The following is a 223,399-nucleotide window of genomic DNA, read 5'->3' as shown; positions in this document are numbered from 1 at the left end:
GCCGAAGCTGTCGCGGAGCCGGTGCTTGCCGGAGAGCATGGACCGGGCGTGCGCGGCGGCCGCGTCTGCCCGGCCCTGGAGGAGCGCGATCAGCGCGAGCTGGTAGTCGACGTAACTGCGGGTCCAGCACTCGTCCATGGCCTCGCAGGCCGCGCGCAGGACGACCGCCGCCTCGGCCGCCTCGTCCAGCCGGCCGAGGCCGGTGAGGGCGAACACGGTGATCAGGTGGCAGCGCAGCCGGTAGGTCGATTCGAGCGGGGTGCCGGCCTCCGTGCTGCGCAGCACCCGGTCCACCTCGCGCAGGCTCAGTTCGGGCCGGCCGACCATCAGATGGGTGAGGCCGCGCAGGTACGCGGCGGCGAGGACGCCCTCGTCGGAGCCGTCCTCCGCGGCCGCCCGTACGCATTCCCTGCCGATCCGCTCGGCGGCCGGGTAGTCGCCCTGGAGCATCACGCAGATGCCGAGCACCCACAGGGCCCGGGTGCGGTGCGGGCCCTGTGCCGGGCCGACGTCCAGGGCGCGCTGGGCGTAGTCGCGGGTCTGCGGCAGGTGGCCGCAGCAGCACCAGAAGAAGCCGATCCGGCCGGCCATCTCCTGGGCAGCGGCGGTGTCGTGGGTGAGCAGGTGGTCCAGGGCCGCGCACAGGTCGGCGTGGGTGTCAGCGATGCGGTGGTACCAGCTGATCTGGTCGTCGCCGGTCCAGCCCGCGTGGGCGCTGCGGGCCAGTTGCAGGAAGCAGGCGGCGTGCCGGTCGGCCGCGGCGCGCTCCTCCCCGAGTTCGGCGAGCCACATCCGGCCGTACTCGCGGATGGTGTCCAGCATCCGGTGGCGGGTGCCGTCGCGCACGACGACCGATTTGGCCACCAGTCCGCGCAGCGCCGTGGCCACTCCGTCCCCGGTGAGCGGTCCCCCGGCGCAGACCTCGCGGGCGGTCGCCTCGTCGAAGTCGCCGCGCAGCACGGTGGCGCGTGCCCAGAGCAGCCGTTCCAGCGGGGTGCACAGCTCGTGGCTCCAGCCGATGGTGGTGCGCAGGGTGCGGTGGCGCTGCGGGCGGATCGAGTCGTCGGCGAGCAGGTCGAGGCGGGAGCCGATGCGCAGCGCGATCTGCTCGACGGTGTGCCTGCCGGTGCCCGCCGCCGCCAGTTCGATGGCGAGCGGGATGCCTTCCAGCCGTCGGCAGATCTCGGCGGCCGCCTCCGCGGTGCCCGGTTCGTCGAACCGGGTGTCCGGGGCGGCCGCGGCGACCCGGGCCCTGAACAGTTCGAGGGCGTCGGCCGCGCCGTCGACGGGCAGCGGGTCCACCTCGACGAGCTGTTCGCCCTTGATGCCGAGGGGCTGTCTGCTGGTGGCGAGCACGGTGAGCCCGGGTGAGGTGGTGAGGATCTCCCCGAGGAGGTGGGCGCAGGCGGGGCGCAGATGTTCGCAGGAGTCCAGGACGAGCAGCAGCCGCTTGTCCGCGAGCCACTCGCAGAGGACGTCCATGGGCATCCGCAGGGTGTGGTCGCTGAGCCCGACCGCGTCGGAGACGGTGGCCAGGAGCAGTCCGTCGTCGTGCAGCGGGGCGAGGTCGGCCCACCAGACGCCGTCGCGGAATCCGGGCTCGGCGCGGCCGGCCGCGCGGACCGCGAGTCGGGTCTTGCCGACGCCGCCGGAGCCGGTGAGCGTGGTCAGCCGACGGGTGGCGAGGGCGTGCTCGATCCGGCCCAGCTCCGTCTTCCGTCCGACGAAGCTCGTGCTCTCCTCGGGGATGTAGCTCACCATCGTCACCGTCGCTGAACAGGTGGAGAGGCCGGTGCCCGGCCCCCGGGCCCGGTACGGCACCGGGGCCGACGGCGCGGCTGGCGGTGCGTACGGGTTCGGGGCCGGGACCGGCCGGGTGGAGTTGGGGAGGGGTCGCCCGGGAGTGTGAGGTTGCGACTCTCCCCGGCGGCTGGCCTCACGGTAGACCTGTTCCGGTCAGCGTGCCGAGAACACCGCCACTGTGCGTCCCGGAACGGTGAAACTTCCTGAACTCCGCCCGTAGGTGGCCTTCTTGACGGTATTATCCGCGCCCGCCGCCTGGACGGGGTGCAGGGCGTAGTTCCGGCCCGCCAGGGCGGTGACCTTCTGGGTGGTGGTGCCGGGGGTGGCGTTGAGGACGACCAGCAGCTTCCCGAGCCGCATGGTGATCACTCCCGGGGTCTCGTTCCTGCCGGAGAGCGGGAAGGAGAGCGCGGACTGCACCTGCCCGGCCGTGGAGAGGCCGAAATCCTTCTCGGTGGCGCGGATGGTGAGCAGGTCCCGGTACGCGGCCGAGGCGCCGTTGATCGCCGCGCAGCCGGGGCTGACCGACGGGTTGGTCAACAGCGGCTTGGCGTACAGCCACTTGGCCTCGTTGTCGGCGGCGGGCGGCAGTCCCCTGCCGAAGCCGTTGCCCGCGCGGCAGTCCCAGTGCAGGGCGTTGAACCAGTCGCCGCTGTCGAAGGAGTTGCGGTCCAGCGACTTGGAGCGCAGCAGGTCGGTGCCCGCCTGGGAGAGCGAGGGGCCCTGCGAGAGGGTGGCCGTCGCCATGGCCAGGACCTGCATACGGGCCCGGTCGGCGGCCGGGGTGTCCGCCGGGAGCTTGAAGGCGAGGGTGTCGTAGAGCGTTTCGTTGTCGTGGGCGTCGGCGTAGGCCAGCGCGTCACCGGGGGCGGCGGCGTATCCAGCCGGGGCCCCGTTGTAGTCGATGTCGGAGCCCTTGACCGTGGCGCCGGAGCTGTCGGTGAAGGTGTACCCGGCGAGGCTGCCGGTGAGCCCGACCTTGATCAGGTCCTGGTAGTGCAGCAGCCGGGCCTTCTGCTCGGCCTTCGTCCCGTTGTGGGTGGAGGTGTTGGGGTCGGTGTAGAGGCCGGTGGCGAAGCCCTGCACGCCGGGGTCCTCGTCGAACGGGGAGCCGCCGCGCACGGCGTCGCGGGCCCGGTCGGAGAAGGTGGCGATGCCAGTGCCGGCCATGTTCTTCTGGGTGGCCTGGACGAAGCGGGCGTCGTCGGCGATCTCACCGAAGTTCCAGCCCTCCCCGTACAGGATGATCTTCTTCCCGTCGACGCCGTCCTTGGCGGTCGTCAGGGCGTCGAGGGCCTTGCGGACGGCCAGGATGTTGGCCTTGGGGTGGTGTCCCATCAGGTCGAAGCGGAAGCCGTCGACCTTGTACTCCTTGGCCCAGGTGACGATCGAGTCGACGACGAGCTTGCCCATCATGGTGTTCTCGGGCGCGGTGTTGGCGCAGCAGGTGGAGGTGGCGACGGTGCCGTCCTCCAGGAGCCGCTGGTAGTAGCCGGGCACGATCCGGTCGAGGACGGATTTGCCGTCCTGGCCGGAGGCGACGGTGTGGTTGTAGACGACGTCCATGACGGTCCGCAGACCGGCACCGTTGAGCCCCTGCACCATCTGCCGGAACTCGACCGTGCGCCGGGTGCCGTCCGGGTCCGAGGCGTACGAACCCTCCGGAACGGTGTAGTGCAGCGGGTCGTAGCCCCAGTTGAAGCCGTCCTTCGCGGCGGCCTTCGCCACGCAGGCCTGCTGCTCCGCGGAGTCGGGGGCGTAGACGGACAGCTCGCAGGCCGGCTTGGCCTGATCCTTCTTCTTCTCGGGGATGGTGCCGATGTCGAAGGCGGGCAGCAGGTGGACGTAGCTGGTGCCGGAGTCGGCGAGCTGCTTGAGGTGCTTCATCCCGTCGGAGCGGGTGTCGGTGAAGGCGAGGTACTCGCCGGGGTGCTTGGAGGTGGGGTCCGCGATGGAGAAGTCGCGGATCTGGAGCTCCTGGATCTGGGCGTCGCGCAGCGGTACGGCGGCGGGCTTGCGCAGGGTGCTCCAGCCCTTGGGGGCGAGCTTCGTGTCGTCGAGGTCGACGACGAGGCTGCGGGCGGAGTCGGTGGTCAGGGCGGTGGAGTACGGGTCGGTGACCTTGTTGGTGACCATCTTCCGGACGGTGGGCGCCCAGACGTTCACGACGTACCGGTAGGGCTTGCCGGTCCAGTTCTTCTTCCCGGTGACGGACCAGACGCCGGTGCGGTCGTCGCGCCGCATCGGTACCGCCTTGCCGTCGAGTTCGAGCGAGACGGTACGGGCGGTGGGCGCCCAGACGGAGAGGGTGGGCGCGCCGTGCCGGAAGACCGGTCCGAGCGCGGCGCCGCTCGCCCGCTTCCCGTAGAGGTCGTCGAGCACGCCCGCGCTCTGTACCCCGGTGGCGGCGAGCAGGGCGCCGTTCGCCGCGCGCTGGGTGGCGATCAGCTGGCCGCGCAGGGCGTCGCGGACCCGGTCCCGGTCGCGGGCGTCCACGGTGAACGCCGGGTAGTCCTTGAGGTGCGGGTACTTCGCCTGCTGCGCGTCGGTCAGCGCGGACGGGCTGAGCCGCAGCCACCGGCCCTCGTCGGAGAGCGCTCCGTCGACGACGGAGATCCCGCCGCCCTTCGCGTAGACGAGCTGCTGGCTGGTGGCCTCTGTGGCCTTCACCTTCCAGACGACGGTGTCGGAGTCGATCCACTGCGCCTCGGCCTTGGTGAGGTCGGGGGCGGGGACGCCGCCGGTCTGCGGCAGCAGGTATCCCGCCGTGCCGCCGAGCATCCAGACCTCGTGGCCGTGGCTCGCGATGTCGAGTGACTGGTCGGTGGGCAGGTCCTTCTCGTCGCCCCGGTGCAGGATGTAGCTGAGCGAGGTGGCCCCTTCGGTCAGCGGGACCTCGAAGGTGAGGCCGGAGGCGTCCTTCTTCACCGGCTGGAGCGGCTTGGCCCAGTCGGTGGGCTCTGCGGCGCCGGTCCAGGTGTGCAGCCCCCAGCCGTCGTAGTCGCCGTCGGCCCGGTAGTAGTGCAGGACGGCCTTGCCGGTGTCCTGGGGCGGGTAGGCGCCGTCGGGGGCGGTGCCGGCCTGGCCGTCCTCGCCCTGCGCGATCCAGACCTGGCCGGTCGCGGCGAGCTCTACGGTGCGCTGCGGCCCGTCGGCGGTCCCGGCCTTCTCGACGGTGTACGGGACGGAGCCGGCGCCCTCCGGCACCTTGATCCAGGCGAACGCGCCGTAGGCGTCCCGCCCGGCGAAGTCCGCGGTGGTCTCGCCGGACCTGGCCTGCCAGCCGTCGTAGTCACCGTCGGCGCGCTTGTAGTGGATGACGGCGTAGTCGCGCTCGACGGCGACGGGCTTCGCGGGCGGCGGTGCCTGACCGGCGGTGGAGGAGGCGAGGGCGCTCGCCGTGCGCCCGGCGCGGTCGACCACAACGGCCTTGTACCGAAGCGGCGTTCCGGCGGCGGTCGCGCTGTCGATGGTCTGGGTGACCTTGTACGGGGCGTGGTCGGCGGACCCGAGCGTGGTCCACTTCCCGTTGCCCTGCTGGGCGGCGAAGACGACCCGGTCGAGGGAGCCGCCGTTGACATCGGCGGTGAGCTCGACGGTGCCGGTGGCTCCGGCGGCCGGGGCCTTCAGGGCGACCGTGGGCCCGGCGGCGGGGGCGCCCAGCGGCTTCGCGGCGCGGAGCACGGTGCTGGAGAGGGCCGGGACGGTGACGGTGATCTTCTTGTCGGAGCCGCTGCGGACCGTACCGGAACCGCCGTACAGGGTACGGAAGTCCATCCGGGCGGACCCGGTGGGCAGCTCGACGGTCTTCGCGGCCGTGCCGTTGTTGGTGGCCACGACGTACTCGTCGCCGCGCGCCGGGTCCGTACGGGAGAAGGCGTAGACGGAGCCCTCGGCGTACCGGTCGGTCTGCACTCCGTCCCGCAGCGCCGGGTTGTCCCGGGTCAGCTTCGAGAGGGCGGCGATGGTGCGGTAGAGCGGGTGCTTCGTGTCGTACGCGTCGGAGGCGTGCGTCCGGTCCGTGCCCAGCTCGTCGTCGTCGAGGTAGTCGGCGGTCTTCGAGGCGAACATGGTCTGGCGGGCGTCCTTGTCGCCCCCGGCGCCGGTGAAGCCCTGCTCGTCGCCGTAGTACACGACGGGGTTGCCCCGGCTCAGGAACATCACCTCGTTCGCCAGCCGGGCCCGCTTCACCAGCTCCGCGTCCCCGGCCTCCGGGTTGTCCTGCTTCAGGAACGTCCCGATGCGGCCCATGTCGTGGTTGCCGAGGAAGGTCACCTGCTCGTAGGCGTTGGCCTTGTCGGTGGTGTACCGGTAGTCGTCGCCGAAGACGGCGGCGAGCTTCGAGGCCGGGGCGCCCTGCGAGGCGTACTGGCGGGCCGCCTCCTGGAACGGGAAGTCGAGCGTCGCGTCCAGCCGCCCCTGGGTGACGTAGGGCGAGGTGACCGAGGTGTCGGCGGAGTAGACCTCCCCGAACATGAAGAAGTCCTTGCGCCCGTGCTTCGCCGCGTACGCGTCGAGCGCGGTGGCCCACTGGGTCCAGAAGTCCATGTCCACGTGTTTGACGGTGTCGATCCGGAACCCGTCGATATCGAGGTCCCGGACCCACTTCTGGTAGATCTTCTCCATCCCGGAGACGACCTCGGGCCGCTCGGTCCACAGGTCGTCGAGCCCGGAGAAGTCGCCGTACGTGGTGGACTCCCCGGCATACGTGGAGTCGCCCCGGTTGTGGTACATCGTCGGGTCGTTGAGCCAGGCCGGTGTCTTGCCGCCGGAGGTGACCGGCTTGTACGGGAAGGAGTCGGCGTCCGTCTTCGCCATGCCCTCCGCGTCGTCGAAGGGCCGACCGGTCCGGTCCAGGTACGGGTAGGCGCCCTTGGGCCGGTACCCGTAGGTCTTCTCGGCGTAGTCGACGGTGTCGGCGGTGTGGTTGGTGATGACGTCGAAGAAGACCTTCATGCCCTTGCCGTGGGCCTTGTCGATCAGCTTCGTCAGGTCGGCGTTGGTGCCGAAGTGCGGGTCGACCTGGGTGAAGTCGGTGATCCAGTAGCCGTGGTACCCGGCCGAGGCGTCCTTTCCGGTGCCCTGGACGGGCCGGTTCTTGAAGATCGGCGCGAGCCAGATGGCGGTGGTGCCGAGCCCCTTGATGTAGTCGAGCCTCTTCGTCAGCCCCTTGAGGTCGCCGCCCTGGTAGAAGCCCTTGTCGGTGGGGTCGTACCCGGTCTCCAGACGCGAACCGGTCAGCCCGCCACGGTCGTTGCCGGTGTCCCCGTTGGCGAACCGGTCGGGCATCACGAAGTAGAACTGCTCGCGGGTCAGATCGTGCCGGGCGGGCTCTGCGGCCAGCTTCGCGTCCGAGGGCGCGGCGGGCGGCCTGGCCGCCACGGCGGGCAGCGCGGGCACGAGGGCCGCGCACAGGGCGGCGACGACGACGGCGGGCACCGCTCTTCGCGCGGGCACGCGCGGGGACGGACGTATCACTCGGGTTCTCCTCGAAGGGGTGTGGAGCCGGACGGGCGATCCAGCCCGTCCGGCGATTGAGGACACAGCGCGGCCGGAGACCGCGCGGCCCGCACAGAGGCCTCAGCTGCGCCAGACGTCACCGGTCAGCGCGACCTTGCCGGAGGCCGGCACCGTGGCCGTGCGGTTGGCACCGCTCTCCCAGGTGACGTTGCCGCTCGCGTCCTTGCGGACGTACTTGTACGCGAAGGACGTACCGGCGGGCAGGCTCACGTCGAGCTTCCAGACGGGGTACGTGGCGGGGTCGAGCTTCAGCGCGGCACCGGGGTTCCAGTTGCCGAGGGCCGCTTGGTCGCCGGTCACGTAGATGTTCTGGCCGAGCTGGGTGGTGGCGTTGACGCCGAAGGAGGCGCCGGAGGTGCCCGTACCGGGGTCGGTCGGGTCCGTGCCGCCGCCGGAGCAGGTGCGGGCGCCGGTCTGGAGGGCGAGGGCCGTGTTGGCGCCGAGCGTGGCGGTGAACCGGCCCGAGCTGTCGACGGTGACGCCGTTGCCGGACTGGATGTCGCAGTAGTCACCGGCGGGCAGCGAGGTCTGGAACGTACGGGACAGTGCGGAGCCCTCGTGGTTGATCGCGACGTACGCCTTGGAGCCCCGGCCGAAGGCGATCTGATCGCCACCGTTGTCCCACCAGTTCGTGACGGACTCGCCTCGGGCGGTGTTGCGGAAGCCGACCATGGAGGCGATCTCGCGCCAGGCGTGCTGGCACTTCCAGCCGTCGCTGTAACAGGCGTTCACGGTGCCGCCGTTGGGCGGACCGGCGTCCTTGTCGGACCACTCGTAGCCGGAGTGGACGTCGGGCGAGCCGTAGGGCCAGGCCAGCATGAACACGCTGGCGAGCGTGTAGTCGGCGCCGTCCTTGTAGCTCAGCGTGTCGCCGCCGCGCTCGGTGTCGTGGTTGTCGACGAAGACCGCGGCCTTGGCCGAGGGCATGAAGCCCCAGCCCTCACCGAAGTTCTTGAGGTTGGCGAGGTTCTCGTTCTTGAAGACCTGTTTCAGGCTGCGGGCGTAACGGAATTCCTGGACGTCCCCGGTGCCGGTGTACTCGTCGGGCGAGACGGCCTCACCGGCCCCGTAGATCGCCTCCTGCTTCCAGTAGACGCCGGGGTCGCTCAGCCGGGACTTGATGGTGGCGAGGTCCCCGGCGGGGATGTGCTTGGCGGCGTCGATGCGGAAGCCGTCGACGCCGAGCGAGAGCAGGTCGTTGAGGTATCCGGCGATCCTGCCGCGTACGTACTCCTCGCCGGTGTCCAGGTCGGCCAGGCCGACGAGTTCGCAGTTCTGGACGTTGGCGCGGTCGCCGTAGTTGCTGATCTGCGACTGGCAGTCGTTCATGTCGTTGACCGAGTACAGGCCGGGGTAGTCGTACTTGCTGTAGGAGGACCCACCGGTACCCGTGCCGGAGCCGGCCGACATGTGGTTGATGACCGAGTCGGCCACCACCTTGACGCCCGCGCTGTGACAGGCGCTGACCATGGCGGCGAACGAGGCACGGTCGCCGAGCCGTCCGGCGATCTTGTAGCTGACCGGCTGATACGAGGTCCACCACTGCCCGCCCTGGATGTGCTCCTGGGGCGGCGAGACCTGTACGAAGCCGTAACCGGCCGGGCCGAGGGACTCCGTACACGCCTTGGCGACGGAGTCGAACTTCCACTCGAAGAGAACCGCGGTGACGTCCTTGGTGCCCGGAGCGGAAGCCCGCGCGTCCGTGGCGGGGACCACGAGGGCGGCGGCGCCCGCTATCAGGGCGAGCGCGGCGGACAGGGGTCTGCTGGCCATTGTTTCCTCCTGCGGTGGGGGAAATGCGGGTGACGGTTCAGCCTCGTCCGGCAACGCACCCTGCCCTCAAGGCTCCTGAAGGTTCTTGCTGCAAGAATGCAAACCTTGCTGCGGGGAGACCGTACGAGCCCACCGGGACCCGGTCAACCCTTTGGACACGAACCGCTCACGCCCTGCTCACATCAACGAAATACCGCAGATTTCTTCCTGCAAGGTCTTACGCAAGACATTGCAGCCCTGTTACGTTTCTCCCGACTCCGGTCCGGTCGGCCGGGGGTCCCGTTACCCGGGCCCCACGCGCCCGGCCGGCCGGGCCGGTCACGACGTGGAGGGGCCCCGAGCTCGCTTCCCCGCCGGCCCACCCCGGGCCGATCTCGGGGGCTCTCCCGCGTGTGCCGGACAGACGGGGAACACGCCGTTCTGCAGACGGGGAACACACCGTTCTACAGACAGGGAACACGCCGTTCCAACGGCTCGAACGGGGCCAACTAGACTGACTCCCCATGTGGCCAGGACAGCAGTCGCTCCCCGAACAGCCGAACTCCCCGAACGCGTACGGCGGTTCGGGTCCCACGCAGTCCGGCCGGCCGAACCCCGACTGGCACGCCGCCCCCACGATCGGCATGGGTACCCCCGAACCGCCCCGCCGCCCCCGGAACCGGACCACCGTCACCGTCGTGACCGCTTCCGCGGTGGTCGTCGCGGCATGCGCGGTCACCGGCTTCCTGGTGCTCCGCGACAACGGAGGCGGCGGGAGCGACAAGGCCGACCCGAAGGCATCGGCCTCGGCGAGCCCCGGCAGCACCGACCGGACGGCGACTGGCGGCAACGGCCCCCTCGTCCCCGGCTGGAACACCGTGGTGAACGCCCAGCGCGGCATCACGTTCGACGTACCGGCCTCCTGGGCACGGCAGTCCGCGAGCTGGGTCAGCTACGTCGCGAAGGACGACGACCCCGAGGAGAAACCGCTCGTCGCGATGATGGGCCCGGCGGTGCTCAAGGAGAAGTGGTGCACCTCCGACGACGACAAGAGCGGCACCGAGGAGGACACCCCGCTCGCCTCGACGGGCACCACCGGGGAGAAGGGCTCGAAGAGCACGGCGGCGGCCGCGAAGGACACCGCGACGAACTGGGTCTACGGCGCCTACACCCAGCCCGACCGAACCCGGCTGACCATCGGTGAGCCCGAGTCCTACCGCACGAAGGCGGGCATCGAGGGCAGCCTCGTGACCGTCACCTCGTCCGGTACGCCCAAGAAGGGCAAGTGCGACGGCGACGGCAAGGCGGTGACGTTCGCCTTCAAGAACGCGAAAGGCGCCTTCGTGTCCTGGACCTACGTCGGCGCCCACGGAGTGCCCGACGAGGTCCCCGACACCACGATCCGCAAGATCCTCAGCACCGTACGGCTCTTCAAGAAGGGCGACGGGCAGGGCTGAGGGGCGCGGCGCCGACGTCAGCCCCCGCGCACCCCCGACGCCACCGCCGCCGTCGATCCCCGTACCACCAGCTCCGGCTGGAACACGTACTCCGTGCGCTGGACGGGGCTGCCGGCTATCTCCTCCAGGAGGGCGCCCACCGCCGCTGCCGCCATCGCCTGGACGGGCTGGCGGACCGTGGTCAGCGGGGGGTCGGTGAACGCGATGAGCTGGGAGTCGTCGAAGCCGACCACGGACACGTCGCGCGGCACCGCGAGGCCACGGTCGCGGGCGGCGCGGACCACGCCGAGTGCCATCAGGTCGCTGCCGCAGACGATGCCCGTGCAGCCCCGGTCGAGCAGGGCGCCGGCCGCCACCTGGCCGCCCTCCACGCTGAACAGGGTGGAGCACACGAGGAGTTCGGCCTCCGAGCGGTCCATCCCCAGGAGCGACACCGCCGCGTCCAGGAAGCCGTCGCGTTTGCGGCGGGAGGGCACGTAGCGCTGCGGGCCGATCGCCAGGCCGACCTTGCGGTGGCCCAGTTCCGCGAGGTGGCCGACGGCCATGCGGACGGCGGCGGTGTCGTCGGGCGAGACGAACGGGGCGCTGATCCGTTCGTTGTAGCCGTTGATCAGGACGAACGGGACGCCCCGGTCGGTCAGCGCGGCGTAGCGCGCCGGGTCGGCCGAGGTATCGGCGTGCAGTCCGGAGAGGAAGACGATGCCGCCGACGCCGCGTTCGACGAGCTGCTCGACGAGTTCGTCCTCGGTGGCGCCGCCGGGCAGCTGGGTGCAGAGCACCGGCGTGTAGCCGTGGCCCGCCAGGACCTGTTCGACGGACTGCGCGAACGCCGGGAAGATCGGGTTGGTGAGTTCGGGTGTCACCAGTCCGATCAGTCCGGCGCTGCGCTGCCGCAGCCGTACCGGGCGTTCGTAGCCGAGGATGTCGAGCGCCGCGAGCACCCGCTGACGCGTGGTGTCCGCGACGCCCGGCTTGCCGTTGAGCACCCGGCTGACGGTCGCCTCGCTGACCGAGGCCTGTCCGGCGATGTCGGAGAGCCTCAGTGAGCTGCCGGCCCTGGGCGGGGGGACCGTCACACCGTCCACCACACCGTGGTGTCGGCCGGGAGCTCGATCTCGGCGCCGTCGGCGGTGACCGGGGCGCTGGACAGCAGGACGGTGCCGCGTACGGGGATACGGACGGCGGTGTCCGTGGTGTTGATGGTGCAGACGAAGCCGGGGCGGGCGAAGATCAGCAGGCCCTCCGGCGCGTCCAGCCACTCCACCGCGGTGCCCGCGCCGAGTCCGGGGTGCGCCCGGCGGGCGGCGATCGCGGACCGGTAGAGCTCCAGGGTCGAGCCGGCCTCGCCGGTCTGGGCCTCGATGCTCAGCTCGCCCCAGCCCACGGGCTGCGGCAACCAGCTGCCGCCCGTGCCGAAGCCGTGACTGCTGCCCTCGCGGGTCCACGGGATCGGCACCCGGCAGCCGTCGCGGAAGCCGTCCTGGCCCTCGGCCCGGAAGAACGACGGGTCCTGGCGGGCCTCGTCGGGCAGCTCCGTGACGTCGGGCAGGCCGAGCTCCTCGCCCTGGTAGACGTAGGCGGAGCCGGGCAGCGCCAGCATCAGCAGCGTGGCCGCGCGGGCGCGGCGCAGGCCCAGTTCGCGGTCGCCGGCGGTACGGATCTGGGTGCCGAGCCCTGGCGGGTTGGCGAACCGGGTGGCGTGCCGGGTGACGTCGTGGTTGGAGAGCACCCAGGTGGTGGGGGCGCCGACCGGGCGCATCGCGTTCAGCGAGGTGTCGATGACCTCGCGGAGCGCCTCGGCGTCCCACGCGGTGGCCAGGTACTGGAAGTTGAAGGCCTGGTGCATCTCGTCGGGGCGCACGTAGTTGGCGGTGCGCTCGACGGTCGGGGTCCAGGCCTCGGCCACCAGGATCCGCCCGCCCGTCGCCCGCCGCCGCCCCTCTGACGAAGGCCCTTCGGGCCCCATTGCATCGGGGTACTCGTCGAGGATGGTGCGCCAGCTGCGGTAGACCGCATGCACCCCGTCCTGGTCGAAGAAGGGCATGACATCGTTGCCCAGCAGCTTCAGCTGGTCGTGCGTGCCCAGGTCGGGCAGGCCCTCGGCCTTGACGAGGCCGTGCGCCACGTCGACCCGGAAGCCGTCGACGCCCATGTCGAGCCAGAAGCGCAGGATCGAGCGGAACTCGTCCGCGACGGCCGGGTGCTCCCAGTTGAAGTCGGGCTGCTCGGGCGCGAAGAGGTGGAGGTACCAGTCGCCGGGCGTGCCGTCCGGGTCCGTGGTCCTGGTCCAGGCCGGGCCGCCGAAGATGGACTCCCAGTCGTTGGGCGGGAGTTCGCCGTCCGTGCCCTTTCCGGGGCGGAAGTGGTAACGGTCGCGCAGGGCGGAGCCGGGGCCCTCCGCGAGCGCGCGCCTGAACCACTCGTGCCGGTCCGAGGAGTGGTTGGGCACCAGGTCGACGATGATCCGCAGGCCCAGCTCATGGGCGTCCCGGATCAGCGCGTCGGCGTCCAGCAGGGTGCCGAACATCGGGTCGATGGCCCGGTAGTCGGCGACGTCGTACCCGGCGTCGGCCTGCGGGGAGGCGTAGAAGGGGCTGAGCCACACCGCGTCGACGCCGAGGTCCCTGAGGTACGGGAGCCGGGCGGTGACGCCTGCGAGATCGCCCATGCCGTCGCCGTTGCCGTCGGCGAAACTGCGCGGATAGACCTGGTAGATCACCGCGTCCTGCCACCAGCCGGTGCGGTGGCCCGGGGCGTCGGCGGACGTGCCGGTGGAGGGGGCAGCGAGGTGCTGGGTCATGTCGTCCCTGGGGTGTCTGGGTGGGGAGTGGCGCCGGGACCGGGTCGGGATGCCGGCGCCACCGTGACTGGTGCGTGCGGGTCGTACGGTCGTGCTGCGCGGACGGCAGCACCCTCTCGGCTCAGCCCTTGACCGCTCCGGCGGACATGCCGGTGACCAGGTGCTTCTGCGCGAACAGGAAGACCAGGGCCGCGGGTATCGCGATGAGCACGGACGCGGCGGTCATCGGACCCCACTGCGCCCCGTAGCGGTTGACGAACAGCTGGAGTCCGCCCGCGAGGGTAAGGTTGTCCTCCCCGACCATGAAGGCGGAGGCGTACGCCACTTCGCCCCAGGCGGTGATGAAGGAGTAGAACGCGGTGACGGCGAGTCCGGGCTTGGCCAGCGGCAGGATGAGCCGCCAGAACGTGCCGAACGGGGTGAGGCCGTCGACCTGCCCCGACTCGTCGATCTCGCGCGGGATGGTGTCGAAGAAGCCCTTCATCATCCAGGCGCAGAACGGCACCGAGATGGTGAGGTAGGTGATGACGAGACCGGCCGGCTTGTTGAGCAGTCCCATGGTCGCCATGATGTTGTAGATCGGCACGATGAGGACGGCGACCGGGAACATCTGGGTGATCAGCAGCGTCCACATCAGTCCGCGCTTCCCGGGGAAGCGGAACCGGCTGACGGCGTAGCCGGTGGAGGCGGAGACGATCACGCCGAGGAGCGTGGTGAGCCCCGCGACGACCACCGAGTTGCCGAACCAGGTCAGGAACTTCGTGTCCTGGAGCAGGTGTGTGTAGTTCTCGAACGTCGTCTCTTTGAAGAAGTTCGTGGTGGTCGCGAACTGGGCGGGCTTCAGCGAGGTGAGCAGGACCCAGAGCACGGGGAAGACCGCGATGACCGACGCGACGATCAGCGTCAGGTGCAGTGCGGTGGAGGCCAGCGGCGAACGCTCGCCGCGCAGCCGGACCTTGGACGCGGAGTGCCGCGCGGCGGGGGTGGGTGCCGTGGTCACCAGTCATCTCCCTGGGTGCGGAGGACTCGCCGGTACACAGCGGCGAAGAGCATCAGGAGTACGAGGATCAGCACGCCCCAGGTGGAGGAGAGCGCGAAGTCGCGCGGGCTGATCTCGAAGGAGAACTTGTACGCCTGCGTCACCAGGATCTGGGTGGCGTCGCCGGGTCCGCCGCCGGTCAGCAGGAAGATCACCGGGAACATGTTGAAGGTCCAGATGGTGGAGAGCAGGATCACCGTGGTGGAGACCGGTCGCAGTCCGGGCAGGGTGATGTGGCGGAAGCGCTGCCAGGCGGTGGCGCCGTCCATCTCGGCGGCCTCGTAGTGCTCGCTGGGGATGGACTGGAGCCCGCCGAGGAGGGCGACCATCATGAACGGCACACCGAGCCACACGTTGACGGCGATGACGGAGATCTTCGCCCAGGTGGGGTCGTTGAGCCACGGAATGGCGTCGAAGCCGCTCCCCGAGAGGATCCTGTTGAGCAGCCCGCGGTCCTCGTTGTAGAGGAAGCGCCAGGCGAAGACGGAGACGAAGCCGGGGATGGCCCAGGGCAGGATGAGCGCCATCCGGTACGCGGAGCGCCCGGCGATCCGGCGGTTGAGGATGTTGGCGAGCCCCATGCCGAGGGCGAAGGTGATGGTCACGCAGGAGACCGTCCACACCAGGGTCCAGCCGAGCGTGCCGAGGAACTCGCTGCCCTTCAGTACGTCGGTGTAGTTGTCCAGGCCCACGAACTCGTACGTCGCGGGGATGTGGTTGACACCGATGGACCGTTCGACGTTGCGCTCGTTGGCGTCGGTCATCGACAGGTAGATGCCGCGGACCAGCGGGTACCCGATGATCACGCCGATCACGATGACGACCGGGGCGACCATGGTCCAGGCGTACCAGTGGGTCGACAGCGCCCGCCGGATCCGGCCCGGGGGCGTGGGGTTGCCAGTACCGCGGCTCCGGCCGCGGGCGACGGTGTCGTCGCCCGCGGCCTTCGCCACCGACTGGCTGGTGTGGACAGCCATCAGCCGGCCTGCCTTCCTGGGTTACTTCCAGCCCTTGAGGAGCTTGCGGTAGGAGTCGCCGGTCGTCTTGACGGCCTTCTCCGGGGAGGTCTGTCCGGTGAGGACCTTCGTGTACTCGGTGACGAGCGGCGCGAAGAGGCTGCCGGTCTCCGGGATCCAGGGGCGCTCGACGGCGCTCTCCACGACGGGCTTGAAGAAGCCGACGATCTCGTTGTCGACGACGCTCTCCTGCGCGTAGGCGGAGGTGCGGGTCGGCAGCAGGTTGAGCTCCTTGGTGACCTGGGCCTGGGTCTTGACGGAGGTCATGTAGTCGACGAAGGCGTAGGAGGCGTCGAGGTTCTTGGAACCGGCGTAGACGGCGAGGTTGTGACCGCCCTGCGGGGCGCCCTGCGCGGCGGAGCCGGCCGGGACCGGGGCGACGCCCAGGTTGGCCTTGTCCTTGAACTCCTTGCCGGTGTAGGTGTCGGCGACGGCCCAGGGGCCGTTGATCATCATCGCGACCTTGCCGTCCTTGAAGGACGCCTGCATGTTCTCCCAGCCGTCCGTCGCGTCGGTCTTGGCGGCGCCGGAGTCGACGAGGTCCTTGACGACCTTCATCGCCTTGACGCCGGCCGGGTTGTCGATGGTGACGGACTTGTTGGAGGCGTCGACCATGTCGCCGCCCTCGCCGTACAGGAAGGACAGGAACCAGTACGCGTCGTCGCCGCGCAGGTAGAGGCCGGTCTTGCCGGTCTTGTCCTTGATCTTCTTCGACGCGGTCTTCAGCTCGTCGACGGTCTTGGGGACCTGGACGCCGGCGTCCTTGAAGATCTTCTTGTTGTAGAAGATGCCCATGGAGTCGATGACCTGCGGCACCGCGTACGTCTTGTCCTTGTACTTGGTGGACGCGGCGGCCTGCTTCAGGAAGTCGTCCGCCTTCTGGAGGGCGGGGGTGCCGTCCAGCGGGGCGAGGTAGCCGAGGTCGGCGAACTCGGGTGTCCACGCGACCTCGGAGCGGATCACGTCGGGGGCGCCGGAGCCGGACTGCGCGGCGTTCTTGAACTTGTTCTGCGCGTCACCGAAGGGGACGTTGACGTACTTGACGTCGACCTTGGGGTGCTCCTTCTCGAAGCCCTCGGCGATCTTCTTGAAGACCTTGTCCTCGCTGCCCGCCGTGGAGGTGTCCCACCACGTGACGGTGCCGGAGAGCTCGCCCGAGCTCTTGGAGGTGCCGTTGGAACTGTCGTCGTCGCTGCCGCAGGCGGTCGCCGCGAGCGCCAGGGCCGCGACCAAGGCGGTGGCCGTTATGCCACGTCGCATCTGAACTCCTTCAACTGCCGTACCGCTCCGTCGCGGCGCCGGGTCGACGTGAACGTAACAAGGATGAAAGAAGGCCGAAAGAGTTTGCGGAAGATTTCTGCAAGCTCCGGCGATCGTTACATTCGCGTGTCCTCACGGTTGCCGTCAAGCCCCTTGACGCGCGGCCATGAACCCTGACAGGGGCTGGCCAGCGCCCCTGATTCCGCAGTGCGACGATCTGACCGCAGCCCGCAGTACAGCTCCGCAAGATGTTGCAAGATATTGCCGAAGGGCTCGACCGGAGGTGCCGCGTGAGCAGCCGGGGAGAACCTCGGGAGGAGCCGGGTGGCAGAGCCGCGGGCCGGTCCCCCGGCCGCCGGCGTCCGAATCCTGTGCATGGTGGGCAATCCGACCCGCTCCCGGTACAGTCCAGTCCCATGACCGCACGGCTTGCCGATATCGCAACTCAGGCGGGGGTCAGCGAAGCGACGGTCAGCCGTGTACTGAACGGCAAGCCCGGGGTTGCCGCTGCCACCCGCGAATCCGTCCTCGCCGCGCTCGACGTCCTGGGCTACGAACGGCCCGTACGGCTGCGCAGGCGCAGCGCGGGTCTGGTCGGCCTCATCACGCCGGAGCTGGAGAACCCCATCTTCCCGGCGCTCGCCCAGGTCATCGGCCAGGCACTGACCCGGCAGGGCTACACCCCGGTGCTGGCGACCCAGACCCCCGGCGGCTCCACCGAGGACGAGCTGACCGAGATGCTGGTCGACCGAGGCGTCTCGGGAATCATCTTCGTCTCCGGGCTGCACGCCGACACCTCGGCCGATATGCAGCGCTACGAGCAACTGCGCGCCCAGGGAGTCCCCTTCGTACTGGTAAACGGTTTCTCGCCCAAGGTGCGGGCGCCGTTCATCTCACCGGACGACCGGGCCGCGATGCGGCTGGCGGTGACGCACCTGGTGTCGCTGGGCCACACCCGGATCGGACTGGCCGTCGGGCCCAAGCGGTTCGTCCCCGTGGTCCGCAAGATCGAGGGCTTCCACGCCACGATGCGCGAGCAGTTGAACCTCACTCCGGATGAGGTGGAGGGGCTGATCCAGCACTCCCTGTACACGCTGGAGGGCGGCCAGGCGGCCGCCTCCGCGCTGATGGAGCGGGGCTGCACGGCGGTGGTGTGCGCGAGCGACATGATGGCGCTGGGCGCCATCCGTGCTGCTCGCAGGCTCTCCAGGGACGTGCCGCGTGATCTGTCGGTGGTCGGTTACGACGACTCCCCGCTCATAGCGTTCACCGATCCGCCGCTGACCACGATCCGGCAGCCGGTGACGGCGATGGGCCAGGCCGCGGTGCGCACGCTCCTGGAGGAGATCGGCGGCACTCCCGCCCCGCACAGCGAGTTCGTCTTCATGCCCGAGCTGGTCGTGCGCGGCTCGACGGCCGCAGGTCCCGGTCCGGGCGCGGTATCGCCCGCCCCGCCCGTCCAAGGGTCCCACGCACACCCGTAGTCCGCAGGACGTGCGGGCAGTCCGCCGGCCCGCAGGACGTGCGGGCCGCTCCCGACCGGAGGATCATCAGGCGGAGGGGGCGAATCTGGCAGACTCTGTGCCTATGGGTGAATTGAGCGTGAAACGACAGGAAGGCCGTACGGAGGCCACCCCGTCACCCATCGTGAACGAGGCGGCTCCCGAGGCGAACACGAAGCAACCCGGCAACGTGAACCGGATGCGAAGACTGCGCGATCGCACCCTGGCAGGGCTGCGTGGTCCACGGTCCCCGCGAAGGCCACGCCTCTGGTTCGAAATCCTGCTGATCGCGGTCAGTTACTGGCTGTACTCGCTGGTGCGCAACGCCGTCCCCGAGCAGAAGGCGGCGGCCCTGGCCAACGCCGACTGGATCTGGTCGGTCGAGCGGTTCATGGGCATCGCGGTGGAGCGGTCGGTCAACCACGCGGTCAACTCGGTGACATGGCTGATCGTGTCGATGAACTACTACTACGCGACACTGCACTTCATCGTCACCATCGCTGTGCTCGTGTGGCTGTTCCGCCGTCACCCGGGCCGCTACGCGGCAGCCAGGCTGGCCCTGTTCGCGACCACGGCGGCCGCGCTGGCGGGCTACTACCTGTACCCGTTGGCGCCACCCCGCCTGATGAACGGCAGCACGTTCATCGACACGGTCATGGTCCACCAGACCTGGGGTTCGATGGCTTCGGGCAACTTCAAACAGATGTCGAACCAGTACGCGGCGATGCCGTCGATGCACATCGGCTGGTCGCTGTGGTGCGGGCTGACCGTGTTCGCACTGGCCTCCGCGCCCTGGGCGAAGATCCTGGGCCTGCTCTACCCGGTGGTCACCCTGATGGTGATCGTGTCGACCGCGAACCACTTCTGGCTGGACGCGGTGGGCGGCATGGCCTGCCTGGCCTTCGGCTACGCGGTGTCGTACGCCTGGTACGGAGCGCTGCCGCACCATCTGCCGAGGCGGATTCCCCCGAAGGACGCCGGGCGCGCCCGGCTGTCCGCGCTGTCGGTCCACCGGACGAAGGCCGCGGTGGGGCGGAACTGAGGACGGGGTGAGACGGGCCGGGCGCGCCCGGGTTTCGGGGCACCGCCCCGGACCCCGCTCCTCAATCGCCGGAGGGGCTTGATTAGCCCGGGGCAGCCCCGCCTCACACCGCCGCCCCGTAGAACCGTTCGTCCACCACCGCCCGCGCCCGCCGGGTGATCCGCCGGTAGTCCTCCAGCATGTCGCCGACGTGGCCGGGCTCGTACCCCAGGTACCGTCCCACCGCGGTCAGCTCCCGGGGGTTGGACGGGAACGTGTCGCCCGGCCTCCCCCGTACCAGCATCACCGCGTTGCGGACCCGGGTCGCCAGCACCCACGCCTCGTCCAGCGTCTGCGCGTCCTCGGCGGAGAGCAGCTCCGCCGCGCACGCCGCGGCCAGCGCCTCACGGGTCCGGGTGGTCCGCAGCCCCGGCTCCGCCCAGCCGTGCTGCATCTGCAACAGCTGGACCGTCCACTCGACGTCGCTCAGCCCGCCCCGGCCCAGCTTCGTGTGGAGCGTCGGGTCAGCCCCGCGCGGCAGCCGCTCGGACTCCATCCGGGCCTTGAGCCGCCGGATCTCGCGGACCGCGTCCTCCCCCAGTCCCTCGGGCGGGTAGCGCAGCGGATCGATCAGCTCGATGAAGTCGCGGCCCAGATCCGCGTCGCCGGCCATCGGCTGGGCGCGCAGCAGCGCCTGGCTCTCCCAGACCAGCGCCCAGCGCCGGTAGTACGCCTCGTACGACTTCAGGGTGCGGACCAGCGGTCCGCTCTTGCCCTCGGGGCGCAGATCGGCGTCGATGATCAGCGGCGGGTCCGCGGTGGGCAGCTGGAGCAGCCTGCGCATCTCGGCCACCACCCGGTTCGCGGCCCGTGCCGCCTCCTGCTCGTCGACGCCCTCGCGCGGCGCGTGGACGAACAGGACGTCCGCGTCGGAGCCGTATCCGAGCTCCTGGCCACCGAAGCGGCCCATGCCGATCACGGCGAACCTGGTGGGCAGGGTGTCGCCCCATTCGGCGCGCACGGCGGCGCGCAGGGCCCCGGCGATGGTGACGGCGTTGAGGTCGGTAACGGCGGTGCCGACGCGGTCGACGAGCGCGCCCGGGTCCTGTTCCGCGGGGCTGTCCTCGGTGCCGTAGGAGCTGATGAGGTCTGCGGAGGTGGTCCGGAACAGTTCGCGCCGGCGCACCCCGCGCACCACCGCCACCGCCGATTCCGCGCTTCCCGAGCGCCCCACCGCTGCCAGCACCTCCTGCTCCAGGGCGTCCCGGCCGCGCGGCTTCAGCCCCTGCGGGTCGCCGAGGATGGTCACCGCCTCCGGGGCGCGGAGCAGCAGGTCGGGGGCGAGCCGGCCGGCCGACAGGACCCGGGCGAGGTTCTCCGCCGCCGCACCCTCGTCGCGCAGGAGGCGCAGGTACCACGGGGTCTTTCCCAGGGCGTCGGACACCTTGCGGAAGCCGAGCAGCCCGGCGTCCGGGTCGGCGGAGTCCGCGAACCAGCCGAGCAGCACGGGCAGCAGGGTGCGCTGGATGGCGGCCTTGCGCGAGACGCCGGACGACAGCGCCTCCAGGTGCCGCAGCGCGGCCGCCGGGTCCTCGTAGCCGAGGGCTTCGAGCCGGTGCGCGGCGGCCTTCGCGCTGAGCCGGGACTCGCCGGGGGCGAGCTGGGCGACCGCGTCGAGCAGCGGCCGGTAGAACAGCTTCTCGTGCAGCCGGCGCACCACGGAGGCGTGCCGCTTCCAGGCCTGGTTGAGCTCGGTGACGGGGTCGGTGCGCATGCCCAGCGAGCGGGCGAGGCGCCGCAGGTCCGGTTCGTCCTCCGGGACCAGGTGGGTGCGGCGCAGCCGGTAGAGCTGGATGCGGTGTTCCATCGTCCGCAGGAAGCGGTAGGCGTCGTCCAGCTGCGCGGCGTCCACCCGGCCCACGTAACCGCCCCGGGCGAGCGCGCCCAGGGCCTCCAGGGTCGAGCCGCTGCGCAGGGCGGTGTCGTTGCGGCCGTGCACGAGCTGGAGCAGCTGTACGGCGAACTCGACGTCCCGCAGCCCGCCGGGGCCGAGCTTGATCTCGCGGTCGACCCGGTCGACGGGGATCGTGTCGATGACGCGGCGGCGCATCTTCTGCACGTCGGGGACGAAGTTCTCCCGGTCGGCGGCCTGCCAGACGAGCGGCGAGACGGCGTCGACGTACTCGGCGCCCAGCGCGGGGTCACCGGCCACCGGCCGGGCCTTGAGGAGCGCCTGGAACTCCCAGGTCTTGGCCCAGCGCTGGTAGTAGGCGAGGTGCGAGGAGAGGGTGCGCACCAGGGGCCCGTTGCGGCCTTCCGGGCGGAGGTTGGCGTCCACGGGCCAGATGGTGCCCTCGACGGTGGTGTCGGAGCAGATCCGCATCATGTGCGCGGCCAGCCGGGTGGCGGCCGGGATGGCGGCGCTCTCCTCGGCGCCGTCGGCGGGTTCCGCCACGAAGATGACGTCCACGTCGGAGACGTAGTTCAGTTCGTGGCCGCCGCACTTGCCCATCGCGATGACGGCGAGGCGGCACTGCGCGGCGTCCTCCGGCGTCGCCGTACGGGCGATGGCGAGGGCGGCCCGCAGGGTCGCGGTGGCCAGGTCCGCGAGCTCGGCGGCGGTCTGGGCGACATCGGTGGTGCCGCACACGTCCCGGGCCGCTATCGACAGCAGGCACCGGCGGTAGGCGACGCGCAGGGCGTCCTGGTCGTCGGCCCCGGCCAGCTCGTGCTCGAACTCGGCCACCCCGGGGTGCAGATCGGTGGCCTCGTACGTGACGAGTGCCTGCCAGTCGCGGGGGTGGCGGGCCAGGTGGTCACCGAGCGCCTCGGACGCCCCGAGCACCCCGAGGAGCCGGTCCCGCAGCGGTTTGGCGGTGACGAGGGTGTCCAGCAGGATCTGCCGCTCGTCCGCCTCCTCGGCCTCCACGAGCCGTACGACGCCGCGCAGCGCGAGATCGGGGTCGGCGGTGGCGCCGAGCGCTTCGAGGAGGACGGGGTCGGAGCGTACGGAGGTCAGGTCCGGCAGGTCGAGCAGCCGTTCGGCGGCGGACGGGTCGGTGAATCCGTGTCGCAGCAATCGGGTGAACGTGCTGCTCCTGCGCCCCGGCAACGTCGTCATTCCGTGCTCTCTCCTGCTCGCCGCCCGATCACGTACCAGTCTTACGAGCCTAGTCCCGCACCGATGAATACGGGGCGGTCGCACAGTCTGTACTTCACCGGCAAATCTCGTTCAGCATCCTTCTGGAGGCCCGATCATGTCCGCAGCCGAACCGCACGCCGAGCTGGACCCCCGATACAGCAGCGCCGGCGCGGAGCCCGCCCGCTGGGCCGACGCGCGGAAACTGCTGTCCGATGCCGAGCTGTACTGGCTGACGACGGTCCGCCCCGACAGCCGCCCGCACGTCACCCCGCTGATCGGGGTCTGGTGGCAGGGGGCGCTGTACTTCTCCACCGGCGCGGAGGAGCGCAAGGGCCGCAACCTGGCCGCCAACCCCGAAGTGGTCCTCACGACCGGCACCAACGCCTGGACCGAGGGCTTCGACGTGGTGGTGGAGGGCCGGGCGGAACGAGTGACGGACGCGGCCTCGCTGACCGCTCTCGCCCAGGCCTGGGAGGCGAAGTACGGGAAGTTCTGGCACTTCGACGTCGCGGACGGCGTCTTCGTGGGTGCTCAGGGCAACCGGGCCGAGGTCTTCGCGGTCTCCCCGCGCACGGTCTTCGGCTTCGGCAAGGGCGAGCGGTTCACCCAGACCCGGTGGCGCTTCGCCTGAGCGACCGGGTCTCGGGCACCGGTAGCTCGGGCATGGTCCCGCCCGAGCTACCGGGACGGGTCGGGCATGGTCCCGGTCACGACGGTGGCGTACAGCTCGTCGCAACTGACCACGCGCGGGATCAGGCCACTGCCGCCGACGATCTCCTCTGCGGCGGCGGCCTGCCGTTCGCTCGTCTCGACCAGCAGGCTGCCGCCCGGCGCCAGCCACCTGGGCGCTTCTGCGGCCACCCGGCGCATGACGTCGAGACCGTCGCCGCCGCCGTCGAGCGCCACCAGCGGCTCGTGCACGCGCGCCTCCGCGGGGAGTAGTGCGACATCCCCGGTCGGTACGTACGGCACGTTGGCGAGCAGTACGTCGACACGCCCGCGCAGCGAGCCGGGCAGCGGCGCGAAGAGGTCGCCCTCGTAGACCCGGCCCAGCTCACCGACGTTGCGCCGGGCGCAGCGCACGGCGGCGGGTTCGACATCGGAGGCGTGGAGTTCGACATCCTCCAGCGCCGCGGCGAGCGCGGCGCCGAGCGCGCCCGTGCCGCAGCAGAGGTCGACCACGACGGCGGGTCTCGGGGCGAGTTCCACGGCCTGCCGGATCAGGAACTCGGTGCGGCGGCGGGGAACGAAGACCCCGGGGTCCACGGCGATCCGGAGCCCGCTGAACTCGGCCCAGCCCAGGACGTGTTCCAGGGGCAGACCGGCGGCGCGGCGCTCCACCATGGCGGTGAGCGCGGCGGGGTCGGCAGCGGTGGAGGCGATCAGCTCCGCCTCGTCCTCGGCGAATACGCAGCCGGCGGTGCGGAGGGTGGTGATGACGGATGAGAGGTCGAGCGGTGACAGCGGGACCGGCATGGAGCGGAGCCTTTCGGGAAAAACGCCGATGGGTGCTCCGCGGCCGGGTTATGTCCGATCGGCCACGCGTTGACGAGGGGCGAGCACCCAGCCTGATACAGCGGTGATGGGTCCCACCTCCTTCGGTACGTCCCCGTGCGGGGTCTTGTCTTGCGGTGCGTCCCCGTGCGGGGAATCGCGCGTACGTCCCCGTACGGGGGAACGTCACCCTACCCCAGCGGGGTCCGGCGCGTGCCGGACCCCGCTGGGCGTCAGCGCTTCCGGGGCCGCCAGTCGTTGCCGCCGTCGATGAAGCGGCTGTGTACGGCGACCGAGGTGTTGGCCGCCCGGGTGTGCCGGGCCTCGGCGCTGTGGTGTCGCTCGATCTGCTGGCCGTCGAAGTTGTCCGTGGAGCGGCGCCGTTCCTTCAGCATCAGCTTCACGATCAGGAAGACGATCACCGCGAACAGCACACCGAGCAGTACGAAGATCTCGACCATGGCTCCCCCGTCCCTTGCTGCCTTGGCTTCATTGTCAGTGATCGGACAGGTACGGTCCACCGGAACCTTGGGCTCCGCAGGCGCGGCCCGTTCCGGAGCCCGATGACGTGAGGAACAGAGGACCAACACCGCGCCGCGCGGTGCGTTCGGGTGTCAGTCGAGGGGCGTGTCTTGGTGGGCCGCCGCGATGGCGTCGATGCGGGCGGCCAGGTCGAAGTCCGCCTCCGTCAGTTTGTAGTTGGCGTCGTGTGTGGTGACCGCGATGTGCAGGTGGTCAATCCTCAGATCGATGTCGGCGTGGTGGCCGATGCGCCGCTCCCGGTCTGCGATGTGCACGATCATCGCGACGCCTGCGTGGTAGCGGATGTCGACGCGACGGTGGATCTCGTCTCCGTCTCGCGTCCACTCCGGGAGCGCGGCCAGCCGCTCCGCGATCTCCCCGTCGGTCAGCGGCTGCGGTACGCCCGCCATGTCATCCCCTCTCGGTCACCGATGCCAACACCTCAGCAAGGTCTTGGCCGATCGGGGCATCCTGCACCGGACTGCGAGTAGTCCGTCGCACCACCAGCCCTCTTCAAGCCACAACGATTGGTTGTGGCTGCCTAGGATGACGACGTGGACACCGAGGCATTGCGATCGTTCGTCCGGGCCGCCGAGCTCGGGCAGCTGCGGCATGCGGCCGATGAGCTGGGCGTGACGCAGCAGGCGGTCTCCAAGCGGATCGCCGCGCTGGAGCGGAAGCTGGGGGTCCGCCTGTTCACCCGCACCCCCCGAGGGGTTGAGCTGACCCTGGACGGTCAGGCCTTCCTCCCCCACGCACGGAGCATCGTGGCGGGTGTCGAGCGCGCCGTCGCCGCGGTCAGGCCGGGCTCACGGGCCCTGCGCATCGACGTCCTCGGCCTGCGGAGCGCGCAGGCCCTCGTGCTGCACGACTACTGGCGGTCGCGTCCGGAGTCCGGCCTCGACGTGGTGACCCTCCGGGTCAACGACCCGCGTGTGGCGGCCGCCGCCGTCGCGGCGGGCGATATCGACGCCTCGTTCCGCACCGTCACGGACCCGGACGCGCTGCCGCCCGGGGTGCGGATGATCCACGCGTTCGACTCTCCCCTGGAACTCCTGGTCGGCCCGGCGCATCCGCTCGCCTCCGCGTCCAGCCTGACACCGGCGCAGTTGCGCAAGCACCGGATCTGGGTGCCGGGCATCGCGCCACTGAGCGAGTGGTCGGACTTCTACGACCAGCTCGTCACCGCGTTCGACCTGCGTATCGACGCGGCCGGGCCGCACTTCGGTGACGAGGTGCTCCTCGACACCCTCGCGGAGTCCGGGCAGGTGGCCACCCTCGTGGGGGCGCGCGACCGGTACACCTGGCCGGCGGAGTACGACCTGCGCCGCATCCCGGTCGTGAGTCCGACCCTCGCGTACCCGCTGTCGCTCATCGTCCCCGCGGCGAACCCCCATCCGGGGCTGCGCGGGGTCATCGCCCACCTCGAAGGCCTGCCGCCTCTCGCCGGACCGGTCTGGCGCCCGACCTGGGCAACGTGAACCGGCCGTCGTCCCCGTCACCGCACCCCACCACCGCAAAGGATCGTGGCATGTCCAACGACCGCCTCATGCGCGTCCACAGCCCCGAGTTCCGTGCCATGTCCGAGCGGGTCCTGCTGGCCACCCGGCTCACCTCCCGGCTGAACGTCCTGCCCTTCGAGGACGAGACGGGAAAGGCCGAGCTGTTCGATCAGATCCTCGGCAGACCGCTGCCCCCGAAGGTCACGGTCTACCCGCCCTTCTACACGGACCACGGGCTCCGACTGGACCTGGCCGAGCGGGTGTTCATCAACCAGAACTGCACGTTCCTGGACTACGCGGGCATCCGGCTCGGTGAGCGGGTGATGGTCGGACCCAACGTCATGTTCATCACCCTCGGCCACCCGGTCGATCCCGGGGAGCGGCGGGAATGGCTGACCGGCGCGCCCATCGACGTGGCGGAGAACGTGTGGATCGGCGCCGGAGCCAAGATCCTGCCGGGCGTCAGCATCGGCCGCGACGCGGTCATCGCCGCCGGCTCCGTCGTGGCCGATGACGTTCCACCGGCCAGCCTGGTGACGGGTGGCAAGGCGGCGGTGCGGAGGCGGTGGTGATCCCGCCCGGAACGGTACTCAGCAGCGCCGCGCGGGAGTTACGCAGGCTGGGCCGTCGGCAGGTCCGCAGGGTGCCTGGCCGTCGGCAGGTCCGCAGGGTCGGGTCTTAGGCCCGCCGCCCCGGCGCCCGCACCGCCAGCCATGCGCACAGCGCGGCCAGCGGAAGCTCGGCACAGACCGCCATCGCTATCGCCGTGACGAGGTCGCTCCCCGCAGCAGCCGTCGTGGTGTCGAACCAGGCATCGACCACAAGCAGAGTGGCGGCCGCGGTGGCCGCCAAGCGATGCCGCCGGTCGCCACGGGCAGCAAGGACTCCGGTGCCGATCAGGCCGACCGCCTCAAGCGCATCGAGCCCCATCCAGGGGACTTGCCAGCGGGCGGCGGTCGCGGCGGCGGGCAGCCCAGTCGCCAGCACGTACAGCCAGGGCAGCAGAGCGAGCCCGCACACGACCAGCAGCCACCCGGCCCGGCCGACCAGCCGCGAGCCCGGCTCGGCCTCGGCCACCACCCGGTCTGCCCCCTCCGGCCGCGCACGGTCGTGCGGCAGAACGCCCTCCGCACCCTCGCCGCCCTCCGTACCCTCGCCGCCTCCGGCTACGAACCGCTCAGTATGTGAGGCCAGTTCTCGCATGCTCTCGCTCCCTTTCGCGTTCCCTTCCCTTACGACCTCCAGCCTCCGTCTCGTACCCAGGCACCGTCAGTCACGCAGCTATCCGGCCTGGGGTGGAGAAAAGTGCACCCCGGCCCCGGGCGCAGACGTCATGGCCCGGCGGTGGCGAGCGGCTCTACTGTTTCGGGCATGCACTTCAGAACGTGGCAACCGGATCTTCTGCGGCGGCCGTTCGGAGGTGCGGGCCGCGCCACGGCGTTCCACTGCGCCGGCATCGCGATCCAGTTCGGTGTGCTGCTGGTCCTGGCGCTGCCATGGATCTACTTCGTGCCGGCGGCGCTGTGGGCCGTGACGGTGGCCGTCGTGGTGCCGTCGGCCACCGTGGTGCTCGCCGGTCCGCTGCTCACCCGGGTGCAACGGGCACGTTTCCGAGACCGGCTGGACGTGGTCGTGCCCGCTCCCGCGGGCCTGGCGGAGCGGCCCGGACGGCAGGGCATCCGGCAGTGGCTGAGCTCGGCTCCGGGCCGCCGCCAGTTGCGCTACCACCTGCTCGTGGGTCCGCTGTGCGCGCTCGGCGGTCTGGCGGTCCTGGTGCTGTGGGCAGCGGGGGGTGCCGCGGCCTCGGTCTGTGTGTGGCTCTGGGTGACCCCGTGGCAGTGGCGGGCGGAGAACGCGGGCTATGCGGTGAAGGCGGCGTATGTCACCGCCGCAGGCGTCGCCCTGCTCTACCTGACCGCCTGGCTGGCGAACGGGCTGGCACGCCGGGACACCCGCGCGGCGAACGCGCTGCTCGGGCCGAGCCGCGAGGAGGAACTGACCCGACGCGTGAAAGACCTCGCCGAGAGCCGCGCGGGCGTGGTCGACGCGGCCGACGCCGAGCGGAGACGGATCGAGCGCGATCTGCACGACGGTGCGCAGCAGCGTCTGGTGGCGCTCGCGGTCAACCTCGGCCTCGCCAAGGCCACACTCGGTGACCTGCCGGAGGATGCCCGAAGGGTGATTGACGAGGCGCACCGCGAGGCGAAGGAGGCCATCTCCGAGCTGGACAATCTCGTACGTGGCCTACATCCGGCGGTTCTGGAGGACCGCGGGCTCGACGCCGCCCTCTCCGGCGTCGCCGCCCGGCTTCCCCTGCCGGTCCGCCTGTCGGTGAACATGGAGCGGCGCTCATCGCCCACCGTCGAAGCGGTCGCGTACTTCGTGGTCTCCGAGACCCTGACAAACGTGGTCAAGCACGCCCAGGCTTCGAAAGCCGAAGTGACCATCGAACAGACGAGGGGGACACTATTGATCGCCATCACGGACGACGGCGTAGGAGGCGCGGATCCCTCGGGTGTCTCGGGCACCGGGCTCGCGGGACTCGCCAAGCGCGTCGCGTCTGTCGACGGCACGTTCTCCTGCCGCAGTCCCCTCGGGGGCCCGACTGTTGTCACCGTGGAGCTGCCGTGCGCGCCGTGATCGCCGAGGATTCCGTCCTGCTGCGGATCGGGGTGGTCAAGGTCCTGGAGATGGCGGGCTTCGAGGTGTGCGCCGAGGTGGCCGACGCGGCGGGGTTGCTGACGGCGGTGGAAGAGCATCGGCCGGACATCGCCGTGGTCGACGTCCGGATGCCGCCCGGATTCACCGACGAGGGGGTGCGAGCCGCTCTCGTGATCCGTCAGCAGTGGCCGGACACCGCCGTGCTGTTGCTGTCGCAGTACGTGGAAGAGCGGTACGCGGTCGATCTCCTCGCCACCAACACGTCCGGCGTCGGCTACCTGCTCAAGCAACGGATCGCTGACGTCCAGGAGTTCGCGGAGTCGGCACGCAGGGTCGCGGCCGGCGGCACCGCGCTGGACCCGCAGGTCGTTGCACAATTGCTGGTGCGGCGCCACAGCGATCCGCTCGACCGGCTGACGCCGCGCGAGCGTGAGGTGCTGGAACTGATGGCGGGCGGCCGGTCCAACGCCGGGATCGCGGCCGGACTCGTGATCAGCGACAGCGCGGTTGCCAAGCACATCAACAGCATCTTCACCAAGCTCGACCTGCCCAGGGCGGAGGCCGACCACCGTCGAGTGCTGGCTGTCCTTCGCCTGCTCGGCGTCGCGAACGGCTAGCGATAGACGGCCCAGAGTTGATCAGGGACTACAACACAGGCAGCAGGTTCTTCAGCTAGAAGGCGGTGGCCTCGCTGCGGTACCCGAATGTCTTTCCGGGATGTTCGTCGAAGGCGGTCGCGATGCGCTGACAGCCGGTGGCACGGTGTTGTCGGCGCGTATGCGGTTTTTGATACGCGGACGATATGTGCCCGCTCGTAACATCGAGAGTATGCGTGTGTTGATCGTCGAGGACGAACCCTATATGGCGGAAGCCATCCGCGACGGCCTGCGCCTGGAAGCGATCGCGGCCGACCTCGCGGGTGACGGCGACACCGCCCTGGAAATGCTGAGCATCAACAGATACGACATCGCCGTCCTCGACCGCGATATCCCCGGCCCTTCCGGTGACGAGATCGCCAAACGCATCGTCGCCTCGGGCAGCGGCATGCCGATCCTCATACTGACCGCGGCCGACCGCCTCGACGACAAGGCATCCGGCTTCGAACTCGGCGCCGACGACTACCTCACAAAACCGTTCGAACTGCAGGAACTCGTCCTCAGGCTCCGGGCACTCGACCGCAGGCGGGCCCACAGCCGGCCTCCGGTCCGTGAAATCGCAGGGCTGCGGCTGGACCCGTTCCGACGCGAGGTCTACCGGGACGGCCGCTACGTCGCGCTGACGCGCAAGCAGTTCGCCGTACTTGAGGTCCTCATCGCCGCCGAGGGCGGTGTCGTCAGCGCCGAGGAACTTCTGGAGCGCGCGTGGGACGAGAACGCCGATCCGTTCACCAATGCTGTCCGAATCACCGTCTCAGCACTGCGCAAGCGTCTCGGTGAGCCGTGGATCATCGCCACGGTCCCCGGCGTCGGCTACCGGATCGATGCACAGCCGCAGGCCGGAGAGGGGGGAGGGAACCATGGATAGAGCGCCTGGATTGAGTGTCCGCCTCAAGCTCACCCTCAGCTACGCCGGATTCCTCATGCTCGCCGGTGCCTTGGCGCTCGCCGCCGCAGGAGTGTTCCTCCTGCGACAGGGGTGGTTGCAAACCAACGAAGAGGGGGCGTGGAAAAGAAACCCGGTCATCGACTTCGTGCAGGGTTTCGCGCCAACGGCAGCCGCAGTAATGGTGCTCCTCCTCGTGTTCGGCCTCATGGGAGGATGGATCCTCGCTGGTCGTATGCTCGCCCCCCTGGCCCGCATCACCAACGCTACCCGCACGGCCGCTACGGGATCGCTCTCGCACCGTATCCAGATGCCGGGCCGCCGGGACGAGTTCCGCGAACTTGCCGACGCCTTCGACGCGATGCTCGCTCGGCTTGAAGCACACGTCGCCGAGCAGCAGAGATTCGCGGCGAACGCCTCGCACGAACTGCGCACTCCGCTGGCCATCTCGAAGTCACTTCTCGACGTGGCCCGCACAGATCCATCACACGACACCGGCGAAGTCCTCGACCGCCTCCAGGTTGTCAATACCCGAGCGATCGACCTCACTGAAGCGTTGCTCCTGCTCAGCCGAGCCGACCAGCGATCCTTCGCCCGCGAACAGGTCGACCTGTCCCTCATGGCGGAAGAAGCCACCGAAACGCTTCTCCCCCTCGCGGAAAAGAACGGCGTCACCATCGAGACCCGCGGCGACATCACCCCCACGAGCGGATCGCCGGCGCTACTGATGCAACTGACCATGAACCTCGTGCACAACGCGATCGTCCACAATCTGTCCGAACAGGGCAGGGTGTGGGTCACTACCGGCGTCCACTCCGGCACCGTGATACTCACGGTCGAAAACACCGGCGAGAAACTGCCTCCACACATGGTCTCGACGCTCACCGAACCATTCCAGAGGGGCACCGAGCGTATCCACGCCAACCAGACGGGCGTCGGCCTCGGCTTGGCCATCGTCACCACCATCACTCGCGCGCACGACGGCACCCTCACCCTCACCCCGCGTGACACGGGCGGCCTGCGCATCACGGTGGAACTGCCCGCAGGCACCTCCCCGCGGTCGTGATACGCGCTCATCCGACAGGACCACGAGCATGCCGAAGTACAGGATGCTCTCGGCCGGATCGCACGGTGGGTTTCGTCCGTCATAGGCCAGGACGCTGGGGCCAGGGCCCCTCGGCCGACGTCGAAGTGCCGCCCGTCGACTATGGCCGGGTGACCAGCACCGCGCCAACGTATCGGCAGCATATCGAAAACTGCATACGTGCCGGCAACACTCGGTCTCCTTGAATGGAGGCATGACCTACAGCGAACCAGTGGGAATCACCGCCTTCGGATGTGGGCGGGACGAAGCCGCTCGGTTCCGTGAACTGGCGCCCCGATTCGGCGTGACACTGACGATCACAGAATCCGCGGTGTCGGAGGATGACGTTTACCTGGCATCCGGGAACCGGTGCATCAGCGTCGGACACAAGACCCGGATCACCCCGGCGGGACTTCGGGTGCTGAGCCGAGTCGGCGTCTCCTACATCTCCACAAGAAGCATCGGGTACGACCACATCGACGTGGATTATGCGGCTCGCCTCGGCATTTCCGTCGGGAACGTCTGCTATTCGCCCGACAGCGTCGCCGACTACACGGTGATGATGCTGTTGATGGCAGTGCGCCACGCCAAGTCCACCGTCCGCCGCACGGATGTGCACGACTACCGACTGCACGACGTACGAGGGAGAGAGCTGCGCGACCTGACCGTCGGCGTGGTCGGAACGGGGCGCATCGGCACGGCCGTCACGGAAAGGCTCAGCGCCTTCGGATGCCGGATATTGGCGCACGGAAATCGTGCCGGCGACCCCGGCGACGTGGTGTCGCTCGATGACTTGCTGAGGTCGAGCGACGTCGTCACGCTCCATGCGCCACTCAACGCCGAGACGCACCACCTTCTCGACCGTGCGCGCATCCGGCACATGAAACCCGGCGCGTTCGTGGTCAACACCGGGCGCGGTGCCCTCATCGACACGGCCGCGCTGGTCGCGGCGCTGGAGGACGGACACCTGGGCGGTGTCGCCCTCGATGTCGTCGAGGGCGAGGAAGGCGTGTTCTACGTCGACCGGCGGAACGCGCCCATCGAGAGCAAGTCACTGTTGCGGCTGCAGGAAATGCCGAACGCGTTCATCAGTCCGCACATCGCGTATTACACGGACCGCGCCCTGAGCGACACGGTAGAGAACTCGATCATCAACTGTCTGGAATTCGAAAGCGGGAATCAGCATGTCTAAGGCCAAACTTCAGGTCGGAATCCTCTTCGGAGGCTGCTCGGAGGAACACCCCATCTCCGTCAAGTCAGCGCAGGAGATCGCGCGGAACCTCGACCCGGACAAGTACGAGCCGCACTTCATCGGGATCACGCGCGGCGGCGCCTGGAAACTCTGCGAAGGCCCCGCCGCGGACTGGGAAAGCGCCGTCGCGTACCGGTCCGCCGTGCTGTCCCCGGACCGAGGTGTGCGCGGACTGCTCGTCCTCGATCAGGGAAAGTACGAGACGATCGGCCTGGATGCCGTGGTGCCCGTCCTGCACGGCAGACTCGGGGAGGACGGCGCGATCCAGGGTCTGCTCGAACTGTCCGGAATCCCTTACGTGGGCTGCGATGTCCAGAGTTCCGCGCTGAGCATGGACAAGTCCCTCGCCTATGTCGTCGCGGCGGACGCCGGGATCGCCACGCCGAATTTCCGGACGGTCCCGGCCGGCGAGGGCATCGACGCCGACCGGCTCACCTATCCCGTCTTCGTGAAGCCGGCCCGTTCGGGATCTTCCTTCGGGGTCAGCAAGGTCTCGCATGCGGGAGACATTCCGGCCGCGCTGCGCGTTGCCCGGCGGTATGACACGAAGGTTCTGGTCGAGGAGGCGGTCGTCGGCAGCGAGGTCGGATGCGCCATCCTGGGCGGGGGAACGGACCTGATCGCGGGGGAAGTCGACCGGATCGCCCTGTCCCACGGCTTCTTCCGGATCCACCAGGAGGACGAACCCGAGACCGGCTCCGACAATTCGACGCCGATTGTCCCCGCCGATATTCCGGCTGAATCCCGGGCACGCGTCCAGGAAGTGGCGAAGGCCGTCTACCGCGCCCTGGGCTGCAGCGGCCTCGCCCGCGTGGACCTGTTCCTCAAGGACGACGGACAGGTCGTCCTCAACGAGGTCAACACGTTCCCCGGCATGACCTCCTACAGCCGTTATCCGAGGATGATGGCCGCCGCCGGGGTTCCGCTGTCCGATGTGATCGACCGTCTGGTGACCGGGGTGCTCGCCCGGTCCCTGCCTTCGACGGAGCAGGCCGATGCGTAACGACTTCGTCTTCATGGACGAGTTCATGCCCGGGGTCCGCTGGGACGCCAAGTACGCCACGTGGGACAACTTCACCGGAAGACCGGTCGTCGGATACCTGGCCAATCGCATCGTCGGCACCAGGGCTCTGTGTGCGGGATTGCAGGGCGCACGAGAGGAGGCGGCCTCGTACGGGTTCGGCCTGCTTCTCTGGGACGGCTACCGTCCGCAGCGCGCCGTGGACTCTTTCCTGCGCTGGTCGGAGCAGCCGGAGGACGGCCGCACCAAGCACCGCCACTACCCCAATATCGACCGGCCCGAGATGTTCGAGAACGGATATGTGGCCGCCAAGTCGGGCCACAGCCGCGGCAGTACGGTCGACCTGACGCTGTACTGCCTGGACAGCGGCGACCTCGCCGCCATGGGTGGCGACCACGATCTGATGGACACGGTCTCGCACCACGGAGCGGATGGAATCCCGCAGGCCGCGGCGGACAGCCGCAGACGTCTTCGCTCCATCATGGAGACCAGCGGATTCAGCTCCTACGCCTGCGAGTGGTGGCATTACACGCTCAAGGACGAGCCCTACCCGGACACGTATTTCGACTTTCCCATCACACAAGTGAGCCTGGGATGAATACCGCGAGGCTCCGCCGGTCCGGCGGAGCCCCGGCGTCCCCGGACGCCGAACGGCGAAAGCTAAGGGCAGCCCCACCAGAACCACCACCTATCGCCGGCGTATCGAGAACCGCATACGCCCCGGCAACACCCCGCCGCCTTCACTGGAGCCATGACTCAGAGCCGGCTGTCCCCCGCCCCGCACCACCTCTCCCTCGCCGAGATCGCCGCGCTCGTCGGCGGCCGGGTCACGGGTGACGTGACCGTCACAGTGAGTGCGCCGACCGTACTCGACAGTCGGCACGGCGAACCGGGCGGTCTCTTCGTCGCCATGGCCGGTGAGCACGCCGACGGCCACGACTACGTCGGCCGCACCCGGGCGACCGCCGTGCTCGGCTCCCGGCCGACACCGCTCCCCACCGTCGTCGTCGACGACGTACCGGCCGCACTGCAGACACTCGCCGCCCACTCCGTGGCCCGGCTGCGCGAGCGGCTCACCGTCGTAGCGGTGACCGGCTCGCAGGGCAAAACCAGCACCAAGGACCTGCTGTCCGCGGTCCTTTCTGGCGCCGGGCCGACCGTCACCACACACGGTTCGTACAACAACGAACTCGGCGTGCCCCTGACCATGCTGCGCGCCGACGCGCACACCCGCTTCCTCGCCCTCGAAATGGGCGCCCGCCACCTCGGCGACATAGCCCACCTCACCGGCCTGGTCGCACCCGACATCGCGGTCGTGCTCAATGTCGGCCAGGCCCACATCGGGGAGTTCGGCTCGCGTGCGGCCATCGCACGGACCAAGGGCGAACTCGTGCGTGGCCTCGCACCCGGCGGCACTGCCGTCCTCAACGCCGACGACCCCCGCGTCGTCGCGATGCGTGCGCTGACCGACGGGCCGGTCCTGACCTTCGGCCGCGCCGAACACGCCGACATTCGTGTCCAGGAACTGGTCCTCGACCGCCTGGGCCGGGCGACCTTCACGCTACGCACCTCCGGCGCCTCGGCCCGTGTCGCGCTGCCGATCGTGGGCGCCCACCAGGCACTCAACGCGGCGGCCGCCGCAGCGGCGGGACTCGCGGCCGGAATCCCCCTGGTCACCTCGGCGGTGGCCCTCAGCACCGCCTCACTGTCCAAATGGCGCATGGAGGTGCGCCCCCTGGCCTGCGGCGCGACCCTGCTCAACGACTCCTACAACGCCAACCCCGACTCCACCCGAGCCGCCCTGGACACACTCGCGGCCATCACAGGCCACCGCCGTATCGCCGTACTCGGCGCGATGCTCGAACTCGGCGCCGACAGCGAGGCCGAACACCGAGCAGTGGGCGAATACGCAGCCGCGCGCGCCGACCTGGTGGCCGTCGTCGGCGAAACCGCCCGCCCCGTCACCGCCGCCGCGGGAATGCGGGCGGTCGCACTCACCGACAACCGAGCGGCCGTCGACTGGCTGCGCGAGCACCTCACCGACGGCGACATCGTCCTCGTGAAGGCGTCGCGCGGCGCCCGCCTCGACGAGGTGGCCGCCGCACTCGGGTAACCGTGCGGCGCGGGCTCAGCGCCCGCGCCGGCGCATGTACAGGTCGAAGGCGCGGTAGACCAGCGGTCGCAGCGGCAGATCCCACTCCCCGACGTACCGCACCGCCCGCCCCCCGGTGCCGGCCTTGAACCGGATCAGGCCCACCTGCGGATCGGCGACGTCGAGCGTTGGCGTGATGCCGCGCAGGTCGTACACGTCGCAGCCCGCCGCCAGAGCGTCACGGATCATCGCCCACTGGCAGGCGTTGGAACCCCGCACCTCACGCTTGGCCGTCGAGGAGGCGCCGTACGCGTACCAGGCGTGTCCGCCGACCCGCACCAGGATCGTCGCGGCCACCAACTCACCCTCGTGGCGGGCCAGATAGAGCACGATCCGTCCGGGATCCTCGGCGCTCAACTCCGCGAACATCGTCTCGAAGTACGTCAACGGCCGCGGCGTGAATCCGTCGCGCGCGGCGGTGTGCGCGTAGAGCTCGTGGAACGCCGCGAGGTCCGACGCGGCACCGACCGTGACCTCGACCCCCACCTTCGCGGCCTTCTTGATGTTGCGGCGCCACTGCTGGTTCATAGCCTTCAGAACGTCGTCCTCCGACCTTCCCACCAGCGGCACCTCGTACGTGAACTGCGGCTGCCCGGCCCCGAACCCGTCCTCAGGGCTCTGCGGCAGCCAGCCGCCCGCCCGGAGCCGTCGGCTCACCTCGGCACCGGTCGGATCGACGTGCCCGTCGGGGAGTCCGGTGAGCCGCCCCACCGCAGGATCGGCCACGCCGTCCTTGACCTGCGCCGCATCCCAGGTGTGCGTCCGCACCGGCGGGCACAGCCGGATCGCGAACGCGCCACGGACCTTGAGATATGCCGCCAGCGGGTCGAGCCACGCACCGATGTCCCCGGACCAGTCGATGTCAGGACCCCACGGCACATACGCAAGTGTGAACCGCGACAGCCCCGGCACCGGCCGGTGAAGGACAAGCCCCGCCCCCACAAGCCGACCGCCGTCGAACCATCCGAGCGACTCACTGCGCCACTCCGTCTTCACCCGCCCCCACGCCGGAGTCTGCAGAAAGTTCACCGACCGACGCGCCCGCACGAAGGCCAGGTGCTCGGCGTCGCTGATCGGCGCGACGGTCAGTGTCACAGGGAGGAACAGGGGTGCTGGTTCGCGGTAGGACATGGCGCCAGCCAAGTCGGCCCCGTGTTGCCGGCGCGTATCCGCTTTTCGATATGCCGAAGATACGCGCCACTCAGCCGCTCCGCGGGCCCCGGCACGGAACCCGCACCAGTTCGCCCTGGGCTGCGGAACGAGTCTTCGCCTGCGGCACTTCTACGCCTCTGTGCTCCTGGACGCCGGAGCGAACATCAAGGCGCTCCGCCCGTCCGGGCCTGACGGCCCAGAGCTGATCATGACTGCGGGCGGGCCACTCCGGTTGAACCGGGTGACCCGCCCGCAGTGCGCTCTCCGTGCCGCTGATCAGGGACTACAGCACCGGCAGCAGGTTCTTCAGCTCGAAGGCCGTGACCTCGCTGCGGTACTCCTCCCACTCCTGCTTCTTGTTGCGAAGGAAGAAGTCGAAGACGTGCTCGCCGAGCGTCTCCGCGACCAGTTCGCTCTTCTCCATCAGCGAGATCGCCTCGCCCAGGTTCTGCGGGAGCGGCTCGATGCCCATCGCGCGGCGCTCGGCGTCGGACAGGGCCCAGACGTCGTCGTCGGCGCCCGCCGGGAGTTCGTAGCCCTCCTCGATGCCCTTGAGGCCGGCGGCCAGCAGGACCGCGTACGTCAGGTACGGGTTGGCGCCGGAGTCGATCGAGCGGACCTCGACGCGGGCAGAGCCCGTCTTGCCGGGCTTGTACATCGGGACCCGGATGAGGGCGGAGCGGTTGTTGTGGCCCCAGCAGATGTACGAGGGGGCCTCGCCGCCGGCGCCCGCGGCGCGGGAGGAGCCGCCCCAGATGCGCTTGTAGGAGTTGACCCACTGGTTGGTCACGGCGGAGATCTCCGCGGCGTGCATCAGCAGACCCGCGATGAAGGAGCGGCCGACCTTGGACAGCTGGTACTCGGCGCCGGACTCGTAGAACGCGTTGCGGTCGCCCTCGAAGAGGGAGAGGTGGGTGTGCATGCCGGAGCCGGGGTACTCCGAGAACGGCTTCGGCATGAACGTCGCCTGCACGCCCTGCTCCAGCGCGACCTGCTTCATGACCAGACGGAACGTCATGATGTTGTCGGCCGTGGAGAGCGCGTCCGCGTACCGCAGGTCGATCTCCTGCTGGCCGGGGGCGCCCTCGTGGTGGCTGAACTCGACCGAGATACCCATCGATTCGAGCATCGTGATCGCCTGGCGGCGGAAGTCCATCCCGACGTTCTGCGGGGTGTGGTCGAAGTAGCCGGAGCTGTCCGCCGGGGTGGGGCGGCTGCCGTCCACCGGCTTGTCCTTCAGCAGGAAGAACTCGATCTCCGGGTGGGTGTAGAAGGTGAAGCCCAGGTCCGAGGTCTTGGCCAGGATGCGCTTGAGCACGTAGCGCGGGTCCGCGAAGGACGGCGAGCCGTCCGGCATCAGGATGTCGCAGAACATGCGGGCGGTGCCGGGGGCCTCCGCGCGCCAGGGCAGGATCTGGAACGTGCCCGGGTCCGGCTTGGCGATCATGTCCGACTCGTAGACGCGGGCGAAGCCCTCGATGGCCGAGCCGTCGAAGCCGATCCCCTCGTCGAACGCCTGCTCAAGCTCGGCAGGGGCCACGGCCACGGACTTGAGATAACCGAGCACGTCGGTGAACCACAGCCGGACGAACCGGATGTCCCGCTCCTCAAGTGTCCTGAGGACGAATTCCTGCTGCTTGTCCATAGCCACATCCTTGCAGTTCAGACGGTCCGTGCACCACCGCCCGGGGTAGGGGAGACACTGCCAGTATCACGACCCGGGATTTCACCCAGATTACGCACACGACGTGAGATGGAGCACTCGGCCACCCACTACGATCGTCGGCCATGGTGTGCACGGGTCGCGGCAGTCCGGCAACCGCCCTGCGCACACCGGATTTCCGGCCCGTTCCAGACCCTCATCGCCCCTTCGCAGAAGGACCCACGACATGAGCCACGAGAGCCACGACCGCAGGACGCGCATAGAGCAGATGCGCAACGCCGACCGCACGCGGGACCGCCGCAACCGTGTGGCCGCCATAAGCATCGGCGCCGTCGTCGTCGCAGGTCTCGTCGCCTTCGGCAGCTACACGCTGCTCGACAGGTCCGAGGCGTCGGCGGACCAGAAGTCCTCGGACGCGAAGGCCTCGGAGCAGCCCGGGGCGGAGGGGAAGGACGCGGGCGGCGACGCGATCGAGGGCGAGAAGACCTGGGACGCGAAGAAGCTGAGCCGCAACCACGTCACCAAGCCGGTGACGTACCCGATGAAGCCCCCGGTCGGCGGTGACCACGACCCCGTCTGGATGAACTGCGACGGGGAGGTATACAAGAAGCCGATCCCCGACATGAACGCCGTGCACGCGCTGGAGCACGGTTCGGTGTGGGTGACGTACACGGACAAGGCCCCGGCCGCCGACGTGGCCGCGCTGGCGGACCGGGTCTCGAAGACCCCGTACTCGCTGATGAGTCCGTACAAGGACCAGGCGGGCACGATCATGCTGAGCGCCTGGGGCAAGCAGCTGACGGTGGACGGCGCCGGTGACCCCCGGGTGGCGCAGTTCTTCAGTAAGTACGTGCAGGGGCCGCAGACACCGGAGCCCGGTGCGGCGTGCACCGGCGGGCGGGGGGCGGAATGACGGTTACGGAGCGCACCCGGCGCACCCGCTGGGTGGCCGGTTCGGCCGTGGCGCTCGCGGTGCTGTTCGCGGGCGCCGCGACGGTGGCCTCGGCACGGGACGACGGGGCGGGCGAGCACACAAGCGCCGCCGGGTCCGCCCCGCGCACGCCCGGGACGGGGCCCGCGACGGGGCCCGGGACGGACTCGGCGGACGCCGGGTTCGCCCGCGACATGGCCGTCCACCACCAGCAGGCCGTCGAGATGTCCTTCATCGTCCGGGACCGCACGCGGGACGAGGACGTACGCCGGCTCGCGTACGACATCGCCAACACCCAGGCCAACCAGCGGGGCATGCTGCTCGGCTGGCTGGATCTGTGGGAGCTGCCCAAGGTGGCCGCCGGGCAGGAGCCGATGGCCTGGATGGCCGGGGGTGGCGGGAGTGGGCACGAAGGCCATGACATGGCGGGGATGCCCGGCATGGACGGGGACGCCTACCAGGCGCACGACGGGTCCCTGATGCCCGGCATGGCCACCCGCACCGAGCTCCGCCAACTCCGCGAGGCCGGCGGCAAGCAGGCCGAGATCCTGTATCTCCAGCTGATGACCGACCACCACAAGGGCGGCATCGACATGGCGCGCGGCTGCGCGGACCTGTGCACCGTCAAGGTGGAGAAGCGGCTCGCCCGGGGCATGGTCGAGGCCCAGCAGTCCGAGCTGGACGCGATGGCCGACCTGCTCGCCGAGCGTGGAGCGAAGCCCCGTGGAGCGAAGCCCCGAGTCCACGGCTGAGAGTTCCCGCGTACCGCAGATGCACCCGAATGGGTGACAGCGCTCGCGTACCCCGAACGGGCCCCTCACGATGGGTTCGCTCGGGGTCGTAGAGCAGTGCCCACCGGCACGCAGGAGGAGTCCCCCATGACCACCGCCAAGGAAATCATGCACACCGGCGTCACCTGGATCCCGGCGCACGAGACCCTCGACCGCGCCGCACAGCTGATGCGTGAGCACAAGGTCGGCGCGCTGCCCATCTCGGCCGAGGGCGACCAGGACCGGATGATCGGCATCCTGACGGACCGCGACATCGTGGTCGACTGCGTGGCGATGGGCAAGGACCCGTCGAAGGTGACCGCGGGCGACCTGGCTCAGGGCACGCCGCGCTGGATCGACGCGGGCGCGGAGGTTGAGGACGTGCTGCACGAGATGCAGGACCACCGGATCCGGCGGCTCCCCGTCGTCGAGAACAAGAAGCTGATCGGCATGATCAGCGAGGCCGATCTCGCACAGCACCTCTCCGACGACCAGATCGCCGCCTGGGCCGAGAAGGTCTACTCCCGCAACTGACCGCACCGCGACTGACCCGCACCGCGTACGGCCTGACCGCCCGACGCGCCCGTCCTCCGCCGCCCGACGCGCCCGTCATCCGCCGCGCGGGGTGACGGGCCGCCGCCGTTTATATACCCGGTAGGGGTAGGGTGGCCGCCATGTTCGGGACGAGGAGTGCGAGGTACGGGCAGCTGCTGCTGTTCGCCGCGCTGCTCTTCGGCATCTTCACCATGCACACGGTCGGTCACCCGGCGGAGCACGGCGGGCGGGGTGGCGCTGCCGCCCCGATGGCCGCCGCCGGGCACGCGGCGGCCGCACCCATGGCCGTCGCGCACGCGGCGGCTGCCCCGGAGGCCGCCGCGCACCCGGACCTCCGGCGCCCCGTCCACCCGGCGCCGATGCGCGGCATGGACCCGATGGCCGTCTGTCTCGCCGTGCTCTCGGTCTGGGGCCTCGCCCTGCTCACCGCTCTCATGGCGGCGCGGCGGCCCGCGAGCGGTCTGCCGCGGACAACCGTCGCCGGTTCTTCGCGCAGGCCCCGGCCCCCTCCCCCACCACGGCCGCGCAAGGCCGTCCTCACCGGTCTGTCGGTACTGCGGATATAGGCGGCGCCCGCGCCCCCGTCCGGGGCGAACCGCGCCCCGTCCGCCCTTCACCACACCGACAACACCTTTGAGGTGCACTCAGTCATGCCCGTTCAGCACACCCGACGCGCCGTGCTCGGCGCATCGCTCGCCCTCGCCGGTACCGGCGCCCTCGCCGCCTGCTCCGACGGCGGCACGAGCTCCGGCCACTCCGGCATGGACCACTCCGCCATGGGCGACGCAGGGCCGTCCGGCACCGCGGCCCCCGAGGGGTACGTGTCCCCCGACGGCCCCGAGGTCGCGGCGGCCGAGAAGCGCCGGGGCTCCGGCCCCGTACGCGAGGTCTCCCTCACCGCCACGCCGTCCCGGCTCGACCTGGGCGGCGGGCACACCGTCAGCACCTGGGCGTACGGGGACCGGCTGCCCGGCAAGGAGGTGCGGGTCACCACGGGCGACACGCTCGCCCTCACCCTGGCCAACCACCTTCCGCAGGCGACCTCGATGCACTGGCACGGGCTCGCCCTGCGCAACGACATGGACGGCGTCCCCGGACTGACCCAGCGGGCGATCGAGCCGGGCAAGGACTTCACGTACCGGTTCGCGGTGCCGGACCCCGGCACGTACTGGTTCCACCCGCACTCCGGCGTCCAGCTGGACCGAGGGCTGTACGCGCCGCTGATCGTGGACGACCCGAAGGAGCCGCTCTCGTACGACAAGGAGTGGGTCGTCGTCCTGGACGATTGGCTCGACGGGGTGGACGGCTCCACCCCCGACGCGGTGCTCCAGGAACTCACCAAGGGGCACAGCGGGCACAGCATGGAGGACATGCCCTCCGCCGATGCCGATGCCGATGCCGGAACCGGGCCCTCGCGCATGCTCATGGGCGCCACCAGCAAGCTGCTCGGCGGCGACGCGGGCGATGTCGGCTACCCGTACTACCTGGTCAACGGCCGCGTCCCGCAGGACCCGGCCGCCTTCAGCGCCCGGCCCGGCGACCGGATCCGGCTGCGGATCATCAACGCGGGCGGTGACACGGCCTTCCGCGTCGCGCTCGGCGGCCACCGGATGACGGTCACGCACACCGACGGCTTCCCGGTCCGGCACACCACGACGGACGCCCTGCTGCTCGGCATGGGCGAGCGGTACGACGTGCTGGTGACCGCCGGGGACGGGGTGTTCCCGCTGACCGCGCTGGCCGAGGGCAAGAAGGCCTCCGCGATGGCGCTGCTGCGGACCGGGGGCGGGGCGGCGCCCGCAGCCACCGTGCGGCCGAAGGAGCTGGACGGTGAGCTGGTGACCTCGGACCGGCTGGTACCGGACGCGTCCGTGGCGCTGTCCGGCCGGACGCCCGACCGGACGGTGCGGATCAGGCTGACCGGTTCCATGGCCGCGTACGACTGGGCGTTCGACGGTAAGCCGTACAGCGCGGACCAGCGCCATCCGGTGCAGACCGGGGAACGGGTCCGGCTGGAGTTCCGCAACGCGACCTTGATGTGGCACCCCGTCCATCTGCACGGGCACACCTTCGCGCTGGCCGGGAACGCGTCCGGGGCCCGTAAGGACACCGCGATCGTGCTGCCCCGGCAAACCCTCACCGTCGACTTCGACGCGGACAACCCGGGGCTGTGGATGCTCCACTGCCACAACCTGTACCACGCGGAGGCGGGCATGATGACGGTCGTCGGCTACCGGAGCTGACCTGCCACCTGGCGGGCCGTCCGGCGGGCCGCACGGCCTTTTACGCGGCCCGCCAGGACATCGCGTCAGTCAGACGATTACACTGGGCGGCGTGCCTCAACTACGCCTCGCACTGAATCAGATCGACTCGACCGTCGGTGACCTCGCCGGCAACGCCGAGGCGATCCTCCACTGGACCCGGCACGCCGCCGCGCAGGGCGCCCACCTGGTGGCGTTCCCCGAGATGGTGCTGACCGGTTACCCCGTCGAGGACCTGGCCCTGCGGTCCTCCTTCGTCGAGGCGTCGCGGGACGCGCTGCGCGCGCTCGCCGCCCGCCTCGACGAGGAGGGCTTCGGGGAGCTGCCGGTCGTCGTCGGATACCTCGACCGCTCCGAGTTCGCCGCGCCGCGCTACGGCCAGCCCGCCGGGTCCCCGCGCAACGCCGCCGCGGTGCTGCACCGGGGCGGAATCGCGCTGAACTTCGCCAAGCACCACCTGCCCAACTACGGCGTCTTCGACGAGTTCCGGTACTTCGTGCCGGGCGACTCGATGCCCGTCGTGCGGGTGCACGGGATCGATGTCGCGCTCGCCATCTGCGAGGACCTCTGGCAGGACGGCGGCCGGGTGCCGGCCGCGCGGGCCGCAGGGGCCGGACTGCTGCTCTCGATCAACGCCTCGCCCTACGAGCGGGACAAGGACGACACCCGGCTCGAACTGGTCCGCAAGCGGGCCCAGGAGGCCGACTGCACGACGGCCTACCTCGCGATGATCGGCGGCCAGGACGAGCTGGTCTTCGACGGCGACTCGATCGTCGTCGACAAGCGGGGCGAGGTCATCGCCCGTGCGCCGCAGTTCGCCGAGGGCAGCGTGATCATCGATCTCGACCTGCCGGCCGCCGCGCCCGACGCGCCCTCGGGCGTGGTGAACGACGGGCTGCGCATCGACCACGTGGTCCTCTCCGAGAAGCCGCTGCCGCCGTACGAGGCGGAGCTGGCCGGCGGGTACGCGGACCGGCTCGACGACGACGAGGAGCTGTACTCCGCGCTCGTCGTGGGCCTGCGCGCGTACGCCGCGAAGAACGGCTTCAGCAGCGTGCTCATCGGGCTCTCCGGCGGGATCGACTCGGCGCTGGTCGCGGCGATCGCCTGCGACGCGCTGGGGGCGGAGAACGTCTACGGCATCTCGATGCCGTCGAAGTACTCCTCCGACCACTCCAAGGGCGACGCGGCCGAGCTGGCGCGGCGCACCGGGCTGAACTTCCGCACCGTACCGATCGAGCCGATGTTCGACGCGTACATGGGGTCGCTGGGGCTCACCGGTCTCGCCGAGGAGAACCTCCAGTCGCGGCTGCGCGGCACGATGCTGATGGCCGTCTCCAACCAGGAGGGCCAGATCGTCCTGGCGCCGGGCAACAAGTCGGAGCTGGCGGTCGGCTACTCGACGCTCTACGGGGACTCCGTCGGCGCGTACGGGCCGATCAAGGACGTCTACAAGACGGCGATCTTCCGGCTGGCGAAGTGGCGCAACCGGGCCGCGGAGGAGCGCGGGCAGACCCCGCCGATCCCGGAGGCCTCCATCACCAAGCCGCCCAGCGCGGAGCTGCGCCCGGGGCAGGTCGACACGGACTCGCTGCCGGACTACGACGTGCTGGACCGGATCCTGGAGCTGTACGTCGACCGGGACCAGGGGCTCGACGCGATCGTCGCGGCCGGGTTCGACGCGGCGCTGGTCGCGAAGACGCTGCGGATGGTGGACACCGCGGAGTACAAGCGGCGGCAGTATCCGCCGGGCACGAAGATCTCGCCCAAGGGCTTCGGCAAGGACCGGCGGCTGCCGATCACGAACCGGTGGCGCGAGTCCGGCTGACGCCGGGGGGTGGGGTACGGCTTCGGCTTCGGGCCCGTCCGGCTGAGGGGTTGTCCTCAATCGCCGGACGGGCTTTCCCTTGTCCTCAATCGCCGGACGGGCTTGAGGGTGCCGGGCGTCGTTGCCTTGGTTTTGCCGGGCGCCGTTGCTCAGTGCGCGTCTACGCTCGTCTCCTGGCGGCCGGCCACCGCGCCCGCCACGACCCTGGACACACCCCGGTCGCGGTCCAGGGCGCCCGCGGTGACCGCCACCGCGAGGCCGGCCACGGCGAGGACCGCGCCGACCAGGGCGGGGGACGTCCAGCCCCAGCCTGCCGCGATGGCCATGCCGCCCAGCCAGGCGCCGCCCGCGTTGGCCAGGTTGAACGCGGAGTGGTTGGAGGCGGACGCCAGGGTCGGGGCGTCCTTGGCCTTGTTCATGACGAGCATCTGCAGCGGCGTCGTCGTCATGAAGCCGACCCCGCCCAGCAGCACCACCATCACCAGCGCCGCCCACTGCACCTGGGCGGCGAACGGGAAGACGACCAGGACGACCGCGAGCGCGCCCAGCGATCCGTACAGCGTGGGACGCAGTGCCCGGTCCGTGAGCGGGCCCGCGGCGAGCGCGCCCAGGGTCATGCCGATGCCGAAGAGCGCCAGCACCAGGGTCACGGAGGACTCCCCGAAGCCCATCGCCTCTGTCGTCATCGCCGAGAGGTAGGAGTACACGGCGAAGACCCCGGCGAAGCCGAACACGGCGGTGAGCAGTCCGAGCAGCACCTGCCGGTTGCCCAGGGCGCGCAGCTCGCGGCGGACGTCCTGGTGGGCCTCGACCGGGATCTGCGGAACGAGCCGGGCGAGCGCGGCCATCGCGCCCAGCCCGATCAGCGCGACGACCAGGAACGTGGCCCGCCAGCCGAGGTGCTGGCCGAGCAACGTGGCGGCGGGCACTCCGACGATGTTGGCGACGGTCAGGCCGAGGAACATCGTCGCCACAGCCCGTGCCTGGCGCCCGTCGGCCACCAGCCGGGCGGCGACGACCGCGCCGACGCCGAAGAAGGCGCCGTGCGGCAGCCCGGCCAGGATCCGGCCCGCGATCAGCCAGCCGAAGCCGGGGGCGAGCGCGGAGGCGAGGTTGCCGACGGTGAAGAGCGCCATCAGGAGCAGGAGCATCCGCTTGCGCGGGACGCGGGAGCCGAGGGCGGTGAGCAGCGGGGCGCCGAGCACCACACCGATCGCGTAGGCCGAGACGAGATAGCCCGCCGTGGGGACGGAGGTGCCGAGGTCGTCCGCGACGTCGGGCAGCAGGCCCATCATCACGAACTCCGTGGTACCGATGCCGAAGGCGCTCACCGCGAGGGCGAGCAGAGCCAGGGGCATGAGGAGAGACCTTTCCGAAGGGGGCGGAGCACGCGACAGCGGACCGGCTCCATCGCCGGTCGGCCTCGGTCTCTGATCGGAACAAATACTCTCAGATGGTTTATGCCGGGAGGTAAACGGACCGTGACGTGACAGATGTCAGGGGCGCCTGGGAACTCAGGAGCGTCGGGAATCCGGAGACGTCAGAGGTTGACGCGGGCGGCGATCGGGAGGTGGTCGCTGTCCGTCGCGGGCAGCGTCCAGGACGACACCGGGTCGACACCCTTCACCATGATCTGGTCGATCCGGGCCATCGGGAACGACGCGGGCCAGCTGAATCCGAAGCCGTCGCCGGCCGCGCCCTGGGTGGAGCGCATCTGGGAGGTGACCGCGTTGAGCGAGCGGTCGTTCATCGTGCCGTTGAGGTCTCCGAGCAGGACGACCCGGTCGAGCCCTTCGTCCGCGATGGCCTCGCCGAGCGCGTCCGCGCTCTGGTCGCGCTGGTTCGCGGTGAAACCGGCGTGCAGCTTGACCCGGACCGAGGGCAGGTGCGCGACGACGAAGCCGACCTTGCCCTTGGGGGTGGTGACGGTGGTCCGCATGGCCCGGACCCAGCCCATCTTGATGTCCACCGGGCGGGTGTCGCTGATCGGGTACTTGCTCCAGAGGCCGACGGTCCCCTGTACCGAGTGGTACGGGAAGCGCCCGGCGAGCGCCGACTCGTAGGTCTTCACCTTGCCGGCGGGCAGTTCCTGGAGGGCGATGACGTCGGCCCCGGAGCCCGCCACCTGCTGGGCGGTGCCCGCGGGGTCGGCGTTGTCCGCGTTGACGTTGTGGGTGGCGACGGTGAGGTCGCCGCCGCCGCCCGACTTGTCGGTGAGCAGTCCGCCGAACACGTTGAACCAGACGATGACCGGCAGCAGGAGCACGATCAGCGCGGTCGCGGAGCGCCGTACCAGGCCCAGTACGAGCAGCACCGGTACGAAGACGGCGATCCACGGCAGGAACGTCTCGGTGAGGCTGCCCAGGTTGCCGATGGTGTTCGGGATGTGGGAGTGCAGGAGCATGACGAAGGTCAGCAGGACCGAGCAGCCGGCCAGGACCAGCCCGCGCCGCCAGATGCCCCGGTCCCGGGCCAGCCTGCCCAGCCTGTCGCTCAGTCTGTCGCGCAGGTCCCGGAAGCGGGGGCCGGTGGGCTGCGGTCCTCCGCCGCCGTTTCCGGTGTCCGCCCTGTACGCCTGCACCATCGCGCTGTCCTCACTGCCTTGCCGTGCACATCGCCGCGCCCACGACCCTAGGCGATGAGCGACGCGATTCCCGCCGTCGACGACGGCCGTACTGCCACCAGGACGAACGAGGAGGCGCGGCGGGTTCCGGCGGGGGGCGGTCTGCGGGGGCTTGTGACAGAACGATCACATGCGTGGGGGTCCGGGCGCGTCAGCCCCGCCCGGCGGCCTCGGCCCGATCCCCTCGACCAGCAGCTGGATGATGCGGTCGGTGAGGTCCTCGGGCAGCGGCGCGTCGGGCCGGTGGATGGTGCGTACGAGCATGGGGCCGAGGAACAGGTCGTCCATCAGCTCCACGTCCGCGTCGCCGCGCAGCTCACCGGCCTCGACGGCCCGCCGGACGGCCGCGAGCATGGCGGCCCGGCGGGGCGCTATCACGGTGCACTGGTACTCGGCCCAGAGCCGGGGGTGGCTCTTCATCTGGGCGAAGACGTTGTGCAGCAGTACGGAGGAGCGCTGGGCCAGTCCGCGTCTGCGCATCGACTCCAGCAGGACGCGCAGGTCACCGAGGCCGGCCGTACCGGAGACGTCGGGTTCCGGGGGCTCGATGTCGCGCAGGACGTCGACGAAGAGCTCCTCCTTGTCGGCCCAGCGCCGGTAGATGGTGGCCTTGCCGACCCCGGCGGTGCGGGCGATCCGCTCGATGGACAGGCCGGCGAGGGGCTCGCCGGCCTCCAGCAGTTCGACGACGGCGTCCAGGATGGCGCGCTCGGCCGCCGCGCTGCGCGGACGCCCTCGACGGGGCTCCTGCTCCTCACCGGGGTCGCGGTCGTGCTCGCCCGGGGCCTGCTCGTCCCGGTCCGCTGCCTGAGCCTGCACGTGAAACCACCTTTCGCCGCCCCCGATTCTCCCCGAACGGACCGGTCCCGGCGGCATCCCCCCGGGGCCGGCCCGTTCCGGCGTCAGCGTGCCGCGGGCGCGGGCACCGTCGGATCGTCCTGGGCGCCGCCCGGGACGGGCGGCTGCGCGGCGGGTGCCTTGCCCGGCAGGAACAGGGCGACCACGATCGCCCCGAGCAGGGCGACGAAGGCCGAGCTGATGGCCGTGACGTGCATGGCGCTGAGGAACGCGTCGTGCGCGGCGGTGACCAGCGGGGCGCCCTTCGGCCCCATCTTCTCCGCGATGCCGAGCGTCGCCTCGATCGACTCCGCCGCGGTGTCCCTGGCGGCGGCCGGGAGCGCCCCGAGGTGGCTCTCGATGTCGCTCCGGTAGACGGCGGAGAGCACGGAGCCGAGGACGGCGATCCCGAGCGCGCCGCCGACCTGCCGGAACGTGTTGTTGACGGCCGAGCCGGAGCCGGCCTTCTCGCGCGGCAGCGCCTGCATGACGGCGACGGTGACCGGCGGCATCACATGGGCCATGCCGGTGCCCTGCACGAAGAAGACCACACACATCAGCCAGACGGGGGTGTCGGCGTCGAACAGCGCGAACGCCGCGAGTCCGACCGCGACCATCAGCATGCCGACGGTGCACACGGCGCGGGCGCCGAACCGTGCGACCACCAGCCGGGCCCTGGGCGCGAAGACCATCTGGGCGATGGCCAGGGGCAGGATCAGCAGCCCGGACTGCAGGGCGCTCCAGCCCCGCACGCTCTGCATGTAGAAGGCGGAGAAGAACGTCACGCCCATCAGCGCGAAGAAGACCAGCGCGATCGCGGCGACGGCGGCGGAGAAGGCCGGCTTCCTGAAGTACGTGATGTCGATGGCCGGGCTGGCGCTGCGCTTCTCGTGGAGGACGAACACCACCAGGACGGCGAGTCCGCCGATGACCGGCAGGAGCACCGAGACGGCGGTGAAGTCGGCCAGTTCGCCGCCGCGGATGATGCCGTACACCAGCAGCACCAGGCCGATGATGGAGAGCACCACTCCGACCGGGTCCAGCCGGCCCGGCTTCGGGTCCCTGGAGTCCGGCACGAGGATCAGCATCGCGATCAGCGCGATGATCACGACGGGCACGTTGACCAGGAAGATCGAGCCCCACCAGAAGTGTTCGAGGAGCAGTCCGCCGGTGATCGGGCCGATCGCGATGCCGAGGCCCACGCTGCCCGCCCAGATGCCGATGGCCTTGGGCTGCTCGTCGCGCTCGAAGACGTTCATCAGGACGGCGAGGGTGGCCGGCATCACGAAGGCGGCGCCGAAGCCCATCACCGCGCGCCAGGCGATGAGTTCGCCGGGCGAGCCGGACATCGCGGCGAAGGCCGAGCCGATGCCGAAGAGCACGATGCCCAGGAGGAGCATCTTCTTGCGCCCGATGCGGTCACCGAGCAGTCCTGCGGTGAAGAGCAGTCCGGCGAAGACGAGGGTGTAGGAGTTGATCGCCCACTCCAGCTCGCTCTGGGTGGCCCCCAGTCCGGTGGGTGCGGGGGAAGCGATCGTCTTGACGGCGACGTTGAGGATCGAGTTGTCCAGCACCACGATGAGCAGGCTGAACATCAGAACAACGAGAATCGCCCAGCGGCGGCGGTGGACCGCCTCCGGGACCTGGGGCACGACGGCGGGAGCGCCGGACGGTATGGACATGAAGGAAAGCCTAACCTCATTTCGATACGAGACCGTCTCGTATTGGAAAGTCTTTACCGGGCGATATGGCACCCGGTGCCAGGCCGATGCGCGGGCCCACTTCCCGTGACCGGCTCCGGGATGCCACCATGGAAGGGATCCGGGGACGCCGTCAGGGCGCCTCGAGATGACGAAGGAGCCGTTGGCAATGTCGCTTCAGGCTGCGCACAACCAGTCCGCCACACCCACCGCGGGAGCCCCCGCCGACAGCAGCAAGGCGCTGTACGGAGGAAAGAGCAACCGCCGCGTCACCGTCCACGACATCGCCGCCGCCACCGAGCGCGGCGAGAAGTGGCCCATGCTCACCGCCTACGACGCGATGACCGCGTCCGTCTTCGACGAGGCCGGCATCCCGGTCATGCTCGTCGGTGACTCGATGGGCAACTGTCACCTCGGCTACGAGACCACCGTGCCCGTCACGATGGACGAGATCGCCATGCTGTCCGCCGCCGTCGTACGGGGCACCAAGCGCGCCCTGATCGTCGCGGACCTGCCCTTCGGGGCCTACCAGGAGAGCCCCGTCCAGGCCCTGCGCAACGCCACCCGGCTCATCAAGGAGTCCGGGGTCAGCGCGGTCAAGCTGGAGGGCGGCGAGCGCAGCCACGAGCAGATCAAGCTCCTGGTCGACGCCGGCATCCCGGTGATGGCCCACATCGGCCTGACCCCGCAGTCCGTCAACGCGATGGGCTACCGGGTGCAGGGCCGAGGCGAGGAGGCCGCCCAGCAGATGCTGCGCGACGCCAAGGCCGTGCAGGACGCGGGCGCGTTCGCCGTGGTCCTGGAGCTCGTACCGGCCGAGCTGGCCGCCGAGGTCACCCGCACCCTGCACATCCCGACCGTCGGCATCGGCGCCGGTCCGGACACCGACGCCCAGGTGCTCGTCTACACCGACATGGTCGGGCTGACCGGCGGCAAGGTGCCGCGCTTCACCAAGCAGTACGCCGACCTGCGCCAGATCCTCGGTGACGCCGCCAAGGCGTACGCGGACGAGGTCGTCGGCGGCACCTTCCCGGCGCCGGAGCACACCTTCCACTGACCGGACCGCACCGCCCGTACGACCGCTTCCCCACCACCGACAGCCCGCCGACTTCCCCCGTCGGCGGGCTGTCGGCCGCTTGTCGGTGTGCTGTCGGTGACGGCTGTTCTGATAGTGGACATGACGCGAATCGACAAGAACCCCAGGAGCGGCGGAAACGCCGTCGAGGTACGGGGACTGGTCAAGCACTACGGCTCGACCAAGGCTCTGGACGGCGTGGACCTCGATGTACGCGAGGGCACCGTCCTCGGCGTGCTCGGCCCCAACGGCGCCGGCAAGACCACTCTCGTACGCTGCCTGTCCACCCTGATCCTGCCCGACGCCGGACACGCGGTCGTGGCGGGCTACGACGTGGTGAAGCAGCCCCGCCAGCTGCGCCGCACCATCGGCCTGACCGGGCAGTACGCCTCGGTCGACGAGAAGCTCTCCGGCTGGGAGAACCTCTACATGATCGGGCGGCTGCTCGACCTGCCGCGCAAGAAGGCCCGCTCGCGCGCCGACGAGCTGCTGGAGCGCTTCTCGCTCACCGACGCGGCGAAGAAGGCCGCCATGGACTACTCCGGCGGTATGCGGCGCCGGCTGGACCTGGCCGCGTCCATGATCGGCAGCCCGGCCGTGCTGTACCTGGACGAGCCGACGACGGGGCTCGACCCCCGTACCCGTAACGAGGTCTGGGACGAGGTGCAGAGGATGGTCGCGGAGGGGGCGACCGTGCTGCTCACCACCCAGTACATGGAAGAGGCCGAGCAGCTCGCCAGCGAGCTGACCGTCATCGACCAGGGCAAGATCATCGCCCGCGGCGGTGTCGACGAGCTGAAGGCCAAGGTCGGCGGCCGCACCCTGCAGATCCGCCCCTCGGACCCCGCAGAGCTGGCCGCGATGGCGCAGGCCCTGCGCGAGGCCGGTCTCGACGGCGTCGCGGGCGCGCAGGCCGTCCCGGACGAGGGACTGCTGTACGTACCGATCCTCAGCGACGAGCAGCTCACCGCCGTCATAGGCCTGCTCGGCACCCGGGGCTTCTCGCTGGCGCACGTCGCCACCGCGCTGCCCAGCCTGGACGAGGTGTTCCTCGCCATCACCGGCGGCAAGGCCACCGTCACCGAGACCGAGACGATTCCCCAGGAGGTCGCGGCATGAGCACGACGACTCTGACGCCCACCCCCGCCCCCACCGGCACGACGCCCGCCGCCCCGGCCGCGAAGGTCCACGACGAGGGCGGGATAGGGCTGCGGAACAACCTGCGGCACATCGGGGCGCTGGTGCGGCGCAACCTGCTCCAGATCAAGAAGGATCCGGAGTCGATGTTCGACGCGCTCCTGATGCCGGTGATCTTCGTCCTGCTGTTCGTGTACGTCTTCGGCGGTTCCGTCGGCGGCAGCATGGGCGGCGGCCGCCAGGAGTACCTGAACTACCTGATCCCCGGTCTGATGGCGATGATGGGCATGAACATCGCCATGGCCGTCGGCTCCGGTGTCAACGACGACTTCCGCAAGGGGGTCATGGACCGGTTCCGCACCATGCCGATCGCCCGGTCCTCCGTGCTCATCGCCAAGATCGTGGTCGAGCTCGGCCGGATGATGGTCGCCACCCTGATCCTGCTGGGCATGGGCTTCGCGCTCGGCATGGAGCTGCACGGCTCGGTGCTCGGGCTGATCGGCGCGATCGGACTGGCGGCCGCGTTCGGCGCCGCCATCATGTGGATCTTCATCCTGCTCGGGCTGAGCCTGAAGACGACCCAGGCGGTTCAGGGAATGGGGATGATCGTGATGATGCCGCTCCAGTTCGGCTCCTCCATCTTCGCCCCGCCCACGACGATGCCCGGCTGGCTCCAGTCGTTCACCGACTACAACCCGCTGTCCAACCTGGCCGACTCGGCCCGCGCCCTGATGATGGGCACCCCGGTCGGCCACTCGGTCTGGCTGACGCTCGGCTGGACCGTGCTCATCACCGCGATCATGGCACCGATCGCGGTGTCCAAGTTCCGCAAGAAGTCCTGACCCCGGCTCTGCCGGGCGGCCCTGAGTCCTGTCCCCTGGCGGACGGGGTTCAGCTCCGGTACGCCTCGACGAGAGCGGCGGCCTCCTTCACGGAGAGGCCGCCGCTCTCGGCGTACGCGGACTCGAAGGCGCTGTCCCCGAGGACGGCCCTGACCAGCTCCTCCGCCGCCTCGTGGTTCTCCCGCTCCATCGACGTCGGCACGTGCCCGCTCGGCAGCAGGTCCCGGCAGGCGGCCAGCAGCCGCACCGCGAGCGCCGCACCGGGCTCCCCGCCGAGGCCGCCCAGCGCCCGCGCGGCGGTGACCAGATGGGTCGCGGCCATGTGCGGCGCCACCATCTGCGTCAGCGGGTCGTCGGACCGCTCCAGCGCCTCCCGGCTCCGGTCCAGGGCCTGCGCGTACAGCCCGTCGATGGTGTCCAGCCAGGCCACCGCGCCCACCACGAAACCGTGGAAGACCGCCTCCGTCTCCGCCGTGAACTCCTCGCACAGCGCGCCGAGGTGCACGCGGGCTTCGCCGGTACGGCCGGAGCGCCCCAGCCACATGGCCAGGAAGAGCCGGGCGAAGGACTTCGCCCCGTGCCCCACGTGCCACGTCTCCTCAAGCACCTCCCGCAGGATGACCTCACCCTCCGGGCCGCGGCCCAGCTCGGTGAGGGCGGAGGCGTACCGGGTGCGGAGCACCGACACCTGGGCCCGTGCGCCGATCTTCTCCGCATAGCCGACCGCGGCCAGGTAGTCCTCGGCCGCCCGGCCGTAGTCGCCCCGCTTCTCGTTGGCCTCGCCCCGGGAGGAGAGCGCCTCCGCGACACCCCAGTCGTCCCCGAGCCGGAGGAAGATGTCCAGGCTCTCGTCGGCGTCCGCACGGGCCTCGCCCGACCAGTCGAGCCGGTTGGCCAGCACGTTGGCGCGCATCTGGAGCGCCGCGGCCAGCTCCCACTCGTAGCCGAAGCCCCGTGCGGCCCCGACCGTCTCCTCCAGCAGGACACGCACCGCGCCCATGTCCCCGGTGACCAGCACCGCGAAGAACCAGAGCGAGGCCGGGAAGCGGCAGGTCTGCGGCTGGCCCGTCCGGTAGGTGTGCGCGATGGCGCGGAGCCGCGCCATGCTGTCGATGCTCGTCCACTCGTCCATGCCGTTGTCCGAGCTGACCATCCGGACCAGCGACACCTGCCGCCGCGCCTCCTGGAGCAGCTCGGGGCTCATCGGCGGGGGCGCGTCGGTGCAGCGTTCGTGCAGGGAGGGCGCGGGGCTGCCGGGCGGGGTGAACGGATCGGGGCCCAGGGCCGCGGCGGCGTCGGCCCAGTGCAGGGCGTCGGTGCTCAGATCGCGTATGTGCCAGTACCAGGAGAGCGAGAGCACCATGCAGAGCGCCTCCTGCTCGTCCCCTGCGGCGACGGCGTGCCGCAGGGCGGAGCGCAGGTTCTCGTACTCGCTCTGGAACTGTCCGATCGCGGCGAGCTGCCCTGCGCCCCGGAGCCCGGGGTCGGTGGTACGGGCCAGCTCCCGGAAGAACACCAGGTGCTGGCGCTCGACGGCGTCCCGCTCCGCCGCCTCGTCGAGCCGTTCGGCGGCGTACTCGCCGACGGTCTCCAGGAGGCGGTAGCGCATCCCGCCGTCCTCTGCGGGTGCGGCGACGACGAGCGACTTGTCGACGAGTGAGCCGAGCACCGCGGCGACATCCTGCGCGTCGTCCGGCCGGTCGGCGCAGACGGCCTCCGCGGCGGCCAGGGTCCAGCCGCCGGAGAAGACCGACAGGCGGCGCAGGGCGGTGCGTTCGGGTCCGTCCAGGAGGTCCCAGGACCAGTCGACGACGGCCCGCAGGGTCTGCTGGCGCGGCAGCACGGTGCGGCTGCCGCCGGTGAGCAGCCGGAAGCGGTCGTCCAGCCGGTCGGCGATCTGGCGCGGTGTGAGCATCCGGAGCCGGGCGGCGGCCAGTTCGATGGCGAGCGGCAGCCCGTCGAGGCGGTGGCAGATCTCGGCGCAGGCGGCCGCCGTCCGCTCGTCCGCGTCGACCCGGAAGCCGGACAGCGCGGCGGCGCCCCGGTCCGCGAACAGGCGCAGCGCCATCGGGTCGGGCAGCGGGTCGACGGGCCGGACGAACTCGCCCGGTACACCGAGGGGTTCACGGCTGGTCGCGAGCACGGTGAGCTCGGGGCAGCGGGCCAGCAGGTGGTCGGTGAGGGCGGCGGCGGCTTCGATGACGTGCTCGCAGTTGTCCAGGAGCAGCAGCACGCGGCGCCCGGAGAGGTGTTCGGTGAGCCGGGCGAGCGGTTCCCCGGCGCCGCGTTCGACGGCCCTGAGCTCCTCCGCGCCCGCACCGCGCAGCACGGTCTCGCGGCCGCCGAGCGCGGTGAGGACGGCCTCCGGCACCGCCTCCGGCTCTTCGACCGGTGCCAGTTCGGCCAGCCAGACCCCGTCCGGCCAGGTGCCGGGATCGACGGATTCGGCGGCCTCCTGGGAGAGCCGGGTCTTGCCCGCGCCGCCGGGGCCGAGCAGGGTGACGAGGCGGGCGTCCGCGAGGTCGCCGCGCAGGGTCTCGATGTCGCTCTCGCGGCCGACGAAACTGGTGAGCCTGGCCCGGAGGTTGCCGGGCGGGGCGACGGCGGGAGCGGCGGGCGCGGGGGCCGGACGGCCCGGGGCCGTGCGGCGGCCGGGGGCCGCGGCGCGCTCCGCCGCAGCCTCGGGTATGACCGGCAGCACCGGCTCCTGGCGGAGCAGCTCCGCGTGCAGGGACCTCAGTTCCGCGCCCGGATCGGCGCCGAGCCGGTCGGCGAGCACGGTGCGCACCTCCTCGTACGCGGCCAGCGCCTGGGCGGTGCGTCCGGCGTCGCGCAGGGCGCGCAGCCGCAGCGCCTGGAGCGGTTCGTCGAGGGGGTGCTCGCCGCAGAGCGCGGCCAGTTCAGGCAGCACCCGCTCGGCCCGGCCGAGGGCGAGCGAGGCGGTGAGCCGGGTGCGGCGGGCGTCGAGCCGGCGCGCGGTCCAGCGGGACGCTTCGGCGTACCGGTCGGGCAGGTCGGCGAGGACCTGCCCGCGCCACAGGCCCAGCGCGTCGTCGAGGACGCCCACGGCCTTGGCCGGATCGCCCTCCTCCAGGGCCCGCGCCCCCTCCCCCGCGAGCCGCTCGAAGCGGTGCAGGTCGACGGTGTCCGGTTCCGCGGCCAGCCGATAGCCGTTCTCCGCGGAGGCGACCGCCGCGTGGCCGAGCGCCCGCCGGAGCCGGCCCACGAGTGCCTGGAGGGCGCCCGGCGCGTCGGCGGGCGGATCGCCGTCCCACACCTCGTCGACGAGCACGGCGGCGGGCACCGTCCGGCCGGCCCGCAGCGCGAGGACGGTGAGCAGGGCGCGCAGCCGCGCCCCGCCGACGGCGACGGCCGTGCCGTCGTCGCGGAGTGCCTGGGTGGTACCGAGGATGCTGTAGCGCACGCGCCCATTCTCCGTGACCGGGGCCGGAAGCGGGACCACGGCCCCGCCGGATGCGTGCCGGCCGTCCGCCGTGCTGCCTGTCATGCCCCACCCTCTACGGAACCACCGGCATCCGTACTGCCTGTCATGCCCCCACCCTTTACGGAACCACCGGCAGGATGCCAGACGTTCTGGCCGTGTCGCCTGTACGGTCGGGGCTCGCCGCCCGCCCGCTCCCGTTCCTCCCCGCAGCCACCAGGAGCCACCGATGACCACCGCACCAGCGCGCAGCGACCGGCGGATCAGCCCGGTCTTCCTCGGGATCGCCGCCGTCGCGGCGGTGTCCGGGTGGGCGGTGTGGACGGATTTCGCGGATCAGCCGGGGTTCGCCACGTTCCTCTTCGTCACGGCCGCCTGGGTGGTGTCGCTCTGCCTCCACGAGTACGCGCACGCCAGAACCGCGCTGCACAGCGGTGACATCTCCATCGGCGCCAAGGGATACCTCACGCTCAATCCCCTCCGCTACACCCATGCCCTGCTCAGCATCGTGCTGCCGGTGCTGTTCGTGATCATGGGCGGGATCGGTCTGCCGGGCGGTGCGGTCTTCATCGAGCGCGGCCGGATCCGGGGCCGCTGGCGGCACAGCCTGATCTCGGCGGCGGGCCCGCTGACCAATGTGCTGTTCGCGGTCGTGTGCACGGCGCCGTTCTGGCTGGACGCCCTGAGCGGTGTCCCGGCCGCCTTCCGGTACGCGCTCGGCTTCCTGGCGCTGCTCCAGGTGACGGCGGCGATCCTGAACTCCGTACCGGTTCCGGGTCTGGACGGTTACGGGGTGATCGAGCCCTGGCTCTCCCACTCGGTGCGCCGCCAGGTGGAGCCGTTCGCCCCGTTCGGGCTGATCGCCGTGTTCGCCCTGCTGTGGGTGCCGGGGGTGAACGCGGCGTTCTTCGACGCGGTCGACGCGCTGCTGCGGTCGCTCGGCGTCAGTGACTTCGACACGTACTGCGGCCTGGACGCCTACCGGTTCTGGCAGACGCCGAACGAGATCTGCTCGCTGAACGGCTGAGGGCCGCCCCAGGGACCTAGGCGTTCTGCGTGGCCCGCCGGCGGCGCAGGTAGTACCAGGCCATGTTGGACGAGAGGCCGACCAGGAGCACCCAGAGGACCCCGAGGAGCCAGCTGCCCTGCACGAAGGAGATCACGGCCGCGACGACGGCGAGGACGCAGACGACGACGGCGTAGAGAGCGAGGCGGGGCATGGGGAGGGCTCCTGTCGGGGGGTGGTGCGCGGTCCCCTCCAGTGTCCCCCATGCCCCGGACCGCTCCGAGCGGGGTACGGCCGGGGCGGCGCGGCTCACACGTCGGTGGTGCGCAGCCCCGCGTGTGCCTTGTAGCGGCGGTTGACCGAGATCAGGTTGGCGACCAGCGACTCGACCTGGTGGGCGTTGCGCAGCCGTCCGGCGAAGATGCCGCGCATTCCGGGGATACGGGCGGCCAGTGCCTGGACGAGGTCGGTGTCGGCGCGGGCCTCGCCCAGCACCAGCACATCGGTGTCGATCTCCTCGATCGCCTCGTCCTGGAGCAGCACGGCCGAGAGGTGGTGGAAGGCGGCGGTGACCCGGGAGTCCGGCAGCAGGGCGGCGGCCTGCTCGGCGGCGCTGCCCTCCTCCGGCTTCAGGGCGTAGGCGCCCTTCTTGTCGAAGCCGAGCGGGTTGACGCAGTCGATGACGAGCTTCCCGGCGAGCTCCTCGCGCAGCGACTCCAGGGTCTTGGCGTGCCCGTCCCACGGCACGGCGACGATCACGACGTCGCTGTCGCGGGCGCATCCGGCGTTGTCCGCGCCCCGGACGCCGTGGCCGATCTCCTCCGCGGCCGTCTGCGCGCGGTCGGCGGCGCGGGAGCCGATGACGACCTGCTGTCCGGCGCGGGCGAACCGGTAGGCGAGTCCGCGCCCCTGCGGGCCGGTGCCGCCGAGTACGCCGATGGTCAGTCCGGACACGTCGGGGAGGTCCCAGGGGTCCTTGGCCGGGGGCTTGGGCGCGCTGCCGCTGTCATTCGTAGTCATGGCCCCGACAGTACTTCCAGGTGGCCAGGGCGTGTCCGGTGGATCAGGGCCGGGGTCAGGATCCACCGGACAGGCCCTGGGGCCCGCCCCGCCGCCGGACCGCGATCCGGATCACGTTCCCGGCCCCGTTCGGGTGGTCCGGTGGCCGTTCCGCCCTGGGAAGCCCGGCCCGTGGTGCAGGATGCCGGGCCATGGATGCCGTACGTGTGGCGCTGCTGCGTGAGGTGCTCGCCGGGACGGAGTGGCCGGCCGCCACCCGGCGGTTCGCCGGGACGCTGCGCTCGTCCGTCGTCCCGCACGGCGGCGGGCTGCTGCTGGTGGGGAGCGAGGAGTACGAGCCGTGGCATCTGGCCGCGCACCTGGTCGACGAGTCCACCTGGTCGGGGCTGCCCGAGCTGGCGCCCACGCTGGTACGGCACCGGGTGGCGCCAGGGGACCCGGCCCATCTGGCGGTGGGCCTGGGCAGGATCGAGGCGGCCGGGCGGGGCGCGACGCTGCTCGTGGTGGCGCCCCGGTCGCCCGGCGAGGGCCTGCTGGAGCGGGTGCACGACGCGCGCCGGGCAGGGGCGACGGTGCTCTCGCTGGACAACGGCGATCCGGAGGTCCGGGGCCTGGCCCATGAGGCGCTGTCCGTGGCGGGCGGCGACGAGGTGGACCTGGACACGGTCCAGCACCTGGTGAGCGCGGCGGCCGGGGAGAACAGCGCGCCCGTGCCGCGTGGCCGGCGGCGCTTCCGCGACCGGCTGTCCCGGCTCGCCGACCAGCTGACGGCTCCCCCGCCGCCACGCTGGTGACGGGACGCGCCGGGCCGGGCAAGGCGGTTCGTGCCGGGCCGGACGGGACGGTTCGCGCCGGGCCGGGCAAGGCGGTTCGCGCCGGGCCGGACGGGACGGTTCCGGAAACGCGTTTGCCCCGGCCGGGCATCTCGACGGACCATGTCTCCTCGTGACCTCTCGCTCCTCCCTCGCCGCCAGGCTCTCCGCGCTCCTTCCCGATCTCTCGCCCTGGCGGTCCTCGGCCGACTTCCGGCTGCTGTGGGTGCAGGGGCTCGTCACCTTCTTCGGCAGTTCCATGGCGCTGGTCGCGCTGCCGCTCCAGATCAAGCACCTCACCGGCTCACCGCTCGCGGTCGGCGCGATGGGCGCGGTCGAACTGGTGCCGCTGGTCGTGTTCGGCCTCTACGGCGGCGCGCTCGCCGACGCCGTGGACCGCCGCAAGGTCATCCTGGGCACCGAGGCGGGGCTCGGACTGCTCGCGCTCGTCCTGCTGGTCAACGCCGCCCTGCCGGACCCACTGCTCTGGCCGCTCTACGTGGTCGCCGGCGGGGTCTCCGCGCTCTCGGGGCTCCAGCGGCCCGCGCTGGACTCGCTGATGGCCCGGATCGTGCCGCACGACCAGCTGGGTGCCGCCGCCGCGCTGAACTCGTTGCGCTGGCAGGCCGGCGCGATCATGGGCCCGTCGCTGGCCGGTGTGGTGGTGGCGTACGCCGGTCACGCCACGGCCTACACCATCACGGTCGTCACGTTCACCGTCTCGGTGTTCCTGTGCCGCCGGCTGGCGCCCGCACCGCCCGTGGAGAAGGGGCAGAAGCCGTCGCTGCGCGGCATCGCGGAGGGGGCTCGGTACGCCTGGAGCCGGCCGGTGCTGCTGGGGACGTACGCGATCGACATGGCCGCGATGTTCTTCGCCTTCCCGAACGCGATCTTCCCGTTCCTCAGCGACGAGCTGGACGCCGAGTGGTCGCTGGGGCTGATGTACGCGGCGGGTTCGGTGGGCTCGCTGGTGCTGGGCCTGACCAGCGGCTGGACCAGGGGGGTGCGCAGACACGGGCTGTTCGTGGTGTCCGGCGCCGCCGTCTGGGGCCTTGCCATCGCGGCGGCGGGCTGGTTCGGCAACGTGTGGCTGGTGCTGGTCTGCCTGGCGGTGGCGGGTGCGGGCGACATGCTCAGCGGCCTGGGCCGCTCCACCATCTGGAACCAGACCATCCCGGAGGAGCTCCGGGGCCGCCTCGCGGGCATCGAGGTGCTCTCGTACAGCGTCGGCCCGCAGCTGGGCCAGGTCCGGGCCGGCGGGATGGCCGGGTGGACGGGGACGCGTACGGCCGTCTGGAGCGGCGGGGTGGCCTGCGTCGCCTCGGTGGCGCTGCTGGCGGCGGCTCTGCCGAAGCTCCTCACCTACGACTCGGAGACCGACGCGGACGCGCTGCGCAGGCGCGCTCAGCGCGAGGACGGCCTGGAGGCGGCGCCCGCGGGCTGAGCCCGGGGCGCGGGCCCCTCAGCCCGTGGGTGCCGCCGTCAGCCGCCCGCGTTCTCGTCCGGCCCCTGGCGGTCGTGCCACCTGGGGTCGGTCTCCCACTCCAGGTTGCGTTCCCGCGCGGTGTCCATCGCGTGCTGGGCCTCCTGGCGGGAGGCGTACGGGCCGAAGCGGTCCTTGGCCGGGCACTCGGGGCCCTCCTCGACCTTTTTGTGCTCCAGGCAGTAGTACCACTCGCCCGGCTTGCCGACCGTGCGCTTCTTGAACAGGGCCATCACCGGCTCCTTTCCTCTGTGCCATGGTGCCCCGGGAACGCTCGTAGGGCCTGCCATTCGGATCAGGCCGGATCAGGGAGCGGGGTCCGGTGCGTGCAGCTGCAAGGCGGAGGAGGGAGTCAGATGGGGTCTCCCCTGCTCGAGCGAAGCCGAGAGCTTGGGGAAGGAGCATTGACGACCGACGACAACGCGGCAGATGTGCGTGCCGGACCCCGCGAGCCCGGCATGATCCGAATGGTAGGCCCTAAACTCGCTGGCATGTCTGGCCAGTCGCTGCTTGTACCAGGGGAGATCACTCCCGTCCGTTCCGTGCCCGGAAACATCCGGCGCCCCGAGTATGTCGGCAAGTCCGCCCCGACGCCGTACACCGGCCCGGAGGTGCAGGACGCCGAGACCGTGGAGCGCATGCGCGTCGCGGGGCGAATCGCCGCGCAGGCGATGGGTGAGGCCGCGAAGCTGATCGCCCCGGGCGTCACGACGGACGAACTCGACCGGGTCGCCCATGAGTTCATGTGCGACCACGGCGCCTATCCGTCCACGCTCGGCTACCGGGGCTTCCCCAAGTCGCTCTGCACCTCGCTCAACGAGGTGATCTGCCACGGCATCCCGGACTCGACGGTGCTGCGCGACGGCGACATCGTGAACCTCGACGTGACGGCGTACATCAACGGGGTGCACGGCGACACCAACGCCACCTACCTCTGCGGGGACGTGGACGAGGAGTCGCGGCTGCTCGTGGAACGCACGGAGGAGTCGCTGAAGCGGGCGATCAAGGCGGTCCGGCCGGGCCGCCAGGTGAACGTGATCGGGCGGGTCATCGAGTCGTACGCGAAGCGCTTCGGGTACGGGGTGGTGCGGGACTTCACCGGGCACGGGATCAACTCCTCGTTCCACTCCGGCCTGATCATTCCGCACTACGACAGCGAGCACGCCACCACGGTGATGAAGCCCGGCATGACGTTCACCATCGAGCCGATGCTGACGCTCGGGACCCACACCTACGACATGTGGGACGACGGCTGGACCGTGGTGACCAAGGACCGCAAGCGCACCGCTCAGTTCGAGCACACGCTGGTGGTGACGGAGACGGGCGCCGAGATCCTCACGCTCCCGTAGCCCCTCCCCCGACCCCGACTCCAGACGGCCGCCCCTCCCGGGCGGCCGTTTCCGTGTCTCCGGCCGTTTTTACCGACAGGTCGTCGGGAAACAGTTGACTTAGGTAAGCCTAAGTAGGAAGATCGGGACATCGGCCGGCGCTGCGGCACACCGTCGCGGCGGGCCGGTATCTCCGTCTCTTTCTGGACTTCCCGTCCCCCTTGGTCCCCGGAGGCCCGCCTTGGACGCAACCGTCGCCGCCACTCCCTTCTCGACGCTGATCCGCACCGCGTCGCACGAGCAGCACGTCGAGGCGGAGACCTCGACCTTCATGAGCGACCTGCTCGGCGGGCGCCTCGGTGTGGACGCGTACACGCGCTACACGGAGCAGCTGTGGTTCGTGTACCGCGCCCTGGAGGACGGCGCCGGGACGCTGCGCGAGGACCCGGTCGCCGGTCCGTTCATCCAGCCCGAGCTGATGCGCACCGCCGAGCTGGAGCGCGATCTGGCCCATCTGCGGGGTGCGGACTGGCGCGAGGGCCTGGAGCCGCTGCCGGCCACGGCCGCGTACGCGGAGCGGGTGGCCGAGTGCGCCCGCAGCTGGCCCGCGGGGTACATCGCGCACCACTACACCCGCTACCTGGGCGACCTGTCGGGCGGCCAGATCATCCGCGACAAGGCGGAGCGCACCTGGGGCTTCGAGCGCAAGGGCGACGGGGTGCGGTTCTACGTCTTCGAGGGGATCTCCAACCCCGCCTCCTTCAAGCGGGGTTACCGCGAGCTGCTGGACGCGGTGGAGGCGGACGACCTGGAGAAGCAGCGGATCGTGGACGAGTGCAAGCGGGCGTTCGCGCTGAACACGGCGGTGTTCCGGGAGCTGGGAGAGGCCTTCCCGCTCAGTGCGTAGGCCTTGGCGGCCGGCGGTGGGGTGCCCGGGTTCGGGTGCCCCGCCGCTTCGTTCTGTCCTCAATCGCCGGACGGGCTTGATTTTCCGCGGACGGGCTTGGGTTCCCGGCGGGCGGGCTTGGGTTCCCGGCGGGCGGGCTTGGGTTCCCGGCGGGCGGGCTTGGGTTCCCGGCGGGCGGGCTGGTTTTCAGCCCTGGGCCGCCAGTACGACCCTGCCGCCGATCTCCACCGAGCCGTCCGGTGCGGGGGCGGTCAGGATCTGGGAGCCGCGGCCCTGCCTGATGTTCAGCGCACGGTTCAGCCGGTCGCTGAGCAGCAGCGCGGCCGCCCCCGTCGCCTCGTCCTCGTCGATGCCATCGCCCCGCCGGGGGAACGCCCGCGCCCTGATCCGGCCGGCCGCCTCGTCCTCCCACGCCCATACGTAGAGCCAGCCCTCTCCTGGCGGCGGGCCGGTCAGCGCCTCGACCTCGGCCGCGGAGCCGTACTGCTCCAGCGTGCGCGGCGGGGCCCACTCGGGGCGGGCGGTGATCCAGCTGAACTCGCCGTCCTGACGGGCGAACACCTCCCCCACCTCAAGCTCCAGGACCTCCAGATCGAGCAGCCAGGCGGTGCCGACCAGCGGGTGTCCGGCGAACGGCAGCCGCAGGCCCGGGGTGTAGATCTCCAGGTGCCCGCGTTCCGGATCGTCGACGAACACGGTCTCGCTGAAGCCGAGTCGCCGGGCCAGCTCCTGCCGCGAGGCCCGGTCCGGGTGGTCCCGCCCGTCGCGTACGACGCCGAGCGCGTTGCCGTGCCGGCCGTCGGGGCCGCAGAACACGCGCAGTACGTCGATGCCGGCGGGTACGTCGTAGTCGCTCACGAGCGCATTCAAGCACCGCCCCGGTGCCGCCCCGGTGAGAGGGGCGGCACCCGGGCGGTGGTGTCACGCGGTGCGGCGGCGACGGGCCACGACGACCGCGCCGGCACCGGCCGCCATGATCAGGCCGGAGGCGGCGAACAGCGCGCCGGCCGGGACGTCGGAGCCGGTGGAGGCCAGCGCGCCGGAGCCGCCGACCGTACCGCCGCCGCCCACGGTGCCGCCGGTGGACGAACCCCCGGTGGCCGAGCCGCCCGTGGACGAGCCGCCGGTGGACGGGAGTTCGGCGTTCTTGTCGAGGGCGACCGCGACGGTCAGCGCGTCGAGCTGCTCACCCGCCTCGTACATTCCGCCGAAGGCCTTGGTGCCGTCGGCGGTGAGGGTGGCCGGGACGGCGGAGAGGGTCACCACGCCGTCCTTGGCGGTGGGTCCGCCGGCGGGCAGCTTGAGGTCCGCGACGGCGAGACCGGTGTAGGTGGCGATCTTCTTCGTCTCGCGGTCCTTGCTGGAGACGTCGGCGATGAGCCTGCCCTTGGTCCCGTCGGCCTGGATCCGCAGGTTGCTCAGGGAGAGGTCGAGCGTGTACGCGCCGTCCTCCTGGTGGCCCAGGAAGCGGACCTTGCCGTCGAACTCGGCGTTCAGGGTCTTCTTGTCCGCGTCGAAGTGGCCGGTGGCGTCGGGGAAGCGGTAGCCGTCGCCGGACGCGGTCGCGCCGCCCGTCGTCTCGACCTTGCCGTGGGCGATGGGGCCGGTGACGTACGTACGGAAGGAGGCCTTCACGCCCCAGTTCAGGGTGCCGTCGACGATGGCGCCCGGGTCCGCGGCCGGCTTGTCGGTGGCCGTGGTGCTCGGGGAGGGCTTCGGCGTGGGCTGGGTGGTGGGCCGGTCCGTGGGCTTCACGGTCGGCTTCTCGGTGGGCTTCTCCGTCGGCTTGCCGGTCGGCTCGGTGGGCTTCTCGGTCGGCTTCTCGGTCGGGGGCGTGACCGCCTTCACCGTGAGCGTGGCCGGGTCGAGGACCTCGCCGGTCTGGTACTGGCCGTTGAAGGCCTCGGAGCCCGCCTTCGTCAGCTTCGCGGGGATGTCCTTGAAGACCATCGCTCCGCCCGCGCCCTGACCGGGCTTCACGGCCGACAGGTCGAGGTCCGCGACCGCCACATCGTTCTGGGTGCCCTGCGGGGTCGCCACGTCGGCGGTGATCGCGCCGCCCTTGCCGGCGGTGGACAGCTTGACGTCCGAGAGCGTGATGTCGAGGACGCCGCCGTGGGCGGAGAAGTTGACGCCGCCCTCGAAAGCGGTGTCGGTGCCGTGGGTGGTCATGTCGTACGTGCCCTTGCCATTGACAAAGGTGAAGACACCGTTGCCGGCCGCCTGGGTGGCACCGTCCTTGACCGTGATCTTGCCCGCGGCGCCGATGTACTTGCGGAAGGACTCCTTGAAGCCCCAGTCCAGCGTGCCGTCCTTCAGCTCCATCGTCGGGGCGGCCGCGCTGGCGCCGTCCGAGCCGGACTGGCCGGCCGCGAACGCCGGGAGCGCGAAGGCGTTGCCGAGGGCGGCCGCGGTGGCGACGGCTGCGGCGAGGGCTATGGGGCGGCGGGTGGCTGCCATGGTCTTTGGTCTCCTCAGGGATGAACAGGATCAGCGGGGGTGGGGGCGGGGACGGGGTGGAGCGGGATGGGGTGATGTGTGCGTGGGGGGGGCGGGGAGAGGTCCGGGTCAGGAAGGGGTGCCCGGCGTCGAGCGGTTGCGGCGCACCAGGAACAGCACGCCGCCCGCGGCCGCGGCGAGCACGGCGGCGCCGCCGAGGATCAGGTAGAGCCCGGTCGAGGACCCCTTGTCAGCCGCCGATGCCACGGGCGCCGTGGCGGCGGCGGCCTTCGGCCCGGGGGTGTCCGACGGCTGCGTGACGGGGGCCGGGTCGCTGCCCAGGTCGGGGAGCGCGGGCAGCTTCGCCTTCGCGTCGAGGGCCACGGCGAGCGAGACCGGGTCCATCGCGGTGCCCGCCTTGTAGAGGGAACCGAAGGCCTTGGCGCCGTCGGCGGTCAGCTTCGCGGGGGCCTCCGTGAGGACCGCCAGGCCGCCCTTCGGCGCGAAGTCCTTGGCGGTGAAGGTGATGAGCGGCACGGCCTTCGCGGTGTCGCCCTTGGTCCGGACGTCGGCGCTGAGGGTGCCCCGGTCCGCCTTCACCCCCACCGCGAACCGGGAGAGCGTCAGATCGAGGCCGTCCGCCCCGGTGAAGCGGACGCTGCCCGCGAAGGCGGCGGCCAGGGTCTGCTTCTTCGCGTCGTACGTGCCCTTCCCCTTCGGGAAGCGGAAGAGCGCGCCGCCGTCCTGGGCTCCCCCGGCCAGGGTCCACTTGCCCTGGCCGATCGAGCCGGTGACGTACTCCCGGAACGTGCGGCGCACGCCCCAGTCCACGGCACCGTCCGCGATCCGGCCCTCGGTCTCCTTCGGCTTCGCGCTGTCCGCGGGCTTCTCCGGCGACTTGGACGCGGCGGGCTTCCCGGCCGGGGCCGAGGTGTCCACGGAGAGGGTGACCGGGTCCAGCGGCGTACCGGCCGTGTAGTAACCGGCGAAGGACTTGGCGCCCTGTGAAGTGAGCGTCGCCGGAACGTTGTTGAGGGCGATGGGGGTGGAACCGCCCCGCATGTCGATCCCGGACAGGCCGAGCGTGGCCAGGGGCACCTGGGCTGCGGAGGTGACCCGGCCGCTCCCCCGCTCCTTGCTGACCATGTCGGCGTACAGGGTGCCGCTGCCGCCCTGGATGCGGACGGCCGGGCGGCTGATCGTGAGGTCCAGCTCGTTGGAGCCGTCGGGCTTCTTGTGGCCGGTGAAGTGGACACCGCCCGAGAAGCCGGAGGTGAAGGCGCCGCTCGCCGGGTCGTAGGAGCCGGTCGCGGAGTGGAAGCGGAACTGGCTTCCGCCGACCGTGGCCGCGCCGCCCGTCAGGTTCCAACTGCCGTGGGCGATGGGGCCCGTGACGTAACTCTGGAAGGAGGACTTGATGCCCCAGTCCAGCCGGCCGCCCTGCACCGTCCGGCTCGCCGCTTGCGCGGCGGTGGCCGGGAGCAGGGCTCCCAGCAGTACCGCGAGAAGCGCGACGGCGAGCGCGCGGGCAGGTCTGAACGGCGGCATGAACCCCTCCGAGATCTAGAAGATGAGGTAAGGCTAACCTAAGCTATGTACATCGTGTGCCGGTACCCCCTTCCGTCACATTCCTCGCAATCCCCTCCCAACTGCACGCCGCAGAACGACAGGACGGTGCCCCAGTGCGCTTCTCGCAGGACTTCGCCCCGCCGGGCCGCGACACCGGGCGACCGAGGCGCCGCCGGGCAGGCGGGACTTCGCGGACACGGCCTGGCCGGCGCACCGGCCTCCGTACGGCCGCGATATCCCTGGCGGCCGCGCTGCTGCTGGCCGGCTGCGGGGGTACGGGGACGCCGGCGGCGAAGACGGCGGGCGTCAAGAAGGGCTCGGCCGCCGACGCGGACCGGATCGAGCCGCTGGCCACCGTGCCCTCGCCCCACCTGCCCGTCACCGTGAAATCGGCGGACGGCAAGCGGACCACGATCACTTCGGCCGACCGGATCGTGCCGCTGACCGGCAGCCTGAGCGAGATCGTCTTCACCCTCGGCCTCGGCAAGCAGGTGGTGGCCCGCGACATCACCGCCACCTTCGAGCAGGCGGAGAAGCTCCCGGTGGTGACCCGCGCCCATGACGTGTCGGCCGAGAGCGTGCTCTCCCTGCGGCCCACCGTCGTCCTCGCGGACACCACGACCGGCCCGGCGGAGGCCATCGGCCAGATCCGGGACGCCGGGATTCCGCTCGTCGTCGTCGATCCGGCCACCGAGCTCGCCGACGTCGGCCGCCGGATCGACACGGTGGCGGCCGCTCTGGGCGTACCGGAGTCCGGCCATGAGCTGAAGCAGCGCACCCAGGACCGGATCGACGCCGTCCGCAAGTCCGTGCCCGCACCGGCCGACGGGGCGAAGAAGCCCCGGGTCGCCTTCCTCTACCTGCGCGGCTCCGCCTCCGTCTATCTGCTGGGGGGCCGTGAGTCCGGGGCGAGTTCACTGCTCGAAGCGGCGGGCGCGGTCGACGCGGGCAAGGCGTCCGGGCTGAAGAAGGACTTCACCGCCATCACCAGCGAGGCACTGGCCAAGGCGGCTCCCGACGCGATCCTGGTGATGACGAAGGGGCTCGACTCGGTCGGCGGTGTCGACGGTCTGGTGAAGATCCCGGGCGTCGCGGAGACCCCGGCCGGTATGGACCGGCGCATCCTCTCCATCGACGACGGGGTGCTGCTGAACTACGGGCCGCGCACCGACCGGGTGCTGAGCGAACTGGTCGCCCAGCTCCACCCGGAGGACGGTGCGGCCAAGTGACCACCACCTGCGAAACACCCGCCGGGCGGACGGATACGGAGCCGGCTCCAACACCGCCCCGCGCCCGCCGCTCGACGGCCGTCACCCTGACCGCCGGGCTGCTCGCCGCCCTCGTCCTGTGTGCCCTGCTCTCCGCCGGACTCGGCGCGTACAGCATTCCGCTCGGTGACGTCCTCGCCTCCCTCCAGCACCGGACCGGCCTCGGCGGACACGCCCTGGACCGGGTCGGGGAGAGCGTCCTGTGGAACGTCCGGCTGCCGAGGGTCGTCCTCGCGCTGCTGGTCGGGGCCTCCCTCGGCTGCGCGGGCGCCCTGATGCAGGGGGTCTTCGGCAATCCGCTCGCGGAGCCGGGCGTCATCGGCATCTCGGCGGGCGCGGCGGTCGGCGCGGTCGCCTCGATCGCGCTGGGGCTGAGCTTCTTCGGCAACTGGACCATCACCGTCTGCGCTTTCGTCTCCGGACTGCTGACCGTGCTGCTCGTCTACGCACTGTCGCGCTCCGGCGGCCGGACGGAGGTCGTGACGCTGATCCTCACCGGCATCGCCGTCAACGCCTTCGCGGGTGCGCTGATCGGTCTGTTCATCTTCTTCGCGGACAACGCGCAGATCAGCCAGATCACCTTCTGGCAGCTCGGCTCGCTGGCCCAGGCCACCTGGCCGAAGGTGCTGGCCGTGCTGCCGTGCGCGGTGCTCGGACTCGTCATCGCGCCGTTCTACGCCCGCAAGCTGGACCTGCTGGCGCTCGGCGAACGGCCCGCCAGGCACCTGGGCGTCGATGTGGAACGGCTCCGCGTCGTGCTGGTGCTCGTCGTGGCGCTGCTGACCGCCGCCGCGGTGGCGGTCGCCGGGATCATCTCGTTCGTGGGGCTGCTGGTGCCGCATCTGCTGCGGATGGCGAACGGCCCCGGACACCGCTTCCTGGTCCCCGGCAGTGCGCTCGGCGGTGCGCTGGTGCTGGTCGCGGGCGATCTCGCGGCCCGTACCGTCGCGGACCCGGCCGAACTGCCGCTCGGAGTACTGACCGCGCTGATCGGCAGCCCGTTCTTCTTCTGGCTGCTGCGCAGGACCCGTCGCAAGCAAGGTGGTTGGGCATGAGGACGCTGCGGAACCTCTTCGCGGGGCGCGAACGCCTGCTCCCCGCGCCGGCCGCCCCCGGTACGCCGGTCGCGGAGACGCGCGGCCTGCGGGTCCGGCTGGGCGGGCGCCAGGTGCTCGACTCCATCGAGTTGACGGTGCACGCGGGCGAGGTGCTGGCGCTCGTCGGCCCGAACGGGGCCGGGAAGTCGACGCTGCTGGCCGCGCTCGCCGCCGACCTGCCCGCCACCAGCGGCACCGTACGGATCGACGGGCGGCCGGTCCTCGACTGGTCCGCGCCCGAACTCGCGCTGCGCCGGGCGGTGCTGCCGCAGTCCGCCGCGCTCTCCTTCCCCTTTCCGGTGGAGGACATCGTCCGGATGGGGCGAGCTCCCTGGGCCGGTACGGAACGCGAGGACGAGGACGATCCGGCGGTCCGCGCGGCGATGGCGGCCACCGAGGTCACCGAATTCGCCGCCCGCCCGTTCTCCGCACTGTCCGGCGGCGAGCGGGCCCGGGTAGCGCTGGCCCGGGTGCTGGCGCAGCGCGCCCCGCTGCTGCTGCTCGACGAGCCGACCGCCGCGCTGGACCTGCGCCACCAGGAACTGGTGCTGAGGATCTGCCGGGAGCGGGCCGCCGCCGGTGACGCGGTCGTCGTCGTCCTGCACGATCTGGGACTGGCCGCCGCGTACGCCGACCGGGCCGCCGTGCTGCACGACGGGCGGATCGCGGTGGCCGGGCCGCCCGCGGAGGTGTTCACGGGCGCGCTGCTCGGCAAGGTCTACCGGCAGCCGGTCGAGGTGTTTCCGCATCCTCGGACCGGGGTGCCGCTGGTGGTACCGGACCGGACCGCTTGACCCTTGCTTTACCCCTGCCGGGCTCGCCCATGGGTCGGTCGTGATCGCCCCGTTCCCCCGGGTGTGCGGTGAGAGCTGAATCACTGCGCGGGTGGGTACCGGCCAGGTAAGGGTCGGTTAAGTTAGGTCCGCCTCACCTGCCCTTGTCCGGTCCTTCCGTTTTCTTCCTTCATCCTCATGTGGAGCCCGTATGCGAGCCGTTCGTCTCTCCGTCGTCACCGCTGCCGCCACCGTGGCCGCCCTGACCGCTGTCACGGGCTGCGCCGAGAAGAGCGACGGCAAGGGTGACGGCGCCGTCCAGGTCGTCGCGAAGGACGACTCCTGCGAGGTGTCGAAGAAGAAGCTGCCGGCCGGTCACGTCGAACTGGCCGTGCAGAACAAGGGTTCCAAGGTCACCGAGGTCTACGTCCTGTTCCCGGACGACCGCATCGTCGCGGAGCGCGAGAACATCGGCCCCGGCACCAAGGCCACCATCACCGCGGAGATCAAGGCCGGTTCGTACGAGATCGCCTGCAAGCCCGGCATGAAGGGCCACGGCATCCGGCAGAAGCTGGAGATCAGCGGCGGCAGCGCGGCCAAGCGCAGCCCCGAGATGGACAAGGCCGTCGCCGCCTACCGCACCTACGTCCAGGACCAGGCCGACGCGACGCTGCCGAAGGCCAAGCTCTTCACGGACGCGGTCGCCGCCGGGGACATCGAGGCCGCCAAGAAGGTCTACGCCGAATCCCGGCTCGGCTGGGAGCGGACCGAGCCCGTCGCGGAGTCCTTCGGTGACATCGACCCCAAGGTCGATGTCCGCGCGGACGGACTGGAGGACGGCCAGAAGTGGACCGGCTGGCACCGCCTGGAGAAGGCGCTGTGGCAGGACAAGAAGCTGGGCACCGAGGAGAAGGCTCTCGCGCCGACCCTCCAGAAGGACCTGCTCGACTGGCAGAAGCGGGTCGGCACGGCGGAGATCACCCCGACCTCGATGGCCAACGGCGCCAAGGAACTGCTCGACGAGGTCGCGACCGGCAAGGTCACCGGCGAGGAGGAGCGCTACAGCCACACCGACCTCATCGACTTCAAGGCCAACGTCGAGGGCGCGGAGAAGTCCTACGAGCTGCTGAAGCCGATCGCCTCGAAGAACGACGCAGCCCTGTCGGCCACCCTGGACAAGCGGTTCGCAGAGCTGAACAAGCTGCTGGACACCTACCGCAAGGACAAGACCTCCTACGCGTTCACCTCGTACGAGAAGGTCGGCAAGGCGGACCGCAAGGACCTGTCGGACGCGGTCAACGCCCTGGCCGAGCCGCTCTCCAGGCTCGCCGCCGCGGTCACCAAGTAACCCCGGCGCAAAGAGACGCAGAGAGAAGCGGAGAGGATCCGGGCATGTCAGAGGAGACGCGGGACACGGCCACCGACGGCCCGGATTCCGGGCCCCCGGCCGCTCCCGGCCCCGGCGGCGCACCCTCACGGCGGGCGCTGCTCGGCTGGGGCGGCGCCGGACTCGCCCTGGGCGCGGTGGCGGCCGGCGGCGCCGTCGCCGCGGTCCGCTCCGACGACGCGCGGGTCCCGGCCGCGGAGAGCGGCGCGGCGGTGCCGTTCCACGGTGCGCACCAGGCCGGGATCGCCACCGCCGTCCAGGACCGGCTGCACTTCGCCGCGTTCGACGTGACGACGAAGGACCGGGCGGAACTCGTCGCGCTGCTCAAGGAGTGGACCCGGGCCGCCGAGCGGATGACGGCCGGCCACGCGGTCGGCGACGGGGCGTACGGGGGCCTGGCCGAGGCCCCGCCGGACGACACGGGCGAGGCGCTTGGCCTCCAGCCGTCCCGGCTGACGCTGACCATCGGTTTCGGTCCCTCGCTGTTCGCCAAGGGGCGGTTCGGCCTGGAGGACCGGCGGCCCGACGCGCTCGTCGACCTGCCCAGGTTCCCCGGCGACAACCTCGACGCGGCCCGCAGCGGCGGCGACCTGTGCGTCCAGGCCTGCGCGGACGACCCGCAGGTGGCGGTGCACGCCATCCGCAACCTGGCCAGGATCGGCATGGGCCGCACCGCGATCCGCTGGTCCCAGCTGGGCTTCGGCAAAACATCCTCGACGACACCGGACGCCCAGACCCCGCGCAACATGATGGGCTTCAAGGACGGCACCCGGAACATCTCCGGCAGCGACACCGCGGCCCTGGACGAGCACGTCTGGGTCGGCGGGAAGGACCGGGCGGGCTGGCTGACCGGGGGCTCCTACCTGGTGGCCCGGCGCATCCGGATGCACATCGAGACCTGGGACCGCGCCCCGCTCCAGGAGCAGGAGGACGTCTTCGGCCGCGACAAGGGCGAGGGCGCCCCGGTCGGCAAGGCCAAGGAGCGCGACGAGCCGTTCCTGAAGGCGATGCTGCCGACCGCCCACGTGCGGCTCGCGCACCCGGACAGCAACGACGGGGCGACGATCCTGCGGCGCGGCTACTCCTTCACCGACGGGACGGACGGCCTGGGCAGGCTGGACGCCGGGCTGTTCTTCCTCGCGTACCAGCGCGACACCCGCAAAGCGTTCGTACCGCTCCAGCGGCGACTGTCGGCGCACGACGCGCTCAACGAGTACATCCAGCACGTGGGTTCGGCGCACTTCGCCGTCCCGCCGGGCGTCCGCGACAAGGACGACTGGTGGGGCCGGGCGCTGTTCTCGTAGCCGTTCTCAAGCACCCCGAAGCGGAAAGGGATCCGAATCGTGTTCAGTAACTTCCTGATCGGCCTTCGCGAGGGCCTTGAGGCCAGCCTGGTCGTCTGCATCCTCATCGCGTACCTGGTGAAGACCGGAAACCGGAACAAGCTGCTGCCCATCTGGGTCGGTGTCGGGATCGCGGTCGTCGTCAGTCTGGCGTTCGGCGCGGGGCTCGAATTCGGCTCCCAGGAGATGACGTTCAAGGCGCAGGAGGCGCTCGGCGGCTCGCTGTCGATCCTCTCCGTCGCCCTGGTCACCTGGATGGTCTTCTGGATGCGGCGCACCGCCCGGCACCTGAAAACGGAGCTGCACGGCAAGCTCGACGCGGCGCTCGCGATGGGGACCGGGGCGCTCGTCGCCACGGCGCTGCTCGCGGTGGGCCGGGAGGGTCTAGAGACCTCGCTGTTCGTCTGGCGGGCGGTGCACGCGGCGGACGACGGCTGGCATCCGATGATCGGCGCGGTGCTGGGCATCGCCGCCGCGGTGGTGCTGGGCTGGCTGTTCTACCGGGGCGCGTTGAAGATCAACCTGGCGAAGTTCTTCACCTGGACCGGCGGCATGCTGGTGGTCGTCGCGGCGGGCGTGCTCGCGTACGGGGTGCACGACCTCCAGGAGGCCGAGTTCCTCGGGGGCCTGCAGAACCGGGCGTTCGACATCAGCGCCACGATCCCGCCGGACAGCTGGTACGGCACGCTGCTGAAGGGCACCTTCAACTTCCAGCCCGATCCGACGGTTCTCCAGATCACGGTGTGGGCGCTGTATCTGATCCCCACGCTCGCGCTCTTCCTCGCCCCGGTAGGGTTCGCACGGTCAGTGGGGGCGACGGACCAGAAGGCGCGGAAAGCAACGGATGAGAAGTCTGAGGCCGGTTCGGCTGGCGACGGGGCTCGCGGCGGCGACGGTGCTGAGCGTGACGGCGAGCGGATGCATGACGGTCCACGGCGAACTGGAAGTCGTACCGGCGGCGACGAAGTCTGAGGCCGCGCAGGCTCTGAAGACGTTCACCGCCGCGTACAACGCGGCGGACAAGGCCTACGATCCGGCGCTGGACGCGGACGAGATCGGCGGCTCGCTCGGTGCGATCAACCAGGCGGGCCTCAAGGCCCGGCACACGAACAACCCGGACGGCAACGCGAACCACCAGCCGCTGGAGCTGACCGACGCGCACTACGTCATCCCCAAGAAGGCGGGCTGGCCGAGGTGGTTCGTCGCGGACACCGACTCCAACCGGGACCAGGACAACGGCAAGCTGGACACCCGCTGGCTCGTCGTCTTCACCAAGTCCGGCCCCGACGCGGGCTGGAAAGCCATCTACCTGTCGGTCGTCGCCCCGTCGCGGCTGCCCGGCTTCGCGAAGGACGACGACGGCCGGGCCAAGCCGGTCCCGGCGGACAGCACCGGACTGGCGGTGGCCCCGCAGGAGTTGAGCAAGCAGTACACGGACTACCTGCAGAAGGGCACACCCGACGTCTTCACCCCGGGCGCCTCCACCTCGCTCTGGCGCACCACGCGCCAGAACACCCGGCGGGCGGGATTCTCGTACCAGTACATCGACCAGCCGCTGGACAGCGGCGCGTTCGGACCGCTCGGCCTGGAGACGGCGGACGGCGGGGCACTGGTCTTCTTCAGCAGCAAGCACTTCGAACGCCAGACGGCGGCGAAGGGGCTGCGCCCGACGGTCACCCCGGATGTGCGGGCGCTGCTGTCCGGCGAGGTGAAGAGCACCCTCACGAAGGAGCGGGTCTCCAGCCAGCTGGTGTACGTCCCGAAGAAGGGCGCCGGTACGGCCAAGGTGACCGTACTGAACCGCCTCCCGGGCCTGACCTCGGCCAAGGGCTCCTGACCACAACCAAACCAAGCGTGCCCCGCGCAGTTTTAAAGCCCACCCGAGCACAAAATCAAGCCCGCCCGGCGATTGAGGGCAACCTTCCAGCCCGCCCGAGCGCAAACCAAGCCCGCCCGGCGATTGAGGGCAACCTTTCAAGCCCACCCGAGCGCAAACCAAGCCCGCCCGGCGATTGAGGGCAACACCGCCACCGGGCGGCCCCGGCACCGCCCCACCCCCGCACAGGCCACCGCCTACCGGCTCAGCGGCCAGGCCACCGACTCATGATCGACATCGCTCTGCTCCGCCGACCCCACGAACCGCGCACACGCGTCCGTCAGCGTCTCCAGCAGCGTCAGCGGATCCGGCAGCGGATTCTCCGGCCCCCGCACCCACCGCACGTCCAGCTCACCCGGAAGCCGCGCGGGCGGCAGCAGCACGTAGCTGCCCCGGCAGTGCCACCGCAGCCCGGGGTGCTCGTCCATCGTCTCGGGATGGCAGTCCAGCTCACACGGCCACCACTCGTCCTCGTCCTCCGGCGTACCCCGCGTCGCCGTGAAGAAGAGCATCCGGTCGTCGCCGGACCGGGCCACCGGGCCCACCTCGATCTCGGCGGCGAGCAGCCGTTCCAGCGCCTGCTCGCCCGCCGACAGCGGGACGTCGAGAACGTCGTGGATCATGCCGGTCGCCGTGATGAAGTTCGCCTGCGGCTGGCTGCGGGCCCACCGCTCGATCTGGGACCGTTCGGTCGTGGACTGCGTCTGCCAGGCGAACGAGATCGGATGCCTGGCGGGGGTCGGACAGCCCATGCGTTCGCAGGAACATCGGTAGCCCACCGGATGGGCAGCGGGCGCGATCGGCATTCCGGCCTCTGCGACAGCCAGGAGCAGTGCCTCCCGTGCGGTGTCGTCGACCTCGCTCTGCTGCGGTTTGGGTCGTCGGCGCAGCCAGTGGGAAAACTTGCTCTCTGAGCCGCGACTACGGCCGAAATCGGCGCCCATCTATCCCCTTACCTCTGCGTTGCCCCTGTCCATCGTCCCACCATCCTGCGCCTCGGGTGGCCAGACTCCGGAAGCGGGGTGGGCGGATCGACGGCGCGCGGTGAGCACTATCACACCCCTTGTCATGAAATGCACGGCGGGAATGCTCACCGCGAAGGCAGGCTGCGGTACGCCGCCACTCCGCACTCCGCGGGAACCACCCGATCGGTTCACTGCGCGGCGGGCCCCGGACGGCGCACCATGGGCTCACGCACATACCCGTGCGACGCACCGGCCGCGGCGGCCACCAATGCCGCCGCGACGATTCGTGAGGAGCCCTCGTTGCCTCGTGAAGCCACACCCCGCCGCTACCTGATGTGCGCCCCCGCCCACTTCAGGGTGACGTACTCCATCAACCCGTGGATGGACCCCACCAAGCCGGTGGACCTCCCGCTGGCGCAGACCCAGTGGGAGGATCTGCGCGACCGCTACCGCGCCCTCGGTCACACCGTGGAGCTGCTCACCCCCGACCCCGGGCTGCCCGACATGGTCTTCGCCGCCAACGGGGCCACCGTGGTCGACGGCCGGGTGCTGGGCGCCCGGTTCGCCTATCAGGAGCGGTTCGCGGAGGCGGCCGCCCACCGGGACTGGTTCCGCGAGCACGGCTTCACGGAGATCCATGAGCCGGACCACGTCAACGAGGGCGAGGGCGACTTCGCGGTGACGTCCTCGTACCTGCTGGCGGGGCGTGGTTTCCGGTCGAGCCCGCTCTCGCACGACGAGGCCCAGGAGTTCTTCGGGCGGCCGGTGATCGGGCTGGATCTCGTCGATCCGCGCTACTACCACCTGGATACGGCGCTGAGCGTGCTCGACGAGGCGTCCGACGAGATCATGTACTACCCGGACGCCTTCTCACCGGGCAGCCGGGCGGTGCTGGCCCGGCTCTTCCCCGACGCGCTGATCGCCGATGAGGCGGACGCCGCCGCGCTCGGGCTGAACGCGGTGAGCGACGGCCGCAACGTGCTGCTGCCGCAGGCCGCCACCGGCCTGTTCGACCCGCTGCGGGCGCGCGGCTTCGAGCCGTTGCCGATGGACCTGAGCGAGCTGCTCAAGGGCGGCGGCAGCGTGAAGTGCTGCACCCAGGAGCTGCGCGGACAGGACAGCCTCTAGCCGGCGTCCCCCGGCGGCGGCCAGGCGTCGCCCCAGTCGATGTCCCGGGCGGCGCGGTACAGCTCGCCGTGCCGCTTGGTGACCGTGGCCCGCTGGAGCCCCTCGTCCCGGGTGCACAGCTCCAGCAGCACCTGGCCCTTGCGGATCTGCGGGCGGCGGGTGATCCGGGCCGCCACCGGCTCCACCGCGAACCGGGTCGCCACGACGTAGCTGAACTTCTCGTCCTCGTACGGCAGCGAGCCGCCCTTCACCTTGCGGTGCAGCGAGGAGCGGCTCACCCGGGCCGAGAAGTGGCACCAGTCCGTGCCGGGCTCGATGGGGCAGGCGTCGCTGTGCGGGCAGGGCGCGGCGACGGTGAACCCGGCGGCGGTCAGCCGGTCCCGGGCCTCGATGACGCGGGCGTAGCCGTCGGGGGTGCCGGGCTCGACGATCACCACGGCCTGCGCCGCACGGGCCGCGGCGTCCACGAGCGCGGTGCGGGCCTGCGGCGTCAGCTCGTTGAGCACGTAGGAGACGGTCACCAGGTCCGCGGGGTCGAGATCGAGGTCCTCGCCGATCCGGGCCCGCTGCCACTGGACGGATTCCAGCGCCGGGGTGCCGGCGGCGCCGGCCAGTTCGCGGCCGAGGGCGAGCGCGGGCTCCGCCCAGTCCAGCACGGTGGTCCTGGGCCCTTCCCAGGCCCCGGCGACCGCCCAGCTCGCCGCTCCGGTGCCGCCGCCGACGTCGGTGTGGGTGGCGGGCACCCAGTCCGGGGCGGCCTCGCGCAGGGCGTGCAGGGCGGACCGTACCGCTTCGAAGGTGGCGGGCATCCGGTAGGCGGCGTACGCGGCGACGTCCGAGCGGTCCCGGAGCAGCGGGGTGCCGGTGGGAGTGGTCCCCCGGTAGTTGGCGATGAGCCGGTCGACGGCCTGGGCGGCCTGCTTGGGCGGCAGCCCGTCGAGGAGTCCGGCCAGTGCCGCACGCAGGGTGTCCGCGGTGGGGAGGGTGTCGTTCACCGACGAAGTGTAGGCGGAGCCCGGCCGCCCTCCGGTCCGCCGCCCCTCCCCGGTCCGCCGCCCGTCACGGCCGGGCGGCCACCTGCTGCCAGGGCCGGCACAGCGCCAGGAAGCAGCCCATCGCGCCCACCGCGCACACCAGCTGCACGACGGCCATCGGTACGGCCGTCGCCTCTCCGGCGATCCCGACGAGCGGCGAGGCGATGGCTCCGATCAGGAACGACGACGTGCCGAGCAGCGCGGAGGCGGATCCGGCGGCGTGCTTGGTGCGCATCAGGGCCTGGGCGTTGGTGTTCGGCATCGCCAGTCCCATCGCCGACATCAGCACGAACAGTCCCGTCGCCACCGGGACGAGTCCGACGTCACCGAAGACCCCGGACGTCATCAGCAGCAGCGCCGTCGCGGCCAGCACGATGACGGAGAGCCCGAAGCCGAGCGCCTTGTCGAGGCTGATCCGGCCGACGAGGATCTTGCCGTTGATCTGGCCGACGGCGATCAGGCCGATCGAGTTGATGCCGAAGAGCATGCTGAAGGTCTGCGGCGAGGCGCCGTAGATCTCCTGCACGACGAACGGCGAGGCGCTCACGTACGCGAAGAGGGCGGCGAAGGCGAGGCTGCCCGCGATCATGTAGCCGGTGAAGACGCGGTCCGCGAGCAGGGCGCGCATGGTGCGCAGGGCGTCACCGATGCCGCCGGTGTGGCGGTCCTCGGGCGGCAGGGTCTCCCGGAGCCACTTCCAGACGACCAGGGTGAGCAGGGTGCCGACGACGGTGAGGACGGCGAAGATGCCCCGCCAGTCGGTGAGCCGCAGGACCTGTCCGCCGATGACGGGGGCGATGACCGGGGCGACGCCGGAGATCAGCATCAGCGTGGAGAAGAACCGGGCCATCTCCATGCCGTCGTACATGTCACGCACCACGGCGCGCGCGATGACGATGCCGGCCGCGCCCGCGAGTCCCTGGATCAGCCGGAAGCCGATGAGGAGTTCGACGGTCGGGGCGAAGACGCAGATCGCGGTGGCGAGGACGTAGATGATCATGCCGAGGAGCAGCGGGCGGCGCCTGCCCCAGCGGTCGCTCATCGGCCCGACGACGACCTGTCCGAGCGCCATGCCGGTGAGGCAGGCGGTGAGGGTGAGCTGGACGGTCGAGGCGGGTGCGTGCAGCGCGTCGGTGACGGCGGGCAGCGCCGGGAGGTACATGTCCATGGACAGCGGCGGCAGCGCGGTCAGGCCGCCGAGGACCAGGGTGACGAGAAGTCCGGTGCGTCGGGCCGCCGCGGTGGCGGCCGGCCGGGACGCGGAGGTAACGGTGCCGGGAAGTCCGGCTCCGGTCCGGTTCGCGACGCCGGCGCCTGCGCCTGCGTCGGCGCGGGTGTCGGGGGCGGTGTCGGTTATGGGTATGTGCTGGGCTCGGCTGACGCCGCTCTCCGGCATTCTGATCTCCATTGTTGTTGAATCCGCCTCTATGCTCTCAGCTCAGCCGGAATGGTCGACACCTTTTTGGGAGCGCGCATGAGCAGGACCGTCCGTTGGGGCGTGCTGGCGACCGGTGGCATCGCGGCGACCTTCACCGCCGACCTGCTGGCGATGCCCGATGCGGAGGTGGTGGCCGTCGCCTCCCGTACGGACACCGCGGCGAAGGCGTTCGCCGAGCGGTTCGGGATACCCAGGGCCTACGGCAGCTGGGCCGAACTCGTCGCGGACGACGACGTCGACGTGGTGTACGTGGCCACGCCGCACTCCGCGCACCGGGAGGCGGCCGGGCTCGCGCTGGAGGCCGGGAAGCACGTGCTGTGCGAGAAGGCGTTCACGCTCAACGAGCGCGAGGCACGGGAGCTGGTGGAGCTCGCGCGCGGCCGCGGCCTCTTCCTGATGGAGGCCATGTGGACGTACCTCAACCCGGTCATCCGGCGGATGACCGAGCTGGTGCGGGACGGGGCGATCGGTGAGATCCGCACCGTGCAGGCCGACTTCGGCTTCGCCGGTGACTTCGGCGCGGAGCACCGGCTGCGCGATCCCGCGCTGGGCGGCGGTGCGCTGCTGGACCTCGGGGTCTATCCGGTGTCGTTCGCGCAGTTGCTGCTGGGTGAGCCGGACCGGGTGCGGGCGGACGCGCTGCTGTCACCGGAGGCCGTCGACCTGAACACCGGGATGCTGCTGGGCTGGGACTCGGGCGCCACCGCCCTGCTCTCCTGCTCGATCGTCGGGCACCACCCGACGGCCGCCACGGTCATCGGAACGGCCGGACGCATCGACTTCCCGGACAGCTTCTTCTATCCGCGGCGCTTCGTGCTGCACCGGGCGGGCCGCGAGCCCGAGGAGGTCACCTCCGGGCCGGGTCCGCAGGGCCTGTCGGGGATGCAGTTCGAGGCGGCCGAGGTGATGCGGGCGGTCCGGGCGGGCGAGACGGAGTCCCCGCTGGTGCCGCTGGACGGTTCACTCGCGGTGATGCGGACGCTCGACGCGGTACGTGACCGCGTCGGCGTCCGCTACCCGGCGGACCAGGCCGTGCGCTGAGTGGATCAGGCCGGGGTGAGGCCCTGGTTGCCCACCTCCGTGACGAGTGAGCCGGCCGTGGTGAGGGGGGCGCCCGGCTTGGTGACGGCGGACACCGTACGGAAGTCGGCGCGGGCGTGGCGCTCCTGGAGGGTGACGACGGCGTAGCCGCGGCGCCCGTTGTAGAACTTCAGGTGCGGGTTGGCCTGCATCAGGTTGTTCCAGTTGGCCGGCTTCTCCGAGCCGTCCTTGCCGCTGGTGATCGACGTGGTGACGATCTCGGTGCCCAGGGTGCGGGACGCCGGGTCGTCGAAGTCCCGCTTGATGTCGAAGCCGTAGCTCACGTGCACGTCGCCGGTCAGCACCATCAGGTTGTCCACCCCGGCGGACTGGGCGCCCTTCAGGATGCGGTCCCTGGAGGCCGTGTAGCCGTCCCAGGAGTCCATGGAGAGCTTGTAGGCGTCGGTCGGCAGGTCGCGCCGCTGGGCGAAGGTGACCTGCTGCGGCACGACGTTCCAGGTGGCCCGGGAGTGGCGCCAGCCGTCGGTCAGCCAGCGCTCCTGGGTGGCGCCGGTGATGGTGCGCGAGGGGTTCTCGGACTCCGGTCCGGGGGTCTGCCAGCCGTCGCCGTACGCCTGGTCGCTGCGGTACTGGCGGGTGTCGAGGATGTCGAACTGGGCGAGCCGGCCGAACTGGAGACGGCGGTAGAGCTTCATGTCCGGGCCGGTCGGCCGCTGCGGGGCGCGCAGCGGCTGGTTCTCCCAGTACGCGCGGTAGGCGGCGGCCCGGCGGATCAGGAACTCCTCCGGCGGCAGGTTGTCCTCCGAGGTGTCCCCGGCGTAGTTGTTCTCGGTCTCGTGGTCGTCCCAGGTGACGACGAAGGGGTGCGCGGCGTGGGCGGCGCGCAGATCGGGGTCGGACTTGTAGAGGGCGTACCGCAGCCGGTAGTCCTCCAGCGTGGTCGTCTCCCGGTTGAAGAGGGCGGGCAGGGTGCGGTCGGTGTAGTTGCGGGCTCCGCCGGTCGCGGTCACCGCGTACTCGTAGAGGTAGTCGCCGAGGTGGAAGACGACGTCGACGTCCTCTTGGGCGAGGTGCTTGTAGGCGGTGAAGTAGCCGTCGTGGTAGGCCTGGCAGGTGACGGCGGCCAGGGTCAGTTCGCGCTTGTGGGCACTGTTGGCGGGCGCGGTGCGGGTCCGGCCGACCGGGCTGGTCCACTTGCCGGTGCGGAAGCGGTAGTAGAGGACGCGGTCGGCGTCCAGTCCCCCGACCTCCACGTGGACGCTGTGGTGGAACTCGGGGTGGGCGGTGGCGGAGCCGCGCCGGACGATCCGGGTGAAGCGCTCGTCGCGGGCCAGCTCCCAGCTCACCTCGACGCGGGCGCGGGGCAGTCCGCTGTCGGGCTCGTACGGGCGGGGCGCGAGCCTCGTCCACAGCAGGACGGAGTCGGGCAACGGGTCGCCGGAGGCGACGCCGAGGGTGAACGGGTCCTCGCCGATCCGCCGGGCGTCCAGCTCGGCGGCGGCCGCGGCGCCCGCTGTCGGCAGGCCGACCGAGAAGGCGAGCGCGGCGGCGGCACCGGTGACGGTGAGAAATCGGCGGCGGCCCGTGTGCCGGGCGGCGTCGCGCAGCTCCTGGTCCTGCTGGTGCGATGAGTGCGTCATCTGTCCCTCCCCTGACTGGTGGTGTGAGGGGAAGTCCACCGGTCCAGCACATCCGGCGGTTGTCGCGCTCGCGTCGTGCGGGCGTCGCCGGGATGAGGATTGCGGCAGGATTGGGTCCCCAGGGGCAAAGTCCGCGAATGCGGCCAGGACCATGATCGTTAACTCTGGCCCCGACAGCCATGGAATCGCCGGAATCCGGCGCCGGGTTCACCCCCCGGAGGCACGAACCCGCCCTCCGGGAGCACCCCTTGACCCGTACGAACGCCGCCGGTCGGCCGGGGCCCTCCACCGGCACCGGGCCCTGGGCGTACGCTGCCGCACCATGAGCAACAAACTGTTGAACTCCGCGAGGAAGACGGCCGTGGTCACGGGCGCGGGCTCCGGGATCGGCCGCGCGGTGGCTCTCGCCCTGACCGGCGCCGGCTGGTCGGTGGCGCTCGCGGGCCGCCGCCCGGAGCCGCTCGCCGAGACCGCCGCGCTGGCCGGGGAGCACGCCCACGTCATCACCGTCCCCACCGACGTCTCGCGCCCCGAGGAGGTGGACGCGCTCTTCTCCTCGGTACACGAGTCCTTCGGCCGCCTCGACCTGCTCTTCAACAACGCGGGCACCTTCGGTCCGGGCGGCGTGCCGGTCGAGGACCTCGGGTACGAGGACTGGCGCACGGTGGTCGACGTGAACCTGACGGGGGCGTTCCTGTGCGCGCAGGCGGCGTACCGCCGGATGAAGGAGCAGGACCCGCAGGGCGGCCGGATCATCAACAACGGCTCGGTCTCGGCCCACACGCCGCGCCCGCACTCGGTCGCGTACACGGCGACCAAGCACGCGCTGACCGGTCTGACGAAGTCGCTGTCGCTGGACGGGCGCCCGTACCGGATCGCCTGCGGGCAGATCGACATCGGCAACGCGGCGACCGAGATGACCGAGCGCATGCGGACCGGAATCCTCCAGGCCAACGGCGAGCTGGCCGTGGAGCCGGTGATGGCGGCCGCGGACGTGGCGAGGACCGTGGTCCACATGGCGGAGCTGCCGCTGGAGGCGAACGTGCAGTTCGCCACGGTGCTGGCGACGGCCATGCCATACGTGGGACGGGGCTGACCCGTCGACGGGACCCGGGCCGTCGCGGCCCGTGGCCCGCACGGTCGGGGCCGTCACGGTCCGTGGCGATCCGTGGCGGTCCCGGTCGCGCGGGAATCTTCCGGAACTCGCAGCGGTTGTGCGGCACATGAATGAGACCCATCCATCCACAGTCCTGCGCTACACCGCCTTCTCCGCCGACCCGGACGGCGGCAATCCGGCCGGCGTGGTGCTGGACGCGTCCGCGATGGACGAGTCGGAGATGCTCGCCGTGGCGGCGGACCTCGGATACAGCGAGTCGGCCTTCCTGACCGGGCCGGCCGAGGCGGCGGCGCCGGGCGCGCGCGGCTACGCGATCCGCTACTTCAGCCCGAAGGCCGAGGTCTCCTTCTGCGGGCACGCCACCGTCGCGACGGCCCTGGCGCTCGCAGAGCGGGACGGCCCCGGGGACCTGGAGTTCGCCACCGCCGCAGGCCCTGTGCCGGTCACCGTCGTCCGCGAGGGCACCGAGCTGCGGGCCACCCTCACCAGCGTGGAACCGCACATCGCGGACGTCTCCGCGGACGACCTCGCGGAGGCGCTGGCCGGTCTGGGCTGGCCGGCCACCGATCTCGACCCGGACCTGCCGCCCCGCATCGCCTACGCGGGCGCCCGGCACCTGGTGCTGGCCGCCGCGACCCGGGAGCGGCTGGCCGCCCTCGACTACGACTTCGGCCGCGTCGAATCACTCATGCACAAGCTGGACCTGACCACGCTGCAACTGGTGTGGCGCGCCTCCGACACCGTCTTCCACGTCCGCGACCCCTTCCCGGTCGGCGGTGTGGTCGAGGACCCGGCGACGGGTGCGGCGGCCGCCGCCTTCGGCGCGTATCTGCGGGCGCTGTCCCTGGTCCCGGAGGCCGTCGGGCTGACCCTCCACCAGGGTGAGGACATGGGCCGGCCCGGCACGCTCACCGTCACGCTGCGGGCAGGTGACACGCGGGTCAGGGTGAGCGGCACGGGCACCAGGATCCCGGCGGCGGTCCGGCAGCCGTTCAGCGGCTGAGGAACTTCCGGTACCAGGGGGCGTGTTCGGCGAAGGACGTACGGAAATCCGGACCCGGTTCGCAGCCGAAGTCCCGCCAGACCCGCTCGTCGGCGAACCAGTGGTCCACGGTGAGCATCTCGAAATGGTGCTTGGCGTAGGGGACACCGGCCAGCCGGGCGCGGGCCTCGTCCATCCCGATCTCCGTGCTCGCCCACGGCAGCGAGAGCTCGGTGAGGACCGTCGACAGGACCTCGGAACAGCTCACCGGCTCCGGATGGTTCACGTGATAGACGCCGGCCGGGGCCTTCTCGGAGAGCGCCGCCCCCAGGAGCGCACGGCCCAGCGTGGCCACGTCGATCATCGAATGGCGGGCGTCGCAGCCGACCGGTCCGGCCGACAGGTACCGCAGCAGGGCGACCAGTCCGGGAATCGCCCACCGGTCCCCCGCCCCGTGGACGAGGTGCGGGCGCAGGACGGCCCCGCCGGCCGCGAGGACGTGCTGTTCCGCGGCGGCCCTGGTCAGGCTGACGGCCGAGGCGGGGGCCGGTTCGGCCATTCCGGGGAGCAGCGCCGTGAAGGGGCCCCGGCCGTAGACGGACGCGGTGCTGAGCTGGACGATCCGGCCGACGTCGCTGCGTACCGCCTCGTCGACCAGGGCCCGGGTGCCGAGGTCGTTGACGGTCCGGGCGGTCTGTTCGCCGGAGCCGACGTGCGAGGCGCAGTGGATCACCGCGTCGATGCCCTCGCAGCTGCCGCGCAGCGTCCCGGGATCGGTGAGATCCCCGTACACCGTTTCAAAGACCGGCCCGTCGGCCGTCAGGGCCGGGGCGTCGGGCTCGGTGCGGTGCGTCATCAGCCGGAGGCTGACGCCGGGGGTCGCGCGGGCGGCGGCGGCCACCCGGCTGCCGACGAAGCCGGTGGCCCCGGTGATGAGGATGCGCGTGGTCATGAGCGGCGGCTCCGGGCGTCGCTGAGGCCGGTCTGACGGAGATCCGGCGTACGGAGGGTGCAGGTGAAGGCGGGTTCGTCGTCCTGGACGGCCCGTATGCGTACCCCGGCGGGCGAGATGCCGTCGGCGGGGACGGGCAGGGCCTCGATCCAGCAGGGGCGGTCGAGTTCCACGTACTGGAGGAAGTCGGCCTGTATCGATGTCGGGAGGAAGGTGCGGCCGGGCGAGGCCGCCTGGGCCGCCTGTCGGGCGGCCTCCAGCAGCAGAATGCCCGGAACATGGTCGTTGGAATGGCTGAAGAGCGTCGGATGCCGGGTGTCCAGCCGCAGCGCCCAGGTGCTGGGAGCCGCCGCGGGAGCGAGGACGACGTCATGCTCGGAGGTCCTGCCCACGGTCCGGGGTGCGACGGCGGGCAGGAGGGGTATACGCGCGTCGAGCATGTCGCTGCGGTGACCCCGCGCCCGCTGGTACGCCTTGACCGAGGTGCAGCTGATCCGCCCGCCGCCGGTGGCCAGCACGGTGCCGTGACGGTGCAGGAGGAGTTCCAGCTCCATGGATCCGAGGCTCCGGCCGCGGCGCCGTATCCGGGAGCAGGACACGTCCACCGTGATGTCCCAGGGCTCCTCGCCCAGCACGAGGCGCCCGGCCTCAGAGGCGTACCGCAGCTCCCACATCACGAACGCCTCCCCGAGGGGAACCCCGAACTCGGAGTGCGCGATCAGCATGGTGGTCTGCCGCATCGTCTCCGCGATCAGCAGGGGGTCCTGGTGGCCCGCGACCGGGGTGAAGAAGCGGTGCGGCCTCGGCCAGTGGGCCGACACCGAGAACTGGGAGTCGGTCAGCTTGGTCAGCCCGGTCGGGAACACGTCCTGCGCATCGGGCCGGTGCACCAGCTGTCTGAGGTGTTCCGAGGAGCTCCTTCTTCGCATCGATTGCTCCATTCCGGCGGCGGGAGCGTGGTCCGGAACTCCGCCGGGAGCCTCGGTGCGACCGGTGTTCCTCGCGGACCCGGCGCCGCCGGCCGGTACCGAGACACTGCGTGAGGTGATCTGAACCATGAAGTTCCCCCAGGAGGATCCGAGTCACAGAGCCGAGCCGCCCCGCAGTAAGATACTGACAGCCCGGTTTTACTTTCCAGCCAACCCCATATGACACCAACCCCGCCACCACTAGAGAGAAGCTGATGGCACAACAGGCGCGCGCGATCCAGACCCGCCGGTCGATCCTGGTGGCGGCCGCCGAGGTGTTCGACGAGCGCGGCTACAGCAGCGCGACCATCAGCGAGATCCTCGCGCGGGCGGGGGCGACCAAGGGCGCGCTCTACTTCCACTTCACCTCGAAGGAGGATCTCGCGCTCGGGGTGATGGACATACAGCTGCACAGCGATCCGCTGCCGCCGCAGCTGACCAAGCTCCAGGAGCTGGTGGACCAGGGCATGATCCTCGCCTACCGGCTGCGCCATGAGCCGCTGGTACGGGCCAGTGTCGGCCTGGCCATGGACCAGGCCGTGGAGGGCCTCGACCGGGGCACGCCCTTCCGTGCCTGGATAGACCGGCTCGAACACCTGCTGAGCGCGGCGAAGGGCCAGGGCGAGCTGCTGCCGCACGTCGACCCTGGCGAGACCGCCGAGATGCTGGCCGGATCCTTCTCGGGTATCCAGGTGATGTCGCAGGTCCTGTCCCAACGCGAGGACCTCGGGCGGCGCATCTCGGTGCTGCTGCACTACGTACTGCCGAGCATCTCGACGCCGGCCGTTCTGGCCACTCTGGATATGGCCGAAGATCGCGGTGAACGTCTTCTCCGCCTCCTCGAAACCGTACCGCCCCAGACCCGCACCCCCAACTGACCACCGGAACGGTCGGCTTGGTAGGGCCAAAGCATACCGGGCGGTCCGGTGCGAGGGGCCGTAATGTCGGTGACGTCGAGTCAGCCATGTGACAGGAGCCGTCGATGTCAGTCCGCCGTGTCGTCCCCAACATCCCCGTCGTCGCGGGCTCCGGTCCCGACGGCGAAGCCGGCACCATGCGGGCGAATGCCGCCTTCTACGGGCTGCTGGGGTTCGAGGAGGTCATGAACCACGGCTGGATCATGACGCTCGCCCCGCCCTCGGAACCCACCGCCCAGATCAGCTTCATGACCGCCGACCTGACCGCACCGGTCAACCCGGACGTCAGCGTGCAGGTGGCGGACGTGGACGCGGCCCACGCGGCGCTGGTGCGCGCGGGCGCGGAGATCGTGTACGGCCCGCAGGACGAGGAGTGGGGCGTGCGCCGCTTCTTCGTCCGCGATCCCAACGGCCGGGTCGTCAACGTGCTGGGCCATCGCTGAGAACGGAGAGCCGGGCACTATGGCGTGAAACAAGCACGCCCCCGAAACAGTCGCCCGCCCGGCAGGACGCTCTGCGAGAATCCCGGCCATGACAGCGACCGAAACGGATCAGGTGCTCAAGCGATTCGTCGCCGGTATACGGCCGTTGGTGCCGACGGTGGCCGTCTGGGCACACGGCTCACTGGCGCTCGGCGACTTCCAGGAGGGGCGGAGCGATCTGGACCTCATCGCCATCGTCGACGGCCCGCTGGACACGGCGCACCGGGAGCGGCTGGCCGAGTTCCACCAGTTGCTCATGGACGAGGAGCCCGCGGCGGCCGCGCTGCACTGCTCGTACCTGCCCAGCACGTCGCTGGCGGAGGCCGGGACGGATCACGTCACCTGGGCGCACGGGATGATCCTGGAACGCCCGGTCACCCCGGTCACCCGCCGGGAGCTGCTCGACGGCGGACTCGCCCTCCACGGGCCGCCGCCCACGCGCCTGCTCCCGCCGCTCGCCCCCGGGCAGCTGGAGGAGTACATCCGGCTCGACCTGCGGGAGTACTGGCTCCCGGCCACCGACAAGCCTCACCTCTGGCTCCAGGACATCTGGGTGGACCTCGGCCCGCTGGTCCTGGCCCGCGCCACGGTCACGCTGCGCGACGGCCGGCTGATCACGAAGGGCGAGGCGCTGACCGAGCTGCCGGCCCTCGGCGCCCCCGCGGACCTGGTCCACGGCATCCACGAGCGCAGGTACGGGGACCCCGTACCGATCAGCGAGGCGGAACGCGTCCGACGGGGCGAGCAGGCACGCGCCTTCGTCCGGCACGGCATCCGGAACACGCTCTCGACGGGTACGGGTACGGGTACGGGTACGGGGACGACGGAGGAGACGTGAGCCCCGGCCCCCACCTGCCGGGGCAGCCGGTCAGGACGCGCTGCGCTTCTCCGCCGCGCTCTTCCCGGCCGTCGCCTTCTTCGCGCGGGACCGCGTCGCGGCGGTCTTCTTCGCCGTCGTCGACTTCTTGGCCGTGGACTTCCCGGCCGCCGTCTTCCTCGCTGCCGTCTTCCTCGCCGCTGTCTTCCTCGCTGCCGTCTTGCTCGCTGCCGTCTTCTTCGCCGGGGCCTTCCCGCGCGACCGCATCGGGTGCACCGTGGCATCGGTGGCATCGGTGGCATCGCCTTCGTCGGCGCCCCGGCTCTCCTTCGCGGCCTCCACGGAGGCGTTCAGGGCGGCCATCAGGTCCATGACCTGCCCGGATTCCCGCTCCGTGTCCTCGGCCGGCTCCGGAGCCTCCTTTCCCTCGGACTTCGCCTCGATGAGCTGCTCCAGGGCCTCGCGGTAGCGATCCCGGAAGCCGGAGATGTCGTCGGCGGCCATGGTCTCGGTGAGCTGGACGGCCTGCTCGATCTCGTTCTCGTCCAGCTCCACGTCTTTCGGCGCGAGGGAGTCCGGGCTGCGGATCTCGTCGGGCCAGTGCAGTACGTGGAGCACGATCGCCTCTTCGCGGACCTGGAGCATGCCGAGCCGCTCGCGGCCGTGCCAGGCGAATTTGGCGACGGCGACCTTCTCGGAGCGCTCAAGCGCCTGCCTGAGCAGGGTGTACGGCTTCGCGGCGACCTGGCCGCCGGTCGCCAGGTAGTACGAGTCGGCGATCCGGACCGGGTCGATGCTGTCGGCGTCGACGAACGAGACGATCTCGATCGCCTTCGCGGTCGGCAGCGGCATCCGGTCGAGTTCCTCGTCGGTGATCGGGACGGTCTCGTCCTTCGTGATCTCGTAGCCCTTGCCGATCTCGTCCTGCGACAGCTCCTCGCCGTCGAGGTCGCACACCTTGCGGGTCCGCACCCGGCCCATGTCCGACAGGTGGAACTGGTGGAAGTGGATCGCGTGATCCTCGCTCGCGCTGATCACCTTGACCGGGATCGTGACCAGCCCGAAGCTGATCGCCCCGGTCCACAGGGGTCGCGGCATGCATACCTCCAGGCCCGTGGCGGGTGCGGCCGGGTCACCGCTGCACACGATGAAAGCCCGAACGGCGCCGGCCGGGCCACCGCCGCCCGCACCTCGATCCTGACCCCGACCGGTCGTGATCGCATGCCGAGCGGGTGCGACGGCCCGGGGAGCCGGTCGTCCGGACACGTCCCCGGCCGCATTCGGCGGGCCTCGATCACTCGGTCAGCTGAGCAGCCAAATGCATGCCCCGCCCAGGACAAGGAGCAGGCAGACGGCCAGGTTGATGCGCCAGTACGTCCGGAGGATGGCGACGAACTCGCGGATCATCGCGCTGGGCCAGAAGTACGCGGCAGTGGGCGACCCGACGACGTGGCCCCTGACCCCCGCCCGGCGGGCGGTCACCGCGGCGCGGAAGACGTGGTAGTTGTTCGTGACCACGACACACCGGTAGTCGGGATGAGCCTTCTCCATGATCGATTTGCTGTACCGCAGATTCTGCTCGGTCGTCGTCGAGCGGTCCTCGCGCTCGATCAGGGCGGCCGGGAATCCACGCTCGATCAGGTACTCGGCCATCGCGTGTGACTCCGGCAGGCTCTCGTCGGGCCCCTGACCGCCGGAGGCGAGAAGGACGGGCTGCCTGCCGCGAGCCATCAGCCTCGTGTGCACGGCTCGGGCCCGCTCAAGCCGGCCGGCCAGCAGCGGCGACACCGTGGCCCCGTTGATGAGACCGGCACCGAGCACCACCACGTAGTCGGCCTTGCGGTGGATGTGGAGGCGGCCGTAGAGAAACGCGTAGACGACGAAGCAGACGAACAGGAAAGCGATGTAGCCGGCCAGGGCGAGCACCGTGCCCGTCACCACCACCAGGGTGACGTTCTCCAGGATCAGGGCGGTGATCATCAGCGCGAGAAGGACCACCAGGGCAAGCCCTGTCAGCAGGGACAGGAGGTTGGCGGGACTTCTGCCCTCCTTGCGCACCATCGTCACGCCGTTGGAGATCAGGAACCAGGACAGGATCGCGATGCCCACCGCCACGAGGAGGACGAGCACGATGCCGATCTCCCTCCCCGCGGCCGGTTGCGACCGGGCGAGCCCGGAGAGCCAGGCGGCCGCGGCGAAGGTGAGCGACAGTCCCAGGAGGACGGCGTTGCTGAAACGCCGGCGCTCGTGGAGCGTGCCGACGCAGAAGGCGACGAAGATCAGAACTGCCGGGACGTAGGCCACCATGCGCACATGCTAGAGCGTGTCCGCAAAGACGCGTCGTCCGCCCGGAGGGCAAGCCCGCGGAGGCCGGATCATCCGCGCCAGTTTCCTTCTGTTGACATGTCCAGGACCACTTGGAATGCTGCGAGGGCGCTCTTCCATCGATGTAAACGCCACTGCCGACTCGTGCGTCGTCGCAGCGGGGGCCGACCTTGGAACGGGACCATGAAACTCACTCACCGTCTTACCCGCGCCTACGTCCTCGCGTTGGCCGGCCTGCTCGCTGCGATCATGTCCCTGTCGTCCGCAGAACAGGCACGGGCGGAACAGACCATCAGGGCCGCGGACCCGAGTGTGATCCGGGTCGGCAGCACCTACATATCGGTGCAGTCGACCGGTGGCGGAATCGCCGTGCGACAGGCGTCCTCGACGGCCGCGCTGGCATCCGCGCCCGCCCGACAGGTGTGGTCGGACACGGCCGGTCACGGTGAGGTCTGGGCCCCGGAGATCGTCACGGACGGCGGCCGCTACTACATCTACTTCTCGGCCGGCCGCGGAACGGCCCACCGGATGTACGTCATCAGCTCCGCGAACCCGGACAGCGGCTACACCGGGGAGAGTCAGCTGGCCCTGCCGGACGGCAAGTGGGCGATCGACGGGACTCTGTTCACCTTCGACGGGCAGCGCTGGTTCGTCTGGTCCGGCTGGGCCGGTGACACCAACGTCGAGCAGAACCTCTACATCGCGCGTATGAGCAGCCCCACCACACCGACCGGCGCACGCTACGTCATCTCACAGCCTCGGGAGAGCTGGGAACGGGTGGTAGGCAACCCGTTCATCAATGAGGGCCCCGAGGCCATCAAGGACCCGAACGGGCAGTTGCACATCGTGTACTCCGCCAACGGCAGCTGGAGCGAGCAGTACTGCCTGGCCGACCTGCGCCTGCGCGCCGGAGGTGACCCGGCCTACGTCTGGGACTGGTACAAGTCCAACGGCTGCCTGTTCGGCTCCAACCGGGCGACGATGATGTCCGGCTGGGACCCGACCCTGTACGTCAACGGCCCCGGCCACCACAGCTTCGTCCTGCTCAACGGCGACATCAACACCAGCCCGCCCGCCGGCCCCCGATTCCCCTCGATGTTCCACGCGGTGCCGAAGGGGACGCCGTACGCGTGGGAGAACCGGTACTGGTACACCGGAACGTTCGCCTGGTGGGGCAACACCACCTACAGCCGCGCCAATGTTCCCGGCCCGACCACCGACACGGGCTGGAGCCTCAAGTTCTTCGAGTAGGGCGGGAGGGGTGGCCGCTGCCTGCCGGTTCATGGCGTGAGGCCCATTCCAGGGCGCGTTCGCGGGTAGCGGCAGACGAGTCGGGCTGTACGCCGGGTTCTGTCTCCCGGTCGCCTCGCGGCGGCCGGGGAGACGGCCATCCATCTAGGACCGGCATTGCTGCCGGTCTCGTGCGGTCTACCCGCGAACTCGGGCGGGCAGCCCTCGGACGTTCGCGCAGGGCCGTCTTGCGACGACCCCTCTTGACCTTGCTCCGGGTGGGGTTTACCTAGCCGCCTGAGTCACCTCAGGCGCTGGTGGTCTCTTACACCACCGTTTCACCCTTACCGAGGACCGAAGTCCAAGGCGGTCTGTTTTCTGTGGCACTGTCCCGCGGGTCACCCCGGGTGGCCGTTAGCCATCACCCTGCCCTGTGGAGCCCGGACGTTCCTCGGGAGGGTCCGAAGATCCTCACGCGGCCGTCCGCCCGGCTCGTCTGCCGTGGCGCCCATGCTACCCGCCCGGGACGGGCGGACTGATCAGCGGACTGATCAGAGGAACGCCTCGGTCTCCAGATCCAGCCCGAAGGGCTCCGGGAGACGGACGGCCTTGCCGAACGGGACCGTGCAGTGCTGGCGGTAGTCGTCCCCCTGCGGGTCGCTGAACAGGGTCACCGAGGACTCCTCGCGATCAACCAAGAGGTAGAGGGGGACGGGCCCCCGCGCATAGCAGTGGCGTTTGCCGATGCGGTCGGCGGCGGGTTTGGACGAGGTGACCTCGACGACCAGGGCGACGCCCTCGCAGGGCATCCAGGGCTCCGCCCCCCGGTACAGGCGCAGTTCGGTGGGTGCGAAGGTGCCGTCGGGGATGGCGTGGTTCTTGGGGCACCCCCCGCCGCTGCGCAGCTTCAGGCCCTTGTTCCCGGAGAAGTCCATACCGGTCCGGGACTGCCTGATCACCTGGTTAATGATCAGGCTGAGGTAGTCCTCATGGTCCCCGTCCGGCGGCGGCGTCACGACAATCTCCCCCTCGATCAGCTCGGCACGGAAGCCCTCCGGCGTATCCAGCGCCAGGAAGCCCTCAAGCAGGACTTCTGCCTGCGAGAGCGGTTCGTGCGGCATGGCAGACATGTCACACCCCTTCCTCGGTCGCTCGCCAGAATGAGACATCGGGGAATCCGCCGTCCGTGAGATGGGGATGCTTCCCCCGATCGTGGCACAGGGCGTCGCGCCCGCGTCAGAGGCGGACCGAAGCGGCGAAGGCCGTGATCCCCGCCGTCCACGCCGCCGCGATGTCGGAGCCCACGGGGAAACGGCCGTTCAGTTCCATCGTCACCATCCCGTGAGCGAAGGCCCAGGCCGCGCGGGCGCGGTCCGCGTCGTCCGCGAGGGCGCGGAACAGCGGGGCCGCGGCGCGTTCCTCCAGGTCCGGAGGGAGGGGGCGGCCCGTGGTGAGGCGGTAGAGGTGGGGGTGGGCGAGGGCGTGGGTGCGGTAGGCGGTGGCCAGGGCGGGGAACGAGCCCGGGGCGGCGGCCTCCGCCGCTTCGAGGGCCTCCGCGGTCTCCCGCAGCATCACGCCGGCCAGCGCGTTCACCACCGAGGACTTGTCCGGGAAGTGCTTGTAGAGCGAGGGCGCCGTGATGCCCACCCGGGCGGCGAGGCGGCGCATCGTGAGCGCCTCCGGGCCCTCCTGCTCCAGGAGCGTGCGCGCGGCGGTGACGATCTGGCCGGGGCGGTCGGTGGCGGGCGGGTCCGCGAGGTCGGTCACGCCGGTCCTTCGTTCGTGGGGAGGGTTCGTGGAGGAGGGTTCGCGGGGGGCAGTTCGTGGAGGCGGATTCACAGGGCAGGGAGGCCGAAGGCGCGATCGTACGAGACCGGGTTCGAGGGTCGCTCAGGCGGGTGCGGACAGCACCTTCGCCGCGCCGGGTCCACCCGCGTGAGCCCGTACGCTGGCGCGAGGGGATTTCACGGACCCGGGCGACACCGCCGGGAGCCGTGGACCGGTCCGCACCGCCGGTCGTCCCCCTTTCCGTTCGTACGAAGGAGAACCGCCGTGCTCGTGCTGTTGCCGCCCTCCGAAGGAAAGGCCGCCTCGGGGCGGGGAGCACCTCTGAAGCCGGAGTCGCTGTCGCTGCCGGGCCTGGCCGAGGCGCGGGCCGCCGTGCTGGAGGCCCTCGTGGAGCTGTCCGTGGCGGACGAGGAGAAGGCCCGCGTGGTGCTGGGGCTGAGCGAGGGCCTGCGCGGCGAGATCGCGAAGAACGTCGAGCTGCGGACGGCCGGCACCCGCCCGGCCGGGAAGCTCTACACCGGGGTGCTGTACGACGCACTGGACCTGGCGTCCCTGGACACCGCCGCCCGCCGCCGGGCCGGAAAGTCGCTGCTGGTGTTCTCCGGGCTGTGGGGCGCGGTCCGGGTGGGCGACCGGATTCCTCCGTACCGTTGCTCGATGGGGGTGAAGCTGCCGGGGCTCGGCGCTCTCGGGGCGTTCTGGCGCACCCCGATGGCGGAGGTCATGCCGGAGGCGGCCGGGGACGGGCTGGTGCTGGATCTGCGCTCGTCCGCGTACGCGGCGGCGTGGAAGCCGAAGGGCGAGGTCGCGGAGCGCACGGCGAGTGTCCGGGTGCTGCACTCCCAGCTGGTGGACGGGGTGGAGAAGCGGTCTGTGGTCAGCCACTTCAACAAGGCCACGAAGGGCCGGATGGTCCGCGATCTCCTCCGGTCGGGCGCCGCACCGAAGGGGCCCGCTGAGCTGGTGGGTGTCCTGCGTGATCTCGGATACGTGGTCGAGGCGGAGGCCCCCGCGCGGGCCGGGCGGGCGTGGGAGCTCGATGTCGTGGTGACGGAGATTCACTGAACCCGCGAACTGAGCCCCGCGTTCCGACCCAGCTCGGTTCGAGCCCGGACCCAGCCTGTTGCAACATACGCAACGCTCGTTGCGTGGAGTGCGGTCTTCGCGGCAGGATGAGGGCATGACCTCCTCCGTGCTGGACCTTGCCCCCGTCGTGCCCGTCGTCGTCCTTGAGGACGCCGCCGACGCGGTGCCGCTCGCCCGCGCCCTGGTCGCGGGCGGGCTCCCGGCCATCGAGGTGACGCTGCGGACCGCCGCCGCCCTGGACGCGATCAGGGCCATCGCGGCGGAGGTGCCGGACGCGGTGGTCGGCGCCGGCACGGTGATCTCGGCGCGGAACGTCTCCGACACCGTGGCCGCTGATGCCCGGTTCCTGGTCAGCCCCGGCTGGACGGATGCCCTCCTGGACGCGATGAAGGCGTCGGGGGTGCCGTTCCTGCCGGGCGTCTCCACGACGTCCGAGGTGGTCGCGCTGCTGGAGCGCGGGGTCACCGAGATGAAGTTCTTCCCGGCGGAGGCGGCGGGCGGCACGGCCTATCTGAAGGCCCTCTCCGCCCCGCTCCCGCAGGCCCGGTTCTGCCCGACCGGCGGCATCTCGCTCGCCTCAGCGCCGTCCTATCTGGCCCTGCCCAACGTCGGCTGTGTGGGCGGCAGCTGGATGGTGCCCGCCGACGCGGTGTCGGCCGGTGACTGGGCCCGGGTGGAGCGGCTGGCAGCGGAGGCGGCGGCGCTGCGCGGCTGAGGGGCGAAAGACCGGGGGCGAGATAAAGGCGGAACATTTGGCGCGATTTCGCGTGCATGCTCCCCGGCAGCCAGGGCACGAGACCTTCAGGGACACGTGACCCGGACTCCGGGTGACCCGGGTTCCGGCGGGCAATCCCCCAGCCCGCCGGAACCGCCTCGGCCCCATCGGCTTCCCCCCTCCGATGGGGCCGAGCGCTGTCCGGAAGGCTCCAGACAGGGCTCCTTACCGCAGGTGGGACGTGTCGTTCAGCAGTCGTACGGAGGCGTTGCCGTCCGCGTAGTACGCCACGGTCGACACGGACGCCGCCGAGAGCTCCATCCGGAACAGCGACTCGGGCGGGGCGCCGAGCGCCAGCCGGACCAGGGTCTTGATGGGCGTGACGTGCGTGACCGCGAGGACCGTGCGGCCGGCGTAGCGGGTGACGAGTCGGTCGCGGGTGGCGGCGACCCGGCGGGCGACCTCGGCGAAGCTCTCGCCGCCGCCGGTGGGGGCCGCCTTCGCGGAGGCCAGCCAGGCATCCAGATCGGCGCCGTACCGCTCCTTGACCTCACCGAACGTCAGGCCCTCCCAGGCACCGAAGTCCGTTTCGCGCAGCCCGTCCTCGATCCGGACCTCAAGGCCCAGCCGGGCCGCCACCGCACCGGCCGTCTCGCGGCAGCGGCGCAGCGGGGAGCTGACGATCTCCTGCACGGCGCCGCGGGCGGCGAACGCCTCGGCCGCGTGTGCGGCCTGCTCGCGGCCGGTGGCGGAGAGCTCGGGGTCGGTGCCGCCGCTGCCGGAGAACCGCTTCTCGGGGGTGAGCGCGGTCTCGCCGTGCCGCAGCAGCACGAAGGTGGCGGGCGCGCCCAGGTCGGGGGCAGTGCCCCAGCCGACCTGCGGGGTTTCCCGCGAGGCCTGCGGGGATTCCCCGGAGGCCTGCGGGGTTTCCCGGGAGGCTTCCGGAGTCGCTGCGGCGGGCCGGTCCAGGGCGGCCGTCGAGGACGACGGCTCCCACTGCCTGCCGCGCTTACCGGCGTCCATCGCCTCGTTCGCGAGCCGGTCCGCGTGCTTGTTCCGCTCGCGCGGGATCCACTCGTAGGTGACGGCGGACGCCGGGAGGATCCGGGCGGCCTCTGCCGCGAGGGGCTTCATGTCCGGGTGCTTGATCTTCCAGCGGCCCGACATCTGCTCCACGACCAGCTTGGAGTCCATCCGGACGTGCACCCGTACTCCGCCGCCGTCCGGGGAATCCAGGGCGTCCGGGTCCTCCGGGGCGTCCGGCACGAGGGCCTTCGCGGCCCGCAGACCGGCGATGAGGCCCTTGTACTCCGCGACGTTGTTCGTCGCGACGCCGATGTACTCGGCCGCCTCCGCGAGCGTCTCCCCCGTCACCGGGTCGATGACGACCGCGCCGTACCCGGCGGGCCCCGGGTTGCCCCGGGAGCCGCCGTCGGCCTCGATGACGAACTGGCGCGCAGGGGTCACTACAGACCCGAGTCCGCGGTGCGGACCAGGATGCGGTGGCAGTTCTCGCAGCGCAGCACCGTGTCCCGGGACGCGGCCTTCACGTCGTTGATCTCGGTGATGTTGAGCTCCAGGCGGCAGCCCTCGCAGCGGCGCTGGTAGAGGCGGGCGGCGCCCACCCCGCCCTGCTGGGCGCGGAGCTTGTCGTACAGCTTGAGCAGGTCTGCGGGGACGGAACCGGCGACGATCTCGCGCTCCTTGGTGACCGTCGCGGCCTCCTCGTCGATCTCGTTCGTCGCGGCGTCCCGGCGGGCGGTCGCGTCGTCGACCTTCGCCTGGACGGCGGAGACCCGGTCGGTCAGCTCGGTGACCCGCTCCTGGGCGGACTCCCTGCGCTCCATGACCTCAAGGACGACGTCCTCAAGGTCGCCCTGGCGCTTGGCGAGCGAGACGATCTCGCGCTGGAGGCTCTCCAGGTCCTTGGACGAGGTGACGCTGCCGGAGTCCATCCGCTGCTGGTCGCGGGCGGCGCGCTGGCGCACCTGGTCCACGTCCTGCTCGGCCTTGGTCTGCTCGCGGGCGGTGTCGCTCTCCTCGGTCGTGGAGGCGACGAGCAGGTCGCGGAGTTGGGCGAGGTCGGTCGTGAGCGACTCGATCTCGGCGTGCTCGGGAAGGGTGTCGCGCTTGTGCGCGAGCTGGGAGAGACGCTGGTCGAGGGCCTGGACGTCGAGGAGTCGGATCTGGTCGGCGGGCGCGGCGTTCAGTTGGGGGCTCCAGAAGAGTGGTGGGTGGTCCAGGGATCGGTGACCTGCTTCGAGATGTGGACCCGCAGGTCCCATCCGTGGCGGTCGGAAATCGCGTCGAGCTGTGCCGCGGCCTGTTCGCACCACGGCCATTCGGTGGCCCAGTGTGCGGCATCGACCAGGCCGAGCGAAGAGTGCTGGACGGCCTCCGAGGCCGGGTGGTGGCGCAGGTCGGCGGTGAGGAAGGCGTCCACACCCGCCGCGCGCACCGCGTCGAAGAGGCTGTCGCCGGACCCGCCGCTCACCGCGACGGTGCGCACGAGGGCGTCCGGGTCGCCGGCCAGCCGGATGCCCTGCGCGGTGGCGGGCAGCCGGGCGGCGGCGCGGGCGGCGAACTCACCGAGGGTCTCGGGGTTGCCGAGCGTGCAGATCCGGCCGAGACCGCGGCGGCCTGCGGGGTCGGTCGGGTCCGGTACGAGGGGCCGCTCGACGCGCAGGTCCAGGGCGCCGGCGAGGGCGTCGGAGACACCGGGGTCCGCGGAGTCGGCGTTGGTGTGGGCCACGTGCAACGCGATGTCGTGCTTGATCAGCGTGTGCACGACCCGGCCCTTGAAGGTGCCGGCCGCGACCGTCGTCGTACCGCGCAGATAGAGCGGGTGGTGGGTGACGATCAGCTGGGCGCCGAGCTTCAGCGCCTCGTCCACGATGTCCTGGACGGGGTCGACGGCGAAGAGCACCCGGTCGACCTCGGCGTCCGGATCGCCGCAGACGGTGCCGACCGCGTCCCATCCTTCGGCCCGCTCGGGCGGCCAGAGGGCGTCGAGCTCGGAGATGACTTCAGACAGACGGGGCACGGAGGAAAGGCTACCTGTCCGCCGTGCCCCGCAGTCCATGGCCGCCGCACCCCGTACGGGCGGAACGGCGGCCGGTCATGAATCGTTACTTCACCAGGTCGGCAGGGGAGGCCGCCCCCGCGAGGAACCGGCTACTTCACCAGGTCCGCGCGGAGGTCGTCCAGGACCAGGTTCGCGGCCGTGACGCCGAGGCCCAGGTACCAGGTCTCGTCGGAGACGTTCTTGGCCCGGCCCTCCTTGACCGCGGTGAGGTTCTTCCACAGCGGGTTGGACTGGGTGGTGTCGCGCTTGGTGGCCTTCGGTGCGCCGTACACCCCGGTGAAGATCCAGTCGGCGTCGGCCTCGTCGATCTTCTCGGGGCTGATCTCCGCGGCCAGCTCGTTGATCTGCTGGTTCTTGGGCCGCGGCAGGCCGGCGTCGTCGAGGATCGTGCCGATGAAGGAGGCCTTGGCGTAGAGGCGGATCTTGTCCGGCAGGTAGCGGACCATCGAGATGGTCGGCTTCTTCGGACCGACGTCCTCGCCCAGCTTCTTCGCGTTGGCCTCGTAGGCGCCCAGCTCGGACTTGGCCTTGGCGGTCTTGTCCAGCGCCGCGGCGTTGAGGAGGTAGTTCTCCTTCCAGGTGAAGCCCGGACGGATGGAGAACACGGTCGGCGCGATCTTGGACAGCTCGTCGTACTTGTCGGCGGCGCGCAGCTGGCTGCCGAGGATCAGGTCGGGCTTGAGGCCCGCGATCGCCTCAAGGTTGAGGTTGTTGATCGTGCCGACGTTCTTGGGGTTGCCCGCGTTCTTCTTCAGGTACGAGGGAATGGCCGCGTCGCCCTCGGAGGGCGCGTAGCCGACCGGCTTCACGCCCAGCGAGACCACGTTGTCGAACTCGCCGACGTCGAGCACGACGACGCGCTTCGGGGCGGACTTCAGCTCGGTCTTGCCCATGGCGTGGGTGAGGGTGCGGGGGAACGTGCCCGCCGGGGCGTCGGTCCCGTACTCCGCCGTCTTCTTCGCCGCGTCCCCGAAGTCCTTGCCGCCCGTCGCGACCGCGGCCTTCTTCTCGCCGCCGGCCTCGGACTTGCCGGAGCCGCCCGACCCGCCGTCGTCGCTTCCGCAGGCCGAGAGGGACAGGGCGGCGACTACGGCCAGACCGACTGCGGCGGTGCCGCGGCGTCGAAGGGACATGACTTGCTCCAGTTGCGGGTTACGTTGCGGGTTGCACAGACAAGACTTAGGACTGCCTAACCTTAGACACGCCCTGATCCTGCAGCACACTCACCCCCTCCCTCTCAGCTGATTCCGGGCATCGCCACCCATATGTGTGAAGTGGCAGGTCTCGTGTTGTTCGGCAGGAAGTGCGAAAACTAGCTTCGGTGGCCGGAGGTGACGATTCGATGACTGCCTGTGCCATCGAGGACGGGACCGCGGCAGCGGTCGAAGCCGGCGAATCGGTGGAGACGGTGGAGACGGTGGAACCGGGGTCCGACGACCAGAACGAGGTCGCGGAGCCTCCGGATCCGGTGGATCCGGCAGCGGTCGCGGCGCTGAACGGTGCCCTGATCGCTGCGGCGGACACGGCGACGGAGGCGGTCTGCCCGCAAGTGGTGCCGGAACAACCGACTGCTGAAACGGTCCTGCCGACCCCCGCGTTCACCATCACGGCGAACGGCGCGTACGCGGCCCGGCTCACGGCCGCTCACCGAGAGGCCCCGGAAGACGGCGATACGGCCTGGTTCCCGGAGCGCTGGACGCTGGACGGCCCCGAGCCGTACGCCGTACCGCTCCCGCTCAACCAGCCGGAGGACGCCGGCTCCCAGGTGCTGCCGCTGGCCGACGGGCGGGTGCTCCTCCGGCGCCGGGTCGCGGACGGGCACACCCTCTCGCTGCTCTACCCGACCGGCCCCGGCACCGGTGAGCTGCTGCTGGGCGCGGTCGAGTGCGACGAGCTGACCCTGCTGCCGCCCTCACCGGACGGCTTCAGCGCGTACGCCCTGTCCACCGGGGCGTACTCCACCGGGCTCTGGCTGGTGGCGGGCGGTCCGAACGGGCCCGAGCAGATCGCGGAGCTGCCGGGGCGCTGCTCCGGCGGGGTCTGGCTGGACCGGGCCGGCCGGCTGCTGGCCCTGGACCGGGAACCGGCGGGGGGCGGTCCGGTCAAGGCGGTCGCGGTGGACCTCGGGCGGGGCGCCGAGATGACGCCGCTGCTCCAGATCGCGCCGGACAGCGACGACCGGCTGCTGCTCGCGGACCCGGACAGCGGTCTCCTGCTGATCCGCTCGGACGCGCCGGGGCACGACCGGCTCGGCTGGGGGGTGCTGGGCAGCTGTCTGCCGGTGCGCTTCCCGGAGTGCCTGCGGCTGCCCGACGCCGCGGTGACGCCGTTCGCCGTGCAGCCGGGGCAGATGCTGATGCCGGAGAGCTGCGCGGTCGCCCTGCGGATCGACGCGGCGGCGGGCAGCTGGCTGGGGGTGTGGCGGCCGGCCGGCCGTCGGCTGCACCAGCTCCCGGTACCGGAGGGCTGGCTGGCTGGCAGCGGTGTCTGGTCCCGCGAGGGCGTACTCGCCCTTCCGTACGCCAACAGGGAGACGGCCTGCGCGGTGGCGCTCCTGACGGCACCGGCCGACGAGGAACCGGCTGCGGTACGGGCCTCCGCCGGATATCCGGAAGACGGTATGCAACCGTCCGGGGCCGTGGCGCCTCCTTCTGTGTGTAGGCCGGTTCCTCTGGGGCAGGCGCCACTCGTGGGGCGGACCGTGCCACTCGTGGGGCGGACCACCACTGACTAGACGCACCGGTCTAAAGTTGGGCCGGGGGATCACGCATTCGCGCACGGCGGTTGCCGAAGGTGACCGCTTCCCGGGTGGCGGTGGCGTGATGACCCCGGAGACACACACGTAAGCGATCACAACGGGGTGACTTCCCACATGTCTGAAGCCCGAACCGACACGACCCAGACGCGTCCGCCGGGGGCGGGCGCGGGGCGGGCCGAAGCCGGCGGCGCCGGAAAGCACCGAGGGGATGTGGCGCCGGACGACTCGGCAGCACAGCCGCTCGGCCGCCACCGCCGCACCTCGGAAGAGGAGAGCAGGGCGGCCTGACCGCCGGAACAACAACGAGGGACACGGGGAAAGGGAGGGCCCCCGCAGCCGGCCACCGGCTGCGGGGGCCCTCCCCTGTACGCGGCCTCGCGGCCCCTTCGGACGGCCGGTCAGTCGCGCTTGAGGCCGAGTACCTCCGCCGCCGCGAACGTCTCGTTCGGGGGGCGGTCCGCGTAGTACGGGGAGATCAGCTCGTCCAGCTCGTCGAAGGAGAACGTCTCCTTCGACGCGTCGAACTTCGCCGCCACCTTCGGCCGCTCCACGATCGCGACCATCCCGCCGTGCACCACCAGCAGCTGTCCGTTGACCTTGGCGGCCGCCGGGGAGGCCAGATAGCCGACGAGCGGTGAGACGTGCTCGGGGGCGAGCGCGTCCAGCCCGCCGTCCTGCGGTTCCTGGAAGCCCGCGAAGACGTCCTCGGTCATCCGGGTCCTGGCGCGCGGGCAGATGACGTTGGCGGTGACGCCGTACTTGGCCAGGGCCAGCGCGGTGGAGGTGGTCAGCCCGACGATGCCGCCCTTGGCAGCCGCGTAGTTGGGCTGGCCCGCCGAACCGGCCAGGAACGCCTCGGAGGAGGTGTTGACGATCCGGCCATAGACCGGTCCGCCGGCCGCCTTGGACCGGGACCGCCAGTGCGCGGCGGCGAAATGCGTGGTGTTGAAGTGACCCTTGAGGTGGACCCGGATCACCGAGTCCCACTCGTCCTCGGTCATCGAGAAGATCATCCGGTCACGCAGGATGCCCGCGTTGTTGACCAGGATGTCGAGCTGCCCGTACGTCTCGACGGCCAGCTCCACCAGGGCGCGGGCCTGCTCGTGGCCGGAGACGTCACCGAGGTGCGCGACCGCCCGCCCGCCCGCCTCCCGGATCTCCTGCGCCACCTGCTCGGCTGGGGCGGCGGACGCCTCGCCCGAGCCGTCGCGGCCCGGCTGCCCGTAGTCGTTGACGACGACGGCCGCGCCGAGCCGCGCCAGTTCCAGCGCTTCGGCGCGGCCGAGTCCTCGGCCGGCTCCGGTGACGATCGCGGACAGTCCGTCCAGGGGAAGTGACATCGGATCTCGGGGTCCTCTCGGGAGGGGGCGGGGCAGTACGTCGGTGGCTCAGAGCTCGATGCAGGTACGCAGTGACTCGCCGGTCCGCATCTGGTCGAGGGCGTCGTTGATGCCGTCGAGCCGCACCCGGTGGGTGATCATCGATTCCAGGTCGATGCGACCGGCCCGCCAGAGCGCGATGGCCCGCTCGTACGAGCGGAGGACGTCCCCTCCCCCGTACATGGAGGGCAGGATGCGCTTCTCGTCGAAGAACAGCTCGAACATGTTGACCTGGAAGTTGTCGTCCATCGCGCCCGCGCCGACGACGCAGAGGGTGCCGCCGCGCCGGGTGTTCTCGTACGCGGTGCGGGCGGTGACCGACTTGCCGACGACCTCGAAGACGTAGTCGAAGCCCTCGCCCGCGGTGACGCGCGCCTTGGCGTCGGCGAACGCCTCGGGCGACACCGCCTCCGTCGCGCCGAACCGCAGCGCCGCCTCGCGCCTGGATTCCACCGGGTCGACGGCGATGATCTGGGCGGCGCCCTGCACCCTGGCGCCCTGGATCGCGGAGATGCCGACGCCACCGCAGCCGATCACGGCCACCGAGGAACCGGCCTCCACCTGGGCGGTGTTGATGGCGGCGCCGAGTCCGGTGGTAACGCCGCAGCCGATCAGCGCGGCGATCTCGAACGGCACGTCGTCGGGGATCGGGACCGCGCAGTCCGCGCTGACGACGACCTCCTCGGTGAAGGTGCCGGTGCCCGCGAAGCCGAAGACGTCACCGCCGGGGCGCTTGAAGTTGGGGGTGCCCGCGTTCATGAATCCGGCCAGGCACAGGTGCGTCTGACCGCGCTTGCAGGACGCGCAGGCGCCGCAGGCGGGCAGCCAGCAGACGAGTACCCGGTCCCCGGCGCTGAGCCCGGTCACCCCGTCACCGACGTCGAGCACCTCGCCGGCGCCCTCGTGGCCGGGCACGAAGGGGGCGGGCTGCGGCAGCACCCCGTTCATCGCGGACAGGTCGGAGTGACACAGCCCGGTGGCCCGGATGCGGAGCCTGACCTTGCCGGGCCCGAAGCCCACCGCCTCGACGTCGTCGAGGACTTCGAGTTTGTCCTGGCCGGTCTCGTGCAGTACGGCTGCGCGCATGGTGCGGCTCCCCTCGGGGTCGGTACGTGCGGTAGGTGAGTCAGGTGTTTCAGGAGTGTTCGACGAGCGTGTCCGCGAGAACCGGTGCGTCGTCGCGTTCTGCGGCGGTCACCCGCACCTGGACCCGGCCGTCACCGGCCCACATCCGGATGCGGAGGGTCTCGCCCGGGAAGACGATCCCGGCGAACCGGGTGCTGTAGGAGCTGATGCGGGACACCTCGCCGTCCAGCAGGGTGTCGGCCACCGCCTTGAGCGTCATCCCGTAGGTGCAGAGCCCGTGCAGGATCGGCCGCTCGAAGCCGGCCAGCTTGGCGAACTCCGGGTCGGCGTGCAGCGGGTTCCAGTCGCCGGAGAGCCGGTAGAGCAGCGCCTGATCGGCCCTGACCGGCCGCTCCACCACCCGGTCCGGCTCGCGGTCCGGGGCGTCGAGCCGCTGCGACGGGCCGCGCTCGCCGCCGAATCCGCCCTCGCCGCGCACGAAGATCTGTGCGTCGTTGGTCCACAGCGGGCCCTCGTCGTCGGCCGCCTCGGTACGCAGGACGAGGACGGCCGCCTTTCCCTTGTCGTACACGGCGGCGACCTTCGAGGTCTGAACGGCGTTGCCCCGCACCGGAATCGGCCGGTGCAGCCGTACGGACTGACCGCCGTGCAGCACGGCGGCGAGGTCGACGTCGATCCCGGGCGCGGCGAGGCCGCCCGCCATCGCGAGACCGGCGCCCGCGACGGTGGCGAAGCTCGGCAGGACGTGCAGCCGGGACTCCAGCGTGTAGCGCAGCTCGTCCGGGTCGGTGGCGTCGTCCGGCCGGCCGGGGGCCGTGCCCGCCCCGAGGCCCAGGTGGTAGAGCTGGACGTCCTTGTGGTCCCAGCTGATCGAGGTCGAGCGGGGTTCGGCGGCAACCGCCTCTGCGGCATCAATGGGCATGGAAAGGCTGCTCCTTGATGGTGGGAAAGACCTCGGCGCGGCCTTCCGCACCGTCGGCCGCACCGAGGTCGTGCGGGACCGGAGGCCGCGTCCGTTCTAGAACGCGTTCTAGCCGGTGGCCCTATGTATAACGCAGCGCCCAGCAGTTGTGAAGACTGCTGACGTATCGTCAGATCATCGTGTCCGGACGCGATTCTGTGACTGAGTGCCTTGTCTGGCCCCGTTCGCCAACCAGAACGCTCAGATACGAGCTCAGTCACGTATTCCTCGTTGAGGCCGCGCCTGGCGTCACTGTGTGTGGTCGCCGGGGGCGTACCGGTTCCAGGATCCTCCGGCCCGGCGCCGACGCGGTCGTCCGGCACGTTGCCCAGCGCGACTCCGCCGCCCGACGCAAGCGCCGGCACCTCAAGATCATTACATTGCCGGGCGTATCGGTGACCGTCACGGCGTCATCCACCGGACGGGGCAGGGCTCGACGCGTCGTGGGTTGCACTGAGACAGATCGTCAACTGATTGATTCTCGCGGGTCTGGTCGCTGTCCCGGCCCTGCGAAAGGGTTCCAAGAAGGCGGCAGTGCGGCGTTTGCGCACTCGATCTGTTGCCGCGCCGAGTGTTCAGGCGCACCCACGAGAGAAGGAGACACACCCCTTATGCGCGCCCTTGTGGTCGATCACAGTGAAGCCGGCCCCGTCCGGTTTGCCGATGTCGATGAGCCCGTACCGTCCACCGGTGAGACGTTGGTGGAGATACGGCACATCGGTCTCAACTTCGGAGAGCTGAATTACGTGCGCCAGTGGCCGGCCGGCGCTGTGCACGGTCACGACGCGGCGGGCATCGTGGTGCGCGCCGCGTCCGACGGCTCGGGTCCGCCCGAAGGCACGCGCGTCGCGGTGGGGATGGCTCCCCACGCGTGGGCGGAGCGGGTCGCAGTCAGCCCCGCCTCGCTCGGCGCCGTCCCCGAGGGTGTCGATCTGGCCGACGCCGCGGCGCTGGGGATCGCCGGAGTCACCCCTCTCCGGGTGCTGCGCACACGTTCCCTGCTGGCGCGCAACGTTCTGGTCACCGGCGCCAGCGGGGGCGTGGGGCATTTCGCCGTCCAGTTGGCGGCGCTGGCGGGCGCCCGGGTGACGGCACTCGTCGGTTCGCCGGAGCGGGCCGCCGGGCTCCGCGAACTCGGGGCCGACAAGGTCCTGACCGACCTGGCCGAGACCGGGGACCGGTTCGACCTCGTCCTGGACACGGTCGGCGGGCCACTGGTGCCCCAGGCGTGGAGTTCCCTCGCCGAGGGCGGCACCATCCACCTGGTCGGCTACTCCTCGGGGCAGGACACCACCTTCCCGTCAGGGACGCTGTTCGGCTTCGGCGAACCCCGCAGCATCGCCACCTACGGCGACATGACGCCGACCGGCGGGGAGCTGACGGACCTGCTGGGCCTCATGGCCGCCGGGAGGCTCTCGGCACCGGTCGGACTGCGAGGCGACTGGCAGGGCGTGGACGACGCCGTCCAGGCGCTGTTCGCGCGGAAGGTGCACGGAAAGGCCGTTCTTGACGTGGCCTGACGCCACGGACGAGGACACGTGCGCCTCGCCCGCCGGTGGGCGGTTCGCGGCGGTGGACGAGAATGGAACCATGGATGTGCTGGCGGAGGTCTTGCGCGTTTCGGGTGCGCGTGGAGGGCTCGGGGTCATGCTGAAGGCCGGAGGAACCTGGGGCCTGCGGCTGAACTCCTCCCCGGGAGCGGCACTGCACGTGGTGTCCCGCGGCACCATGTGGCTGCACGCCACGGGCGAGAAACCTCTTCAGGTGCAGGCCGGAGACGCCGTCCTGGTGCCGCCGGGCACCCCACACGGAATAGCCGGCGGCGCCGGCATGACGATGGGTTCCTGCGACCACGAGGCAGCGGCCCGGTCTTTCGCCGATGGCCGGGCCCTGCGGCTGGGCTCGGCGCCGGTGCAGACGGAAGTGATCGTCCTGCGCTACGAGCAGGACCCGGAGGTGCGCACACCGGTGCTTACCTCCCTCGCCCGGCCAATGCACGTCACAGCCCGGGAGAACGCGCAGCTCAGAAGGACCGTCGAACTACTCGCTGCCGAGCTCGCACAGCCGCAGATCGGCACCACCGCCGCCATCAACAGCATCGTCGACCTTCTGCTCGTCCAGTTCGTACGCGCCTGGCTGGCCCGCCACCCGCAGGAGCAGTCCGCCTCATGGCTGGGAGCGATGCGTGATCCGGTCGTGCGCGACGCTCTGGCATGCGTCCACGCCCAACCGGAACACCCCTGGACCACGGCGACCCTGGCCGCCGCGACGAGCGTCTCCCGAGCGACGCTGTCCAGGCACTTCCGCTCCGCCCTCGGACAGACGCCGGGCGCCTACGTGGCCCAGTGGCGCATCGACCTGGCGTCCGTCCGGCTCCGCGACACCGACGACCCGGTCGAGTCGATCTCCGGCGCGGTCGGATACGGCTCTCCGCACGCTTTCAGCCGTGCCTTCAGACGTGCCCGAGGCACGGCCCCTGGCGAATATCGTTCTCGGCTTCGCAGGTGATCCGGCCTCGACTGGTGACTGGTGGGCTCGCCTGTTGAGGTGTGACGTACCGCTGGCGGGTGCCGCCCGGCCCGAACCACTCCCGCCATACCCGCGCCAGTCACAGATTCGGCCGGTCGCATCGCGGCCGGAGTGTCCTGCCCGTCCGGCCGACCGGCCGGTGACATTTGTCATCACGGAGTCCGTACATGCGCCTCTGCCGGGGCCGCACCCCGGCTCCGTAGCGTCATGTCCATGAAATCAACAACGGGGAACGGGTCCGCGGTGGTCTTCACCGGGGCGGTCAAGACCTTCGGCCGGGGCGGGGAGCGCGTACGGGCCGTGGACGGGATCGGGCTGACCGTCGAGCGCGGCGAGACGGTCGCGCTGCTCGGCCGCAACGGCGCCGGGAAGTCCACCGCCATCAGCCTGCTGCTCGGCCTGGACGAGCCGGACTCCGGCAGCGTGCGGGTGCTGGACCGTACCCCGGACCAGGCAGTGCGGGCCGGTCTGATCGGGGCGATGCTCCAGGAGGGGCAGCCCATCCCCCGGGTGACCGTCCGCGAGCTGATCGCCTTCGTCGCCTCCACCTACCCGCGCCCGATGCCGATCGGTGAGGCGCTGGACCTGGCGGGCGTCGCGGAGTACGCGAACCGGCGGATCGACAAGCTCTCCGGCGGCCAGCTCCAGCGCGTCCGGTTCGCCGTCGCCCTGGCCGGCAACCCGGAACTCATCGTCCTGGACGAACCGACGGCGGCCCTGGACGTGGAGGCCCGGCGAGGCTTCTGGGACTCCATGCGGGCCTACGCCAGGCGCGGCAACACGGTGATCTTCTCCACCCACTACCTGGAGGAGGCCGACGAGAACGCCGACCGGATCGTCGTCATCGACCGGGGCCGGATCGTCGCGGACGGCAGCGCCGATTCCATCAAGGAAGCGGCCGGTCTGCACCTGGTCTCGTTCGACCTGGCGGGCGGGTCCACCGAGGGCCTTGAGGTGCTGCCCGGCGTGGCCACCGTCGAGGTGACCGGGGACCGGGCGCTGCTGCGTACGGCCGACTCCGACGCCACCGTCGTGGAGCTGGCCCGGCTGGGCCTGATCCGGAGCCTCCAGGTCTCCCCCGCCACGCTGGAGACCGCCTTCCTCTCCCTCACCGCACCGGCAGCCTCCGCCGCACAGGCCGCAGTTGTTCCGCAGGACCAGAATCCGCAGGACCAGAAGGAGACCGTCTGATGTTCCAGTACATACTGCTCGAAATCCGGCGGACCCTGCGCGACGGCTTCTTCCTGCTCTTCGGTTCCGGAATGCCGGTGATGATGTACCTGCTCTTCACCAACATCGGCGGCGGCGGAGGCGACGGCGACTGGAAGACCGGCTCGATGGTCGGCATGGCCGCGTACGGGGCGCTCGGCTCCGCGATGGCGATCGGTACGGGGGTCGCATCCGACAAGTCGCTCGGCTGGCTCCAGCAGTTGCGGGTCACTCCGCTCTCTCCGTCGCAGGCGGTCGTGGGCCGCGCGATCAGCGGCTCCGTGACGGTGCTTCCGACGATCCTGACCGTGCTGCTGGCCGGCGGGCTGGTCAACGGGGTCGAGCTGGCGGCCTGGCAGTGGACCGCGCTGGTCCTGCTGCTGTGGATCGGCGCGCTGCCCTTCACCCTGCTCGGCATCGGCAACGGCTACCGGCTGACCCCGCAGGGCACCGGCGTGGTCAACGTCGCCTGCCTGATGGGCTTCGCGATCGTCGGCGGGCTGTGGTTCCCGCTGGAGCTGCTCCCCGGCTGGCTCGGCTCCATCGGCGGGTTCACCCCCGCCAACCGGTTCGCCGAACTGGGCTGGGCCGCCACCGAGGGACACGCGCCCGGCGCCGCGACCATCGGCGTACTCGCCGGGTGGCTGTTGCTGTTCGGCGGGTACGCCGTGGTCTCGTACCGTCGGTCCGCGAGGACCGTGTGACAGGAGTGGACATGTTCGGGAACGGATCGGAAGCGCGCGAGGCACGGCGCAGGCGGCGTGCGGAGCGACGGGAGTGGCGCAGGGAGCACCGGCGTCCGGGACCTCCCGGGCCGTACGTCCTGCTGCCCTGGCTGCTGCTCGGCCTGGGCGCCTTCTCCAATCTGTTCCAGGGTGAGAGCCCCAACCCCTGGGTCGGCGGCATCGGCCTCTTCGCCTTCAACTCCCTCTACATCTCCTTGGTGTTCAGGGGATTCCACAAGGAGGCACGCGAGAGCCGCGTGACGTACGTGATGCTGGCCGCGCTGACAGCCATCACGGTGGGGCTCGCGGCCGGGTACGGCGGCAGCTGGCTGCTGTTCTTCCCGCTGCTCTCGCTGGCCTGCGGGACCGTCCTGCGCAAGCAGTGGCTGGCGGTCGGTCTGCTCGTGCTCGCCGTGACCGCGTGCGTGATCTCCGTGTGGCGCGAGGACAGCACCGGGACCCCGTGGACCCTGGCGTACGGCACCTTCATCTCCGGTGCGGTGACGGCCGCGCTGCTCACCCTGTCCGAGACCGTGATGGAGCTGCGCTCCACCCGGCAGGAACTGGCCCGCAGCGCTGTGGAGAGGGAGCGGCTGCGCTTCTCCCGCGATCTGCACGATCTGCTGGGCCACACGATGTCCGTGATCGTCGTCAAGGCGGAGGCCGCGCGCAGACTCGCGCCCCGTGACCTGGACAACGCGCTCCAGCAGGTGGCCGACATCGAGTCGGTGGGCAGGCAGGCGCTCACCGAGATCCGTGAGGCGGTCACCGGCTACCGCGAGGGCAGCCTGGCCACCGAGCTGGACCGGGCCAGGTCCGCGCTGATCGCCGCCGGTATCGAACCCACGGTCCGCCGCTCAGGGCCGCCGCTCCCACCGCAGGCGGAGGCGCTGCTGGGCTGGGTGACACGGGAGGCCGTCACCAACGTCCTGCGCCACTCCACCGCCACCAGCTGCGACTTCGTGATCGACGGCACCCCGGACCGGGTCCGCCTGACGGTCACCGACGACGGCCGCACGTCGGCCGCGGCGCCCACCCCTGGCATCGGCGGCACCGGCCTGAAAGGCCTCACCGAACGACTGGCGGCAGCGGGCGGCTCCCTGGAGGCGGGCCCGGGTCCGGGCGGCGGCTTCGTGGTGACGGCGGAGCTTCCGGCGGACGAGCCGGGCGGGGACGACGGCGTGGCGCCCGCCCCGGCCCCGGGCGCGTAGAACGGGTGCCGGAGCCGGAGCCGAGGCACGGACCGGAACCGGACTCCAGGCACCGGGGAGTAGATCGCACGGCCGATGGCGGCCCCGGCGTAGCACCTGCGACGGACCCTCTCCGCACCTCGCGTAGCTCCCGCGACGGCCTCCCGGATCGTCAGCGCAGGTGACGACCCGGATCACAGCTGCCGCCTAGCGTGCTGAAGGTACGCGGAGCCCTCCGACGGCTTTCAGGGGCTCCGCTCGCCTCCCCTACGCATCGAGCCGGAGCTTCGCCATGCCCAGAACGACACTCGCGGCCGGTCCGGCGGCCCTCAGCCTCTTACTCGGGCTGTGGGGGATCACCCGCGAGGACAGCATGTGGCGTGACGAAGCGGCGACGTGGCAGGTGGCCCACCGGAGCATCCCGGAGATGTGGCACCTGCTGGACACGGCCGAGGTCGTCCACGGGCTCTACTACCTGTTCGCGCACGGCATCTTCGCCGTATTCGGGGACAGCCTCCTCGCCCTGCGGCTGCCCTCCGTCCTGGCCATGGCGGGCGCCGCCGCCGTCATCACCCTCCTGGGCGCCCGGCTGGCCGACCCGTGCACGGGACTGGCCGCGGGCCTGGCCTTCTCCCTCATCCCGGGGGTCCAGCAGTACGCGCAGGAGGGACGCTCGTACGCCCTGGTCACCGCCTGTGCGGCGCTGGCCTGCCTGCTGCTGGTCGAGGCGATCGACGCGACCAGCAAGCGTGGCGCGGGGCTCTGGGCGGCGTACGGCACGACCGTGCTGCTGGCCGCGCTGCTCAACTGGTTCTCGCTCCTGCTGCTGCCCGCACACGCCGCGACGCTGGCCCTGACCCGCCCGCCCCGCACGGCCGTCCTGCGCTGGGGAGCCGCCTCGTCCGCCGCCGTGCTCGGCACGCTCCCCCTCATCCTGGCGAGCAAGTCCCAGACGAGGCAGGTCGCCTGGATACCCCCGGTCCACCGAGGCACCCTGCTCGGCCTCCTGCTGACCCTCCTCGCGGGCGCCCTCTGCGCCTGGCTCGCCCGGCCGTCGCGGCGAGCTGCGCCCCGCCGCGCCGGGACCCAGCTCGCCGCCATGGCCGCGCCCCTGCTCGCCGTACCCCAACTCCTCCTGCTGGCCGCCTCGCTGGCCCAGCCGGTCTACCTCACCCGCTACGTCCTGTTCAGCTACCTCGGGCTCGCCCTGCTCATCGGCGCGGCGTGCCACGGACTCACGCTCCGTCTGCGCACACCCCCGCGTCGGCTGATCATCGCGGTCACAGCCGTCGCCTTCCTCGCACTGCTTCCCGTCCAGCTGTCGCTCCGCGCCTCGGCCGGCCGGATCGACGACGTACTCGCCACGGCCGAGACCGTCGCCACGGTCCGCGAGGCGGGCGACGGGGTGCTGTACATACCTGCGGCACGCCGTGACACCGCCCTCGTCTCGCCCAGCGCGTTCACCGGGCTCAGGGATCTGGCACTGGTCCGGGACCCCCTGGAATCCAGCTCCATGAACGGTGTGGAGGGCACCCCAGCGCAGATAGCGGCGGCGATGCTGACGGCGAGCCGCATCCTGGTCGTCAGCGACGACGGTGCGCCGTCCGCCCACACGGATCGCGACCGCACCAAATGGCGCATGCTCAGGGAGCGCTTCGTCCGCTGCTCCGAGGTCAGCGAACACGGCCGCCGCGTCACGGTGTACCGGCCCCGACCGGCCCGGAGCCGCTGGCAGCCCGGCTGGTCACAACGCCGCCCCACCGTGCGGGACACGATGGGGCGGCGCCGGATGGCCTGCTCAGACGGTGCCGAGGCCTCCGGCCTTGACGCCCGCCACGAAGGCGCTGAACGCGTGGGCGGGGATGTCCAGGACGGGGCCGCGCAGGTTCTTGGAGTCACGGACGGGGACGAGGCCCCGTGAGACGGCAAGGTTGTCCGCGATCTCGACGCACTGGCCACCATTACTGCTGTAGGAGGACTTGAACCACTGGAGAGACTCGGTCGTCACGGGGTGCCCTTTCACATGGACGCCAGAGAGGCGGTGTGGACTTGTGGGGCGATCAGACGGCGCCGAACTCGCCTGCCTTGACACCCGTCACGAACGAAGCGAACGAGACGACCGGGAAGGACAGCGTGGGGCCGCTCAGATCCTTCGAATCGCGGACGGGAACGGCGCCGGTAGCAGCTGCGTGTGCCGGCGCCCACTCGACACATGTGCCGCCGTTATTGCTGTAGGAAGACTTGAACCATTGGAGGGATTCGGTCATCACGGGGTGCCCTTTCGCCGTTGCAACATGGACGCCAAAGAGGCGGGTGTACGCCTGCCGGGCGCTTAGATGGCGCCGAACTCCCCCACCTTGACGCCCGTCACGAAGGCGGTGAACGCGTGGGTCTGGATGTCCAGGACGGGGCTGCTCAGATCCTTGGAGTCACGGACGGGTACCACGCCGCGCGAGACAGCAAGGTTGTCCGCGACCTCGACGCACGCGCCACCGTTGCTGCTGTAGGAGGACTTGAACCAGCGGGGGGATTCGGTCATCACAGGGTGCCCTTTCACATGGACGCCAGAGAGGCGGTGTGGACTTGTGGGGCGGTCAGATGGCGCCGAACTTACCTGCCTTGACACCCGTCACGAACGAAGCGAACGAGGCGACCGGGAAGGACAGCGTGGGACCGCTCAGATCCTTCGAATCGCGGACGGGAACGGCGCCGGTAGCAGCTGCGTGTGCCGGCGCCCACTCGACACAGGAACCACCGTTGTTGCTGTAGGAGGACTTGAGCCAGCGAGCAGGGGAAGAGTCAGTCGTCACGGGGTGCCCTTTCGTACCTCGTTGATCATGGCCACGGACGCCGTCTGGGAGAGCGATTCGGCCTGTTGCTGATGGTAGGCCCTCACCAGCGGCAACACTGAGTTGAGTTCGCGGTCCAGGTATCCCTGGGTCTGTGACTCAACGTACGAGAGTACGGACCGGTCTTGGAGGGTCAGCAGATTCACCAGGCGATCGAAGGTCCGACGCTCCCCAAGGTCGAAGGGCGCGAGTTGGAGCATGGTGTTCGGCTGCTCGGCAAAGTCGATCAGGCGCTGCAGCTGCGCGTCCATAACCGCTGCTCCACCGACCGGCCGAAGGATGCAACTCTCATCCAACACGGCGATCACCAACGGCGGCACCGGGCGAACTAAGGCCGTCTGCCGCTCCATGAGGAACGAGACTCGCTCCTCTGCCTGTTCGCGTGTGATGACTCCCCGCCTGACAGAGTTTCCAGCAAGGGCCTGCGCGTACTCACGCGTCTGAAGTGGACCGGGAATCACGCCGCACTCAAACAGCCTGATCTCCGCTGCTCGCCCCTCATACCCCACGTACTCCGGGAACCCCTCCAGGAGACTTCCGTTCCGCAGCCCTCCCCAAGCACGTTCGAACGATGCGGCGGTCCCGGCCAGTCCGAGGGCAACATCGATGCTGCGTGAAAATTTGCGGCTCGGCGGTTTGTTGCCAGTTTCGACGCCCGAGATGTGCCGTCCCGAGTAGCCCATCAGCACGCCAAGCTCGTCCTGTTTCAGGCCGCGTGCCTCCCGTACCTTGCGCAGACGTGCTCCGAACGCCGCCCGGGGGCTACGGCTCGGGTTCAACTCCTTGATGTTTACCAACGTTCCCTCCGTTTTCAGAACATTGAATACGACCTGACCGTAGGCCACGCTGGGTCGCCTTGGTAGTGGAATGACTACGGAGAGGCACGATCGTGTGCGCAGATACCGATCCCGCGAGCGGACACGCTCACCCCGCCCCCTCCCCCGGCACGCTCATGGTGGACACCAGCCGGAGCAACCAGGTAGGCGAGTTCCGGGGCCTCGCAGGCCCGTACTGGTCGCTGCGGCCGATCTGCGGCGGACAGGAATGGGAAGCCGAGCCCGAGCATGTACGCCCGGCGGACCCCATAGAGCGGCTGCGAGCCCAGAACGCGCGGTGCAACGCACGGAGTCGGGGTGAGGTGCTGTGAGAGTCCCGGCGCACGACCTGGACGCCGAGTTGGACCGCATCGCGTCGGACCACGAAACCCGCGCACTGTTCCGCGCCGAGCTGGACCGAGCGATTGCCGAACATTGCGCAACAGAAGCCGAGTTGGCGTCGTTCGCCGAAGCGGCAGCCGAGGCGCTGAACTCGTTGGTCCGGCTCCCGGCCGGGGAGCGGGCCGCGTGACCGGCGTCCCCTACGCGGCGGAGATCACCGCAACGACCGGCGGGAGGGCAAGCTCGCTCGGCCGGGCCGTCCTGCCGAACCGCCGGCTCGCGCTTCGGTGGCTTCGACAGCAGGCGCACCGGCTCGCGGACGGGCTCGGCGCCACCGAGCCCCAACCGTCGATCAGCTTTCGGAGCCCCGCTGTTCCGGACGGGCTACGGGCGTGGGCGAAGGCCCCGGACGAACAGGAGCACGCGATGGAGCGGTTGGCGGCCGGGGGCCCCGATCTGCTCACCGTGCTCGACCCGGCGGCCGGGCTGCTGGTGACGCTCGCCGGGTGGCCCGTCCGACAACGCCGTGCCGTAGCCGGATACGACACTCCCGCCCCCTCTCCCAGCCCATGCGCTGCCGCGCGTCGCACGGGCCGGGCCCCATGCCCCCTCAACCGGAGGCCATACGGTGATCCACTGCAATTCCCGCTCCCGCCCGCCCTGGTCCGAGGCCGCGCAGGCGCACGCACAGGAGGGTAGTGCGGGGCTGCCCGAGTGGCTTGTCTGCGAACTGGCCTCGGGCCATTCCGAGGAACACGCCAACCAACTGGAGGACATGGGGCGCGGGACCTTCGACGTGTGGGTGCGCTGGAGCGGCGACAACTTCACCTACGTCTGTGCCGCGCCGTGCGAGATGGTGGACCCTGTCCTCGCTCCCCACCTGCGACAGGCCTGCATGCTGTTCGCCGACCACGCGCCGGGACACTCCTGGGAGTTCGAGGACCTCCTGCACGAGTGAAGCCCGCTACCCGGGGGCCCCTCACTCATGGATGCCCGCGCAACCGACTGAGTGCAGGAGTATCCAGACCCACTGCGTCAGATGGCTCGACGGGGCTCGACCTCCGTCACGTCGCTCTGGTCGTCAACGCTTCATCCATGGCGGGTAGTTGCACCGAACGTCCTACAGTTCCGGCAGCCAGGAATCTAAAATCAGTCGGGTTTGGCTTGTTGGCCGGTCCACGTCAGCGAGATACAGGGGGCAGGTGCGACTCATCTACAAGGAAGGGCTGGAGCCGCCCTTTATTGTCCTGACCGCCATGCCGCATGCGGCCCCTTGAGGAAGGTTGATCCTTTGCAAATTTTTCCGCCGGCATTGCTTTCCGATGGACCCGTGCCAAGACTTCTCGAAATCGCTGTCGCGGTCCAGGAGTCCAATGGAAAGCTTTCCCTAGACGAAGAACTTCGACGCTACATTCGCTTGATCCGTTACGATTGGGTAGCCAACTGGAATTGCTCGGTATATCCTTCGTCCGGAGTTCTGGATGCCGTTTCTGAATCTCTCGAACGGCTCGGAATGTTGGACTCGCATCCGTCAGAATTTAGAAGAAAAGTGCAGCGCGCAGCAGGTGATATGGATCCGGCGGAGTACCTGGGCACTTTGGCGGAACTGGTGCGTATGGCCGATCGGCAGGGTGCTCCGGAGTACGGGGAGCTGGCAATGGGGTCGAGAGAATTCCTGCAAACATTTCCTTACCTGTTCGGATTCGGTGCCATCCTGACAGACGAGGGGGATCGTGATTTCATGGATCTTATTCGTTCGTCCGTGACGGATGAGCATCCGTACTGCACCGAACGGGCAGTTTCCTACACCACTGAGGCGCAGCGCGCCCTCGTTATCTTCCCCGGGCCGGACGGGATGAAGAAGCATCTCTCATGGGCGACCCGGGAACGGCTTCACGAGATCATCGACACTGTCAACGACCACATGCAGCGAGAGCACTCGTGACCATTCGGCAGAACCGATTGAACACGACCGAAAGTTCGGCGAGTTGGACCAAGTGGTCCGGGCCCATCTGGGCCGCACGCCGGATGACGAGGAAGCTCTGGAGGCCTATCTCCGGCACAGTTGGCGGACTCGCCCATGGGCTATCGCAACAGCCGCGTACCAACTGCGCGAATACGCTCGAACTCCCCCGGGACGATTGCGGCTGCGCCTGGGGGAATTCTACCCGGTGCCGGACGTGGGGCTTCCTGACTCGGAGATTCAAGCCTGGCTGCTTACCCTTGCCGAGCGCCTGAGCCAGAGCGTCGACAACGGAGCGGCCCCGAAGCCCGCGACCCCCCGCACCCACTGGGAATGGCATGCCCGGTTCCCCGAGCTGGGGCAGCTTCTCGGCGGCTGGTTCTCGCAGGACACGGTGGACGAGTTCGGTGACCACGATCTGGCACTTCAGGAATACACGAACGAAACTGACCCGGGCCTGCTCGCGCAGTTGGCCGGCGAATTGCGTGACCTACTCGCGCTCCCGTTGGGAGAGTCCGACTACGTGCTGGCACTCACTGAGCTGGGCATGGAAGTTGATCCACCGTGGCCGCTGAGCGCTGGTGCCTGGCTCGCGGAGCTGTCCGAGACAATCTGACAGCCCGAAGGAAGCTTCGCGCACCAGCTGCCCGATCACGACGACCGCGAGCGGTTCCTCGCCGGTATCGTCCTCATCCTGGCGGGCTGCGCAGCCCTTGCACGGTGACCGCGCTCGTCCCAGGAGGGCCGGCGAGTTGGTGACGCCATTGATCGCTGCCGAGTCCGCTGATTGAGTGGCCGGCATGAATGATCTTGCCTGGCCGCCTGCCCCGATCAAGACCGAGAGGCTCGTGCTCCGTGAGCCCGAGGCCCGTGACCGTCCGGCGTTCGTCGAGCTGCTCGCGTCGCCAGAGGTGCATACCTACCTCGGCGGCCCCCGCCCCAGTGACGAGCTTGAGCGTGAGATGCCCAGGGTGCCCGAGCGGTGGCCCGGGAGTTTCGTCGTTGAGCTCGACGGGTCGATGATCGGCCAGGTCCTGCTCAGGAGAGCAACAGGGCACCGTCGCCCGGCTGCCGCGGGGAAGGTCGATCTCGGCTATCTCTTCCTGCCGCAGGCGTGGGGATTCGGGTATGCCGCCGAGGCGTGCGCAGCGGCACTCGGCTGGCTCGACGGCGTCCTTCCCGGCGAGCCGGTGGTTCTCACCACCCAGAGCGCCAACTACGGCTCCATGCGCCTCGCGGCGAAGCTGGGGTTCACCGAGGTCGAGCGGTTCGAGGCCTGGGACGCCGAGCAATGGCTCGGCTTGCGGTCCCCGGTCGCGTCCTCCGATTGAGCTCGTACCCGAAAGCACTGCGAGAGCGGAGCCCGGCGTGTGCGTGTTTCACTGGACTGCATGTCCTCGGCTCTTGGTGTGTCCCGACCAGACCAGGCTTCCTACATGCTGCGAGGCGCTGCCAGCGATGCCGGCCGCGCGTACAGGCAGCAGCTACTTGACCTGTGGGACTACTTGCGGGTGTAGGTCAGGCTCCGCTCGGTGTGGTCGACCAGCCTGCGCAGGGTGTCGTTCGGCAGCAGCGTGAGGGTGGTGGGTTTGCCCGGCGCGCAGGATGAGGACGGCTCGGCGACGACCGGGTCGGTCGCGTCGATGTGCACCGGGCCGTCGGAGCCCGACGCGTCCGCCAGGTCGCCTTTGAAGACGCAGTGGTAGGTGCCGTCGCCGTTCTTCTTGGGGCCGTCAGCGACGAGCGAGAGGACCGTGTCACCCACGTCTCCCTGTTTGATGGTCAGGCTGAGGGTTCCCGTGCCGGAATCGTTGTCGACGGCGGTCCACGTACCCAGGAACGCCGTCGGCACCGAGCCGTCCTCCGAGCCGGTGCCGTGCTCGCCGTCCCCCCTCGTCAGGATGTAGAGCACGCTCCCGGCGCTCAGCGTCGCGACCAGGGCCACGATCAGCAGCGCGACGCGTCCGCGCCTGCGGGCGGGCGGGCGCTGGGGCGAGGGAGAGGGCTGGGGAGGGAGAGGGCTCTGGTCCGTGCCGGGGTTGGTGAGTTGGTGCGGCGGGGCGGCGCCCACGAACGAGACCGCCGCCGGGCCCGGCGCACTTGCCGGGGCCGGGGCCGGGGGCGTGTCACGCGGGGGTGAGGGCGCCGGAGGCTCCGGGTTTTCCGTGTCCAGGAGGCTTACCGCGTGCCGGCCCAGCTGGGCCACCAGGGAGCCGGGCAGCCACGGGTCGTGCGACACGCCGTCGGAGACCGTGTCCTGCGTGCCCGCGTGCCGCAGCACGTCCGCGAGACCGGGACGCGCCGCGGGATCCTTCTCCAGGCAGGCCAGTACGAGGCCCGCGAGGGCCTTCGGTACGCCCCTCAGGTCGGGCTTCTCATGCGCGATGCGGTACATGAGCACGTGTGATCCGGTCTGGGCAGTACCGAAGGGCATCTTGCCGGTGGCGGCGTAGACGAGGACCGAGCCGAGGCAGAAGATGTCGCAGGCGGGCGTGATCCGGTCGCCGCGCACCTGCTCGGGCGCCATGAATCCGGGCGAACCGACCAGCGCACCGGCACGGGTGACACCGCCGTCGGACACCGTGTCCAGGGCCCGTGCGATGCCGAAGTCGATGACGCGGGGACCGTCGATGGTGAGGAGGACGTTGGACGGCTTGAGGTCGCGGTGGACGAGCCCGGCGGTGTGGATGTCCCGGAGGGCGTGGGCGAGGCCGGCGGCCAGCGTGCCCAACGAGCGCTCCGGCAGGGGACCGTGGTCGTGCCCGACGACCTGCTGGAGACTGGGACCGGCGACGTAGCCGGTGGCGACCCATGGCACGGCGGCCTCGGTGTCGGCGTCCAGCACCGGCGCCGTCCAGTGTCCGCCGACCCGCCGCGCCGCCTCCACCTCGTACCGGAACCGTGCCCGGAACTCCTCCCGTGCGGCCAGTTCCTCGCGCACCAGCTTGACGGCGACCGTGCGCCCCCGGTCCGAACGGGCGAGGTGGACGTGGCCCATTCCGCCCGAGCCCAGCCGCCCCAGCAACCGGTATCCGCCGATCTGCCTCGGGTCCCCGTCCCCAAGCTCCTGCACGTCGCGCCGCCTTCCCCCGCACGTGAGCCCGCGTAAGCAACAGAGCGAGAATACTGCGGCACCGTTGCACCGTGGTGTGAACAGGTCCACGGTTCAGCGACAGAGGCGACGACCGTCCGTAGTGGTCAGCCGGTCAGGTGGTCGAAGGCGGCGCGCACGTGGTCGCTCAGTTGCTTGATCTGAGCGTCGGTGTACCAGGCCGCGAGAAGGCCGACCCCGCCCTCGCTGTACGGAAGCCGACGGTGCCACAGTCGGTCCGTACGACCGCAGCACATCTCTCGATCAGCCGAGCCGAGAGGCCGACCGTGGGTACAGGACCGCCACCCGCTCCCGAGGAAGGGTTTCTTCCCATGACCGCACAGCCCGCACGCCCTGGGCTCATCAGTCCCGAGCCGTTCAAGCCCTCTCTCGTCAGAGCGGTTTTCGGGGACGTGACCCCGATGCACGTCTCCCGGTCGGCCACGTGGGCCGCCGCCTCTGTGACGCGGACCGTGCTGGCGGAGATCATCGCCGGCGCGCGGAGAGCTGCGGCGGAGGAGGCCCGGAAGAAGCTGATACCCAGGGACCTCATCTCGGCGATCGACCGGAACGTCGAGGTCCAAGTGGCGAACACGTGGTACGGCTACAGCCCGACGTTCAAAGACCTGAACGGTGTCCAGTACGACGCCGAGGGTGTCATCGTGCTCCCTCCTAAGCGCAGCAGGTCGCGCAGGCCGAGCGCGGTGGTCGGCGCCCACCGGTTCGAGGCCGGGGTAAAGAAGCTGCTGCGGAACCAGGGGGTGACGGCCGTCCCGGCGATGGTCCGCGACCTGGACGGGATCGTGAGCGTGTTCCTGACGGACCTCGCCCGGGACGCGGCCATGGTCGTCCGCGAGGGCGGGGTCAAACGCTTCGGCACGGTTTCCCTCGCGACGTCGGGCGAACCGGACGCCCCGGCCCCGTCCTCCCTCAAGAATTACCTCGGGGCCCTGTCCACCCGCAGAGGGGACGCGCGGACCATCGGCAGGGACGACATCCTGGCCGCCACCACGGTTCAGTTGTTCGGCGACATCCGGCAGCAGGCCCTCGCCGAGGCACGCGAGGCGACGCAGTCGTACAGCCCCTCGCACCTGGTCGCAGTACCGCCTACGGAGGAGGAAGTCATAGACCGCCCGCCAGTACGGGAAATCGACCGGCAGGGCTGATCAGGCAACGGGCTTCCGGCCAGTTCCGTAACTCTGTTCAACCGGCGGCCCCACGGAAAGAGAGGATGCCGTATGGAACGGGCCGGGCTTCACGAGACCTCGTGCCCGCTCTGCTGGGGAGAAGCCTGCGCGCCTGTAGTTGGCGCCGGAAGGACTTCAGGCACCCATTTCCTGTAGCGCGGTAACGGCCCGCGCGGTAACGGTGCCGATGACGCGCCTGATCGCCGCGTCGTCCGAGCGGGGCCGGCAACGACCGGACGTCCGGCCCTCAGAACTCGTTGCCTGCCTCACCGGCCTCAGTCCATTCGAGCAGCCGATCAATGAACGGAACGATGTCTTGCGGAGACGAGACCGCAAAGTGCTGCGGAATGGCCTGTCCACTGTCCAGGTCAGCGACATCCAACTCCACGTCGCCCCCACGCCACAGTGCGAGTCGCCCTCCCCGCACACCTTTGAGAAGGTCCAGCCACATGACGGGATCACTGCCCGCACTTTCTGGGTTCTCTCCTGACTCGCACTCGATCCCTTGAGCCCTGAGTACAGCTTGGTGCTCGGCGATCCACTGTCGGAACGTTGGCGTGAAGTCCGTATCTGTCACTTGGCCGGCAACCCTTCGATGTTCGGAGCGGGCGGGAACGCGCCAGGGCTCGCCTTCGGGCATGTGCGGCCGGGTCAGCCGGGTTCACCGCGGGAGTTCAGCCGTGCGGGAGGCTCAGACCGCCCTCACTCGGCGCAGCCAGTCGCCCACCAGGCGGTGCCAGTCGGTGCGGTCGAGATCGTGGTGCGCCACTACGAATCGTTCAGCCGGAGGCTTCTCGTCCCAGGACTGGATGCCGTGGCCGGAGCGTCGCAGCAGGACCTCGCAGCCAACCGCGTTGGTGAGGAGGACGAGTTCGAGGTCCGTGCCGATCCCGTCCGTCGTGCGGTCCCGCAGTTCGAGCAACTGGTAGAAGTCGAAGGCCTGGTCGACGTCCGGGATCCACTCCTCGACCAACCGCCCCGCCTCGCAGGTGTATCCGTGCCCGGCAAAGGCGTCGAGGACGGCCTCGTGCAGGGGCAGGGGCGAGACGTGCAGCAGGTCCTCGTCCGAACCGGGCCTGAGCGCGCTGTCCTCCACGCGCGTCCGCAGTTCCAGGACGATCCCCAGCGCACGCCCCGCCACCTCGGTGAAGGGCGTCGCCCAGGGCAGCCGGACCGTGAACGGCACGACGACCTCCTCGCCCCTCGGGATCGGGAAGGGGCCGTACGCATAGCCGCGATTGACCTCGTCGTCCCCGGCTCCGGAGCCGGGGGCGGCGGGCCAGGTCGCCAGCACCTCGAAGGAGAAGCCCTGGATCTCCGTGCCGAGCAGGCCGCCCCGGACCACCACCTGGCCGGGGACCGTGTCTCCAGGACGCACGACGCCGGCGAGCACCTGCGCGTCGACGTCCACCGGGCCTCCGCCCGCCCGTGCAAGCATTCGAGTGAACATCCCCGCAGCATACGGTCACCGTCGTCAGCCAACGTGCCGGCGCTCACGGTCTTCCAGGTCCTGGTCGTGGGGTTGGCCCGGGGTTCGATGCCCGAGTCGTCCGTAGCGGTCACCGCGATGGTGAACCTCTTCACGTCCGTGGTCCCCAGGAACCGCGAGCGCCGACAGGGGCGAGTGCCCCGGCGAAGGCTGCCCCTGGTACGCCGTCGGCCCGCCGCCCCGGCCGGTCGACGCACCCGAACAGGCGACCCCCCATACCCTGTTCCCCGTGAACGAGATGCCGCAGGATCACCGGCCGGTCAAGTCCGTACGCGTACTGCTCGCAGAGGACCAGGGGATGATGCGGGGCGCGCTCGCCCTGCTGCTCGGGCTGGAGCCGGACATCGAGGTGGTGGCCCAGGTCGGGGCCGGGGACGAGATCGTGGCCGCCGCGGTCTCCTCGCGGCCCGATGTGGCGCTGCTGGACATCGAGCTGCCGGGGCGCAGCGGTCTGGACGCGGCCGCCGATCTCCGGGAGGAGGTGCCGGACTGCCGGGTGCTGATCCTCACCACGTTCGGGCGGCCGGGGTATCTGCGGCGGGCGATGGAGGCCGGGGCGGCGGGGTTCCTGGTGAAGGACGGGCCGGTCGAGGACCTGGCAGAGGCGATCCGGCGGGTGCTGGCCGGGGAGACCGTCATCGATCCGGCGCTGGCCGCCGCCGCGCTGAGCGCGGGCCCCAGTCCGCTGACCGCCCGGGAGCGCGATGCGCTGATGGCCTCTGTGGACGGGGCGACGGTCGCGGACATCGCGGCGAAGCTGCACCTGTCGGAGTCGACGGTGCGCAACTACCTCTCGTCCGCGATCGGCAAGACCGCCACCCGTAACCGGATGGAGGCGGTCCGGGCCGCGCGGCAGCAGGGCTGGCTCTGAGGGCCGGTCCGCGAGGGCCGTGCTCAGCGCTGTACGGAGGAACGGTGGCGCGGCAGAGGATTAGCAGCAGTCCGGTCGGCAGGACCGGGCCCGACGTCCGGAAGGCCAGGGCGTAGCCGCAGGCGGAACCCAGGCCGGTTCGCGTGAGGCCGAAGCCCACAGCTGTTGCCAACCCGCGGGGCGGGCGGACGCCCGACCGCTCGACCGGTCGTCCGCTCCAGGCCCCCGCGGCGAGACAGTCACCGCGAGCCGGTCACCGGGTGTGACTCGGCACGGAGGGGGCCCGGGACCCAACTGTGGATCCAAGAAGGCCCGTTCAGGCGGCCTGCAGGCCCTCGCCCCGTTCGGAGACCGTCTTCGGGGAGCCGACGGGGAAGATCGTGGTGTGCTCCCCGAGCAGCGCGTCGGCGACGCTCAGGGCCTGCGGCACGTCACGGGTGCCGGTCATGACGCACAGGGTGTAGGCGGCGTCCTCGACCGCTCCCGCCGTGGAGTCCGTGGGGAAGCGGTCGTCATGGATGCGGGCGTCGGCATAGCGGGCCAGGGCTACACGCAGGTCCTGCGGGCTGGGGTTCAGCACGGTGAAGTACTCCTCATAGTCCGGTGTCGGGGCAGATGCCCCAGGCGGCGAGACCGCCTGTCATGGGATACCCGCTGCCGTCCGGCTGGGTGGATGCGCAGCGGCGCACGCGCCATTGCGAGATCCATCTGGTCGCATACCCCTGAACGCACCTGCCAATCAGGCGACTTGGGACCTCTTCATATGTGCGGCCCCGCACGGACGCGGGGCCGCACATATGTCACCCGTCACGAGCAGGATGTGGGGCCGACGGGGTAGGCGTGAGGCGAGCGACTGCGGGGCCGGTGAGCTCCCGCAGCACGATGTCCCGTCTGCGTCGCAGGTGGCACGGACCCCCGTGCTCCCGGGGCGCCGCCTTGGGGGCTGTAGATAAGTGAGGTGCTGCAGTGACCGCGATCGAGCCGGATACCGAAGGCATGCGCGCTTCTGGCCGTGGCACGGCCGGGGGCGCTGGGACGACGTTGGCGGAGTTGTTGCGGGCGGCGGAGAACGCGCCGCCGGTGGAGTCCCTCGATGTGGTCGCCCGGATCTTGAAGGAACGGCTCGGAGCCGTCGCCGTGTCGTTCCTGATCACCGACTTCACCGGAAGCTCGGTGGTCCGACTGGGTACCGCGGGCAGTGTCGAAACCGGTGAACGGGCCCGGCGAATCCCGCTGGCGGGAACCATCTACGACGACGTGATCCGCTCCCAGCGCCCGACGGTGGAGGCTGCGGGCCGAGGGGATCTGGTGCGGGTCGTGGCGCCGGTGACCAACCGCGGGGACGCTATCGGACTGCTGGAGCTGTCCCTGTCCTCGGCGCCGGATGCCGAGGTGCTGCAGGAGGTCGGTGAGGCCGCGCACGCGCTGGCTTATGTCGTCATCGCCAACCGGCCCTTCACCGACCTGTATCAGTGGGGCCGGCGCACCCTTCCACTCAGCCTGGCCGCGGAGATCCAGCACCGGCTGCTCCCGTCGTCGCTGACGTGCGAGGCGGCGCAGTTCGCGGTCGCGGGGGCGCTGGAGCCGGCCGACCACGTCGGGGGCGACACCTTCGACTACGTCCTGGACCGCGACACCGTACAGATCTCGATCACCGACGCCATGGGCCATGACGTGCGGGCGGCCCTGCTGGCCACTCTGGCGGTCGGTGCCCTGCGCCGGGCCCGGCGGGCGGGTGCCGACCTGGTGGAACAGGCACGCCAGGCGGATGAGGCCCTGCGGCAGCACGACCAGCCGGGATACGTGACCGGCCAGCTCCTGCGGATCAATCTGCGCGAGGGTGGGACCGAGTTCGTCAACGCCGGTCACCCCTGGCCCCTGCGACTGCGCGAAGGCCAGGTGGAGCAGGTCGTCCCCGAGGTCGACATGCCTTTCGGCGTCCACCTCCGGCACGATTACCGGGCGCAGAAACTGGACGTACGGCCCGGCGACCGTCTGGTGCTGTTCAGCGACGGCATGCTCGAACGCAACGTCAAGACCGTGGACCTCCCGGACATGATCGTCCGCACCCGCGGCCTGCACCCCAGGGAGGCGGCCCGCGCCCTGATCAGCGCGGTCGCCGAAGCCGGCGAAGGCCACCTGGAGGACGACGCGACCGTCGTCTGCCTGGACTGGCACGGCACCGACAGCTCCCAGCGCGACGCCGACACCGGTGCCAACCTCACCGATGCCTCCGCCGCATCACCTCGTCACCACTGACCCGGAGCTGCCGCCCCGACGGGCCTTCTCCCACCGGCGGCGGCAGCCTCAGGAGAGCCGACCGGTCTTCGGCCACAGGGCTCTGTGCGGCATGGCAGAACATGCTCCTGCCGCCTGAGGCCCGTACGCGCCCGGGACCGAGGTCGCGCTTCCCGGGTGGCCACACGCCCTGCGGCCTCCACGCAGGCCCGTCCGGTCGGGACGGGCGTTGGTTCACGTGCGGGAGATCAGGGCGTTCACGTGAGGGAGATCAGGGCGATGATGCTCTTACCGCCGGGGTGGGCGGTGACGGACACCTGCTTGGCGAGCCGGCGCACCAGGGCCCAGCCGTAGCCCCCGATGCGGCCGACACCTGAGGTCTCGTCGTCGGCGTCGCAGGTGACCGGCAGGTCCGGGCTGGCGTCCGCCACCGCGAGGCGGAGTCCCTCGTCGGTGAGTTCGGCGGCGAATCCGGTGAGTCCGCCGCCGTGCCGAACGGCGTTGGTCACCAGTTCCGAGGTGATGAGCAGCGCGTCGGCCACGATCACGTCGGCTGCCAGCCCTTCGCCCACCAGCCCCCCGAACTGTGACGTCAGGAGCCGCATGACAGTGTCACGGGCCGCAGCCGCGTTCTCCGGGACGGGAGTAGTCACGGACTCATCCCACCCATCGGTTGGATTCGCGCCGTCGTCCGCCATCTCTCGTTCCCCGTGCATCGTCTTCATCGCATGCCCGGCCGGACCTCGCCCACACGCCGTTCTCTCGGACAGTTGTCTCTCATCCAGTGACGGCCGCATCAACATCGTCCGCGAACCGGAACGCACTGTCGGTGCCGGTGACCTCGAACAAGCGGCGCACATTCGCGCTCAGGGGGCCGGCCACGACCATGGTCACCCCGGCCTTGTCGTGCTTGCGCTTGCCGAGCAACAGGGCATGCAGACCGGACGAGTCGGCGAAGTCCACGCCGGACAGGTCCACCACTGTTCGCCGCCCCCCGTTCCCGGCCGCATTCGTCAGCGTCTCGACCAACGCGGCGGATCCCGCCCAGCCGTCCAGACTGCCCTGGACCCGGACCAACACGACGCCGTCGCCGACGACCTCCAGGACCGGATCTGCGTCTTCCCCTCGCGATGAGGGCTCTCTCATAGTTGTCACACGGCATCATTACAGAGCTGAACGGATGTTCTGCAACGCGCTCGCGAAGAGGAAGAGCGAGGTGCGCGTTTCCCTACGCCGTCGCCGCGCTTGCTTCCTGGCCCCCTGATGTCTCCCGCGCGTCTCCGGCCTGCTGTTCATCACGTGGGCATCGGGATTATCACGCGGGCATCGGGAAAAAAGAGCCGGATGGAAAGCTCCGAAGCGGGTGCAAACACCGTCCCCCCGGTGGGCGACGCGCTGATGTCCGACCTGTTCGCCGGCGCACGCGCGGGCATGTACGCCGTCGATGCACACGGCGTAGTGATCGCCTGCAACCCGTGGGCGGAGCGCCTGCTGGGCTACGCGCCGCACACCCTGATCGGCGTCAACGCAGACCAGGCCCTGCACCCCCACTCCGGCGACGGACTCCGCCTGCCGGCCCAGCGCTCCGTCCTCGAAGACGTCGCCCTGGGCAAGCGCTCCAGCGGCGACCGAGCGGTCCTGCTCCGGGCCGACGGCAGCGCGCTCCAGGTCTGGTGGAGCGCGGCACCGCTGCCCTCCGACGCCCGGCACGGCAGCGGTGCGGTCGTCGTCTTCCATGACGTCTCCGCGCAGCGTGAGCGTGACGGGCAGCGAGCAGACCGCTACGCGCACAGTGAGACGATGCGCGAGCAGGCCGAATACGACCTCGCGGAGATCGCCTGGCTCGCCGAAGTGACACTGGCCCTGGTCAGCACCCTGAAAGCGGACGAAGCACTGCGCCGCCTGGTACGGCTCCTGGTGCCGCGCCTGGCTGACACCGCGGTCATCCATCTCGGTGAGAGCCACACACCGGAACGCACGGCATGGGCTCACCACGCACCGGATGTGCTGCCCGCACACCCCTCGGACACCCACTCCCTTCCCGACGCACCCGCCCACGCCGAAGCGCTGGGGCGGGTGATGCGGGGGGACGGCATCCAGCACCTCACCCCACCCACCGACCGCCCCGGCTCGGACCTGCTCGGTGCGGTCGGCGCAGCCGAGATCGTCGTGGTCCCGCTGCGGCTGCGCACCACCACGTTCGGAGCCCTGACGCTGATCCGCTCCGCGGCCGGCCAGCCGTACAACGAGGCGGACCGGGTCGTGGCCGAGGAAGTAGCCCGCCGTACCGCGCTGGGGCTGGAGAACACCCGCCTGCACACGGCCCAGGCAGACATCGCCGCCACGCTCCAGCGAGCCCTGCTCACCAACCTGCCAGACGTACCAGGACTGGAGCTGGCCGCGCACTACCAGCCCGCTCAGCACGCCGCGGAGGTCGGGGGCGACTGGTACGACGCGTTCCCGCTGGAAGGCGGCGACACCGCCCTGGTCATCGGGGACGTCACCGGACACGACATCCAAGCAGCCTCACGGATGAGCGAGTTGCGCAACATGCTCCGCGCTCTGGCCGTCGACCGGCCGGAAGAGCGCCCGGGACAGATCCTCCGGCGGCTCGATACCGCCCAGGCCCGGCTGTCCCTCGCCGACTCCGCCACCACCGTCCTCGCCCGACTCAGACCCGGCGACGCGGGATCCTGGGATCTGGCCTGGTCGATCGCCGGCCACCCGCCGCCTCTGTTGATCACCGCCGACGGCACCACCACCTACCTCACCAGCGGAAAGTCACTCCTGCTCGGCGTCCGCCCCGGCACGGAGCGCCCCACCGCCGGAATCCAGCTGCCGCCCGGCGCGACCCTGCTGCTCTACACCGACGGACTGATCGAATCCCGGACCCAGAGTCTCGACGCGGGCATGACCCGCCTGCGCCAGCACATCACCACCCACCAGCACCTGCCACTGCCTCAACTGTGCGCCCAGCTGGCCCGCGAACTCGGCGACACCCGCGACGACATCACGCTCATAGCCGCCCGCACCCCGCCACGGAACTGAGGCGAGCAGCATGGAGCGCCCCGTCCGGTCACCCGCCGGTCGGGGCTCTTCGCCGCTCCGACCAGTGACTCCGCCCCAGGTGTTCAGCGCTGTACGGACGGCCGGTGGCGCGGCAGCCAGAGGATCATCAGCAGCAGGCCGCCCAGCAGGACCGAGCCCGACGTCCGGAAGGCCAGGGCGTAGCCGGCCGTGAGGTCTGCCGGGCCCGTTCCGCCGTCCGTGCGGGCGGCGGCGACCGTGGAGAGGACGGCCAGGCCGAGCGCGCCGCCCATCGTGCGGGAGGTGTTGACGAGTCCGGAGACCAGTCCGGCCTCGCCGGGGGCCGCGCCCGAGGTGGCCAGCGAGGCGAGCGGGGTGGCCGCGAGGCCGGTGCCGGCCATCATCAGCACGCCGGGCAGGCAGATCGAGGTGAGGTAGTCGCCGTCGGCGGTCATCGTGGACTGCCAGCCGAAGCCCGCGGCGGCGACCACCGTGCCGACGAGCGCCAGGTTCTTCGCTCCGACCCGGGCCATCAGCCGGGGGGCGCACTTGGAGCCGACGACGATGGCCACCGAGGTCGGCATCAGGGCGAGTCCGGCCTCCAGCGCGGTGTAGCCCAGGACGTTCTGCGCGTACACGGTCATGAAGTACCACATGGAGAACGTGGCCGAGCCGATCAGGAACATCGCCACGTTGGCCGAGGCCACCGCCCGTGCGCCGAGCACCCGCAGCGGCATCAGCGGTCTCGCCGTACGGGATTCCACCAGGACGAACAGGGCGAGCAGCGCCACTCCACCGAGCAGCGGCAGCAGGGTCGCGGACGCGGTCCAGCCCGACTCCTCCGTCTGCACGATGCCGTACGCGACGGAGGCCAGGCCCGCCGTGACGAGCAGTGCGCCCGGGAAGTCGATCCGGCTCCGCTCGCCGGTCCGGCCCTCGGCCAGGTAGACCGCGGCGCCGGCGATGACGAGCACGCCGACCGGCACGTTGATCAGCAGGACCCACCGCCAGGAGAGCGCGTCGGTGAGCACCCCGCCGATCAGCCCGCCGGCCGCGCCGCCGCCCGCGCCGACCGCCATCCAGGTGCCGATGGCCCTGGCCCGTGCGGGTCCTTCGGGCACGGCCGCGGTGAGCAGGGTGAGGGTCGCGGGGGCGAGTACGGCGGCGCCGAGGCCTTGCGCGGCGCGGGCGGCGAGCAGCTGCCAGCCCTCCTGGGCGAGTCCGCCGGCCAGCGAGGCGGCGGTGAACAGGCCGAGGCCGACGAGGAACATCAGCTTGCGGCCGTACAGGTCGGCGGCCCGCCCGCCGAGCAGCATGAATCCGGCGAACGCGATCGAGTAGGCGTTCAGCACCCACTGGAGCCCGGCGGTGCTCAGCCCCAGGTCTGTCCGCATGGAGGGGAGAGCGACGTTGACGACGGACACGTCGAGGACGACGAGGAACTGGCCGACGCAGGCGGCGAGCACCACCGCCCAGGTGCGAGTACGGGTGCGGGGACGGCCGGTGCGGCGTGTGGGCGTCGAGACGTCAACCATGACGTCATAGTCGCAGCCGCCCCGCACCCCGTACATCGGTTTCCGGACCGTACCCGGGTCCGTCCAGCGGCGTAGGACCGGGGCGCGGGTGGCCCGCCGGGGTCAGCGGCGCAGGAGTGTCACGACCGCGGCGCCGCCGAGCCCGATGTTGTGGGCGAGTGCGGTGCGGGCGTCCGGCACCTGGCGGGGGCCGGCCTCGCCCCTGAGCTGCCAGGTGAGTTCGGCGGCCTGGGCGATTCCGGTGGCGCCGAGCGGGTGGCCCTTGGAGATCAGTCCGCCCGAGGGGTTGACCACCCAGCGGCCGCCGTGGGTGGTGGCGCCGGACTCGACGAGCGCGCCGGACTCGCCCTCGCCGCACAGCCCGAGCGCCTCGTAGGTGAGGAGTTCGTTGATGGAGAAGCAGTCGTGGAGTTCGATGACGTCGAGCTCCTCGGCGCCGATGCCCGCGCTCTCGTAGACCTGGCGGGCGGCCTCCCGTGACATAGGCAGGCCGACCGCGTCGATGCAGGTGCCGGAGGCGAAGGAGGCCTCGGTGTCGGTCGTCATGGCCTGGGCGGCGATCTCGACGGCCCGGTCACCGAGACCGTGTTCCTCGACGAAGCGTTCGGAGACGACGACGGCCGCGGCCGCCCCGTCGGAGGTCGGTGAGCACTGGAGCCGGGTGAGCGGGTGGTGGATCGGTTTGGCGGCGAGGACCTCGTCCACCGTGTACGGGTCCTGGAACTGGGCGTACGGGTTGCCCGTCGAGTGGCGGTGGTTCTTCGCGGCGACGGCAGCGAGCTGCGCCTCGGTCGTGCCGTACCTCTTCATGTGCTCGCGGGCCGCGTTGCCGAAGATCTGGGCGGTGGGCGGGGTCATCTCGAAGCCGTGGGCGGCGGCCATGATCCCGTAGTGGCGGGCGACGGGGGACGTCTTGAAATCACCCGCGCCGCCGTCGGAGCCGCCGCCGCCGAGTGATCCGCGCGCCATCTTCTCGAAGCCGAGCGCGAGGACGCAGTCGCTGCCGCCGCCCTCGACGAACTGGCGGGCCATCATCAGCGCGGTGGAGCCGGTGGCGCAGTTGTTGTTGACGTTGTAGACGGGTATCCCGGTCAGTCCGAGTCCGTACACGGCCCGCTGTCCGGCGGTGGAGGCCTGGAAGCAGTAGCCGACGGCGGCCTGCTGGATGTCCTCGTACCCGATACCGGCATCGGTGAGCGCCGCCGTGCCCGCCTCCTTCACCATGTCCCAGTACTGCCAGTCGCGGCTTTCGGGCTTCTCGAACTTCGTCATGCCGACGCCGACGATGTATGACCTCATGATGGTTTCCCTTCAGTCCCTGTCCGTCCCTGCCAGTCCCTGTCCGGTCCCTGTCAGTCCCTGGGCAGGCCGAGGATGCGTTCGGCCACGACGTTGAGCTGAACCTGAGTGGTGCCGCCCGCGATGGTCAGGCAGCGGGACATCAGGAATCCGTGTACGGCCCGTTCCCCGGCTCCCTCGGCCACCGCACCTGCGGGGCCCAGGAGTTCGAGGGTGAGTTCGGCGACCTTCTGCTGGTGGGCGGTCTGGATGAGTTTGCGTACGGAGGCGCCCGCGCCCGGTTCGAGTCCCGATACCTGTTGCAGCGTGGTGCGCAGTCCGATGCAGGCCAGTGCGTGGGCCTCGGCCGCGAGGGCGCCGATCCGGGCCCGGCAGGCGCCGTCGAGTCCGGCGGAGTGGTCGATCAGGGCTTCGAGTCCGGTGTCGAAGGACATCTGGTCGGCCATGTGGACGCGTTCGTTGCCCAGGGTGTTGCGGGCGACCCGCCAGCCGCCGTCGGGCTCACCTACGAGGGCGTCGGGGGGCAGGATCACGTCGTCGAAGTAGACCTCGTTGAAGAGGGAGTCGCCGGTGATCTCCTTCAGCGGGCGAATGTCGATGCCCTCGGTGTTCTTCATGTCGACCAGGAAGTAGCCGAGCCCCCGGTGCTTGGGCGCGTCCGGGTCCGTCCTGGCGAGCAGGATGCCGTGGTCGGCCCACTGGGCGGCGCTCGTCCACACCTTCTGGCCGTTGATCCGCCAGCCCTCCGGGACGCGTTCGGCGCGGGTGCGCAGCGAGGCGAGGTCGGAACCGGCGCCGGGTTCGGAGAACAGCTGGCACCACTGGAGTTCGCCGCGCAGGGTCGGCGCGAGGTAGCGGTCCTGCTGCTCGGGCGTGCCGTGGGCGATGAGTGAGGGCACCACCCAGGTGGCGATGGAGAGGTCGCTGAGCTTCACGCCCTGTTCGCGCAACTCCTGTTGTACGGCGAGCTGTTGTACGGGTCCGGCGTCCAGTCCGTAGGGCGCGGGCAGGTGCGGGGCGGCGTAGCCGGTGGGCGCGAGGGCGCTGCGGGCGGCCTTGGGGTCCAGGCCCCGGGCGGCGGCGACGGCCTCGCGCGCCGCCGCGCGGTGCGCCTCGGCCTCCGGCGGCAGTTCCAGGGTGAGGCCGCGGCGGGCCCCGGCGGCGGCGAGCCGGACAGCGCGCTGGCGGTGGACGTCGCCGGAGCCCAGCAGCTGCCGTGCGACCAGGGCGCGGCGCAGGTAGAGGTGGGCGTCGTGCTCCCAGGTGAAGCCGATGCCGCCGAGGATCTGGATGGCGTCCTTGGCGCAGGTGTACGCGGCGTCCAGGGCGGTCGACGCGGCGAGGGCCGCGGCCATGGACCGGGTCTCCGGGGGTTCGGTGGCCGCGCGGGCGGCGTCCCAGGCCAGCGCGCGGGCCTGCTCGACCCGTACGAGCATGTCCGCGCAGAGGTGTTTGACGCCCTGGAACTGCCCGATGGGGCGGCCGAACTGTTCGCGGACCTTGGCGTGTTCGGTGGCGGTCTCCAGGGACCGGGCCGCGGTGCCGCACGCCTCGGCGGCCAGGAGTACGGCGGCGAGGTCGCGGACGAGTGCGGAGTCGGTGGGCAGCAGCCGCCCGGCGGGGACCAGGACGCCTTCGGCCCTGACCTCGGCGGTGGGCCGGGTCGGGTCCGCGCTGTGGTGCGGGCGGACGGCCAGCCCCCGGGCCGAGGCGTCGACGGCGAACCAGCGGGTGCCGGTGACCGAGGCGGCGGGGAGCAGGAGTACGTCGGCCCCGGCGGCGGAGAGGACCGGGGGGAGTTCCCCGTCGAGCAGGTGGCCGTCCTCCTGCTCGACGGCGGTGAGGCTGCCGGGGCCGAGGGCGACAGCGCCGATGCGGCGGCCCGCGGCGAGGTCCCGTACCAGTTCGTCCGTGCCGGGGGTGCGCGGGTTCGACGCGTGCAGTACGGCCGAGGCGAGGGCGCTCGCCAGGAAGGGGCCGGGGAGCGCGGCCCGTCCCGCCTCTTCGAGGACGACGGCGAGGTCGAGCAACCCGCCGCCCCCTCCCCCGTACTCCTCGGGGAGATGGATGCCGAGGAGGCCCTGTTCCACCAGTCCGTCCCAGTGTTCGGGGCGTGCGCCGGTGGCAGCGGGGGCGTCCGCGTCAAGAATTTTGCGGATTTCCCCGGGTGGTACGGCGCGCGAGAGCCATCCTCGTACGGCCCGCGCCAGCTCCCTGTGTTCTTCGGTGATTCCGATGCCCATGCGGATCCTCGCCGGTCGCAGCCACTGGAACGGCGCAAGAGTAGAACACGTTTCAATCTGACGGAAGGTCAGATGAGCGTCTGTTTACGGCCGGTCGGCCGCTACCGGCCGCGACTGTGTCCTGTTCGCACCCCGTTCACCGGAATACCTCGGACATGCGGAAGGTTTCACCGTGCACACACTTGGCGGGCAGCGCTGCCCGCACGCCTTCCCTCACTCCTCCCTCTTCCGCTGCCCGGAGGCCGCACGTATGCCACAGACGACGCACGAACAGCAGTCCGCGGAGCTTCCTGATCCGGGGGCGTCGAAGACCGGCAAGGGGATCGTCCCCGTGCTCGCCTTCGCGGGTATCACCGTCGCGGTGATGCAGACCCTGCTCGTCCCCGTCATCAAGGACCTGCCCGCCCTTCTCGACACCGACCCGTCCAACGCCACCTGGGTGATGACGGCGACGCTGCTCGCCGGAGCCGTCTCCACGCCGATCATGGGGCGGCTCGGGGACCTCAACGGCAAGCGGAAGATGCTGCTGGCGAGCCTCGCCGTGATGGTGATCGGCTCCCTGATATGCGCCTTCACCGATGATCTCGTGATCATGATCGTGGGCCGCGCGCTCCAGGGCTTCGCCATGGGCGCCATCCCGCTGGGCATCGGCATCATGCGCGACGAGCTGCCGCGCGAGAAGCTCGGCTCCGCGATGGCCCTGATGAGCTCCTCGATCGGCGTCGGGGGCGGACTCGCGCTGCCCGCCGCCGCCCTGGTCGCCCAGCACACCGACTGGCACACCCTCTTCTTCGGCTCGGCAGGGCTCGGCGTGGTCGCCATGGGCCTGACCCTGCTCGCGGTGCCGGAGCCCGTGCTGCGGGCCCCCGGCCGGTTCGACATGACCGGCGCGCTCGGCCTCTCGGCCGGACTCGTCCTCCTGCTGCTGCCCATCACCAAGGGCAGCGACTGGGGCTGGACCTCCCCCACCACCCTCGGGCTGGTCGCCGCCGGACTGGTGGTGCTGCTGCTGTGGGGCGTGTTCGAGCTGCGCAGCGAAGCACCCCTGGTCGACCTGCGGACCACCGCCCGCCGCGAGGTGCTGCTCACCAACCTCGCCTCGATCATGGTCGGCGTCGCCTTCTACGCCGTCTCGCTGGTCCTGCCGCAGCTGCTCCAGCTGCCGAAGTCCACCGGCTACGGCCTCGGCCAGTCGATGGTGGTCGCCGGACTGTGCGTGGCGCCGCTGGGCCTGACGATGATGCTCGTCGCCCCGCTGTACGCGCGGCTGTCCGCCCGGTACGGCCCCAAGGTGTCGCTGATGCTCGGCATGGCGGTCATCGCCATCGGTTACGGGGCCGGGCTCGGCCTGATGAGCGCCGCCTGGCAGACCATCGTGATCGCGGTGGTCCTCGGCGCCGGCATCGGGCTCGCCTACTCCTCGCTGCCCGCACTGATCATCGGTGCCGTCGACGCCTCCGAGACGGGCGCGGCGACCGGGCTCAACACCCTGATGCGCTCCATCGGCACCTCGGTGTCGAGCGCGGTGATCGGCATGGTGCTGGCGCACACCTCGACGCAGATGGGCTCTGTCGCGGTGCCCAGCATGCAGGGGTTCCGCACCTCGTTCATGATCGCGACGGGCGCGGTGCTGGCCGGACTGGTGCTGGCCGCGTTCCTGCCCTCGCAGCGGGCGGCCGCCGCGCCGGTCCTGCTGGCGAGCAGCGCGGGCGACGAGACGGCCCGGCTGTCCGGCCTCCCGCTCCCGCTGCCCGGCTCCGGCTTCCGCGGCCGGGTCGTCGATGCCGACGGGGCCCCGGTGGCCGCTGCCAACGTCACCCTGATCGACCGGCAGGGCCGGCAGGCCGGGCTCACCACGACGGACGCGGAGGGCCGGTACGCGCTTGCCGCCCCGGCCGGCGGCAGCTTCGTGCTGGCCGGATCGGCCGCCGGATACGCGCCGCGCGCCTACCCGGCGGCGCATCCGGCGAGCGGCCGGCCCGCCGAGACCGATCTGGTGCTGACGCTCAGCGCACCGGCGCGTCGAACCTCGGTGCCGTCGTGAGCTGACGCTCAGCGCACCGGCGCGTCGAACCTCGGTGCCGTCGTGAGCAGATGAGAGACGTCCGTCCCCGCCGGGAGCTCCTGCGGCTGTGCGCCGCGGGTGAACAGCCGGGCGGGGCGGGCGCCCTGGACCCGGGCCTGACGCCCGTTCACCCGCAGCCATGAGCCCTCGCGCAGCCCGAGCACGGGGACGTCGTTCTCCTCCAGGAACTCGGTGAGCCGCTCCTCGCGGGTCTCGCCCTTGTGGGTGCTGTCCGGGTCCGGGTCCTGGTAGTGCGGGTTGATCTGGAACGGGACGAGGCCGAGCGTCTCGAAGGACGGCGGCTGCACGATGGGCATGTCGTTGGTGGTACGCAGGGTGGGCGCCGCCATGTTCGTCCCCGCACTCGCCCCCATGTACGGCAGCCCCTCGCGCACCGCCCCGGTCACGGCGTCCCGCAGCCCGGTCCGGTAGAGCGCGCTGAGCAGCCGGAAGGAGTTGCCGCCGCCGATGAACACGGCGTCGGACGCGGCGAGTTCGGCCACCGGGTCGGCGTTCTCGTGGACGCCGCGGACGCTGATGCCGGCCGGTTCCAGGGCGTCGCGGACCCGGGTGGTGTACGCGGTGTAGTCGGCGAGCGCGTACGGCACGAAGGCGAGGCGGGCGCCGGAGGGCAGGAACGCCTGCACGGTGTCGAGGGCGTGTTCCAGGTAACCGCAGCCGTACTGGGTGGAGTTGGAGAGCAGGAGCAGATTCACGGGGTTCCTCTTGGGTTCTCTTCGGGTCAGGTCGTGCGGGGTCCGGCCGGCTGTCAGGTCGTGCGGGTGGAGCGGGGCCCGGCCGTCTCTCAGGTGGAGCGGGGTCCGGCTGCCGGTCAGGTCGTGCGGCGGGAACGGGGCTTCGAGCGCTGCGGCGGGTGGGTGAGGCGTCGCTCCAGCAGGTCGGCCGCCTTCCGCAGCGCTTCGAGCTTGTTCTCCATCGCCCCCTCGAACCGTTCCTCCGCACCGCCCAGACTGAGGCTGCCGTACGGTTCGCGCCCCAGGAAGACCGGCACGGCGAGGGTCGCGACGCCGGTGTCGTACTCCCCGACCGTCCACGCGTACCCCTGGCCGCGCACCTTCAGCAGCTGGTGCTCCAGCACATCCGGATCGGTCACCGTCCGGTCGGTGAACCGGGCCATCGGGCGGCCCCAGAACAGCCGGTGGCGCTGCTCGTCCGGCAGATAGGCGTAGTACGACTTACTGGTCGCCCCGGCGTGCGCCGGGTAGAGCTCACCGACCAGCGGGTAGTAGCGCAGCGGCCCGGTCTCGCCCTCCTCCGCGGCCACGCACCGCATGTGGAAGCTGTCCGGCAGGCTGAACAGCACGGTGTCCCCGGTGACCCGGCGCAGCTCCTCCAAGACGGGTCCGGCGAGCAGCTCAAGCGATCCGGAGCGCTCCCAGAGCCTGCCCAGGCGCAGCACGGCGGGGCCGATGCGGTAGCGGCGGGTGGCCGGGTCGGAGACCAGGAAGCCCCGGCCCGCGAGGGTGGCGAGCAGCCGCTGGGCCACCGAGGTGTCCCAGCCGAACTCCTCCGCGACCTCGGTGACGCCCCAGTCGGGTCTGGTCCGCTCGAACGCGAGCAGTACGAGGAGTGCCCGGTCGACGGTTTGCAGGGCACCGGCCGGGGTCCGCCGGTCCAGATCGAAGTCCGTCATCGTCATTTCACCCATCTCGCCATTCAGACCCGAGTTGCAAATAACGGGAAACAGTTGCGTACAACGCTATCCGATCCCGAATCTGCTCTCAGCACCCCGTCCGGCGTCCCACTCCCTGCCGGGCGCCGGACGGGTGTGATGGATGCGCGAGAAAGGCCCCCCATGCTGAAGTACGTACTGGACATCGTCGACCTCCTCGACGACCCGCAGGCCAACGGCAAGACGGTCGTCGAGTACCTCGACTCCGTGGCCGGTGCCGAGGGCTCGTCGGCCGAGGTCACCACGGTCGCCGGCGAGCGGGGCTCGACGGACTTCGTGATGGTCCGCATCCCCGGCTCCCGGGGCCGCACGGCCGGGGGCACCGCCCGCACCCTCGGTGTGGTCGGCCGGCTCGGCGGCATCGGCGCCCGGCCCGAGATGACCGGAATGGTCTCCGACGCCGACGGGGCCGTCTCCGCCGTCACCACCGCCGCGAAGCTGCTCGACATGCGCCGCCGCGGCGATGTGCTGCCCGGCGATGTGATCGTCGCCACCCACATCTGCCCGGACGCGCCGACCGAGCCGCACGACCCGGTGCCGTTCATGGGCTCGCCCGTGGACATCGCCACCATGAACCGCCACGAGGTGACCGACGCCATGGAGGCCGTGCTCTCCATCGACACCACCAAGGGCAACCGCATCATCAACCACAAGGGCCTCGCCCTGTCGCCCACCGTCAAGGAGGGCTGGGTGCTCCGCGTCAGCGAGCAGCTCGGTGAGCTGCTGGCCGTGGTGACCGGTGAGCCGTTGGTCACGTACCCCGTGACCACGCAGGACATCACCCCGTACGGTAATGGGGCACACCACATCAATTCGATCCTCCAGCCCGCCACCGCCACGGCCGCTCCCGTGGTCGGCCTCGCGGTCACCTCGGCCGCCGCGGTGCCGGGCTGCCAGACGGGCGCGAGTCACGAGAGCGACATCGCCTCCGCCGCCCGCTACGCCGTGGAGGTCGCCAAGGCCTACGGGGCGGGCCACCTGGACTTCCACGACGCGGTGGAGTTCGACAACCTCGTCAACCGCTACGGGTCGCTGTCCCACCTGCAGACCCTCGGCCGCACACCCCAGGAGTCCTGATGGCTGCCGCCCCTCCGGCCGACGCCGCGGTCAACGAGACCAAGAGCATCGGCAGCGACGACTACTCGCTCTCGCGCGTCCCGCGCGACAAGCGGTTCGGCTTCTGGTCCATGCTGCTCCAGTGGCTGGCGCAGTCCGGTTCGATCTCGCAGTTCACGCTCGGCGCCACCATCGGCGTCGGCATGACCTTCGGCAACGCCTTCCTCGCCTTCACGCTCGGCGCGGTGATCCTGGAGATCGTGATCTTCGCGATCGGCCTGGCCGGTATGCGCGAGGGCCTCGCGACCCCGATGCTGACCCGCTGGGTGGGCTTCGGCCGCAACGGCTCCGCGCTGGTCAGCTTCGTCATCGCGGTGAGCCTGGTCGGCTGGTTCGGCGTCCAGAACACGATCTTCGGTGACAGCGTCTCCGCGCTGGTCGGCGGACCGTCCTGGATGTGGTGCGTGCTGGCGGGCATCGCCATCACCGCCCTGGTGATCTTCGGCTTCAAGTACATGGCCAACTTCGCGAAGGTCGTCACGCCGCTGTTCTTCGCGATGGTCGCCTTCTCCGTCATCCGGACCCTGAGCGACCACTCGTTCAGCGACCTGATCCACTCGCCGCCGCCCGGCGACACGATCCCCCTCGCCGTCGCCGCCACCGCCATCGCGGGCGGCTACATGACCGGCGCGATCGTCTCCCCCGAGATGACCCGCTACAACCGCAAGGGCTCGCACGTCTTCCTGCAGAGCGCCTCCTCGATGATCCTCTCCGAGTACATCGTCGGCCTGACCGGCGTGCTCCTGGGCCACCTGGTCAAGAGCAACGAGGTCTCGCACATCGTGCTCTCCACCTCTGGCGCCTTCGGTGTGGTCGTGGTCCTGATGTCCACCGCCAAGATCAACGACTGGAACCTGTACGGCTCCTCGCTCGGCGTCGTCAACTTCTTCCAGGTCGTCTTCGGTAAGCGCGTCCACCGCGGCGCGGTCACGATCGTCCTCGGCATCGCCGGGACGCTCCTGTCCGCGGTCGGGATCATGACCCACTTCACCGAGTTCCTCACGATCCTCGGCGTCGCCATCCCGCCGATCGGCGGCATCATCGTGGCCGAGTACTGGGTCGTGAAGAAGATGCGCAAGCCGCTGGACGACACCCGCGAGGCCGAGACGCTGCCGGCGTCCTCCCCGACCTGGGTGCCGATGTCCATCGTCATCTGGATCGTCGCCTTCTGCGTCGGCAAGTTCTACGACGGCGGCATCCCGGCCCTGAACTCGCTGGCCACCGCCTTCGTCCTGTACTGCGTGCTCGGCCTGCTGGGCTGGGTGAAGCCGTACGGCACCTCCACCGTCCAGGACGACGCGGACAGCCCGGTCCCCGATACCCGCACCACCACCTCCGTGGGAGCAGCATGAGCACCACCGAACCCACCGCCCCCCTGTCCACCCCCCTGGTCCCGGCCTCCGACGAGGCCCAGGCGGAGGTCATCGACCTCTGCGCCGAACTGATCAGGTTCGACACCTCCAACCCCACCAGCGACGAGCGCGCGAGCGCCGACTGGGTGGTGGGCCGCCTCGCGGAGGTGGGCATCGACTCGGAGCTCATCGAGTCCGCGCCGGGCCGGGCCAGCGTCATCGCCCGGATCGCGGGCAGCGACCCGGAGCGCGGCGCGCTGATGGTCCACGGCCATCTGGACGTGGTCCCCGCCGACGCCTCCGAGTGGCAGGTGCCGCCGTTCTCGGGCGAGATCCGGGACGGCTACCTGTGGGGCCGGGGCGCGATCGACATGAAGGACACGGTGGCCGTCATGCTGGCCACCGCCCGGCACTTCGCCCGCACCGGTACGAAGCCGGCCCGCGATCTGGTCCTGGCCTTCCTCGCGGACGAGGAGGCGGGCGGCAAGTTCGGCGCCCACTGGCTCGTCGAGCACCGTCCGGAGCTGTTCGCCGGGGTCACCGAGGCGATCGGTGAGGGCGGCGGGTTCTCCTTCGCGATCGACGACACCCGGCGCCTCTACCCGATCGAGAACGCCCAGCGCGGCATGGCCTGGATGGAGCTCACCGCCACCGGCCGGGCCGGCCACGGCTCGTCCCCCAACGACGAGAACGCGGTCACCGACCTCGCGGAGTCGCTGACCCGGATCGGCCGCGAGACCTTCCCGATCCGCCTGATCGAACCGGTCCGCGCGCTGCTCGAAGAGGCCGCCCGGCTCTACGGCGTCGAGTTCGACGAGGACGACATCGAGGGCAGCCTCGCCCGCCTCGGCCCGGTCTCCGACTTCATGCAGGTGGTGCTCCGCAACTCCGCGAACCCCACCATGTTCAACGCCGGTTACCAGACCAACGTCATCCCCGGAAAGGCCACCGCCCGTGTGGACGGCCGCTTCCTGCCCGGCCACGAGCAGGAGCTGATCGACACGATCGACAAGCTGCTGCTCCCCTCGGTGAGCCGCGAGTGGGTCAACCACGACATCGCGATGGAGACCACCTTCGACGGCCCGCTCGTCGACGCCATGTGCGACGCGGTGCGCGCGGAGGACCCGGACGGCCACCCGGTGCCGTACTGCAACCCCGGCGGTACGGACGCCAAGGCCTTCACCCACCTGGGCATCCGCTGCTTCGGCTTCAAGGGCCTGAAGCTCCCGCACGACCTGGACTACGGCCGCCTCTTCCACGGCGTGGACGAGCGCGTCCCGCTGGAGGGACTGCGCTTCGGCGTCCGCGTCATGACCCGACTCTGGCAGAGCTGCTGATCCCTCCGTCAAGGCTCCGCCAGGGGCCCGCCCCGACCCGGGCTCACCCCACCCGTACGCCCCCGCCGATGTCTTCGGCGGGGGCGTACGGCACGATGGGGCGCCGTTGACGTGCCCCGTCCCCGTATCCCGCCCCAACTGGAGGAAGCCCGTGGCCGCCGAGCCCAAGCCGGAGATTCTTGCCGCGTTCCAGGCCGCCAAGGGCTTCATGCCGGTGGTGGAGGGGCTGGCCCTGTACGCGGCCGCCGCGGAGGCCGCCGCGCTCGGGCTGCCGTTGCTTGAGGTGGGCACGTACTGCGGGCGCTCCACCATCCTGCTCGCGGACGCAGCCCGCGCCGCGGGGTCCACGGCCCTCACCGTCGACCACCACCGGGGCAGCGAGGAGCAGCAGCCCGGCTGGGAGTATCACGACCCGACCGTGGTGGACCCGGAGGTCGGCCGGATGGACACGCTGCCCACCTTCCGCCGGACGCTGCACGCGGCCGGTCTGGAGGAGCACGTGGTGGCGCTGGTGGGGCGCTCCCCGCAGGTCGCGGCGGTCTGGGGCGGGCCGCTCGGGCTGGTCTTCATCGACGGCGGCCACACCGACGAGCACGCGAACGGCGACTACGAGGGCTGGGCCCCGCATGTGGCGGAGGGCGGGCTGCTGGTGATCCACGACGTGTTCCCGGACCCGGCGCACGGCGGGCAGGCCCCGTACCGGATCTATCTGCGGGCGCTGGCCTCCGGGGCGTTCACCGAGATCTCCGTCACCGACTCGCTGCGGGTCCTGCGGCGCACCGGGCCGGGGATCTGACGGCTCCCCGCGCGGGGAGCCGGGATCTGGCGGCGCACCGGGCCGGGGAGGCCGTCGGGACGCCGGAAGCCGGACGGGGCGCCGGATAGCATCGCCGGGTGCGTGACGACAAGAGCGTTCCCCCCACCCCGCGCCGCCCGGCCCTGTTCGCCGCCGCGACGCTGACCGTGCTGTGTCTGGGCGCCGCCGGCTGCGGCGGCGGTGGCAGTGACACCGCGCAGGCCCGGCCAGGGCCGGACGGAACCGGGGCCGCTTCGCCGTCCCCCGCGAGGACCGCGCCGTCCCCGGCACCGTCACACAGCGGTCCGGCCTCCGCCAAGCACAGCCCCGCTCCCTCCCCGTCCGCGCCGGACGCCGCGTCCGGGCCGCTGTCGGGGAAGACGGTCGTGATCGACCCCGGGCACAACCCGCGCAACCACCTGCACACCGCCGAGATCGCCCGCCAGGTGGACATCGGCACCACGCACAAGGAGTGCGACACCACCGGCACCTCCACCAACGGCGGTTACGCGGAAGCCGAGTTCACCCTCGACGTGGCACACCGGATGCGCACGCTGCTCAAGGCACAGGGCGCGAAGGTGCTGCTGACGTACGACAACGACCGGCCGTTCGGCCCGTGCGTGGACGAGCGGGCACGGATCGGCAACAAGGCCGGGGCCGACGCGGTCGTCTCGGTCCACGCGGACGGTTCCGCGGTGGGCAACCGGGGCTTCCACGTGATCCTTCCCGCACCGGTGCGCGGCGGCGGCGCGGACACCTCGCTGATCGTCGGTCCTTCGCGCGATCTCGGTACGCGTATCGCCGGACTCTTCGTCCGGGCTACCGGAAGTGCGCCTTCCAATTACATCGGCGGCAATACCGGACTGGACACCCGCAAGGATCTGGGCGGACTGAATTTGTCTACCGTGCCCAAAGTCTTCATCGAATGCGGCAATATGCGTGATCCGAAGGACGCGGCCCTGCTCACCAGTGCGAGTTGGCGCCAGAAGGCGGCCCAGGGCATCGCTGACGGCATCAGCAGCTACCTCAACGGGTAGTAAGGGGTGGTTCTGCGATGAATTCGGGGGGATGCCGGACCAGCGTCCGGACGGGGGGCACAACCCGACCGGTCAGACGATAGATTCATCCGTACGATGGGGAGCCGCCCCCGAGCTTCGCGCCGTGTCCGCCGTACCGGTGGCAGCGACGACCGCCCCGAAAAAGACGACCGACTAAGGACCTTCACGTGAATATCCGCTCGCTCACTCGAGGCGATGGCGTGGTGATCGGAGCAGCGGTCGTGCTGTTCATCGCCTCTTTCCTCGACTACTACTCCTACGGGAACTCCAGCATCGACGCGCCGAACGCCTGGGATTCGCTGGGCATCGCGATCGGCGTCTACCTGGTCGGAGTGGCCGGCGCGGCACTGATCGTGCTCTCCCGCTCGCAGCCCCAGCCGCGCAAGGTCCTCGGACTGGACCTGGCCGCGTTCGGTGTGGCCGCCACGGTCATCACCGCCTGGCACCTGCTCTGGACGATCCTCGACCTCGGTTCGATCGACGCCGGCGCCGGTCTGATCCTCGGCTTGATCGCCTCTCTGGTGCTGGCGGGTGCCGCGGTCGCGTCCCCGATGGTTCCCGCGCTCAAGGCCCCGCTCGCGGGCGCCCCGAAGCCGCAGGCCGTGCACCCGCCGTACGGCGGCCACCCGCAGCCCGGCCAGGGCTACGGCTACCCGGGCGCGCAGCAGCAGCCGTCCTTCGGCGGTCAGCAGCCGGGCCAGCCGCAGCCGTACGGCGCCCAGCAGCACGGCCAGCCCGGTCACCCCGGTCAGCCCGGTCAGCCCGAGCCGCAGCAGGCGGCCGCGCCGGCCCAGCAGGCCCCGGCGGCCGACGCCGCACCGGCCGGTGACTTCACCCCGTTCTGGTTCGCGGTTCCGGTGGCCCGTCCGCTGTACGGCGAGGACGGTTCGCCGGCCCCGATCGCCGAACTGGCTCCGGGCACCTGGTACCTCGCGGTGGAGCAGCGCGGTGCCGCGCTCATCGCCCAGACCCAGGACGGCCGTCGCGGCGTGCTCCAGGACACGACGGGCATCCAGCGCGGCTGACACCCGGCGCACAGCATCACCGACAGCGGCCCCCCGCCCCTTCCGGGCGGGGGGCCGCTGTCGTACCCTCCGGCTAAATCTGATGCACCGTCAGAATGCCAGGGATACTGGGAGGCAGCGACATGCGGCTCGGACTCGCTCTCGGATACTGGGGCCGCGGCCCCGACCCGGCCCATCTCGACCTCGCCCGCGAGGCCGAGGACCTGGGCTACACCTCGGTGTGGACGTCGGAGGCCTGGGGCTCCGACGCCTTCACCCCGCTGACCTGGATCGCCGCCCACACCTCCCGCATCCGGCTGGGCACCGCCATCGCGCAGATGGCGGCCCGCACCCCGACCGCGACCGCCATGCACGCGCTGACCCTCGACCACCTCTCCGGCGGCCGGATGATGCTCGGGCTCGGGCTCTCCGGACCGCAGGTCGTCGAGGGCTGGTACGGGCGGCCGTTTCCCCGCAGCCCGCTCACGGCGACCCGCGAGTACATCGACGTGGTGCGCCAAGTGCTGCGCCGCGAGGCGCCGGTGGAGCTGGAGGGCCGGTTCCACTCCCACCCCTACAACGGCCCTGACGCAACCGGGCTCGGCAAGCCGCTGAAGCCGATCACCCACCCGCTGCGGGCGGACCTCCCGGTGCTGCTCGGCGCGGAGGGCCCGAAGAACATCGCGCAGACCACCGAAATCGCGGACGGCTGGCTGCCGTTGTACTGGTCGCCGCTGCGACCCGATGTGTACGAGACCTCGCTCACCGGCCTGCGCGACGGGTTCATGATCGCGCCGCTGGCCCGTGCGCAGGTCTGTGACGACGTCGCGGAGGGGCTGCTGCCGGTGAAGGCGATGCTCGGCTTCTACATCGGCGGCATGGGCGCCGCCGCCCGCAACTTCCACGCGGACCTCATGGCGCGGATGGGGTACGCGGAAGAGGCCCGGCGGATTCAGCGGCTCTTCCTGGAGGGCCGCAAACAGGAGGCCGTGCTTGCCGTCCCGGACGCGTTCGCGGACGAGATCTCGCTGGTCGGCCCGCGCGAACGGATCGCGGAGCGGCTGGAGTTGTGGCGCAAGGGGCCGGTGACCGACCTGCTGGTGACCGCGCCGGACCCGCACACCCTGCGGGTACTGGCGGAGCTCAGCCTCTAGGGGCCGCCCGATCGGGGACCGCGCCCTCGCGCGTCCAGCCGAGGAGCTCGTCCACCGTCCACGTCGTGACCACGCGCTCCGCCGGGACGCCGCACTCCTCGGCGCGGGCGCATCCGTAGGCCTGCCAGGCCAGTTGGCCGGGCGCGTGCGCGTCGGTGTCGATGGCGAACAGGGTGCCCGCGTCCACGGCTTGGCGCAGTAGGCGGCGGGGCGGGTCGAGGCGTTCGGGGCGGCTGTTGATCTCGACCGCCGTGCCCGACTCGGCGCAGGCGGCGAAGACCTCGTCCGCGTCGAACCGCGACTCGGGGCGGCCCCGGCCGGTGAGCAGTCGGCCGGTGCAGTGCCCGAGGACGTTCGCCCGGGGGTGGCGGACGGCCGCGAGGAGGCGCCGGGTCATCGGTCCGGGGTCCATCCGCAGTTTGGAGTGGACGGAGACGACCACCAGGTCCAGCCGGTCCAGCAGTTCGTCCTCCTGGTCGAGGGTGCCGTCCAGGTTGATATCGCACTCGATGCCGGTGAGCAGCCGGAACGGCGCCCAGCGCTCGTTGAGTTCGGCCACCACGTCGAGCTGTTGCCGCAGCCGCTCCGGCGAGAGCCCGTTGGCCACCTTCAGCCGGGGCGAGTGGTCGGTGAGGACGGCCCAGTCGTGGCCGAGCTCCGCCGCCGTACGGCCCATCTCCTCGATCGGGCTGCCGCCGTCCGACCAGTCGGAGTGCAGATGGCAGTCGCCGCGCGACAGTGCGAGCAGCCGCTCGCCGCCCTCCGCGAGCGGTCCGTGTTCCTCGGCCTCGGTCTCCAGCCCCTCCAGGTAGCCGGGCACCTCTCCGGCCACCGCCTCCCGGATGACCTGCGCGGTCCTGGGGCCGATGCCCTTGACCCGTTCCAGCGAGCCGTTCGTCACCCGTTGCACCGCCTCGCCGTCGGCCATCGCGGTGACGGTGCGGGCGGCCGTGCGGAAGGCCTGGACGCGGTAGGTGTCGGCCCCGCCGCGTTCCAGCAGGAAGGCGATCCGCTCCAGGGCCCTGACCGGGTCCATCGGAACCTCCTCGCCGGACGGGGACGGGCTGCCGTTCCAGCTTGGCGCAGCGGCGCCCGGCCCGCACACCGGCCGCGTCACCGCCCGGCCGCCTCCCCGTCAGCCGAAGGACGACCGGGCCAGCCAGAAGTCCAGCAGCTCCGCCTCGCCCAGGACCTCGACCCGGTCGCTGTCCAGGGCCAGGCGGCGCTGGAAGACCAGCATCACGTCGGTGAGCGGTCCCCGCAGGGCCACGGTCGCCTTCTCGTGCGCGCGGCGCCAGGTGAAGCCGTCCTCGCCGAACTCGATCAGCCATTCGGCACCGGGGACGTCGATGGCGTGCAGGTGGATGGAGCGCCCGGCACCGCGCAGCTCCGCCGCCTCCGGGTCGTATCCGGAGGAGGCGGCGAAGGCGACGATGTCCAGCCACTCGTCGATGGTGTCCGCCGCCAGGTCTGGTGCCATCGCGTAGGGCACCTTCGCGGCCAGGGCGGCGTCCGCCTGGTGGACGACGGTCTCGATCGCCATGCGCCGGGCCCAGAACCCGGCGCTGCGGTCCCAGGACCAGGACCAGACCGGCAGCTCCGGTCCCGCCTCCCGCAGCGCTCCGGCGGTCCGCGCCGCCCCCTCGGCCAGCCAGGCGTCCAGCACCTCGGGGTCGTCGCCGTCCGGGGTGAAGTGCGGCACCCGCTCGTCCGGGACCTCCTCCGTGGCCCGGGTGCGCACGATCTCACCGACCCAGCGGTGGGCGCCGCCGACGTGGACGGCGAGGTCGCGCAGCGTCCATTCGGGGCAGGTCGGCACGGTCGCGTCGAGGTCGCCGTCGGCCACCGCGGACCTCAACGCGTCGGTTCGCAGGACGATTTCGTCGCAGTAGCGCGCATGGGTGAGAGGGGTCATGCCCGCAGCCTACGGGCTGCCGCACCACCCGACCCAGGAGTTATCCGGCGAGCTGCGAGGCGGACGGGACCTTGTCCTTCACCTCGGCGCCCGCGCTCTTCCCGGCGTCCTTGATGGAACTGATGACGCTCTCGAAGGCGCCGATGTCGCCCTCACCCGCCTCGCCCTTGCGGAGCTTGGTGGCCATGCCCTTGAGCGAGGCGATGCCCGCGGTCAGCGGTGCGACGGCCTTCGAGAGGAGCGGGTCGCCCTTGGCGTTCTCGGTGGCGGCCTTGAGCCGGTTGTAGGCGAAGCCGCCCGCGAGCCCGGCCTTGACGAGCGCGAAGGTGCGCCCGTCGGTGCCCTTCTTGAACTTGCCCGCCCGGTACGGCTTGACGACCCACTGGTAGGTGGCGCCCGCGGCCAGCCCGGCGTTGGTGACGAACCGCGTCTTGGCGAACTTCTGCGCCTCGGCAGACGATGTCCCGGTGGGCGACGCCGAACTGCTGCTCGTCCCGCTGTCGCTGTCTCCGTCGTCGCCGCCGCACGCGGTGGTGCCCATCAGTACGGCGCAGGACAGCAGCAGCGCCGTGAACAGACGGCGGAGCGGTACGGAACGGGGCACGGCGGGCCTCCCTGGCCGGGCACATCAGGACGGGTGCCGGGGCCCGGCACTCCCCCGCAAGGCTGGCGCCGGGCCTGCCCGCCCGCCACCGGGGTAAGCCGTCCGGGTTTCACTCAACCGAAAGCGGCAATCCGGAGTCCATGTCGTACTCAAGAGGCAACGGAAGCAGCACCGCAGCACGTGTCATAGCCGTGGTGGCGGACATCATGGCTTTCATCATCATCCTCTGGATCCTGATGTACCTGCTCGACGCGAACCGGGGCAACGACCTGGTCGAGTTCGTGCGGCACAGCGCACGCTGGCTCGCCGGATGGTCGTACGACCTGTTCACGTTCGACAAGACGTGGGCCAACGTCGTCGCCGGTTACGGGCTCGCAGCCGTCGTGTACCTGTTCATCGGGCACGCGGTCGCCGGTCGCATCCGCCGCTGAGGAAGCCCGGGGCGGGAGGTCAGCCGCAGCAGTCCGGCTCCAGCCCCTTCGGCAGCCTCTCCCCGCTGAAGACCGCGGTGGTCGCCTCGTCCCCACCGAGCGCGGCCACCGCCAACAGCAGCGAACCCGCGGTCCAGGCCGTGCGCTCCTCCGGCCAGAAGGCCCGGTTGCCCTCGAAGACGTACCCCGTCCAGTACATCCCGTCCCCGGCCCGCAGGTGCTGGATGGACTGGAGGATCTCCAGGGCCCGGTCGGACTCGCCCATCACCCAGAGAGCCAGGGCGAGTTCGCAGCTCTCGCCGCCCGTCACCCAGGGGTTGGGCAGCACGCAGCGCACCCCGAGGTCCGGGACGACGAAGCGGTCCCAGCCCTCCTCGATGCGCCGGGTGGCCGCCGGTCCTTCGAGCGCGCCGCCGAGGACCGGGTAGTACCAGTCCATCGAGTAGTGGCTCTTGTCCAGGAAGCGTTCCGGGTGGCTGCGGATCGCGTGGGCGAGTGCCCCGGTGGCCAGCTCCCAGTCGGGCTGCGGCTCCTCGCGGCATTCCGCGAGGGCGAGCGCGCAGCGCAGCGCCTGGTGGATCGAGGAGCAGCCGGTCAGCAGCGCGTCCGTCACCGGGGTGCCGTCGGCCTCCTGCTTCCAGCCGATCTGGCCGCCGGGCTGCTGGAGCCCCAGCACGAACTCGACGGCGGCGAAGACGGTCGGCCACATCCGGTCGACGAACGCGTCGTCGCCGGTGGCCAGGTAGTGGTGCCAGACGCCGACGGCCACGTACGCGCAGAAGTTGGTCTCAAGGCCTCGGTCGGTGGGCCGTTCCGGGTCGCCGTCGTGGTAGGCGGCGTACCAGGAGCCGTCGGCGTTCTGGTGGCGGGCCAGCCACTCGTAGGCGCGTTCCGCGGCCTCGTGCTCGCCCGCGGCGTCCAGTGCCATGGCGGCCTCCGTGTGGTCCCACGGGTCGAGGTGGTGGCCCCGGAACCAGGGCAGCGCGCCGTCCTCGCGCTGCACCGCGAGCAGCGCGGCGACGGTCTCGGCGGCCTGCCCGGCGGTGAGCACTCCGGGCAGCACGAGGTGTTCGGTGCGCTCGGGAAGTGTCACGCCCCGGCCCCGGCGGAGTCGTCGGCCCGCGCGGGAACCTCTGTGGCCGCGGTGGCGGGCAGGTGCGGCTTGGTCGCGTAGGCGACGAAGCTCTTGCCGACGACCGGGTTGAGCAGCTGCTCGGCGACCCGGGTCGCCATCGGCTTCTTCATGATGTCCCAGACGAGCAGCTTGTGGTACGCCCGTACCGGCAGCGCCTTCTCGTTGTCGACACCGAAGGCGCACTTGAGCCACCAGTAGGGCGAGTGCAGCGCGTGCGCGTGGTGGGTGCCGTACGGCTTGAGGCCGGCGCCGCGCATCCGGGCGAGCAGCTCCTCCGCCTTGTAGATGCGGATGTGGCCGCCCTCGACCTCGTGGTAGGCGTCGGAGAGCGTCCAGCAGATCTTCTCGGGGCCGTAGCGCGGCACCGTGACGGCGATCCGGCCGCCGGGCCTGAGCACCCGGACCATCTCGGCGAGCACGCCCTTGTCGTCGGGGATGTGCTCCATCACCTCGGAGATGATCACGACGTCGAAGGACTCGTCGGGGAACGGCAGGTTGAGGGCGTCGCCCTCCATCGCGGTGGCGGTGGCGCCGTCGGGGGCCTCGCCGGCCTCCTTCATCGCGGCGAACCACTTCGCGACCTCGCGGATCTCCTCGCCGTTCCGGTCGAGAGCCACCACCTGGGCGCCGCGCCGGTAGCACTCGAAGGCGTGGCGTCCGGCGCCGCAGCCCAGGTCGAGCACTCGGTCACCTGCGGCGAGCGGGAAGCGGGTGAAATCCACGGTCAGCACGAATGCCTGCTTTCGCGGTCGGGGTTCGAAGGGGGCGGGACGCCGGGGCGTCCGGGGGCGGTGCGGAGTCAGCGGCGGCCGTCGGGCCGGGTGGCGGCGCGGGCGGCGATGGCCTCCCGGTAGAGCGCGGCGGTACCGATCGCCGCCTGCTTCCAGGTGAACTTGGCGAGGACCCGGGCGCGGCCCGCCGTCCCGAGCCGCTCGCGCAGCGCGGGGTCGCGGAGCAGCCGGCCCAGCGCGTCGGCCAGCGCCCCGGCGTCGGCGGGCGGTACGGCCAGGCAGGTCTCGCCGTCCGGGCCCGCGACCTCGGGGATCGCTCCGCCGGTCGTCGCGACGAGCGGGGTGCCGGTGGCCATGGCCTCTGCGGCGGGCAGCGAGAAGCCCTCGTACAGCGAGGGGACGCAGGCGATCTGGGCGCCGCGCACCAGGTCGACGAGTTCGGCGTCGCTGATGCCCTTGACGAACTCGACGGCGTCCCCGAGCCCGTGCCGCTCGATGGCCTGGGCGACCGGCCCGTCCTCCGCCCGGCGGCCGACGACCACGAGGTGCGCCGCGGGGTTCTCGGTACGGAGTTTGGCGAGCGCCTCGACCAGGTGGACGAGGCCCTTGAGGGGGACGTCGGCGCTGGAGGTGGTGACGATCCGGCCCTCGACCTCTTCGACGGCGGGGTCGGGTGACCACAGCTCCGTGTCGGCGCCGATGTGCACGACGTGGACGCGGCCGGGGTCCACCCCGAGGTGCTCGACGATCTCCTGCTTGGAGGAGCCGGAGACGGTGAGCACGGACGGCAGCCGGCGCGCGACCCGCTTCTGCATCCGGGTGAAGGCGTACCAGCGGCGTACCGAGGCGCGGCGGCGGCGGTTCGGCGCGGCGGCCAGGTCGAGCTGCCGGTCGACGGTGATGGGGTGGTGGATGGTGGTGACGAGGGGGGCGCCGAGGTCCGGGAGGAGCCCGTAGCCGAGTGTCTGGTTGTCGTGGATGACGTCGAACTCGCCGCGCCTGGAGGCGAGATGGCGTCTGGCGCGCAGGCTGAAGGTGAGCGGTTCCGGGAATCCGCCGGTCCACATGGTGGCGACCTCCGCGGCGTCGATCCAGTCCCGGTACTCGCCGCGCTTCGGGGTGCGGAACGGGTCCGGCTGGCGGTAGAGGTCCAGGCTCGGCAGTTCGGTGAGCGGGACGCCCTCGTCGAGCACCGGGTAGGGCTGGGCGCCGATGACCTCGACGCTGTGGCCGAGCCGGGCGAGTTCGCGGGCGAGGTGGCGTACGTAGACGCCCTGGCCGCCGCAGAAGGGGTTGCCCTTGTAGGTGAGGAGTGCGATGCGCAACGGCCGGTCGCCTTCGGGGCCTGCCTCCGTGTCCGACGTACCGACGCCCGTACGGGGGCCCGACTCTATGGCCTCAGCGGTCACACTCGGCCCCCTTCTCACTGCGTGTTCGCCGGAGCGTAACCGCTCACGCTAATCTAGAACAAGTTATAGACCGGATCGTTCAACGAGCTACGAATCTACCGGCAGGTAGCGACGGTGCAACGGCCGGATCAGGTGATTCGCGCCACGGCACACACCCTGGCATGCTGTGCGCCGCCGCACCGGCCCACGCGTCCTCGCGGGCGCGGACAGAAGCCACGGGGATGGGACACATGACAGCGGAAGCCAGACCGGCATCGCCGCCCCTGACAGAACGCCAGGAGGCCCGCCGCCGCCGCATCCTGCACGCCAGTGCGCAGCTCGCCAGCAGGGGCGGTTTCGAGGCCGTCCAGATGCGCGAGGTGGCGGAGGCCGCCGGGGTCGCCCTGGGCACCCTGTACCGCTACTTCCCGTCCAAGGTCCACCTGCTGGTCGCCACCATGCAGGACCAGCTCCAGCACATGCACGGCACGCTGCGCAAACGCCCGCCGGCCGGGGCCGACGCGGCTGACCGGGTCGCCGACACCCTGATGCGGGCGTTCCGCGCGCTCCAGCGCGAACCCCATCTGGCGGATGCGATGGTGCGCGCGCTGACCTTCGCGGACCGCAGCGTGAGCCCCGAGGTGGACACCGTCTCGCGCCTCACGACCGCGATCATCCTGGACTCGATGGGGCTGGAGCACCCGACGCCCGAGCAGCTCTCGGCCGTCCGGGTGATCGAGCACACCTGGCACTCGGCGCTGATCACCTGGCTGTCCGGCCGGGCGTCGATCGCGCAGGTGAAGATAGACATCGAGACGGTGTGCCGGCTGATCGACGTGACGTCAACGGATCCGCCCCGCTGAGCGGCCCCCGGGCGCCGCCCATGTGCGGTGCCCACACGCCTCCCCGGTCAGGTGAGGTGCCCTGCACCATATCGACGACGGCACGGTGTTCATACGGTTCGGCGACATCACAGGAACACGCCGAGGAGCCGGTCGTCATGGGTCGCAGAGCCAGCAGAACAAGCAGCGGTACGAGCAGAGCCGGCACCACCGTCGGGGCCACCCGCACCGTCCGGCCCGCGGCCCTGCCGGCCGTCGCCGTACTGGCCGTGGCCGGGCTGCTGCTGACGGGGTGCAGCGCCGCGGGCAAGGCGGGCAGCGAGGACTCCGGGTCCGGTAAGTCCGGCAGCGCGTCGGCCGTGAAGGTGGGGCTGGTCTACTCCAGGACCGGGCTGCTCGCGGACTACGGCAAGCAGTACCGGGACGGCTTCATGGCGGGCCTGGACTACGCCACCAAGGGCACCGGCAAGGTCGCGGGCCACCGCATCGAGGTCACCGAGCAGGACGACGCGGGCGACCCCGGCAAGGCCGTCTCGGCGGCGAAGAGCCTGATCGGCAAGGGCTACAAGGTGCTGGCCGGCACCACCGACTCCGGCGTCGCCCTCCAGATGGCGCCGCTCGCCGCCCAGAACAAGGTGCTGTACATCAGCGGCCCTGCCGCCACCGACGCGGTGACCGGGATCAACGACTACACCTTCCGCTCGGGCCGCCAGTCCTACCAGGACATCCTCACGGCGGGCGCGATGCTCGGGGACGCCAAGGGCAAGAAGGTCACGGTGCTCGCCCAGGACTCCACGTTCGGCCAGGCGAACGTCACCGCGGTCAAGGCGGTGCTCGGTGCGAAGGGCGCGAAGGTGGGCTCCGTACTGGCGCCGCCCAGCGCGACGGACCTGACGCCGTTCGCCCGGCAGGTCAAGGCGGGCGGGCCGGATCTGGTCTTCGTCGCCTGGGCCGGTTCCACCGCTCCGGCGCTGTGGACCGCACTGGACCAGCAGGGCGTGCTGGGCGCGGGCAAGGTCGTCACCGGGCTGGCCGGGACCGCCTCTTACCCGGTCTTCGGGGCGGCCGGGGCCAAGGTGTCCTTCCTGGCCCACTACTTCCCCGGCGCGGGCGGCGGCAACGCGGCGGAGAAGGCCATGCTCGACTCGGTGAAGAAGGCCGGCGGCACCCCCGACCTGTTCACCCCGGACGGCTTCACCGCCGCGCAGATGGTCGTGCGCGCCGTGGCCGAGGGCAGCGCAACGGACCCGGCCGCGATGGTCAAGGCCCTGGAGGGCTGGAGCTTCGACGGGGTGAAGGGGAAGACACAGGTCCGCGCAGAGGACCACGCCCTGGTGCAGCCGATGTTCGTGGCCCGGCTGACCGGCAAGGGCGCCGCCGCGAAGCCGGAGCTGCTCGACACCGAGCCGATGGACGCCGTGGCGCCGCCCGTGCAGCCCTCGGCGGGCTGAACCATGACCGCACCGCACCCCCTCGGCCACCGGGACGGCCGGGCGGACGCCGCGCACCCCGCCGGTCCCGTGCTCGCCCTCGACGGGCTGGGCTGGAGCGTCGGTGGCGCGACGATCCTCCAGGACGTCACGCTCGACGTCCGCGAGGGCGAGTTCCTCGCCTTCATCGGCCCCAACGGGGCCGGAAAGACCTCCCTGTTCAACCTCATCAGCGGACTCGTCATGCCGACCTCCGGCACCGTCACGCTGGACGGCACCGATGTGACGGACCGGCCCGCGCACGTACGGGCCAGGCGCGGGATCGGCCGGACGTTCCAGACGTCCAGCCTCTGGCCCGCGATGACGGTGGCCGACCATGTGCGGCTGGCGGCGCAGGCCGCCCGGGGCGGCTCGTACCGGCTCTGGCGGCGTGCGGAGCCGTACACCGCAGAGGTCGCCGGGGTGCTGGAGCGCACCGGCCTCGGCCACCGGGCCGGGGCGACGGCGGCCGAACTGTCGCACGGCGAGAAGCGGAAGCTGGAGCTGGCCGTGCTGCTGGTGGGCGAGCCCCGGCTGATGCTCCTCGACGAGCCGATGGCCGGGGTGAGCGCCGAGGAGGTCCCCGCGCTCACCGAACTCATCCGCACCCTGCACCGGGAGGAGGGGCGCACCGTCCTCATGGTCGAACACCACATGGACGTGCTCCTGGGCCTGGCCGACCGGCTCGCGGTGATGCACCACGGTCAGCTGCTGGCCCTGGACACCCCGGAGGCCGTCACCGCCGATCGGACCGTCCAACAGGCCTACCTCGGGGAGGGGTTGTGAGCGAGCACCCACTGCTCGACGTACGGGACCTGCGGGTCCTGATCGGCGGCCGGCACATCCTGCACGGCGTCGCCCTGGACGTCGCCGCCCACGGCGTGACCGCGCTGCTGGGCCGCAACGGCGCCGGGAAGACCACCACCGTACGGGGCATCCTGGGCCTCGTCCCGCGCAGCGGCAGCGTCCGGCTGGACGGCGAGGAGACCGTGTCCCTGCCCACCCACGCCGTGGTGCGGCGGGGTGTGGGGTACGCGCCGGAGGACCGGGGCATCTTCGCCGGGCTGACGGTGGCGGAGAACCTGCGGCTGGCCGAACGGCCGGGCGCGGGCGAGCCCGACTACCCACTCGTCCATGAACTCTTCCCCGAACTCAAGCAGCGGGCGCGTCAGTTGGCCGGGACACTGTCCGGCGGTCAGCAGCAGATGGTCGCCATCGGGCGCACCCTGCTCAACGCCAACCGGCTGATCATCGCGGACGAACCGACCAAGGGCCTCGCGCCCAAGGTCGTCACCGAGGTGGCACACGTGCTGGAGCGGGCCGCAGAGGCGGTACCGGTACTGCTCGTGGAACAGAACCTCGCCGTCGTACGCCGGCTCGCCGGGCACTGCGTGGTGCTGGCCGACGGCCGGACCGCCCACCGGGGCCCGGCGGACGAGCTGCTCGGCGACGCGGAGGCGGCCCGCCGACTGCTCGGCGTCGGGCACGGACCGGCCGCAGAAGCACCTTCCGTGGAGGCGGATTCCTGATGTCCACCCTCGTCCTGCTCACCATGACCGGACTCGGTCTGGGAGCCCTCTACTTCCTCGTCGCGTCCGGACTCTCGCTGATCTTCGGCCTGATGGACGTGCTCAACTTCGCGCACGGCGCGCTGCTCTCCATCGGCGCGTACGGCACCTGGTGGGCGGCGTCCGGGAACCTGCCGGGCGCGGGCCCCGGCGGGGCCGGCTTCGTCCTCGCCGTGCTGTTCGGCACGGCGGTGGGCACCGCCGCCGCCGTACTCCTCGAACTCGCCGTCGTCCGCCCGCTCTACACCCGGCCGCGCGAACAGGTGCTCGCCACCGTGGGGGTCGGGCTCGCCGTCCCCGCGCTGCTGTCGGGCATCTGGGGCGCGGACGCCCGGACCTTCCCCGGCCCCGAGGCGCTGTCCGGCACCTTCGGGCTGCTGGGCGCGCAGGTCCCGGTCAACCGGCTCGTCCTGGTGGCGGCGGCGGTCGTGGTCCTGGTGGCGCTGCGGCTCTTCCTGGGCCGGACCCGGCACGGCCTCGTCGTACGGGCCGGGGTCGAGGACCGGGCGATGGTCACCGCCCTCGGTATCGACGTCCGCAGGGCGTTCACCCTCGTCTTCGCGATCGGGGGCTGTGCCGCGGCCCTGGGCGGGGCGCTCGGCGGGCTGTACTTCGGCTCGGTCGACCCCCGCCAGGGCACCTCGCTGCTGATCTTCGCGTTCGTCGTGGTGGTCACCGGCGGCATGGGCTCGGTGACCGGCGCCGCCGTGGCGTCCGTGGTGATCGGCCTGGTCCAGCAGTTCGCCAACTACTACACCGCGGCGGGGCTCGGCGATCTCGCGGTCGTCGTCCTGCTCGCCGCGCTGCTGCTGATCCGCCCGCGCGGACTGACGGGGAGGCTCGCGTGAGCACCGCCATCGAGACACCGGAACGCACCGACGGCCCGTCCCCGGCAGCCCCGGCTCCCCCGGCCCGCACCCGGCTGCTGCGCTGGTGGCCCGCCGCCGTGCTGCTCGTCCTGGTCGTGGCGCCGTACAGCGCCGTACCCGTACCGGGCCTGCTCGACGGGCCGCTCGGCAGCGCGGGCAGCCTGCAACTCCTCGCCACCTGCCTGCTGTTCGGCGCCCTGGCCACCGGCTACGACCTGCTGCTCGGGCGCACCGGACTGCTCTCGTTCGGCCACGCCCTGTACTTCGCGGCGGGCAGCTACGCCACCAACGTGTTCCTGCTGGAGGCGGGACTTCCCTTCGCCCTCGCCGCGGCACTCGGACTGCTCTTCGGGATCGCGCTGGCCCTGGTCCTGGGCTCGGTGAGCCTGCGCGTCACCGGTATCGGCTTCTCCATGGTGACGCTGGCCTTCGCCCAGGCGGGCTCGATCCTGGTCTCCCGCGACCCCGGTGGCGTCACCGGCGGCGAGGAGGGCCGGGCGGCACCGGCCGATCTGCTGCCCTCCTGGCTCGTCGGCATCGACCACACCGCGAACCTGTACTGGATCTCGCTCGCCTATCTCGTCCTCACCCTGGGCGTCGTCCACTGGGCGGTCCGCTCCCCCACCGGACGCGTCTGGGAGGGCATCAAGGAGAACGAGCGCCGGGTGGAGGTGCTGGGGCTGAAGCCGTACGGGTTCAAGCTGACGGCCTTCGTCCTGGCGGGCGCCCTCGCGGCGCTCGGCGGCATCGTGCACCTGCTGCTGACCGGCGGTTCCACCCCCCAGACCACCACGTCCGACTTCACGCTGTCGCTGCTGGTGATGGTGGTGCTGGGCGGCTCCGGAACCCGCTGGGGCCCGATGGCCGGCGGCATCCTCTACACCTGGGCCGACCACCGGCTCGGAGACCTGGCCGGCTCCGGCGCGGTCGCCGGACTCCCGGCGGTGCTCCGGGTCCCGCTCTCCCAGCCGCTGTTCCTGCTGGGCGTGCTGTTCGTGGCCGTGGTACATCTGCTGCCCGGAGGTCTGGCCCGGCTGCCGTCCAGACTGAAAGCCGTCCCGTACCGGAAGGAGACCGGACACCAGTGATTCCGTACGAGGAGATCAAAGTCCCGGTGAGCGGTGGCGAGTTGGCCGCCGTTCGCTGGCCGGCCGCGGAGCCGGACGCGCCGGTGGTGGTCGCGCTGCACGGCATCACCGCCAACGCGCTCTCCTGGGGCCCGGTGGCCCGGCAGCTGGCCGGGCGCGTCACCCTGGTCGCCCCGGATCTGCGGGGCAGAGCGGGGAGTTCGCACCTGCCCGGCCCGTACGGCGTCACCGCGCACACGGACGACGTCGCCGCCCTGACCGAGGCGCTGGGCGTGGACCGGGTGGTGCTGGCGGGCCACTCGATGGGGGCGTTCGTCGCGGCGCTGGCCGCTGTGCGGTACCCGGACCGGTTCGGCCCGCTGCTGCTCGTCGACGGCGGCATCGGCTTCCCCGCGCCCACGCACCTGTCGCCGGACGAGCTGATGACGGCGGTGATCGGCCCGGCGATGGACCGGCTGTCGATGACGTTCCCGGACCGGGCCGCCTACCGGGCCTTCTGGCAGGCGCACCCGGCGTTCGCGGCCGCCTGGTCGGACGAGGTGGACGCCTACATCCAGCGCGATCTGACGGGCACGGAACCGGCCATGCGCTCGACGTGCCGGATCGAGGCAGTCCGCACGGACGGCATCGGCCTCTTCGACGAGGAGGTGCTCGCCGCCGTGCGGAAACTGCCCGTGGAGGCGACGCTGCTGTGGGCGGCCCGAGGCCTGATGGACGAGGAGCAGGGCCTGTACGACGAGAAGCGCCTCGCGGCGGCGGACCTCGCCGGGACCCGGCTGACGCCGGTCGCGGTACCGGATGTGAACCACTACACGGTGCTCACGGGCGAGGCGGGCGCGCGGGAGATCGCCGGCCGTCTGGTGGCGTACGCGCGGGCCTGAACCGGGGCCGGGGCCCGGCAGCGTACGCGCGGGCCTGAACCAGGTTGCGGGGCCCGGCGGTTGTCTGCCGGGCCCCGCACCGCCGCACTCGTCAGCCCGTGGTGCAGCCGCTGTCCGCGATCACGAAGTACCCGGCGGGAGACTCCTTGAGGGTGTGGGTGACGAAGACGTTGTACAGGCCCATGTTCGCCTCGGAGCCGTTGGCGTAGACGTAGCCGCCTGTGGTGTGGGCCCGTCCGGCGGCCACCTGCGCGTAGTTGGTCGCGGTCCAGCACTTCGCGGGGGCGCTGCCGCCGGTCGTGGTCGCCGTCACCTGGGCGGAGGCGGCACCCACCGCACCTGAGGAGTCCACGGCCGCCACGGTGTAGCGGTAGGCGGTCCCGGCGGTGAGGCCGGTGTCCGTGTGGGTCGTGCCGGACGGGGACGCGATCTTCGTACCGTCGCGCATGACCGCGTACGAGGCGGCGCCCGCGACCGCGTTCCAGGAGAGCGAGGCGGTGGTGCCGGTGGTGCCGGTGACGGTCACGCCCGCCGGGGCCGGCAGCCCGTCGTCACCGCCGCCCGGGTTGCCGCCGTCCAGGCCCCAGAAGACGCCCGTGTAGTAGGACGAGCAGATCGTGTTCAGGAAGTACGCGGCCGCCTTCCCGCACTGCTGAGCCCCCGTACCGGGGCTCACCGGAAGGCCGTGGCCCATACCGGAGACGGAGTACGTCTCGACGGCCGGCCGGCCGGCGGAGTCGTTGTAGACGCTGCGCGTGGTGTTGCCGGGGAGCGTGTCTGTGGCGGACGGCGTCTGGCCGATGCCCCAGACGTCCGTCCACTGGTCGCGCAGGGCCGTGGCGTTGGCCGGGTACACGGTGTAGTCCGAGCTGCCCTGCCAGATCGCCACCCGGGGCCGGGGCCCGCTGTAACCGGGGTAGGCGGCGCGGACCTTGTCGCCCCACTGGGCGGGGGTGAGCTTCTGCGGGCCGGTCTGGCAGCCCGACGCGGCCGCCTGGCTCGTCGCGCACTGGGCGGGCAGCCCGGAGGCGACCGAGCCGCCCGCGAACACGTCCGGGTAGGCGGCCAGCAGGTCGGCGGTCATGCCGCCGCCCGCCGAGAGGCCGGTGACGTACACCCGGCCGGTGTCGGAGCCCCGGCTCTGCTTCGCCTTCTCCACCATCTGCACGATCGAGGCGGCCTCGCCCTTGCCCCGGGTGTCCTCCGCCAGGTCGAACCAGCCGAAGCAGGAGAGCGCGTTGTTGGCGGACGTGGTCTGCGGGAACACGACGTCGAAGCCCCACCGGTCGGCCAGCTCCGGCCAGCCGGAGTTGGTGTAGTAGGCGTCGGCCGTCTGCGCGCAGCCGTGCAGGGCGACGACCAGCGGCGCGTTCGCGGGCAGGCCGGCGGGCGTGTACTCGTACATCTGGAGGTTGCCGGGGTTGGAGCCGAAACCGGTGACCTGCTGGAGGCCCCCCGCCGCGGCGGCCGGCTGCGCGGCGGTCGTGCTCAGCGTGGCCGCGAGCAGGCCGAGGACGGCCGTGGACGCGGCACGGCGGCAGAGACGTCTCAGGATCGATGGGCGCACGGGTGCCTCCCTGGTCGGTACGTGCGGGGGTACGGGCTGCTGCCGGAACCTACGAGCAGCGCCCGCCCGCGCCCATGGGACCGGCGGACACTCCCGGGCCCGGTCTGTGTGCGCCGCCGCCCTTGCGCGGCGGTCCCGGCGGTTGACATCGAGTGCGCTCCAGCACCCAGACTGCCGCCCAACGCCCGTACTTCTGCGGGCTGCTGGGGAAGGGACCCGCATGCGCTACCGCACCATCGGCACCAGTCAGAAGACCCGTCGCGAGGTGAGCGTGCTCAGCCTCGGTGCCATGCGGATGGGCACGCTCACCGACGAGGAGACCTCGTTCGCGATCCTCGACCGGTACGCCGAGGCCGGCGGCACCTTCGTCGACACGTCCAACAACTACTCGTTCTGGGTCGACGGCACCCAGGGCGGGGAGAGCGAGCTGCTGCTCGGCCGCTGGCGCCGCAGCCGGGGCGCGGCGGCCGACGGGATCGTCATCGCGACCAAGCTGGGGGCCCGGCCGAACTCGCCCAGCACCGGGTTCACCCGCGATATCGAGGGCCTGTCCGCCAAGACCGTCCGGGAGTCGGCCGAGCGGAGCCGGGAGAACCTGGGGGTGGAGAAGCTGGATCTGCTCTACGCCCATGTGCAGGACCACTCCGTGCCGCCGGAGGAGACCGTCGGGGCCTTCGCGGAACTGGTCGCGGAGGGCACCGTCGGGCTGCTGGGCGTCAGCAACCACTGGGCGTGGCAGGTCGAGCGGGCGCGGGCGCTCGCGGCGGCCGCCGGTCTGCCCGGGTACGAGGTCCTCCAGTACCACCACAGCTATCTGCGGCAGCGCACGGACCAGCCGAGCCCGCGCTCCCCGGACGGTCAGGAGGGCGTGCTGACGGGCGATCTGCTGAGCTACCTCCGCCACGAACCGGCCCTGGTCCCGGTCGCCTACTCACCGCTGCTCAGTGGCGCCTACAGCCGGGCGGACCGGCCGCTGGGGCCGGAGTTCGACCACCCGGGCACGCCCGCCCGGCAGACGGCGCTGCGGGCGGTGGCCGAGGAGACCGGGGCCACCCCCAACCAGGTGGTGCTGGCCTGGCTGATCGGCGGCGAGGTACCGGTCGTCCCGCTGGTCGGCGCCTCGTCGGTGGCGCAACTGGACGAGAGCCTGGCGGCGGTGGACCTGGAGCTGACCGAGGAGCAGCGGGCGGTGCTGGACGCCGCGCACTGACGGCCCGGGGCCGGGGCACGCACCACGTACGCCGCCACCATGCCGGGGCGGGAGGGTGTGTGCACCGGCGCCATGTGACAGGGGCCGCCGCGTACCTACGGTGACGGCCATGGACACTTCCCGCAGACCCGATCGCGAACCCGCCGCCCCCGCCCCGGACGGCGGACCGGCGCCGGCACCCACGGCACTCTCGCTGGCCGGGCGGACCGCGCTGGTGACCGGTGCGGCGAGCGGGATCGGGCGGGCCTGTGCGCAGGCGCTGGCGGCGGCGGGCGCCCATGTGCACGTCGTGGACAAGGCCGGTGCGGCCGCCAGGGACCTGGCCGCGGAGATCGGCGGGACGGCCTGGGTGGTGGACCTGGCCGACCCCTCGGTCGTCGAAACGCTGCCGGCGAAGGCGGACGTGGTGGTCAACAACGCGGGGCTCCAGCACGTCGCCCCCGTCCACGCGTTCCCGCCGGAGCGCTTCGCGCTGATCCAGCGCGTGATGGTGGAGACCCCGTTCCGCATCTTGCGCCGGACCCTGCCGGGCATGTACGAACGCGGCTGGGGGCGCGTGGTCAACATCTCGTCGGTGCACGGGCTGCGCGCCAGCCCGTACAAGTCGGCCTATGTGACGGCCAAGCACGCACTGGAGGGGCTGAGCAAGGTGGTGGCGCTCGAAGCGGCGGAGCACGGGGTGACGAGCAACTGCGTCAGCCCCGGTTACGTACGCACCCCGCTGGTGGAGAACCAGATCGCGGACCAGGCCCGTACGCACGGCATCTCGGAGGAGGACGTGGTGGGGCGGGTGATGCTGGAGCGCAGCGCGATCAAGCGGCTGATCGATCCGGCGGACGTCGCGGAGGCCGTCCTGTGGCTGTGCGGTCCGCGTACCGGTCACATCACCGGTACCTCGCTCTCCATGGACGGCGGCTGGACCGCCAACTGAACCCTGTCGCCCCTGCTCCCTGTCCTCTGCCCCTGTCCCCTGCCCCCCTGTCTGCGCACGTCTACGAATGCTGGCCGCCATGTCCGAGCCGTTCCCCTCCGCCGCGCCCCACCTCCGGCACCTGTTCGAGCTGCTGGCCGACGACGCCCCCGCCGAGGTGCTGGGCGCGGTCCTGTCGACGGCACGGGCCGACGGGGTACCCGCGGGCGAGCTGGCCGAGGTGGAGCGGGCCACCGCCACCGCGCTGCGGATCAGGGGCGCGCTGCGCCAGCACCGGCGCCGCGAGCTCCAGCTCACCGCGCTCTTCGACACGGCGGGCGACCTGGCCGCCTCCCGCGATCTGGACGACGTGCTGAAGGCGATCGTGCGGCGGGCCCGGATGCTGTTCGGCACGGACACGGCCTACCTCACGCTCCCGGACGAGGAGGCGGGCGACACCTACATGCGGGTGACGGACGGCTCCGTGTCGCTGCTCTTCCAGCGGCTGCGCCTCGAACTCGGTGAGGGGCTCGGCGGTCTCGTGGCGCAGACGGCGAGCCCGTACGCGACGCCGGACTACCGCACCGACGAGCGCTTCCACCACACCCGCAACATCAATGCCGGGGTGCTGGACGAGGGCCTGGTCGCCATCCTGGGCGTGCCGCTGCTGCTCGGCTCCAGCCGGGGCGGTACGGGCAAGGTGATCGGCGTCCTGTTCGCGGCCGACCGGGCGCCCCGGGTGTTCAGCCCCGACGAGGTGGCCCTGCTGTGCTCGCTCGCCGCGCACGCCGCGATCGCCATCGACACCGCCCGCGCCCTGGCCGACACCACCTCCGCCCTCGCCGAACTGGCGGAGGCGAACGCGGAGCTGGCCGAGGCCAACGCCTCCGTACGGGCCCACTCGGCGGCGATGCGGCGGGCGGAGGAGTCGCACGACCGGCTGACCGACCTGGTGCTGCGCGGCCGGGACGTGAAGGACGTGGCGGCCGCCGTCGCCGCGCTGCTCGACTCCCCCCTGACCATCCACGACCCGGGCGGCCGCCCGCTGGCCGCGGTCCGCCCGGACGGTACGGGCTTCGCCGCCGACAGCATGGACGCGGGCTGGCTGGCGGAGGCGGCGGAGGAGTCCCGTACCGGTGCCCGCGCCGTGCACCGGGAGGGGCGGGTGGTCTGCGCGGTGCTCGCCGGACAGGAGCTCCTCGCGGGGCTGGTGCTGCACCGGAGCCGGCCGCTGGACGACTCCGACCGGCGGCTGTTCGAGCGCTCCTCCGTGGTGACCGGACTCCTCCTGCTGCTGCGGCGCACGGTGGCCGAGACCGAGAACCGCATCCGCGGCGAACTGATCGCGGACCTGCTCACGGACCCCGTCCGCGACCCGGCCGGGCTCGTCGAGCGCGGCCGCCGCCTCGGCATCGACCTGGACCGCCCGCATCTGCTGCTGGTCGCGGAGACCGGCGCCAGGGAACGGCTGGCCCCGGCCGCGATGCGCTACCTGTTCGGCGGGGAGATCCATGGTGTGAGCGCCGAACACGCGGGCGCGGTGGTCCTGTTGATCGAGGCGGACGGCTCCGGCCCGGCGGCCGGGGCCGTGGCCCGCTCGGCGGCGGCCCAGCTCGGGCAGCTGGCCCAGGCCCCGGTCACCGTCGCCGCCACGGGCCCGGCGAGGGGCGCGCGGGAGCTGGCCTCCGCGTACGCGGAGGCGGCGCGCTGCCTGCGGGCGATGCGGGTGCTGGGGCGGACGGGTGAGGGCGCGTGCGTGGACGAACTGGGCTTCCTGGGCGTGGTGCTGGGCAACGGGCAGGACGTCGGCGGTTTCGTCTCCGCCGCACTGGGGCCGCTGCTGGAGTACGACGCCCAGCGCGGCACCCACCTGGTGCGGACACTCGGCGCGTACTTCCGCGCGGGCGGCAGCCTGATCCGGGCCAAGGACGAGCTGCACGTACACGTCAACACGGTGGTGCAGCGGCTGGACCGGATCCAGGTGCTGCTGGGACGGGACTGGAACGAGCCGGACCGCGCGCTGGAACTCCAGCTGGCGCTGCGCCTGCACCTGCTGTCGGGAACCCCGGACCGCTGAGGTCCTGAGTCCTGTTCTCCGTCCTGTCCTCCGTCCCGTTCTCTGTCCTGTCCTCCGTCCTGCCCTCCGTCCTGTTCTCCGTGCCGGGCCGTCGGGCCGGAGTGCCGCCGGCCCGCGTGATTATGCTGAGGACATGGCTGAGACGCTGCCCTCCGTGGTCGCCGGCCGGTGGCGGCCTGGTGTCGGTCCCGCTGTCCGCGCCGGGCGTCGCACGCTCGTGGAATCCCTGTACCTCCTCACCGCGCCGCTGAGCGCGGCCGCCGGTCTGCTGCTGGTGGCCGGCGGCCTGAGTGCCGCAGCGGCCGGTTCGCTGGTGCCGAGCGGGTCGCCCGTCGCGGCCCGCGCCCTGGCACTGGCCCGGCGGCCCGGCGACCTGGAGTGGTGGCGGATCGGCGCGGTGCGCACCCGGACCGGCGGGGCGGGCGGCGCGGGCCGGCGGCCGAGGCCGAAGGGGACGGACGGCGCGGCAGACCCGGAGCTGTGGCTCGACGTGGCGCACGCGGTGCTGGTGCTCCCCGTCGTCCTGGTCACCTCGGTGGTGACGGCGCTGTGGTGGTTCGTGGGGGTCGCGACCGTCACGTACCCCCTGCGCAACGAGGTCGCGCCCGGCTCGCTGCGGCCCATGACCCTGTACGCGGGCAGCGACCGGTCCCATGTCGCGCTGAGCCTGGGCCTGACGTCACCGTCCGGGCGGATCGCGTTCGCCCTCTCGGTCGGCGTGCTGATGCTGTCGTCCCTGCCACTGGTGACCCGGGCGTGCGTCGCCGCCCAGGCCGGGCTCGGGCAGGCGCTCCTGTCGAACATGTCGGCGCTGCACCGCAGGATCAGCGGCCTTGAGCAGGAGCGCGACACCGCCCGCGCGCAGGCCGTCGCGGCGGTGACGGCGGAGACCGCCGCGCTGCGGCGGCTGGAGCGGGACATCCACGACGGGCCCCAGCAGCAGCTGGTCCGGCTGGCGATGGAACTGGGCCGCGCCCAGCACCACTTCGACCGCAGACCGGAACTGGTCAGGGCCGCACTCGCGGACGCGGTCCTGCGGACCCAGGAGGCCCTGGACGAACTGCGGGCGCTGTCACGGGGCATCGCCCCGCCGGTCCTCACCGACCGGGGGCTCAGGGAGGCGCTGCGCGCCCTGGCCGCGCGCAGCGTCGTCCCGGCCGAACTCGACGCCGCTCCGCTGAGCGGCCGGCTGGAGCCCGGCATCGAGACGGCCGCGTACTTCGTGGTCGCAGAGGCCCTGACGAACGTGGCCAAGCACAGCCGGGCCCGCCGGTGCACGGTCGGGCTGCGCCGCACCGGGGACGTCCTGCGGGTCCGGGTGACGGACGACGGGGTGGGCGGGGCCGCGCCGGCCGAGGGACACGGGCTGCTGGGTCTGGCCGACCGGGCGCGGGCGGTCGGCGGCCGGCTGACGGTGGACAGTCCTGAGGGCGGCCCGACGACGGTCACGGCGGAGCTCCCGTGTCACTGACCCGGGACGGCGCTGCGCAGGGAGGACCGGTGGTCCCGGCGCCGCGCGAGCCGCTGCGGATCGTCGTCGCCGATGACGCGGTGCTCCTGCGCGAGGGGCTGGTGCGGCTGCTCTCGGAGGACGGTCACGAGGTGGTGGCGGCGGTCGGCGACGGCCCCGCCCTGGTCGAGGCGGTGCTCACGCACCGCCCTGACGTGTCGGTCGTCGATGTGCGCATGCCCCCGACACACACGGACGAGGGGCTGCGGGCGGCGGCCACCGCCCGCAGCCGGCTGCCCGGCGCCCCCGTACTGGTGCTCAGCCAGTACGTGGAGGTGTCCTACGCCGCCGATCTGCTCGCGGACGGGGCCGGCGCGGTCGGCTATCTGCTGAAGGACCGGGTCGCCAGGGTCGAGGAGTTCCTGGACGCCCTGGTCCGTGTCGCCGGTGGCGCGACGGTGCTCGACCCGCAGGTCGTCGCCCAGCTGCTGGCCCGGCAGCGCCGGAACGACCCGCTGGAGAAACTGACCGCGCGGGAAAGGCAGTTGCTGGCGCTGATGGCCGAGGGCCATTCCAATACGGCCATCGCCCGGCGCCTGGTGCTCTCCGGCAGCGCGGTGGAGAAGCACATCGGCAACGTCTTCGCGAAGCTCGGCCTGCCGCCCGACGACACCCGGCACCGCCGGGTGCTCGCCGTCCTGGCCCATCTCAACGCCTGAGGGCGCCCTTTCACCAGCCGCCTTCGAAGAAGGCCAGGAGCGCCGGGGCGGGGTCCGCGGTGGTGGCCGTGTTCGCCACCGCGATCACGGCGACGGCCGCCGCCATCAGGGCCCAGAACAGCCCGGACGACCGGAGCACGCGCCTGGTCCGCCGGTCGGACGCCGCCACCGCGAACCTCCGCCACGACACCGCGCTGATCGCGGCAGCGGAGAGCGCCACCACCGCAGCGGCCACCGCGAGCACGGCGTGGTACCGCCCGAAGTCGCTGACCATCACCTCGACGGGAGGCGAGCTCTGGCCCCCGTCCGGGTAGGCGGCCAGTTGCCGTCTGATCTCGTCGAGCGTGCCGGCCGGGACTCCGTGAGGCCCGTGGAGCGGCAGCATCGACATCAGCGAGGAGAAGGGCGCCAACGTCCCCTGGACGTTCGCCATCACCATCGCCAGCGAGAACAGCGCGAGCGCCGTGACGGCCGCCCCGGCGGACGCGAGAGCGGCCCGCCTCCCCGCGGTGAGCCCGCCGGCCCGCAGGTACGCCTTCCGGAGCAGCACGCCGAGCGCGACGAGCACGGCCAGCAGGAGCCCTGCGGTCACGGCCTTGACCAGGTGGTAGCGGGACCAGTAGTCGACGAGGCCGCGCAGACCGGCGGGAAAGCTCCGCTCACCGGCCGCCCAGTAGTCGACGAACGAGGCTGAGAGGCGGCCTTGGAGCTCGGGCCGGCTGCCGTAGCCACCGCCCGACAGGCTCCGGGCCACCGGTCCGGGGGCGAGCACGAAGGCGGTGCCGAGGGCCGCCGCGAGAGCGGTGAGCAGGACGGCCGCGCGGACGGGTACACCCGCGGTGCGGGACGGTCCGGGCCAGGTGGTGGGTGGTGTCGTTGTGGACATGCTGGTGACTCTGTCGCGACGCCCCCCGCCCGGTCACTGCGGTCCGCCACCCGCCCGGGGTGTGGCGGGCCACACCCCGGGCGGGTGCTGCGGCGCTCACTCCTCCGGCGGGAACACCACTTCCCCGGTGTCGGACAGGGCGACCGTGATCGCCTCGACCGGGCAGCCCTCGGCCGCGGCCAGCACCCGCTCGTTGGCGTCGGTCTCCGGGTCCACGGGGTGCGACTGCCGGGCGGAGTCCAGCCGGAAGCCGTCCGGTGCGTGGTTGACGCACATCCCGGAGCCGATGCAGACGCCTCGGTCGACCTCGACGCTCCACCGGTCCCCCATCAGGACGCTCCCCCGTACCCGGCGGGCAGATGGATCATCTTGTGCTCGAAGTACTCCCCGTATCCCTCGGGCCCGAACTCCCTTCCCACGCCGGAGTTCTTGTAGCCGCCGAACGGTCCGAGCATGTCGAGGCTGAAGGTGTTCACGCTGTACGTGCCGGTCCTGACCCGGCGGGCGATGTCGATGCCGCGCTCCGTGTCGGCGGTCCAGACGCTGCCGCTGAGACCGTACTCGGAGTCGTTGGCGATCTTCACCGCCTCGTCCTCGTCGCCGTACGGCAGCAGGCAGATGACCGGGCCGAAGATCTCCTCGCGGGCGACGCGCATGGAGTTGTCGACGTCCCCGAAGAGGGTCGGCTCCACGTACCAGCCGCGCTCCTGCGAGGCCGGACGCCCGCCGCCGGTGAGGATCTTGGCGCCTTCCTCCTGCCCGATCCGGATGTAGTCGAGGGAGCGCTGCTGCTGGCGGCGCGCGACGAGCGGGCCGAGTTCGGTGGCCGGATCGAGCGGGTCACCGACCTTGAGCGCACCGGCCGCCGCGGCGAACGCCTCGGCCGTCTCCTCGTACCGGGAACGCGGGACCAGGATCCGGGTCTGGGCCACGCAGGCCTGCCCGTTGATCATCCAGGCGAAGGGCACGATGCCCGCGACGGCGGCCTCCAGATCGGCGTCGGGGAGGATCACGGCGGCGGACTTCCCGCCCAGCTCCAGGGTGACGCGGGTGAGGTTTCGCGAAGCGACCTCCATGACGCGCCGTCCGGCGGCGACGGACCCGGTGAAGGAGACCTTGTCGACGCCGGGGTGCCCGACCAGGTACTCGCTGACCTCGCGGTCGGCCGGCAGGATCGACAGCACGCCCTCGGGCAGCCCCGCCTCCGCGACGATCTCCGCCAGGATGTAGGCGTCCAGCGGTGATTCGGGCGACACCTTCAGGACGGCCGAGCACCCGGCGAGCAGCGCGGGCGCGAGTTTGGCGGCGGCGGTGAACTGCGGCACGTTCCACGGCACGACGGCCGCGACCACCCCGACCGGCTCACGGCGCACCAGCAGCGGCCCGAGCGCCCCGTCCCTGCGCTCCTCGTACGGAAAGGTGCGGGCGACGGTGATCGCCGCGTCCCACACCATCATCGCGGCGAGGGCCTGCACCATGACGCTGGAGCTGTACGGGGTGCCGTTCTCCGAGCTGATGACCCGGGCGATCTCCTCGTACCGCGCGGCGAACGCGTCCTTGATCCGGGTGACGACGGCGATCCGCTCGTCCAGTGCCATCCGGGGCCAGGGCCCCTCGTCGAACGCCCGGCGGGCGGCGGCGACGGCCCGGTCCACATCCCCCTGTGCGGCATGCGGCACCCGGCCGATGACCTGCTCGGTGTGCGGGGAGATGACCTCGATGACTTCCCGCCCGAGCGGATCGACCAACTCCCCGCCGATGAACAGTTTTCCGTGTTCGACAAGCTCGCTCATGGCTGCTGCCTCCCGCGACGCGGCACGTGACCCGACTCGTTGACTTGCTGGACCGGTCCTGCATCTGACTTGATGTCAGATGGCTTTGTGTCAGAACTGATACCAGTTCCAGTTCCAGGAGTCCACGGCTGGGACAACTCCCGAAGCGCGGGACGACGATGCAGACTGGGCCTCATGACCGCATCCCTCCACCACATCGTCATCGACGCACACGATCTGCCCGCCCTGGCCCGCTTCTGGGCCGCCGTCCTCAAATGGCGCGTCCTCTCCGAGCGGGAGCGGGAGGTGGTGATCGGACCGGACGCGAACGCCCCGGTGGGCATCTGCTTCATGCCCGCACCCGAGACGAAGACCGTGAAGAACCGCCTGCACCTCGACCTGACCACGGGTCCTGACGAGGGGGAGGCGGAGATCGAGCGGGTCCTCGCACTCGGTGCGCGCCATGCGGACGTCGGGCAGACCGGCGAGGAGTCCTGGACCGTGCTCGCGGATCCGGAGGGCAACGAATTCTGCATCGTGCGGCCGAAGTCCACCCTGACCGGGTAACCGGTGCGGACCAGGTGGTCGACCGGGGCTACCACTGGAACAAGTTCTCGTTACAGTGGACGCGGCGCGCCGTGGCCGGTACCAGCGCGCCGCCGAGACCGCGAGGAGATGGGGAGTCCATGACGCAGGTGATGAACCACGGTGGTGGCGTCCACAGCATCAAAGTCCCCATCCCTGACAACCCGTTGGGCCACACCCTGGTCCATGTCCTGGACACGGACCGGGGCCCGGTGCTGATCGACACCGGCTGGGACGACCCCGAGGCCTGGGACACCCTGACGGCCGGGCTCACGGCGGTGGGCGTGGACGTCACCGACATCCACGGCGTGGTCATCACCCACCACCACCCCGACCACCACGGCCTGTCCGGCCAGGTGCGCGAGGCGTCCGGGGCCTGGATCGCGATGCACGCCGCCGACACGGCGATCGTCCGCCGCACCCGGGAGTCGGAACCGGGTACCTGGCTGTCGTACCTCGCGGCGAAGCTGGCCACGGTGGGCGCGCCCGAGGACCACATCGCCCCGCTGCTGGCCGCCCGCGAGAAGGGCGGCCGCATGCGCACCCTGCCCGGTCTGCGGGCCGCGCTCCCGGACCGCGAGATCGTGCCCGGCGAGCTCCTCGACCTGGCGGGCCGCGAGTTGCGCGCGATCTGGACCCCGGGCCACACCCCGGGCCATGTCTGCCTGCACCTGGAGGAGGACCACCCGGCCCAACTGCCCGGCCGTGGACGCCTCTTCTCCGGCGACCATCTGCTCCCCGGAATCAGCCCGCACGTCGGCCTCTACGAGAATCCGGACGACGCGACGGAGACCGACCCGCTCGGGGACTACCTCGCCTCCCTGGAACGGATCGGCCGCCTCGGGGTGGCCGAGGTGCTGCCCGCCCACCAGCACGCCTTCGCGGACGCCGCGGGCCGCGTCCGCGAACTCCTCGACCACCACGAGGAACGCCTCACCGGCCTCCTCGGACTCCTGGCCGAACCGCTCACACCGTGGCAGCTGGCGGAACGGATGGAGTGGAACCGCCCCTGGGAGCAGATCCCCTACGGATCGCGGAACATCGCCGTCTCCGAGGCCGAAGCGCACGTGCGCCGCCTGGTCAAGCTGGGGCGCGCGGAGGCGGTCACGGGAAGCGGCCCGGTGACGTTCGTCGCCGTGTGACCCCACCAATTGACAAAAGGCGTGAGTTTATGACCGCCCGAATAGCCTGAGCCCGAATCAAATTCGCGACGGCAAGGAATTGACATACGCGAAAAGCTGTGGCCGGACAGCAATCTTCAAATCCTGGTTTTTTTAAGGCACTTGAGAATTGACAGAGGCACTCCGATTACTTACGGTCCGGTCGTCAGATCTTTATCGATCGCGTCCGAAGGTATTCATGACCGCGTCTTTGACGCTGCCGAAGTCCAGGCAGCGGTTGATCCTTGCCGTCCTGATGTCGTGCTCCCTGCTGATCTGGCTGGACAACACCGTCCTGAGCACCACTCTGGAAACCCTCGCGGACCCGGTCCGCGGACTGAACGCCGGTCCGGCCGAGCTGCAGTGGGCCACCGGCGCGTACACCCTGGCCTTCGCCACCTTGATGTTCACCGCAGGCGCGCTGGGTGACCGCTTCGGCCACCGGACCGTGCTGGTGGCCGGGCTGGTGGTCTTCGCGGGGTCCTCGCTGCGGGCGGGGTACGCGGGCGACGCCGGCCAGCTGATCGCCGCCCGCGCCGTGATGGGGGTGGGCAGCGCGCTGATCGTGCCCGCCAACCTGGCCATCCTTATGTGGACCTTCAGCGGCCCGGCGCGGTCGACCGCGATCGCCGTCTCCTCGACATCCGCCGGGGTCGGAATGGCCGCGGGCCCGGTGCTGGCCGGGGTGCTCCTGGACCATTTCCGGTGGGGCTCGGTCTTCCTGGTCAATGTCCCGGTCGTGGTGGTGGCGCTGGTCGGGATCGCCGTACTGGTCCCGAATTTCCGCAGCCCCGTCCGGCGGCCGCTGGATCCGGCCGGAATGCTGCTGTCCATCAGCGGGCTCGCGGCACTGGCCTACGGGCTGATCCGGGCGGGGCAGGTCGCCGACTGGGGCCGTACGGACGTCTGGGCGCCGATCGCCGTCGGCGGGTGTCTGCTGGCCGTCTTCGTCCTCGTCGAACTGCGGAGCAGGATGCCCGGTTTCGATCCCCGGCTGCTCGCGCAGCGGGTGTTCGGTGGCGGCAACGCGGCGCTCGGCCTGCTGCTCTTCGCCATGGCCGCCGTCACGTTCTACGGCGCGTTCTACCTGCAGGGCGCACGCGGCTTCACGCCGATGGAGGCGGGCCTGGCCGGCCTCCCGACAGCGCTCGGCGCGCTCCTGGGGGCAACTGTCGGGGCGGGCCTGGTCCGCCGCTGGTCACTGCGTGCCGTCAGCGTGCCCGCGCTCGCCGCGGCTGCGCTGGCCATGGGCACGTACGGGCTCATCGGACTGCACACCCCGCTCGCCCTGATCGAGATCATGCTGTTCGTCCAGGGGATCTCGATCGGCACGGTGATCGGTCCGGTGACGGCGGCGCTGATCGGCTCCCTGCCGCTGGACCGGGCGGGGGCCGGGTCGGCCGTCACCAATACCGTGCGCCAGACCGGCAGCGTGATCGGGATCGCGGTCGGCGGCACGGTCATGTCGATCGTGTACCGGCGGGCGATCGAGACCTCGGTGGGCGGCGTACCCGGCCCGGCGCGGGACCGGGTACGGGTCTCCGCCGAACAGGCCCGGCACGTCGCCACCGAGATCCACCGGCCCGCCCTCGCGCGCGCCGCAGACGACGCGTTCATTCACGCCATGCACGTCGGCGCTGTCTGGATCATGCTCATCGCGCTCCTCGGCGCAGCCGTGCTGGCGATCGCCCTGCATCCGGCCGGGAAGCCCGCGCAGGCGGTACCGGAACCGGCCCACGACCGAATGGTCAGCCCGTGATTCCACCGCGAACGGCCCGGTGAATTCCGGTCACCGCAGCCACTGAGGACCGACGCGGCCTCCCGGCCGCGCACCGGCCACCCCCTCCGCAGGCCGCCTGGGCGGCGGCGCCCGGTCCGGGCTCCCGCGATACCCGCCCGGTAGAGTGTGCGAGTCGTCATCATGCCCGTTCAGGGGGAAGCCGGTGCGAATCCGGCACTGACCACGCAGTCGTGACCGCCCCTCGGCGGGAGTCGAAATGCCCTGTCCGTGTCGTGACCGGCTCCTGCCACCGGGACCCCGGTGGCCGGCACCGTCGAGGTATACGGAGCCGGAGCCCGGTGCCTGTGTGCGCCTGGGACCGGTTCCCGCAGGAGAGGCCCCGCCCGCCATGACCGTACGCCGCAGCGCAGCCGCGCTCGCCGCCACCGCTGCCGTGCTCTGCGCGGCCGCAGCCGCAGCCCCGGCCGCGGTCGCCGCGCCGTCCCCCTCTCCGTCCCCGTCCACGGCGCTGCCCTCGGGGCTGTACGGCACGACGGACCCGACGTACGACGGGGTGTGGCGGCAGTCGCTGGCCTTCGTCTCGCAGCGGTCCGTGGGCGTCATGCCCGCCGCGCAGGCCGTGGACTGGCTGGTCGGGCAGCAGTGCGACAGCGGGGCGTTCGCCGCCTACCGCGCCGACCCCTCCGTGCCGTGCGACGCCAAGACCATGATCGACACCAACGCGACGGCGGCCGCCGTGCAGGCGCTGCACGAGGTCGGCAAGCACCAGGAGCTCGTCGCCAACGGGCTCGACTGGCTGAAGTCCGTCCAGAACGAGGACGGCGGCTGGGGGTACACCGCCGGCAGCCCGAGCGACGCGAACTCCACCTCGATCGTGATCGGCGCCCTCGCCCGCGCCGGCAAGAAGCTCGGGGACATCACGACGCACGGCGGCAAGACCCCGTACGACGCCCTGCTCACCTTCGCCATCCCCTGTGGCGGCAAGGACGGCGGCGCCTTCGCCTACCAGCCCGACAAGGCCGGCAAGCTCGCCGCCAACGGCGACGCCACCGCCGCGGGCGTGCTCGGCTCGCTCGGCAAGGGGCTCGTCGTCGGGGACACCGCCGCGGCCAAGGCCCCCACCTGCGAGACCAGCAAGCCGCTCAGGCCGGAGCGGGCCGCCCAGAACGGCGCCCACTACCTCGCCGGGGCCCTCGCGAAGACCGGGCACCTCGACCAGCCGCCGATGCCGGGGGCCGAGGACAGCGCCCCGCAGCCCGACTTCGGCAACACCGCCGACGCGGTCGTCGCCCTGTCCGCCTCCGGGCACAAGGACAAGGCCGCCGCCTCCGTGAAGTGGCTGGCGAAGAACTCCGCCGACTGGGCCGCGCAGAGCGGCCCCGCCGCCTACGCCCAGCTGGTCATGGCCGCCCACTCGACCGGCGCCGACGTGCACGACTTCGGCGGCGCCGACCTCGTCGCCCAGCTGAACGCGACCGGTCCCGCGCCCGCCTCCGTGTCGAAGCCGAAGCCGGTCGCCACAGAGGAGGAGAAGAAGGACAGCGGCGACGGAGACGGGATCGGCGGTGTCTGGTGGTTCGTCGGGATCGGGCTCGCCGTCGGCGCCGGCGCCGGATTCCTGATCAGCGGCCGCCGCAAGAACCAGCAGCGGTGAGCGGCCGAGGACGGGCCACCGCGCTGCTGGTGGCCCTGGGCGCCGTCCTGTCCGTGCTCCTCGGCACCGGGACGGCCCAGGCGGCGGGTTACCGCTACTGGTCCTTTTGGGAGGGCTCCGGCAGCGGGTGGGCGTACGCCACCCAGGGGCCGTCCCTGGTCCGGCCGGACGACGGCTCCGTGCAGGGCTTCCGGTTCGCCGTGAGCGCCGACTCCCAGGACGCGGCGAAACCGCGCCGCTCCCCCGACTTCGCGAAGATCTGCGCGGACACCCCCGCCAAGGGCGGCACCAAGCGGGTCGCGCTCGTCATCGACCCCGGCACCGCCGCCGACGCGCCGCAGGGCGAGACCCCGCCCCCGCCGCGTACCGCGTGCGCACGGGTTCCCCAGGACGCGAGCAGTGCGGAGGCGCTCGCCTCCGTGGCCAAGCCGCTGCGGTACGGGAGTGACGCGCTGCTCTGCGCGATCTCCGGCTACCCGGCCGCGGGGTGCGGTGAGCAGGTCTCGGGGACCACCGGTACCGAGAGCGGCCGGGCCACGACGCCCGCGCCCACGTCCGCTTCCGCTTCCGCGTCCGCTTCCGGCAGCGGCGGTTCCGGCGGCGGTCCGTCCGCCGGGGTGCTCTTCGGGATCGGCGCCGTCCTCCTGCTCGGCATCGCCGCAGTCGCGCAGGCCCGCCGCCGCCGCGGATGAACGGCTCGACGGACGGCACCGGGAACGCTCCGGCGGCCGTCGCCCCGGTCCCGGTCTGGCGCGCCCCCGCCGCGACCCGGAGCAACGCGCTGCCCGCCGGGGCGTGGTGGCTGTGGGCGCTGGGGCTCGCCACCGCCGCGTCCCGGACCACCAACCCGCTGCTGCTCGGCCTGCTGGTGGGCGTGGCGGGGTACGTGGTGGCCGCGCGCCGGACGGACGCGCCGTGGGCCCGCTCGTACGGGGCGTTCATCAAGATCGGTCTGTTCGTCATCGGGGTGCGGCTGCTGTTCTCCGTCTTCCTCGGCTCCCCGATCCCCGGCACGCACCTGGTCTTCACCCTGCCCGAGGTGCCGCTGCCGGACTGGGCGAAGGGGGTGCGGATCGGCGGCCGGGTCACCGCGGAGCAGCTGCTGTTCGCGCTGTACGACGGGGCGAAGCTGGCCACCCTGCTGATCTGCGTCGGCGCGGCGAACTCGCTCGCCAACCCGGCCCGGCTGCTGAAGTCACTGCCCGGTGCGCTGTACGAGGCCGGGGTGGCCGTCGTCGTCGCGATGACGTTCGCACCGAACCTGGTCGCAGACGTGGTGCGGCTGCGCACCGCCCGGCGGCTGCGCGGCCGGCCGACCGGTGGCGTCGGGGCGGTGCTCCAGATCGGGCTGCCGGTCCTGGAGGGTGCGCTGGAGCGGTCGGTCGCGGTGGCGGCCTCGATGGACGCGCGCGGCTACGGGCGCACCGCACAGGTGCCGGCCGCCGTCCGGCACACCACGAACGTCCTCACCCTGGGCGGGCTGCTCGGGGTCTGCGCCGGTACGTACGGGCTGCTCGCCGCGCAGGGCGCGGTGTACGGGCTGCCGCTGCTGATCGCCGGTCTTGTCGCGGCGATGGCCGGGCTGCGCCTGGGCGGGAGGCGTTCGGTGCGGACCCGCTACCGGCCCGACCGGTGGGGCGTACGGGCCTGGCTGGTCGCGGGCTCCGGTGCGGCGGTCGCGGTGGCGATGATCTGGGCGGGCGGCGCCGATCCAGAGGCGCTGCACCCCGGAGTCGTACCGCTGGTCGCGCCGGTGCTGCCGCTGTGGCCCGCCGCCGCGGTGCTGATCGGTCTGCTGCCCGCGCTGGTCGCGCCCGTCCCGCCTTCCCCCACAGGCTTCGAGGAGCAGCTGTGATCCGGTTCGACGATGTTTCCGTGCGGTACGAGGGGGCCGGGCGCCCCGCCCTGTCGGGGGTCGATCTGACCGTTCCCGAGGGTGAGCTGGTGCTGCTCATCGGCCCTTCGGGAGTCGGTAAGTCGACTTTGCTGGGTGCTGTCTCGGGGCTCGTACCGCACTTCACCGGGGGGCGGCTGACCGGGCGGGTCACCGTCGGCGGGCGCGACACCCGTACGCACAAGCCGCGCGAGCTGGCGGATCTGGTGGGCACGGTGGGGCAGGACCCGCTCTCCCACTTCGTGACCGACACGGTCGAGGACGAGCTGGCGTACGGCATGGAGTCGCTGGGCCTGGCGCCGGACGTGATGCGGCGGCGGGTCGAGGAGACCCTTGATCTGCTGGGCCTGGCCGGGCTGCGGGACCGGCCGATCGCCACGCTCTCCGGCGGCCAGCAGCAACGCGTCGCGATCGGCTCCGTGCTCACCCCGCACCCCCGGGTCCTGGTGCTGGACGAGCCGACGTCCGCGCTGGACCCGGCGGCTGCGGAGGAGGTCCTCGCGGTCCTCCAGCGGCTCGTCCACGACCTGGGCACGACGGTCCTGATGGCCGAGCACCGCCTTGAGCGCGTCGTGCAGTACGCCGACCAGGTCGTCCTGCTGCCCGCGCCGGGCGCCGCCCCGGTGATGGGCAGCCCCGCCGATGTCATGGCCCTCTCCCCGGTGCATCCGCCGGTCGTGGCGCTCGGGCGGCTGGCGGGCTGGGACCCGCTGCCGCTCTCGGTGCGGGATGCCCGGCGGCGGGCCCCGGGGATGCGGGAGCGGCTGGCGGGTACGGAGCCGGTCCCGGTCGGTGGTGCGGCCGGGCCGTCGCTGCCGTCCGGGGTGACGACCGCCGCTCCCAGCCCCGCCGCGCGGCGGTACGGGCTGGGCAGACTGCTCGGCCGGGTGGCCGCCGCGCCCGAGCCGGTCACCGACGCCATCACCCGGATCGAGCGCCTCGGGGTGCGGCGCGGCCGGGTCGAGGCGCTGCGCCGGGTCACCCTGACCGTCGCGCCCGGCGAGACCGTCGCGCTCATGGGACGTAACGGCGCGGGCAAGTCCACCCTGCTCGCCGCCCTCGTCGGCATGGTCGAGCCCACCTCCGGCAGCGTGTTGGTCGGCGGCCGGACCCCGCACCGCACGCCGCCGCGCGAGATGGTGCGCCGGGTCGGGCTCGTACCGCAGGAACCGCGCGATCTGCTGTACGCGGACACGGTCGCCGCCGAGTGCGCGGCGGCGGACGCCGACGCGGGCGCCGCACCGGGCAGCTGCCGGGCCCTGGTCTCCGAGCTGCTGCCGGACGTACCCGACACCACCCACCCCCGCGATCTCTCCGAGGGCCAGCGCCTCGCCCTGGCCCTCGCCCTCGTGCTCACCTCCCGGCCCCCGCTGCTGCTCCTGGACGAGCCGACCCGGGGCCTGGACTACGCGGCGAAGGCCCGGCTCGTCGGGGTGCTGCGCGCGCTGGCGGCGCAGGGCCACGCGATCGTGCTGGCCACACACGATGTGGAGCTGGCCGCCGAGCTGGCGCACCGGGTGGTGATCCTGGCGGACGGGGAGGTGGTGGCGGACGGGCCGACCCCGCAGGTCGTGGTGTCCTCACCGGCGTTCGCCCCGCAGATCGCGAAGATCCTGGCCCCTCAGGAGTGGCTCACCGTGACCCAGGTACGCGCGGCGCTGGAGGGCGGGGCATGAGCGGCACGACGGGCCGGAGCGCCCGGCCGGTGCGGCTCGGACCACGGGCCGTCGCCGCGCTGGTGCTGATCAGCGCGATCGGGGTGGTCGCCTTCGGCTGGCCGCTGCTGGCCGGGGCCGATTCGGGCCTCGCGCACGCGCAGGACGCGCCGTGGCTGTTCGCCGCGCTGCTGCCGCTGCTGGTCGGGGTGGTGGTCGCGATGATCGCGGACGCCGGGCTGGACGCGAAGGCGGTGGCGATGCTGGGGGTGCTGGCCGCCGTCGGCGCGGCGCTGCGGCCGCTGGGGGCGGGCACGGCGGGTCTTGAGCCGATGTTCTTCCTGATGGTGCTGAGCGGCCGGGTGCTGGGGCCCGGCTTCGGATTCGTGCTGGGCTCGGTGACGATGTTCGCGTCCGCGCTGCTGACCGGCGGGGTGGGCCCGTGGATGCCGTTCCAGATGCTCTCGATGGGCTGGTTCACGATGGGCGCGGGCCTGCTGCCCGCACCGGACCGGCTGCGCGGGCGCGCCGAGCTGCTGATGCTGGCGGCGTACGGGGCGGTCGCGGCGTTCGCGTACGGGACGGTCATGAATCTGTACGGCTGGACCATCGTGCCGGGCCTCGGCTCGGGGATCTCCTTCCACCCCGGTGACCCGCTCGGCGACAACCTGGTGCGCTTCCTCGCCTACTGCGCGGCCACCTCGGCCGGCTGGGACCTGGGCCGGGCCGTGCTCACCGTCGTACTGACGCTGACGGTCGGGGCGGCGCTGCTGAAGGCGCTGCGCAGGGCCACCCGGCGTGCCGCCTTCGAGGCCCAGGTCACATTCGACGTCCCGGCGGAGTGAGGGCACCCACAGGACCTTGGTCCTCTACGAAGCGGAATAGGAGCCGCCGGGATCGTGCGTAAACCCCCGACCTATCCCCTCCTACCTGCTATGAAGCGGTTTGGTGTGGTTCGGGACCTTCGGTCCTGGGTGCGAAGCGGGGTCGTAATGGGGGTCATTGCGGTCGTTGAAAGGCGCCGCTAACACTGGTTGACGTCGCCGAGCGCCGCAGCGTCCACCGGATTGGGACAGCGGTCAACGAGCACCGGGCCAGGCAGGATTCGGACCGGCGGGCGACTCAACCGTTCCCGACGTTAGGTTCTCTGTGTCGTTCGCCAGCACCCTTCTCGCCAAGCCCCGCAACGCCCGCCGCAAGACCGTCATGGCCGGTGCGGCCGTCCTCCTGAGCGTCGGCGGTGTCGCCGTGGGCGCCACCTCCGCCATGGCGGCCCCGTCCGCCGCGCCGACGTCCGCCGGCGGCAGTGCCCAGGACACGGCCAGGCAGATGATCGGTGACGAGGCGCAGTTCCAGTGCTTCAGCAACATCGTCAGCCACGAGAGCGGCTGGAACCCGAGCGCGACCAACGCCTCCTCCGGCGCCTACGGCCTGGTCCAGGCCCTGCCCGGTTCGAAGATGTCGTCCGCCGGCTCCGACTGGCAGACCAACGCCTCCACCCAGATCAAGTGGGGCATGGACTACATGAACTCCCGCTACGGCAGCCCGTGCGGCGCCTGGTCGTTCTGGCAGGCCAACAGCTGGTACTGAGCCGGCCCGGACTCCGTCCGCGTATGACCGACAACCCCGACCGCGACGCGGCCGGGGTTGTCGGCGTGCGGGCCGGGGATCAGCGCCGGGCCCCTTCGGCGTCGAACCAGCGCACGATCTGCGGACCCGACTTCAGGTAGGTCTCGTTGTGGGTGGTCGATCCCTGGTCGATCACCGGCGCCTTCACCCCCCGCCGCGCCAGATCGGCTGCGCAGCTGCGGGCGTTGGCGATGGGCACGTCGGTGTCGCCGGAGGAGGAGTAGAGCCGTACCGGGACGTCCGGCTTCCAGGCGCAGTTGCCGTCCTGGGCGCGGTACGCGGCGAGCAGGGCACCGGTCGGGTGCTGGAGCTTCTGGTAGTAGTCGTCGGTGACCAGTTCCTTCAGCGTCGCGGGGAGGGACATGAAGATCTCCTCCTCCGTGTGGTTCGTGTCGAAGAGGCTCTCGACGATGTCCGCGTACGGCTTCCGGAAGGCTTCGGAAGGGTCCTTCCAGAGCGGGTGGATACGGTTCTGCGTAGTGAGGAAGTACGTCATGTAGAAGATGCCGCTGGTGTCGTTGATGCTGCCGTCGAACAGTCCGGGCGCCTCGGCGTGCTCGATGTCGTACGGCCCCGAGACGGGGGCCAGTGCCCGCAGGGTGAAGCTTCGGTCGGCGCCGCCGCCGAGCGCCTTGCCCAGTGCCATGGCCACCTGGCCACCCTGCGAGAAGCCGCTCGCGTACACGTCGCCGGTGAGCGGGCGGCCCAGCCGCTGGGCGGCGGTGCGCGAGGCGCGGAGCATGTCGAGGGATGCCGTGACGGCGGACCCGGTGTCCATGTACGGGTGGAATCCGGGGCCCTTGCCCAGGCCGAGGTAGTCCGGTGCGGCGACCGCCCGCCCGGCCGATGCCTGGAGGTAGGGGGCGTAGCGGCCGAAGTCCTCGCCGACCGAGGGGGCGTCGTCCCGGTTGACCATGGTGCCGTGGGTGTCGGAGACCAGGTCCAGCCGGTGGGCGCCGCCCTCGGGGAGCACGAAGAGGCCGGTGGCGGTGGTGGGTGCGCCCTGCGGGGTGACGGTGCGGTAGGTGAGGCGGTAGGCGCGGACGCCGTGTCTGACGGTGCCGGTGTCCATGCCCGCCGTGCCGAGGAAGTCCGCGACGTCGGCCCGGCCGAGGCGGGCCACCGGGGTGAGGGCGAGGAGTCCGCCGCGTTCGTCGTGCCGGGCGGCGGGTGTGGACGTGTGGTGTGCCGACGCCTGGCGGCCGGGCTCTGCGTGCCCGGCCGCCGCGGCGGGAACCGTACCCAGTGCGGCGAGGACCACCACGGTGGCGGCTGCCAGGAGGCGTCGAGTGGCGGTCGTCCGGGCGGAGTTGCTCGCGTTGTTTTCCATGTCCATGAATCTAGGCAACCGCGACGGTCGCCAACATCCGCGTATACCCCCGGACATGGGTGTACCTGACGACACCATCGGGGTGGGGTTCCCCCGGGGGCGTTACAGCCGCTGGATGATCGTTCCGGTCGCCAGCGCTCCGCCCGCGCACATGGTGATCAGCGCGAACTCCTTGTCCCTGCGTTCGAGTTCGTGCAGGGCCGTGGTGATCAGCCTGGCCCCGGTGGCGCCGACCGGGTGGCCGAGCGCGATGGCGCCGCCGTTCACGTTGACCTTCGCGAGCCCGTCGAGGTCCCGTTCGAAGACCTGGGCCCAGCTCAGCACGACCGAGGCGAAGGCCTCGTTGATCTCCACGATGTCGATGTCCTTGAGCGACATCCCGGCCTTGCCGAGCACGGCACGGGTGGCGTCCACGGGGCCGTCGAGGTGGAAGTGCGGGTCGGAGCCGACGAGTGCCTGGGCCACGATCCGGGCCCTCGGCTTGAGCTTGAGGGCCCGCGCCATGCGCTTGGAGGCCCACATGATCGCGCAGGCGCCGTCGGATATCTGCGAGGAGTTGCCCGCGGTGTGGATGGCGGTGGGCATCACGGGCTTGAGCCCGGCGAGCCCCTCCATCGAGGTGTCGCGCAGCCCCTCGTCGCGGTCGACCAGCCGCCACATGCCCTGTCCGGCGGCCTGTTCCTCCTCCGTGGTGGGCACCTGGACCGCGTAGGTCTCGCGTTTGAAGCGCTCCTCCGCCCAGGCGGCGGCCGCCCGCTCCTGGGAGAGGAGGCCGAGCGAGTCCACGTCGTCACGGGTGAGGCCGCGCTTGCGGGCGATGCGCTCCGCGGCCTCGAACTGGTTGGGCAGGTCGACGTTCCACTCGTCGGGCCACGGCTTGCCCGGTCCGTGCTTGGAGCCGCTGCCGAGCGGCACCCGTGACATCGCCTCGACCCCGCAGCTGATGCCGACGTCGATCACCCCGGCCGCGATCATGTTGGCGACCATGTGGGAGGCCTGCTGCGAGGAGCCGCACTGGCAGTCCACGGTCGTCGCGGCGGTCTCGTACGGGAGCCCCACGGTGAGCCAGGCGTTGCGCGCGGGGTTCATGGACTGCTCGCCGGCGTGGGTGACGGTGCCGCCGACGATCTGTTCGACGCAGTCGGCGTGGATGCCGGTCCGGCCGAGAAGTTCACGGTAGGTCTCACCCAGCAGATAGGCGGGGTGCAGATTGGCGAGCGCGCCTGCGCGCCTGCCGATGGGGGTGCGTACGGCTTCGACGATGACGGGTTCCGCGGCCATGAGCTCGTCCTCTCCTCGCACTTCCGCAGAGGCGTCCCGGCGCCCACGGAAGGAACTAGTACGCGTTCTAGTTCTTCGTGCAGTCTTATGAGGATTACCCTCGGTACGCAAGGGGCTTGCACGGACCTTGCCCATGCTTCACCGTCAGCACCCATCACAAACCGGCCTGGTTCACGGACGCTTCACGCAACAGATCGGGCCATGCCTCTTGTCAGTTGTAGAACTCGTTACTACCTTTCGGGCAACTTCTGATGGGTCGTCAGACGAAGCTCGGGCGGCTCTCGGACCGACCTGGCGTTCTTGACCTGGAGCTGCCGATGCCCTGCCCCCATCTGCCCGAAGGGTTCGACTTCACCGATCCCGACCTGCTCCAATCACGTGTTCCTCACCCGGAGTTCGCCCTGATGCGGGAGACCGCGCCGGTCTGGTGGTGCACCCAGCCCGCCGGCATCTCCGGCTTCGACGACGAGGGTTACTGGGTCGTCAGCCGGCACGCGGACGTCAAGTACGTGTCGACCCATCCCGAGCTGTTCTCGTCGAACACCAACACCGCGGTGATCCGCTTCAACGAGACGATCAGCCGCGACCAGATCGATGTCCAGAAGCTGATCATGCTGAACATGGACCCGCCCGAGCACACCCGGGTCCGCCAGATCGTCCAGCGCGGTTTCACCCCGCGCGCCGTCCGCTCCCTCGAAAAGGCGCTGCGCGGCCGGGCGCGCTCGATCGTGGAGACGGCGCAGGCCGGCGCGGACGAAGACGGCTCGTTCGACTTCGTCAACAACATCGCCGTCGAACTGCCCCTCCAGGCCATCGCCGAGCTGATCGGCGTACCGCAGGAGGACCGGAGCCGGATCTTCGACTGGTCCAACAAGATGGCCTCTTACGACGATCCGGAGTACGCGATCACCGAGGAGATCGGTGCGGAGGCGGCCATGGAGCTGGTCTCGTACTCGATGAACCTCGCGGCGGCGCGCAAGGAGTGCCCGGCCAAGGACATCGTCTCCCAGCTGGTCGCCGCGGAAGGCGAGGGCAACCTGCTGTCCGACGAGTTCGGCTTCTTCGTCATCCTGCTCGCCGTGGCCGGAAACGAGACCACCCGCAACGCGATCAGCCACGGCATGCACGCCTTCCTCACCCACCCCGAGCAGTGGGAGCTGTACAAGCGCGAGCGGCCGGAGACGACCGCGGAGGAGATCGTCCGCTGGGCGACCCCCGTGGTCTCCTTCCAGCGGACCGCCACCCAGGACCTCGAACTGGGCGGACAGCAGATCAAGAAGGGCGACCGGGTCGGGCTGTTCTACTCCTCGGCCAATAACGACCCCGAGGTCTTCGAGAGCCCGGAGAAGTTCGACATCACCCGCGACCCCAATCCGCACCTCGGCTTCGGCGGCGGCGGCCCGCACTTCTGCCTGGGCAAGTCCCTCGCCGTCATGGAGATCAACCTGATCTTCAACGCCATCGCGGACGTCCTGCCCGACCTGCGACTGGTGAGCGACCCTCGGCGGCTGCGCTCCGCCTGGCTCAACGGCATCAAGCAACTCCAGGTGAGCAGCACGAACGCCTGAGCGCCGCCTGTCGCCCGGACCGTCCCGAACGTCCGTCCCGAATGTCCGTCCGGCACCCGTCCGGCACCCCGCGCGGGTGCCGGACGGACGTGCTGAGCCGTTGGGCCGCCGGGCGGCTACGGCTTTCCGGCCACCGCTTCACCGTCCACCTTCGGCGGCGGTTCCGGCCGCGCGGCCTTCCCGGCCTTCGCGGCCCCGGCCGCCCTCAGGGGCTCCCGGTCCATGGCCGCCGGCCGCTGGAGCCGGCGCGGTCCGGACAGCGCGTAGGTCAGCCCGAAGCCGAGCGCGACCACCGCCGCCCCGCCCACCGCGTCGAGCACCCAGTGGTTGCCCGTCGCGATGATCGCGGAGACCGTGAACAGCGGGTGCAGCACCCCGAGGAGCTTCATCCAGACCTTCGGGGCGAGCATCACGATCACCACACCGCACCACAGCGACCAGCCGAAGTGCAGCGAGGGCATCGCGGCGTACTGGTTGGTCACGCCCGTCAGCGTGCCGTAGTCGGGCTTCGCGAAGTCCTGGACGCCGTGGACGGTGTCGATGAAGCCGAGTCCCGGCATCAGCCGCGGCGGGGCCAGCGGGTAGAGCCAGAACCCGACCAGGGCCAGGACCGTGGCGAAGCCGATGGAGCTGCGGACCCAGCGGTAGTCCGTAGGGCGGCGCACGTACAGCACCGCGAGGATCGACAGCGGCACGATGAAGTGGAACGTCGAGTAGTAGTAGTCGAAGAAGTCCCGCAGCCAGCCGACCTTGACCACCGCGTGGTTGGCCCAGTGCTCCATGTCGATGTGCAGCCACTGCTCGGCCGCGTGGATCTGCCGGCCGTGGTGCTCGGCGGTGGCACGGCCTGCCGTCGCGGCCAGCCTGACGTGCTGGTAGGCCGAGTAGACGACCCTGATCAGCAGGAGTTCCAGCAGCAGGTTGGGCCGGCTGAGCACCCGCCGCCAGAACGGCAGCAGCGGCACCCGGCTCCAGCGGGCCGGGACGGGGGCCGCGTGGTCGGTGGGGACCGGCTGCAGCCAGTAGGGCGAGGTGCGCGGCAGGAACGGAGCGACGCACGCGGCCCCGAGCGCGGCGATCAGCAGTACGTTGTCGCGCACCGGGAACATCGACTCGATGTTCGGCAGCAGCATCTTGCCGGGCAGCGTGACCACCAGGACCACGACGGCCGGCCACACCATCCGGTCCGAGGCCCGGGTGCCGACCCGGCCGACCACCGCGAGCAGCACCCACAGCAGCTGGTGCTGCCAGGCGGTCGGTGAGACGGCGACGACGACACAGCCGGTGACGGCCACCGCGAGCAGCAGCTGACCGTCGCGCGCGTACCGTGCGGCGCGGCGCAGACCGAGGAAGCAGACCGCCGCCGCGAGCACCAGGAAGAGCGCGATCTCCAGCGGGCCGGCCAGTCCGAACCGGAGCAGCGCGCCGTGCAGCGACTGGTTGGCGAGGCTGTCGGCCTGGTCGCCGAGGCCTGCCCCGGCGACGTGGTGCACCCAGTACGTCCACGAGTCGTGCGGCATCGCCGCCCAGGCCAGTGCGGTGCAGGCGGCGAACGCGGCGCCGCCGGTCAGCGCCGCCCGGCGTCTCCCGGTCAGCCAGAGCAGCGCGGCGAACAGCAGCACGGTCGGCTGGAGCGCGGCCGCGATGCCGATCAGGACGCCGGAGGCGCGCTCGCCACGGACCACGAAGCAGCCGACGAGCACCAGGAGGACCGGCAGGATGCTGGTCTGGCCCAGGTAGAGGGCGTTGCGGACCGGCAGCGAGAGCATCAGCAGGGTGATCGCGACGGGTGCGGCGAACAGCGCCGTGCGTCTCTTGACCGGTCCGGGCAGGGCGCGCGCCACGATGACGCCGAGGGCGGCGACGAGCAGCAGGGAACCGAAGGTCCAGGCGACGCCGAGGCTCTGTTCGGCGGTCCGGGTGAGCGGTTTCAGCACCAGACCGGCGAAGGGGGTGCCGGTGAACCGGTCGGTGTCGTACAGCGAGCCCGTCACATGAAGCACACCGTTCTCACCGGTCCAGGTGTCCAGATCGGTGAGCCGTTCGCCAGGCGGCTGCCGCAGCACCACCGCCATCTGCCGTACGGCCAACGCGGCCACAACCAGCCAGAGAACAGCTCGGGCCGCCCCGGTCCTCGTCCCTGCCGTCGCCTCTCCGCGCACACTGTGCTCCGCATTCGCCACGCTGCGCCGACCCTCCTGCCGTCTTGTGCCGACCCTAGATCCGGGCATGCTGTGAAACCTTCGCATTGCGCTATGAGGTAGACACAATCAACCCCCTCTTCGCCTGACTGTCATCCGGCTTTTGTCCGAAAGAATGTCCGGCGGCCCGGCCGGTCCGGGCCCGGACGGCCGGAACCGGCGGGCCCGCCCCCACGTCTGAGCCCGTGACCAGGGCCTACGGCGGCCCTCAAGGGGGAGGAGCCGCGATGCGGTGGACGGGGACGGACCAAGGGGTACGGGCCGGAAAGCGGGCCTGGGCGGTCCGCGCGCTGTCACTCGTCATGATGCTGGTGTCGTTGCAGATCGGCTCGTTGATCGCACCGGCGTACGCCTGCGGCTGCGGGGCGATGGTGGTGGACCGGAACAGCCAGGTCTCGGTGGACCGGGAGACCTCCGTGGTCAGCTGGTCGGGCGGCGCCGAGCAGATCGTGATGCAGCTCACCGTCCGGGGGAACGCGCCGGAGGCGGCGTGGATCATGCCGGTGCCGCACCGCGCCACGGTCGGGCTGGGTGACGCCTCGCTCTTCTCCGAGCTCGAAACCCTCACCGCGCCGGTCCACGAGACCAGGCACTACTTCTGGCCACGCGCCGATGACTGGCCGTTCGGCGGTTCGGGCAGCGCGTCGGGGGACTCCGGCGCCGCCCCCTCGGCCGAGGCGCCGGTCGGGGTGGTGGGCCGGGAGCGGCTCGGGCCGTTCGACGTGGCCCGGCTGACCGCGACCGATCCGACCGCCCTGGAGGGCTGGCTGACGGAGAACGGCTTCGAGCTCCCGGACCGGCTGTCGACGGCGCTGCGGCCCTATGTCGAGCAGAAGTGGGAGTACGTGGCGATCCGCCTCGCCCCGCGCGAGAAGGGCGGTCCGCTGCTCGGCCGGCTCGACCCGCTGCGGCTGCATTTCGCCAGCGAAGAGCCGGTCTACCCGATGCGGCTGTCCCGGCTCGCCACGACACCGCAGTCGCTGGGGCTGTACGTGCTGGCGGCGCACCGCATGGAGCCGCGCGGCCGGATCGGCGGGCTGGAGCCGGAGGTGACCTACGCGGAGCCGGTCGACACCGGACGGGACGGCGGCGCGTACCCGGCGCTCGGCGAGCTGACGGGCGGGAAGCCGGTGTTCCTCACCGCGATCAGCCAGTCGTTCCCCCGGCCGGAGCGGATCGACGGTGACCACGAGCTACGGGCGACGGCCGCCGACACCCCGTACCGGACCACGTACTACCGGGACGAGCTGCTGACCGTGGGTCCGGTTCCGGCCTGGGTGCTGACGCTGCTCGGTGCCGTGGCGGTGGCGGTCGCGGCGGTGCTGCTGGTGGCGCGCTCGCGGCGGCGGCGACCGGTGGCACCGCCGCCGCCGGTCATGGCGCCGCCACCGCTGCGGTGAGCGCCGGGCTCAGCCCTCCACCGGGGTGTCCGCCTGCCAGCCCGTGAAGAGCGGTACCTCACCGCCGCCGTCGAGGACCACGATCCCGAACGGGCGGTCGAAGGCGATGCGCAGGAAGCGCTGGTGCACGGGCGCCGCGCCCGCCGGTGCGGCGAGGACGGTCACCGCCGCCGCCTCCACGCCCGCCTCCGCGACCTTCACCACGGCCTCCTGCACCACCTGGGAGATCCTGAGCGGCTCGGGCGACAGCCAGCCGAAGTCGGCGGCTCCCCCCGTCGCGACCCGGATCCCGAGCGCCGCCAGCTGCTCGGTCACCTGAACGTTCGTACGCAGGGTGAACCGCGGAACCTCGATACTCAGGACGTCCGTGTCCAGCGGGGTGCGCAGCGGCTGCGGCGCCCAGGCCGCGGGCAGAACGTCGGCCGCCCCCGCGCCCGGCTCCCCCAGCACCAGCCGGACCCGGGCCGGGGCGCCGCCGGGGCGCTCGGCGCGGCAGCGCAGCTCGACGACCTGGGTGCCGCGCACCGTCCAGCCGTCCCAGGGATCGCGCTCCGCGCACATGGTCGGCACCGCGCGGCTCACCCCGGCCGCGTCGGTGAACGGCAGGTCGCGGGTGTCCTCCGGATCGAACGGCTCGTCCCACCGCGCCTTCAGCGCCAGTACGTTGACGAGCACCAGCAGCATCTCGTCGCTGATGTCCAGCGGCAGCCGCTCGATCAGGCCGCCGGTGGCCTCCCGTACCCAGGCGTCGATCCCGGTGGCGTCCATCGGCCCGAACCCGATGTCCGCCAGCGCCTCCCGGTACTCCCGGTAGACCGGCACCCGGGTCCACACCCGCGTCGCCACCCCGAGCGCGTCGGTGGCCGCGAGCTCGCGCACCCCGGCCGTCACCGCGTCCGCCGCCTGCCGCTCCGCCACCCCGAGCACCGTCCGCAGTTCGTCGGCGGTCTCCCCGCGCGCGCCCGCCGCGACCACGGCCAGGGCCAGCCAGAGCCCGGCCGGCGAGCACACGAAGCTCCCGCCGCCGGGCGCCGCCAGCTCCCGTATCCACCGCTCGCCGAGCCGCTGGACCGCCCCGGCCCCCGTCGTCGATACCGTCTCCCGCGTCACCGATGCCCCCTGCACTCAAATCGCTTTCCGCGCGGCTGCGCGGAAGACAGAATGGCCCAATGCCGTGGACCGTGACGCCCGAACGCTTCGACTCCCCTGACGCCGCCCTGCTGCGCCGGGACTACTACGACGAGGTCGCCAGCCGATACTGGGAGCGGCCCGCGACCGCCGAGGAGATCGACGAGGGGCTCACCGACGACGGTGCCGCGCTGCTGACCCCGCCGACCGGCGAGTTCGTCGTCGGCCGGTTCGACGGGAAGGCGGCGGCCTGTGCCGGGCTGATCGTGAAGGGGACGGCGGACGGGGCGGCCGGGCCCGGCGAGGTCGCGGAACTCACCCGGGTGTTCGTACGCCCGGAGGTGCGCGGCACGGGCGGTGGCGGGCTGCTGCTCGCGGCGATCGAGGACCGGGCGCGGGCCCTGGGCGTCCGGCTGATCCGGCTCGACACCCGTAACGACCTGGTCGAGGCGCGCGGGCTGTACGCGAAGCACGGCTATCTGGAGGTCCCGGCGTTCCACCACCGCATGTACGCGGAGCACTGGTTCGCCAAGGAGCTCGGCGCCACCGTGTGAGGGCCCGCGCGCTCAGGCCTGGTGGTCGCGCCTCGGCTCCGGGCTGTGCGGCCGTTCCCTGCTCGATCCGCTCGTCTCGGCCGTCAGCTCCGAGACCAGGGCGACCAGGTCGGTCGGCCGGTCCGGCCCCCACCAGTCGCCGAGCAGCTCCGCCAGGGACTCCTCCCGGGCGTGCGAGAGCTTCACGACGGCCTCCGCGCCGGGCTCTGTGAGCACCAGCTGCATGCCCACCCGGCGGGCCAGCCCGCGTTCCTCCAGCTGCCGGCCCGCCTCGCTGATCACCCGCAGCGGCACCGGAGCGACCTCGGCGAGCCGGGAGGGCTCCACGGTGCCGTGGCGTTTGATGCGCAGCAGCATCCAGCTCGCGGCGGGCAGCAGGTCGAGCCCGGCCTTCTCGGTGATCTTCACGTAGACCTCGCGGCGCCCCTCCCTGGTGGCCAGTACCGAGAGTGCGCGGGCGCATTCGTCGTACGAGGACCGCTCGACCGGGTTCGACGCCAGGGTCTCGCTGGGGTCGGGAGCGGTCACAGAGCCCCGCAGCTTGTCCTCCTTGAGCAGCCAGGCGAAGACGAAGGCGATCAGGACGACGGGGGCCGCGTACAGGAACACGTCGGTGATCGACGTCGAGTACGCGTGGACCACCGGCCCCCGGAGCGCGGGCGGCAGCTGGCCGAGGGCGCGCGGGTCGGCGGACAGGCTGTCCGCGCTGACCCCGGGCGGCAGGGGCCTCCCTCTGAGCGCCGCACCGAGCTTGTCGGTGAGCCGGTTGGTGAAGATGGTGCCGAAGATGGCGACACCGAACGAGGCGCCGATGGAACGGAAGAAGGTCGCCCCGGAGGTGGCGACGCCCAGGTCCTGGTAGCTCACGGCGTTCTGCACGATCAGCACGAGCACCTGCATCACCAGGCCGAGTCCCGCACCGAAGACGAAGAAGTAGAGGCTCATCTCCAGGGTGCTGCTGGACTCCGTGAGCCGGTGCAGGAGCAGCAGGCCGATCGCCGTGATGCCGGTGCCGAGGATCGGGAAGACCTTCCAGCGGCCCGTCCGGCTGACGATCTGGCCGGACCCGGTCGAGGTGAGGAGCAGGCCGAACACCATCGGGAGCATGTGGACACCGGACATCGTCGGCGAGATGTCGTGCACCACCTGGAGGAAGGTCGGCAGGTAGGTCATCGCGCCGAACATCGCGAAGCCGATGACGAAGCTGATCACGGCGACGAGGCTGAAGGTCCTGATCCGGAACAGCTTCAGCGGCAGTACGGGTTCGGCGGCGCGCCGTTCCACGTACACGAAGGCGACCAGCAGCAGCACGCTGAGCACGGCGAGGCCGATGATCTGCGCCGAGCCCCAGGGCCAGGTGGTGCCGCCGAGCGAGGCGACCAGGACCAGGCAGGTGGCGACCGAGGCGATGAGGAAGGTGCCCAGGTAGTCGATGGTGTGCTTCGTCCGGCGGACCGGGATGTGCAGCACGGCGGCGATCACGGCGAGGGCGATGACGCCGATGGGGAGGTTGATGTAGAAGACCCAGCGCCAGCTGAGCTGCTCGGTGAAGAAGCCGCCGAGCAGCGGCCCGAGCACGCTCGTCATGCCGAACACCGCTCCGAAGAGGCCCTGGTACTTGCCTCGTTCGCGCGGCGGGACGATGTCTCCGACGATCGCCATCGACAACACGATCAGACCGCCACCGCCGAGTCCCTGGAGGGCGCGGAACCCGATCAGCTGAGGCATGTTCTGGGCGATGCCGCAGAGCGCGGAGCCGATCAGGAAGATGACGATGGCGATCTGGAAGAGCCGTTTGCGCCCGTACTGGTCACCGAGCTTGCCCCAGAGCGGGGTCGCGGCGGTCGACGCCAGCAGGTAGGCCGTGACCACCCATGACAGGTGCTCCAGACCGCCGAGGTCGCTGACGATGGTCGGCAGCGCGGTGGAGACGATGGTCTGGTCGAGTGCGGCGAGCAGCATGCCGAGCAGCAGGGCGCCGATCGCCACCAGGACCGACCGGGTGGAGCGGTTTTCGCCCGGGGCCGGGGCCGGGGGGCTCAGCTGCTGGGCCATGTGACATCTCCTCGGATCCGCTGGACACCCATCCTGGCCGCTTTGTGCCGTTATGGCCTGCCGAGGGGCCGCACGATTGGGCTTCCCGGCGGCGGGCTGCATAATCGCAGGCAGTTCAAGGGGAGGGGACCCACAATGACCGGACATATCTGCCCGGAGTGCGGTACGGACAGCAGACCCGGCACCGGACCCGGCTGCGGCTGCGCGCCCCGGGGCGGCGCCGGGCAGCCGTGGGACGACGGTCAGCGGCCCGTCACGCGGGAGCAGCGGGCGGCCGAACAGCACCGCGTCGTCCAGGAGCACCACGCGGGGCGCTCGGCCGAGTTCGCGGCGGCGGAGGACTTCGACCCGCTGCGCATCCGGCCGTACGTGACGCTGGGGGGCGAGGAGACGACGGAGGCCGAGGCGACGGCGGGGGCCGAGGCGACGACGGGGGTCGAGGAGACGGCGGCCGGCCGGGGCGGCTCGACGGGGTACCCGGCGGAGGGCTCGGCGGGGTACCCGGCGGAGGGCCATGCGGGGGACGCGGCCACCACGATGCCTCTGTTCCTGGACCCGGCGGGGCCCGGCCCACTGCGCACTCCGGGCACTCAGGGCACTCCGGACGACCACCCGGGCACCCCGGCCCCGACCGCCGGCCCGGACCCGGTGCGGCCGCGCCGCCGCAGCCCCTTCGCGGCGCTGGCCGCGGGGGCGGCCGTCGCCGCGGTGGTGGGCACGGCGGCGTTCCTCGGCGGGCTGTTCAACGGGGACGGCAACGGGGACGCCGATCTGGACCCGGTCCTGCCCTCCACCGTGACCAGCCTCCCCGAGGAGAGCGCCGCGCCGTCACCCTCGACGACGGCGTCCGCCTCCGCGTCGCCGTCCCGGTCCGCCCCGGCGTCACCGTCCGCCTCCACCGGCGCGTCCGCGCCCGCCTCGGCATCCGGATCCGGGTCACCGTCGGCGAGCACCTCCGCGTCCGCGTCAGCGTCCACCGGCCCCTCGGCCCCGGCCACCGCATCCTCCCCCGCGTCCACCGGAGACGCGGCGGACACCGACGGCACCGAACCGGCGGCCCCGCCCGCGCTGTCGGCGGAGGGCGGCACGCTGCGCCGCGGCGACCACGGCCCGGAGGTGGCCGAGCTGCAGCGCCGGCTCCAGGAGATCGGGCTGTTCATGAGCACGGCCGACGCCGACTACACGGACCGCGTGGAGGACGCCGTGCACCGCTACCAGCGGTACATGTACATCCAGGGCGACGACGACGGGGTCTACGGGCCGAACACCCGACGGGCCCTGGAGGCGATCACGACGGGCCGCGGACGCTACTGACCCGCCTCCCGCGCCCCGGGGCGCTACTGACCCGCCTCCCGCACCCCGCCCCCGCCCCGCTCCGGCCGCTCCTCGGTCCCGCTCCCGCCAGGGATTGGCTTTCCCCGGCAGGTTTTTGTATCGTGATGGAACAAAGTGGCCCCCAAACGCACTCCCTGACCGGCGGGCGGGGGCCGCTTGTTCTCTTTCCCGGGGCCTCACGCGCCCCGCACCGTCACCCCGCCTGGAGCCCGCCCATGCCGGCCACCGTCCTGTCCGCCCGCGCCCTCCTGCTCGACATGGACGGCACCCTGGTGAACTCCGACGCCGTCGTCGAGCGCTGCTGGCGGCGCTGGGCGCTGCGGCACGGACTGGACCCGGAGGCCGCGCTCAAGGTGGTCCACGGCCGGCAGGGGTACGCCACCATGGCGGTGCTCCTCCCGGACCGCCCGGTGGAGCAGAACTACGCGGACAACCGGGTGATGCTCGCGGAGGAGACCGCCGACACCGACGGCGTCGTCCCGGTCGGCGGCGCCGGCGTCTTCATGGACGCGATCGCCGCGCTCCCGCACGCCCTGGTCACCTCGGCCGACCAGGCGCTGGCCCAGGCCCGGATGACCGCGGCCGGGCTGCGGATGCCCGAGCTGAAGGTGACCGCCGAGAGCGTGGGCGCCAGCAAGCCGGACCCGGAGGGCTTCCTCAAGGGCGCCGCCGGGCTGGGCTTCGATCCGGCGGACTGCATCGTCTTCGAGGACTCGGAGGCGGGCATCGCGGCCGGCCGGGCGGCGGGCATGCGCGTCGTGGGCGTGGGCCCGCGCGCGGCGGCACTCTCCCCGGACGCGCACGTCGAGGACCTGACGCGGATCCGGGTCGAGGCGGCGGCCGACGGATCGGTCCTGCTGCACATCAGCGCCCGGTAACCCGCACCCCCCGCACCGTCACGGCGCCCCTGCCCCGTCACGGTGCAGCCGCCCCCGCGCCACCAGTTCCAGCACGGTCGCGACGGCCGCTGCCTGTACGGCCATCAGCGCCACCAGCACGAACAGTTGCACGGCGCCCGCCTGTACGGGTGAGGCGCCGCCGAGCAGCATGCCGACGAACGCCCCGGGCAGCGTGACGAGTCCGACCGTCCGGGTCTGGTCGAGCCCCGGCAGCAGCGCGTCCGACGCGGCGGGCCGGGCGATCTCCAGCCGCGCGTCACGGTCCGGGAGGCCGAGCGCCATCGCCGCCTCCACCTCCCCGTGCCGGGTCGCCAGCTCGTCGAGCGCCCGCCGCCCGCCGAGCACCGTCGCGGTCAGCGCGCCACCGATCAGGATGCCGGTCACCGGGATCAGCGCGATGCCGCGGACCGGCACGAGCCCGGTGAGCAGCAGCGCCGCGACCACCGGCACGACCCCCGCCCCGATCGGCACGGCCACCCACCGCCAACTGCGGTTTCCGGTGACGCGATGACCCGCCGTCCACACCGCGACACCGAACATCAACGCGATGAACGCGAAGGTCGGCGCGAAGGCGTGCACCACCCAGCCGATGAGCGAGGAGACCGCGGCGAGTTGCACCGCGGCCCGCAGCCCGGCCAGGACGATCTGCCGCGACCGGCCGAGTGAGGCGAGAGCGGCGATGCCGGCGGCCGCCGCGAGCAGCAGGGCGAGTACGACTCCGAGCGTGATGTTGACCGGTAGCAGCACGTGGCCACCCTAACGAGCCGGCGCACGACGACGAGTGCGGTTCGGGCGCTCCGCCTCCGGCGCGGACCTGCCGTCCCATCAGTTCCGTACGCCCGCGCACTCACTTGCGTACGCCCCCGCACCCCGGCCCTCTTCGTCAGAACCCTTGATGTGACGTGCGCATGTCGCCACTCTGTTACCTGGCGCCCACCCCACGGAAACCTGGCGCCGCCACGATGGCCGGGCCGTTCCGCACGACCGGGCCAAGGTCCCCCCACATCAAGGGAGTTCGCATGTCAGGTGTCTACGCGCGTCGCATAGCCGTCCTCGCCGCATCCGCCGCCCTCGCCGCAACCACCGGGCTGCTCACGGCTCCCAGCGCCCAGGCCGCCATGCCCACGCCGGTGGCCGCGTCCACCGCCCGCACCTATCTGAGCCAGCTGACCGTGCAGGCGGAGGGCTCCTCCGACGGTTACAGCAGGGACAAGTTCCCGCACTGGATCACCCAGTCCGGCGCCTGCGACACCCGCGAAGTGGTCCTGAAGCGGGACGGCACGAACGTCACGCAGAACTCCAGCTGCAGCGCCGTCAGCGGCAGTTGGTACTCGGAGTACGACGGGGCCACCTGGACCGCCGCCTCCGATCTGGACATCGACCACATGGTCCCGCTGGCCGAGGCCTGGCGGTCCGGCGCATCGAGCTGGACCACCGCCCAACGACAGGCGTACGCCAACGACCTGACGCGCCCCCAGCTCATCGCCGTCACCGACAACGTCAACCAGTCCAAGGGCGACAAGGACCCGGCCAAGTGGCTCCCTTCGCGCGCCGCGTACAAGTGCACGTACGCACGCGCCTGGGTGCACGTGAAGCACTACTACGACCTGACCGTCGACTCGGCCGAGAAGACCGCGTTGCAATCCGCACTCAACGGCTGCTGAGACCGGTCGCGGGGACATGTCGTTCGCGGTCGGCGGCGAGCCGCCGACCGCGAACCCTGCCAGCCGCCGACCGCCAAGTAGGGCAGCGCGGACTCCCGTTCATAGCCGATGGGATTCTTGAAGCCGCAGATGCCACCCGGACGTGAGCAGCCCACCCAACTCCGCTATTCAGGCGCCTTCCTGCCTCCGTCACCGTCTGAGACCCACGGGTCAGCGGAAGTCAGTCGGGCAGTCGGCGTCGGCTACTCCTGGCAGCGTGCGAATGATCCGGTCACGCGTCGCCGGGATCTCCTGCCCCTGGAAGGGGAAGGTGGTAGCGATCTGGTCTCGGTTCGACGGGATCACCATGAGTACATGGTCGCCCCGCCCATGAGCCTCTTCCGGGTCTCTCACGGTGGGGTCGGCCAGGTCGAAGGTGGTTGTGCCGGGTCCTGTCCTGGGCTTGAGCCATCGGTCCACCGACATAGTCACCCGCACACGCGCCTTGCCTGCGGGGCGGACATCTTTCAGCGTGCCCTCGACGATGATCTTCGAGCACGCCAGGAGCTCGGGGAATTTCTGTCCGCGAGTCGTCCCGTCGTCAAGGGGAGCGGAAGAGCCACCGCTCGTGGCCACCGCAACCCCGATGACAAGAGCGGCCGCGCAGGCAGCTCCCGCGGTCAAGAGGACCGCTCGCCCCCTCCTCCGTTCCGGCCGGGAGTACACGACTCTCCGCCGCCCCGTTCCCTGCCCAGATTCTTCGGCAGAGTCCGGGCCGGCCGCCTCTTCACCGATGAGCGCGAACGCTCGGCGAAGCTGGTTCTCCTCGTCCTCAGTCGGTCGAGTCATCGTGGATCACCTTCGTGTCGCTGAGTTGTGTGCGCAGTGCGTCCACGGCCGTATGCAGACGGCTTTTGACCGTGCCTTCGGGTATGTCCATCACCTCAGCGATGGAACGCACCGTCAGGTCGGAGTAGTAGCGCAGGGTCAGCAGTTGTCGTTGCTGGGCAGGCAAGCGGGCGAGGCCGGCGGCTACTGCCAGTGCGAGGGTTCGCTGTTCGTCCTCCTGCTCCGTAGCCGGTCGTCTCGCCCAGCGGGCGGCGAGGCGCTCCCGCAGCCCGCCGTCCCGCTTTCCCGAACGGTGCCAGTCCGCTGCGACGCGGGAGGCGACGACGCTGCTCCACGCGGACGGATTGCGGACCGCTGCGCGCCCAGGATCGGCCTGTTGCTCCAGCATCTTCAGCCGGACCTCCTGCACCCCGTCGTCCAGGTGGTCCCAAGGCACGCCTCCCAGGGCCAGGACCGCCCGCACGCGTGATACGTCAATGTCGTCGCCGGGCCGTTCATGCCCCTCCGCAGGTCGAGGGGCGCCGGGCGTCACAGGCGTCGAGCTCGCAGCGGCATGGGGTGTGCGGCGTCCTCTCATGAACCATCCCTTCTGAGTGGTCCTGCTATGACGGACGAGCCGCCGGAAACGTTCAGGAAGAGAGGCGGCCCCGGAGAAGTGCTCTCCGGGGCCCGTGCATGCCCGGTGACGGAGCCCGGACTCCCGGCGTCCTGCTGTCAGCCGCAGGTATCCCGCGGTTGCGTCCGAGATGTCTTCGCAAGCGCCTGCGGCACAGGCGGGCTTCTCCGCCTTCCCGGTGCGTGCCCGGGTCGGCAACAGCTGTGCTGCCGTCGGCGGTGACCTTCTTGTAGCGCGGGAAGTCCCGCTCGGCAATGTCCAAGGGCGACAAGGACCCGGCCAAGTGGCTCCCTTCGCGCGCCGCGTACAAGTGCACGTACGCACGCGCCTGGGTGCACGTGAAGCACTACTACGACCTGACGGTCGACTCGGCCGAGAAGACCGCGTTGCAGTCCGCACTCAACGGCTGCTGAACGATCACTGAACGGCGGCCGGCCCGCTGATCCGCGACTCCGGAACCGCCCCGCACTCCCCCGTCGTTCCGTACGGTACGAACCCGCCGTACGAACACCCCGTACGGAACCGTCCGTACGGAACGACGCGAGGAGCACCACATGACTGCCGGGCTGCGCCTGGGACCGCTACTGCGGTACGTCGACTGGGAGACCGCCTCCACCGCCACCGTCTGGGTGGAGGCGGACCGGCCGTGCACGGCCGTGATCCGGTGCGCGGACGGGGCCTCCGGCTCGTCCCCGACCTTCGCGGTCTCCGGCCACCACTACGCCCTGGTGGTGGTGACCGGGCTGACCCCCGGCTCCACCACGGAGTACGAGGTACTGCTCGACGACCACCGGGTGTGGCCGCCGGAGAACCACGGCTTCCCGGCGAGCACGATCACCACCCCGCCGATATCCACCGGCGGCGACGAAGCCGGTGAGGACGGTGAGGGCGCCGGGACGCCGACGGTCCGGATCGCGTTCGGCTCCTGCCGCTGGGCGGCTCCCCCCGCCGGCGGACACGCGCCGGTCCGGTCCGACCCGGTCGGGCCGGACGCCCTGGACACCCTCGCCGCCCGCCTCGCCGCGGACCCCGACGCCGTACGCCCCGATGTCCTGCTGCTCCTGGGCGACCAGGTGTACGCGGACGAGACCTCGAAGGAGACCCGGCAGCGGCTCGCGGCGCGACGCGATCTGGACGAGCCGCCGGGAGCGGAGGTCGCGGACTACGACGAGTACACCTGTCTGTACGACGAGTCATGGCGCGATCCCGAGGTCCGCTGGCTGCTCTCCACGGTCCCCAGCTGCATGATCTTCGACGACCACGAAGTCATCGACGACTGGAACACCAGCGCCGCCTGGCTCACCGAGATCCGCTCCACCCCCTGGTGGCACGAGCGGATCGTCAGCGGACTGATGTCGTACTGGGTCTATCAGCACCTCGGCAACCTCTCCCCCGCCGAACTGGCCGCTGACCCGCTCTACGCGGCGGTGCACGCCACCCCGGACGGCACGGAGGAGGTCCGCCGGTTCGCGGCCGAGGCGGACGCGGACCCCACCCGTACCCGCTGGAGCTACCGACGCATTTTCGGCCGAGTACGGCTGCTCATGGTGGACAGCCGCGCGGCCCGGGTGCTCGACGAATCGCGGCGGGCGATGATCCATCCCGAGGAGATGCGGTGGCTGCGCGAGGAGATGCTTTCGGGGCCCGGTTCCTTCGACCATGTCCTGATCGGCACATCGCTCCCGTGGCTGCTGCCTCCATTGGTACACGACGCGGAGCAGTGGAGCTCGGCGCTCTGCCGGGGTGAGCGGGGCGGCCCCGACGGCCGTTGGGCGCGGGTCGGCGAATACCTGCGGCAGCGCGCCGACCTGGAGCATTGGGCGGCCTTTCCCGATTCGTTCGGGCAGTTGACGGAGCTGATCCGGGAGGTGGGCAGCGGCCCGGACGCCCCGGCGACGGTATGTGTGCTCTCGGGCGATGTGCACCATGCGTACATCGCGGAACCCGCCTGGCCCGCCGGGACCCCTGACGGTGCGCCGACGGCCCGCGTCCTGCAACTGACCTGCTCTCCCGTGCACAACTCGATCCCGGGCCCGCTCAAGGCCTTCTTCCGTTTCGGCTGGAGCAGGGCGGGGCGGCGGTTCGGACGGCTGCTGGCCCGGCACGGGCGCACTGGTACAGCTCCGGTCCAGTGGCACAAGACGGACGGGCCACGGTTCGGCAATCAGCTGATGACACTTACGTTGCATGGCCGGAAAGCTGCGCTGTCATTGGTTCAGGCCAAGTCGAAGAGGACAGGGCCCCAGCTCCAGACGGTATTTGATCGCTCGCTTACCAATGAGGGGCCATCGACTTTCAGCCAGTCAACTAAACGTTGAACTTGCAAGTAATGATGAGGTCTACCTAACCTGTGGTGCTCAGTCGGTTCACGTCCCCACTAGACCGAAGGAGCCTCCCCCCATGTACTCACGTCTGAATCAGGCCCAGCCCTACGCTCTCGCGCTCTTCCGAATCGTCGTAGGCCTGCTCTTCGCCTGCCACGGTGCCGCCTCGATCTTCGGCGTCCTGGGCGGCGCCATGGGCGGTGGATCCATACCCGCCGGCACCTGGCCAGGGTGGTACGCGGCGGTCATCCAGCTCGTCGGCGGCGGGCTCGTGGCACTGGGCCTCGGCACCCGCGTCGCGGCCCTGGTCTCGTCCGGCTCCATGGCGTACGCGTACTTCAGCGTCCACCAGTCGGGGGCGCTCTTCCCGCTGCAGAACGGCGGCGAGCCCTCCGCCGTCTACAGCTGGGTGTTCCTGCTGCTCGTCTTCACGGGTCCCGGCGCCCTGGCCCTGGACCGGCTGTTCACCGCCCGCTCCGCTCCCCTGCCCGCCGAGGAGCGCGCACCCGAACCGGCCGCCCCGGTCGCCGTCTGACCCGGACGGCCGGCCGGACAGCCTCGGGTACGCCGGGAATGCCGCTTCCAGGCGTACCCGGGGCCGTCCGGCGGGACTCGCACCTCGATCGCGCGCCGAGACACCCGCGAGTGAGGGCCGAGGCTCATGTGACATACACATGGGGTGCCCAACATCACGCATATATCTGGATCTCCAGGTGAACGGCAGGCGTACGCTGTACAGCTGGACCTGCCGCTCCTGCCGCTCCCCTGCGACGTCGCGGCGTTGTCACGAATCGGGGAGTAGAAGTGCTGGAGAGTGTGGGCGCGCTGACCGGCAGCCCATGGATCTACGTGGTGGTCGCCCTCTCGGTGCTTCTGGACGTCTTCCTTCCCGTACTGCCCAGCGGGGTCCTCGTGATAACCGCCGCCACGGCCGCCGCCGCGGGCACCAGCACCGTGGCCGCCGACGCCGCGGGCGCCGCCCGTCACGTCACCGAGGTCCCCTCGCTCCTGGCCCTGATCCTCTGCGCGGCCAGCGCCTCAGTGCTGGGCGACCTCGCCGCGTACCGGCTCGCCTGGCGCGGTGGCGCCCGTCTGGACGCCGCCATCGCCCGCTCCCGCCGTCTCACCTCCGCGCAGGAACGCCTCGGCGCCGCGCTCAACCGGGGCGGCGGCGTCCTCGTCGTCATCGCGCGCTTCGCCCCGGCCGGCCGCTCGGTCGTCTCCCTGGGCGCGGGCGCCTCGCACCGCAAGGCGAAGGAATTCCTGCCGTGGTCCGCGGTGGCGGGCGTCGCCTGGGCCGGCTACAGCGTGGGGCTCGGCTACTTCGGCGCGCAGTGGCTCGGCGCGAGCTGGCTGGGCACCGCGATCTCGGTCCTCGCGCTGTTCGTCGCGGGCGCCTTCGCCGCGCTGCTCATGCGGCGCCCCGCGGCGGCGGCCGCCGCGGCCGCTGCCGCCCCGGGCTCGGTCCCTACGGCGTCCTGACACCTCCCCGCACTTCCAGACCGTCCAGCAGTGCGGCGGTCGACGCGGCGATCTCGTCGACGGCACGGTCGAAGACTTCCCTGTTGTGCGCGGCCGGGGCGCGGAAGCCGGAGACCTTGCGCACGAACTGCAGGGCGGCGGCGCGGATGTCCTCCTCCGTGGCCTCTTCGGGGAGGGACGGCGGGCGAAGGGTCTTGATACTGCGGCACATACATCAAGTGTGGACCGCCCCACTGACAACGTCCCGGGCACACGTGACAACGTCCCGTCACCCGGTGGGCCCGTCTTCGGGCCGGCCGGTCAGGGAGCGGGCACGGGGCCGCCGGGCCGGAACCGCTCCACCCCCACGATGTGCCGCACCTTGACCGGGCGCACGATCACCGCGATCCGCCGCTCCCCCGGCATGGTCCACTCGAACCGCTCGCTGCCCAGGTACTTCTGGGCGAGCCGGTCCATCCGGTCGTGCGCCTCCTGGCCCTCCACGAAGCGGACGACCTCACCGCTGATCTGCACCCGGTCGAAGGGGTTCGCGTGATCCGCGTGCGAGAGGTAGACCCGGGGGTCGCGGCGCAGGTTCTCCTCCTTCACCCGGCCCGCCGAGGTGTTGAACGTCAGCTCCCCGTCCCCCTCCAGGTCCACCCACATCGGGCTGACCTGCGGCGCTCCGTCGGCGAACACGGTGCCGACGTACCAGATGTTGGCGGCTCGCAGCCGGGCGCGGACGGCGTCTTCCAAGATCAATGTCATCGGTTGAGGCTACCAACCGCGCCCGGCGACTGTCAGATCACCGGCTTCGAGCGGTCCGTGCACAGGGCCCAGATCACGAAGGTGTCGATGGCGAGGGAGACCACGGCCCAGATCGGCTGGTAGGGCAGCCACATGAAGTTGGCGATCATGTTGAGCGCCGCGAGTCCCACACCGATCCCGCGCGCCCAGCCGAAGCCCCGGAGGATGCCCCAGCCGATCAGGAAGAGGAGGATACCGAGAGCCAGGTGAATCCATCCCCAGCTCGTCACGTTGAACTTGAAGACGTAGTTGTTGACCCGCGTGTAGACGTCGTCGGTCGCGATTCCGGCTATGCCCTTGATCGCCTCCAGCACACCGTCGACGATGAGCAGGACTCCGGCGAACATGGTCCCGCCGGCCGCCCAGGGGCTGCCGCCCCCCGGCTCTGTGGCATGCGAACGGGACGTACCCGGTGTGGGCGCTGACTGTGCCATGGGAACTCCTCGGCCGGTGGAACTACACGTCAGACCGACCCTGGTCGGCACCTGAGGAGGCGGCCACGCGGGCGCAGCCGAACGGGTGAACGGCCGGACCGCCTGCCGGGCGCATCGGGGCACCCCCGCCTCGCAGCGACGGGCTGCCCCCGGGCCGCGTCAGGAACTACGCTCGCAGGCATGATCGAGACGGAGCGACTCATCCTGCGCCCCCTTGCGACGTCGGACGCCGACGCCTTCGTCGAGCTGCACGCCGATCCCGAGGTCAACCGGTTCGTCGGGGCCTACTCCCGTGAGCAGGCGCTGGAACGGCTCGCCGGGATCGAGCGGCAGTGGGCCGAGCGGGGGCACGGCCTGTGCGCGGTGCAGCTCCGGTCCAGCGGCGAGTTCATCGGCCGGAGCGGTCTGCAGTACTGGCAGCAGTTCGACGAAGTCGAGCTGGGCTGGACCTTCCGGGCGGAACACTGGGGCCACGGATACGCGACCGAGGCGGCTCTGGCGTGCCTGGACTGGGGCTTCGCCACCCTGGACGCCGACTACTTCACCGCCCTCATCCGACCGGGCAACACGCCATCGGTGAAGGTGGCCGAGCGCCTCGGCTTCGCGCCTCGCCGGCAGGATGAGCTGAACGGCAACCCCGTCACGGTCTACGCGCTGGACCGCCCCGCCGGCAGCCGCTGACACCTGCGCCGCCCAGGCGCTCTCAGTCTTCGGAGACAGCACTTTCGGCGAGGGCGCGTTCGTAGGCCAGGGTGAGCTCGGCCAGTACGCCGTCGGTGCGCTGCGGGCGGCCTTCCAGGTGCGTGGCGCGGAGCTCGTCCATGAACCTCTCCCCCATTTCGGGGCCGCCACGAGCGAGGAGCTGGGCACGGATCGACAGCTCGGGCACGGTCGGGAGCCAGCGGGAGCCCCAGTCGCCCAGTTGTGTCATGAGCGGAACGAGCTGGATCGAGGCCTCTGTGAGCCGGTACTCGATCTTCTGCCGGTGGCTCGGATCGTCGTGCCGGGTGAGCAGACCGGCCCCCACGAGCTTCGACAGCCGGGCGGACAGGACGTTCGACGCGATGCCCTCGACCGACTGGGCGAGGAGCTCCCGGAAGTGCCGGTGTCCGCCGAACATGACATCCCGCAGCACGACCAGGCTCCACCGGTCGCCCAGCAGCTCGACGGTCAGGTTGATCGGGCAGCCCGATTTCCCCGGCGGCACGGGCAGCAGGCCCGTCTCTACTGGTTGCGGCATGCCCACAGCGTAGTACTGTGCAACCGGTTGCTCATCACATCCGGTTGCAGTTTGCCGTCAGTCGGCGGACGCACCGCCTGTTGCCTGTCGGCGCCCGGCCTCTCGACGCCCGGCTCGTCGACACCCGGAGGAGAACTCATGCCAGAACAGCTGTTGAGGATGCACTGCATCACCGTGTCGCGGGACGGATTCGGCGCCGGTGAGGGGCAGAGCCTGGAGCGGCCCTTCGGCCATGCCGACCCCGCCACCCTGATGTCCTGGGTGGGCCCCACCGCGAGCTGGGTGAACCGCACGGAGCCCGGCGGCACGCGCGGACTGGACGACTACTTCGCCCGCGAACAGACCCGCAACGTGGGCGCGGAGATCATGGGCCGCAATAAGTTCGGCCCCCAGCGCGGCCCGTGGGAGGACCACGAGTGGAAGGGCTGGTGGGGCGACACCCCGCCCTTCCACACACCGGTCTTCGTGCTCACCCATTACGAGCGCCCCTCCTTCACCCTGGCCGACACCACCTTCCACTTCCTCGACGCGACACCGCAGGAGGCGCTGGCCCGCGCGAAGGAGGCCGCCGACGGCCGGGACGTACGCCTCGGCGGCGGGGTCGCCACCATCCGCGAATTCCTTGAGGCCGACCTCGTCGACACGATGCACATCGCCGTGGCGCCCGTCGACCTGGGGCGTGGCGAACGGCTCTGGGAGAGCCACACCGAGCTGCTCGACCGGTACCACCTCGATACGGTGCCGAGCCCCAGCGGAGTCACCCACTTGCTGTTCTGGCGGCGCTGACCACGGTGGCCCGGGAACCGCCGGGCACACTCGCCCGGCGGTCCGCCACAATTCGTTTCCGCCGGAGCGGACCGGCGGCCAGCCTTCCAACACTGGTCGCCCCGCCCGCCAGGCGTTGCCCCCTGCCCGAACGGGGTTCACGCGCGGTTGATCCGGTACACATCGCGGACGCATGCGTTGGCCAGGGTCGCGGCGAGGATGACTGCCGCGCACACCAGCAGAATGTGCTGACTGGTCCAGTACTTCGAGGCAACCGCCACCAGCAGGTACGCGAGCGGGACGGCGGCGCGTTCACCCACGGCGTTGAACGCGCCGAGGCGCCCCAACTCCTGGTCCGGCACCTGCTGTTGCATGACCGTGGACCAGGCGACGATCGCGACGTCCAGCCCGATTCCGGCGACGACGGCGGCCAGGAGCACGCAGACGAGGGGAAGTTCCGCCCCCAGAGCGGCCAGGGGCAGCATGATGCCCGCGCTGGTCACCACGCAGACCAGCATCAGCCGTCGCGGCTTCCAGGCCAGGCAGAGGAACGTACCCGCGAGGAGCCCGGCGGCGAAGGCGCCCTGCACCAGCCCCCATGACCGGGCGCCCGCGTAGCTGTCGGCCGCCACCAGTGGCCCGAGGAGCTGGAATCCGGCCAGCCAGGCCGCCACGACCGCGGTTCCGGCCACGGTGTAGCTCCACAGCCAGCTCCGCGAGCGGAACCCGGCCCAGCCGGCCCGCAGATCGCTCACCACGCCGTCCCCGGAAGGGACCGCGCCCGCGATCCGGAGCCCGAGCAGGAGAAGGGCCGCGACGGCGAACGTGCTCGCGTCCCACCCGAGCGCCCAGGCGGGGCCCGCCAGCGCCACGACGAATCCACCGATGACCGGACCGACGATCCTGACCACGTTCCCGGGCACCCGGACCAGCGCGTTGGCCTGCTGGAGCTGCTCCTTCGCCACGAGCCGGGTCGCGATTCCCTGGGCGGCGGGCGCGATGAACGCGGCCGACGCCCCGGAGAGGCAGGCGCAGACGCTGATCGCGAGCGTCGTCGCCGTACCGGTCGCCACCAGCACGCAGACCGCCGCCTGCGCCAGTCCGGCCCCGAGGTTCCCGAGGAAGAGGATGCGGCTGCGGGACATCCGGTCCGCGAGCACGCCCCCCAGGAGGAGCAGGACCAGGGTCGGCACGGTGTTCGCGGTGAGCACGATCCCGAGCGACTGTGCCCCGCCCCCATGACCGATCACGGCGAACGCGAGCGCCACCGGCGCCATGGCCGACCCCGTCGCGGAGACGAGATGGGCCAGCAGGAAGCGGCGGAAGGCCGGTATCCGCAGGGGCGACGCGGCATCCGGCCCGTACTGCTGACCGGCGGCGGTGAGGCGCGCGGCATGCCGCCCTTCGCCGTCCACTTCCAGCCCGTCGCCCAACTCCTGGTCCAGCCCTTCGGCCCCCGCGAACAGGCGGCCAGGCTACCCGCGTCCGCCCTGTCCTAATCCGGTGTCACGGCATAGCCGGGGACGGACGGCCACCGCACCGTCAACACCACCGACTCCTCCTCCGCGAACCAGGAGTGGTCCACACCCCGGCCCCAGACGACGTAGTCACCCTGCTGCTCCAGGACCACGTCGCGTCCCGGAAGCTGGACGTGGAAGCGACCGCTGATGAGCACCAGCAGGGCGGTCCGCTCCTCACCCCGCACCCACTGCGCCCGCTCGTCACCGCGCGGGTGGACGCCCCACTTGATCTCCAGGGCCTCGCTGTGACGAGGATCCCCGGCGTCCTTGAAGTGCCCGAGCAGCCACCCCCGGTCCAGTGCCGCGTCCTCGCCCGCGTTGCCCACGTACACGCTGTCGTTCATGATCCCGACGCTAACAGCCGCCCGTTCCGCGAGCTGTTCCCGGCTGCCACGTCCTGGCGGAGCCGGTGGGCGCCCTGCTCTCCGCGGCAGCCCCCAGGAACTCGACGGCCGGCCACGCTAGGCGCTCGACCGGGCAGACCCGGCCGAGCGCCGCGCGATCAGTCGCCGGACTTCACGGGCTCCAGCTTGATGCTGAAGTGCCGGAGGATCGGGGACTGGCCCGTAACCCGGTAGCCACGGACCGATTCGGGGTTCTTCGCGATATCCCCGAGGGTGGCGGCAACGTGGTCGTAGTGGCTGCGGGTGTAGACCCGTCGGGGGAGAGCCAGCCGTACGAGTTCGTAGGGCGCCGTCTTGACGGGGTTGCCGTGCTCGTCCTCTTCACCGAGGTACAGCGACCCCAGCTCCGCCGAGCGGATGCCTCCGCGCAGGTAGAGCTCGCAGACGAGTGCGGTGCCGGGGTACTGGTGCGGGGGGATGTGGGGCAGGAGGCGCCCGGCGTTGACGTAGAGGGCGTGCAGACCGGCGGGTTCCACGATGTCGACGCCGGCCTCGCGGATGCGTGCGGCGAGATGGGCGGCTATGTCGGCACGCTCGGCGAGGTAGGCCGGCTCGGTCACTTCGAGGAGGCCGCGGGCCATCATGTCGAGGTCACGTCCGGACAGACCGCCGTAGGTGGTGAACCCTTCGGTGGCGATGAGCAGACCCCCGCACCGCTCGGCGAGTTCGGCGTCCTTCAGGCCGATGAAGCCGCCGATGTGGACGATCCCATCCTTCTTCGCGCTCATGACGCAGCCGTCGGCGAGGCGGAAGGCCTCCTCGGCGACCTGGCGCGGGGTGCGGTCGGCGTAGCCGGGTTCGCGCTGGGTCACCAGCCAGGCGTTCTCCGCGAACCGGGCCGCGTCGAGGATCATCGGCACGTTGTGGCGGCGGCACAGTTCTGCGGTGCGGTGCAGATTCTCCATGCTGACCGGCTGGCCCCCGCCACCGTTGTTGGTGATGGTCATCAGCACGGCCCCAACGGGCGTCCGGTCCGCGTTCTCCAGGGCCTGTTCGAGGGCGATCAGGTCGATGTTGCCCTTGAACGGGAAGTCGCTGTCGAGGTCCTTCGCCTCGGCGCAGGGCAGGTCGTACGCCGTACAGCCAGTCAGTTCGACGTTGGCGCGGGTGGTGTCGAAGTGCGTGTTGGACAGCACACTCGTGCCGGGCCGCAGCAGCGAGGAGAAGAGGATGCGCTCGGCCGCGCGGCCCTGGTGTGCCGGCAGGATGTGGGGGTAGCCGGTGAGTTCGGAGACGACCTCGTGCCACCGGTAGAAGGAGCGGCTGCCGGCGTAGGACTCGTCGCCCTGCATTCCCGCGGCGAGCTGGTCCGCGGAGATGGCACCGGTCCCGGAGTCGCTCAGCAGGTCGATGGTGACCTCGTCGGCCCGCAGCTCGAAGGGGTTGTAGGCGACCCGCTTCAGCGCGGCCTCGCGCTCCTCCCGGGTGGTGAAGGCAAGAGGTTCTACGACCTTGATGCGGTAGGGCTCCATGTGACTTCCTTCTGTGCGGTGTGCGGGCTGACGTGGCCGACGGCCTGGTGCCCGAGGTCCAGGACGCTCCGGGTGTGTCGCGCGGGCATCCAGGTGCTCCGCGGGTACTGCTCCTGCGGCGGCCGGACGTGGTAGGCCTCGGAACTCAGGTAGACGGTGAGCCGGGGCGGCCGGCCGCGCTCGTACACCAGGGCCAGGTAGGCGATCAGCCCCACGCCGTCGGCGAGGGTTCGCTCTGTGAGCGCTCCCAGACTTCGGTTCAGGACGGTGGGGTCCATGCCGGCCCGGGTCAGCAGGGCTGTGGCGCGGGCGAGGGCCTCTTCGTCATCGCGCACGTAGTCGCGCACGGGAATGTGGAGCGTGAAGCCGCTCGGGTTGCTGTCGCCTTCGGTGAAGGAGTGACAGGTGAGCGCCGGCCGCCGCACCAGCCGCAGGGTGTCGTCTCCGCCCCGCTCGGACGGCGCGAGGGAGCCCGCGGCCGCGTGGAAGAAGTAGCGGATGTCGGCCGCCGTGGCTCCGGAGGTACGGCTGAGCGCGCAGGCGTCATCCGCTGACATGCTCGGGTCTCTCACGTAGACCTTGACACGGGGGGACGTCCAGGCGCCCAGGTCCAGAGCGAGGAACGGATATCCGGCCGCCGGGGGCAGTTGCTCGAAGGCCTGGCCGTAGCCGAGCCGCCGCAGTGCCTCGCGCACGGTGCGGGCCGCGTTCTCCGGGCCGGAGGCGGAGGGGTTCAGGTAGACCTTGACCCCTGGGACCCCGCCGGCGCGCAGATCGAGCGCGTACCACAGGGCCAGCGGGCCCTGGGCCCCGTCGGGGAAGAACAGGTCGGCGAGGGCGTCGAGTTGGTCGGTGGCGAAGCCCCAGCGGGCGCCCATCGCGCGGATGACCGCAAGCCCGGCGCGGCCGCTCTCGGCCATGTCGCTGTGGGCCCACCCGGGCTCCACGAGCACGCGCAGGGACGGGGCGGCGTCCGGAGCGCTGGCGAGGGAGAACTCGACGGGGCTGTGGTCATCGGAGAGGAAGGTGGGCCAGGCCGGCGGCAGGGACAGCGGCCGGTGGGCGGCGCCCGCGAGGGAGTCGACCAGGACCTGCCCGTACAGCTCGGTGTCCGCCTCGCTCAGGCCCACCCCGGCGCCCAGCCGCCGCAGTTGACCGAGTACGTGCTCGCCGAGCGTCGTCTCACCGGGGCTGGTCGCCGGTATGCCGGGGCCCGGCCGGGAGGTCATCGGGTGCCTCGCACGTCGTGGCGCGTAACGCGTCCGGACGGTGCGGAAGTACGGGGGCGTGCTCCGCCGGCAAGGGAGGAGACGAGGACCGGTCCGCTGCCGGGATCAGCGGGTATTCGGTCCTGCGGCTGGTCGGGGTCGCCGCCCCCGTACGGGTTCCGTCTACTGGGGATGGTGCGCTGTGGGCCCGGTCGGGCGCTCGCGGGTGGGGGCGCGGAGATGCTTGCGCGGTCCATTGCCTCTCCTTCATCTTGTGTCACTCCAGACACTCCGCGCCGTCCTACCCAGGCAGTTGATCTTTCATGCAGGCCACATCAACTGCCTGTGTCACATGCATCACAGGGGGTGTGGGCTACTGGCCCGCCAGCAGCCACTTCTTGAAGCTGCTCCAGCGCCCCGCCTTGCCGGTGGGCTGCGGCGCCGCGGGTGCGGCCGCGACAGGGGGTGCCGGGTATTGGGGCACGGCCGTCGGCTCCGGTGCGGCCGCGGCGCGCGGGGTGACCGCGCTGAACCGGACGGGCAGGGAGGCCAGGGCCCGGTTGAAGGGGCCGGGCCGCCAGGCGAGGCTGTCCGCGGGGACGGCGAGTTCAACGTCGGGCAGGGCGTTGAACAGCGTCTCCAGGCCCGTCAGGGCGATCAGCCTGGCCGGCTCCTTCGAGGGGCAGGCGTGCGGGCCCGCGCTCCAGGCGAGGTGACCGCGGGTGTCGGCCCCGCGGTCCGCAAGCGCCGTGTTGGCGGCGCCGAAGGACACCAGCACCAGGTCACCGGCGCGCACCTTGTCGCCGGCCACGTCCGTGTCGACCACCGGGTAGTGGGGCGCGTAGTTGGACATCGGCGCATTGCGCCACAGAGTGTCGTCCACCGCCTTGTCGAACTGCCCCAGGCGCGCGAACTCCTCGTTGGTCAGCATCGTGTAGAAGGCGTTGCCGATCAGGTTGCCCTCCGGCTCGCCGCCCGCGCCGAGGAGCAGCACCAGCGTGTGCGCCAGTTCCTCGTCGTTCAGCTGGGCCGGATGCTGCATCAGGTAGGAGGTGATGTCCTCCCCGGGCTGGGCGCGCTTGAGCGTCACCAGCTCGCTGACCGCTCCGAGCAGGACCTGGCTGGCCGCCTCGGCGTTGACTCCGTCGAACATGCCGGAGATGCCGAACAGCACCCGGTCACCGATCTCCGCCGGGCAGCCGAACAGGTCGTTGAACACGTACAGCGGGAGCTGCTGGGCGTAGTCGCGAAGCAGGTCGGCGCTGCCGCGGGCGCTGAACTGGTTGATCAGGAACTGGGCTGCCTGGCTGACGATCCGGTTCAGCCGCTTGTTGCTGACGCGGGCGAAGGAGTCGGTGATGGCCTGCCGCAGCCGCACGTGCTCGGCGCCGTCGGTGAACATCGCGTTCGGCCGGTAGGCCAGCAGCGGCAGGACCGGGCTGTCGGGGCGGATGCGGCCCTCAGCCAGTGCACGCCAGCGGCGTGAGTCCTTGCGAAAGGTCGTCGAATCCTGCAGCAGTTCCAGCGCCGCGTTGTAATCGGTCACCAGCGTCGCCTCCACGCCGGGGGCGATGGTGACCGGAGCGGTGGGGCCGAGCTCGCGCATGTAGCGGTAGTACGCGTGCGGATTGGCGGCGAACTCCGCGCTGTCCAGGGGTATTCGCTGCCCGCTGCCGTGTGCGGGGCAGCCGGGCGGAGGTACAGAGGGGGTTGTCATGCGTGCTCCAGGTCGGCGCGCTCGTGCAGATAGCGGACCAAGGTGATCAGGGCGTCGACGGACGACTTCTCGTCGCGTGCGTCCATGGTGACGACGGGGGTGTCGGGCAGCAGGTCGAGTGCCTCCCGGACTGCCTCCGGGGTGTGGACCGTACTGCCGTCGAAGTGATTGATGGCCACGGCGAAATCGAGGCCGTAGCTCTCGACCAGATCCATGACGTCGAAGGAGTCGGCCAGGCGCTCGGGGTCCACCAGGACCAGGGCGCCCAGCGCTCCGCGGGCCGTGTCGTCCCACAGACTCACGAAGCGCTGCTGTCCGGGGGAGCCGAACAGATACAGAACGATGCGCTCGCTCAGCGTCAGCCGGCCAAAGTCCAGGGCGACGGTGGTGGTGGTCTTTCCCTGGACCCCTTTGAGGTCGTCGACGCGCTCCGAGAGCGTCGTCATCCGCTCCTCTGTGGACAACGGCGTGATCTCGGAAAGCGATCCGATCAGGGTGGTCTTGCCGACGGCGAAATGCCCGACGACCAGGATTTTCACCGCAGTCTGCTGTGCGCCGCTGGGCACATAGGCATCCTCAGACAGTGAGAGCCTTGAGGCCATCGAGCACCTCCTTAAGCAAGGCCTTGTTGGTGGGACGGGCCGAGGGCACCGGCGCCCGGGTCACGAGATAGCCCCCTTCGGCGAGGGAACTGAGCAGCACCTTGACCACCCCGAGCGGCAGCTGGGAGTGCGCGGCGATCTCGGCGACCGAGAGGTAGCCACTGGAGCACATCTCCAGGATCTGCTGCTCCTCGGGCGAGAGCCGCTGGGGGCGCTGCTGCTCGTCGGTGGCCGTCGTAACGAGGGTGATGAGGGCGAACTCGTCCTCATCGGGCAGGTCACGGCCACGGGTGATGACGTAGGGCCGGACCAGTTCTCCGGCCTCGGACACGAACTCGGGCTCGGAACGGCCGGGTTCGGTCATGAGGTGACCGTGTCGCCGCGAAGGCCGGTCGACATCGCCTTGCCCAGCCGGCTGACCAACTGCTGCATCCGGTACGTGATGTCCTGCATGTCGACCTCGGCCGACGCCGCCACGGCAAGGTAGCTGCCGCCGCCCGCAGCGTTCAGGAAGACCCAGCCCCCGTCGAACTCGATGAGGGTCTGGCGCCAGTTCGCTCCGCGCTCACCGCAGAAGAAGCTGACGGCCCGGCTGAGCGACTGCAGGCCGGAGACGGCGGCGGCCACCTTGTCGGCATCACCCCTGTCGATCTCCGCGGTACGGGACATCTGGAGGCCGTCGGCAGAAATCAGGACCGCGTGGAGAGCATGCGGAATCTGCAGCGCGTCCTCAAGCATCCAGGACAGGTCGTCGCTCACGGGGCATCGAATCCTTCGTGTGAATCGGCAGAGGGATCACCTTCGGCGGCCGGTACCCCCGCACCTCGGCCGCTGAGGGTGCCCCGTTGAAACGCGCCCATGGCCGCCACCCGTGCCTCTGCTGACCGGGCCGGCGGCGCTTCATCAGACCTGCGGCCGCCGTCCGGCACGAGCGCCATGCCGCGCTTGTTACGTCGCCGGGGCAGCCCGCCCTCTGCCGCCGCGGGAGCCGAACCGCGGCTCGCGGCGGCGGCATTGACCTCTTGCGTGGAAGCGGGTGTCTGGGGCTCGGGCATCTCGGTCAACAACTCCTTCGGCACCATCACCACCGCGCGGACGCCGCCGTAGGGAGAGGTGCTGTCGATGGCGACCGTGAACCCGAACCGCGCACACAGGGCACCGATCACCGCGAAACCGAACGCGGGAGGGTTGCCGAGCTCGGAAACGCTCACCGCGGACCCGCTGGACAGCAGAGCGGTGGCGTTCGTCCGTTCTTCCTCGCTCATGCCGACACCGGCGTCGTCGATCACGATGCAGATGCCCCTGGGCACCGTCCGCACCTCGACCTCGACCATGGTGGACGGCTCGGAATAGCTGGTCGCGTTGTCGAGCAGCTCGGCCACCGTCAGCGCGATCGGTTCGACGGCACGGCTGGTCACCGCGAAATCGACCCGTGAGGCGATTTCGATGCGCTGGTAGTGCCGGATGCGGCCCTGCGCCCCGCGGATCACGTCATAGACCGATGCGGCCACCCGCTGCCGGCCGAGCCACCCACCGCACAGCACAGCGATGGACTGCGCACGCCGGTTGAACTGCGAGTTCATGTGGTCGATGTCCAGCATGTCCCGCAACACGGCCGAGTCGCCGTACTTCTTCTGCAGCCCGGAGATGGCCCGCTGCTGCTCCGCGGCGAGACCTTGAAGGGTCCGCATGGCCGACTTCAGTACGGTGTTTGTGGCCTCCTCCGCCTCTTCCTTGGCCTGACGGACCACCTCGTCGTAGCCGCTGCGCAGCTCGATGACGTTGGACTCAAAGCCGGCGGCCCTGCCCTGTGATGCGGTCAGATCGCCTTGAAGGCCCTGCTTCTGACGACGTAGCGCCTTGATCGTTTTTCGCTGGCGAGTGATTACCGTGGCGGCGACAGCGACGCCGACGGCAAGCGCCCAGACTGTCGGATCCTGCCAAAAATTCGTCATGTGACTCTCTATTGAGGGGCTGGAGTCCAGCTCTCGAAATCTGTCCAAGCGGACCCTCGGCTGTGGGCAGACGTCACCGCCCGGAGAGCCCCCCTGGCTGTAGCCATGCCACGGCGAAAGCTCACGTGGCATGTGCACGCGAGCGTATCACCAGACGATCATGAGGATCTGTCAAGTCCGCCACGTCGTCGCCCCGTTAGTAAAAAAACACATGTTCATGTCAGTGAGGAAGGTGTGCCTGCGAGGTGAAGGCCCACAGTGGCGGAGCGCGCACCACTCCGCCCAGCCCTGTGGCACCTGGGTTCTTGCGGCGTGGCGACCACCGAGCAGGTCCACCAGCGTCTGCTGAGGTTCCGGCATCCGCCCGAACGGCGGCCGTCGAGGCAGCCGGAGAGATCTGCGGAGGCGCCTGGGCCGCCGAACGCACCGGCGACGCCCTGGACGGCTGACCCCAGGGCTTGCGGCCGACCTGTTCTTCGAAGTTAGTGAAACGTTAGGGGAACGTGAGCGAGAAATGAAACGGTGGCACTCCCCCAGTGGGGGAAGACAGCCCCTTTCGATTATGGCACGGGCGCACTTTCGGGCGCGTCCGCAATCCAGGAAATGGAGTAGTCATGAAGAAGATCAAGGCGCTTGTACGGAAGTTCAAGAAGGACGAGGACCTCGCCAACCACGCGTGGGTCCTGCACGTCATCTAGTACAACTCCGTTGGCGGGGGGAGCAGCCGCACCGCTTCCCCCGCCGACGCCTGAGCACTTCTCCGGCCCGTTCATGGCCCGGGATTCCCGCCCGCCGCGAGGAATCCATTTGATTGCCATTTTCATGGAGGTGTGATTCTCGTGGAAGAAACGGCAGCGGCATCGGATCGCAGCCATTCCATCGTGTACGCCCCACGAATTCAGGACCTGCTGGACAGAGAAGAGAAAGTCTTCCGGATCGACGCGACCACGGTCGGCGTCTCCCACCGCGACCTGATCAGCGAAGTCGTCGCGGCGCGTCCCGTCCTGTCGACGGAGCGCTCGGTCTACAAGCCGGCGGCCGGAGCCGAGATCCCCCACGACAGTGCGACCCGGACGATCCGTGCTCTGGGGCAGGACGTCATGGCGGTCATCCGCACCCCACCGCCTCCGGCACGCGGGCTGAACGGCCCCTGGCCCTACGCCGCCACCTCCTATCTGCGCCAGTGGCTCTTCGCCTCCGACCCGCTGCCGGTCTCCCTGCTGTCGAAACGCGGCATCACACGCTCCCCCGCGCTCTCCCGGATCGTCGACCGCGCCGTCACCGTATGGCCGGATCCCGGCGCTGACGGGCACGGCCGTACCGCGCTGGCCGAGCAGATCCGCAGCGCCTCCGACGCCCAGGAGCGCGGGCAGGCCATCGCCATGTACCGTCGCGCGACCGCCACCCTCTGCGACGGGGTGGCCGCGCTGACCGGCAACGCGCTGTGGCTCATGGGGCCGGCCGGACGGGAACAGCTCACGGGCCCGGCCGGACGGGAACAGCTCACGGGGCCGGCCGGGCGCGAACAGGGTGCGGCCCGCGCGGAACTCACCGCGGTCCTGTGGGAGACGCTGCGGCTGCTGCCGCCCGCGTGGATGCTGTACCGGACGGGCGGGGACGCGTACACCGGCCTGCACCCCGAGATCCGCCGCGAGGACAACGTCGCACTGTTCCCGCTCCTGATGCATCGTCACCCGGACTACTGGTCGGAGCCGATGAGTTTCCGGCCCGAGCGGTGGGCCGGGGTGCCGGATCCCGAGAAGACGCCCGCGTACATGCCGTTCGGGTTCGACGGCGCCCGCTGCTGGGCCAAGCACCTGGTCGTACCCCTGGCCGAACGTCTGCTGACCGTCGCTCTCGACAACCGGCTCACCATTCGCGCCCCGAAGCACCCGAAGCAGGAGACGAACGTCCCGCTGCGCTCCCTGCTCTCGGTGCGGTTCAACGCGGAATCCGGAGCGTGACGTCACCGCACCCTGCCCCCCGACCGCGCTGACACCACGGGAACGCCATGGAATCGCCCACGCTGGCCGACTGGGTCGGTGACGTCGAGAGTTTCAGCAGCCACCAGTGGCAGCACAAGCCCGCGGTCTTCACGCCGGAGACACTCGCCTCGCCGTTCGACCTCGACGAGTTGGACGCCGCATTCGACTCCGGGCTGCTGCGGACGCCCTATCTGGAAATGGTCCGCTCCAACAAGGTCACCGTCCCGGCCGAGGCGTACACCACGTCACGCGTGGTCAACGGCACGACGCAGCACGGCTTCGCCGACCGCGCGAAGGTCGTCGGCCTCCTGCGCGCCGGGGCGACGCTGCTCCTGCGCCACGTCGACCAGTGGCACCGCCCCACTGCGGACCTGGTGGCCCGGCTCTCCGGCGAACTGGACCGGCGCGTGGAGGCGTTCTTCTTCGTCACCCCCGCCGACGGCCAGGGTCTCGCGATCCACCGCGACGACGCCGACGTGTTCGCCCTCCAGGTGGCCGGACGCAAGACCTGGCACGTGCACAGCGCGCCGACGACCTCGGACTGGTCGCTGGGCGAGCTCCCGGACGACGAGGACTCGCCCCAACTCCTGCGCCGCGTACTCGAACCCGGCCACGTGCTCTACATCCCGCGCGGCTTCGCCCACCGCGCGGTGGGCGAAGCCGGACTCTCGGCCCACCTGTCCCTGACGATCCGCGACATCTCCCTGCGGGACCTGGCAGCAGCCCTGCAACAGTGCCTGACCGAGGACCTGGACATCCCCGCGCGCCCCCTTGGGGAAGCCGCGATCGCGGACGCCGCCGCCACCCTGCTCGACCACGCCCGTACGAAGCTCGCCACGATCGCCCCGGACGACCTGCGCCACACCGCACGGGCGGCGCAGACGCAGACGCAGACGCAGGCACGGCAACCGGGCGGAGAGGCACCCCGGCCGGAGACGTTCACCGCAACGGCCCGGAACTGGGACTCCGGCACACCCGGCACCAAGCGCACCGGACTGGCCTCCGTCGTACGCACCTGGCACCGCCTGCGCGACGCGGGACGCAGCACGGCCTGACGCAAGGCGGCAACGTCCGGTCGATGCGTGCGGCCAGGTCGAAGTCCGCATCGGTCAGCCGGTTGACGGCATGACGTGGTTTGCGAGCCATTGGCTCACCTTGTCGAGGTATCCGGGAACAAGGGCAGCCGAGCTCTCTGCCTGCAGACGATGGTCACCGCCCGGGAGCACCTCCACAGTCAGGGTGGCGCGGTGAAGTCGGGCAGGGTGGCAGGCGGCTGTGGCGAAGATACGGATGCTGTCGGCAACCGGCACCGTTGTGTCCGCACCACCGAACAGCGCCAGATGCGGACAGCGCAGCTGGAGCAGGTCCGGAGTCGGGTCGTGGTCCTGTTTTCGCTTCAGGAACGACCAGAGGCGTTCGTCCACGTCGCCCCAGTAGTAGGCGAGTCCCGGCGGCGCTCCCGCGTTGTCTACGAGCTGTTGCGCCGTGGAGAAGTCGGCGTCGCGTCGGCCTGCTTCTGCCAGCTGGTCGTACAGGTCCAGGGTGCTGCGGACCTCAGGGTGCCCCTCACCATGCAGACCCTTCAGGTGGTTGCTGAGGGCGTGGCGTTCCTGCTCGGCAGGGCTTACCCCCGGGCAACTGCTGGTGACCACCCACGGCAGGTCACCCCGCGCCGCAGAAGCGCGCAGAGCAACCCAGCCACCCTCGCTATGCCCGAAAAGCCCCACCGCTTGAGGTCGGACCTCAGGCTGAGCACGGAGAAAGCTCAGCCCGGCGACTGCGTCAGCCGCCAGATCATCCATGGTCGCCGCGCGCCAATCACCGGATGACTGGCCAACACCACGTTTGTCATACGAGAGCACGGCAAATCCGGCCTCTACAAGGTGCTGCTGGATCGGCAGGAAGTACGTGCCGTTGTCCCTGTCGGTCGGCCCGGACCCCCCGACCAGCACCACGCCGGCAACGGCCGGTCCGGCCTCGACCGGCACTCGCAGTGAACCAGCCAGCTCCACCTGCCCGTTGACGAACGTGACGTCTTGCACTCTCACGCTTTTCATGAACTCAGTCTCATGGTTCTGGACGGACCTCGTTCGGTTGACCTGGAAGCTCGCCCATCCAGAACGGAACCTTCCGTGAGCTTCCCGCCAGTGCTCTACAAGATCGAGAGATCGAGAGATCGCCGAACGACCAAATGAACCGGGTTCCAGTTCCCCAACCCACCACTCACCCCAGTTCCCGCCCCCCGCCGGATTCGCGGGGGAACGGAGAAGGCCCAGGCTCTCGGCATACTGCCGGTGACCTGGGCCTTCTCCGTATGTCCTACTGGTGGGCGCGGGCAGTTTCGAACTGCCGACATCTGCTTTGTAAGTTCGACCGGGTGCCGCACCGGCCCCCCGCCTCCCGCTGCGGCGACGGCCGGACCGGGCCGCCCACGTACGCCCTTGTCCAGCGTCGTTGATGTCAGAGGTGGATGTCAGGGGCCTCTTGATCCGTAGCTCTAGCCGGATCGGCCAGTAGTGGTCATACCGACCGCTACGAGACCTTGGAAAGACGGTGGCAAGCGGGGGCGGTCACCGTGATTGCGGTACGAAGCTGCTGTACAGATCCGCGAAGCGCATGAATCAGCCTCTGCCATCTGCCAGACACCCACCGTAGACATCGGCCAGGATGGAGGAATGATGCATCGTAACCCGACCGCCGAGATAGGCAGCGTTGGTGTAACGCATACGCAACTTGCCATCCAGGCCGAACTTGGTTGGCTGTTCCGTGAGCAGCCAATCGAGGACTACGGAATTGACGCGCATGTTGAGGTTGTGGACTCAGCGCGGGTCAGCGGCCGGCTGCTCGCCCTGCAAATCAAAAGCGGCCTCAGCTGGTTCAGAGAGCAGAGCCCAGACGGGTGGTGGTTCAGGCCAGATGCCAAGCATGTTCAGTACTGGAATAATCACTCATTGCCAGTTGCGGTAATTCTTTACCACCCAGAAAGAAAGTGTTGCTACTGGCAGTTGGTCAGCCATGAGACGCTCACCAAAACCTCTCACGGTGGGTGGAAATTGCTAGTTCCCGAGACCCAAGTCCTCGACGAGCGGGCCAGGACCTCTTTGAGTCAAGCCGCCGAAGGCGATCCCTACACACTTCGAATCCGCGAACTCCAGCTTGCGCGACCATGGATGGAGAAACTTGCCGAGGGCGCGCGACTTGTAGTCGATATCGAGGAATGGGTTAATAAGTCCTCAGGTCGGGGTGCAATCTCCCTAGGTGTGGACCACGAAGACGGTAAGGATCCGGAGCAACTTGCCAGTTGGACTGTGCACCTAGGATTGTCAAGTTACGTCGACGTAGTCCCTAAATTGTTTGCATGGGCACATGTTGGCCTGCATGCAGAGACCTACGACTATGCAGATTACGACGACTATCCCTTCGATCGTCATGACTGGGGCGACCTGCACCCATACATGAATTCCGCTGGCGAGGTCGACTTTTATCGGTTCGAACTGACACTCAATGGGCTAGGTCGAGCCTTCCTCCTAGTAGACCAGTTCGCCGCCACAGGTCGGCGACAGCTAACTACGTAAGGGGTAGCGCCTCCGCGCCAGCCCCATCCCTCCGGCAGATGAATGGTCCCCGGCCAGGTGGACCGGTCGGGGGTCGTTCTCTTAGGGTTGTCCGCGGCTGGTTGCTGTGGTTGCGGTATTTCACTGCTGTACCGCTCGCAATGAACAGTGCCAGCAGGGCCCCAGCGTCCGCGTACGCAACCCAGAATCTCGGCCCAGGGCGGTGAGGCATGCACGATCACGACGGACGGGCTAACCCAGCAGGATCTCTTCTGGGCGTCGGTTCGTGATCGCGATCTCCCTCTGGGCGAGGATGTGACCGAGGCACGCTCCCAGGTCTCCTCCGTGATCGTCCCGGGCCATGCTCCTGAGTTCCCTGGCCAGTTCCAAGCCGTTGATCAAGACGATCGGGTACTGGTCCTCGACCATCTCTGTCTGCGCCGGCACGGAGTGGGCACCAGTCGTGACGTACACGCCGATCCAGCCGCGGCGAAGCCGAGCCACGACCCGGACGATCTGCTCCGCGGTGACGAGATTGTCGAGTTTGACGCATTTGGCCTGCCCGAGGACGACTAGGCTGGTGCCGGCCAGTCCGCTGCCGATGTCGAGTCGGCCTACGAAGTCGGGACCACCATCGCCCGATCGACGTGTCAGCCACCCTTCGACGTAGCTGTTTCCGGCGCCACGCAGCACCCGTGCTGCTACTGCTGAGGCCACTGCTTCGAAGTCGTGCTTACGCCCGTCGAAGTGCTTGTAGATCAGCTCCAGGTCCTTGGCCTCAACGGTCCCGGACTTGGCCCGCTGCTCCGGCACTTTGCGAACCGTGCTTCTCCAGCTTGTTGCACCGCTCTGAACAGCCAGGATCGGCATCCAGGGGTCTCACGCGGCTAGACACTCAGGCCTCATGCGATCCCTTACTCCTCGCCGGGCGGTTCGAGTAGGTCGCGGGCGAGCCGGGGGACGGGGTGGTGCCGGAAGTCGACTTCGTCTGACCCGGTGGGTGCTGCCTAGAAGACTGAGAAGAAGGGTTTCACACGAGGTGCCGCTTCATTCGGGTTGGCCGTACTGACTGCCGTCCTACTGCGAGTCAGATGGCGTCGGCCTGACCCTGATGCGGTTGCTCCAACTGTTGTTCCCGCTTACGCTGCTCCACCCGCAGCATCTCTACGTTCTCCGCGAACCTCTCCAGGTTTACCGCCGCGTCCGCATCCGAGTATGGCGTAATGCCCAGATCGAAGGCCGTGGCGTGCTGCTCTACCTGATCCGCAGTCTGCTGAAGGTTGTATGCCCGCTCACGGAATTTGAAATAGCCCGTCACCGCGGTTGCGAACGCCAGGAACGACCCCAGTACGATCAGGATCGTCTTACCCGGCTGCGGGGTCTCCCAGAAAGCCGTAGTCGCCGTGGTACCCACGGACGCGAAGAAGACCCCCCACTGGAACCAGTTATGAATACGCCGGTAGAACCGCGTATCCCGCCTCAGACGCTCTACCACCCGCGGTATGCGCTCCCGGTAGCTGTTCCTATGCTCCCGCGTGGGGCGCGCCTGAGAGGCGCCGAGGATCCATTGATCATGAATGATCTCCAGTTCCCTGCGGAGCAGAAACGCCGACCTGACACCATGTTTCTCATCTTTCACCCGCAGAAGGAAGCCGACCAGGAACACCACTACTAGGACCAGTATCACCGCGATGGTCACGATGTTGAACGTGCGTAGGTCCGGTACGTCTTCCGACCAGAGGTTTCCCCACCCGGCCTCTGCGAGAACTAGCGGCGCCACCGCAAGCGGTACCAGCCGGAGCCACCGCGACAGGAGAGCCCTACGTATACGGCGCTCCGCTGTCGCTACGTCCCGCCGGTAGGCGATAACGCCGTTCGCGTACTCGTGCTGTTGAGTGGGCTCCAGACTCCATCCATATTCTTGCTTTGGGTCATTGAGGGATTCAATTACCTCTTCAACGAGGCGACCCCAAGTGGAATCCGATTCTGCGGTGAAATCGTTCTCAAGTCGCACGTACGGCTTGTATCGGTCAGGTGACCCATATCTTTTGTGGAAGATGTAAGCGCCGCCACTGCCATATCTGAGCTGCCTGGCTATTTGAACATTTATGGTCCACTTGAGTTCTTCTCTATCGGCCTTCCAAGCGGCGGAGAGGATCGCGACTACGCCCTCCCAGGTCAATACGAAGTCCTCGGGGAGGAGGGTTAGCATATCGGCCTCGGATAGCCGCTGGTCTTCGTAAGCGAGGTGATGCAGGACATCCCCCACCCACGGTTCGTAACTGCCAGCGGTCTCGGGTTCATATTCGCGCGGCACGTCGGTAAGGCCAGACATCGTGGATGGCTTCCGGTCGAGGGTGGTGGTGTGCGTCAACGGCACGCTACCGCCGCCCTGTTCTCCACAAGCACATAACTCTCCTGCCGGGTAGTGGAGTTGCGCACCCCTGCCCCTGGAAGGTGCTTCGCGCTTGCGCGCTCGCTCAACCCACCACTCGCCCTGGCTCCCATCCCGTCCGCCTTCGACCCACACGTCGTGGAGCGGGCGTGGTTCAGGGCGTCAAGGTGGAGCGCGCCACTGTACGAACGACCTTGACGCCCTGGGCCGCGACTGCTCGGCTCTGCCTGGGTCGAAGGCGGACGGGATGGGAGCCCCACGACGCTCACCCCGCTCCGGCCGGCACTCGCGAACGGCGCCCCTCCCATCCCGGAGTCTGAGCGCCCCCGCCGGAGGCATCATCGTGAAGCCGCGGGCTTGGTTCTCGTCTCATGCCCCACGGGCCTATCCACTGCGGGCGCGCGTCGGCGGCGGCAGCGCCGAGCGGGCCGGAGGCAGGAGCGCGGGCGCAGCCAGAGCCGGGAAGCGCGCCCGGCGGAGCGGAGCGCAGCCGGGTGCCTTGATGAGGTAGAGAAACCTGTAACAGCTCTACGTTGTCAGGCGGGTGCCACGAAGCAGACGGCATCAAAGCGCTTGCCGGCGAAGTTGTGTGTGGTCTCGCCGAATCGCTGCCATCCGAGGCGCTCGTACAAGCGGATCGCTGCGGCGTCCTTCGTCAATACCTCAAGTACCAAGCGCAGCTCGTTCGCCCGGGCATAGACACTGCTGCGTCCATAAGGTACTGCCCTGAGGAGCCCTTGCGTGCGTCGCTGGCAACGAAGAGCCTTGCTAGTACACCGACTTGTGGGGTTTCGGCGCCGCTCTTCTCGCTCCAGAGACGTGCAACCTCGTCTTCTGGCTGCGGACTGTTGACCGCTACGTGCCCCACCACACGCCCATCCAGCTCGGCAATCCACGCGGCAAGAAGGCCACTGGGTGAAAGGTCTTCCACCCCTTCAACGAACTCGGCACCTGGACCACCCCCCGTCCCACCCACCGAGTGCACCGGGGCTACGTCCGCGGCCACCGCCACGGCGTCTACCGGGAAGGGCCCTACGTCGCCCCGTACGGCTCCGGCGGCGGCAAGGCCACCGTCCCCGAGATGTAGAGCGCGATGGGCATCACCTGGACTGACATCCGCGAGGAACTCACCGAGGCGATCCCCCGGCCTACACGCAGTGGATCGAGACGGCGTTTCTCACCTGCCGGCAAGAGGTGCTCGTATGACCGACACCGCCACCGCGGCGGGCCTGGACCCGGTAGCCCTGAGCGACTACTGAGGGTGGCCGGCTCCGCGGACTTCGACCGCTGGGAAGAGCAGATCCGCCGCACAGGAGGATGCGCCCAGCCCATCCACCTCACCGGCGCCACCAAGACCACCGACCGGGCCACCGGCACCCTGCTGCACCACTACACGACCGACACCGAGCCCGGCGGCCGGTTACGGATCGCCTGCGGCAACCGCCGCGCCTCCCGCTGCCCCGCCTGCGCCTGGACCTACGCCTGGACCTACGCCGGCGACACCTACCACCTCATCCGCGCCGGCCTCACCGGCGACCCGGACAAGGGCACTCCCCATACGGTTCGGGAGCACCCTCGGGTCTTCGCCACCCTCACCGCCCCCTCGTTCGGCCCCGTCCACAACCGGCCCGGGAACCGGCCCTGCCGCTGCGGCACCCACCACGCCGACACCGCACCGGAACTGGGGACCCCGCTCGACCCCGACAGATACGACTACGCGGGCGCGGTGCTGTGGAACAACCACGCCTCCGACCTCTGGCGCTACTTCACGATCTACCTCCGCCGCGAAATCGCGAAGCGTGCCGGCCTCACCCAGAAAGCAGCCCGCGAACAGTCCCGGCTGTCCTTTGGCAAGGTCGCGGAGTATCAGAAGCGGGGAGCGGTCCACTTCCACGCGGTGATCCGCTTCGACGGACCAGACGGGCCGGACTCACCGCCCCCGCCTTGGGCCACCCTCGGCCTTCTGGACGACGCGATCTCTGCGGCCGCTGCTCGGGTTGAGGTCACCGTGCCCGCGAATGAGGAAGCCGGGTTCCCCACGCCCTGGGTACTGCGCTGGGGCACACAGCTCGACGTCCAGCCCATCGGAGCGTTCGGCAACGGCGAAGACCTCACCGAACAGGCCGTGGCCTCCTACGTCGCCAAGTACGCCACGAAAGCGGCTGAGACGACCGGGACCGTGAACCACCGCGTCGGCAACAAGGAATCGCTGATCCTCCTCGGCGTCCCGGACCATCCCCGCCGGCTGATCGAAGCGTGCCTGGATCTCCACCACGCCTACCCCGATCGCAAGCTCCGCGACTGGGCGCACATGCTCGGCTTCCGAGGGCACTTCTCCACCAAATCCCGCGCGTACTCCACCACCCTCGGCGCCCTCCGCCAGGTCCGCGCCGACTACCGCGCCGCCCAGCAACGTACCGCCCTCGGCCTGCCCGATCCTGACGGCCGCCCCGAGGCGACGACGCTCACGCTCGCGCACTGGACCTACGCCGGCCACGGCCACACCCCCGGCGAATCCTGGCTCGCCGCCAACATCCACCGCGACATCCAACACAACCGCGACCACACCCGCGAACACCGCGCCGAGCTGCAAGACCGACTTGCTCTGGAAGGGGCCGACGCATGACCACCGCCACCGCCGAACTCCTCACCGTGCCCGAGGTTATGGCGCGGCTCAAGCTCGGACGCTCCACCCTCTACGACCTGGTCCGCTCCCGCCGCCTGACCTCCATCACCATCGGCCGGTCCCGGCGCATGCCCGCCGACGCCGTGCGGGACTTCATCGTCAACGAGATCGAGGAAGCCGCCTGATGCCTCCCCAGCGCAAGCGCAACCCCAACGGCGCCGGCACCATCACCAAGCGCAAGGACGGCCGCTATCAAGCTGCGGTCTACGTCCTCCAACCGGACGGCACCCGCGCCCGCAAGTTCGCCTACGGCAAGACCTGGACCGAATGCGACACCAAGCGCCGTGACCTGCTCGCCAAAGTGGACCAGGGCGTCCCCGTGCCCACGCGGTCGGCCAAGCTCTCTGAGTGGCTGCCGTGCTGGCTGGAGAACATCATCAAGCCGCGCCGCAAGCGGACGACCTACGCGAAGTACGAGACGCACATCCGCCTGTACCTCGTACCCATGCTCGGCTCGAAGCGCCTTGAATCGCTGAGCGTCGCTGACGTCCAGCGTTTCCTCGTCCGCCTGGAGCAGCAGACCACCGCCGCAACGGCCAAGGAGTCCCACCGCGTCCTGCGTACCGCGCTGACGGCAGCCTGCCGCGAGGAACTCGTCATGCGGAACGTGGCCATTCTCGTGGAGCCGCCCTCGGCCGTGGCTCGGGACCTGTCGCCCTGGTCGCTCGACGAAACGCTGACCTTCCTCACGGCCGCTCGAAAGGACCCGCTCTACGCAGCCTTCGTCCTCGCCATCGCGCTCGGCTTCCGGCGCGGGGAGATCGTCGGTCTGCGGTGGGAAAACGTGGATCTTGACAAGCGGGAGATCCGGGTCCGTACCCAGCGGCAGCGTGTCCGCGGTGAGGCGTACGAGGACGATCCCAAGGGGCGTCGCAGGAAGCAGACGTTGCCCCTGCCCGCCCTCTGCGTCGCTCCGCTCCGCTGGGAACGGCTGCGGCAGGCTGCTCTGCGGGAATCAGCCGGTGATCAGTGGGAGGAGACCGGCTACGTCCTCACCACACGCACCGGCCGGCCGATCGAGCCGCGCAACCTGTACCGCTCGTTCACCCGGGTCGCTGGCACCGCCGGGCTTCGCGTGATCCGGCTGCACGATGCCCGGCACGGCTGCGCAACCCTGCTCACCGCCGCCGGCGTCGCTCCCCGCGTCGTGATGGAGATCCTCGGCCACAGTCAGATCGCGGTCACGATGAACATCTACGCCCACGTCGTCCAGGACACCCAACGCGAGGCCGTGAGTCACCTCGACCGCATGCTGAAGCGGGAGCGTCCCGACCGTGGATGACCACGCCCGTTGATGTCAGAAGTAGATGTCAAAGGCCCCCAACCATGATCGGTTGAGGGCCTTTGCACTGGTGGGCGCGGGCAGTTTCGAACTGCCGACATCTGCTTTGTAAGAACGGATCTAATATCTCTCTGACCTGCAACGCACCGCAGATTGGAGATC

General features: G+C 70.9%; 204 protein-coding genes, 1 other RNA gene and 3 pseudogenes (1 of these 208 cut by a window edge). 113 read left to right on the top strand and 95 right to left on the bottom strand.

Translation table 11 applies throughout. The features are described 5' to 3' along the window. The 3 genes from ACZ601_RS11050 to ACZ601_RS11040 form a co-directional block, all read right to left on the bottom strand. Positions 1 to 1,761, bottom strand: partial view of an ATP-binding protein gene (locus ACZ601_RS11050; protein ID WP_469535768.1) — the 5' portion only. Its footprint begins 276 nt before the window's first position; only the first 1,761 of its 2,037 coding nucleotides appear in the window; it begins with the start codon at positions 1,759 to 1,761; the stop codon falls past the left edge of the window. Positions 1,762 to 1,956: 195 nt separating this feature from the next. Further along, complete coding sequence (pulA, locus tag ACZ601_RS11045) at positions 1,957 to 7,281, bottom strand: pullulanase-type alpha-1,6-glucosidase (RefSeq protein WP_469535765.1); 5,325 nt, start codon at positions 7,279 to 7,281, stop codon at positions 1,957 to 1,959. Between the two features lie 102 nt (positions 7,282 to 7,383). Continuing rightward, positions 7,384 to 9,096: a carbohydrate-binding module family 20 domain-containing protein gene (locus ACZ601_RS11040; protein ID WP_469535763.1), complete on the bottom strand. Its 1,713-nt coding sequence runs from the start codon at positions 9,094 to 9,096 to the stop codon at positions 7,384 to 7,386. A 623-nt stretch (positions 9,097 to 9,719) separates the two neighbouring features. Here ACZ601_RS11040 and ACZ601_RS11035 point away from each other — a divergent pair. Further along, entirely contained in the window at positions 9,720 to 10,532 is an 813-nt protein-coding gene (locus ACZ601_RS11035) for a DUF8017 domain-containing protein (protein ID WP_469536475.1), read from the top strand. A gap of 17 nt (positions 10,533 to 10,549) precedes the next feature. On the opposite strand, the gene ACZ601_RS11030 is transcribed toward ACZ601_RS11035, so the two are convergent. The 5 genes from ACZ601_RS11030 to ACZ601_RS11010 all read right to left on the bottom strand — a co-directional run bounded on the left by ACZ601_RS11030 (position 10,550) and on the right by ACZ601_RS11010 (position 16,647). After that, a complete protein-coding gene (locus tag ACZ601_RS11030) occupies positions 10,550 to 11,620 on the bottom strand; it encodes a LacI family DNA-binding transcriptional regulator (RefSeq protein WP_469535760.1) in 1,071 nt (356 codons plus the stop codon). Beyond that, complete coding sequence (locus ACZ601_RS11025) at positions 11,605 to 13,332, bottom strand: glycoside hydrolase family 13 protein (protein ID WP_469535757.1); 1,728 nt, start codon at positions 13,330 to 13,332, stop codon at positions 11,605 to 11,607. Before ACZ601_RS11025 ends, ACZ601_RS11030 begins: the two co-directional genes overlap by 16 nt. Positions 13,333 to 13,453: 121 nt before the next feature. Beyond that, the gene (locus tag ACZ601_RS11020) at positions 13,454 to 14,332 is read right to left on the bottom strand and encodes a sugar ABC transporter permease (RefSeq protein ID WP_469535753.1); all 879 of its coding nucleotides are present in this window, start codon (positions 14,330 to 14,332) and stop codon (positions 13,454 to 13,456) included. Further along, complete coding sequence (locus ACZ601_RS11015) at positions 14,329 to 15,348, bottom strand: carbohydrate ABC transporter permease (RefSeq protein WP_469535751.1); 1,020 nt, start codon at positions 15,346 to 15,348, stop codon at positions 14,329 to 14,331. The genes ACZ601_RS11020 and ACZ601_RS11015 overlap by 4 nt, the downstream gene beginning before the upstream one ends. A gap of 21 nt (positions 15,349 to 15,369) precedes the next feature. Further along, positions 15,370 to 16,647 (bottom strand): extracellular solute-binding protein, encoded by a 1,278-nt coding sequence (locus ACZ601_RS11010; RefSeq protein WP_469535749.1) that lies wholly within the window; start codon positions 16,645 to 16,647, stop codon positions 15,370 to 15,372. Positions 16,648 to 17,063: 416 nt separating this feature from the next. Here ACZ601_RS11010 and ACZ601_RS11005 point away from each other — a divergent pair, with 416 nt between their 5' ends. Next, a complete protein-coding gene (locus ACZ601_RS11005; RefSeq protein WP_469535747.1) occupies positions 17,064 to 18,131 on the top strand; it encodes a LacI family DNA-binding transcriptional regulator in 1,068 nt (355 codons plus the stop codon). Between the two features lie 103 nt (positions 18,132 to 18,234). Further along, positions 18,235 to 19,191: a phosphatase PAP2 family protein gene (locus ACZ601_RS11000; protein ID WP_469535744.1), complete on the top strand. Its 957-nt coding sequence runs from the start codon at positions 18,235 to 18,237 to the stop codon at positions 19,189 to 19,191. A 103-nt stretch (positions 19,192 to 19,294) separates the two neighbouring features. Here the strand turns inward: ACZ601_RS11000 and ACZ601_RS10995 are convergent, their stop codons facing one another. Next, positions 19,295 to 22,291 carry a bifunctional [glutamine synthetase] adenylyltransferase/[glutamine synthetase]-adenylyl-L-tyrosine phosphorylase gene (locus tag ACZ601_RS10995; RefSeq protein WP_469535741.1) on the bottom strand — a complete coding sequence of 999 codons (2,997 nt, stop codon included), beginning with the start codon at positions 22,289 to 22,291 and terminating at the stop codon, positions 19,295 to 19,297. Between the two features lie 136 nt (positions 22,292 to 22,427). On the opposite strand from ACZ601_RS10995, the gene ACZ601_RS10990 reads away from it, so the two are divergent. After that, complete coding sequence (locus tag ACZ601_RS10990; RefSeq protein ID WP_469535739.1) at positions 22,428 to 22,943, top strand: pyridoxamine 5'-phosphate oxidase family protein; 516 nt, start codon at positions 22,428 to 22,430, stop codon at positions 22,941 to 22,943. 47 nt (positions 22,944 to 22,990) lie between these two features. On the opposite strand, the gene ACZ601_RS10985 is transcribed toward ACZ601_RS10990, so the two are convergent. From ACZ601_RS10985 to ACZ601_RS10975, 3 genes are all read right to left on the bottom strand, one after another. Beyond that, positions 22,991 to 23,788, bottom strand: a complete 798-nt coding sequence (locus ACZ601_RS10985; protein ID WP_469535737.1) for a putative protein N(5)-glutamine methyltransferase — start codon at positions 23,786 to 23,788, stop codon at positions 22,991 to 22,993. A 251-nt stretch (positions 23,789 to 24,039) separates the two neighbouring features. Beyond that, positions 24,040 to 24,267 carry a hypothetical protein gene (locus ACZ601_RS10980; protein WP_440573726.1) on the bottom strand — a complete coding sequence of 76 codons (228 nt, stop codon included), beginning with the start codon at positions 24,265 to 24,267 and terminating at the stop codon, positions 24,040 to 24,042. Positions 24,268 to 24,420: 153 nt separating this feature from the next. After that, positions 24,421 to 24,738 carry a 4a-hydroxytetrahydrobiopterin dehydratase gene (locus tag ACZ601_RS10975; RefSeq protein WP_469535734.1) on the bottom strand — a complete coding sequence of 106 codons (318 nt, stop codon included), beginning with the start codon at positions 24,736 to 24,738 and terminating at the stop codon, positions 24,421 to 24,423. Positions 24,739 to 24,882: 144 nt separating this feature from the next. Between ACZ601_RS10975 and ACZ601_RS10970 the strand changes: the two genes are divergently transcribed. After that, positions 24,883 to 25,809 carry a LysR family transcriptional regulator gene (locus tag ACZ601_RS10970; protein WP_469535732.1) on the top strand — a complete coding sequence of 309 codons (927 nt, stop codon included), beginning with the start codon at positions 24,883 to 24,885 and terminating at the stop codon, positions 25,807 to 25,809. A gap of 50 nt (positions 25,810 to 25,859) precedes the next feature. Next, positions 25,860 to 26,402 carry a sugar O-acetyltransferase gene (locus ACZ601_RS10965; protein WP_469535729.1) on the top strand — a complete coding sequence of 181 codons (543 nt, stop codon included), beginning with the start codon at positions 25,860 to 25,862 and terminating at the stop codon, positions 26,400 to 26,402. A 106-nt stretch (positions 26,403 to 26,508) separates the two neighbouring features. Here the strand turns inward: ACZ601_RS10965 and ACZ601_RS10960 are convergent, their stop codons facing one another. Continuing rightward, on the bottom strand, positions 26,509 to 27,033 hold the full coding sequence (locus ACZ601_RS10960; protein WP_469535727.1) for a hypothetical protein: 525 nt from the start codon (positions 27,031 to 27,033) through the stop codon (positions 26,509 to 26,511). Positions 27,034 to 27,201: 168 nt separating this feature from the next. Here ACZ601_RS10960 and ACZ601_RS10955 point away from each other — a divergent pair, with 168 nt between their 5' ends. The 8 genes from ACZ601_RS10955 (at position 27,202) to ACZ601_RS10920 (ending at position 35,503) form a co-directional block, all read left to right on the top strand. Then, a complete protein-coding gene (locus ACZ601_RS10955) occupies positions 27,202 to 28,470 on the top strand; it encodes a sensor histidine kinase (RefSeq protein WP_469535724.1) in 1,269 nt (422 codons plus the stop codon). Further along, the gene (locus ACZ601_RS10950) at positions 28,458 to 29,108 is read left to right on the top strand and encodes a response regulator (RefSeq protein ID WP_469535721.1); all 651 of its coding nucleotides are present in this window, start codon (positions 28,458 to 28,460) and stop codon (positions 29,106 to 29,108) included. Before ACZ601_RS10955 ends, ACZ601_RS10950 begins: the two co-directional genes overlap by 13 nt. Before the next feature lie 211 nt (positions 29,109 to 29,319). Further along, complete coding sequence (locus tag ACZ601_RS10945) at positions 29,320 to 30,015, top strand: response regulator transcription factor (RefSeq protein WP_469536473.1); 696 nt, start codon at positions 29,320 to 29,322, stop codon at positions 30,013 to 30,015. Continuing rightward, positions 30,008 to 31,099, top strand: a complete 1,092-nt coding sequence (locus ACZ601_RS10940) for a sensor histidine kinase (protein WP_469535718.1) — start codon at positions 30,008 to 30,010, stop codon at positions 31,097 to 31,099. The genes ACZ601_RS10945 and ACZ601_RS10940 overlap by 8 nt, the downstream gene beginning before the upstream one ends. Positions 31,100 to 31,331: 232 nt before the next feature. Beyond that, the gene (locus ACZ601_RS10935) at positions 31,332 to 32,309 is read left to right on the top strand and encodes a D-isomer specific 2-hydroxyacid dehydrogenase family protein (protein ID WP_469535715.1); all 978 of its coding nucleotides are present in this window, start codon (positions 31,332 to 31,334) and stop codon (positions 32,307 to 32,309) included. Then, positions 32,302 to 33,372 (top strand): D-alanine--(R)-lactate ligase, encoded by a 1,071-nt coding sequence (gene vanA / locus ACZ601_RS10930; RefSeq protein ID WP_469535712.1) that lies wholly within the window; start codon positions 32,302 to 32,304, stop codon positions 33,370 to 33,372. Before ACZ601_RS10935 ends, vanA begins: the two co-directional genes overlap by 8 nt. Next, positions 33,365 to 33,988: a D-Ala-D-Ala dipeptidase VanX gene (gene vanX / locus ACZ601_RS10925; protein WP_469535709.1), complete on the top strand. Its 624-nt coding sequence runs from the start codon at positions 33,365 to 33,367 to the stop codon at positions 33,986 to 33,988. The genes vanA and vanX overlap by 8 nt, the downstream gene beginning before the upstream one ends. Before the next feature lie 153 nt (positions 33,989 to 34,141). Then, positions 34,142 to 35,503: a UDP-N-acetylmuramoyl-tripeptide--D-alanyl-D-alanine ligase gene (locus ACZ601_RS10920; RefSeq protein ID WP_469535706.1), complete on the top strand. Its 1,362-nt coding sequence runs from the start codon at positions 34,142 to 34,144 to the stop codon at positions 35,501 to 35,503. A gap of 15 nt (positions 35,504 to 35,518) precedes the next feature. On the opposite strand, the gene ACZ601_RS10915 is transcribed toward ACZ601_RS10920, so the two are convergent. Further along, positions 35,519 to 36,673 (bottom strand): lipid II:glycine glycyltransferase FemX, encoded by a 1,155-nt coding sequence (locus tag ACZ601_RS10915; protein WP_469535702.1) that lies wholly within the window; start codon positions 36,671 to 36,673, stop codon positions 35,519 to 35,521. Between the two features lie 304 nt (positions 36,674 to 36,977). Continuing rightward, positions 36,978 to 38,339 carry a type I glutamate--ammonia ligase gene (glnA, locus tag ACZ601_RS10910; RefSeq protein ID WP_123526403.1) on the bottom strand — a complete coding sequence of 454 codons (1,362 nt, stop codon included), beginning with the start codon at positions 38,337 to 38,339 and terminating at the stop codon, positions 36,978 to 36,980. A 244-nt stretch (positions 38,340 to 38,583) separates the two neighbouring features. On the opposite strand from glnA, the gene ACZ601_RS10905 reads away from it, so the two are divergent. The 6 genes from ACZ601_RS10905 (at position 38,584) to ACZ601_RS10880 (ending at position 44,702) form a co-directional block, all read left to right on the top strand. Continuing rightward, complete coding sequence (locus ACZ601_RS10905) at positions 38,584 to 39,270, top strand: DUF3105 domain-containing protein (RefSeq protein WP_469535698.1); 687 nt, start codon at positions 38,584 to 38,586, stop codon at positions 39,268 to 39,270. Beyond that, positions 39,267 to 40,040, top strand: coding sequence for a DUF305 domain-containing protein (locus ACZ601_RS10900; RefSeq protein ID WP_469535695.1), 774 nt, complete (start codon positions 39,267 to 39,269; stop codon positions 40,038 to 40,040). The genes ACZ601_RS10905 and ACZ601_RS10900 overlap by 4 nt, the downstream gene beginning before the upstream one ends. A 126-nt stretch (positions 40,041 to 40,166) precedes the next feature. Next, positions 40,167 to 40,592 carry a CBS domain-containing protein gene (locus ACZ601_RS10895; protein WP_440573711.1) on the top strand — a complete coding sequence of 142 codons (426 nt, stop codon included), beginning with the start codon at positions 40,167 to 40,169 and terminating at the stop codon, positions 40,590 to 40,592. Between the two features lie 140 nt (positions 40,593 to 40,732). Beyond that, positions 40,733 to 41,179 (top strand): DUF6153 family protein, encoded by a 447-nt coding sequence (locus ACZ601_RS10890; protein WP_469535691.1) that lies wholly within the window; start codon positions 40,733 to 40,735, stop codon positions 41,177 to 41,179. Positions 41,180 to 41,263: 84 nt separating this feature from the next. After that, entirely contained in the window at positions 41,264 to 42,856 is a 1,593-nt protein-coding gene (locus ACZ601_RS10885; protein ID WP_469535688.1) for a multicopper oxidase family protein, read from the top strand. A gap of 91 nt (positions 42,857 to 42,947) precedes the next feature. Continuing rightward, complete coding sequence (locus ACZ601_RS10880; RefSeq protein ID WP_440573708.1) at positions 42,948 to 44,702, top strand: NAD+ synthase; 1,755 nt, start codon at positions 42,948 to 42,950, stop codon at positions 44,700 to 44,702. Positions 44,703 to 44,851: 149 nt separating this feature from the next. Here the strand turns inward: ACZ601_RS10880 and ACZ601_RS10875 are convergent, their stop codons facing one another. From ACZ601_RS10875 to ACZ601_RS10860, 4 genes are all read right to left on the bottom strand, one after another. Continuing rightward, entirely contained in the window at positions 44,852 to 46,060 is a 1,209-nt protein-coding gene (locus ACZ601_RS10875) for an MFS transporter (protein WP_469535686.1), read from the bottom strand. Positions 46,061 to 46,242: 182 nt separating this feature from the next. Further along, entirely contained in the window at positions 46,243 to 47,286 is a 1,044-nt protein-coding gene (locus tag ACZ601_RS10870; RefSeq protein ID WP_469535685.1) for an endonuclease/exonuclease/phosphatase family protein, read from the bottom strand. A 165-nt stretch (positions 47,287 to 47,451) separates the two neighbouring features. Beyond that, entirely contained in the window at positions 47,452 to 48,144 is a 693-nt protein-coding gene (locus ACZ601_RS10865) for a TetR/AcrR family transcriptional regulator (RefSeq protein WP_469535682.1), read from the bottom strand. An 83-nt stretch (positions 48,145 to 48,227) separates the two neighbouring features. Further along, a complete protein-coding gene (locus ACZ601_RS10860) occupies positions 48,228 to 49,844 on the bottom strand; it encodes a DHA2 family efflux MFS transporter permease subunit (protein ID WP_440573704.1) in 1,617 nt (538 codons plus the stop codon). A 187-nt stretch (positions 49,845 to 50,031) separates the two neighbouring features. Between ACZ601_RS10860 and panB the strand changes: the two genes are divergently transcribed. The 3 genes from panB (at position 50,032) to ACZ601_RS10845 (ending at position 52,916) form a co-directional block, all read left to right on the top strand. After that, entirely contained in the window at positions 50,032 to 50,919 is an 888-nt protein-coding gene (gene panB / locus ACZ601_RS10855; RefSeq protein ID WP_469535677.1) for a 3-methyl-2-oxobutanoate hydroxymethyltransferase, read from the top strand. 120 nt (positions 50,920 to 51,039) lie between these two features. After that, the gene (locus tag ACZ601_RS10850) at positions 51,040 to 52,056 is read left to right on the top strand and encodes an ATP-binding cassette domain-containing protein (protein ID WP_440573703.1); all 1,017 of its coding nucleotides are present in this window, start codon (positions 51,040 to 51,042) and stop codon (positions 52,054 to 52,056) included. Further along, positions 52,053 to 52,916: an ABC transporter permease gene (locus ACZ601_RS10845; protein ID WP_469535674.1), complete on the top strand. Its 864-nt coding sequence runs from the start codon at positions 52,053 to 52,055 to the stop codon at positions 52,914 to 52,916. The genes ACZ601_RS10850 and ACZ601_RS10845 overlap by 4 nt, the downstream gene beginning before the upstream one ends. Before the next feature lie 49 nt (positions 52,917 to 52,965). On the opposite strand, the gene ACZ601_RS10840 is transcribed toward ACZ601_RS10845, so the two are convergent. Beyond that, the gene (locus ACZ601_RS10840) at positions 52,966 to 56,340 is read right to left on the bottom strand and encodes an AfsR/SARP family transcriptional regulator (protein ID WP_469535672.1); all 3,375 of its coding nucleotides are present in this window, start codon (positions 56,338 to 56,340) and stop codon (positions 52,966 to 52,968) included. A 247-nt stretch (positions 56,341 to 56,587) separates the two neighbouring features. Here ACZ601_RS10840 and ACZ601_RS10835 point away from each other — a divergent pair, with 247 nt between their 5' ends. Beyond that, the gene (locus ACZ601_RS10835) at positions 56,588 to 57,385 is read left to right on the top strand and encodes a site-2 protease family protein (protein ID WP_469535669.1); all 798 of its coding nucleotides are present in this window, start codon (positions 56,588 to 56,590) and stop codon (positions 57,383 to 57,385) included. A 16-nt stretch (positions 57,386 to 57,401) separates the two neighbouring features. On the opposite strand, the gene ACZ601_RS10830 is transcribed toward ACZ601_RS10835, so the two are convergent. Both ACZ601_RS10830 and npdG read right to left on the bottom strand, forming a co-directional pair. Then, positions 57,402 to 57,578, bottom strand: a complete 177-nt coding sequence (locus ACZ601_RS10830) for a hypothetical protein (protein ID WP_469535666.1) — start codon at positions 57,576 to 57,578, stop codon at positions 57,402 to 57,404. A gap of 95 nt (positions 57,579 to 57,673) precedes the next feature. Beyond that, positions 57,674 to 58,384, bottom strand: coding sequence for an NADPH-dependent F420 reductase (npdG, locus tag ACZ601_RS10825; RefSeq protein WP_469535663.1), 711 nt, complete (start codon positions 58,382 to 58,384; stop codon positions 57,674 to 57,676). Between the two features lie 191 nt (positions 58,385 to 58,575). Here npdG and ACZ601_RS10820 point away from each other — a divergent pair, with 191 nt between their 5' ends. Continuing rightward, entirely contained in the window at positions 58,576 to 59,178 is a 603-nt protein-coding gene (locus tag ACZ601_RS10820) for a hypothetical protein (protein ID WP_440578691.1), read from the top strand. A 151-nt stretch (positions 59,179 to 59,329) separates the two neighbouring features. Next, positions 59,330 to 60,640: an MFS transporter gene (locus tag ACZ601_RS10815; RefSeq protein WP_469535660.1), complete on the top strand. Its 1,311-nt coding sequence runs from the start codon at positions 59,330 to 59,332 to the stop codon at positions 60,638 to 60,640. A gap of 38 nt (positions 60,641 to 60,678) precedes the next feature. Here ACZ601_RS10815 and ACZ601_RS10810 read toward each other — a convergent pair whose 3' ends face one another. Continuing rightward, on the bottom strand, positions 60,679 to 60,912 hold the full coding sequence (locus tag ACZ601_RS10810; RefSeq protein ID WP_024494784.1) for a hypothetical protein: 234 nt from the start codon (positions 60,910 to 60,912) through the stop codon (positions 60,679 to 60,681). 258 nt (positions 60,913 to 61,170) lie between these two features. On the opposite strand from ACZ601_RS10810, the gene map reads away from it, so the two are divergent. Both map and ACZ601_RS10800 read left to right on the top strand, forming a co-directional pair. Then, the gene (map, locus tag ACZ601_RS10805) at positions 61,171 to 62,028 is read left to right on the top strand and encodes a type I methionyl aminopeptidase (protein ID WP_440578693.1); all 858 of its coding nucleotides are present in this window, start codon (positions 61,171 to 61,173) and stop codon (positions 62,026 to 62,028) included. 220 nt (positions 62,029 to 62,248) lie between these two features. Continuing rightward, positions 62,249 to 62,914: a biliverdin-producing heme oxygenase gene (locus ACZ601_RS10800; protein ID WP_469535656.1), complete on the top strand. Its 666-nt coding sequence runs from the start codon at positions 62,249 to 62,251 to the stop codon at positions 62,912 to 62,914. Between the two features lie 186 nt (positions 62,915 to 63,100). Here the strand turns inward: ACZ601_RS10800 and ACZ601_RS10795 are convergent, their stop codons facing one another. From ACZ601_RS10795 to ACZ601_RS10785, 3 genes are all read right to left on the bottom strand, one after another. Then, positions 63,101 to 63,772, bottom strand: a complete 672-nt coding sequence (locus ACZ601_RS10795; RefSeq protein ID WP_469535653.1) for a PhzF family phenazine biosynthesis protein — start codon at positions 63,770 to 63,772, stop codon at positions 63,101 to 63,103. Positions 63,773 to 63,835: 63 nt separating this feature from the next. After that, complete coding sequence (locus tag ACZ601_RS10790; RefSeq protein WP_469535651.1) at positions 63,836 to 65,374, bottom strand: HtaA domain-containing protein; 1,539 nt, start codon at positions 65,372 to 65,374, stop codon at positions 63,836 to 63,838. A gap of 108 nt (positions 65,375 to 65,482) precedes the next feature. Continuing rightward, complete coding sequence (locus ACZ601_RS10785) at positions 65,483 to 66,901, bottom strand: HtaA domain-containing protein (RefSeq protein WP_469535648.1); 1,419 nt, start codon at positions 66,899 to 66,901, stop codon at positions 65,483 to 65,485. Between the two features lie 134 nt (positions 66,902 to 67,035). Here ACZ601_RS10785 and ACZ601_RS10780 point away from each other — a divergent pair, with 134 nt between their 5' ends. From ACZ601_RS10780 to ACZ601_RS10750, 7 genes are all read left to right on the top strand, one after another. Continuing rightward, positions 67,036 to 68,151: a heme/hemin ABC transporter substrate-binding protein gene (locus ACZ601_RS10780; RefSeq protein WP_469535646.1), complete on the top strand. Its 1,116-nt coding sequence runs from the start codon at positions 67,036 to 67,038 to the stop codon at positions 68,149 to 68,151. Next, complete coding sequence (locus ACZ601_RS10775; RefSeq protein WP_469535642.1) at positions 68,148 to 69,245, top strand: FecCD family ABC transporter permease; 1,098 nt, start codon at positions 68,148 to 68,150, stop codon at positions 69,243 to 69,245. The genes ACZ601_RS10780 and ACZ601_RS10775 overlap by 4 nt, the downstream gene beginning before the upstream one ends. Continuing rightward, on the top strand, positions 69,242 to 70,081 hold the full coding sequence (locus tag ACZ601_RS10770) for a heme ABC transporter ATP-binding protein (RefSeq protein ID WP_469535639.1): 840 nt from the start codon (positions 69,242 to 69,244) through the stop codon (positions 70,079 to 70,081). Before ACZ601_RS10775 ends, ACZ601_RS10770 begins: the two co-directional genes overlap by 4 nt. A 190-nt stretch (positions 70,082 to 70,271) precedes the next feature. After that, positions 70,272 to 71,408, top strand: a complete 1,137-nt coding sequence (gene efeO / locus ACZ601_RS10765) for an iron uptake system protein EfeO (protein ID WP_440574462.1) — start codon at positions 70,272 to 70,274, stop codon at positions 71,406 to 71,408. Between the two features lie 44 nt (positions 71,409 to 71,452). Then, the gene (efeB, locus tag ACZ601_RS10760; protein WP_469535634.1) at positions 71,453 to 72,751 is read left to right on the top strand and encodes an iron uptake transporter deferrochelatase/peroxidase subunit; all 1,299 of its coding nucleotides are present in this window, start codon (positions 71,453 to 71,455) and stop codon (positions 72,749 to 72,751) included. 39 nt (positions 72,752 to 72,790) lie between these two features. Next, a complete protein-coding gene (gene efeU / locus ACZ601_RS10755; RefSeq protein ID WP_469535632.1) occupies positions 72,791 to 73,762 on the top strand; it encodes an iron uptake transporter permease EfeU in 972 nt (323 codons plus the stop codon). Then, positions 73,644 to 74,627, top strand: a complete 984-nt coding sequence (locus tag ACZ601_RS10750) for an SCO2278 family lipoprotein (RefSeq protein ID WP_469536470.1) — start codon at positions 73,644 to 73,646, stop codon at positions 74,625 to 74,627. Before efeU ends, ACZ601_RS10750 begins: the two co-directional genes overlap by 119 nt. Positions 74,628 to 74,863: 236 nt before the next feature. Here the strand turns inward: ACZ601_RS10750 and ACZ601_RS10745 are convergent, their stop codons facing one another. Beyond that, the gene (locus ACZ601_RS10745; RefSeq protein ID WP_469535630.1) at positions 74,864 to 75,610 is read right to left on the bottom strand and encodes a bifunctional DNA primase/polymerase; all 747 of its coding nucleotides are present in this window, start codon (positions 75,608 to 75,610) and stop codon (positions 74,864 to 74,866) included. Positions 75,611 to 75,850: 240 nt separating this feature from the next. On the opposite strand from ACZ601_RS10745, the gene ddaH reads away from it, so the two are divergent. Further along, positions 75,851 to 76,759: a dimethylargininase gene (ddaH, locus tag ACZ601_RS10740; RefSeq protein ID WP_469535628.1), complete on the top strand. Its 909-nt coding sequence runs from the start codon at positions 75,851 to 75,853 to the stop codon at positions 76,757 to 76,759. Here ddaH and ACZ601_RS10735 read toward each other — a convergent pair. Then, positions 76,756 to 77,754: a small ribosomal subunit Rsm22 family protein gene (locus ACZ601_RS10735; protein ID WP_469535625.1), complete on the bottom strand. Its 999-nt coding sequence runs from the start codon at positions 77,752 to 77,754 to the stop codon at positions 76,756 to 76,758. The genes ddaH and ACZ601_RS10735 overlap by 4 nt on opposite strands. A gap of 64 nt (positions 77,755 to 77,818) precedes the next feature. Further along, positions 77,819 to 79,189 (bottom strand): multidrug effflux MFS transporter, encoded by a 1,371-nt coding sequence (locus ACZ601_RS10730; RefSeq protein WP_469535622.1) that lies wholly within the window; start codon positions 79,187 to 79,189, stop codon positions 77,819 to 77,821. A gap of 78 nt (positions 79,190 to 79,267) precedes the next feature. Here ACZ601_RS10730 and ACZ601_RS10725 point away from each other — a divergent pair, with 78 nt between their 5' ends. Next, positions 79,268 to 80,272, top strand: coding sequence for a Gfo/Idh/MocA family protein (locus ACZ601_RS10725; protein ID WP_469535619.1), 1,005 nt, complete (start codon positions 79,268 to 79,270; stop codon positions 80,270 to 80,272). A gap of 5 nt (positions 80,273 to 80,277) precedes the next feature. Here the strand turns inward: ACZ601_RS10725 and ACZ601_RS10720 are convergent, their stop codons facing one another. Continuing rightward, positions 80,278 to 81,912, bottom strand: a complete 1,635-nt coding sequence (locus ACZ601_RS10720; protein WP_469535616.1) for an alkaline phosphatase D family protein — start codon at positions 81,910 to 81,912, stop codon at positions 80,278 to 80,280. Between the two features lie 322 nt (positions 81,913 to 82,234). On the opposite strand from ACZ601_RS10720, the gene ACZ601_RS10715 reads away from it, so the two are divergent. Beyond that, positions 82,235 to 83,008 (top strand): SDR family oxidoreductase, encoded by a 774-nt coding sequence (locus ACZ601_RS10715; protein ID WP_469535614.1) that lies wholly within the window; start codon positions 82,235 to 82,237, stop codon positions 83,006 to 83,008. Positions 83,009 to 83,135: 127 nt separating this feature from the next. Continuing rightward, the gene (locus ACZ601_RS10710) at positions 83,136 to 84,032 is read left to right on the top strand and encodes a PhzF family phenazine biosynthesis protein (protein ID WP_469535613.1); all 897 of its coding nucleotides are present in this window, start codon (positions 83,136 to 83,138) and stop codon (positions 84,030 to 84,032) included. On the opposite strand, the gene ACZ601_RS10705 is transcribed toward ACZ601_RS10710, so the two are convergent. Both ACZ601_RS10705 and ACZ601_RS10700 read right to left on the bottom strand, forming a co-directional pair. Next, entirely contained in the window at positions 84,022 to 84,963 is a 942-nt protein-coding gene (locus tag ACZ601_RS10705) for an NAD-dependent epimerase/dehydratase family protein (protein ID WP_469535611.1), read from the bottom strand. The two genes, ACZ601_RS10710 and ACZ601_RS10705, sit on opposite strands and share 11 nt — an antisense overlap. Beyond that, positions 84,960 to 85,892 carry a ScbA/BarX family gamma-butyrolactone biosynthesis protein gene (locus ACZ601_RS10700; protein ID WP_469535608.1) on the bottom strand — a complete coding sequence of 311 codons (933 nt, stop codon included), beginning with the start codon at positions 85,890 to 85,892 and terminating at the stop codon, positions 84,960 to 84,962. Before ACZ601_RS10700 ends, ACZ601_RS10705 begins: the two co-directional genes overlap by 4 nt. 254 nt (positions 85,893 to 86,146) lie before the next feature. Here ACZ601_RS10700 and ACZ601_RS10695 point away from each other — a divergent pair, with 254 nt between their 5' ends. From ACZ601_RS10695 to ACZ601_RS10685, 3 genes are all read left to right on the top strand, one after another. Continuing rightward, a complete protein-coding gene (locus ACZ601_RS10695) occupies positions 86,147 to 86,809 on the top strand; it encodes a ScbR family autoregulator-binding transcription factor (protein WP_469535606.1) in 663 nt (220 codons plus the stop codon). A gap of 104 nt (positions 86,810 to 86,913) precedes the next feature. Continuing rightward, positions 86,914 to 87,291 (top strand): VOC family protein, encoded by a 378-nt coding sequence (locus ACZ601_RS10690; RefSeq protein WP_469535604.1) that lies wholly within the window; start codon positions 86,914 to 86,916, stop codon positions 87,289 to 87,291. A gap of 88 nt (positions 87,292 to 87,379) precedes the next feature. After that, the gene (locus ACZ601_RS10685; protein ID WP_469535601.1) at positions 87,380 to 88,168 is read left to right on the top strand and encodes a nucleotidyltransferase domain-containing protein; all 789 of its coding nucleotides are present in this window, start codon (positions 87,380 to 87,382) and stop codon (positions 88,166 to 88,168) included. 30 nt (positions 88,169 to 88,198) lie between these two features. On the opposite strand, the gene ku is transcribed toward ACZ601_RS10685, so the two are convergent. Continuing rightward, complete coding sequence (gene ku / locus ACZ601_RS10680; RefSeq protein WP_469535599.1) at positions 88,199 to 89,245, bottom strand: non-homologous end joining protein Ku; 1,047 nt, start codon at positions 89,243 to 89,245, stop codon at positions 88,199 to 88,201. Positions 89,246 to 89,449: 204 nt separating this feature from the next. Then, entirely contained in the window at positions 89,450 to 90,454 is a 1,005-nt protein-coding gene (locus tag ACZ601_RS10675; RefSeq protein WP_469535596.1) for a YdcF family protein, read from the bottom strand. A gap of 201 nt (positions 90,455 to 90,655) precedes the next feature. On the opposite strand from ACZ601_RS10675, the gene ACZ601_RS10670 reads away from it, so the two are divergent. Beyond that, positions 90,656 to 91,723 carry a glycoside hydrolase family 43 protein gene (locus ACZ601_RS10670; protein WP_469535593.1) on the top strand — a complete coding sequence of 356 codons (1,068 nt, stop codon included), beginning with the start codon at positions 90,656 to 90,658 and terminating at the stop codon, positions 91,721 to 91,723. Positions 91,724 to 91,795: 72 nt separating this feature from the next. On the opposite strand, the gene rnpB is transcribed toward ACZ601_RS10670, so the two are convergent. The 3 genes from rnpB to ACZ601_RS10655 form a co-directional block, all read right to left on the bottom strand. Further along, an RNA gene (rnpB, locus tag ACZ601_RS10665) (RNase P RNA component class A) lies at positions 91,796 to 92,197 on the bottom strand. Positions 92,198 to 92,253: 56 nt separating this feature from the next. Beyond that, positions 92,254 to 92,823: a Uma2 family endonuclease gene (locus ACZ601_RS10660; protein ID WP_469536468.1), complete on the bottom strand. Its 570-nt coding sequence runs from the start codon at positions 92,821 to 92,823 to the stop codon at positions 92,254 to 92,256. 115 nt (positions 92,824 to 92,938) lie between these two features. Beyond that, complete coding sequence (locus ACZ601_RS10655) at positions 92,939 to 93,469, bottom strand: TetR/AcrR family transcriptional regulator (RefSeq protein WP_469535588.1); 531 nt, start codon at positions 93,467 to 93,469, stop codon at positions 92,939 to 92,941. Between the two features lie 285 nt (positions 93,470 to 93,754). On the opposite strand from ACZ601_RS10655, the gene yaaA reads away from it, so the two are divergent. Together yaaA and eda are read left to right on the top strand one after the other, a co-directional pair. Beyond that, entirely contained in the window at positions 93,755 to 94,555 is an 801-nt protein-coding gene (gene yaaA / locus ACZ601_RS10650; RefSeq protein WP_469535586.1) for a peroxide stress protein YaaA, read from the top strand. 115 nt (positions 94,556 to 94,670) lie between these two features. Next, entirely contained in the window at positions 94,671 to 95,291 is a 621-nt protein-coding gene (eda, locus tag ACZ601_RS10645) for a bifunctional 4-hydroxy-2-oxoglutarate aldolase/2-dehydro-3-deoxy-phosphogluconate aldolase (protein WP_469535583.1), read from the top strand. Between the two features lie 225 nt (positions 95,292 to 95,516). Here the strand turns inward: eda and ACZ601_RS10640 are convergent, their stop codons facing one another. From ACZ601_RS10640 to ACZ601_RS10625, 4 genes are all read right to left on the bottom strand, one after another. Beyond that, positions 95,517 to 96,758, bottom strand: coding sequence for a bifunctional RNase H/acid phosphatase (locus ACZ601_RS10640; protein WP_469535580.1), 1,242 nt, complete (start codon positions 96,756 to 96,758; stop codon positions 95,517 to 95,519). Then, positions 96,758 to 97,501 carry a zinc ribbon domain-containing protein gene (locus ACZ601_RS10635; protein ID WP_440578009.1) on the bottom strand — a complete coding sequence of 248 codons (744 nt, stop codon included), beginning with the start codon at positions 97,499 to 97,501 and terminating at the stop codon, positions 96,758 to 96,760. Before ACZ601_RS10635 ends, ACZ601_RS10640 begins: the two co-directional genes overlap by 1 nt. Further along, on the bottom strand, positions 97,498 to 98,334 hold the full coding sequence (locus ACZ601_RS10630) for a Nif3-like dinuclear metal center hexameric protein (protein ID WP_469535577.1): 837 nt from the start codon (positions 98,332 to 98,334) through the stop codon (positions 97,498 to 97,500). Before ACZ601_RS10630 ends, ACZ601_RS10635 begins: the two co-directional genes overlap by 4 nt. A 131-nt stretch (positions 98,335 to 98,465) precedes the next feature. Then, positions 98,466 to 99,509: an ABC transporter substrate-binding protein gene (locus ACZ601_RS10625; RefSeq protein WP_469535575.1), complete on the bottom strand. Its 1,044-nt coding sequence runs from the start codon at positions 99,507 to 99,509 to the stop codon at positions 98,466 to 98,468. 209 nt (positions 99,510 to 99,718) lie between these two features. Between ACZ601_RS10625 and ACZ601_RS10620 the strand changes: the two genes are divergently transcribed. Together ACZ601_RS10620 and ACZ601_RS10615 are read left to right on the top strand one after the other, a co-directional pair. Continuing rightward, positions 99,719 to 101,110, top strand: coding sequence for a hypothetical protein (locus ACZ601_RS10620; protein ID WP_469535573.1), 1,392 nt, complete (start codon positions 99,719 to 99,721; stop codon positions 101,108 to 101,110). Between the two features lie 138 nt (positions 101,111 to 101,248). Continuing rightward, a complete protein-coding gene (locus tag ACZ601_RS10615; RefSeq protein WP_469535571.1) occupies positions 101,249 to 101,422 on the top strand; it encodes a hypothetical protein in 174 nt (57 codons plus the stop codon). Positions 101,423 to 101,532: 110 nt separating this feature from the next. Here ACZ601_RS10615 and ACZ601_RS10610 read toward each other — a convergent pair whose 3' ends face one another. The 3 genes from ACZ601_RS10610 to ACZ601_RS10600 are packed head-to-tail and all read right to left on the bottom strand — an operon-like array spanning position 101,533 to position 104,521. Beyond that, complete coding sequence (locus ACZ601_RS10610; protein ID WP_469535569.1) at positions 101,533 to 102,474, bottom strand: 3-oxoacyl-ACP reductase; 942 nt, start codon at positions 102,472 to 102,474, stop codon at positions 101,533 to 101,535. Positions 102,475 to 102,522: 48 nt separating this feature from the next. Further along, on the bottom strand, positions 102,523 to 103,599 hold the full coding sequence (locus tag ACZ601_RS10605; RefSeq protein WP_440577521.1) for a Zn-dependent alcohol dehydrogenase: 1,077 nt from the start codon (positions 103,597 to 103,599) through the stop codon (positions 102,523 to 102,525). 49 nt (positions 103,600 to 103,648) lie between these two features. Further along, positions 103,649 to 104,521 carry a MaoC/PaaZ C-terminal domain-containing protein gene (locus tag ACZ601_RS10600; RefSeq protein WP_469535566.1) on the bottom strand — a complete coding sequence of 291 codons (873 nt, stop codon included), beginning with the start codon at positions 104,519 to 104,521 and terminating at the stop codon, positions 103,649 to 103,651. Positions 104,522 to 105,171: 650 nt separating this feature from the next. Between ACZ601_RS10600 and ACZ601_RS10595 the strand changes: the two genes are divergently transcribed. The 6 genes and pseudogenes from ACZ601_RS10595 to ACZ601_RS10570 form a co-directional block, all read left to right on the top strand. Continuing rightward, complete coding sequence (locus tag ACZ601_RS10595; protein ID WP_469535563.1) at positions 105,172 to 106,080, top strand: zinc-binding dehydrogenase; 909 nt, start codon at positions 105,172 to 105,174, stop codon at positions 106,078 to 106,080. 70 nt (positions 106,081 to 106,150) lie between these two features. After that, positions 106,151 to 107,068: an AraC family transcriptional regulator gene (locus ACZ601_RS10590; protein WP_469536465.1), complete on the top strand. Its 918-nt coding sequence runs from the start codon at positions 106,151 to 106,153 to the stop codon at positions 107,066 to 107,068. Between the two features lie 234 nt (positions 107,069 to 107,302). Further along, a complete protein-coding gene (locus tag ACZ601_RS10585; protein ID WP_469535560.1) occupies positions 107,303 to 108,280 on the top strand; it encodes an ABC transporter ATP-binding protein in 978 nt (325 codons plus the stop codon). Beyond that, entirely contained in the window at positions 108,280 to 109,002 is a 723-nt protein-coding gene (locus ACZ601_RS10580) for an ABC transporter permease (RefSeq protein WP_469535557.1), read from the top strand. The genes ACZ601_RS10585 and ACZ601_RS10580 overlap by 1 nt, the downstream gene beginning before the upstream one ends. A gap of 11 nt (positions 109,003 to 109,013) precedes the next feature. Next, positions 109,014 to 110,234 (top strand): histidine kinase, encoded by a 1,221-nt coding sequence (locus ACZ601_RS10575; protein WP_469535554.1) that lies wholly within the window; start codon positions 109,014 to 109,016, stop codon positions 110,232 to 110,234. A 271-nt stretch (positions 110,235 to 110,505) separates the two neighbouring features. Then, positions 110,506 to 111,072, top strand: a pseudogene (locus ACZ601_RS10570) (glycosyltransferase family 39 protein); the annotation flags it as partial. Positions 111,073 to 112,011: 939 nt separating this feature from the next. Here the strand turns inward: ACZ601_RS10570 and ACZ601_RS10565 are convergent. From ACZ601_RS10565 to ACZ601_RS10545, 5 genes are all read right to left on the bottom strand, one after another. Continuing rightward, positions 112,012 to 112,221, bottom strand: a complete 210-nt coding sequence (locus tag ACZ601_RS10565) for a DUF397 domain-containing protein (protein ID WP_469535552.1) — start codon at positions 112,219 to 112,221, stop codon at positions 112,012 to 112,014. Between the two features lie 52 nt (positions 112,222 to 112,273). Next, complete coding sequence (locus tag ACZ601_RS10560) at positions 112,274 to 112,480, bottom strand: DUF397 domain-containing protein (protein WP_469535549.1); 207 nt, start codon at positions 112,478 to 112,480, stop codon at positions 112,274 to 112,276. Between the two features lie 65 nt (positions 112,481 to 112,545). Next, positions 112,546 to 112,755 (bottom strand): DUF397 domain-containing protein, encoded by a 210-nt coding sequence (locus tag ACZ601_RS10555; RefSeq protein ID WP_469535547.1) that lies wholly within the window; start codon positions 112,753 to 112,755, stop codon positions 112,546 to 112,548. A gap of 52 nt (positions 112,756 to 112,807) precedes the next feature. Next, entirely contained in the window at positions 112,808 to 113,023 is a 216-nt protein-coding gene (locus ACZ601_RS10550) for a DUF397 domain-containing protein (protein ID WP_469535544.1), read from the bottom strand. Then, positions 113,020 to 113,859, bottom strand: a complete 840-nt coding sequence (locus ACZ601_RS10545; protein ID WP_469536461.1) for a helix-turn-helix domain-containing protein — start codon at positions 113,857 to 113,859, stop codon at positions 113,020 to 113,022. Before ACZ601_RS10545 ends, ACZ601_RS10550 begins: the two co-directional genes overlap by 4 nt. Positions 113,860 to 114,014: 155 nt before the next feature. Between ACZ601_RS10545 and ACZ601_RS10540 the strand changes: the two genes are divergently transcribed. From ACZ601_RS10540 to ACZ601_RS10515, 6 genes are all read left to right on the top strand, one after another. After that, positions 114,015 to 114,209, top strand: coding sequence for a hypothetical protein (locus ACZ601_RS10540; RefSeq protein ID WP_469536460.1), 195 nt, complete (start codon positions 114,015 to 114,017; stop codon positions 114,207 to 114,209). 29 nt (positions 114,210 to 114,238) lie between these two features. After that, positions 114,239 to 114,409, top strand: coding sequence for a hypothetical protein (locus tag ACZ601_RS10535; protein WP_469535542.1), 171 nt, complete (start codon positions 114,239 to 114,241; stop codon positions 114,407 to 114,409). A 438-nt stretch (positions 114,410 to 114,847) separates the two neighbouring features. Beyond that, complete coding sequence (locus tag ACZ601_RS10530) at positions 114,848 to 115,177, top strand: hypothetical protein (RefSeq protein ID WP_469535540.1); 330 nt, start codon at positions 114,848 to 114,850, stop codon at positions 115,175 to 115,177. Between the two features lie 372 nt (positions 115,178 to 115,549). Next, positions 115,550 to 116,164 (top strand): hypothetical protein, encoded by a 615-nt coding sequence (locus tag ACZ601_RS10525; protein WP_469535537.1) that lies wholly within the window; start codon positions 115,550 to 115,552, stop codon positions 116,162 to 116,164. Between the two features lie 43 nt (positions 116,165 to 116,207). After that, a complete protein-coding gene (locus tag ACZ601_RS10520) occupies positions 116,208 to 116,798 on the top strand; it encodes a contact-dependent growth inhibition system immunity protein (protein ID WP_469535533.1) in 591 nt (196 codons plus the stop codon). A gap of 184 nt (positions 116,799 to 116,982) precedes the next feature. After that, entirely contained in the window at positions 116,983 to 117,513 is a 531-nt protein-coding gene (locus tag ACZ601_RS10515; protein ID WP_469535530.1) for a GNAT family N-acetyltransferase, read from the top strand. Positions 117,514 to 117,683: 170 nt separating this feature from the next. Here the strand turns inward: ACZ601_RS10515 and ACZ601_RS10510 are convergent, their stop codons facing one another. Next, the gene (locus tag ACZ601_RS10510) at positions 117,684 to 119,255 is read right to left on the bottom strand and encodes a serine/threonine-protein kinase (protein WP_469535527.1); all 1,572 of its coding nucleotides are present in this window, start codon (positions 119,253 to 119,255) and stop codon (positions 117,684 to 117,686) included. Between the two features lie 350 nt (positions 119,256 to 119,605). On the opposite strand from ACZ601_RS10510, the gene ACZ601_RS10505 reads away from it, so the two are divergent. Next, the gene (locus ACZ601_RS10505; protein WP_469535526.1) at positions 119,606 to 120,439 is read left to right on the top strand and encodes a hypothetical protein; all 834 of its coding nucleotides are present in this window, start codon (positions 119,606 to 119,608) and stop codon (positions 120,437 to 120,439) included. 268 nt (positions 120,440 to 120,707) lie between these two features. On the opposite strand, the gene ACZ601_RS10500 is transcribed toward ACZ601_RS10505, so the two are convergent. Beyond that, on the bottom strand, positions 120,708 to 121,037 hold the full coding sequence (locus ACZ601_RS10500; RefSeq protein ID WP_469535523.1) for a hypothetical protein: 330 nt from the start codon (positions 121,035 to 121,037) through the stop codon (positions 120,708 to 120,710). A gap of 114 nt (positions 121,038 to 121,151) precedes the next feature. Next, positions 121,152 to 121,910, bottom strand: a complete 759-nt coding sequence (locus ACZ601_RS10495; RefSeq protein WP_469535520.1) for a sporulation protein — start codon at positions 121,908 to 121,910, stop codon at positions 121,152 to 121,154. A 277-nt stretch (positions 121,911 to 122,187) separates the two neighbouring features. On the opposite strand from ACZ601_RS10495, the gene ACZ601_RS10490 reads away from it, so the two are divergent. Beyond that, positions 122,188 to 122,820, top strand: a complete 633-nt coding sequence (locus ACZ601_RS10490; protein WP_469536458.1) for a response regulator — start codon at positions 122,188 to 122,190, stop codon at positions 122,818 to 122,820. A 316-nt stretch (positions 122,821 to 123,136) separates the two neighbouring features. Here ACZ601_RS10490 and ACZ601_RS10485 read toward each other — a convergent pair whose 3' ends face one another. After that, positions 123,137 to 123,400 carry a DUF5133 domain-containing protein gene (locus ACZ601_RS10485; RefSeq protein ID WP_440573597.1) on the bottom strand — a complete coding sequence of 88 codons (264 nt, stop codon included), beginning with the start codon at positions 123,398 to 123,400 and terminating at the stop codon, positions 123,137 to 123,139. A 416-nt stretch (positions 123,401 to 123,816) separates the two neighbouring features. On the opposite strand from ACZ601_RS10485, the gene ACZ601_RS10480 reads away from it, so the two are divergent. Next, positions 123,817 to 125,079, top strand: a complete 1,263-nt coding sequence (locus tag ACZ601_RS10480; protein WP_469536457.1) for a PP2C family protein-serine/threonine phosphatase — start codon at positions 123,817 to 123,819, stop codon at positions 125,077 to 125,079. 236 nt (positions 125,080 to 125,315) lie between these two features. Here ACZ601_RS10480 and ACZ601_RS10475 read toward each other — a convergent pair whose 3' ends face one another. Together ACZ601_RS10475 and ACZ601_RS10470 are read right to left on the bottom strand one after the other, a co-directional pair. Further along, on the bottom strand, positions 125,316 to 125,711 hold the full coding sequence (locus ACZ601_RS10475) for an ATP-binding protein (RefSeq protein ID WP_469535517.1): 396 nt from the start codon (positions 125,709 to 125,711) through the stop codon (positions 125,316 to 125,318). Between the two features lie 124 nt (positions 125,712 to 125,835). Beyond that, complete coding sequence (locus ACZ601_RS10470) at positions 125,836 to 126,138, bottom strand: STAS domain-containing protein (RefSeq protein ID WP_469536455.1); 303 nt, start codon at positions 126,136 to 126,138, stop codon at positions 125,836 to 125,838. Positions 126,139 to 126,441: 303 nt separating this feature from the next. On the opposite strand from ACZ601_RS10470, the gene ACZ601_RS10465 reads away from it, so the two are divergent. After that, positions 126,442 to 128,106 (top strand): PP2C family protein-serine/threonine phosphatase, encoded by a 1,665-nt coding sequence (locus tag ACZ601_RS10465; protein ID WP_469535514.1) that lies wholly within the window; start codon positions 126,442 to 126,444, stop codon positions 128,104 to 128,106. A gap of 83 nt (positions 128,107 to 128,189) precedes the next feature. Here ACZ601_RS10465 and ACZ601_RS10460 read toward each other — a convergent pair whose 3' ends face one another. From ACZ601_RS10460 to ACZ601_RS10450, 3 genes are all read right to left on the bottom strand, one after another. Continuing rightward, entirely contained in the window at positions 128,190 to 129,620 is a 1,431-nt protein-coding gene (locus tag ACZ601_RS10460; protein ID WP_440573594.1) for an MFS transporter, read from the bottom strand. 102 nt (positions 129,621 to 129,722) lie between these two features. Beyond that, positions 129,723 to 130,919, bottom strand: coding sequence for a lipid-transfer protein (locus tag ACZ601_RS10455; RefSeq protein WP_469535510.1), 1,197 nt, complete (start codon positions 130,917 to 130,919; stop codon positions 129,723 to 129,725). Between the two features lie 53 nt (positions 130,920 to 130,972). Further along, positions 130,973 to 133,162, bottom strand: a complete 2,190-nt coding sequence (locus ACZ601_RS10450) for an acyl-CoA dehydrogenase (protein WP_469535507.1) — start codon at positions 133,160 to 133,162, stop codon at positions 130,973 to 130,975. 250 nt (positions 133,163 to 133,412) lie between these two features. Between ACZ601_RS10450 and ACZ601_RS10445 the strand changes: the two genes are divergently transcribed. Beyond that, entirely contained in the window at positions 133,413 to 135,206 is a 1,794-nt protein-coding gene (locus tag ACZ601_RS10445; protein WP_469535505.1) for an MFS transporter, read from the top strand. An 8-nt stretch (positions 135,207 to 135,214) separates the two neighbouring features. On the opposite strand, the gene pepE is transcribed toward ACZ601_RS10445, so the two are convergent. Together pepE and ACZ601_RS10435 are read right to left on the bottom strand one after the other, a co-directional pair. Further along, positions 135,215 to 135,943 carry a dipeptidase PepE gene (pepE, locus tag ACZ601_RS10440; protein WP_469535502.1) on the bottom strand — a complete coding sequence of 243 codons (729 nt, stop codon included), beginning with the start codon at positions 135,941 to 135,943 and terminating at the stop codon, positions 135,215 to 135,217. Positions 135,944 to 136,059: 116 nt separating this feature from the next. After that, positions 136,060 to 136,881: an IclR family transcriptional regulator gene (locus ACZ601_RS10435; RefSeq protein ID WP_469536451.1), complete on the bottom strand. Its 822-nt coding sequence runs from the start codon at positions 136,879 to 136,881 to the stop codon at positions 136,060 to 136,062. 162 nt (positions 136,882 to 137,043) lie between these two features. On the opposite strand from ACZ601_RS10435, the gene ACZ601_RS10430 reads away from it, so the two are divergent. The 7 genes from ACZ601_RS10430 (at position 137,044) to ACZ601_RS10400 (ending at position 144,737) form a co-directional block, all read left to right on the top strand. Continuing rightward, the gene (locus tag ACZ601_RS10430; RefSeq protein ID WP_469535499.1) at positions 137,044 to 137,997 is read left to right on the top strand and encodes a DUF1177 domain-containing protein; all 954 of its coding nucleotides are present in this window, start codon (positions 137,044 to 137,046) and stop codon (positions 137,995 to 137,997) included. After that, on the top strand, positions 137,997 to 139,388 hold the full coding sequence (locus tag ACZ601_RS10425; RefSeq protein WP_469535495.1) for a cytosine permease: 1,392 nt from the start codon (positions 137,997 to 137,999) through the stop codon (positions 139,386 to 139,388). The genes ACZ601_RS10430 and ACZ601_RS10425 overlap by 1 nt, the downstream gene beginning before the upstream one ends. Beyond that, positions 139,385 to 140,725, top strand: coding sequence for a M20/M25/M40 family metallo-hydrolase (locus ACZ601_RS10420; protein WP_469535492.1), 1,341 nt, complete (start codon positions 139,385 to 139,387; stop codon positions 140,723 to 140,725). Before ACZ601_RS10425 ends, ACZ601_RS10420 begins: the two co-directional genes overlap by 4 nt. Before the next feature lie 151 nt (positions 140,726 to 140,876). Further along, positions 140,877 to 141,521 (top strand): class I SAM-dependent methyltransferase, encoded by a 645-nt coding sequence (locus tag ACZ601_RS10415; RefSeq protein WP_328867241.1) that lies wholly within the window; start codon positions 140,877 to 140,879, stop codon positions 141,519 to 141,521. Positions 141,522 to 141,619: 98 nt separating this feature from the next. Next, entirely contained in the window at positions 141,620 to 142,558 is a 939-nt protein-coding gene (locus ACZ601_RS10410; protein ID WP_469535488.1) for an N-acetylmuramoyl-L-alanine amidase, read from the top strand. A 221-nt stretch (positions 142,559 to 142,779) separates the two neighbouring features. Continuing rightward, positions 142,780 to 143,604, top strand: a complete 825-nt coding sequence (locus ACZ601_RS10405; RefSeq protein ID WP_440573580.1) for a hypothetical protein — start codon at positions 142,780 to 142,782, stop codon at positions 143,602 to 143,604. Positions 143,605 to 143,726: 122 nt separating this feature from the next. Beyond that, positions 143,727 to 144,737, top strand: a complete 1,011-nt coding sequence (locus ACZ601_RS10400) for an LLM class F420-dependent oxidoreductase (RefSeq protein ID WP_469535485.1) — start codon at positions 143,727 to 143,729, stop codon at positions 144,735 to 144,737. On the opposite strand, the gene ACZ601_RS10395 is transcribed toward ACZ601_RS10400, so the two are convergent. The 3 genes from ACZ601_RS10395 to ACZ601_RS10385 form a co-directional block, all read right to left on the bottom strand. Then, positions 144,727 to 145,773: a PHP domain-containing protein gene (locus ACZ601_RS10395; protein ID WP_469535483.1), complete on the bottom strand. Its 1,047-nt coding sequence runs from the start codon at positions 145,771 to 145,773 to the stop codon at positions 144,727 to 144,729. The genes ACZ601_RS10400 and ACZ601_RS10395 overlap by 11 nt on opposite strands. Positions 145,774 to 145,872: 99 nt before the next feature. Then, the gene (locus tag ACZ601_RS10390; RefSeq protein ID WP_469535480.1) at positions 145,873 to 146,652 is read right to left on the bottom strand and encodes a maleylpyruvate isomerase family mycothiol-dependent enzyme; all 780 of its coding nucleotides are present in this window, start codon (positions 146,650 to 146,652) and stop codon (positions 145,873 to 145,875) included. Positions 146,653 to 146,692: 40 nt separating this feature from the next. Beyond that, the gene (locus ACZ601_RS10385; RefSeq protein ID WP_469535477.1) at positions 146,693 to 147,256 is read right to left on the bottom strand and encodes a hypothetical protein; all 564 of its coding nucleotides are present in this window, start codon (positions 147,254 to 147,256) and stop codon (positions 146,693 to 146,695) included. 140 nt (positions 147,257 to 147,396) lie between these two features. On the opposite strand from ACZ601_RS10385, the gene ACZ601_RS10380 reads away from it, so the two are divergent. Continuing rightward, positions 147,397 to 147,687 carry a hypothetical protein gene (locus ACZ601_RS10380; RefSeq protein WP_440573574.1) on the top strand — a complete coding sequence of 97 codons (291 nt, stop codon included), beginning with the start codon at positions 147,397 to 147,399 and terminating at the stop codon, positions 147,685 to 147,687. Between the two features lie 19 nt (positions 147,688 to 147,706). Here ACZ601_RS10380 and ACZ601_RS10375 read toward each other — a convergent pair whose 3' ends face one another. The 3 genes from ACZ601_RS10375 to ACZ601_RS10365 form a co-directional block, all read right to left on the bottom strand. Next, on the bottom strand, positions 147,707 to 148,780 hold the full coding sequence (locus ACZ601_RS10375; protein WP_440573573.1) for a prenyltransferase/squalene oxidase repeat-containing protein: 1,074 nt from the start codon (positions 148,778 to 148,780) through the stop codon (positions 147,707 to 147,709). Next, entirely contained in the window at positions 148,777 to 149,553 is a 777-nt protein-coding gene (locus tag ACZ601_RS10370) for a class I SAM-dependent methyltransferase (RefSeq protein ID WP_469535473.1), read from the bottom strand. Before ACZ601_RS10370 ends, ACZ601_RS10375 begins: the two co-directional genes overlap by 4 nt. Before the next feature lie 68 nt (positions 149,554 to 149,621). Further along, positions 149,622 to 150,962, bottom strand: a complete 1,341-nt coding sequence (locus tag ACZ601_RS10365) for a glycosyltransferase family 4 protein (protein WP_469535471.1) — start codon at positions 150,960 to 150,962, stop codon at positions 149,622 to 149,624. 230 nt (positions 150,963 to 151,192) lie between these two features. On the opposite strand from ACZ601_RS10365, the gene ACZ601_RS10360 reads away from it, so the two are divergent. The 7 genes from ACZ601_RS10360 to ACZ601_RS10330 all read left to right on the top strand — a co-directional run bounded on the left by ACZ601_RS10360 (position 151,193) and on the right by ACZ601_RS10330 (position 157,658). Next, positions 151,193 to 151,804 (top strand): TetR family transcriptional regulator, encoded by a 612-nt coding sequence (locus ACZ601_RS10360; protein ID WP_440573570.1) that lies wholly within the window; start codon positions 151,193 to 151,195, stop codon positions 151,802 to 151,804. 137 nt (positions 151,805 to 151,941) lie between these two features. Then, positions 151,942 to 153,234, top strand: coding sequence for a substrate-binding domain-containing protein (locus tag ACZ601_RS10355; RefSeq protein WP_469535467.1), 1,293 nt, complete (start codon positions 151,942 to 151,944; stop codon positions 153,232 to 153,234). A 3-nt stretch (positions 153,235 to 153,237) separates the two neighbouring features. Next, positions 153,238 to 154,038 (top strand): ABC transporter ATP-binding protein, encoded by an 801-nt coding sequence (locus tag ACZ601_RS10350; RefSeq protein ID WP_469535464.1) that lies wholly within the window; start codon positions 153,238 to 153,240, stop codon positions 154,036 to 154,038. Beyond that, complete coding sequence (locus tag ACZ601_RS10345) at positions 154,035 to 154,781, top strand: ABC transporter ATP-binding protein (protein ID WP_469535462.1); 747 nt, start codon at positions 154,035 to 154,037, stop codon at positions 154,779 to 154,781. Before ACZ601_RS10350 ends, ACZ601_RS10345 begins: the two co-directional genes overlap by 4 nt. Then, positions 154,781 to 155,668 carry a branched-chain amino acid ABC transporter permease gene (locus tag ACZ601_RS10340; RefSeq protein ID WP_440573566.1) on the top strand — a complete coding sequence of 296 codons (888 nt, stop codon included), beginning with the start codon at positions 154,781 to 154,783 and terminating at the stop codon, positions 155,666 to 155,668. The genes ACZ601_RS10345 and ACZ601_RS10340 overlap by 1 nt, the downstream gene beginning before the upstream one ends. Further along, positions 155,665 to 156,777: a branched-chain amino acid ABC transporter permease gene (locus ACZ601_RS10335; protein WP_469535458.1), complete on the top strand. Its 1,113-nt coding sequence runs from the start codon at positions 155,665 to 155,667 to the stop codon at positions 156,775 to 156,777. Before ACZ601_RS10340 ends, ACZ601_RS10335 begins: the two co-directional genes overlap by 4 nt. Continuing rightward, positions 156,774 to 157,658, top strand: coding sequence for an alpha/beta hydrolase (locus tag ACZ601_RS10330; protein WP_469535455.1), 885 nt, complete (start codon positions 156,774 to 156,776; stop codon positions 157,656 to 157,658). The genes ACZ601_RS10335 and ACZ601_RS10330 overlap by 4 nt, the downstream gene beginning before the upstream one ends. A gap of 91 nt (positions 157,659 to 157,749) precedes the next feature. Here the strand turns inward: ACZ601_RS10330 and ACZ601_RS10325 are convergent, their stop codons facing one another. Continuing rightward, positions 157,750 to 159,225, bottom strand: coding sequence for an extracellular catalytic domain type 1 short-chain-length polyhydroxyalkanoate depolymerase (locus tag ACZ601_RS10325; protein WP_469535453.1), 1,476 nt, complete (start codon positions 159,223 to 159,225; stop codon positions 157,750 to 157,752). Between the two features lie 220 nt (positions 159,226 to 159,445). Here ACZ601_RS10325 and ACZ601_RS10320 point away from each other — a divergent pair, with 220 nt between their 5' ends. From ACZ601_RS10320 to ACZ601_RS10300, 5 genes are all read left to right on the top strand, one after another. After that, positions 159,446 to 160,435 (top strand): aldo/keto reductase, encoded by a 990-nt coding sequence (locus tag ACZ601_RS10320; RefSeq protein WP_469535450.1) that lies wholly within the window; start codon positions 159,446 to 159,448, stop codon positions 160,433 to 160,435. 109 nt (positions 160,436 to 160,544) lie between these two features. Next, a complete protein-coding gene (locus ACZ601_RS10315; RefSeq protein ID WP_469535447.1) occupies positions 160,545 to 161,366 on the top strand; it encodes a 3-hydroxybutyrate dehydrogenase in 822 nt (273 codons plus the stop codon). A gap of 79 nt (positions 161,367 to 161,445) precedes the next feature. Next, on the top strand, positions 161,446 to 163,422 hold the full coding sequence (locus ACZ601_RS10310; protein WP_469535444.1) for a helix-turn-helix domain-containing protein: 1,977 nt from the start codon (positions 161,446 to 161,448) through the stop codon (positions 163,420 to 163,422). Between the two features lie 133 nt (positions 163,423 to 163,555). Beyond that, complete coding sequence (locus ACZ601_RS10305; protein ID WP_469535442.1) at positions 163,556 to 164,893, top strand: sensor histidine kinase; 1,338 nt, start codon at positions 163,556 to 163,558, stop codon at positions 164,891 to 164,893. A gap of 53 nt (positions 164,894 to 164,946) precedes the next feature. Next, positions 164,947 to 165,591: a response regulator transcription factor gene (locus tag ACZ601_RS10300; RefSeq protein ID WP_469536448.1), complete on the top strand. Its 645-nt coding sequence runs from the start codon at positions 164,947 to 164,949 to the stop codon at positions 165,589 to 165,591. Between the two features lie 10 nt (positions 165,592 to 165,601). Here the strand turns inward: ACZ601_RS10300 and ACZ601_RS10295 are convergent, their stop codons facing one another. From ACZ601_RS10295 to ACZ601_RS10285, 3 genes are all read right to left on the bottom strand, one after another. Beyond that, positions 165,602 to 166,477: a hypothetical protein gene (locus tag ACZ601_RS10295; RefSeq protein ID WP_469535441.1), complete on the bottom strand. Its 876-nt coding sequence runs from the start codon at positions 166,475 to 166,477 to the stop codon at positions 165,602 to 165,604. A gap of 96 nt (positions 166,478 to 166,573) precedes the next feature. Continuing rightward, complete coding sequence (locus tag ACZ601_RS10290) at positions 166,574 to 166,807, bottom strand: ferredoxin (RefSeq protein WP_469535438.1); 234 nt, start codon at positions 166,805 to 166,807, stop codon at positions 166,574 to 166,576. Then, positions 166,807 to 168,270, bottom strand: coding sequence for an aldehyde dehydrogenase (locus ACZ601_RS10285; protein ID WP_469535435.1), 1,464 nt, complete (start codon positions 168,268 to 168,270; stop codon positions 166,807 to 166,809). The genes ACZ601_RS10290 and ACZ601_RS10285 overlap by 1 nt, the downstream gene beginning before the upstream one ends. Before the next feature lie 174 nt (positions 168,271 to 168,444). On the opposite strand from ACZ601_RS10285, the gene ACZ601_RS10280 reads away from it, so the two are divergent. From ACZ601_RS10280 to ACZ601_RS10240, 9 genes are all read left to right on the top strand, one after another. After that, positions 168,445 to 168,816: a VOC family protein gene (locus ACZ601_RS10280; protein WP_469535432.1), complete on the top strand. Its 372-nt coding sequence runs from the start codon at positions 168,445 to 168,447 to the stop codon at positions 168,814 to 168,816. 119 nt (positions 168,817 to 168,935) lie between these two features. Beyond that, complete coding sequence (locus ACZ601_RS10275; protein ID WP_469535430.1) at positions 168,936 to 169,976, top strand: MBL fold metallo-hydrolase; 1,041 nt, start codon at positions 168,936 to 168,938, stop codon at positions 169,974 to 169,976. Between the two features lie 217 nt (positions 169,977 to 170,193). Continuing rightward, complete coding sequence (locus tag ACZ601_RS10270; RefSeq protein ID WP_469535427.1) at positions 170,194 to 171,753, top strand: MFS transporter; 1,560 nt, start codon at positions 170,194 to 170,196, stop codon at positions 171,751 to 171,753. Between the two features lie 370 nt (positions 171,754 to 172,123). Continuing rightward, complete coding sequence (locus tag ACZ601_RS10265) at positions 172,124 to 173,389, top strand: prenyltransferase/squalene oxidase repeat-containing protein (protein WP_469535424.1); 1,266 nt, start codon at positions 172,124 to 172,126, stop codon at positions 173,387 to 173,389. Then, on the top strand, positions 173,386 to 174,081 hold the full coding sequence (locus ACZ601_RS10260) for an SCO2322 family protein (protein WP_469535422.1): 696 nt from the start codon (positions 173,386 to 173,388) through the stop codon (positions 174,079 to 174,081). Before ACZ601_RS10265 ends, ACZ601_RS10260 begins: the two co-directional genes overlap by 4 nt. Continuing rightward, positions 174,078 to 175,244 (top strand): energy-coupling factor transporter transmembrane component T, encoded by a 1,167-nt coding sequence (locus ACZ601_RS10255; protein WP_469535420.1) that lies wholly within the window; start codon positions 174,078 to 174,080, stop codon positions 175,242 to 175,244. Before ACZ601_RS10260 ends, ACZ601_RS10255 begins: the two co-directional genes overlap by 4 nt. Continuing rightward, positions 175,241 to 176,959 carry an ABC transporter ATP-binding protein gene (locus ACZ601_RS10250; RefSeq protein ID WP_469535417.1) on the top strand — a complete coding sequence of 573 codons (1,719 nt, stop codon included), beginning with the start codon at positions 175,241 to 175,243 and terminating at the stop codon, positions 176,957 to 176,959. The genes ACZ601_RS10255 and ACZ601_RS10250 overlap by 4 nt, the downstream gene beginning before the upstream one ends. After that, complete coding sequence (locus ACZ601_RS10245) at positions 176,956 to 177,783, top strand: ECF transporter S component (protein ID WP_469535414.1); 828 nt, start codon at positions 176,956 to 176,958, stop codon at positions 177,781 to 177,783. The genes ACZ601_RS10250 and ACZ601_RS10245 overlap by 4 nt, the downstream gene beginning before the upstream one ends. A 361-nt stretch (positions 177,784 to 178,144) precedes the next feature. Further along, positions 178,145 to 178,528 carry an aggregation-promoting factor C-terminal-like domain-containing protein gene (locus ACZ601_RS10240; RefSeq protein WP_451313657.1) on the top strand — a complete coding sequence of 128 codons (384 nt, stop codon included), beginning with the start codon at positions 178,145 to 178,147 and terminating at the stop codon, positions 178,526 to 178,528. Positions 178,529 to 178,607: 79 nt separating this feature from the next. Here ACZ601_RS10240 and ACZ601_RS10235 read toward each other — a convergent pair whose 3' ends face one another. Together ACZ601_RS10235 and ACZ601_RS10230 are read right to left on the bottom strand one after the other, a co-directional pair. Further along, positions 178,608 to 179,903, bottom strand: coding sequence for an alpha/beta hydrolase family protein (locus ACZ601_RS10235; RefSeq protein ID WP_469535411.1), 1,296 nt, complete (start codon positions 179,901 to 179,903; stop codon positions 178,608 to 178,610). Positions 179,904 to 179,999: 96 nt separating this feature from the next. Then, a complete protein-coding gene (locus ACZ601_RS10230) occupies positions 180,000 to 181,178 on the bottom strand; it encodes a steroid 3-ketoacyl-CoA thiolase (protein WP_440575911.1) in 1,179 nt (392 codons plus the stop codon). A gap of 317 nt (positions 181,179 to 181,495) precedes the next feature. On the opposite strand from ACZ601_RS10230, the gene ACZ601_RS10225 reads away from it, so the two are divergent. After that, positions 181,496 to 182,746 carry a cytochrome P450 gene (locus ACZ601_RS10225; protein ID WP_440575912.1) on the top strand — a complete coding sequence of 417 codons (1,251 nt, stop codon included), beginning with the start codon at positions 181,496 to 181,498 and terminating at the stop codon, positions 182,744 to 182,746. 116 nt (positions 182,747 to 182,862) lie between these two features. Here ACZ601_RS10225 and ACZ601_RS10220 read toward each other — a convergent pair whose 3' ends face one another. After that, positions 182,863 to 184,977 carry a bifunctional glycosyltransferase 87/phosphatase PAP2 family protein gene (locus tag ACZ601_RS10220; RefSeq protein ID WP_469535407.1) on the bottom strand — a complete coding sequence of 705 codons (2,115 nt, stop codon included), beginning with the start codon at positions 184,975 to 184,977 and terminating at the stop codon, positions 182,863 to 182,865. A gap of 275 nt (positions 184,978 to 185,252) precedes the next feature. Between ACZ601_RS10220 and ACZ601_RS10215 the strand changes: the two genes are divergently transcribed. Further along, on the top strand, positions 185,253 to 186,347 hold the full coding sequence (locus ACZ601_RS10215) for a DUF2330 domain-containing protein (RefSeq protein ID WP_469536446.1): 1,095 nt from the start codon (positions 185,253 to 185,255) through the stop codon (positions 186,345 to 186,347). 9 nt (positions 186,348 to 186,356) lie between these two features. On the opposite strand, the gene ACZ601_RS10210 is transcribed toward ACZ601_RS10215, so the two are convergent. Next, positions 186,357 to 187,457 (bottom strand): serpin family protein, encoded by a 1,101-nt coding sequence (locus ACZ601_RS10210; RefSeq protein ID WP_469535405.1) that lies wholly within the window; start codon positions 187,455 to 187,457, stop codon positions 186,357 to 186,359. 59 nt (positions 187,458 to 187,516) lie between these two features. Here ACZ601_RS10210 and ACZ601_RS10205 point away from each other — a divergent pair, with 59 nt between their 5' ends. Then, positions 187,517 to 188,029: a GNAT family N-acetyltransferase gene (locus tag ACZ601_RS10205; protein ID WP_469535402.1), complete on the top strand. Its 513-nt coding sequence runs from the start codon at positions 187,517 to 187,519 to the stop codon at positions 188,027 to 188,029. A 12-nt stretch (positions 188,030 to 188,041) separates the two neighbouring features. On the opposite strand, the gene ACZ601_RS10200 is transcribed toward ACZ601_RS10205, so the two are convergent. Continuing rightward, on the bottom strand, positions 188,042 to 190,084 hold the full coding sequence (locus ACZ601_RS10200; protein WP_469535397.1) for an MDR family MFS transporter: 2,043 nt from the start codon (positions 190,082 to 190,084) through the stop codon (positions 188,042 to 188,044). A 135-nt stretch (positions 190,085 to 190,219) separates the two neighbouring features. On the opposite strand from ACZ601_RS10200, the gene ACZ601_RS10195 reads away from it, so the two are divergent. Continuing rightward, positions 190,220 to 191,398 (top strand): peptidoglycan-binding domain-containing protein, encoded by a 1,179-nt coding sequence (locus ACZ601_RS10195; RefSeq protein ID WP_469535394.1) that lies wholly within the window; start codon positions 190,220 to 190,222, stop codon positions 191,396 to 191,398. 236 nt (positions 191,399 to 191,634) lie between these two features. Then, the gene (locus ACZ601_RS10190) at positions 191,635 to 192,297 is read left to right on the top strand and encodes an HAD-IA family hydrolase (RefSeq protein ID WP_469535391.1); all 663 of its coding nucleotides are present in this window, start codon (positions 191,635 to 191,637) and stop codon (positions 192,295 to 192,297) included. A gap of 18 nt (positions 192,298 to 192,315) precedes the next feature. Here ACZ601_RS10190 and ACZ601_RS10185 read toward each other — a convergent pair whose 3' ends face one another. Next, a complete protein-coding gene (locus ACZ601_RS10185) occupies positions 192,316 to 193,065 on the bottom strand; it encodes an ABC transporter permease (RefSeq protein WP_469535388.1) in 750 nt (249 codons plus the stop codon). Positions 193,066 to 193,337: 272 nt separating this feature from the next. Between ACZ601_RS10185 and ACZ601_RS10180 the strand changes: the two genes are divergently transcribed. Then, positions 193,338 to 193,982: an HNH endonuclease family protein gene (locus tag ACZ601_RS10180; protein ID WP_469535385.1), complete on the top strand. Its 645-nt coding sequence runs from the start codon at positions 193,338 to 193,340 to the stop codon at positions 193,980 to 193,982. A 210-nt stretch (positions 193,983 to 194,192) separates the two neighbouring features. On the opposite strand, the gene ACZ601_RS10175 is transcribed toward ACZ601_RS10180, so the two are convergent. Together ACZ601_RS10175 and ACZ601_RS10170 are read right to left on the bottom strand one after the other, a co-directional pair. Continuing rightward, positions 194,193 to 194,810 (bottom strand): hypothetical protein, encoded by a 618-nt coding sequence (locus tag ACZ601_RS10175; protein ID WP_469535382.1) that lies wholly within the window; start codon positions 194,808 to 194,810, stop codon positions 194,193 to 194,195. Continuing rightward, the gene (locus ACZ601_RS10170) at positions 194,794 to 195,387 is read right to left on the bottom strand and encodes an RNA polymerase sigma factor (RefSeq protein ID WP_469535379.1); all 594 of its coding nucleotides are present in this window, start codon (positions 195,385 to 195,387) and stop codon (positions 194,794 to 194,796) included. Before ACZ601_RS10170 ends, ACZ601_RS10175 begins: the two co-directional genes overlap by 17 nt. A gap of 293 nt (positions 195,388 to 195,680) precedes the next feature. On the opposite strand from ACZ601_RS10170, the gene ACZ601_RS10165 reads away from it, so the two are divergent. The 4 genes from ACZ601_RS10165 to ACZ601_RS10150 all read left to right on the top strand — a co-directional run bounded on the left by ACZ601_RS10165 (position 195,681) and on the right by ACZ601_RS10150 (position 199,232). After that, positions 195,681 to 195,839: a hypothetical protein gene (locus ACZ601_RS10165; protein WP_469536519.1), complete on the top strand. Its 159-nt coding sequence runs from the start codon at positions 195,681 to 195,683 to the stop codon at positions 195,837 to 195,839. A gap of 141 nt (positions 195,840 to 195,980) precedes the next feature. Then, on the top strand, positions 195,981 to 197,744 hold the full coding sequence (locus ACZ601_RS10160) for an alkaline phosphatase D family protein (protein ID WP_469535376.1): 1,764 nt from the start codon (positions 195,981 to 195,983) through the stop codon (positions 197,742 to 197,744). An 82-nt stretch (positions 197,745 to 197,826) separates the two neighbouring features. After that, entirely contained in the window at positions 197,827 to 198,285 is a 459-nt protein-coding gene (locus tag ACZ601_RS10155; RefSeq protein ID WP_440576389.1) for a DoxX family protein, read from the top strand. 269 nt (positions 198,286 to 198,554) lie between these two features. Next, positions 198,555 to 199,232, top strand: a complete 678-nt coding sequence (locus ACZ601_RS10150) for a DedA family protein (protein WP_440576390.1) — start codon at positions 198,555 to 198,557, stop codon at positions 199,230 to 199,232. Here ACZ601_RS10150 and ACZ601_RS10145 read toward each other — a convergent pair. The 3 genes from ACZ601_RS10145 to ACZ601_RS10135 all read right to left on the bottom strand — a co-directional run bounded on the left by ACZ601_RS10145 (position 199,219) and on the right by ACZ601_RS10135 (position 200,452). Continuing rightward, positions 199,219 to 199,443 (bottom strand): DUF2277 domain-containing protein, encoded by a 225-nt coding sequence (locus ACZ601_RS10145; RefSeq protein ID WP_440576391.1) that lies wholly within the window; start codon positions 199,441 to 199,443, stop codon positions 199,219 to 199,221. The two genes, ACZ601_RS10150 and ACZ601_RS10145, sit on opposite strands and share 14 nt — an antisense overlap. A gap of 89 nt (positions 199,444 to 199,532) precedes the next feature. Further along, positions 199,533 to 199,979 carry a TIGR03618 family F420-dependent PPOX class oxidoreductase gene (locus ACZ601_RS10140; RefSeq protein WP_440576392.1) on the bottom strand — a complete coding sequence of 149 codons (447 nt, stop codon included), beginning with the start codon at positions 199,977 to 199,979 and terminating at the stop codon, positions 199,533 to 199,535. A 32-nt stretch (positions 199,980 to 200,011) separates the two neighbouring features. Continuing rightward, a complete protein-coding gene (locus tag ACZ601_RS10135) occupies positions 200,012 to 200,452 on the bottom strand; it encodes a DUF7144 family membrane protein (RefSeq protein ID WP_440576393.1) in 441 nt (146 codons plus the stop codon). Between the two features lie 180 nt (positions 200,453 to 200,632). Here ACZ601_RS10135 and ACZ601_RS10130 point away from each other — a divergent pair, with 180 nt between their 5' ends. Beyond that, complete coding sequence (locus ACZ601_RS10130) at positions 200,633 to 201,133, top strand: GNAT family N-acetyltransferase (protein WP_469535369.1); 501 nt, start codon at positions 200,633 to 200,635, stop codon at positions 201,131 to 201,133. Between the two features lie 22 nt (positions 201,134 to 201,155). Here the strand turns inward: ACZ601_RS10130 and ACZ601_RS10125 are convergent, their stop codons facing one another. Then, a complete protein-coding gene (locus tag ACZ601_RS10125) occupies positions 201,156 to 201,692 on the bottom strand; it encodes a winged helix-turn-helix transcriptional regulator (RefSeq protein ID WP_469535366.1) in 537 nt (178 codons plus the stop codon). A gap of 138 nt (positions 201,693 to 201,830) precedes the next feature. On the opposite strand from ACZ601_RS10125, the gene ACZ601_RS10120 reads away from it, so the two are divergent. After that, complete coding sequence (locus ACZ601_RS10120; RefSeq protein WP_469535363.1) at positions 201,831 to 202,478, top strand: dihydrofolate reductase family protein; 648 nt, start codon at positions 201,831 to 201,833, stop codon at positions 202,476 to 202,478. 137 nt (positions 202,479 to 202,615) lie between these two features. Here the strand turns inward: ACZ601_RS10120 and ACZ601_RS10115 are convergent, their stop codons facing one another. Continuing rightward, positions 202,616 to 203,797: an MFS transporter gene (locus ACZ601_RS10115; protein WP_469536443.1), complete on the bottom strand. Its 1,182-nt coding sequence runs from the start codon at positions 203,795 to 203,797 to the stop codon at positions 202,616 to 202,618. Between ACZ601_RS10115 and ACZ601_RS10110 the strand changes: the two genes are divergently transcribed. Then, on the top strand, positions 203,759 to 203,956 hold the full coding sequence (locus tag ACZ601_RS10110) for a hypothetical protein (RefSeq protein ID WP_469536517.1): 198 nt from the start codon (positions 203,759 to 203,761) through the stop codon (positions 203,954 to 203,956). The two genes, ACZ601_RS10115 and ACZ601_RS10110, sit on opposite strands and share 39 nt — an antisense overlap. Here the strand turns inward: ACZ601_RS10110 and ACZ601_RS10105 are convergent. From ACZ601_RS10105 to ACZ601_RS10070, 8 genes are all read right to left on the bottom strand, one after another. After that, positions 203,953 to 204,321 carry a cupin domain-containing protein gene (locus tag ACZ601_RS10105; RefSeq protein ID WP_371773360.1) on the bottom strand — a complete coding sequence of 123 codons (369 nt, stop codon included), beginning with the start codon at positions 204,319 to 204,321 and terminating at the stop codon, positions 203,953 to 203,955. The genes ACZ601_RS10110 and ACZ601_RS10105 overlap by 4 nt on opposite strands. Before the next feature lie 158 nt (positions 204,322 to 204,479). After that, the gene (locus ACZ601_RS10100) at positions 204,480 to 205,853 is read right to left on the bottom strand and encodes a tryptophanase (protein ID WP_440576398.1); all 1,374 of its coding nucleotides are present in this window, start codon (positions 205,851 to 205,853) and stop codon (positions 204,480 to 204,482) included. After that, positions 205,826 to 207,082, bottom strand: a complete 1,257-nt coding sequence (locus tag ACZ601_RS10095) for a tryptophan dimethylallyltransferase family protein (protein ID WP_469535356.1) — start codon at positions 207,080 to 207,082, stop codon at positions 205,826 to 205,828. Before ACZ601_RS10095 ends, ACZ601_RS10100 begins: the two co-directional genes overlap by 28 nt. Before the next feature lie 352 nt (positions 207,083 to 207,434). After that, positions 207,435 to 208,778: a cytochrome P450 gene (locus tag ACZ601_RS10090; RefSeq protein ID WP_469535353.1), complete on the bottom strand. Its 1,344-nt coding sequence runs from the start codon at positions 208,776 to 208,778 to the stop codon at positions 207,435 to 207,437. Further along, positions 208,775 to 209,380: a GTP-binding protein gene (locus ACZ601_RS10085; RefSeq protein ID WP_469535350.1), complete on the bottom strand. Its 606-nt coding sequence runs from the start codon at positions 209,378 to 209,380 to the stop codon at positions 208,775 to 208,777. Before ACZ601_RS10085 ends, ACZ601_RS10090 begins: the two co-directional genes overlap by 4 nt. Then, the gene (locus tag ACZ601_RS10080; RefSeq protein ID WP_440576401.1) at positions 209,355 to 209,744 is read right to left on the bottom strand and encodes a DUF742 domain-containing protein; all 390 of its coding nucleotides are present in this window, start codon (positions 209,742 to 209,744) and stop codon (positions 209,355 to 209,357) included. Before ACZ601_RS10080 ends, ACZ601_RS10085 begins: the two co-directional genes overlap by 26 nt. After that, positions 209,741 to 210,139, bottom strand: a complete 399-nt coding sequence (locus ACZ601_RS10075) for a roadblock/LC7 domain-containing protein (protein WP_363031229.1) — start codon at positions 210,137 to 210,139, stop codon at positions 209,741 to 209,743. Before ACZ601_RS10075 ends, ACZ601_RS10080 begins: the two co-directional genes overlap by 4 nt. Beyond that, the gene (locus ACZ601_RS10070) at positions 210,136 to 211,335 is read right to left on the bottom strand and encodes an ATP-binding protein (RefSeq protein WP_469535346.1); all 1,200 of its coding nucleotides are present in this window, start codon (positions 211,333 to 211,335) and stop codon (positions 210,136 to 210,138) included. Before ACZ601_RS10070 ends, ACZ601_RS10075 begins: the two co-directional genes overlap by 4 nt. Before the next feature lie 839 nt (positions 211,336 to 212,174). On the opposite strand from ACZ601_RS10070, the gene ACZ601_RS10065 reads away from it, so the two are divergent. Next, complete coding sequence (locus ACZ601_RS10065) at positions 212,175 to 213,299, top strand: cytochrome P450 (protein WP_469535344.1); 1,125 nt, start codon at positions 212,175 to 212,177, stop codon at positions 213,297 to 213,299. 47 nt (positions 213,300 to 213,346) lie between these two features. Beyond that, positions 213,347 to 214,375 (top strand): JmjC domain-containing protein, encoded by a 1,029-nt coding sequence (locus ACZ601_RS10060; RefSeq protein WP_469535342.1) that lies wholly within the window; start codon positions 213,347 to 213,349, stop codon positions 214,373 to 214,375. A 54-nt stretch (positions 214,376 to 214,429) separates the two neighbouring features. Here the strand turns inward: ACZ601_RS10060 and ACZ601_RS10055 are convergent, their stop codons facing one another. After that, entirely contained in the window at positions 214,430 to 215,377 is a 948-nt protein-coding gene (locus ACZ601_RS10055) for an alpha/beta hydrolase family protein (protein WP_469535339.1), read from the bottom strand. 618 nt (positions 215,378 to 215,995) lie between these two features. On the opposite strand from ACZ601_RS10055, the gene ACZ601_RS10050 reads away from it, so the two are divergent. Continuing rightward, complete coding sequence (locus ACZ601_RS10050; RefSeq protein WP_469535336.1) at positions 215,996 to 216,895, top strand: DUF4365 domain-containing protein; 900 nt, start codon at positions 215,996 to 215,998, stop codon at positions 216,893 to 216,895. Positions 216,896 to 217,126: 231 nt separating this feature from the next. On the opposite strand, the gene ACZ601_RS10045 is transcribed toward ACZ601_RS10050, so the two are convergent. The 3 genes from ACZ601_RS10045 to ACZ601_RS10035 all read right to left on the bottom strand — a co-directional run bounded on the left by ACZ601_RS10045 (position 217,127) and on the right by ACZ601_RS10035 (position 220,137). After that, positions 217,127 to 217,687 carry a restriction endonuclease gene (locus ACZ601_RS10045; RefSeq protein ID WP_469535333.1) on the bottom strand — a complete coding sequence of 187 codons (561 nt, stop codon included), beginning with the start codon at positions 217,685 to 217,687 and terminating at the stop codon, positions 217,127 to 217,129. Positions 217,688 to 217,961: 274 nt separating this feature from the next. Further along, positions 217,962 to 219,248, bottom strand: coding sequence for an SLATT domain-containing protein (locus ACZ601_RS10040; protein WP_469535330.1), 1,287 nt, complete (start codon positions 219,246 to 219,248; stop codon positions 217,962 to 217,964). A gap of 676 nt (positions 219,249 to 219,924) precedes the next feature. Then, entirely contained in the window at positions 219,925 to 220,137 is a 213-nt protein-coding gene (locus ACZ601_RS10035; RefSeq protein WP_469536440.1) for a hypothetical protein, read from the bottom strand. 72 nt (positions 220,138 to 220,209) lie between these two features. Between ACZ601_RS10035 and ACZ601_RS10030 the strand changes: the two are divergent. From ACZ601_RS10030 to ACZ601_RS10015, 4 genes and pseudogenes are all read left to right on the top strand, one after another. Further along, positions 220,210 to 220,475: pseudogene (locus ACZ601_RS10030) on the top strand (DNA methylase); the annotation flags it as partial. Next, positions 220,472 to 221,895 (top strand): annotated as a pseudogene (gene repSA, locus ACZ601_RS10025) (replication initiator protein RepSA). The pseudogenes ACZ601_RS10030 and repSA, both read left to right, overlap by 4 nt. After that, the gene (locus ACZ601_RS10020) at positions 221,892 to 222,080 is read left to right on the top strand and encodes a helix-turn-helix domain-containing protein (protein WP_469535328.1); all 189 of its coding nucleotides are present in this window, start codon (positions 221,892 to 221,894) and stop codon (positions 222,078 to 222,080) included. Before repSA ends, ACZ601_RS10020 begins: the two are co-directional and overlap by 4 nt. Then, positions 222,080 to 223,237: a tyrosine-type recombinase/integrase gene (locus ACZ601_RS10015; protein ID WP_469535325.1), complete on the top strand. Its 1,158-nt coding sequence runs from the start codon at positions 222,080 to 222,082 to the stop codon at positions 223,235 to 223,237. Before ACZ601_RS10020 ends, ACZ601_RS10015 begins: the two co-directional genes overlap by 1 nt. Positions 223,238 to 223,399: the final 162 nt, after the last annotated feature.

The sequence above is a fragment of the Streptomyces sp. NPDC104307 genome (assembly GCF_055584045.1).
This window is presented reverse-complemented; position numbering and strand designations above follow the sequence as displayed.

Excerpts from the sequence above, each read along its gene's own strand:
- ACZ601_RS10670 (WP_469535593.1), top strand. The coding sequence starts at position 90,656 with ATGAAACTCACTCACCGTCTTACCCGCGCCTACGTCCTCGCGTTGGCC.
- ACZ601_RS10280 (WP_469535432.1), top strand. The coding sequence starts at position 168,445 with ATGACCGCATCCCTCCACCACATCGTCATCGACGCACACGATCTGCCC.
- ACZ601_RS10770 (WP_469535639.1), top strand. The coding sequence starts at position 69,242 with ATGAGGACGCTGCGGAACCTCTTCGCGGGGCGCGAACGCCTGCTCCCC.
- ACZ601_RS10360 (WP_440573570.1), top strand. The coding sequence starts at position 151,193 with ATGACAGCGGAAGCCAGACCGGCATCGCCGCCCCTGACAGAACGCCAG.
- ACZ601_RS10100 (WP_440576398.1), bottom strand. The coding sequence starts at position 205,853 with ATGGAGCCCTACCGCATCAAGGTCGTAGAACCTCTTGCCTTCACCACC.
- ACZ601_RS10350 (WP_469535464.1), top strand. The coding sequence starts at position 153,238 with ATGACCGCACCGCACCCCCTCGGCCACCGGGACGGCCGGGCGGACGCC.
- ACZ601_RS10080 (WP_440576401.1), bottom strand. The coding sequence starts at position 209,744 with ATGACCGAACCCGGCCGTTCCGAGCCCGAGTTCGTGTCCGAGGCCGGA.
- ACZ601_RS10605 (WP_440577521.1), bottom strand. The coding sequence starts at position 103,599 with ATGCGCGCAGCCGTACTGCACGAGACCGGCCAGGACAAACTCGAAGTC.
- ACZ601_RS10900 (WP_469535695.1), top strand. The coding sequence starts at position 39,267 with ATGACGGTTACGGAGCGCACCCGGCGCACCCGCTGGGTGGCCGGTTCG.
- ACZ601_RS10695 (WP_469535606.1), top strand. The coding sequence starts at position 86,147 with ATGGCACAACAGGCGCGCGCGATCCAGACCCGCCGGTCGATCCTGGTG.
- ACZ601_RS10285 (WP_469535435.1), bottom strand. The coding sequence starts at position 168,270 with ATGAGCGAGCTTGTCGAACACGGAAAACTGTTCATCGGCGGGGAGTTG.
- ACZ601_RS10180 (WP_469535385.1), top strand. The coding sequence starts at position 193,338 with ATGTCAGGTGTCTACGCGCGTCGCATAGCCGTCCTCGCCGCATCCGCC.
- ACZ601_RS10430 (WP_469535499.1), top strand. The coding sequence starts at position 137,044 with ATGCTGAAGTACGTACTGGACATCGTCGACCTCCTCGACGACCCGCAG.
- npdG (WP_469535663.1), bottom strand. The coding sequence starts at position 58,384 with ATGACTACGAATGACAGCGGCAGCGCGCCCAAGCCCCCGGCCAAGGAC.
- ACZ601_RS10725 (WP_469535619.1), top strand. The coding sequence starts at position 79,268 with ATGAGCAGGACCGTCCGTTGGGGCGTGCTGGCGACCGGTGGCATCGCG.
- ACZ601_RS10255 (WP_469535420.1), top strand. The coding sequence starts at position 174,078 with ATGAACGGCTCGACGGACGGCACCGGGAACGCTCCGGCGGCCGTCGCC.
- ACZ601_RS10830 (WP_469535666.1), bottom strand. The coding sequence starts at position 57,578 with ATGCCCCGCCTCGCTCTCTACGCCGTCGTCGTCTGCGTCCTCGCCGTC.
- ACZ601_RS10450 (WP_469535507.1), bottom strand. The coding sequence starts at position 133,162 with ATGGGCATCGGAATCACCGAAGAACACAGGGAGCTGGCGCGGGCCGTA.
- ACZ601_RS11025 (WP_469535757.1), bottom strand. The coding sequence starts at position 13,332 with ATGACCCAGCACCTCGCTGCCCCCTCCACCGGCACGTCCGCCGACGCC.
- panB (WP_469535677.1), top strand. The coding sequence starts at position 50,032 with ATGTCGCTTCAGGCTGCGCACAACCAGTCCGCCACACCCACCGCGGGA.
- ACZ601_RS10595 (WP_469535563.1), top strand. The coding sequence starts at position 105,172 with ATGCGCGCCCTTGTGGTCGATCACAGTGAAGCCGGCCCCGTCCGGTTT.
- ACZ601_RS10135 (WP_440576393.1), bottom strand. The coding sequence starts at position 200,452 with ATGGCACAGTCAGCGCCCACACCGGGTACGTCCCGTTCGCATGCCACA.
- ACZ601_RS11040 (WP_469535763.1), bottom strand. The coding sequence starts at position 9,096 with ATGGCCAGCAGACCCCTGTCCGCCGCGCTCGCCCTGATAGCGGGCGCC.
- ACZ601_RS10745 (WP_469535630.1), bottom strand. The coding sequence starts at position 75,610 with ATGGGCGCCGATTTCGGCCGTAGTCGCGGCTCAGAGAGCAAGTTTTCC.
- ACZ601_RS10820 (WP_440578691.1), top strand. The coding sequence starts at position 58,576 with ATGGATGCCGTACGTGTGGCGCTGCTGCGTGAGGTGCTCGCCGGGACG.
- ACZ601_RS10095 (WP_469535356.1), bottom strand. The coding sequence starts at position 207,082 with ATGACCTCCCGGCCGGGCCCCGGCATACCGGCGACCAGCCCCGGTGAG.
- efeB (WP_469535634.1), top strand. The coding sequence starts at position 71,453 with ATGTCAGAGGAGACGCGGGACACGGCCACCGACGGCCCGGATTCCGGG.
- ACZ601_RS10835 (WP_469535669.1), top strand. The coding sequence starts at position 56,588 with ATGACCACCGCACCAGCGCGCAGCGACCGGCGGATCAGCCCGGTCTTC.
- ACZ601_RS10890 (WP_469535691.1), top strand. The coding sequence starts at position 40,733 with ATGTTCGGGACGAGGAGTGCGAGGTACGGGCAGCTGCTGCTGTTCGCC.
- ACZ601_RS10785 (WP_469535648.1), bottom strand. The coding sequence starts at position 66,901 with ATGCCGCCGTTCAGACCTGCCCGCGCGCTCGCCGTCGCGCTTCTCGCG.
- ACZ601_RS10320 (WP_469535450.1), top strand. The coding sequence starts at position 159,446 with ATGCGCTACCGCACCATCGGCACCAGTCAGAAGACCCGTCGCGAGGTG.
- ACZ601_RS10060 (WP_469535342.1), top strand. The coding sequence starts at position 213,347 with ATGGAATCGCCCACGCTGGCCGACTGGGTCGGTGACGTCGAGAGTTTC.
- ACZ601_RS10050 (WP_469535336.1), top strand. The coding sequence starts at position 215,996 with ATGATGCATCGTAACCCGACCGCCGAGATAGGCAGCGTTGGTGTAACG.
- ACZ601_RS10125 (WP_469535366.1), bottom strand. The coding sequence starts at position 201,692 with ATGCCGCAACCAGTAGAGACGGGCCTGCTGCCCGTGCCGCCGGGGAAA.
- vanA (WP_469535712.1), top strand. The coding sequence starts at position 32,302 with ATGTCTAAGGCCAAACTTCAGGTCGGAATCCTCTTCGGAGGCTGCTCG.
- ACZ601_RS10245 (WP_469535414.1), top strand. The coding sequence starts at position 176,956 with ATGAGCGGCACGACGGGCCGGAGCGCCCGGCCGGTGCGGCTCGGACCA.
- ACZ601_RS11000 (WP_469535744.1), top strand. The coding sequence starts at position 18,235 with ATGGGTGAATTGAGCGTGAAACGACAGGAAGGCCGTACGGAGGCCACC.
- ACZ601_RS10230 (WP_440575911.1), bottom strand. The coding sequence starts at position 181,178 with ATGGCCGCGGAACCCGTCATCGTCGAAGCCGTACGCACCCCCATCGGC.
- ACZ601_RS10990 (WP_469535739.1), top strand. The coding sequence starts at position 22,428 with ATGTCCGCAGCCGAACCGCACGCCGAGCTGGACCCCCGATACAGCAGC.
- ACZ601_RS10600 (WP_469535566.1), bottom strand. The coding sequence starts at position 104,521 with ATGCCCATTGATGCCGCAGAGGCGGTTGCCGCCGAACCCCGCTCGACC.
- ACZ601_RS10985 (WP_469535737.1), bottom strand. The coding sequence starts at position 23,788 with ATGCCGGTCCCGCTGTCACCGCTCGACCTCTCATCCGTCATCACCACC.
- ddaH (WP_469535628.1), top strand. The coding sequence starts at position 75,851 with ATGGGCTCACGCACATACCCGTGCGACGCACCGGCCGCGGCGGCCACC.
- ACZ601_RS10445 (WP_469535505.1), top strand. The coding sequence starts at position 133,413 with ATGCCACAGACGACGCACGAACAGCAGTCCGCGGAGCTTCCTGATCCG.
- ACZ601_RS10885 (WP_469535688.1), top strand. The coding sequence starts at position 41,264 with ATGCCCGTTCAGCACACCCGACGCGCCGTGCTCGGCGCATCGCTCGCC.
- ACZ601_RS10380 (WP_440573574.1), top strand. The coding sequence starts at position 147,397 with ATGTCGTACTCAAGAGGCAACGGAAGCAGCACCGCAGCACGTGTCATA.
- ACZ601_RS10140 (WP_440576392.1), bottom strand. The coding sequence starts at position 199,979 with ATGACATTGATCTTGGAAGACGCCGTCCGCGCCCGGCTGCGAGCCGCC.
- ACZ601_RS11010 (WP_469535749.1), bottom strand. The coding sequence starts at position 16,647 with ATGCGACGTGGCATAACGGCCACCGCCTTGGTCGCGGCCCTGGCGCTC.
- ACZ601_RS10110 (WP_469536517.1), top strand. The coding sequence starts at position 203,759 with ATGGGCCAGCAGGAAGCGGCGGAAGGCCGGTATCCGCAGGGGCGACGC.
- ACZ601_RS10480 (WP_469536457.1), top strand. The coding sequence starts at position 123,817 with ATGCGCGCTTCTGGCCGTGGCACGGCCGGGGGCGCTGGGACGACGTTG.
- ACZ601_RS10105 (WP_371773360.1), bottom strand. The coding sequence starts at position 204,321 with ATGAACGACAGCGTGTACGTGGGCAACGCGGGCGAGGACGCGGCACTG.
- ACZ601_RS10590 (WP_469536465.1), top strand. The coding sequence starts at position 106,151 with ATGGATGTGCTGGCGGAGGTCTTGCGCGTTTCGGGTGCGCGTGGAGGG.
- ACZ601_RS10685 (WP_469535601.1), top strand. The coding sequence starts at position 87,380 with ATGACAGCGACCGAAACGGATCAGGTGCTCAAGCGATTCGTCGCCGGT.
- ACZ601_RS10560 (WP_469535549.1), bottom strand. The coding sequence starts at position 112,480 with ATGACCGAATCCCTCCAATGGTTCAAGTCTTCCTACAGCAATAACGGC.
- ACZ601_RS10290 (WP_469535438.1), bottom strand. The coding sequence starts at position 166,807 with ATGGGGGACCGGTGGAGCGTCGAGGTCGACCGAGGCGTCTGCATCGGC.
- ACZ601_RS10870 (WP_469535685.1), bottom strand. The coding sequence starts at position 47,286 with ATGGTGCAGGCGTACAGGGCGGACACCGGAAACGGCGGCGGAGGACCG.
- ACZ601_RS10310 (WP_469535444.1), top strand. The coding sequence starts at position 161,446 with ATGTCCGAGCCGTTCCCCTCCGCCGCGCCCCACCTCCGGCACCTGTTC.
- ACZ601_RS10730 (WP_469535622.1), bottom strand. The coding sequence starts at position 79,189 with ATGCCGGAGAGCGGCGTCAGCCGAGCCCAGCACATACCCATAACCGAC.
- ACZ601_RS10980 (WP_440573726.1), bottom strand. The coding sequence starts at position 24,267 with ATGGTCGAGATCTTCGTACTGCTCGGTGTGCTGTTCGCGGTGATCGTC.
- ACZ601_RS10905 (WP_469535698.1), top strand. The coding sequence starts at position 38,584 with ATGAGCCACGAGAGCCACGACCGCAGGACGCGCATAGAGCAGATGCGC.
- ACZ601_RS10395 (WP_469535483.1), bottom strand. The coding sequence starts at position 145,773 with ATGGACCCGGTCAGGGCCCTGGAGCGGATCGCCTTCCTGCTGGAACGC.
- ACZ601_RS10625 (WP_469535575.1), bottom strand. The coding sequence starts at position 99,509 with ATGTCCCTTCGACGCCGCGGCACCGCCGCAGTCGGTCTGGCCGTAGTC.
- ACZ601_RS10575 (WP_469535554.1), top strand. The coding sequence starts at position 109,014 with ATGTTCGGGAACGGATCGGAAGCGCGCGAGGCACGGCGCAGGCGGCGT.
- ACZ601_RS10895 (WP_440573711.1), top strand. The coding sequence starts at position 40,167 with ATGACCACCGCCAAGGAAATCATGCACACCGGCGTCACCTGGATCCCG.
- ACZ601_RS10710 (WP_469535613.1), top strand. The coding sequence starts at position 83,136 with ATGAATGAGACCCATCCATCCACAGTCCTGCGCTACACCGCCTTCTCC.
- ACZ601_RS10810 (WP_024494784.1), bottom strand. The coding sequence starts at position 60,912 with ATGGCCCTGTTCAAGAAGCGCACGGTCGGCAAGCCGGGCGAGTGGTAC.
- ACZ601_RS10270 (WP_469535427.1), top strand. The coding sequence starts at position 170,194 with ATGACCGCGTCTTTGACGCTGCCGAAGTCCAGGCAGCGGTTGATCCTT.
- ACZ601_RS10090 (WP_469535353.1), bottom strand. The coding sequence starts at position 208,778 with ATGACAACCCCCTCTGTACCTCCGCCCGGCTGCCCCGCACACGGCAGC.
- ACZ601_RS10225 (WP_440575912.1), top strand. The coding sequence starts at position 181,496 with ATGCCCTGCCCCCATCTGCCCGAAGGGTTCGACTTCACCGATCCCGAC.
- ACZ601_RS10720 (WP_469535616.1), bottom strand. The coding sequence starts at position 81,912 with ATGACGCACTCATCGCACCAGCAGGACCAGGAGCTGCGCGACGCCGCC.
- ACZ601_RS10170 (WP_469535379.1), bottom strand. The coding sequence starts at position 195,387 with ATGAGAGGACGCCGCACACCCCATGCCGCTGCGAGCTCGACGCCTGTG.
- ACZ601_RS10790 (WP_469535651.1), bottom strand. The coding sequence starts at position 65,374 with ATGGCAGCCACCCGCCGCCCCATAGCCCTCGCCGCAGCCGTCGCCACC.
- ACZ601_RS10960 (WP_469535727.1), bottom strand. The coding sequence starts at position 27,033 with ATGCGAGAACTGGCCTCACATACTGAGCGGTTCGTAGCCGGAGGCGGC.
- ACZ601_RS10495 (WP_469535520.1), bottom strand. The coding sequence starts at position 121,910 with ATGTTCACTCGAATGCTTGCACGGGCGGGCGGAGGCCCGGTGGACGTC.
- map (WP_440578693.1), top strand. The coding sequence starts at position 61,171 with ATGTCTGGCCAGTCGCTGCTTGTACCAGGGGAGATCACTCCCGTCCGT.
- efeO (WP_440574462.1), top strand. The coding sequence starts at position 70,272 with ATGCGAGCCGTTCGTCTCTCCGTCGTCACCGCTGCCGCCACCGTGGCC.
- ACZ601_RS10055 (WP_469535339.1), bottom strand. The coding sequence starts at position 215,377 with ATGAAAAGCGTGAGAGTGCAAGACGTCACGTTCGTCAACGGGCAGGTG.
- ACZ601_RS10585 (WP_469535560.1), top strand. The coding sequence starts at position 107,303 with ATGAAATCAACAACGGGGAACGGGTCCGCGGTGGTCTTCACCGGGGCG.
- glnA (WP_123526403.1), bottom strand. The coding sequence starts at position 38,339 with ATGGACAAGCAGCAGGAATTCGTCCTCAGGACACTTGAGGAGCGGGAC.
- ACZ601_RS10690 (WP_469535604.1), top strand. The coding sequence starts at position 86,914 with ATGTCAGTCCGCCGTGTCGTCCCCAACATCCCCGTCGTCGCGGGCTCC.
- ACZ601_RS10020 (WP_469535328.1), top strand. The coding sequence starts at position 221,892 with ATGACCACCGCCACCGCCGAACTCCTCACCGTGCCCGAGGTTATGGCG.
- ACZ601_RS10235 (WP_469535411.1), bottom strand. The coding sequence starts at position 179,903 with ATGGACATGGAAAACAACGCGAGCAACTCCGCCCGGACGACCGCCACT.
- ACZ601_RS10580 (WP_469535557.1), top strand. The coding sequence starts at position 108,280 with ATGTTCCAGTACATACTGCTCGAAATCCGGCGGACCCTGCGCGACGGC.
- ACZ601_RS10295 (WP_469535441.1), bottom strand. The coding sequence starts at position 166,477 with ATGTCCACAACGACACCACCCACCACCTGGCCCGGACCGTCCCGCACC.
- ACZ601_RS10265 (WP_469535424.1), top strand. The coding sequence starts at position 172,124 with ATGACCGTACGCCGCAGCGCAGCCGCGCTCGCCGCCACCGCTGCCGTG.
- ACZ601_RS10400 (WP_469535485.1), top strand. The coding sequence starts at position 143,727 with ATGCGGCTCGGACTCGCTCTCGGATACTGGGGCCGCGGCCCCGACCCG.
- ACZ601_RS10965 (WP_469535729.1), top strand. The coding sequence starts at position 25,860 with ATGTCCAACGACCGCCTCATGCGCGTCCACAGCCCCGAGTTCCGTGCC.
- ACZ601_RS10675 (WP_469535596.1), bottom strand. The coding sequence starts at position 90,454 with ATGGTGGCCTACGTCCCGGCAGTTCTGATCTTCGTCGCCTTCTGCGTC.
- ACZ601_RS10435 (WP_469536451.1), bottom strand. The coding sequence starts at position 136,881 with ATGACGGACTTCGATCTGGACCGGCGGACCCCGGCCGGTGCCCTGCAA.
- ACZ601_RS10455 (WP_469535510.1), bottom strand. The coding sequence starts at position 130,919 with ATGAGGTCATACATCGTCGGCGTCGGCATGACGAAGTTCGAGAAGCCC.
- ACZ601_RS10945 (WP_469536473.1), top strand. The coding sequence starts at position 29,320 with ATGCGTGTGTTGATCGTCGAGGACGAACCCTATATGGCGGAAGCCATC.
- ACZ601_RS10715 (WP_469535614.1), top strand. The coding sequence starts at position 82,235 with ATGAGCAACAAACTGTTGAACTCCGCGAGGAAGACGGCCGTGGTCACG.
- ACZ601_RS11035 (WP_469536475.1), top strand. The coding sequence starts at position 9,720 with ATGGGTACCCCCGAACCGCCCCGCCGCCCCCGGAACCGGACCACCGTC.
- ACZ601_RS11005 (WP_469535747.1), top strand. The coding sequence starts at position 17,064 with ATGACCGCACGGCTTGCCGATATCGCAACTCAGGCGGGGGTCAGCGAA.
- ACZ601_RS10070 (WP_469535346.1), bottom strand. The coding sequence starts at position 211,335 with ATGACGAATTTTTGGCAGGATCCGACAGTCTGGGCGCTTGCCGTCGGC.
- ACZ601_RS10460 (WP_440573594.1), bottom strand. The coding sequence starts at position 129,620 with ATGGTTGACGTCTCGACGCCCACACGCCGCACCGGCCGTCCCCGCACC.
- ACZ601_RS10205 (WP_469535402.1), top strand. The coding sequence starts at position 187,517 with ATGCCGTGGACCGTGACGCCCGAACGCTTCGACTCCCCTGACGCCGCC.
- ACZ601_RS10940 (WP_469535718.1), top strand. The coding sequence starts at position 30,008 with ATGGATAGAGCGCCTGGATTGAGTGTCCGCCTCAAGCTCACCCTCAGC.
- ACZ601_RS10340 (WP_440573566.1), top strand. The coding sequence starts at position 154,781 with ATGTCCACCCTCGTCCTGCTCACCATGACCGGACTCGGTCTGGGAGCC.
- ACZ601_RS10015 (WP_469535325.1), top strand. The coding sequence starts at position 222,080 with ATGCCTCCCCAGCGCAAGCGCAACCCCAACGGCGCCGGCACCATCACC.
- ACZ601_RS10165 (WP_469536519.1), top strand. The coding sequence starts at position 195,681 with ATGTCCAAGGGCGACAAGGACCCGGCCAAGTGGCTCCCTTCGCGCGCC.
- ACZ601_RS10995 (WP_469535741.1), bottom strand. The coding sequence starts at position 22,291 with ATGACGACGTTGCCGGGGCGCAGGAGCAGCACGTTCACCCGATTGCTG.
- ACZ601_RS10705 (WP_469535611.1), bottom strand. The coding sequence starts at position 84,963 with ATGACCACGCGCATCCTCATCACCGGGGCCACCGGCTTCGTCGGCAGC.
- ACZ601_RS10490 (WP_469536458.1), top strand. The coding sequence starts at position 122,188 with ATGCCGCAGGATCACCGGCCGGTCAAGTCCGTACGCGTACTGCTCGCA.
- ACZ601_RS10515 (WP_469535530.1), top strand. The coding sequence starts at position 116,983 with ATGAATGATCTTGCCTGGCCGCCTGCCCCGATCAAGACCGAGAGGCTC.
- ACZ601_RS10425 (WP_469535495.1), top strand. The coding sequence starts at position 137,997 with ATGGCTGCCGCCCCTCCGGCCGACGCCGCGGTCAACGAGACCAAGAGC.
- ACZ601_RS10160 (WP_469535376.1), top strand. The coding sequence starts at position 195,981 with ATGACTGCCGGGCTGCGCCTGGGACCGCTACTGCGGTACGTCGACTGG.
- ACZ601_RS10955 (WP_469535724.1), top strand. The coding sequence starts at position 27,202 with ATGCACTTCAGAACGTGGCAACCGGATCTTCTGCGGCGGCCGTTCGGA.
- ACZ601_RS10505 (WP_469535526.1), top strand. The coding sequence starts at position 119,606 with ATGACCGCACAGCCCGCACGCCCTGGGCTCATCAGTCCCGAGCCGTTC.
- ACZ601_RS10275 (WP_469535430.1), top strand. The coding sequence starts at position 168,936 with ATGACGCAGGTGATGAACCACGGTGGTGGCGTCCACAGCATCAAAGTC.
- ACZ601_RS10700 (WP_469535608.1), bottom strand. The coding sequence starts at position 85,892 with ATGCGAAGAAGGAGCTCCTCGGAACACCTCAGACAGCTGGTGCACCGG.
- ACZ601_RS10240 (WP_451313657.1), top strand. The coding sequence starts at position 178,145 with ATGGCCGGTGCGGCCGTCCTCCTGAGCGTCGGCGGTGTCGCCGTGGGC.
- ACZ601_RS10850 (WP_440573703.1), top strand. The coding sequence starts at position 51,040 with ATGACGCGAATCGACAAGAACCCCAGGAGCGGCGGAAACGCCGTCGAG.
- ACZ601_RS10130 (WP_469535369.1), top strand. The coding sequence starts at position 200,633 with ATGATCGAGACGGAGCGACTCATCCTGCGCCCCCTTGCGACGTCGGAC.
- ACZ601_RS11015 (WP_469535751.1), bottom strand. The coding sequence starts at position 15,348 with ATGGCTGTCCACACCAGCCAGTCGGTGGCGAAGGCCGCGGGCGACGAC.
- ACZ601_RS10540 (WP_469536460.1), top strand. The coding sequence starts at position 114,015 with ATGGTGGACACCAGCCGGAGCAACCAGGTAGGCGAGTTCCGGGGCCTC.
- ACZ601_RS10120 (WP_469535363.1), top strand. The coding sequence starts at position 201,831 with ATGCCAGAACAGCTGTTGAGGATGCACTGCATCACCGTGTCGCGGGAC.
- ACZ601_RS10660 (WP_469536468.1), bottom strand. The coding sequence starts at position 92,823 with ATGCCGCACGAACCGCTCTCGCAGGCAGAAGTCCTGCTTGAGGGCTTC.
- ACZ601_RS10390 (WP_469535480.1), bottom strand. The coding sequence starts at position 146,652 with ATGACCCCTCTCACCCATGCGCGCTACTGCGACGAAATCGTCCTGCGA.
- vanX (WP_469535709.1), top strand. The coding sequence starts at position 33,365 with ATGCGTAACGACTTCGTCTTCATGGACGAGTTCATGCCCGGGGTCCGC.
- ACZ601_RS10610 (WP_469535569.1), bottom strand. The coding sequence starts at position 102,474 with ATGTCACTTCCCCTGGACGGACTGTCCGCGATCGTCACCGGAGCCGGC.
- ACZ601_RS10975 (WP_469535734.1), bottom strand. The coding sequence starts at position 24,738 with ATGGCGGGCGTACCGCAGCCGCTGACCGACGGGGAGATCGCGGAGCGG.
- ACZ601_RS10305 (WP_469535442.1), top strand. The coding sequence starts at position 163,556 with ATGGCTGAGACGCTGCCCTCCGTGGTCGCCGGCCGGTGGCGGCCTGGT.
- ACZ601_RS10220 (WP_469535407.1), bottom strand. The coding sequence starts at position 184,977 with ATGCCCGGATCTAGGGTCGGCACAAGACGGCAGGAGGGTCGGCGCAGC.
- ACZ601_RS10875 (WP_469535686.1), bottom strand. The coding sequence starts at position 46,060 with ATGCCCCTGGCTCTGCTCGCCCTCGCGGTGAGCGCCTTCGGCATCGGT.
- eda (WP_469535583.1), top strand. The coding sequence starts at position 94,671 with ATGACCTCCTCCGTGCTGGACCTTGCCCCCGTCGTGCCCGTCGTCGTC.
- ACZ601_RS10420 (WP_469535492.1), top strand. The coding sequence starts at position 139,385 with ATGAGCACCACCGAACCCACCGCCCCCCTGTCCACCCCCCTGGTCCCG.
- ACZ601_RS10085 (WP_469535350.1), bottom strand. The coding sequence starts at position 209,380 with ATGGCCTCAAGGCTCTCACTGTCTGAGGATGCCTATGTGCCCAGCGGC.
- ACZ601_RS10190 (WP_469535391.1), top strand. The coding sequence starts at position 191,635 with ATGCCGGCCACCGTCCTGTCCGCCCGCGCCCTCCTGCTCGACATGGAC.
- ACZ601_RS10935 (WP_469535715.1), top strand. The coding sequence starts at position 31,332 with ATGACCTACAGCGAACCAGTGGGAATCACCGCCTTCGGATGTGGGCGG.
- ACZ601_RS10615 (WP_469535571.1), top strand. The coding sequence starts at position 101,249 with ATGTCTGAAGCCCGAACCGACACGACCCAGACGCGTCCGCCGGGGGCG.
- ACZ601_RS10860 (WP_440573704.1), bottom strand. The coding sequence starts at position 49,844 with ATGTCCATACCGTCCGGCGCTCCCGCCGTCGTGCCCCAGGTCCCGGAG.
- ACZ601_RS10315 (WP_469535447.1), top strand. The coding sequence starts at position 160,545 with ATGGACACTTCCCGCAGACCCGATCGCGAACCCGCCGCCCCCGCCCCG.
- ACZ601_RS10145 (WP_440576391.1), bottom strand. The coding sequence starts at position 199,443 with ATGTGCCGCAGTATCAAGACCCTTCGCCCGCCGTCCCTCCCCGAAGAG.
- ACZ601_RS10355 (WP_469535467.1), top strand. The coding sequence starts at position 151,942 with ATGGGTCGCAGAGCCAGCAGAACAAGCAGCGGTACGAGCAGAGCCGGC.
- ACZ601_RS10175 (WP_469535382.1), bottom strand. The coding sequence starts at position 194,810 with ATGACTCGACCGACTGAGGACGAGGAGAACCAGCTTCGCCGAGCGTTC.
- ACZ601_RS10920 (WP_469535706.1), top strand. The coding sequence starts at position 34,142 with ATGACTCAGAGCCGGCTGTCCCCCGCCCCGCACCACCTCTCCCTCGCC.
- ku (WP_469535599.1), bottom strand. The coding sequence starts at position 89,245 with ATGCCGCGACCCCTGTGGACCGGGGCGATCAGCTTCGGGCTGGTCACG.
- ACZ601_RS10215 (WP_469536446.1), top strand. The coding sequence starts at position 185,253 with ATGCTGGTGTCGTTGCAGATCGGCTCGTTGATCGCACCGGCGTACGCC.
- ACZ601_RS10620 (WP_469535573.1), top strand. The coding sequence starts at position 99,719 with ATGACTGCCTGTGCCATCGAGGACGGGACCGCGGCAGCGGTCGAAGCC.
- ACZ601_RS10200 (WP_469535397.1), bottom strand. The coding sequence starts at position 190,084 with ATGGCCCAGCAGCTGAGCCCCCCGGCCCCGGCCCCGGGCGAAAACCGC.
- ACZ601_RS10155 (WP_440576389.1), top strand. The coding sequence starts at position 197,827 with ATGTACTCACGTCTGAATCAGGCCCAGCCCTACGCTCTCGCGCTCTTC.
- ACZ601_RS10195 (WP_469535394.1), top strand. The coding sequence starts at position 190,220 with ATGACCGGACATATCTGCCCGGAGTGCGGTACGGACAGCAGACCCGGC.
- ACZ601_RS10845 (WP_469535674.1), top strand. The coding sequence starts at position 52,053 with ATGAGCACGACGACTCTGACGCCCACCCCCGCCCCCACCGGCACGACG.
- ACZ601_RS10915 (WP_469535702.1), bottom strand. The coding sequence starts at position 36,673 with ATGTCCTACCGCGAACCAGCACCCCTGTTCCTCCCTGTGACACTGACC.